Source organism: Ochrobactrum sp. SFR4 (assembly GCF_019730395.1).
GTDB lineage: Bacteria > Pseudomonadota > Alphaproteobacteria > Rhizobiales > Rhizobiaceae > Pseudochrobactrum.
On record NZ_JAAPBB010000006.1, the window covers coordinates 1 to 230,686 of the forward strand.

191 protein-coding genes, 3 tRNA genes, 3 pseudogenes and 2 riboswitches (1 of these 199 cut by a window edge) are annotated in these 230,686 nt (G+C 51.5%); of the genes and pseudogenes, 115 read left to right on the plus strand and 82 right to left on the minus strand.

Going from position 1 to position 230,686, the window contains the following annotated elements; genetic code table 11:
• From HBA93_RS09080 to HBA93_RS09090, 3 genes are all read left to right on the plus strand, one after another.
• Positions 1-994: FecCD family ABC transporter permease (locus tag HBA93_RS09080; RefSeq protein WP_221723064.1), on the plus strand; the 994-nt coding region annotated here is incomplete at its 5' end.
• A complete protein-coding gene (locus HBA93_RS09085) occupies positions 991-1,821 on the plus strand; it encodes an ABC transporter ATP-binding protein (protein ID WP_221723065.1) in 831 nt (276 codons plus the stop codon). The genes HBA93_RS09080 and HBA93_RS09085, both read left to right, overlap by 4 nt.
• A 12-nt stretch (positions 1,822-1,833) precedes the next feature.
• Positions 1,834-2,904 carry a siderophore-interacting protein gene (locus tag HBA93_RS09090; protein WP_286201837.1) on the plus strand — a complete coding sequence of 357 codons (1,071 nt, stop codon included), beginning with the start codon at positions 1,834-1,836 and terminating at the stop codon, positions 2,902-2,904.
• A 779-nt stretch (positions 2,905-3,683) separates the two neighbouring features.
• On the opposite strand, the gene HBA93_RS09095 is transcribed toward HBA93_RS09090, so the two are convergent.
• Positions 3,684-3,944, minus strand: coding sequence for a hypothetical protein (locus tag HBA93_RS09095; protein ID WP_221723067.1), 261 nt, complete (start codon positions 3,942-3,944; stop codon positions 3,684-3,686).
• Positions 3,945-4,645: 701 nt separating this feature from the next.
• Positions 4,646-5,461, minus strand: a complete 816-nt coding sequence (locus HBA93_RS09100; RefSeq protein ID WP_221723068.1) for an AraC family transcriptional regulator — start codon at positions 5,459-5,461, stop codon at positions 4,646-4,648.
• Positions 5,462-5,626: 165 nt separating this feature from the next.
• Here HBA93_RS09100 and HBA93_RS09105 point away from each other — a divergent pair, with 165 nt between their 5' ends.
• The gene (locus tag HBA93_RS09105; protein ID WP_221723069.1) at positions 5,627-6,583 is read left to right on the plus strand and encodes an alpha/beta hydrolase; all 957 of its coding nucleotides are present in this window, start codon (positions 5,627-5,629) and stop codon (positions 6,581-6,583) included.
• A gap of 28 nt (positions 6,584-6,611) precedes the next feature.
• On the plus strand, positions 6,612-7,220 hold the full coding sequence (locus HBA93_RS09110) for an FMN-binding negative transcriptional regulator (protein WP_221723070.1): 609 nt from the start codon (positions 6,612-6,614) through the stop codon (positions 7,218-7,220).
• A 35-nt stretch (positions 7,221-7,255) separates the two neighbouring features.
• Here HBA93_RS09110 and HBA93_RS09115 read toward each other — a convergent pair whose 3' ends face one another.
• Positions 7,256-7,672: an Lrp/AsnC family transcriptional regulator gene (locus tag HBA93_RS09115; RefSeq protein WP_221723071.1), complete on the minus strand. Its 417-nt coding sequence runs from the start codon at positions 7,670-7,672 to the stop codon at positions 7,256-7,258.
• Between the two features lie 254 nt (positions 7,673-7,926).
• On the opposite strand from HBA93_RS09115, the gene HBA93_RS09120 reads away from it, so the two are divergent.
• From HBA93_RS09120 to HBA93_RS09140, 5 genes are all read left to right on the plus strand, one after another.
• Positions 7,927-8,703, plus strand: coding sequence for an ABC transporter substrate-binding protein (locus tag HBA93_RS09120; RefSeq protein WP_221723072.1), 777 nt, complete (start codon positions 7,927-7,929; stop codon positions 8,701-8,703).
• 205 nt (positions 8,704-8,908) lie between these two features.
• Entirely contained in the window at positions 8,909-9,556 is a 648-nt protein-coding gene (locus HBA93_RS09125) for an amino acid ABC transporter permease (RefSeq protein ID WP_113945850.1), read from the plus strand.
• A gap of 11 nt (positions 9,557-9,567) precedes the next feature.
• A complete protein-coding gene (locus HBA93_RS09130) occupies positions 9,568-10,224 on the plus strand; it encodes an amino acid ABC transporter permease (protein WP_221723073.1) in 657 nt (218 codons plus the stop codon).
• On the plus strand, positions 10,221-10,985 hold the full coding sequence (locus tag HBA93_RS09135) for an amino acid ABC transporter ATP-binding protein (protein WP_286201838.1): 765 nt from the start codon (positions 10,221-10,223) through the stop codon (positions 10,983-10,985). The genes HBA93_RS09130 and HBA93_RS09135 overlap by 4 nt, the downstream gene beginning before the upstream one ends.
• A gap of 195 nt (positions 10,986-11,180) precedes the next feature.
• Complete coding sequence (locus HBA93_RS09140; protein WP_221723203.1) at positions 11,181-12,779, plus strand: M20/M25/M40 family metallo-hydrolase; 1,599 nt, start codon at positions 11,181-11,183, stop codon at positions 12,777-12,779.
• A gap of 332 nt (positions 12,780-13,111) precedes the next feature.
• Here HBA93_RS09140 and HBA93_RS09145 read toward each other — a convergent pair whose 3' ends face one another.
• From HBA93_RS09145 to HBA93_RS09165, 5 genes and pseudogenes are all read right to left on the minus strand, one after another.
• Positions 13,112-13,609 (minus strand): hypothetical protein, encoded by a 498-nt coding sequence (locus tag HBA93_RS09145; RefSeq protein ID WP_221723074.1) that lies wholly within the window; start codon positions 13,607-13,609, stop codon positions 13,112-13,114.
• Entirely contained in the window at positions 13,609-13,710 is a 102-nt protein-coding gene (locus tag HBA93_RS24505; protein WP_221723204.1) for a DUF3768 domain-containing protein, read from the minus strand. The genes HBA93_RS09145 and HBA93_RS24505 overlap by 1 nt, the downstream gene beginning before the upstream one ends.
• Before the next feature lie 14 nt (positions 13,711-13,724).
• Positions 13,725-13,829 (minus strand): annotated as a pseudogene (locus HBA93_RS24510) (DUF3768 domain-containing protein); the annotation flags it as partial.
• A gap of 89 nt (positions 13,830-13,918) precedes the next feature.
• Positions 13,919-13,994: transfer RNA gene (locus tag HBA93_RS09160), tRNA-Thr, on the minus strand.
• A gap of 221 nt (positions 13,995-14,215) precedes the next feature.
• Complete coding sequence (locus HBA93_RS09165; protein ID WP_221723075.1) at positions 14,216-15,178, minus strand: NAD(P)H-dependent flavin oxidoreductase; 963 nt, start codon at positions 15,176-15,178, stop codon at positions 14,216-14,218.
• A gap of 397 nt (positions 15,179-15,575) precedes the next feature.
• Between HBA93_RS09165 and HBA93_RS09170 the strand changes: the two genes are divergently transcribed.
• Complete coding sequence (locus tag HBA93_RS09170; RefSeq protein ID WP_221723076.1) at positions 15,576-16,592, plus strand: hypothetical protein; 1,017 nt, start codon at positions 15,576-15,578, stop codon at positions 16,590-16,592.
• On the opposite strand, the gene HBA93_RS09175 is transcribed toward HBA93_RS09170, so the two are convergent.
• On the minus strand, positions 16,593-18,227 hold the full coding sequence (locus HBA93_RS09175; protein ID WP_221723077.1) for a cisplatin damage response ATP-dependent DNA ligase: 1,635 nt from the start codon (positions 18,225-18,227) through the stop codon (positions 16,593-16,595).
• Positions 18,224-19,240 (minus strand): ligase-associated DNA damage response exonuclease, encoded by a 1,017-nt coding sequence (locus HBA93_RS09180; RefSeq protein WP_221723078.1) that lies wholly within the window; start codon positions 19,238-19,240, stop codon positions 18,224-18,226. The genes HBA93_RS09175 and HBA93_RS09180 overlap by 4 nt, the downstream gene beginning before the upstream one ends.
• Positions 19,241-19,432: 192 nt before the next feature.
• Here HBA93_RS09180 and HBA93_RS09185 point away from each other — a divergent pair, with 192 nt between their 5' ends.
• The 3 genes from HBA93_RS09185 to pdeM all read left to right on the plus strand — a co-directional run bounded on the left by HBA93_RS09185 (position 19,433) and on the right by pdeM (position 23,742).
• Positions 19,433-20,401, plus strand: a complete 969-nt coding sequence (locus HBA93_RS09185) for a methyltransferase (protein ID WP_221723079.1) — start codon at positions 19,433-19,435, stop codon at positions 20,399-20,401.
• A 105-nt stretch (positions 20,402-20,506) separates the two neighbouring features.
• A complete protein-coding gene (locus tag HBA93_RS09190; protein WP_221723080.1) occupies positions 20,507-23,035 on the plus strand; it encodes a ligase-associated DNA damage response DEXH box helicase in 2,529 nt (842 codons plus the stop codon).
• On the plus strand, positions 23,032-23,742 hold the full coding sequence (pdeM, locus tag HBA93_RS09195) for a ligase-associated DNA damage response endonuclease PdeM (protein ID WP_221723081.1): 711 nt from the start codon (positions 23,032-23,034) through the stop codon (positions 23,740-23,742). Before HBA93_RS09190 ends, pdeM begins: the two co-directional genes overlap by 4 nt.
• A gap of 105 nt (positions 23,743-23,847) precedes the next feature.
• Here pdeM and HBA93_RS09200 read toward each other — a convergent pair whose 3' ends face one another.
• The 4 genes from HBA93_RS09200 to HBA93_RS09215 all read right to left on the minus strand — a co-directional run bounded on the left by HBA93_RS09200 (position 23,848) and on the right by HBA93_RS09215 (position 30,744).
• On the minus strand, positions 23,848-24,702 hold the full coding sequence (locus HBA93_RS09200; RefSeq protein WP_121993711.1) for a TIGR02186 family protein: 855 nt from the start codon (positions 24,700-24,702) through the stop codon (positions 23,848-23,850).
• 1 nt (position 24,703) lies between these two features.
• Positions 24,704-25,624: a sulfite exporter TauE/SafE family protein gene (locus HBA93_RS09205; RefSeq protein WP_022711093.1), complete on the minus strand. Its 921-nt coding sequence runs from the start codon at positions 25,622-25,624 to the stop codon at positions 24,704-24,706.
• A gap of 486 nt (positions 25,625-26,110) precedes the next feature.
• Positions 26,111-29,584 (minus strand): peptidoglycan-binding protein, encoded by a 3,474-nt coding sequence (locus HBA93_RS09210; protein WP_221723082.1) that lies wholly within the window; start codon positions 29,582-29,584, stop codon positions 26,111-26,113.
• A 413-nt stretch (positions 29,585-29,997) separates the two neighbouring features.
• Positions 29,998-30,744 carry an outer membrane protein gene (locus tag HBA93_RS09215; protein WP_221723083.1) on the minus strand — a complete coding sequence of 249 codons (747 nt, stop codon included), beginning with the start codon at positions 30,742-30,744 and terminating at the stop codon, positions 29,998-30,000.
• A gap of 811 nt (positions 30,745-31,555) precedes the next feature.
• Between HBA93_RS09215 and HBA93_RS09220 the strand changes: the two genes are divergently transcribed.
• The 5 genes and pseudogenes from HBA93_RS09220 to HBA93_RS09240 all read left to right on the plus strand — a co-directional run bounded on the left by HBA93_RS09220 (position 31,556) and on the right by HBA93_RS09240 (position 38,188).
• The gene (locus HBA93_RS09220; RefSeq protein WP_221723084.1) at positions 31,556-33,349 is read left to right on the plus strand and encodes an acyl-CoA dehydrogenase C-terminal domain-containing protein; all 1,794 of its coding nucleotides are present in this window, start codon (positions 31,556-31,558) and stop codon (positions 33,347-33,349) included.
• Between the two features lie 52 nt (positions 33,350-33,401).
• Complete coding sequence (locus tag HBA93_RS09225; RefSeq protein WP_221723085.1) at positions 33,402-34,610, plus strand: acetyl-CoA C-acetyltransferase; 1,209 nt, start codon at positions 33,402-33,404, stop codon at positions 34,608-34,610.
• 14 nt (positions 34,611-34,624) lie between these two features.
• Complete coding sequence (locus tag HBA93_RS09230) at positions 34,625-36,841, plus strand: FAD-dependent oxidoreductase (RefSeq protein WP_221723086.1); 2,217 nt, start codon at positions 34,625-34,627, stop codon at positions 36,839-36,841.
• A 124-nt stretch (positions 36,842-36,965) separates the two neighbouring features.
• Positions 36,966-37,205 (plus strand): annotated as a pseudogene (locus tag HBA93_RS09235) (S24 family peptidase); the annotation flags it as partial.
• 41 nt (positions 37,206-37,246) lie between these two features.
• Positions 37,247-38,188: a thermonuclease family protein gene (locus tag HBA93_RS09240; RefSeq protein ID WP_221723087.1), complete on the plus strand. Its 942-nt coding sequence runs from the start codon at positions 37,247-37,249 to the stop codon at positions 38,186-38,188.
• Positions 38,189-38,243: 55 nt separating this feature from the next.
• Here the strand turns inward: HBA93_RS09240 and HBA93_RS09245 are convergent, their stop codons facing one another.
• Positions 38,244-39,893 (minus strand): lysine--tRNA ligase, encoded by a 1,650-nt coding sequence (locus HBA93_RS09245; protein ID WP_221723088.1) that lies wholly within the window; start codon positions 39,891-39,893, stop codon positions 38,244-38,246.
• A 282-nt stretch (positions 39,894-40,175) separates the two neighbouring features.
• Here HBA93_RS09245 and HBA93_RS09250 point away from each other — a divergent pair, with 282 nt between their 5' ends.
• A complete protein-coding gene (locus HBA93_RS09250; protein WP_028233671.1) occupies positions 40,176-40,583 on the plus strand; it encodes a tellurite resistance TerB family protein in 408 nt (135 codons plus the stop codon).
• A 43-nt stretch (positions 40,584-40,626) separates the two neighbouring features.
• Here HBA93_RS09250 and HBA93_RS09255 read toward each other — a convergent pair whose 3' ends face one another.
• Positions 40,627-41,523 (minus strand): transporter substrate-binding domain-containing protein, encoded by an 897-nt coding sequence (locus tag HBA93_RS09255; protein ID WP_221723089.1) that lies wholly within the window; start codon positions 41,521-41,523, stop codon positions 40,627-40,629.
• Between the two features lie 279 nt (positions 41,524-41,802).
• Between HBA93_RS09255 and HBA93_RS09260 the strand changes: the two genes are divergently transcribed.
• Both HBA93_RS09260 and HBA93_RS09265 read left to right on the plus strand, forming a co-directional pair.
• Positions 41,803-43,746, plus strand: a complete 1,944-nt coding sequence (locus HBA93_RS09260) for a glycosyltransferase family 2 protein (protein WP_221723090.1) — start codon at positions 41,803-41,805, stop codon at positions 43,744-43,746.
• Between the two features lie 228 nt (positions 43,747-43,974).
• On the plus strand, positions 43,975-45,282 hold the full coding sequence (locus HBA93_RS09265) for an ATP-binding protein (protein WP_221723091.1): 1,308 nt from the start codon (positions 43,975-43,977) through the stop codon (positions 45,280-45,282).
• A gap of 28 nt (positions 45,283-45,310) precedes the next feature.
• On the opposite strand, the gene HBA93_RS09270 is transcribed toward HBA93_RS09265, so the two are convergent.
• On the minus strand, positions 45,311-46,579 hold the full coding sequence (locus tag HBA93_RS09270; RefSeq protein ID WP_221723092.1) for a GNAT family N-acetyltransferase: 1,269 nt from the start codon (positions 46,577-46,579) through the stop codon (positions 45,311-45,313).
• Between the two features lie 334 nt (positions 46,580-46,913).
• Here HBA93_RS09270 and HBA93_RS09275 point away from each other — a divergent pair, with 334 nt between their 5' ends.
• Positions 46,914-47,924, plus strand: coding sequence for a glycosyltransferase family 2 protein (locus HBA93_RS09275; protein WP_221723093.1), 1,011 nt, complete (start codon positions 46,914-46,916; stop codon positions 47,922-47,924).
• A 155-nt stretch (positions 47,925-48,079) separates the two neighbouring features.
• Here HBA93_RS09275 and HBA93_RS09280 read toward each other — a convergent pair whose 3' ends face one another.
• On the minus strand, positions 48,080-49,387 hold the full coding sequence (locus HBA93_RS09280) for a lipopolysaccharide biosynthesis protein (protein ID WP_286201839.1): 1,308 nt from the start codon (positions 49,385-49,387) through the stop codon (positions 48,080-48,082).
• 266 nt (positions 49,388-49,653) lie between these two features.
• Between HBA93_RS09280 and HBA93_RS09285 the strand changes: the two genes are divergently transcribed.
• The 5 genes from HBA93_RS09285 to HBA93_RS09305 are packed head-to-tail and all read left to right on the plus strand — an operon-like array spanning position 49,654 to position 55,747.
• Positions 49,654-51,219, plus strand: coding sequence for a GumC family protein (locus HBA93_RS09285; RefSeq protein WP_221723094.1), 1,566 nt, complete (start codon positions 49,654-49,656; stop codon positions 51,217-51,219).
• 16 nt (positions 51,220-51,235) lie between these two features.
• A complete protein-coding gene (locus HBA93_RS09290) occupies positions 51,236-52,552 on the plus strand; it encodes an O-antigen ligase family protein (protein ID WP_286201852.1) in 1,317 nt (438 codons plus the stop codon).
• Positions 52,549-53,328, plus strand: coding sequence for a polysaccharide deacetylase family protein (locus HBA93_RS09295; protein WP_221723096.1), 780 nt, complete (start codon positions 52,549-52,551; stop codon positions 53,326-53,328). The genes HBA93_RS09290 and HBA93_RS09295 overlap by 4 nt, the downstream gene beginning before the upstream one ends.
• A gap of 50 nt (positions 53,329-53,378) precedes the next feature.
• A complete protein-coding gene (locus HBA93_RS09300) occupies positions 53,379-54,623 on the plus strand; it encodes a glycosyltransferase family 4 protein (RefSeq protein ID WP_286201854.1) in 1,245 nt (414 codons plus the stop codon).
• Positions 54,620-55,747: a glycosyltransferase family 4 protein gene (locus HBA93_RS09305; protein ID WP_286201840.1), complete on the plus strand. Its 1,128-nt coding sequence runs from the start codon at positions 54,620-54,622 to the stop codon at positions 55,745-55,747. The genes HBA93_RS09300 and HBA93_RS09305 overlap by 4 nt, the downstream gene beginning before the upstream one ends.
• 156 nt (positions 55,748-55,903) lie before the next feature.
• Here HBA93_RS09305 and HBA93_RS09310 read toward each other — a convergent pair whose 3' ends face one another.
• Positions 55,904-56,464 (minus strand): GcrA family cell cycle regulator, encoded by a 561-nt coding sequence (locus HBA93_RS09310; RefSeq protein ID WP_022711114.1) that lies wholly within the window; start codon positions 56,462-56,464, stop codon positions 55,904-55,906.
• Positions 56,465-57,069: 605 nt separating this feature from the next.
• On the opposite strand from HBA93_RS09310, the gene HBA93_RS09315 reads away from it, so the two are divergent.
• The 4 genes from HBA93_RS09315 to HBA93_RS09330 all read left to right on the plus strand — a co-directional run bounded on the left by HBA93_RS09315 (position 57,070) and on the right by HBA93_RS09330 (position 60,932).
• Entirely contained in the window at positions 57,070-58,263 is a 1,194-nt protein-coding gene (locus HBA93_RS09315) for an aspartate aminotransferase family protein (protein ID WP_121993728.1), read from the plus strand.
• Positions 58,264-58,275: 12 nt separating this feature from the next.
• Positions 58,276-59,202, plus strand: coding sequence for an ornithine carbamoyltransferase (gene argF / locus HBA93_RS09320; RefSeq protein ID WP_121993729.1), 927 nt, complete (start codon positions 58,276-58,278; stop codon positions 59,200-59,202).
• 195 nt (positions 59,203-59,397) lie between these two features.
• Positions 59,398-60,396: an Hsp33 family molecular chaperone gene (locus HBA93_RS09325; protein ID WP_286201855.1), complete on the plus strand. Its 999-nt coding sequence runs from the start codon at positions 59,398-59,400 to the stop codon at positions 60,394-60,396.
• On the plus strand, positions 60,393-60,932 hold the full coding sequence (locus HBA93_RS09330; RefSeq protein ID WP_221723097.1) for a GNAT family N-acetyltransferase: 540 nt from the start codon (positions 60,393-60,395) through the stop codon (positions 60,930-60,932). The genes HBA93_RS09325 and HBA93_RS09330 overlap by 4 nt, the downstream gene beginning before the upstream one ends.
• Here the strand turns inward: HBA93_RS09330 and apaG are convergent, their stop codons facing one another.
• Positions 60,933-61,343, minus strand: a complete 411-nt coding sequence (gene apaG, locus HBA93_RS09335; RefSeq protein WP_221723098.1) for a Co2+/Mg2+ efflux facilitator ApaG/CorD — start codon at positions 61,341-61,343, stop codon at positions 60,933-60,935. It lies immediately after the preceding gene.
• A 62-nt stretch (positions 61,344-61,405) separates the two neighbouring features.
• Positions 61,406-62,602 carry an O-succinylhomoserine sulfhydrylase gene (locus HBA93_RS09340; protein ID WP_221723099.1) on the minus strand — a complete coding sequence of 399 codons (1,197 nt, stop codon included), beginning with the start codon at positions 62,600-62,602 and terminating at the stop codon, positions 61,406-61,408.
• A gap of 90 nt (positions 62,603-62,692) precedes the next feature.
• Positions 62,693-62,772, minus strand: a riboswitch (SAM riboswitch).
• A gap of 152 nt (positions 62,773-62,924) precedes the next feature.
• Here HBA93_RS09340 and HBA93_RS09345 point away from each other — a divergent pair.
• Complete coding sequence (locus HBA93_RS09345) at positions 62,925-64,016, plus strand: 2'-deoxycytidine 5'-triphosphate deaminase (RefSeq protein ID WP_221723100.1); 1,092 nt, start codon at positions 62,925-62,927, stop codon at positions 64,014-64,016.
• A gap of 41 nt (positions 64,017-64,057) precedes the next feature.
• Here the strand turns inward: HBA93_RS09345 and HBA93_RS09350 are convergent, their stop codons facing one another.
• Entirely contained in the window at positions 64,058-64,435 is a 378-nt protein-coding gene (locus tag HBA93_RS09350; RefSeq protein ID WP_221723101.1) for a hypothetical protein, read from the minus strand.
• A 314-nt stretch (positions 64,436-64,749) separates the two neighbouring features.
• On the opposite strand from HBA93_RS09350, the gene HBA93_RS09355 reads away from it, so the two are divergent.
• The 10 genes from HBA93_RS09355 to HBA93_RS09400 all read left to right on the plus strand — a co-directional run bounded on the left by HBA93_RS09355 (position 64,750) and on the right by HBA93_RS09400 (position 73,159).
• A complete protein-coding gene (locus HBA93_RS09355) occupies positions 64,750-65,742 on the plus strand; it encodes a GlxA family transcriptional regulator (protein WP_121993733.1) in 993 nt (330 codons plus the stop codon).
• 101 nt (positions 65,743-65,843) lie between these two features.
• A complete protein-coding gene (locus tag HBA93_RS09360; RefSeq protein WP_022711125.1) occupies positions 65,844-66,110 on the plus strand; it encodes a DUF6460 domain-containing protein in 267 nt (88 codons plus the stop codon).
• A gap of 73 nt (positions 66,111-66,183) precedes the next feature.
• Positions 66,184-66,678 (plus strand): CAP domain-containing protein, encoded by a 495-nt coding sequence (locus HBA93_RS09365; protein WP_221723102.1) that lies wholly within the window; start codon positions 66,184-66,186, stop codon positions 66,676-66,678.
• A 294-nt stretch (positions 66,679-66,972) separates the two neighbouring features.
• Positions 66,973-68,331, plus strand: coding sequence for an MATE family efflux transporter (locus HBA93_RS09370; protein ID WP_221723103.1), 1,359 nt, complete (start codon positions 66,973-66,975; stop codon positions 68,329-68,331).
• 337 nt (positions 68,332-68,668) lie between these two features.
• Positions 68,669-69,967 carry a cell wall hydrolase gene (locus HBA93_RS09375; protein ID WP_122092066.1) on the plus strand — a complete coding sequence of 433 codons (1,299 nt, stop codon included), beginning with the start codon at positions 68,669-68,671 and terminating at the stop codon, positions 69,965-69,967.
• A gap of 211 nt (positions 69,968-70,178) precedes the next feature.
• The gene (locus tag HBA93_RS09380) at positions 70,179-70,604 is read left to right on the plus strand and encodes an AtpZ/AtpI family protein (protein WP_122092067.1); all 426 of its coding nucleotides are present in this window, start codon (positions 70,179-70,181) and stop codon (positions 70,602-70,604) included.
• Between the two features lie 179 nt (positions 70,605-70,783).
• Positions 70,784-71,536 carry a F0F1 ATP synthase subunit A gene (locus HBA93_RS09385; RefSeq protein ID WP_022711130.1) on the plus strand — a complete coding sequence of 251 codons (753 nt, stop codon included), beginning with the start codon at positions 70,784-70,786 and terminating at the stop codon, positions 71,534-71,536.
• Between the two features lie 181 nt (positions 71,537-71,717).
• Positions 71,718-71,945, plus strand: a complete 228-nt coding sequence (locus HBA93_RS09390; RefSeq protein ID WP_022711131.1) for a F0F1 ATP synthase subunit C — start codon at positions 71,718-71,720, stop codon at positions 71,943-71,945.
• A gap of 111 nt (positions 71,946-72,056) precedes the next feature.
• On the plus strand, positions 72,057-72,668 hold the full coding sequence (locus HBA93_RS09395; protein ID WP_022711132.1) for a F0F1 ATP synthase subunit B: 612 nt from the start codon (positions 72,057-72,059) through the stop codon (positions 72,666-72,668).
• Between the two features lie 11 nt (positions 72,669-72,679).
• Complete coding sequence (locus HBA93_RS09400; RefSeq protein ID WP_121993738.1) at positions 72,680-73,159, plus strand: F0F1 ATP synthase subunit B; 480 nt, start codon at positions 72,680-72,682, stop codon at positions 73,157-73,159.
• A gap of 89 nt (positions 73,160-73,248) precedes the next feature.
• Here HBA93_RS09400 and rnhB read toward each other — a convergent pair whose 3' ends face one another.
• From rnhB to HBA93_RS09440, 8 genes are all read right to left on the minus strand, one after another.
• Positions 73,249-73,959, minus strand: coding sequence for a ribonuclease HII (gene rnhB / locus HBA93_RS09405; RefSeq protein ID WP_221723104.1), 711 nt, complete (start codon positions 73,957-73,959; stop codon positions 73,249-73,251).
• 112 nt (positions 73,960-74,071) lie between these two features.
• Complete coding sequence (locus HBA93_RS09410; protein WP_221723105.1) at positions 74,072-75,256, minus strand: PA0069 family radical SAM protein; 1,185 nt, start codon at positions 75,254-75,256, stop codon at positions 74,072-74,074.
• Positions 75,257-75,525: 269 nt separating this feature from the next.
• The gene (gene moaB, locus HBA93_RS09415; RefSeq protein ID WP_122092070.1) at positions 75,526-76,074 is read right to left on the minus strand and encodes a molybdenum cofactor biosynthesis protein B; all 549 of its coding nucleotides are present in this window, start codon (positions 76,072-76,074) and stop codon (positions 75,526-75,528) included.
• A gap of 13 nt (positions 76,075-76,087) precedes the next feature.
• Complete coding sequence (locus HBA93_RS09420) at positions 76,088-77,011, minus strand: 4-(cytidine 5'-diphospho)-2-C-methyl-D-erythritol kinase (RefSeq protein ID WP_221723106.1); 924 nt, start codon at positions 77,009-77,011, stop codon at positions 76,088-76,090.
• Positions 77,012-77,020: 9 nt separating this feature from the next.
• Positions 77,021-77,209, minus strand: a complete 189-nt coding sequence (locus tag HBA93_RS09425) for a hypothetical protein (protein WP_121993743.1) — start codon at positions 77,207-77,209, stop codon at positions 77,021-77,023.
• Between the two features lie 114 nt (positions 77,210-77,323).
• Positions 77,324-78,178 (minus strand): S49 family peptidase, encoded by an 855-nt coding sequence (locus HBA93_RS09430; RefSeq protein WP_122092072.1) that lies wholly within the window; start codon positions 78,176-78,178, stop codon positions 77,324-77,326.
• Positions 78,179-78,260: 82 nt separating this feature from the next.
• Positions 78,261-79,442 carry a Na+/H+ antiporter NhaA gene (nhaA, locus tag HBA93_RS09435; RefSeq protein ID WP_121993745.1) on the minus strand — a complete coding sequence of 394 codons (1,182 nt, stop codon included), beginning with the start codon at positions 79,440-79,442 and terminating at the stop codon, positions 78,261-78,263.
• 152 nt (positions 79,443-79,594) lie between these two features.
• Positions 79,595-80,377 (minus strand): tRNA1(Val) (adenine(37)-N6)-methyltransferase, encoded by a 783-nt coding sequence (locus HBA93_RS09440; protein ID WP_221723107.1) that lies wholly within the window; start codon positions 80,375-80,377, stop codon positions 79,595-79,597.
• A 279-nt stretch (positions 80,378-80,656) separates the two neighbouring features.
• Here HBA93_RS09440 and HBA93_RS09445 point away from each other — a divergent pair, with 279 nt between their 5' ends.
• From HBA93_RS09445 to glyS, 4 genes are all read left to right on the plus strand, one after another.
• Entirely contained in the window at positions 80,657-81,673 is a 1,017-nt protein-coding gene (locus HBA93_RS09445) for a polyprenyl synthetase family protein (protein ID WP_221723210.1), read from the plus strand.
• Positions 81,674-81,956: 283 nt separating this feature from the next.
• Positions 81,957-83,762 carry a tetratricopeptide repeat protein gene (locus HBA93_RS09450; RefSeq protein WP_286201857.1) on the plus strand — a complete coding sequence of 602 codons (1,806 nt, stop codon included), beginning with the start codon at positions 81,957-81,959 and terminating at the stop codon, positions 83,760-83,762.
• Positions 83,763-83,978: 216 nt separating this feature from the next.
• On the plus strand, positions 83,979-84,935 hold the full coding sequence (locus tag HBA93_RS09455) for a glycine--tRNA ligase subunit alpha (protein WP_221723211.1): 957 nt from the start codon (positions 83,979-83,981) through the stop codon (positions 84,933-84,935).
• Positions 84,936-84,982: 47 nt separating this feature from the next.
• A complete protein-coding gene (gene glyS / locus HBA93_RS09460) occupies positions 84,983-87,106 on the plus strand; it encodes a glycine--tRNA ligase subunit beta (RefSeq protein WP_502910077.1) in 2,124 nt (707 codons plus the stop codon).
• Positions 87,107-87,181: 75 nt separating this feature from the next.
• Here glyS and HBA93_RS09465 read toward each other — a convergent pair whose 3' ends face one another.
• Both HBA93_RS09465 and HBA93_RS09470 read right to left on the minus strand, forming a co-directional pair.
• Positions 87,182-88,282 (minus strand): quinone-dependent dihydroorotate dehydrogenase, encoded by a 1,101-nt coding sequence (locus HBA93_RS09465; protein WP_221723110.1) that lies wholly within the window; start codon positions 88,280-88,282, stop codon positions 87,182-87,184.
• On the minus strand, positions 88,279-88,644 hold the full coding sequence (locus HBA93_RS09470) for a DUF952 domain-containing protein (RefSeq protein WP_122092078.1): 366 nt from the start codon (positions 88,642-88,644) through the stop codon (positions 88,279-88,281). Before HBA93_RS09470 ends, HBA93_RS09465 begins: the two co-directional genes overlap by 4 nt.
• A 248-nt stretch (positions 88,645-88,892) precedes the next feature.
• On the opposite strand from HBA93_RS09470, the gene HBA93_RS09475 reads away from it, so the two are divergent.
• Positions 88,893-89,369, plus strand: coding sequence for a hypothetical protein (locus tag HBA93_RS09475; protein WP_221723111.1), 477 nt, complete (start codon positions 88,893-88,895; stop codon positions 89,367-89,369).
• 56 nt (positions 89,370-89,425) lie between these two features.
• On the opposite strand, the gene pip is transcribed toward HBA93_RS09475, so the two are convergent.
• Entirely contained in the window at positions 89,426-90,382 is a 957-nt protein-coding gene (gene pip, locus HBA93_RS09480) for a prolyl aminopeptidase (RefSeq protein WP_121993752.1), read from the minus strand.
• Between the two features lie 534 nt (positions 90,383-90,916).
• Here pip and HBA93_RS09485 point away from each other — a divergent pair.
• Positions 90,917-91,567 (plus strand): response regulator transcription factor, encoded by a 651-nt coding sequence (locus HBA93_RS09485; protein WP_022711153.1) that lies wholly within the window; start codon positions 90,917-90,919, stop codon positions 91,565-91,567.
• Between the two features lie 130 nt (positions 91,568-91,697).
• On the opposite strand, the gene HBA93_RS09490 is transcribed toward HBA93_RS09485, so the two are convergent.
• Complete coding sequence (locus HBA93_RS09490; protein WP_221723112.1) at positions 91,698-95,195, minus strand: PAS domain-containing hybrid sensor histidine kinase/response regulator; 3,498 nt, start codon at positions 95,193-95,195, stop codon at positions 91,698-91,700.
• A 232-nt stretch (positions 95,196-95,427) separates the two neighbouring features.
• Here HBA93_RS09490 and mscL point away from each other — a divergent pair, with 232 nt between their 5' ends.
• Both mscL and HBA93_RS09500 read left to right on the plus strand, forming a co-directional pair.
• The gene (gene mscL, locus HBA93_RS09495) at positions 95,428-95,844 is read left to right on the plus strand and encodes a large conductance mechanosensitive channel protein MscL (RefSeq protein ID WP_121993754.1); all 417 of its coding nucleotides are present in this window, start codon (positions 95,428-95,430) and stop codon (positions 95,842-95,844) included.
• 150 nt (positions 95,845-95,994) lie between these two features.
• Entirely contained in the window at positions 95,995-97,071 is a 1,077-nt protein-coding gene (locus tag HBA93_RS09500) for an AbrB family transcriptional regulator (RefSeq protein ID WP_221723113.1), read from the plus strand.
• A 35-nt stretch (positions 97,072-97,106) separates the two neighbouring features.
• Here the strand turns inward: HBA93_RS09500 and hemA are convergent, their stop codons facing one another.
• Positions 97,107-98,351 carry a 5-aminolevulinate synthase gene (hemA, locus tag HBA93_RS09505; protein ID WP_221723114.1) on the minus strand — a complete coding sequence of 415 codons (1,245 nt, stop codon included), beginning with the start codon at positions 98,349-98,351 and terminating at the stop codon, positions 97,107-97,109.
• Positions 98,352-98,629: 278 nt separating this feature from the next.
• Here hemA and HBA93_RS09510 point away from each other — a divergent pair, with 278 nt between their 5' ends.
• Complete coding sequence (locus HBA93_RS09510; protein WP_122092082.1) at positions 98,630-99,346, plus strand: TetR/AcrR family transcriptional regulator C-terminal domain-containing protein; 717 nt, start codon at positions 98,630-98,632, stop codon at positions 99,344-99,346.
• A 99-nt stretch (positions 99,347-99,445) separates the two neighbouring features.
• Here the strand turns inward: HBA93_RS09510 and HBA93_RS09515 are convergent, their stop codons facing one another.
• From HBA93_RS09515 to proC, 5 genes are all read right to left on the minus strand, one after another.
• A complete protein-coding gene (locus HBA93_RS09515) occupies positions 99,446-100,960 on the minus strand; it encodes an FAD/NAD(P)-binding protein (RefSeq protein ID WP_221723115.1) in 1,515 nt (504 codons plus the stop codon).
• 153 nt (positions 100,961-101,113) lie between these two features.
• On the minus strand, positions 101,114-101,824 hold the full coding sequence (locus HBA93_RS09520; protein ID WP_221723116.1) for a polysaccharide deacetylase family protein: 711 nt from the start codon (positions 101,822-101,824) through the stop codon (positions 101,114-101,116).
• Positions 101,824-102,564 carry a glycosyltransferase family 25 protein gene (locus tag HBA93_RS09525; protein WP_221723117.1) on the minus strand — a complete coding sequence of 247 codons (741 nt, stop codon included), beginning with the start codon at positions 102,562-102,564 and terminating at the stop codon, positions 101,824-101,826. The genes HBA93_RS09520 and HBA93_RS09525 overlap by 1 nt, the downstream gene beginning before the upstream one ends.
• Positions 102,565-102,746: 182 nt before the next feature.
• Entirely contained in the window at positions 102,747-103,094 is a 348-nt protein-coding gene (locus HBA93_RS09530) for a BRA0787 family protein (protein ID WP_221723118.1), read from the minus strand.
• 410 nt (positions 103,095-103,504) lie between these two features.
• Positions 103,505-104,317, minus strand: coding sequence for a pyrroline-5-carboxylate reductase (gene proC, locus HBA93_RS09535; protein ID WP_221723119.1), 813 nt, complete (start codon positions 104,315-104,317; stop codon positions 103,505-103,507).
• 573 nt (positions 104,318-104,890) lie between these two features.
• Here proC and HBA93_RS09540 point away from each other — a divergent pair.
• The 3 genes from HBA93_RS09540 to HBA93_RS09550 all read left to right on the plus strand — a co-directional run bounded on the left by HBA93_RS09540 (position 104,891) and on the right by HBA93_RS09550 (position 107,123).
• On the plus strand, positions 104,891-105,508 hold the full coding sequence (locus tag HBA93_RS09540) for a hypothetical protein (protein ID WP_221723120.1): 618 nt from the start codon (positions 104,891-104,893) through the stop codon (positions 105,506-105,508).
• Positions 105,509-105,649: 141 nt separating this feature from the next.
• Positions 105,650-106,567, plus strand: coding sequence for a bifunctional methylenetetrahydrofolate dehydrogenase/methenyltetrahydrofolate cyclohydrolase FolD (gene folD, locus HBA93_RS09545; protein WP_221723121.1), 918 nt, complete (start codon positions 105,650-105,652; stop codon positions 106,565-106,567).
• Between the two features lie 112 nt (positions 106,568-106,679).
• Complete coding sequence (locus HBA93_RS09550) at positions 106,680-107,123, plus strand: GNAT family N-acetyltransferase (protein WP_221723122.1); 444 nt, start codon at positions 106,680-106,682, stop codon at positions 107,121-107,123.
• On the opposite strand, the gene edd is transcribed toward HBA93_RS09550, so the two are convergent.
• The 3 genes from edd to zwf form a co-directional block, all read right to left on the minus strand.
• The gene (gene edd / locus HBA93_RS09555) at positions 107,124-108,938 is read right to left on the minus strand and encodes a phosphogluconate dehydratase (RefSeq protein ID WP_221723123.1); all 1,815 of its coding nucleotides are present in this window, start codon (positions 108,936-108,938) and stop codon (positions 107,124-107,126) included.
• Positions 108,939-109,164: 226 nt separating this feature from the next.
• Positions 109,165-109,890 carry a 6-phosphogluconolactonase gene (gene pgl, locus HBA93_RS09560; protein ID WP_075654390.1) on the minus strand — a complete coding sequence of 242 codons (726 nt, stop codon included), beginning with the start codon at positions 109,888-109,890 and terminating at the stop codon, positions 109,165-109,167.
• A 179-nt stretch (positions 109,891-110,069) separates the two neighbouring features.
• Positions 110,070-111,545 carry a glucose-6-phosphate dehydrogenase gene (zwf, locus tag HBA93_RS09565; protein ID WP_121993767.1) on the minus strand — a complete coding sequence of 492 codons (1,476 nt, stop codon included), beginning with the start codon at positions 111,543-111,545 and terminating at the stop codon, positions 110,070-110,072.
• A gap of 323 nt (positions 111,546-111,868) precedes the next feature.
• On the opposite strand from zwf, the gene HBA93_RS09570 reads away from it, so the two are divergent.
• Positions 111,869-112,618: a glucose 1-dehydrogenase gene (locus HBA93_RS09570; RefSeq protein ID WP_121993768.1), complete on the plus strand. Its 750-nt coding sequence runs from the start codon at positions 111,869-111,871 to the stop codon at positions 112,616-112,618.
• Between the two features lie 58 nt (positions 112,619-112,676).
• Here the strand turns inward: HBA93_RS09570 and HBA93_RS09575 are convergent, their stop codons facing one another.
• The 4 genes from HBA93_RS09575 to aceA all read right to left on the minus strand — a co-directional run bounded on the left by HBA93_RS09575 (position 112,677) and on the right by aceA (position 117,930).
• Complete coding sequence (locus HBA93_RS09575; RefSeq protein ID WP_221723124.1) at positions 112,677-113,975, minus strand: NAD(P)/FAD-dependent oxidoreductase; 1,299 nt, start codon at positions 113,973-113,975, stop codon at positions 112,677-112,679.
• A gap of 233 nt (positions 113,976-114,208) precedes the next feature.
• On the minus strand, positions 114,209-115,642 hold the full coding sequence (locus HBA93_RS09580; RefSeq protein WP_116086925.1) for a glutamine synthetase family protein: 1,434 nt from the start codon (positions 115,640-115,642) through the stop codon (positions 114,209-114,211).
• A gap of 599 nt (positions 115,643-116,241) precedes the next feature.
• Entirely contained in the window at positions 116,242-116,475 is a 234-nt protein-coding gene (locus HBA93_RS09585; RefSeq protein ID WP_022710500.1) for an SMc00767 family acetate metabolism repressor, read from the minus strand.
• 165 nt (positions 116,476-116,640) lie between these two features.
• Complete coding sequence (aceA, locus tag HBA93_RS09590; RefSeq protein ID WP_075654394.1) at positions 116,641-117,930, minus strand: isocitrate lyase; 1,290 nt, start codon at positions 117,928-117,930, stop codon at positions 116,641-116,643.
• Positions 117,931-118,185: 255 nt separating this feature from the next.
• Here aceA and HBA93_RS09595 point away from each other — a divergent pair, with 255 nt between their 5' ends.
• The 5 genes from HBA93_RS09595 (at position 118,186) to HBA93_RS09615 (ending at position 124,270) form a co-directional block, all read left to right on the plus strand.
• Positions 118,186-119,613, plus strand: coding sequence for a helix-turn-helix domain-containing protein (locus tag HBA93_RS09595; RefSeq protein WP_221723125.1), 1,428 nt, complete (start codon positions 118,186-118,188; stop codon positions 119,611-119,613).
• Between the two features lie 333 nt (positions 119,614-119,946).
• Positions 119,947-121,059: a polyamine ABC transporter substrate-binding protein gene (locus HBA93_RS09600; protein ID WP_221723126.1), complete on the plus strand. Its 1,113-nt coding sequence runs from the start codon at positions 119,947-119,949 to the stop codon at positions 121,057-121,059.
• 150 nt (positions 121,060-121,209) lie between these two features.
• Complete coding sequence (locus HBA93_RS09605; protein ID WP_221723127.1) at positions 121,210-122,355, plus strand: ABC transporter ATP-binding protein; 1,146 nt, start codon at positions 121,210-121,212, stop codon at positions 122,353-122,355.
• Between the two features lie 179 nt (positions 122,356-122,534).
• Complete coding sequence (locus HBA93_RS09610; protein ID WP_121993772.1) at positions 122,535-123,446, plus strand: ABC transporter permease subunit; 912 nt, start codon at positions 122,535-122,537, stop codon at positions 123,444-123,446.
• Complete coding sequence (locus HBA93_RS09615) at positions 123,446-124,270, plus strand: ABC transporter permease (protein WP_121993773.1); 825 nt, start codon at positions 123,446-123,448, stop codon at positions 124,268-124,270. The genes HBA93_RS09610 and HBA93_RS09615 overlap by 1 nt, the downstream gene beginning before the upstream one ends.
• 61 nt (positions 124,271-124,331) lie before the next feature.
• Here the strand turns inward: HBA93_RS09615 and HBA93_RS09620 are convergent, their stop codons facing one another.
• Both HBA93_RS09620 and HBA93_RS09625 read right to left on the minus strand, forming a co-directional pair.
• On the minus strand, positions 124,332-126,314 hold the full coding sequence (locus tag HBA93_RS09620) for an AsmA family protein (RefSeq protein WP_221723128.1): 1,983 nt from the start codon (positions 126,312-126,314) through the stop codon (positions 124,332-124,334).
• 151 nt (positions 126,315-126,465) lie between these two features.
• Positions 126,466-129,711 carry a PAS domain S-box protein gene (locus HBA93_RS09625; RefSeq protein WP_286201843.1) on the minus strand — a complete coding sequence of 1,082 codons (3,246 nt, stop codon included), beginning with the start codon at positions 129,709-129,711 and terminating at the stop codon, positions 126,466-126,468.
• Positions 129,712-130,172: 461 nt separating this feature from the next.
• Between HBA93_RS09625 and HBA93_RS09630 the strand changes: the two genes are divergently transcribed.
• A tRNA-His gene (locus HBA93_RS09630) sits at positions 130,173-130,249 on the plus strand.
• A 122-nt stretch (positions 130,250-130,371) separates the two neighbouring features.
• Here HBA93_RS09630 and HBA93_RS09635 read toward each other — a convergent pair.
• The 5 genes from HBA93_RS09635 to HBA93_RS09655 all read right to left on the minus strand — a co-directional run bounded on the left by HBA93_RS09635 (position 130,372) and on the right by HBA93_RS09655 (position 136,372).
• Positions 130,372-130,875, minus strand: coding sequence for a hypothetical protein (locus HBA93_RS09635; protein ID WP_221723129.1), 504 nt, complete (start codon positions 130,873-130,875; stop codon positions 130,372-130,374).
• A 134-nt stretch (positions 130,876-131,009) separates the two neighbouring features.
• On the minus strand, positions 131,010-132,641 hold the full coding sequence (gene xseA / locus HBA93_RS09640; protein ID WP_221723130.1) for an exodeoxyribonuclease VII large subunit: 1,632 nt from the start codon (positions 132,639-132,641) through the stop codon (positions 131,010-131,012).
• A gap of 278 nt (positions 132,642-132,919) precedes the next feature.
• On the minus strand, positions 132,920-133,792 hold the full coding sequence (locus HBA93_RS09645) for a LysR family transcriptional regulator (protein WP_221723131.1): 873 nt from the start codon (positions 133,790-133,792) through the stop codon (positions 132,920-132,922).
• Positions 133,793-134,057: 265 nt separating this feature from the next.
• Entirely contained in the window at positions 134,058-135,431 is a 1,374-nt protein-coding gene (locus HBA93_RS09650) for a glutamate--cysteine ligase (protein WP_221723132.1), read from the minus strand.
• A gap of 203 nt (positions 135,432-135,634) precedes the next feature.
• Positions 135,635-136,372, minus strand: coding sequence for a 16S rRNA (uracil(1498)-N(3))-methyltransferase (locus tag HBA93_RS09655; RefSeq protein ID WP_353619337.1), 738 nt, complete (start codon positions 136,370-136,372; stop codon positions 135,635-135,637).
• A gap of 475 nt (positions 136,373-136,847) precedes the next feature.
• Between HBA93_RS09655 and HBA93_RS09660 the strand changes: the two genes are divergently transcribed.
• On the plus strand, positions 136,848-136,988 hold the full coding sequence (locus tag HBA93_RS09660) for a hypothetical protein (protein WP_162994564.1): 141 nt from the start codon (positions 136,848-136,850) through the stop codon (positions 136,986-136,988).
• Between the two features lie 286 nt (positions 136,989-137,274).
• Here HBA93_RS09660 and HBA93_RS09665 read toward each other — a convergent pair whose 3' ends face one another.
• The 3 genes from HBA93_RS09665 to HBA93_RS09675 all read right to left on the minus strand — a co-directional run bounded on the left by HBA93_RS09665 (position 137,275) and on the right by HBA93_RS09675 (position 140,005).
• Positions 137,275-137,496 carry a helix-turn-helix domain-containing protein gene (locus HBA93_RS09665; protein WP_121993780.1) on the minus strand — a complete coding sequence of 74 codons (222 nt, stop codon included), beginning with the start codon at positions 137,494-137,496 and terminating at the stop codon, positions 137,275-137,277.
• Positions 137,497-137,997: 501 nt separating this feature from the next.
• Complete coding sequence (locus HBA93_RS09670; protein ID WP_221723134.1) at positions 137,998-138,822, minus strand: aldo/keto reductase; 825 nt, start codon at positions 138,820-138,822, stop codon at positions 137,998-138,000.
• Positions 138,823-139,171: 349 nt separating this feature from the next.
• Positions 139,172-140,005, minus strand: a complete 834-nt coding sequence (locus HBA93_RS09675; RefSeq protein ID WP_221723213.1) for a L,D-transpeptidase — start codon at positions 140,003-140,005, stop codon at positions 139,172-139,174.
• Positions 140,006-140,308: 303 nt separating this feature from the next.
• Between HBA93_RS09675 and HBA93_RS09680 the strand changes: the two genes are divergently transcribed.
• The 4 genes from HBA93_RS09680 (at position 140,309) to hisG (ending at position 144,439) form a co-directional block, all read left to right on the plus strand.
• Entirely contained in the window at positions 140,309-140,959 is a 651-nt protein-coding gene (locus HBA93_RS09680) for a DNA-3-methyladenine glycosylase I (protein WP_221723135.1), read from the plus strand.
• Positions 140,960-141,082: 123 nt separating this feature from the next.
• Positions 141,083-142,606, plus strand: coding sequence for a histidine--tRNA ligase (gene hisS, locus HBA93_RS09685; protein ID WP_221723136.1), 1,524 nt, complete (start codon positions 141,083-141,085; stop codon positions 142,604-142,606).
• A gap of 1 nt (position 142,607) precedes the next feature.
• Positions 142,608-143,750 (plus strand): ATP phosphoribosyltransferase regulatory subunit, encoded by a 1,143-nt coding sequence (locus HBA93_RS09690; protein ID WP_221723137.1) that lies wholly within the window; start codon positions 142,608-142,610, stop codon positions 143,748-143,750.
• Positions 143,747-144,439, plus strand: coding sequence for an ATP phosphoribosyltransferase (gene hisG, locus HBA93_RS09695; protein ID WP_121991866.1), 693 nt, complete (start codon positions 143,747-143,749; stop codon positions 144,437-144,439). The genes HBA93_RS09690 and hisG overlap by 4 nt, the downstream gene beginning before the upstream one ends.
• 83 nt (positions 144,440-144,522) lie before the next feature.
• Here the strand turns inward: hisG and HBA93_RS09700 are convergent, their stop codons facing one another.
• From HBA93_RS09700 to HBA93_RS09725, 6 genes are all read right to left on the minus strand, one after another.
• Positions 144,523-144,924: a DoxX family protein gene (locus HBA93_RS09700; RefSeq protein ID WP_221723138.1), complete on the minus strand. Its 402-nt coding sequence runs from the start codon at positions 144,922-144,924 to the stop codon at positions 144,523-144,525.
• A 327-nt stretch (positions 144,925-145,251) separates the two neighbouring features.
• Positions 145,252-146,643, minus strand: a complete 1,392-nt coding sequence (gene fumC, locus HBA93_RS09705) for a class II fumarate hydratase (RefSeq protein WP_122093654.1) — start codon at positions 146,641-146,643, stop codon at positions 145,252-145,254.
• Positions 146,644-146,835: 192 nt separating this feature from the next.
• Positions 146,836-147,087 carry a hypothetical protein gene (locus tag HBA93_RS09710; protein WP_121991863.1) on the minus strand — a complete coding sequence of 84 codons (252 nt, stop codon included), beginning with the start codon at positions 147,085-147,087 and terminating at the stop codon, positions 146,836-146,838.
• 673 nt (positions 147,088-147,760) lie between these two features.
• On the minus strand, positions 147,761-149,404 hold the full coding sequence (groL, locus tag HBA93_RS09715) for a chaperonin GroEL (protein WP_121991862.1): 1,644 nt from the start codon (positions 149,402-149,404) through the stop codon (positions 147,761-147,763).
• 109 nt (positions 149,405-149,513) lie between these two features.
• Positions 149,514-149,810, minus strand: coding sequence for a co-chaperone GroES (groES, locus tag HBA93_RS09720; RefSeq protein ID WP_022711248.1), 297 nt, complete (start codon positions 149,808-149,810; stop codon positions 149,514-149,516).
• Between the two features lie 404 nt (positions 149,811-150,214).
• Complete coding sequence (locus HBA93_RS09725; protein ID WP_286201844.1) at positions 150,215-152,062, minus strand: TadE/TadG family type IV pilus assembly protein; 1,848 nt, start codon at positions 152,060-152,062, stop codon at positions 150,215-150,217.
• A 422-nt stretch (positions 152,063-152,484) separates the two neighbouring features.
• Here HBA93_RS09725 and HBA93_RS09730 point away from each other — a divergent pair, with 422 nt between their 5' ends.
• From HBA93_RS09730 to HBA93_RS09750, 5 genes are all read left to right on the plus strand, one after another.
• On the plus strand, positions 152,485-153,333 hold the full coding sequence (locus tag HBA93_RS09730) for a TIGR01459 family HAD-type hydrolase (protein WP_122093651.1): 849 nt from the start codon (positions 152,485-152,487) through the stop codon (positions 153,331-153,333).
• A gap of 55 nt (positions 153,334-153,388) precedes the next feature.
• Entirely contained in the window at positions 153,389-154,411 is a 1,023-nt protein-coding gene (locus tag HBA93_RS09735; RefSeq protein ID WP_121991906.1) for a bifunctional riboflavin kinase/FAD synthetase, read from the plus strand.
• A gap of 104 nt (positions 154,412-154,515) precedes the next feature.
• Positions 154,516-155,337 (plus strand): MipA/OmpV family protein, encoded by an 822-nt coding sequence (locus HBA93_RS09740; protein ID WP_502910078.1) that lies wholly within the window; start codon positions 154,516-154,518, stop codon positions 155,335-155,337.
• 367 nt (positions 155,338-155,704) lie between these two features.
• Entirely contained in the window at positions 155,705-158,611 is a 2,907-nt protein-coding gene (gene ileS / locus HBA93_RS09745; RefSeq protein ID WP_221723139.1) for an isoleucine--tRNA ligase, read from the plus strand.
• 216 nt (positions 158,612-158,827) lie between these two features.
• The gene (locus HBA93_RS09750) at positions 158,828-159,496 is read left to right on the plus strand and encodes a hypothetical protein (RefSeq protein WP_121991860.1); all 669 of its coding nucleotides are present in this window, start codon (positions 158,828-158,830) and stop codon (positions 159,494-159,496) included.
• Positions 159,497-159,551: 55 nt separating this feature from the next.
• Here the strand turns inward: HBA93_RS09750 and HBA93_RS09755 are convergent, their stop codons facing one another.
• The gene (locus HBA93_RS09755) at positions 159,552-159,983 is read right to left on the minus strand and encodes a nucleoside deaminase (protein WP_286201859.1); all 432 of its coding nucleotides are present in this window, start codon (positions 159,981-159,983) and stop codon (positions 159,552-159,554) included.
• A 402-nt stretch (positions 159,984-160,385) separates the two neighbouring features.
• Here HBA93_RS09755 and HBA93_RS09760 point away from each other — a divergent pair, with 402 nt between their 5' ends.
• The 4 genes from HBA93_RS09760 (at position 160,386) to HBA93_RS24145 (ending at position 166,130) form a co-directional block, all read left to right on the plus strand.
• Positions 160,386-162,323 (plus strand): pseudouridine synthase, encoded by a 1,938-nt coding sequence (locus HBA93_RS09760; RefSeq protein WP_221723140.1) that lies wholly within the window; start codon positions 160,386-160,388, stop codon positions 162,321-162,323.
• Positions 162,323-162,877, plus strand: a complete 555-nt coding sequence (gene rsmD / locus HBA93_RS09765; protein WP_221723141.1) for a 16S rRNA (guanine(966)-N(2))-methyltransferase RsmD — start codon at positions 162,323-162,325, stop codon at positions 162,875-162,877. Before HBA93_RS09760 ends, rsmD begins: the two co-directional genes overlap by 1 nt.
• Positions 162,878-163,209: 332 nt before the next feature.
• Entirely contained in the window at positions 163,210-164,769 is a 1,560-nt protein-coding gene (locus HBA93_RS09770; RefSeq protein WP_221723217.1) for a M16 family metallopeptidase, read from the plus strand.
• Positions 164,769-166,130 (plus strand): M16 family metallopeptidase, encoded by a 1,362-nt coding sequence (locus tag HBA93_RS24145; RefSeq protein WP_286201845.1) that lies wholly within the window; start codon positions 164,769-164,771, stop codon positions 166,128-166,130. Before HBA93_RS09770 ends, HBA93_RS24145 begins: the two co-directional genes overlap by 1 nt.
• 143 nt (positions 166,131-166,273) lie before the next feature.
• On the opposite strand, the pseudogene HBA93_RS09775 reads toward HBA93_RS24145, so the two are convergent.
• A pseudogene (locus HBA93_RS09775) lies at positions 166,274-168,067 on the minus strand (monovalent cation:proton antiporter-2 (CPA2) family protein); the annotation flags it as partial.
• A gap of 423 nt (positions 168,068-168,490) precedes the next feature.
• On the opposite strand from HBA93_RS09775, the gene HBA93_RS09780 reads away from it, so the two are divergent.
• From HBA93_RS09780 to lpxK, 6 genes are all read left to right on the plus strand, one after another.
• Complete coding sequence (locus HBA93_RS09780) at positions 168,491-169,840, plus strand: TldD/PmbA family protein (protein WP_221723219.1); 1,350 nt, start codon at positions 168,491-168,493, stop codon at positions 169,838-169,840.
• Positions 169,827-170,681, plus strand: a complete 855-nt coding sequence (locus tag HBA93_RS09785; RefSeq protein WP_121991854.1) for a 3'(2'),5'-bisphosphate nucleotidase CysQ — start codon at positions 169,827-169,829, stop codon at positions 170,679-170,681. The genes HBA93_RS09780 and HBA93_RS09785 overlap by 14 nt, the downstream gene beginning before the upstream one ends.
• A 165-nt stretch (positions 170,682-170,846) precedes the next feature.
• Positions 170,847-171,116, plus strand: coding sequence for a DUF4170 domain-containing protein (locus HBA93_RS09790; protein WP_022711233.1), 270 nt, complete (start codon positions 170,847-170,849; stop codon positions 171,114-171,116).
• Positions 171,117-171,175: 59 nt separating this feature from the next.
• Positions 171,176-171,907 (plus strand): lysophospholipid acyltransferase family protein, encoded by a 732-nt coding sequence (locus HBA93_RS09795; RefSeq protein WP_502910070.1) that lies wholly within the window; start codon positions 171,176-171,178, stop codon positions 171,905-171,907.
• 327 nt (positions 171,908-172,234) lie between these two features.
• Positions 172,235-173,584 (plus strand): lipid IV(A) 3-deoxy-D-manno-octulosonic acid transferase, encoded by a 1,350-nt coding sequence (gene waaA, locus HBA93_RS09800; RefSeq protein WP_221723142.1) that lies wholly within the window; start codon positions 172,235-172,237, stop codon positions 173,582-173,584.
• The gene (gene lpxK / locus HBA93_RS09805; RefSeq protein WP_221723143.1) at positions 173,584-174,645 is read left to right on the plus strand and encodes a tetraacyldisaccharide 4'-kinase; all 1,062 of its coding nucleotides are present in this window, start codon (positions 173,584-173,586) and stop codon (positions 174,643-174,645) included. The genes waaA and lpxK overlap by 1 nt, the downstream gene beginning before the upstream one ends.
• 136 nt (positions 174,646-174,781) lie before the next feature.
• Here the strand turns inward: lpxK and HBA93_RS09810 are convergent, their stop codons facing one another.
• From HBA93_RS09810 to HBA93_RS09825, 4 genes are all read right to left on the minus strand, one after another.
• Positions 174,782-175,243: a GNAT family N-acetyltransferase gene (locus HBA93_RS09810; protein WP_221723144.1), complete on the minus strand. Its 462-nt coding sequence runs from the start codon at positions 175,241-175,243 to the stop codon at positions 174,782-174,784.
• Between the two features lie 11 nt (positions 175,244-175,254).
• The gene (locus HBA93_RS09815; protein WP_221723145.1) at positions 175,255-175,491 is read right to left on the minus strand and encodes a DUF2093 domain-containing protein; all 237 of its coding nucleotides are present in this window, start codon (positions 175,489-175,491) and stop codon (positions 175,255-175,257) included.
• 33 nt (positions 175,492-175,524) lie between these two features.
• Positions 175,525-177,459, minus strand: a complete 1,935-nt coding sequence (mutL, locus tag HBA93_RS09820) for a DNA mismatch repair endonuclease MutL (RefSeq protein WP_221723146.1) — start codon at positions 177,457-177,459, stop codon at positions 175,525-175,527.
• Between the two features lie 72 nt (positions 177,460-177,531).
• Positions 177,532-177,873, minus strand: coding sequence for a protein tyrosine phosphatase family protein (locus tag HBA93_RS09825; protein ID WP_221723147.1), 342 nt, complete (start codon positions 177,871-177,873; stop codon positions 177,532-177,534).
• 300 nt (positions 177,874-178,173) lie between these two features.
• Here HBA93_RS09825 and fdhD point away from each other — a divergent pair, with 300 nt between their 5' ends.
• Positions 178,174-179,040, plus strand: a complete 867-nt coding sequence (gene fdhD / locus HBA93_RS09830; RefSeq protein ID WP_221723148.1) for a formate dehydrogenase accessory sulfurtransferase FdhD — start codon at positions 178,174-178,176, stop codon at positions 179,038-179,040.
• 35 nt (positions 179,041-179,075) lie between these two features.
• Here fdhD and HBA93_RS09835 read toward each other — a convergent pair whose 3' ends face one another.
• Complete coding sequence (locus HBA93_RS09835) at positions 179,076-179,546, minus strand: 6,7-dimethyl-8-ribityllumazine synthase (protein ID WP_221723149.1); 471 nt, start codon at positions 179,544-179,546, stop codon at positions 179,076-179,078.
• Between the two features lie 85 nt (positions 179,547-179,631).
• Positions 179,632-179,785, minus strand: a riboswitch (FMN riboswitch).
• A 262-nt stretch (positions 179,786-180,047) separates the two neighbouring features.
• Between HBA93_RS09835 and HBA93_RS09840 the strand changes: the two genes are divergently transcribed.
• Together HBA93_RS09840 and HBA93_RS09845 are read left to right on the plus strand one after the other, a co-directional pair.
• Positions 180,048-180,497, plus strand: coding sequence for a GNAT family N-acetyltransferase (locus HBA93_RS09840; protein WP_221723150.1), 450 nt, complete (start codon positions 180,048-180,050; stop codon positions 180,495-180,497).
• 784 nt (positions 180,498-181,281) lie between these two features.
• On the plus strand, positions 181,282-182,682 hold the full coding sequence (locus tag HBA93_RS09845) for a DHA2 family efflux MFS transporter permease subunit (RefSeq protein WP_121991843.1): 1,401 nt from the start codon (positions 181,282-181,284) through the stop codon (positions 182,680-182,682).
• Between the two features lie 172 nt (positions 182,683-182,854).
• Here the strand turns inward: HBA93_RS09845 and HBA93_RS09850 are convergent, their stop codons facing one another.
• Together HBA93_RS09850 and HBA93_RS09855 are read right to left on the minus strand one after the other, a co-directional pair.
• On the minus strand, positions 182,855-183,613 hold the full coding sequence (locus HBA93_RS09850) for an RlmE family RNA methyltransferase (protein WP_022711220.1): 759 nt from the start codon (positions 183,611-183,613) through the stop codon (positions 182,855-182,857).
• A complete protein-coding gene (locus tag HBA93_RS09855) occupies positions 183,610-185,292 on the minus strand; it encodes a Ppx/GppA phosphatase family protein (RefSeq protein WP_502910072.1) in 1,683 nt (560 codons plus the stop codon). Before HBA93_RS09855 ends, HBA93_RS09850 begins: the two co-directional genes overlap by 4 nt.
• A 259-nt stretch (positions 185,293-185,551) precedes the next feature.
• Between HBA93_RS09855 and HBA93_RS09860 the strand changes: the two genes are divergently transcribed.
• The 8 genes from HBA93_RS09860 (at position 185,552) to HBA93_RS09895 (ending at position 194,491) form a co-directional block, all read left to right on the plus strand.
• Positions 185,552-185,625: transfer RNA gene (locus HBA93_RS09860), tRNA-Gln, on the plus strand.
• Positions 185,626-185,981: 356 nt separating this feature from the next.
• Positions 185,982-187,280 (plus strand): ROK family protein, encoded by a 1,299-nt coding sequence (locus HBA93_RS09865; protein ID WP_221723152.1) that lies wholly within the window; start codon positions 185,982-185,984, stop codon positions 187,278-187,280.
• On the plus strand, positions 187,277-188,587 hold the full coding sequence (xylA, locus tag HBA93_RS09870) for a xylose isomerase (protein ID WP_221723153.1): 1,311 nt from the start codon (positions 187,277-187,279) through the stop codon (positions 188,585-188,587). The genes HBA93_RS09865 and xylA overlap by 4 nt, the downstream gene beginning before the upstream one ends.
• An 88-nt stretch (positions 188,588-188,675) precedes the next feature.
• Positions 188,676-189,731, plus strand: a complete 1,056-nt coding sequence (locus tag HBA93_RS09875; protein WP_221723220.1) for a sugar phosphate isomerase/epimerase family protein — start codon at positions 188,676-188,678, stop codon at positions 189,729-189,731.
• An 11-nt stretch (positions 189,732-189,742) separates the two neighbouring features.
• Complete coding sequence (locus HBA93_RS09880) at positions 189,743-190,897, plus strand: Gfo/Idh/MocA family protein (protein WP_221723154.1); 1,155 nt, start codon at positions 189,743-189,745, stop codon at positions 190,895-190,897.
• Positions 190,894-192,432: a sugar ABC transporter ATP-binding protein gene (locus HBA93_RS09885; protein ID WP_221723155.1), complete on the plus strand. Its 1,539-nt coding sequence runs from the start codon at positions 190,894-190,896 to the stop codon at positions 192,430-192,432. The genes HBA93_RS09880 and HBA93_RS09885 overlap by 4 nt, the downstream gene beginning before the upstream one ends.
• Positions 192,429-193,442 carry an ABC transporter permease gene (locus HBA93_RS09890; RefSeq protein WP_075654437.1) on the plus strand — a complete coding sequence of 338 codons (1,014 nt, stop codon included), beginning with the start codon at positions 192,429-192,431 and terminating at the stop codon, positions 193,440-193,442. Before HBA93_RS09885 ends, HBA93_RS09890 begins: the two co-directional genes overlap by 4 nt.
• Before the next feature lie 104 nt (positions 193,443-193,546).
• Positions 193,547-194,491 carry a substrate-binding domain-containing protein gene (locus HBA93_RS09895; RefSeq protein ID WP_221723156.1) on the plus strand — a complete coding sequence of 315 codons (945 nt, stop codon included), beginning with the start codon at positions 193,547-193,549 and terminating at the stop codon, positions 194,489-194,491.
• 69 nt (positions 194,492-194,560) lie between these two features.
• On the opposite strand, the gene HBA93_RS09900 is transcribed toward HBA93_RS09895, so the two are convergent.
• Positions 194,561-195,100 carry an invasion associated locus B family protein gene (locus tag HBA93_RS09900; RefSeq protein ID WP_221723157.1) on the minus strand — a complete coding sequence of 180 codons (540 nt, stop codon included), beginning with the start codon at positions 195,098-195,100 and terminating at the stop codon, positions 194,561-194,563.
• 388 nt (positions 195,101-195,488) lie between these two features.
• On the opposite strand from HBA93_RS09900, the gene HBA93_RS09905 reads away from it, so the two are divergent.
• The 5 genes from HBA93_RS09905 to HBA93_RS09925 all read left to right on the plus strand — a co-directional run bounded on the left by HBA93_RS09905 (position 195,489) and on the right by HBA93_RS09925 (position 200,034).
• Positions 195,489-196,631, plus strand: coding sequence for an ABC transporter substrate-binding protein (locus HBA93_RS09905; RefSeq protein WP_221723158.1), 1,143 nt, complete (start codon positions 195,489-195,491; stop codon positions 196,629-196,631).
• A 63-nt stretch (positions 196,632-196,694) separates the two neighbouring features.
• Positions 196,695-197,573 carry a branched-chain amino acid ABC transporter permease gene (locus HBA93_RS09910; protein ID WP_221723159.1) on the plus strand — a complete coding sequence of 293 codons (879 nt, stop codon included), beginning with the start codon at positions 196,695-196,697 and terminating at the stop codon, positions 197,571-197,573.
• Positions 197,570-198,571, plus strand: a complete 1,002-nt coding sequence (locus HBA93_RS09915; protein WP_221723160.1) for a branched-chain amino acid ABC transporter permease — start codon at positions 197,570-197,572, stop codon at positions 198,569-198,571. Before HBA93_RS09910 ends, HBA93_RS09915 begins: the two co-directional genes overlap by 4 nt.
• The gene (locus HBA93_RS09920; protein ID WP_121991831.1) at positions 198,568-199,311 is read left to right on the plus strand and encodes an ABC transporter ATP-binding protein; all 744 of its coding nucleotides are present in this window, start codon (positions 198,568-198,570) and stop codon (positions 199,309-199,311) included. Before HBA93_RS09915 ends, HBA93_RS09920 begins: the two co-directional genes overlap by 4 nt.
• A gap of 3 nt (positions 199,312-199,314) precedes the next feature.
• Positions 199,315-200,034: an ABC transporter ATP-binding protein gene (locus HBA93_RS09925; RefSeq protein ID WP_221723161.1), complete on the plus strand. Its 720-nt coding sequence runs from the start codon at positions 199,315-199,317 to the stop codon at positions 200,032-200,034.
• A 137-nt stretch (positions 200,035-200,171) separates the two neighbouring features.
• Here the strand turns inward: HBA93_RS09925 and fdhA are convergent, their stop codons facing one another.
• Both fdhA and HBA93_RS09935 read right to left on the minus strand, forming a co-directional pair.
• Positions 200,172-201,362: a formaldehyde dehydrogenase, glutathione-independent gene (fdhA, locus tag HBA93_RS09930; protein ID WP_121991829.1), complete on the minus strand. Its 1,191-nt coding sequence runs from the start codon at positions 201,360-201,362 to the stop codon at positions 200,172-200,174.
• 154 nt (positions 201,363-201,516) lie between these two features.
• Positions 201,517-201,876 carry an antibiotic biosynthesis monooxygenase family protein gene (locus HBA93_RS09935; RefSeq protein ID WP_122094689.1) on the minus strand — a complete coding sequence of 120 codons (360 nt, stop codon included), beginning with the start codon at positions 201,874-201,876 and terminating at the stop codon, positions 201,517-201,519.
• Positions 201,877-201,952: 76 nt separating this feature from the next.
• Here HBA93_RS09935 and HBA93_RS09940 point away from each other — a divergent pair, with 76 nt between their 5' ends.
• Positions 201,953-202,636 carry an ArsR/SmtB family transcription factor gene (locus HBA93_RS09940; RefSeq protein ID WP_221723162.1) on the plus strand — a complete coding sequence of 228 codons (684 nt, stop codon included), beginning with the start codon at positions 201,953-201,955 and terminating at the stop codon, positions 202,634-202,636.
• Positions 202,637-202,798: 162 nt separating this feature from the next.
• Positions 202,799-204,292, plus strand: a complete 1,494-nt coding sequence (gene guaB / locus HBA93_RS09945; protein WP_075654446.1) for an IMP dehydrogenase — start codon at positions 202,799-202,801, stop codon at positions 204,290-204,292.
• Between the two features lie 35 nt (positions 204,293-204,327).
• On the opposite strand, the gene HBA93_RS09950 is transcribed toward guaB, so the two are convergent.
• Positions 204,328-205,260 carry a hydrogen peroxide-inducible genes activator gene (locus HBA93_RS09950; protein ID WP_221723163.1) on the minus strand — a complete coding sequence of 311 codons (933 nt, stop codon included), beginning with the start codon at positions 205,258-205,260 and terminating at the stop codon, positions 204,328-204,330.
• A gap of 260 nt (positions 205,261-205,520) precedes the next feature.
• On the opposite strand from HBA93_RS09950, the gene katA reads away from it, so the two are divergent.
• From katA to guaA, 5 genes are all read left to right on the plus strand, one after another.
• The gene (katA, locus tag HBA93_RS09955; RefSeq protein ID WP_221723164.1) at positions 205,521-207,020 is read left to right on the plus strand and encodes a catalase KatA; all 1,500 of its coding nucleotides are present in this window, start codon (positions 205,521-205,523) and stop codon (positions 207,018-207,020) included.
• A 137-nt stretch (positions 207,021-207,157) separates the two neighbouring features.
• Positions 207,158-208,450: an RsmB/NOP family class I SAM-dependent RNA methyltransferase gene (locus HBA93_RS09960; RefSeq protein WP_221723165.1), complete on the plus strand. Its 1,293-nt coding sequence runs from the start codon at positions 207,158-207,160 to the stop codon at positions 208,448-208,450.
• 262 nt (positions 208,451-208,712) lie between these two features.
• The gene (locus tag HBA93_RS09965; RefSeq protein WP_221723166.1) at positions 208,713-209,168 is read left to right on the plus strand and encodes a PaaI family thioesterase; all 456 of its coding nucleotides are present in this window, start codon (positions 208,713-208,715) and stop codon (positions 209,166-209,168) included.
• Between the two features lie 214 nt (positions 209,169-209,382).
• A complete protein-coding gene (locus HBA93_RS09970) occupies positions 209,383-210,099 on the plus strand; it encodes a 5'-methylthioadenosine/S-adenosylhomocysteine nucleosidase (protein ID WP_286201862.1) in 717 nt (238 codons plus the stop codon).
• An 88-nt stretch (positions 210,100-210,187) separates the two neighbouring features.
• The gene (guaA, locus tag HBA93_RS09975; protein WP_221723167.1) at positions 210,188-211,744 is read left to right on the plus strand and encodes a glutamine-hydrolyzing GMP synthase; all 1,557 of its coding nucleotides are present in this window, start codon (positions 210,188-210,190) and stop codon (positions 211,742-211,744) included.
• A 125-nt stretch (positions 211,745-211,869) separates the two neighbouring features.
• On the opposite strand, the gene HBA93_RS09980 is transcribed toward guaA, so the two are convergent.
• Both HBA93_RS09980 and HBA93_RS09985 read right to left on the minus strand, forming a co-directional pair.
• Entirely contained in the window at positions 211,870-212,589 is a 720-nt protein-coding gene (locus HBA93_RS09980; protein ID WP_353619341.1) for a L,D-transpeptidase, read from the minus strand.
• 276 nt (positions 212,590-212,865) lie between these two features.
• A complete protein-coding gene (locus HBA93_RS09985; protein WP_221723168.1) occupies positions 212,866-214,443 on the minus strand; it encodes an EAL domain-containing protein in 1,578 nt (525 codons plus the stop codon).
• Between the two features lie 675 nt (positions 214,444-215,118).
• Between HBA93_RS09985 and ureB the strand changes: the two genes are divergently transcribed.
• From ureB to HBA93_RS10010, 5 genes are all read left to right on the plus strand, one after another.
• The gene (ureB, locus tag HBA93_RS09990) at positions 215,119-215,880 is read left to right on the plus strand and encodes an urease subunit beta (RefSeq protein ID WP_221723169.1); all 762 of its coding nucleotides are present in this window, start codon (positions 215,119-215,121) and stop codon (positions 215,878-215,880) included.
• An 88-nt stretch (positions 215,881-215,968) separates the two neighbouring features.
• On the plus strand, positions 215,969-217,684 hold the full coding sequence (gene ureC, locus HBA93_RS09995; RefSeq protein ID WP_221723170.1) for an urease subunit alpha: 1,716 nt from the start codon (positions 215,969-215,971) through the stop codon (positions 217,682-217,684).
• A 217-nt stretch (positions 217,685-217,901) separates the two neighbouring features.
• Positions 217,902-218,594, plus strand: coding sequence for an alpha/beta hydrolase (locus tag HBA93_RS10000; protein ID WP_221723171.1), 693 nt, complete (start codon positions 217,902-217,904; stop codon positions 218,592-218,594).
• Between the two features lie 377 nt (positions 218,595-218,971).
• Positions 218,972-220,261, plus strand: a complete 1,290-nt coding sequence (locus HBA93_RS10005) for an NCS2 family permease (protein ID WP_121991819.1) — start codon at positions 218,972-218,974, stop codon at positions 220,259-220,261.
• Between the two features lie 271 nt (positions 220,262-220,532).
• Positions 220,533-221,924, plus strand: coding sequence for an MATE family efflux transporter (locus HBA93_RS10010; protein ID WP_121991818.1), 1,392 nt, complete (start codon positions 220,533-220,535; stop codon positions 221,922-221,924).
• Between the two features lie 59 nt (positions 221,925-221,983).
• On the opposite strand, the gene HBA93_RS10015 is transcribed toward HBA93_RS10010, so the two are convergent.
• Together HBA93_RS10015 and HBA93_RS10020 are read right to left on the minus strand one after the other, a co-directional pair.
• Positions 221,984-222,673, minus strand: coding sequence for a hydrolase (locus HBA93_RS10015; RefSeq protein WP_121991817.1), 690 nt, complete (start codon positions 222,671-222,673; stop codon positions 221,984-221,986).
• A gap of 107 nt (positions 222,674-222,780) precedes the next feature.
• On the minus strand, positions 222,781-223,473 hold the full coding sequence (locus HBA93_RS10020) for a pirin family protein (RefSeq protein ID WP_221723172.1): 693 nt from the start codon (positions 223,471-223,473) through the stop codon (positions 222,781-222,783).
• 165 nt (positions 223,474-223,638) lie between these two features.
• Between HBA93_RS10020 and HBA93_RS10025 the strand changes: the two genes are divergently transcribed.
• Positions 223,639-224,565: a LysR family transcriptional regulator gene (locus HBA93_RS10025; protein WP_221723173.1), complete on the plus strand. Its 927-nt coding sequence runs from the start codon at positions 223,639-223,641 to the stop codon at positions 224,563-224,565.
• Positions 224,566-224,757: 192 nt separating this feature from the next.
• On the opposite strand, the gene HBA93_RS10030 is transcribed toward HBA93_RS10025, so the two are convergent.
• Entirely contained in the window at positions 224,758-227,022 is a 2,265-nt protein-coding gene (locus tag HBA93_RS10030) for a heavy metal translocating P-type ATPase (RefSeq protein ID WP_221723174.1), read from the minus strand.
• A 75-nt stretch (positions 227,023-227,097) separates the two neighbouring features.
• On the opposite strand from HBA93_RS10030, the gene HBA93_RS10035 reads away from it, so the two are divergent.
• Both HBA93_RS10035 and HBA93_RS10040 read left to right on the plus strand, forming a co-directional pair.
• Positions 227,098-227,547, plus strand: a complete 450-nt coding sequence (locus tag HBA93_RS10035; protein WP_121991813.1) for a MerR family transcriptional regulator — start codon at positions 227,098-227,100, stop codon at positions 227,545-227,547.
• A gap of 25 nt (positions 227,548-227,572) precedes the next feature.
• Positions 227,573-227,920, plus strand: coding sequence for an ArsC family reductase (locus HBA93_RS10040; protein ID WP_221723175.1), 348 nt, complete (start codon positions 227,573-227,575; stop codon positions 227,918-227,920).
• Positions 227,921-227,947: 27 nt separating this feature from the next.
• Here the strand turns inward: HBA93_RS10040 and HBA93_RS10045 are convergent, their stop codons facing one another.
• The gene (locus tag HBA93_RS10045; RefSeq protein WP_221723176.1) at positions 227,948-228,967 is read right to left on the minus strand and encodes a polysaccharide deacetylase family protein; all 1,020 of its coding nucleotides are present in this window, start codon (positions 228,965-228,967) and stop codon (positions 227,948-227,950) included.
• Between the two features lie 306 nt (positions 228,968-229,273).
• Here HBA93_RS10045 and HBA93_RS10050 point away from each other — a divergent pair, with 306 nt between their 5' ends.
• Both HBA93_RS10050 and der read left to right on the plus strand, forming a co-directional pair.
• The gene (locus tag HBA93_RS10050; protein ID WP_221723177.1) at positions 229,274-229,945 is read left to right on the plus strand and encodes a tetratricopeptide repeat protein; all 672 of its coding nucleotides are present in this window, start codon (positions 229,274-229,276) and stop codon (positions 229,943-229,945) included.
• 59 nt (positions 229,946-230,004) lie between these two features.
• Positions 230,005-230,686 carry the beginning of a ribosome biogenesis GTPase Der gene (gene der / locus HBA93_RS10055; protein ID WP_121991810.1) on the plus strand. The gene runs 758 nt beyond the window's last position, so 682 of the gene's 1,440 nt are visible here — the first part of the coding sequence; its start codon is at positions 230,005-230,007; the stop codon falls past the right edge of the window.

Here is a 230,686-nt window from a genome sequence, read left to right on the forward strand (position 1 = left end):
TAAATCAACCCATAAACCGAGCCGGAAAATCCAATCTTCAAAAGCACAATTAGTCTCAAATCATTCGACGACGGACAGTTTTCATGAAACTCTGAATGCGTTTTTAGGCATAGATGATGTTCCCCGTCGTATTGAAGTGATTGTATGGCAGGTGCGCGTGCCGACAGCACTGATGGCAGTTTTGGTAGGCGCCGCTCTGGCGCTGGCCGGAACTGAAATGCAGACTTTATTGTCTAATCCGTTGGCAGAGCCTTTTACCCTCGGCATTTCATCTTGTGCGGCATTGGGAGCTGCTGTGGCCATTGTTCTGGGTGTGTCACTCCCGCTTGTTCCTGCCAGTTGGACAATTTCCGCAAATGCATTTTTGTTCGCAGCTGTCTCACTTATCGCAATTAATCTGCTGGCCAGCTTACGTGGTACTAATCGTCAGGTGCTGGTTCTGTTTGGTATTGCGTTGGGCTTTACTGCCGGTGCGCTGCTTTCCTTGTTGCAGTTTATTGCATCTGCGGATGCGCTGCAGCAACTGGTTTTCTGGAGTATGGGCAGTCTTTCGCGTGCTGATAAAAATAGTGTGCTGATCTTAGCTATTGTGGTTGTAATTTGTGTGCCGTTTTCTTTCGCGGCTTCATGGCGCTTTACGATATTACATTTGGGTGAGGAACGGGCCAAGAGCCTTGGGATCGATCTCAAGCGTTTACGACTGACTTCATTGTTACGTATCAGCCTGCTTTCAGCAACAGCAGTGGCCTTTGTCGGCATCATAGGATTTGTTGGTCTTGTCGGTCCGCATGTTGCGCGGATGTTGGTAGGTGATGATCACCGTTTTTTGCTGCCTGCGAGTATGAGTGTCGGAGCGGTCGTTATGCTACTTGCCTCGGTCGCTTCCAAGGTGATCGTGCCGGGCACATTATTGCCGATTGGCATTGTAACAGCACTGGTGGGGTTGCCGGTGTTTTTTCTGTTGATCTTGCGGCAGGGCGGAGCTGAGCGATGAAAACGCGTTCTTCTCCCGTTCTGACAATCCGCGATTTACAAACAGGTTACGGCGATAGTCCTGTCATTAAAAATTTGACTTTACCATTGGTTCACTCAGGCGTTGTGGCACTGATCGGGCCGAATGGCGCAGGAAAATCCACCTTATTGCGGGCATTGGCGCAACTGATTTCCGCTCGTGGAGAAATCAGGTTGGATGATATTGATCTGATGCACATGAAGCCGGCGCTACGGGCTGCAACAATCGGGTTTATGCCGCAGAGTCTGCCGGAAAATGTATCGCTGAGTGTGCTTGAAACTGTGATTGCGACTTTGAAGGCGAGCGATAACGGCAACACAAGGCATATTGAAAAGCGGGCATATGATGTTCTGGTCCAACTCGGAGTGGCAGATATGGCATTGCATTCGCTCAACAGATTATCCGGTGGCCAACGACAGGTGGTAAGCCTTGCACAGGCCATTGCCGGGCAGCCTGCGTTGCTGCTGCTAGATGAGCCGACAAGTGCGCTGGATTTAGCACGTCAGTTTCTGATTATGAAGCATGTGCAGAATTACGCCCGCACCGGCCGGATCGTTGTGGTTGTTTTGCATGATCTGGCGCTGGCTGCACAATGGGCAGATCAGATTGTGGTACTGGCACAAGGGGGCTTGTACAGCTCCGGTACACCTGAAGATATTATCACGCCGCAGATGCTGGCTGACGTTTATCATATTGACGCGCGGGTTGAGCGCTGCACGCGGGGGCAGATACGCCTCATGGTTGATGGTGCCGCACAGGTAATATCTGGCCAGAGCAGCCCCGTCGTTTCAGAAAATCATACAAAATGACAGGAGGGGATGATGAAGGAATTTATCGCACACACCCGTATTGAGCTGTTGAATTCCGATCATGTTTTGACGCAGGTGTGCGCACATATGATTGAACATGATGCAGAAGTAGAAAGGCGTGGTGAAACACGGATTTTACGATTTCTGGATACGCAGGCAGATTTGACCTGTGAGGGAAATGAGGTGCTGATTGATGTCAGGTCAAAAACTCTTGAGGGCATATATTTTACCCGTATGGCGCTGACATCACATATTCTGGAGTTTTCTGAACATAAAATTCCGTTATTTGAATGGACCGGCGATGGTGAAACCATTGTTCGCCCACCGAATTTTCAGATTTTAGAGGTTGTAAGCTGCCAGAATATAACACCTCATATGCGTCGGATTGCATTTCAAGCGGAGAATATCGCACGTTTTATGCCTATGGATGCGCTACATCTCAATATTCTGGTTCAGCATCCTGACCGCACAGAACCACAATGGCCGGCGGTTGGCATTAACGGACTTGTGCACTGGGATGACCCGCAGACGCGGCCGGTCTTCCGTAAATATACGGTGCGCTCGCTGGACAGTCATACGGGCATTATGGAAATTGATTTTGTTCTGCATGACGATGCCGGGCCCGGTTCGGCTCTGGCCGAGCGGATCAATATTGGTGATCAGGTTGGCGTAATGGGACCAGGCGGTGGCGGTCTTACTGAAGCCGACTGGTATCTTTTTGCCGGTGATGAAACAGCTCTGCCCGCAATCGGTAGAATGTTGGAACATTTACCGGAAACAGCACGCGGTATTGCTCTGATTGAAATGGCGGATGAGCATGAAATACAATCGCTGATCACACGCTCATCCGTTGAAGTAAGCTGGTTGCTGCGTAACGGACAACCCGCAGGTACAACTTCTCAGCTTGCAGATGCGGTTCGCCGGATTGCCATGCCGGATGATGGTTCATCTGTTTATGTCTGGGCAGGGTGCGAATTTGAAGCTTTCCGCACAATCCGTAGCTATTTACGCACAGAACGCGGACTTAAAAAACATGAGCATCTGGTCGTTTCATACTGGCGTCGCGGAGAGGGGGCTGAGTAATATATTTCCCTCTATGAAAGCGCTCTCTCTTGGGTGCAATATTATCATATTATTCCACTGAATGATGCCGATTAAGATAATAGAGATACTAAAATTTGTGGTCAGTCCGGCTCTGATCGTACGTCCGGGAGCCGGAGCGCGCGCAAATGAGAGCGGACTATATCACACTTGAACAAATGGGTGCGGAGTGGCTGACACCAAGCTATCCTGAATTACTATGCCAGATGGCATCGGTAATTTGTGAACTATTCGAGTCTCCTGTCATGAAGCCCGTTACACATGCAGGAAGTGAAAGCGTTGGCCGGAAGATGTCGAATTTGCTTGATACGCATACATTCAAAGTCGGTTTGAATTATCGGTTTTAATCTGCAATTGGAATTACAAGGGGGGCAGTGTCTCCCTTTTATCTTTATATTAAGATGCCGAGAAGAGCGGGCTAGGATAAATGAAATTCTACTTTATTTTTAATAAATGCAGACAGTAATTATTTACAATTATATTTCAAAGAAGGCTCACTCATTGCAAAAGTGCTGTTTTGCCATGAGTGTAAGTCTAGTAGTTTTAATCGTGTTCACGGGATGACAGTTTAATTTTTGCCATTTGGGATAGATTGATTTTCATTAAGCGAGGTCTACCTAAGCCCATTTGTTTTGTAGGTGCTGTTCAGCTTGTTATTGTTGGCGAAGGATTGAAGGTCTGCATATTGATAACGAATAGCGCCGCCAATCTGTCGATACGGCAGATCGTGCTGGCCAGAGACGCGCCAATTGGCCCGTGTTTTAACTTAGTCCAAGCAATTCCGCTGCTTGCAGGCTATTTAAGAGGTCGGTTGGCTGGTAATCTTGCGGGCGTGCTGGGGCGTGTGCAGACACTAAAAAGCTTAAGTTAAGACCGCAGCGCTTCACAAGAAGCTCCGTCATCTGCAAATAAGCATTTTCAATGTTTTTAGGAGAGAGTTCATTTTTTCTAGTCATCGACTTTCCTTTCTGTTGCGTAAAGCTAGAAAGAATAGTCGATGCTCCGATACAAACGCTGGCCATCAACTATTCATTCGAGCTTGAAACTCGATTAGTGAATAATTGAAGCACCAACTCCATCCCTGGCTGGTATCCTGATCATGCCACTAAGGGGGTGAAGCGCTGTAACTCGGGTTACCCTCACGGGTATCCTATTACTTATCATGCAGACAAGTGAGTATTACAGTCTGTACCAAGCGGGGCTTGGCTCGTTGTACCTCTGGGTAAGGACGATAGGTTTTTGTCCTTACTTGATGCTGATAATCTCAAAAAACAATTTAAAGTTAATAGATATATGTAGTTCAAAAGTAATTCAGTTTATCTGCCCTGAAAAACATATGAGATTGATAGCTTTAAAGCAAATTTGCCTAGGTTGTGATAATGGCTTAGGAAATTAAACGATAGTGGCAGTGAACGGCATGAGAACTGTAGCGGAAATTACATATTTTTGATGGCGATCTGATCAAGCATTCGAAGATTGGCATTGACTCTCATTGCTTATCCAAACTGCTACGTTTCTGAATTTAACGGCAGAAGCAGGTTGATGTAATGTGGTAAGAGATACTCTCGCACAAATATCAAAATTATCAGAAACTGATCGTATAGCCCAAGTGATGTTTTTATAGTTGAAAGGAAGTGTTTTGACTAAATTATGAGTACATTAAACAGAGTGGAGAATGTACGATGATGTCATTATTTATATGATCGTCAAACTTAATTGGTCGCTATGCGTCTGCACGAGTTAAGCTATGCAAACTTACTACCTTGATATCAGATAATTTCGTGTCTCTCCGGCTGTAGCGTGTAGGCGATGTTCCGAAAAACTTACGAAACATCGCGATAAACGCGCTGACGCTTTCATAGCCGAGCCGGAAAGCAATATCTGTCACACTATGTCCGCTATCTAGCAATGACAGCGCTTCCATTAACCGAATTTGTTGTTTCCATGTTGTCAGGCTCATACCAGTTTGTTCGCGAAACATCCGTGTGAAGGTTCGCCGTCCCATTGCCGCATAGGATGCCCATGCATCCAGATCGCGTGGATCTGACGGATTTTCGCTCATGGCCTTGCAAACCCGTAATAAACGCGGATCAGATGGCATTGATACACTGTAAGGCGCGGCTGGCATGGTTTTAAGCTCGGTAATCAGCAGTTCCGCAATCTTCATATCGCGTTCGCTCGCAGGCTGACTGCGGTCAAAGGATACGACTTCGACAATTAACGCACGCAGAAACTCGGATATTTCCATCAGGATACAACCGTCCGGTAATTCCGCGCTGTTCTCGAAGTAAAGTGTGCGCAGGGCAACACTGTCGCGACAGGAAACCTCATGTCCCATTCCCGCCGGTATCAGCAATGCGCGTTGCGGCGGGACGGTATATTGTGCAGCAGTAGTGGAAACAGACATCACACCGGTAATGGCATAGAGTAGTTGCGGGCGCTCATGGCTGTGCCACGTATCTGTAAAACCGGCGCTATATTCATCCGACAGGCCGATGACCGGACAACCATTATTTTTTAAATCGCTCGAATGCTTCATTTGTGACACATATCCGCCAGACAGAGTGCCAAACAAGCACAAATCCGGCCTAAAAACGAGCGCTTTGCCCGAGATACATATTTTTTGGCCCTTTTTCGATAGAAGCATTGCTGCCGATTGCCGATGGTTGCCCCATAATAATTTTATAATGAATGGGAAATTGGTATGCTGGCCAATAATCAATCGGGTGACGGCACGGATATCGATCCGGATATTCGGGAATTCATCCGGATTACTTCACAGGATTACAACCGCTTCGCCGGTGACGATCCTGCCAGTATTGCGCAGCGCCGTCTGACTGCCGAAAAGGTGCGCGAACCTTGGGCTCAGGGTGGCCCTGCGATGCACAGCACGCAGGATATGGTGCCGGAAACACTGGGCGTGCGCATCCGTATTCATAAAAATGGTGCGGAACGGGCAAAGGGGACGCTGCTTTATATTCACGGCGGCGGCTGGGTTATTTTCAGTATGGATACGCATGACCGTCTGATGCGCGAATATGCGGCGCGCAGTGGTCTGGATGTTGTTGGTATTGATTATAGCCTGTCGCCGGAAAACCGTTATCCGACAGCGCTGAACGAGATTTCTGCCACTATTGACTGGCTTAAAACCCATGGTGAGCAATATGGTCTGAATCTTGACCGCCTTGCAATCGGCGGGGATTCTGTCGGGGCGAATATGTCTCTGGCCACAAGCATAGCGATGCGCGACCGCGGTACGCCTTTGGATGCGATGATCCTGAGCTATGGTGCTTATGATACCGAACACCGGCCTTCCTATGACCGGTTTGACGGGACAAATTATATGCTCACATCTCAGGAAATGGTTGGTTTCTGGCAGGATTATCTCGGCAGCCAGCCGATAGAAACAGCATCACTGGCACGACCAATCCTTGCCGATCTGACTGGTCTGCCGCCTGCATTCTTATGTATTGCGCCTTGCGATGTGCTTGCCGATGAAAACTACGCGCTGGCAGATAAATTGAAAGCAGCGGGTGTTGATAAGACCAGTGTTGTCTATGCGGGCGCGACCCATAGTTTTCTGGAAGCTGTATCAATATCCGGACTGGCTGATCAGGCGCTTAGTGATGCCTCAGACTGGCTGAAACGCCTTTTCAATTAAGCATAAAACCCAACAGAGCAACTGACCAATGGCCGATTATTTTTCAAAATGGACACTTGCAGATATCCGCGATCTGATCGCGGATTATCCTATGGCGTCCATTATCAGCGCCGGTATTACGGATAAGGCTAATATCTCTGTCAGTGAAATGCCTATGCTGCTGGATCTGGATGCGGATGGTCAGCCAGTTAGTCTGCTCGGGCATTTTCCGTTAAGAAACCCGCATTATGCGGTGCTGAAAGAGCAACCGCGTGCGGTTTTTAGCTTTCACGGGCCGAATGATTATGTGTCGCCGTCCCATGCCGGTATAAGCGACTGGGCACCAACATGGAATTTTGCGACAGTGCGTATTGTTGCGGACGTGTATTTTGATGATGCTCTGACTGATGATGCTTTAGAGCGCGTCGTCGCGCATATGGAGCGCAATCAGCAAGAACCGTGGAACCTGTCGGCTCTCGGTGCCCGTTATGAAAAATTACGCAGCGGTGTCATGGGTTTTCGCGCGCAAATCCGTTCTGTTTCCGGTCGTTTCAAACTCGGGCAGGATGAAAATGACAACGTGTTTGAAAGCATCCTGAACCAGCACAGTAATGATCCACTGCGTCAATGGATGATCCGTATGCGAGGTCGTCAATGAAACTATTGACTGGGCGGTTACTTGTATCAACGGATTTATGCGGGCCCCAAAAACAAATGGGTTTCGGTTTTGGCAATGCCTTCCATTGCACGCACCGTGGTCACCAGACGATGAAACTCGTTCATGTTGGGGACCTCGATTTCGGCAATCAGATCCCAGCTGCCATTGGTGATATTCAGTGCGGCAAAGCCAGGGTTTTTTCGCAGGCTGGCAATAGCATTTTTAATGTTTCTGCCAGTCAGCTCAACCATCATGATGCCTTTGATCATATCGGTCGGGCCGTGATCTTTGAGGCGAACGGTGAAACCGGCAATCATGCCCGAGGCGATCAGGCGCTCCATCCGGCTTTGTACGGTTCCACGTGCGACGCCGAGAATGCTGGCGAGGGTTGGAATAGAAGCGCGAGCATTGATACGCAATTCAGAAATAAGGCGCTGATCCAGATCGTCCATAATACCTGCTGACTGACTATTTAAACAATCTGCTGACTATAAGCGCAAAATAATGCGTTATTCTATACATAATTGACGTTTTCGCTGATCGTATGGTTCGATAGCGTGGTGCTAACAAAAAAACCGGATAAGTTTCTGAACTACAAACGGTCAAGGGAATATCCGGATAAGCTATCGGACCGTCAGCAAAATTTATCAGGTTAGGGCAAGCCTGTTATCGCAACTTTGCCGGTTTTTAAAAAAATGGGGAATTTATGAAAACGTTTTTATCTTCTGTTATCGCTGCCGGTATCGGTGCATTTCTGGCTTTGACACCGGTTGCGCACGCTGATGATCTGGATAAGATCAAGCAAAGCGGCGAATTGCGCGTTGCCATGAGTGGCGTGTTTGCGCCGTTCAGCTTTGTTGATGACAAAAATGAAGTTGTCGGTTTCGATGTGGATATCAGTAACGAGCTTGCCAAACGTCTTGGCGTTAAGCCGGTGATCATCACCACAGCTTTTGACGGTATTATTGCAGGCCTTCGGGCAGGCAAGTTTGATACTGTTATCGGCAGCATGAGCATTACACCTGAGCGCCAAAAAGCCGTTGATTTTGCAGGACCTTATTATCGTGGCGGACGCGGCGTATTTGTAGCTGAAACATCGCCGATTAAAACGCTGGAAGAGCTGCAGACCAAAACGCTCGGTATTATTCTTGGTGAAACTAGTGACAAATGGGCACGCGAAAAAGGCGGCTGGACAATCCGTACCTATAAAGGCATTCCGGAACTGCTCCTTGAGCTGCGCGCCGGTCGTGTAGACGGTATTGCAACCGATGATATTCCTGTGCTGATCGCGATCAAAAACGGCAATGAGAAGGTTCGCCAGCTTGATACGCCGGAACTGCAGGGTTCGGACAATGTTGGCATTGCAATCCGCAAAAACAATCCTGAGCTCAAAGCTGCTCTCGACAAAGCACTGGATGATATGAAAGCCGACGGTACCTACGAGAAAATCTCGATGAAATGGGTTGGCCGCGACATTCGCTAATCGCATCATTCAAGCCGGAGTTCTGTTTTGAAGCGTGTCGCATCTAATAGGTTCATTGAACTGCGACATGCTCTGGCACTCCGGCTTTTGTTTTGAAAATATTGGATTTTTCAGACTTGCATCGTCGTTTCTGAAACAGATATTTCATGAATATAGCTATGTCGTATCATTGTAATGATGCGCGATTAAAGAGATTGGGGGATCGATGGATTTCTCTTTGATGGCGGAAGTGTTCCCGTTTTTCGTGAATGCCGCTATTGTTACTATTCATATTTCAGCATGGGCATTTCTCATCGGTATTACCGTCGGTGCGATTGTAACCGCTGCCAAACTGTCCCGTTTCTGGCCGGTTCGTTATCTGGGTATTGCCTATGTCAGCGTGTTTCGCGGTACGCCTTGTCTGCTGCAATTGTTCGTCTTGTATTTCGGTGGACCACAGATCGGGTTGAACTTCGATCCGTTTGTTGCTGGTGCGATCGGCCTCGGGCTCAATATTGCCGCCTATATGGCTGAGGCTATGCGTGGCGCCATCCTGACCGTTGACGGCGGACAGGCCGAGGCAGCACGTTCCATTGGTTTCAGTCGCGAACAGGCAATGTTCTACATTGTGCTGCCACAGGCCGGACGCCTGATGATCCGCTCTATCGGCGTTAACACGATTATGCTGGTTAAAGGCTCTGCCCTTGTTTCTGCCATTTCCGTGGTTGAGCTGACCTATACTGCACAGCGCTTTATTGGCTCGACCTATCGTCCTTTTGAAATTTTCGGTGTTGCTGCCGCAATCTACATGGTGCTGATTTATGTTATTTCGCGCTTTGTCGATTACGCAGAAGCCCGCTTTGCGCTTAAATAAAGGGTGATCTCATGGAACTCGATTTCTCCATCGTCCCGCCCTACACGGAATTATTGCTGACCGGATTTTACTGGACACTGATTATTGCCGTATCGGCAGGGATCGTCAGCTTTATCGGTGGCATTCTCTTTGCTTTACTTGTGCTTTATGCTCCTGCAATTGTTCGGTATCCGCTGCGCTTTTTCATGTGGTTGTTCATGGGAACACCACTGCTGTTGCAGTTGTTTTTGCTCTATTACGGATTGTCGCAGGTCGGCATTAACATCCCTGCTTTGTGGACAGGCATCATCGGACTGGGACTGCACTTCGCGGTTTATAATGCCGATATTTTCCGCACGTCTATTCTGACCGTTGATGTCGGGCAGACGGAAGGTGCACGCTCTATCGGCTTTAGCAATGTGCAGACATTGCGCTATGTGATTGTGCCGCAAGCTGTGCGCAATGCCCTGCCGCAGGCGGGTAATAATCTGATTGCGCTGTTGAAAGACACGGCGATTGTTTCTGTTCTGGGCATTACCGAACTGGTGCATGCCTCCCAGCAGGCGATTAGCGAAACTTACAGCCCGTTTGAATTTTACATCACAGCAGCTGTGATGTTCTACATCCTTAATCTCATCCTCGAAGCCGGCCTGCATTGGATGGAAAAGAAAGTGGAGGCCTATCGATGAGCGATAGCAAACCAATGGTTGAAGTGCGCAATGTCCATAAGGCCTATGGCGCACTGGAAGTTCTCAAAGGTATTGATCTCTCGGTTAAGCGTGGCCAGATCATTGCGATTATCGGCCCCAGCGGTTCCGGTAAAAGCACGTTGCTGCGCTCCATCAACCATCTTGAAACCGTGAATTCCGGCGAAATTTTGCTGGATGGCGTACAGGTCAACCAGCCGCTGACCGGCCGCGCTTTTGAAAAACATATCAATTTCGTGCGTCAGCAGATGGGTATGGTGTTCCAGCACTTCAATCTGTTTCCGCATCTCAATGTGATGGATAATATCACGCTCGGGCCGATCAAGCTGAAAGGCAAATCCAAGCGTGAGGCTCAGGAACTGGCAGTTTCCTTGCTTGAAAAAGTCGGTCTTGCCGACAAAGCAGAGATGTATCCGTCACGTTTGTCCGGCGGGCAAAAACAGCGCGTAGCTATTGCCCGTGCCTTGGCGATGCAGCCTAAAGTCATGCTGTTTGATGAAGCCACCTCGGCACTTGATCCGGAATTGGTGGAAGAAGTAAACCTCGTGATGAAGCAACTGGCGCAAGAGCATATGACGATGCTGATTGTGACCCATGAAATGCGTTTTGCCAGCGAGGTAGCCGACAAAGTTCTGTTTATGGATAAGGGCGTTGTTGTGGAGCAGGGCAAGCCTGAGGATATTTTCACCAATCCGCAGAATGAGCGCACCAGAACATTCCTGAGAAAACACCTCAATCAATAAGTGAAATCAGACCGGACACCTCATCTGAGTTGAAGTTGCTGTGTCCGCCCCCTTAACGCATCTCCTGAGCAACCTGTTTTTGATGAAGAACGGGAACGGGAAACTATAGACTGAGAAAAAACCGTGACATCATTCAATACAACTGAAGTTAATGCATGGCAGCCTGCAGAGCGCGTCCGACAACTGTCCTACCAAATGGTGCGATGGCCGAGTGAAACCGGAACTGCAGGCGAGGCTGAATTCGCTCCGAAACTGGTCGAATTGCTGCGTAGAATTCCTTATTTTCAGGCCAATCCGGATGATATTGCTGTGATTGACAGCCACGGTTCTCCGATGACGCAAAATGTGGTTGCAGTGGTGCGCGGCCGTGGCCGCAAAGCATTGGCCTTCGCCGGACATTATGATGTTGTTGAAACCGGTAATTACCGTGATCTCAAACATCTGGCGTTTGAACCGGATGCCTTGCTGGAAGCTTTGTTGGCTGACTTAACAAGCAGACCGCTTGCGCCGAATGAAGCAAAAGCACTGTCTGATTTCCAGACCGGTGATTTTATTCCCGGACGCGGTATGCTGGATATGAAAAGTGGTGTTGCAGCGGGTATTGCGGTGCTGGAACATTTCGCGACAAAGCATGATCGCGAAGGCAATCTGCTGCTGTTTGTAACACCTGATGAGGAACGCGGCTCGCGCGGAATGCGCAGCCTGCGTGATGCCTTGCCTGCTCTGATGCAGCGCTGGAATCTGGACATTGTTGCAGGCGTCAATCTCGATGCCACCAGTGATCAGGGTAACGGCTCTGAAGGCCGTGCAATTTATCGCGGGACAATCGGGAAGCAATTGCCGTTTGCCTTTGTTGTCGGCAAGCCATCCCATGCGGGCTATCCGTTTGAAGGCATCAGCGCGCATCTGATCGCCTCGGAAATTATGCGTGCAGTGGAGGCCAATGCCGACTTGAGCGACACAGAAGGCAATGAAGTGTCCCCACCACCAATTTGTCTGGAAGCACGCGATTTCCGTGGCGGCTATGAGGTAACAACACCCGAGCGCACTTGGATTGCATTTAACTGGCTCGCACATTCGCGCTCACCGGAAGCTTTATTCCAGCACTTCCAAACCATCGTCAGTGATGCATTGAACCGTGCAATCGGGCATTTCAACACGCATGCACAAACCTATGCCAAATTACTGGGAACCGAACAATCGGCAAGCGATCATGAAGGCTGTGTGATGACAGTGGCCGAATTGCGGGCAGAGGTTATTCGTATGGGGGGCGATGCGGCTCTCAAGCGCATTGAGGAACTGGAACAGAAACTGTCGGTCCATGACAATCCGCTGCTTTTGACCCGCGAGCTCGTTGACCGTATGGTTGTTGAGGCACGTATTACCGGTCCGACTGTGATTATCGGCTTTGGCAGTCTCGTTTATCCGCATGTGCATATGGGCAATGAAACTGCGCTGGAGCGTGAATTCAACGTGGCTTTGGATACGGCACGCCTGACGATCGAGCAGAAACTTTCTGCGACCATCAAATATCGTGACACCTTTGCCGGTATCTCGGATATGAGCTTTTTCGGCTATAAACCGGATGCTGCGGATAGTCAGGTTATCTCAGAGAATACGCCAGCATTGCAGTTTATTGATCAGGTCTCACCTGACGCGCTAACATATCCGGTCGTTAATATCGGACCGTGGGGGCGCGAATATCATCAGCGGCTGGAGCGTGTCTACGCGCCATATGCGTTCGATGTTTTACCGAGGTTTCTATATGAAATTGTAAAACGCTTATTTTTATAACTTGTCAATATTATGTGAAGCGATACGGTAAATATTATTAGTAAAATCCATGATTGAAAAACGCTTGATGTATTATAGGTGCTTATCATAAAACAATGGAGTATTGTATTATGCTCATGTCTTAGATTCTGCTTATTGAGAGTATGGATAAGTATATAATTTTATTCATGTTTTCTGAAAGCGTGCTTAATGACATCAATATATATTTAAAATTTATAGTAATTTCATTTAAACTTATCTGACAAGAATATGAAATTACTTGGTTGGGTGTAGGTGTGGTGTTTATTTTTTGATTTAATATTCGTTACGTAAAGGGATTTTTCAGACATGAATTAAAAGTGGTTACTATCAAATAATTTGATTTTATTATGGGTAAGTGCGGTCGGTACTGTCCAATGATTGATGCGACCATAAAGAGCGAACAAGGCTGAACTGTTACTTTTACTGAGGTAGTTGAACAGATTCTCTCTTATCTGATTGGGATGATTTGGCTTACCAAGTGCAAAAAGGCGCTCTGTCAGAATAGTCAATTTCTGAACGTCGAGCATATGCTCTTGAGCTGTGCGTACCAACCATATCATGTTGTTGAGCCCTAAACCGCTTGAGGCGATCGTTAAATTGCTCAATTCTGTGACTGCGTAATGGTTCAATACACCGAATAGGTTATTCCAGTGAGGGCCCTTTGATGCCAAAGGGTGTTGCCGGATCGACCATCGTATGCTGTTGATGATTGCATAAATGCCGCATAACTCATCAAACTCACCTTGTTTGTAAGCGCTTATTCTGGAGGAGGGTGCAGCAGTGTGGCCGATTAGGTGTTCAGAACGCATTAGTATTCATCCGCTAGCATGACTGTGAGAATACGTACAGTAACATTAGGATCTGCCGAATCAGGTGAGTGCTGCGTGAGCGTTTCATCGTAGTAATCAATTTTTCACATTATGCTTAAGTTATCGACTTCCATGATGCACAATCATTCTCGCCGTGGGGATCGTTACGCTCATTGAAATCTGTAAACTGTGTGATTGCACGTATGATTTTTCTAACGGTGTTGGGTTCAAGGGTACCCTATTCGTTACCCGAGAGAAAATCCATTCTGAATATACCAAGTTTAAATGGTAGTAAGACTTTGATTTTATTGGTGCCGCTTACGTGACTCGAACACGTGACCCCATCATTACGAATGATGTGCTCTACCAACTGAGCTAAAGCGGCAGGGAGATACTCCCGTCAGAATGCAGTGATTTTATGCAGTCTGTTCGGGCGCGTGATAACGAAATCTCATTCTGATTGCAAGGCGCAAAAGCAAAAAGAAACGGTTTCCGTTATGTCATTCAGGAGAATTAAAACTCTCTGATAAAATGAACAAGTTCGCTTATTCTATCAGAGAGTAAATCTCAGTTATACCACTGTTTTTAAGACGTTTTGCGACCTTGTTAAGCCTGGCAAAGCGTGGATTTTGCTTCTTTATATTGCTCAATCCAGTGTTCCACCAATTTTCCGGCCGGCAGCACTTCTTTGACTGCGCTAATCCCCTGACCGCAACCCCAGATATCTTTCCAGGCTTTTGCACCGGTGGTGGCTTTATGGAAGTCCATTTTGCTCGGGTCAGCCTCCGGCAAATGATCGGGATCCATGCCTGCCGCTTCAATCGACGGGCGCAAATAATTTCCATGAATGCCGGTAAAATAGTTGGAATAGACAATATCTTTCGCGCTGGATTGCACGATCATGTCCTTATAGGCGTCAACAGCATTGGCCTCCTTGGTCGCAATAAAAGGCGAGCCGATATACGAAAGGTCTGCGCCCATTGCCTGTGCTGCAAGAATAGCACGTCCGCTGGAAATGGCACCGGACAGGGCGACAGGACCGTCAAACCATTCGCGGATTTCAGCAATCAGCGCGAAAGGGGACAGTGTTCCCGCATGGCCGCCGGCACCGGCGGCGACAGCGATCAGTCCGTCTGCGCCTTTGCGAATAGCTGAATTGGCATGACGGTTATTGATGACATCATGCAGTACAACTCCGCCATAGGAGTGAATTGCGGCATTCACTTCCGGCACCGCGCCGAGGGAGGAAATAACAACCGGAACCTTATATTTGACGCATAATTCCAGATCCTGCTGCAAACGCAGATTGGAGCGGTGCACAATCTGGTTGACGGCAAAAGGGGCAGCGGGCCGGTCAGGATTCTCCTGATTATATTGCTGAATCCCTTCGGTAATCTCTGCCAGCCACTCATCCAGCTGTGTGGCAGTGCGTGCATTCAGTGCCGGAAATGCACCGACAATGCCGCTTTTGCATTGCGCCATAACCAGTGCAGGATTGGCGATGATGAAGAGCGGCGCACCGATTGCCGGTAAGCGCAGATTGTTTTTGAGAATATCCGGTAGAGCCATATTGCAGTCCCGTAATTGACGTAAACGTAAACGGTATATTGTTGGCAAGGATTGCAGGATGTCAAAGGCAAAATATAAAAAACTGTATCATTTTGGTTCAGGAAAGCTTGGTGGTTGACTTATATGCAATATTTACTGTGAAATATGCCAAGTGAACATGTTTATGCCTTAGCGGGAATTTTACTAAAGATGCGCCGATACGGCATATTATGGAAATAGAGATTTTTCGCGCAAATAGTCTTTGTGGAACAATATGTTAAGATCGTATATAATCTTTTTATATCCCTGTGATAGTTAGGATTTCATAAGACTTAAAAATAAGTTAATGCGTTGATCTGCTTATTCGTGCATCAATAAGAGCATCCGCGTATAAAGCCGGTAGTAGGAAGGGACAATTTTGCAGGGCATCGAAAGTGCAATACGCAACGCTTTGACCAAAGCGGATTCGTCTGATCCGGCTGTGCGTCAGCGGATTTATGAATCCGTCTGGAGCGCACATGAACGCGCAATGGCTGCGAATGCCCAGCTTTCAGATCCGCAACGTGCTGAGCGGCGTGAGAAGCTGAAAGCTGCAATTTCCCATATCGAACAGGAAATGCGCGCGAATGCGAACCGTGTTTCTGATGAGGAAATGCTTGCACCTGCGCCGCAATATGATGGCGGATTGGGTGTTCCTGAACTGGATCATAGTGATGTACGCTCTCAGGGCAAAGGTTCCCGTAAGCATAAAAACAAAGCGGAATCCGAGCCTGATCTGGGTTATGAACAGGGGCTCAGTCAGCCTGCAAAGCCGAAAAAACGCAAAAAATCCCGCATTTTCTCTTTGGCGCTGCCCGTAGCATTTTTGGTAACGGCCGGCTTTATCGGCTGGTCGCTCTATAATAGTTTTGTCACCATCGGGCCGGTAGGAAATGCGCCGCTTGCGCAATCCGGCAATGCCGGTCCTGTGATGCAGGGTAATGAGGCCGACAGTAAAGACTGGGTGACAATTTTCACCCCTGCGCAACCGGATCGCATTTCTGTTCAGGGAAAAGCGACTGCTGAAATCGGCGGCTCCGGCAATGCCCGTTATGTCCGTATTAAATCGCCGACTGCAGCCGATACGGCCAGCTTTGATATTGGCCAGGGTGTGCTGGATCAGCTTGAAGGCAAACAGGCGACATTTGAAGTCATGGTGCGCAGTGACGACGGCGGAACCGTGCAAATGTCTGTCAGTTGCGATCTGGGCTCTCTGGGTGATTGCGGACGTAAGCGTTATGATGTGACAGACCAGCAAAGCAGTTTACTGTTTGATCTTCCGGTTCCCGAAGTGTCATCGGCAAACAGTTCCGGCCGTCTTGTTCTGACCAGTGATATTAACGGCACAGGCAAAAGCATCGATATTTATACAATCCGGGTTAAAACCGTAGAATAATCAATTTGCCGGAGTATCATCCGGCAAAAGCTGCATCAGATTTTGTATAATATCGGCCTGTGCCGGCGGCTTATCCCAGCGCAGTCTGGAAATGCGCGGAAAGCGCATAGCCAGTCCTGATTTATGGCGTGTGGAGCGGTTCAGCCCTTCAAAGGCGACTTCCACAACAAGCCCGTGCTGCCGGTCTGCCCTGACAGCCCGTACAGGCCCGAAGCGCTGAATTGTGTTCTCCCGTACAAATCGGTCGAGCTGTTTCATTTCCTCATCGGAAAAGCCGGAATAGGCTTTGCCGACGGGGAGCAGTTGTGCCTGTTCACTGTCATCAGACCAGACCGCAAATGTAAAATCCGAATAATAGCTTGAACGCTTGCCGTGACCGCGCTGGGCGTAAATGAGAACCGCGTCGATAATATAGGGATCGCGTTTCCATTTGAACCACGGGCCTTTTGGTCGTCCTGCACTGTAAACGCTGTCCGTACGTTTGAGCATCAGGCCTTCAATCACGGCGTGTGGCGGGTGGTTGCGCAGGTGCCGCAGTTCGGCAAATGTCTGAAAGTTAAGCAGTGGCGAAAGATCAAAATAAGACGGATCAAGCTCTTTGATGAAGGTTTCCAGATGCTGCCTTCTTTGCGCAAAAGGCAGATTGCGCAAATCTGATCCGGTGAGACGGTTGCCGCGATGCAGCAGATCATAAACGCGGATGAAGGCAGGATAATCCTGCAATTGACGGGCAGAGACAGTTTTACGGTTCAGCCTTTGCTGCAAAGCATTGAAAGAGGCTGGTTCTGTTTTGCCGTCTGCATGGCGGATCAGCAATTCTCCGTCAATTGCACCCTCAAAACGGATGGCTGAGACAATATCGGGAAAGGCGTGGGTAATGTCATCACCGCTGCGGGAATAAAGCTTTTTGACCCCGTTTTCACTGACGGCCTGTACGCGGATACCATCCCATTTCCATTCTGCCGCAAAATCCTCCGGCGTGAGTTTCTCTGTTTCAGTCTCATCCAGTGGCGTCGCCAGCATGACGGGACGAAACGGTGCCGGATTATTATTTTCCGGCTTGCTGCTCCTGCCGTCGAGCCAGTTGAACAGGCTGACATAGGGCGGGGTCAGCCCGTGCCACAATTCCTCAATCTCGCTGAGTTCAACCTGACCGAAATCCGCAAGTGCCTGCTTTGCCAGCCGCGCGGAAACGCCGATCCGTAAGCCGCCGGTGACGAGTTTCAAAAGAGCGTATCGCTCAGAGACATCAAGCGCATCCAGCAAAGTCTCAACCAGTTGCGGCGCGGCATTGCGCGATGTTTGCTGGAGTGTTGTGATAACAGTGCCGAGGGACAAGTCATTGACCGGCTGCACATTATCGGCAGCAGGCCAGATCAGAGAAATCGTCTCCGCAAGATCGCCGACATAATCATAGGAATAGGCAAATAATTCGCTGTCGACGCGTGTCATGGTCAGTGCGCGCAACAGTGCGGGTTTTACACTGTTTAGCTCAAGTGTACCTGCTAGCGCGGCCAGTGCATAGCCGCGGTCAGGGTCAGTCTGTGTGCGGAAATAATTGGCCAGCAATAGCAGTTTTTCATTGCGTCGAGGCGTGAGCACCAGCCTGTCGAGCAATGCGGCAAAGGCTTTCATATGTCTGCCTCATCTTCATAGCCGACGAGATGCAACGGTTTCGCCGGGATGGTGTTGAGAGTGCACCAGCGTACCAGAGCTTCCTCGCGTCCGTGTGTCACCCAAACCTGCGAAGGAGAGAGTTCCGTGATTGTATCGGTCAGCTCATCCCAGTCGCAATGGTCGGAAAGGATCAGTGGCAATTCAATTCCGGATTGTTTGGCTCTCTGGCGGATACGCATCCAGCCGGAGGCATAACAGCTGACAGGATCAGGAAACCGTCTTGACCAGCGGTCAGCCATTGCAGCGGGCGGGGCAATAATCAGGCTGCCCGCGAAATCTGCTTTTTGATGTGCTGTTTCTGAAGTTGCAGGACGCAGCTCTCCGAGGGCAATACCCTGAGATTGATAATATTGGCAAAGCTTCTCCAAGGCGCCATGCAGATAGATGGGGGCATCATAACCGGCCTGACGCAGCAGGCTGATGACCCGCTGTGCCTTGCCAAGCGCATAGGCGCCGACAATATGGCTGCGCTCGGGCAAAAGCTGTAAGGATTGCAGCAGCTTGGCAATTTCATCGCTTGGTTGCGGATGCCGGAAAACCGGCAGACCGAAAGTGGCTTCGGTAATGAAGACATCGCAGGCCACGGGTTCAAAGGGTGTGCAGGTTTTGTCCGAAACACGTTTATAATCGCCGGAGGCGACAATTCTGGTTCCTTGATATTCCACTGCAATCTGTGCGGAACCTAATACATGGCCCGCCGGATAAAAGGTGACCGTAACACCGTTGATACTGAGCGGTTTTCCGTAATCAGCGATCTGACTGGTGCGCGCATAATGCTCGCCAAACCGGATGCGCATAATATCCAGCGTCTGGCTTGTAGCCAGCACATGATTGTTGCCTGCACGGGCATGATCGGCATGGCCATGGGTAATCAGCGCGCGGTCAACCGGACGCACCGGATCGATATAGAAATCACCGGCCGGACAATAGAGCCCCTCAGGGGCAGGGTGCAGCAGTTCTTCAGGACGCATGGAAATAACATAGACCGGACGCAGCGTTAAACAAGACCATAGCGGTGCGGATCAATGCGACCGTATGTTTGTAGTGAACATTATATTTGAACCCGCTTTGGCTGTGTGAAATCCGTTCGGGTTGCAAAAAAATATCTTGTCAAATGCCCCGCATCACTGCATATCGCGTGCTCTGCAACAAATGCGGTAAGAATGGCGCGGGCATTTTTCTCTTCCGGTGATCTGATAGCGGATCGCCGTGCTCATTATGCGGTCATGATGTCTGAGGCGGGAGACCATTCCGCAGCAGCCGACCTGATGCGCCAGTCGCTTGATTATCTGACATCCCAATTCCGGCAATGGCCTGCGGGCCTGTTTATGCTCAGCGAAATGCATGAAAATGCGGGCGAAACAGATGAAGCTGTGGCTCTCTGGCGACAGCTGCTGAAGCTTGATCCTGAAGACCGTTTTGGCGCGGGACTGAAGTTGGCACAATGCGGTCTTGGTGAAACGCCTGATGCGGCACCGCCTGCCTATATTGAGGCACTGTTTGATGCCTATGCGCCGGATTTCGAGGAATCTCTGGTCGATAAACTGCAATATTGCGGGCCGCAAAAACTGGCGGGACTGATTGCCAGACATTTTCCGGAACGCAGCTACCAGCATGTGCTGGATCTGGGCTGCGGCACCGGTCTGATGGGAGAGGAAATTCATCAGCGCAGCGGTTTGCTGAGCGGTGCGGATCTCTCAGAAGCCATGCTGAAAAAGGCGGATGAGAAGCAGATTTATACAAGGCTGATTAAGGCAGATGTAAACCAGTGCCGTAAGGCGGATCTGGTCGATGAGGATCTGCCGCAGCCGGATATGATCCTTGCTGCCGATGTGTTTATCTATATCGGCCAGCTGGAGCGCGCTTTCGCTCTGGCCGCGGAATGTTTGCGGAGAGGAGGGGTGTTTGCCTTCTCGGTGGAAACACATGACCGGTCTGAAGCGCAGAGTTCAGACGGTTCATGTGATGATATGATTTTGCAGCCATCTTTACGTTTTACCCATTCTGCCCGCTATATCGAAAATTTATTACAAGTCAGTCGTTTTGAATTGCTGAATTATCAGCGCATTGCTCTGCGCCTTGATCGCGGAGAATATCTCGATGGCTATGTCTTTATTGCCCAAAAATGCTGAGCCGGTACGGTTTCTGCTTTCTGTTGTCTGAACAGAGATCAATCCGTGACGCTTTAAGTACAAACGGGACTTCACACCTGTCGGGATGCACCTTACATTCACCCTGTGAAACCAATATCCGCTGCCGATAAATCTTCCGGTCAAGATGTTCTGCCCGCTGTCTTTGTACAGTGGTTTGCGGATAAAGGCTGGCAGCTGCGCCAACACCAGCGTGAATTGCTGGAGCGCAGTCTGGCGGGGCAGTCCACATTGCTGATTGCACCCACCGGAGCCGGTAAAACGCTGGCCGGTTTTTTGCCTGCACTGACTGATCTGACATTGCGTGCACAGAGCGGTGCGCGTAATCAGCCGCGCCGTTCCGGTATTCACACACTTTATATCTCGCCGCTCAAAGCGCTGGCTGTTGATATTGAACGCAATCTGGCGAAGCCAGTTGCGGAAATGGCGCTGCCGGTAACTATTGAAACCCGCACAGGGGACACACCTGCCCATAAAAGGCAGCGGCAGAAACTAGCGCCGCCGGATATATTGCTCACCACACCGGAGCAACTGGCTCTGTTACTGGCGGGTAAAGATGCGGCAGATTTCTTCGCGGATTTGCGTTTTGTAATTTTTGATGAGTTGCATGCGCTGGTCACTTCAAAACGGGGGCAGTTGCTGGCACTGGGGCTGGCACGGCTGCGCAATCTTGCACTACAGATGCAGACAATCGGCCTGTCGGCAACAGTGGCAGAGCCGGATGATCTGCGTCGCTGGCTGGTTACGCAGGGTGATACTCCTGCACTGGCCGGACTGGTTACTGTGCAGGGCGGAGCAAAGCCGGAGATCAGCATATTACAATCCGGTGAGCGGATACCATGGGCCGGTCACAGTGCCGGCTATGCACTCGGCGATGTCTATGAATTGATCCGGCAATTCCGCACGACATTGATTTTCGTGAATACCAGATCGCAGGCAGAGCGGATTTTTCAGGAGCTCTGGCGTATCAATGAGCTGACCTTACCGATCGGCCTGCATCACGGTTCGCTGGATGCCACACAGCGTCGTCGTGTGGAGGAGGCAATGTCCCGCAATGCTCTGCGCGCAGTTGTGGCAACCTCGACTCTTGATCTTGGGATTGACTGGGGTGATGTCGATCTGGTTATCCATATTGGTGCGCCGAAAGGTGCCAGCAGACTGGCACAGCGTATAGGGCGCTCCAATCACCGTATGGATGAGCCAAGCCGCGCAGTTCTGGTGCCTGCAAACCGTTTTGAAGTGCTGGAATGCAATGCGGCGCTGGTTGCCAATGTAGAAGGGGTGCAGGATACACCGCCTCTGGCTGACGGGGCTCTGGATGTGCTGGCGCAGCATATACTCGGCATGGCCTGTGCTGAACCGTTTCATGCGGATATGCTTTACGCAGAAATATGTTCTGCAGCGCCCTATCAGCATTTATCCCGCCATCAGTTTGACCGTGTGCTGGATTTTGTGGCAACCGGTGGTTATGCGCTGCGTGTCTATGAGCGGTTTGCAAAAATCCGCCCGATGCCGGACGGGCGCTGGCGTGTCAGCAATGGTAAAGTTGCCCAGCAATATCGCCTCAATATCGGTACGATTGTTGAAGCGCCGGAACTGAATATCCGCATGATCCGTAAGGGGCGCAAACTTGCAGGAAGCGCCGCCAGCCCCATGCGCGGAGGGCGGATATTAGGGCGTATCGAAGAGTATTTTCTCGAAACGCTGACACAGGGCGATACGTTCTTTTTTGCAGGCCGGACCGTGCGTTTTGAAGGTATCCGCGACAATGAATGTCTGGTGTCGCAGGCCTCCGGCGAGGATGCGAAAGTGCCGGTCTATGCGGGCGGTAAATTTCCGCTCTCAACTTATCTGGCCTCGGAAGTCCGTGCGATGCTGGCGGATGACAAAAGCTGGCAGCAATTGCCGGATCAGGTGCGTGACTGGCTGCAATTGCAGCGTGACCGCTCCGTGCTGCCGGCACATAATGAATTGCTGGTCGAGACTTTTCCACGCCAGAACCGGTTTTATATGGTGTGCTATCCGTTTGAAGGCAGGCTGGCGCATCAGACATTGGGGATGTTGCTGACGCGGCGGCTGGATCGGGCAGGTGCACGGCCGCTGGGATTTGTGGCAACGGATTATTCGCTGGGGCTGTGGGCGGCACGTGATCTGAATGCGATGATGGAAGGTGGTGAATTATCGCTGGATACATTGTTCGATCAGGATATGCTCGGCGATGATCTGGAGGCATGGCTGGATGAAAGCTATCTGCTGAAACGTACTTTCCGCAATTGTGCGCTGATTTCCGGCATGATTGAACGGCGTCATCCGGGTAAGGAAAAGACCGGCAGACAGCTGACGATTTCCACGGATCTGATCTATGATGTGTTGCGCAGCCACGAACCGGATCATATTTTACTGCAAGCCACACGGGCAGAGGCCGCAGCGGGGCTGCTGGACATTGCCCGTCTCGGAACAATGTTGCAGCGTGTGCGCGATCACATTGTTCATCGTAACCTGCCGCATATTTCGCCTTTGGCATTGCCTGTGATGCTGGAAATCGGCAAAGAACGGGTTGCCGGAACAGATGATGATTTGCTGGAAGATATGACCCGTGAGGCACTGGAAAATTGACAAGTGTAATTAAGCAGGCGCATCAGGGCGGCGCGGATATTCTCATCAATGATACGCTGTGCCATCTCGATCCGCGCGGGGTATTATACCTGCCGTCATACCGGACGCTGGTGGTGTCTGATCTGCATCTGGAAAAAGGGTCATTCTTTGCTAGGCGCGGTATGATGCTGCCGCCTTATGATACGCTGGCCACATTAGCGCTGCTCAAGACCATCATTGATGATTATCAGCCATCTTGTGTCATCAGTCTCGGAGACAGTTTTCACGATTGTCATGGCGCATCGCGGCTGGCAGATGAGGCATCCGGTTTGCTTCGCCAGATGATGAAAAGCCGCCAATGGCTATGGATTGAGGGTAATCATGATCCGGTACATCCGGCGGGGCTTGAAGGGGAGAGCATGGCGCAATTCAGGCTTGGCGGTCTGATCTTCAGGCACGAGCCGCTTGCGGGAGATAATCCCGGTGAGGTGGCTGGTCATTTGCACCCCGCAGCAAAGATTATACGGCAGGGGCGCAGTGTACGGCGTTCTTGTTTTGTCAATAATGGGCGCCGCCTGATCATGCCGGCATTTGGTACCTATACGGGTAGCCTTAACGTGCTGGATAAGGCATTCCGCGGCCTGTTTGATGTGAGTGGTTTTGACGTGCATTTGCGCAGTGAAGCGCGGATATTCACTGTACATCCGCGTTTTTTACGACCTGACTAATTAGAGCGGTTTACGTCCAGATTGGATCATAGCGCTCGCTCTAAATTCTTTATTTGGTCGCATTATCACTGCCGTCAAGTTGATCCAACTTGACTGTGAAATGCTCTAGTCTTTACGGAACAGCAATTGTCCGAGCCAGCCTGTGAGGCCGGCGAGAAAAACAGCAAACAGACCATAGGCAAGACTATATTGATGCGCTGCCTCAAAAATTTGCTGCTCCAGACCGGCTTTGACAATATTGAGATGGGTATTAGCTTCCCCGATGAATACGCCATGGCGGAACAGCAAAGCGCGGGCTTTGTGCCGCCCGACTGGCACATTGGTTGACAGAGCAAGAGTTGCACGGAACAAGGTCTGTGAAACGAATTCGACCGAGCCGACTTTCTGGCTGTAAAGCCCCTGACGGGATTTCAGGTCGCGCAGCTCCTGCCCGAAGCGCATGGCATTCGGATCAGCGAGCGTGCCATATTCAGGGTTCAGCGCGAAGTAATTCACGCCAAGCGAGAGCTGGCGATAGGTTTTCTCATCGGTAATATCCTGCAGCGGTCGCGTGGATGCCAGAGAATAGGAAAGCGGCACAGATGTGAATGTTTCGGAATCCGCATTGACCCAGACGCCGAGATAACGTGATTTTTCACGAACGACGAGATTACGCTGCGGGCCTTCCAGCACCACGATAATATCGTAGCGTCCTTGCCTGCGGATCAGCGGATCGGCATTATCCAGCGCACCGAAAATTGTCAGATTGGTGCCGCTGAAATTGGAGGCAATGGCAATCGTTTCTGTCGAAAGACCGATCTCGATTGTTTCCGGCAATTGCTGCGGGTCTTGCAGATTGGTGACCGCAGCCATTTCCTGTCCGCGCTCTTTTATCCGTGTCGCGGCATTACCGCTCTGGAGCGGTACCAGTGCGGAGAGCAAAACGGTTGCCAGTAAGCTTTTGCGGATAATCTGTTTCATCTTACTCATCCGCAAAGCCGATGGAGAAAAGATTATCCGGCTGAATGAACAGGCCGAAAGCCAGTCGCAGAGCAACGGCAAGAACCAGCAATGCCAGCAGCATACGCAATTGCTCGCCGCGCAATTTGCGTCCGGCTCTTGCGCCGTATTGTGCGCCGATCACACCGCCGACCATCAGCAAAAAGGCCAGTACAATATCAACCGTATGGTTATTGGTCGCCTGCATGACCGTTGTAAAAGCAGTTACAAAAGTGATCTGAAACAGCGATGTGCCAACAACCACATTGGTCGGAACGCGCAGCAGATAAATCAGCGCCGGAACCATGATGAAACCGCCGCCGACACCCATAACGGATGAGAGCAGGCCGATACAAAAGCCGATAGCCAGTACCGGAATAATACTGACATAGATCATCGAGGCACGGAAACGCGCCTTGAACGGCATGCGGTGAATCCAGTTATGTTGCCCCGAGCGGCGGACATCCGGTGCTTTGCCGTCTTTGTTACGGCGCAGGGTGCGCCAGCTTTCAACGGCCATCAGACCACCGACAGAGCCGAGAAAGACCACATAAAGCAGGGAGATAATCAGATCGAGCTGACCGAGATCACGCAATAGCGAAAATATGTAAATACCGACCAGAGAACCGACAAGACCGCCGATCACCAGCAATATGCCCAGTTTGAAATCCAGTGTCCGGCGTTTGAAATGCGTAAGTGCGCCGGAAACGGAGGAGGCGATAACCTGATTGGCACCGGTGGCAACAGCAATAGCGGGCGGAATATTATAGAAGATCAGCAGAGGGGTAATCAGAAATCCGCCGCCAACGCCGAACAGACCTGACAAAAAGCCGACAGCCGCCCCCATGCCGAGAAGAACCAGCATGTTGACTGAAATTTCTGCTATTGGCAGATAAATACCCACGACCCACTACCATTACTATGACACTGCCGGAGATTGAAATCTGTATCCCTTTATCCGGTGTACAGCTAAGTTCCCCGCAGAGTTCTCCCGAAAATAATACCCGGCCTATCGTCAGACTTTGCAGCTTTTCGATGGCGGCGGGCGGTTATTCTTCGTGACCTGACAGAATTCTGAGTTTAGCCGCCATTTGCGGCGTTAAACCTGAAAATACCATATGCTGATGTCGTTTTTTGCGTGCTTCTTGTATGCAACACACTCATCGTCGCAAAAAACTGTTAATTTTCTGCGCCTTTGGCCGCGCCAAGTCAAACCATCACTGTGCATAAGATGATGCGAAACCGTCAGCCTGAATAGCCGTCGGAGATTGTGTGTGACAGGTGTTGCAGTTAGGCCGCAATTTTATGCGTTCCCGCCATAAAAATACCCCTCTGTCAGTACGGCAAAGGGGTATGATTTCTTGTTATTGCTGATTGTTGCCGGTGCAAATCAGCTGTTTTTGGCAAGCAGTGCTTCAACCAGTTTCTGATCCACTTCGCCGGTCGGCTTCATGCCATTGGCTTTCTGAAAAGCGGAAATCGCTTCTCTGGTTTTATTGCCCATAACACCGTCTGCCGTGCCTGCATCATAACCGTTTTTCTGCAGGATCAGCTGAATATTACGGACGGCTTTTTTCATGTCGACGGAAGCTGTGGTGACAGCTTTGTCATCAGCCCAGGCATCCGGAATGCTGACCGAGTTGGCATCCTCAATCATGTCCTTCGGCTTCCAGAGCTTGGTCAGGTTGATTGCCCGCTCCAGTTGTTCAGGCTTGAGGGATTTTGCAATCTGATCGCGCTTGTCAGCTGCATCCGTATCACCGGCATTGGCAGCCAATGCGAACCATTTATAGCTTTCTTCCAGATTTTGCGTGCGACCCAAACCCTTAGCGGTCAGAATACCCAGATTATACTGGCTGTCTTTTACGCCGAGTTCTGCAGCGCGGAAGAACCATTTAGCAGCATTGTCATGGTCTGCCTTGCCGTCCGGTCCCATGGCATAGAGCACAGCAAGATTGTGCATGGCACTGGCGTTGCCCTGTGCAGCGGACTGTTCATAGAGTTGTGTTGCCTTGGCAGCATCACGCGGCATGCCAAGACCTTTTTCGTTGAAATTGGCAAGGCGGTATTGTGCAGGTGCAAAACCACGCTCCGCAGACAGCGCATACCATTTGGCAGCTTCCGCAAAATCGCTGGCAACACCGCGGCCGTCTGTATAGCGCATGCCGATTTCATAAAGAGCACGGGCATCGCCGCTTTCGGCGGCATTGCGCAGTGCAATCGGGCCGGCTTCTTTCGGCACAGCAGGGGCTGCGGTCAGTTTCGCCGTTGCAGCAGCTTCGCTCTTTTGCGGCAGGCTTTGTGTTGTCATCTGATCCGGTATTGCTGTTTCAGCCTGAGCCGTATCAACGGGCGTGCCGTTTGCAGGCAGTTCCGGCAGCGGTTGTATATCCGGCGCGGATGCTACCGGAGGATTGATGACAACAGGTTTGATCACGGCCTGTGTGCTGCCGGTCATAGGTCTGGCAGAGAGAGGCTCTGTCGGAAATTCGCGCGAGCCAAGCGGTTGCGCCTCTGTGCCGTCATAGACCGGACCATGGTTCAGGCTGGTAATCTGTAGTGTTGATGCAGTCTGTTCTTCCGATTGAGCCGGATTATCAAGTGTGGTGATTGTCGGCAAAGCAGGCTTCTTGTCTTCAATCACAGCCGGAGCGGTATTGACCGGTGCCGGCTGCACACTGGCCAGATCCGGTGACTGCGGAACAACGCTGTCCTGTTTTTCTGTCAGATAGATGTTGCCAAGCTGTAAGCCGGTGACAGCGATGATAATTGCACCGATGGCCAGCAGAAGCGGCTTACGCAGGGAGCGCTTTGGCTTGTCTGCAGCAGTCGTGCGGTCTTCATCCGATGTGATATCGCCAGCCAGAGTGCTATCGCTCAGGTTCTGATCGCGCAGGCGTCCGGTTTCATCTGCTGCAGCCTGTGCCGCACGCCGTGCCGCGCTGATGAGATCAGATTTGCCGGCTGCAGGATTATGATCCGGCCCGCGGCCACGCTGTTCATCGCGCACGCGGCGGATAATAGCGTTGAGGTCCGGCATTGCCGCAAGGGTCTGGTCGGTGCTTTCTTCTTCGGATTTGACCGGCATGCGGTTTGCAGCAGACGGAGTATCCAGTGTCAGCAAATCCGTGTCTTCAATCTGAAACGCATCGGCTGCAGCTGCAGCAGGTCCATTGGGCTTGGAGCGGCGCACAGCCTGAGCGAGGCCGCTCAGCAGTGATTTGCGGGTTGTGCCAGTTGTTTCAGCTTCTGTGTCTGCAGCCATTTTTCCCGGCACAGGATTGGCAGCAGATTTGACAGCAGCGCGTGCGGCTTCAATAGCGGCAGCAGCCGGTGAAGGCACAGCGGAAAATGCTGTGTTGCGCGGAGAGTTACCTGCGGCTTGCTCCGGATCATTGCCCCATTCAGGAATAGAAAACTGGCTGGTAAAACGTGTTGCATTATTCTGTTCGCGCGACTGGCCTGCAGAACGCGAAGGCTGGGCAAAAGGCGGTTTCTGCAGATTGTCTTTTTCAATCTGTCCTAACCGCTCGGCGATTTTCAGTAATGTATCATGAACCTTGTTAAAGGTGCGGTTGTTACGCTCATCCGTATCACGGGTCAGCTGTTCCAGCGCCTTAAGATCGTCCGCCAGCTGACGGGCAAAATCTGTGTCGCGGGAGGAACCCTTGTCCACAACCTGACGAATAGCTTCTTCTGCGGCTTCACGGGCAGCGCTCAGAACTGTGTCGCGGTTAATGTCGATGGCGCGTTCAATCACATCAAGACGTGGCTTGATCTCTGCCAGTTCAGGCAGCAGGCTTTCCGGCTTGCTGAGTTGTTCTGTGATAAAGCCCAGCTGCTTTTCGAGATTGCGCATCAGTTGCTGATCGGCGGCCGGTGCTGCCGGCACAGCCTGCAATGCAGCAGTTTGTTCCGATACCTGGCGGGTAATAAGATCGAGGCGGCTTTCCAGCGCCTGAATAAACCGGTCATCATTCAGCGCGGTTTTATGGGCACTGTTGCGATATTGTTCATCCAGATGACTGGTCAGATCGGCAAAACGGCGGTCGAGTTCTTCAAAAACAGCGTTTTCCTGCTCAGGCTGCTGGCGATGATAGCTGGTCGCAAGAATTGCGCGGCTGATTTCATCCAGACGTTCGTCCAGTTGACGAAGGGAGTGGCTCTGATTGTCCGGCAGCTGTTCAATAGCATGGCGCAGATCATCAAGGCGTGTCGTGATCGCATCCAGAGCCGGATCAATATGTGCCGACTGACTGGCATGGAATTTCTCAGTCTGCTGCTGTTCAAAATTGTCAAAGCGCTCATCCAGCGCATCCCAGCGATGGCTCATACGGCGCAGGGATTCTTCACGCGCCAGAGTCTCAACAGTCCGCTTCAGCTCCTCGAAGTCACGGCGCATAACTGCATCGGTATTCGGGCTGTTATTGGCTGACAGAGTGCTGGTGCCGGCGATGAAGCGGTCAGCAGCGGAAAGGCGTGCCGGATTATGCCGGGTGCCAGTCTCTGACGGTTGCAGTTTTTCGCTGATGGCTGCTGCCTGTCTCAGTTCTGTACGGGCGCGCAAACGCTGTAATTCGTCGGCAATGGCAGCCAGAGCTTCCTTGTGCGGATTGTCCGCTGACACAGGTGCCGTTTGTGTGTGTGATGCGGCGACCGGATCAGTACGAAGAAATTCAAGGGCATCAGGTGATGCCGTTTCATCGGCAGCCTGTGTGTGGCGGGGATAATTTTCCGTTTCCTGTCGCCCGGCGAGATGATTTTCAAGAGCGGATAAAGTGCGGTTCAATTCCTCAAGCGATGCCAGCGGACGGCGCTCACGGCGCATATTCAGATTATCGAGAGGAGACCGCTGATTTGTCATCGCCGTTTACACTTTTCAAACTGTGCGCCTTAAAGGAGCTGGTCAGGTTGTCCGTTTGTTTTCGTCTGCAGGTCTTGCCGACGGGTAAAAGCAAGGTCATTGTTGAGGTGGTGCTCAGCACCACACGAAACACAGATTTTGCCTCAGACACAGTTTTGTCGAAACGTGGTAAATAAGCCGTTAACTTTGATGATAATTCTTAACTTTATGTTTGGCTGAAAATGAATGCGCTCAGATCCACCTGCCGTATCGGTTTTGTTCAGCATCTCCTGAAAGACGGCAGACAAGCTTTGAAATAATTGCCTTTTTAAGGATGTGCTGATTTAAAAAATGCAATCTCTGTTCAATAAAAAAGCCCTGCCTCATCGAGGCAGGGCTTTTAGTTCTGTTTGTGATCGTTAACGATCAGCAGATTAGAACTTGTAGTTTACGCCGATGCGTACTTCGCTCAGATTGGTTTTGAAGCGACGTTCGTTGAACTGATTTTTGTACGGATCTGAAAGAGTAATGCTCTTCTTACCGTAGTTGGAATACAGATATTCAGCTTTCAGTGTCCAGTTGTCTGTGACAGCATATTCAACACCGGCACCTACAACGTAACCAACACGGGTTTTCGAAGCATTATCTTCGAACTTGCCACCGTTTACTTTGCCGCCGCAACCATTTGTTGCTGATACTCGGGCAACATCACAGCCAAGAGAATGCTTGGTTTCTGCGAAAGCAATACCGCCGGTTACGTATGGCAGGAAGCGGTCAGCGGCATAACCGAGACGAGCACGAACTGTACCATGTGTGCCGATTTTATCTTCGCCATAGTAAGAGTTGTACTGGTTGGTGTCGCGACCATCCCAGGACTTCTTGATTTTGCCGAAAGAAATGTCAGCTTCTGCACCGAGAACAACATTGTTATCGAACTGCCAGTTATAACCGGCCTGCAGACCACCAAAACCGCCTTTTGGCTTTACTTTGTCAGCCTGCGGGTTGTTGATGTCGTGCATAGATGCCCAGCCGTAACCGGCATGTGCACCGAGGTAACCACCGGTCCAGCTGAATGCGGAATATTCAACCGGTGCTGGTTCCGGAGCAGAAACGATAGCGTCTGCGGCGAAAGCCTGACCTGACAATACAGTCATGGCGAGAAGGGCTACGATTTTTTTCATATCTAAAGTCCGTTCGTTAAAGAATTTGAACTGACCTTATCTGTAAAAAAATTAATGAACACCCTAAAATTATAGTTTAGAAATGACTAACGACTATTTGCCAAGTTGCTGAAATAACTGGTTTTTCTATAATGTTGGCCGCATGTATAAATTTAAAATGAATTAATTGATTAAAATTCATAATGTTAAATTATTTTAGCTTAAAGTAATTTAATATTTATTGAATGTATTTTAGCCTTTCTTGATATATTTCTTGATGGTTATTACAGTTGCTTGTGTTGCAAAAATGTATCTGTTTTTCTGTGTGAATTCTAAAATTATTTTCTGAAAAATATAGTTTTTATACAAAAAGGCTTGGTTTTGAAGAATCGAGCAGCCTTTTCGGGGTTCTTAAACGGTATTCCTGTGCCTGAAACATCTGATTGATAGAGCTGCGACAGAAAGTTTGGATTTAAATTTTCAAAAACAGATTTTTGACGTTTACGCAAACGTCAAAATTTATTAGGCTGATATCCGAGGGTGCTGTAATAATTTTACTGCTTCATAAAAATGACGGTTTTCACGCAAGAGTGCATACTGTCAGGTGGATCCCGTGATAGGCTGTTAAAGAATTCATGGGAAAGCGAACAGACGCTGCCGGAGAGGAGTCCGGTTGTGTTTGGGCAGAAAGAGAACGGCACCACAGAGCCAGGCTATCCTGTGTTCTGAATGTTTGAATGACAACGCGCGGGAGAGGTAGCGTCTTAACGAACACCTCCGCCCGCATTCCGGCAGAACAATTATCTGCCGACGTCAAACTTGGAGGAAGTGCATGCCAGTCTATCGCGCGCCGGTTCAGGATACGCAGTTTATTCTGAATGATGTTTTGGGCGTCCAGTCCCGTAATGATCTGCCGTCCTATGCGGAAATGAGCGCAGACACGATCGAAGCCATTTTGCAGGAAGGCGCAAAGCTTGCCGAGCAGACCCTGTTCCCTGTCAATTACAGCGGCGACCGTGAAGGCTGCAAGCGTTTACCGGATGCTTCCGTTAAGGTGCCGCAGGGTTTTAAAGAGGCCTATGATCAATATTGTGCCGGTGGCTGGGTAGGGCTGGCCGCACCGGAAGAGTTCGGCGGTCAGGGACTTCCATATCTGCTTCATGCAGCTGTGGGTGAATATATGTCCTCTGCCAATATGGCACTGATGATGTATCCGGGTCTGACGCAGGGCGCGATTGCCGCGATTATCACCCATGGTACTGACGAGCAAAAGCAGGCTTATCTGCCTAAGATGATTGAAGGTCGCTGGTCAGGCACCATGAACCTCACCGAACCGCATTGCGGTACGGATTTAGGTTTGCTGCGCACTAAGGCTGTGCCGCAGGCGAATGGCTCCTACAAGATTTCCGGTTCGAAGATTTTCATCTCCGCCGGTGAACATGGCATGACCGAAAATATTATCCATCTGGTGCTGGCGCGTATTGAAGGCGCACCGGAAGGTAATAAAGGCATTTCGCTGTTTATTGTGCCGAAGTTCAATCTTGATGCCAATGGTGAAGCGGGCACACGCAACGGCGTGACTTGCGGCTCCATTGAAGAAAAAATGGGCATTCACGGCAACTCAACTTGCGTGATGAATTATGATGACGCGACGGGCTTCCTGATCGGCGGTGAAAACAAAGGCCTGCGTGCCATGTTCACCATGATGAATGAAGCGCGTCTTGGCGTGGCATTGCAGGGTCTGTCGATTGCCGAAACTGCCTATCAGAATGCTGCTGACTATGCCCGTGATCGTTTGCAGGGACGGGCGCTGACCGGTGCGAAATATCCGGACAAAAAAGCCGATCCGATCATCGTGCATCCGGATATCCGCCGTACATTAATGACCATTCGCGCTTTTAATGAAGCTGGCCGTGCGCTGTTGCTGTCCACTGCTTTGCAGTCTGACATTGCGCATTATAGTAGTGATGAAGCTACCCGCGAATTAGCCGATGATCATGTCGGCCTGTTGACGCCGGTGCTGAAAGGTGTGCTGACCGATAAGGGCTTTGACCATGCGGTCATGGCGCAGCAGGTCTTTGGCGGTCATGGCTATATTGAAGAAAACGGCATGAGCCAGTATGTGCGCGACGCCCGTATCACCATGATCTATGAGGGTGCCAATGGTATTCAGGCACTGGATCTGGTGGGACGCAAACTGCCTGCCAATGGCGGCCATGCATTGATGGCCTATTTCAAAGAAATCGGCGATTTCTGTGAAGAAAACCGCGCAGATGAGGCGCTGTCTTTTTACACAAAACATTTGAAAAAAGGCCTGAATGATCTGCAGGGCGCATCCATGTGGCTGATGCAAAATGCGATGGCCAACCCTGATAATGCCGGTGCTGCTTCAACAGATTATATGCATCTCTTTGGTCTGGTTGCTTTTGGTCATATGTGGGCAAAAATGGCGAAAGCTGCACAGGAAAAACTGAATGCCGGTACCGGTGACAAAGCCTATTTTGAAGCTAAACTTGTCACAGCCCGTTTCTATATGGAGCGTATTATGCCGGAAACGCAATTGCGTCTGGCACGCATTCAGACCGGTGCCGTTACGATGATGACACTGCCGGAAGATGCTTTTTAAGAAACGCAGAGAGCGTCTTAAAAAGTTGGAAAAGTTGGGAGTTAATTGAACTATGGCTGATGCTTTTATTTATGATCATGTGCGCACTCCACGCGGCCGCGGCAAGAAAGACGGGAGTCTTCATGAAGTGCCTGCGGTGCGCCTTGGTGCCAAAGTGCTGGAAGCTCTGCGCGATCGCAACGGCATTGATACTGCAAAAGTAGATGATATTATTTTCGGCTGTGTCGATCCGGTGGGTGAAGCCGGTGCGGTTATTCCGCGATCAAGCGCTTTTGAAGCAGGATATGACTTCAAAGCACCGGGTATGCAGATTTCGCGTTTCTGTGCTTCCGGTCTTGATGCGGTTAATCTCGCTGCCGCTAAAATTGCAGGTGGCACAGACGAACTGGTGATTGCCGGTGGCGTAGAAAGCATGTCCCGCGTCGGTATGGGTATGTCCGGCGGTGCATGGTATATGGACCCGTCGGTTGGCTTCCCGGGCTGGTTCATGCCGCAGGGTGTATCGGCTGATCTGATCGCCACCAAATACGGCTTCTCCCGTGAGGATGTCGATGCTTATGCGGTGGAAAGCCAGCGCCGTGCAGGCGAGAGCTGGAAAAAGGGTTATTTCAAAAACTCCGTCATTCCGGTGAAAGATGTCAATGGTCTGACTATTCTTGATCATGACGAGCATATGCGCCCGACCACCGATCTGGTGGCGCTTTCCGGCCTTAATCCGTCTTTCGTGATGCCGGGGGAAATGGGCGGCTTTAATGCTGTCGGTATTCAGGCACATCCGGAAGTCGAAACCATCAATCACGTTCACCATGCAGGCAACTCATCAGGTATTGTTGATGGTGCGGCGGGCGTGTTGGTCGGCTCCAAACGTGCTGGTAAGATGCTGGATATCAAACCGCGCGCCCGTATCCGCGCTTTCACCAATATCGGTTCCGATCCGGCATTGATGCTGACAGGCCCTGTGGATGTGACAGAGAAACTGCTGGATCGCGCCAAGATGAAGCTCTCGGATATTGATCTGTTCGAGCTGAATGAAGCTTTCGCGGCTGTGGTTCTGCGCTATATGCAGGCTTTCAATATTCCTCACAACAAAATCAATGTAAATGGCGGCGCGATTGCCATGGGGCATCCTCTGGGCGCAACCGGTGCAATCATTCTCGGCACTGTGCTCGATGAGCTGGAGCGGCGTGATCTCAATACAGCACTGGTTACCCTGTGTATCGGTGCAGGTATGGGCACGGCAACCATCATTGAGCGTGTGTGAGGGAGGGTAGTCCAATGACAAATTACAAGAATTTTAAAGTTGAAACCGGTGCAGACGGTATTGCTGTTGTCACATGGAACATGCCTGACAAAAGCATGAATGTGCTGACCGAAGAAGTACTGACCGAACTCGACAAGATTATCGATCAGGTTGTGGCAGATGGCACGATTAAAGGCGCGGTGATTACGTCCGGCAAGGATACATTCTCTGGTGGTGCCGACCTCACCATGATGCAGGAAATGCTGGCGCGTTTCAAAAAAGAGCAGAAGCAGGATGCTGACAAAGCTGTCCAGAACCTGTTTGACAATGTCGGTCGAATGACCGGCCTGTATCGTAAGCTGGAAACCTGCGGCAAACCTTGGGTCTCAGCAATCAACGGTACCTGCATGGGCGGTGCGCTGGAACTGTCGCTGGCTTGTCATGGCCGTGTGGTTTCCGATGCGGAAGGCGTGAAACTGGCACTGCCGGAAGTTAAAGTCGGCCTGTTCCCGGGTGCCGGTGGTACGCAGCGCGTGCCGCGTCTGGTCAACCAGCAGGATGCCCTGCAGATGATGACCACCGGTTCGAGCCTGACTGCTGCCCGCGCTAAAGGCATGGGACTGGTGCATGAGGTGGCTCCGGCGAAGAAGCTGGTAGAAACCGCCAAGAAAATGATCCGTAACGGGCTGAAACCGGTGCAGCCTTGGGATGAGAAGGGCTTTAAACTGCCGGGTGGTGCGATTTATTCCGCAGCCGGTGCCAATCTCTGGCCTGCAGCAACGGCCATTCTGCGCCGCGAAACTTCCGGAAATTATCCGGCAGCGCTGACCATTCTCAAATGCGTTTATGAAGGCCTGCTGGTGCCGTTTGATACCGGCCTGAAGATTGAACAGCGCTATTTCACGCATATTCTGCAGACCACAGAAGCGCAATCGATGATCCGCTCACTGTTCGTATCCCTGCAGGAGTTGAACAAGGGTGCGCGCCGTCCGGAAGGTATCAAGCCAACCAAACTCAAGAAAATCGGCGTGATCGGTGCCGGCTTTATGGGCGCAGGTATCGCTTATGTCACCGCCAAAGCCGGTATTCCGGTGGTTTTGATCGACCGTAATCTGGAAGCAGCGGAAAAAGGCAAAGCCCATTCTGCCGATCTGATTGCCAAAGAGATGCAGAAAGGCCGGATGACAGCAGAAGATAAAGACAAGCTGCTGGCATTGATTACGCCTTCTGCCGATTATGCCGCGCTTGATGGTGCCGATCTGGTGATTGAAGCTGTTTTTGAAGATCGCGGCGTCAAGCAGGCGGCAACCGAACAGGCAGAAGCGGTGCTGGGGCAGAACGCAATTTTTGCATCCAATACTTCAACCCTGCCGATTACCGGTCTTGCCAAAGTCTCACAGCGTCCGAAAAACTTCATCGGTCTGCACTTCTTCTCACCTGTTGATAAGATGATGCTGGTTGAAGTGATTATGGGCAAAAAGACGGGCGAAAAGGCGCTGGCAACGGCACTGGATTATGTGCGTGCCATCAAGAAAACGCCGATTGTCGTCAATGATACACGCGGTTTCTACGTCAATCGTTGTGTGCTGCGTTATATGTCTGAAGCCTATAATATGCTGGTGGAAGGCGTGCCGCCAGTAATGATCGAAAATGCCGCTAAAATGGCCGGTATGCCGGTCGGGCCGCTGGCACTCAATGATGAGACAGCGATTGATCTGTCGCAGAAAATTCTCAAGGCAACGCTGGCTGATCTGGGTGACAAGGCCGTTGATCCGCGCCATGTCGAACTGGTCAATACGCTGGTGGATAAATATGACCGCCTCGGCCGCAAGAACGGCAAAGGCTTCTATGATTATCCGGCGCGGCCTGCCAAGAAACATCTGTGGCCTGAGCTGAGCACGCTTTATCCGCAGCAGGATGCAGACAAGGTGGATGTGGAAGTACTGAAACAGCGTTTCCTCGTCACTATCGCTCTGGAAGCAGCCCGTGTGATGGAAGAGGGCATTGTGACCGATCCGCGTGAAGCCGATGTCGGCTCCATTCTTGCTTTCGGTTTTGCACCTTATACCGGCGGTACGCTGTCTTACATCGATGGTATGGGCGCCAAAGCTTTCGTGAAATTGGCGAAAAAGCTGCAGAAGGATTACGGAGCGCAGTTCAAGGCACCGAAACTCCTGACCGACATGGCGGAAAATGGTGAAACATTTTATCAGCGTTTCAACCCCCATAAGGCCGCTGATAAAGCTGCTTAACACGTAGTTTTGATCACTCATGATAAAAATGGCGCGGATATCTCTGCGCCATTTTCGTTTTTGTTGATGTTCTGATGTATGAGCTGGGTTATACTTGCGAGGATTTTATTCCTTCGGATGGCTTATGTTTACCCATGCAGAACTCTGGTCAGCCATTGATATAGTGGCAAAACGGGCGCAATTAACGCCATCCGGTCTGGCACGGCGTGCCGGTCTTGACCCGACGACGTTTAATAAGTCCAAGCGTTTCGCGGCAGATGGCAGACCGCGCTGGCCGTCAACGGAATCTCTGGCTAAAATCCTTGAGGTTACTGCAATGGATGTGATGACATTTGCGCAATTGCTGACAGGCGAAAAATCCATTAACGCGCAGCAGAAGAAGCATGACAATGTACAGGAGTAAGTATGCGTAAACCGGCGACCCTTCGGACAATCCTGCCGCCGATCCTTGCTTTCAGTGTTGGTGCTACTTTATTTGCCGCTTATGTTGCCCCGTTTTACGGCGCGCTTGATCGTGAATCAGGTAGCGGTGAAACCGGTATTGTCGTCGAAAATTTCGATTTGCCGGAAGATATGCCGCCGGAGCGTTTACCGTCCGGTACACTTACCGGATCTTCAGAAGGCGAAGAAAACAGCTCGCAACCGGATGATCCTTTGCCTGATGTTTCCGGTGAAATGCAGAATAAGCCTCTGGAGCGCGTAGACCCGCGCCCGCCTTTGAGCGATCTGGGGTTGGCTACGCCGGTGCAGGAAAAAACACCTGAGGCAACACAATCCGGGAAACAGGCTGAAGAGCAGGCGGCGGCAGGTGGTTTGTTCTATCGTCCTGTCGCATTGGCTGCAGGCAGACTGGCGGTGGGCAATCGCACGATCGAGCTGAACGGCATTGATATTGTCGAGCCGGATGCATCCTGTTCCGATGTGAATGGTGACGTCTGGCAATGTGGTATGCAGGCGCGCACAGCATTTCGCTCATGGCTGCGTGGCCGTGCAGTGAGCTGCAACATGGATGGTGTTGAGCAAAATCAGGAGCTGATGCGCACGAGTTGTACATTGGCGGGAACGGATGTTGCACGCTGGCTGGTAGAGAATGGCTGGGCGCGGGCAACTTTCGGCGGCCAGTATGCAGACAGTCAGACACAGGCTGAAAAAATGCTGCTCGGTGTTTTTGGCCGCAAACCGGTAGCGGATATGCCGCAAAGCTCCGGTGATAATCCGGCAGGTATCATGCCTGCACCTTCATTGCCTGCGGACAATACAATGCCTGATGTTACTGCGCCTGAAGCCACCACGCCGGCACAACCGGTTGCGCCGGACTTGCCGTTTCCACCTGCACCTCAGCAGTAAAATATAAAAAAGCCGCGTTTCAGAAACGCGGCTTTTTCTTTTTTATTTTGAAGTCTCAGGCGCGTTTCAGTGCCTCGACAATCAGGCCGCGTGTTTCATCAATGCCGTAAAGCGCTACGAAAGAACCAAAGCGCGGGCCGCGTTCCTGTCCGATCAGCACTTCATAGAGCATCTGGAAGAACGAGACAGACACGCCGGGGCCACCATCAGGGCTCTTCTTATTGTGATCCTGATAGCGTTCAATGACGCGGGCCACATCCAGAATGGCATTCTGAATTGTTGTGCCGTCTGCACTGCTATCCAGCGCAGCCAGTGCCGCATCCAGATCACGTAATGCCTGCTGTTCAACTTCATCCGGCGCACGGAATTTCTTGCTCGGCTTCACGAAATCATTGAAGTAGCGAATGGCATATTCCACCAGAGCATTGAGCTCCGGATGGGTTGCCGGAGATGCACCCGGTGCATAACGCGAGATAAAGCCCCACAAAGTGCTGGCATTTTCCGCATTGGATGCACTGACAAGATTCAGCAGCATGGCAAACGGCACCGGCAGATCAACCTTTGGCGGATTGCCGTAATGCTGATGCCAGACCGGATTGTTCAGACGGGCTGCCCAATCCTGTTTTTCATAGGCCGCCAGATAGGTGAAATACTCATCCACGGCTTTCGGGATGACGTCGAAATACAGCTTTTTCGCTGTTCTCGGCTTCTGAAACATATAGAGGCCGAGGCTTTCGGTCGGTGCATAGGTCAGCCATTCATCAATGCTGATGCCATTGCCTTTTGACTTGGAGATTTTCTGTCCGAGATCGTCGAGGAACAGTTCATACACGAAATGCTCCGGCGCACGACCACCAAGAATTTCACAAATCTTGTCATAGATTGTCTGGTTGGTCTGGTGATCTTTACCAAACATTTCAAAGTCAACGCCCAGCGCTGCCCAACGCATGCCGAAGTCCGGCTTCCACTGCAGTTTCACATTGCCGCCGGTGACCGGCAGTGTTGTTTCCACGCCGTTTTCATCGTCAAATGTGATGGTGCCGGCTTTCGCGTCAACCTTTTTCATTGGTACGTAAAGCACACGACCGGTGGTAGGCGAAATCGGAAGGAACGGGCTGTAAGTGGCGCGGCGCTCTTCACCCAGTGTCGGCAGCATCACGGCCATGATGTCGTCGTAACGCTCAACGGCACGCAACAGAACTTCGTCAAAGCGACCGGACTTGTAATAGTCGGTCGCACTTGCAAATTCATAGTCAAAGCTGAAGGTGTCGAGGAACCGGCAGAACATGGTGTTGTTGTGATCGGCAAAGCTCTTATAGTCGCCGCCAAAGGGATTTGGTACGGCTGACAGTGGTAACTGCAAGTATGGCTCGAGTGCTGTACGATCCGGAACATTATCCGGAATTTTGCGCATGCCGTCCAGATCATCCGAGAAGCAGATGATCTTGGTTTTAACCTTATCTTCGGTCAGAACGCGGAATGCATGGCGCACCATGGATGTACGGGCAACTTCGCCGAAAGTACCGATATGCGGCAGACCGGACGGACCATAGCCGGTTTCGAAAATCACGACCTCGGGAAAGCCGGTTTTCTCGTACCGTTTTATGATTTTCCGAGCCTCTTCAAAGGGCCACGCTTTCGCCTGTGCTGCTGCCGCAATCAGGTCGGGCGCAAGGTCGATGTGGTTTGAGCGGTCGGTTGTCATAATATCTTTCCTGATAGGAGGTGCTGGTTTGAAAATATCCGCACTTTTTTACGGGTGCGGATAGACAGGTCTATGGTGAGACGCGGGTTTCGTCAATGCGGTGCTGTGCTTTCTTTGCAAGCGCTGGGGGATATGATGCGCTTTCTTCGTAAGTGCAGGGGCGTAATGCAAAAATGATGGGGGTTGTGTGCATTATCCTCAAGCTGAAATGCAGTTGAACACTTGTTAAGCCCTATGGAATAGTTTCAAAGTCATAAAAAGCCGATGCAGGAGTTCTTGGAAATGAAAATCACGCCGCAGGATGCGCTGATCTATATTATGGTAACGGTTTCAGCTGCGGATACGCGGATGACAGATGCAGAATTGTCCTCCATCGGAAATCTTGTGCATCGCCTGCCGGTTTTTACCGGCTTTGATGACGAAAGAGTGCCGGAAATTGCCGAGCGTTGCTATGAATTGCTGACCAAAGATGATGGTCTGGATCGTATTCTTGATATCGCCCATCAGGCCCTGCCGGAAAAACTCTATGAAACAGCCTATGCTCTGGCTGTTGAAGTGGCTGCTGCCGACCTGCATGTTGAACAGGAAGAACTGGCATTCCTGCAGCTGATGCGTGATTTGTGGAATCTTGATGAACTGAGCGTTGCCGCCATTGAGCGCAGTGCGCGTGTGCGTTTCCGCAAGTTGTAATCAGCTGATGGGCGCATCTTATTTGAGATGCGCTTATTTTTTCTTAATAGAAGTCGACCGGAAAATAGCGCAGATACAGGTCGTCTAAAACACCTTTGCGCTCCAATGCATTGAGTGCATTATTGAAGGTGAGACGCAGGTCAGCATCTTGCTTGCGCAACGCAATTGTCATTCCCTGTCCGAGAAATTCCGGTGCCGGATAGGTGCCGCCTATAAAGCGGCAGCAGGAGCCGTCCGGCGCTGCATTATCGCCTGAGGTTGTGGTCGGGTTCATCCAGAGCGACAGGCTCATCGCATCACCGAAAAGCAGCGGAATTTTACCATCCCTGAGATCCTTATAGAGAAGCTCGCTGCTGCTATAAGGGCTGCTTTTTGCTTTCGGGAAGTAGGCTTTCAGCAAGGCTTCATGGGCGGAACCGGCGAGAACGCCAACGGTTTGCTCGTCAGGTGAAAAGTTCTTATCGACCAGTTTCGATGTTTTTGCAGTTACAAAGCGGGCAGGGAGGCTGAAATAAGCGCGGGTGAAGCTGAGAGTGGTGCGTTTTTCCCGATCCGGTGTCAGTCCGGCAATCAGTACATCGGCTTCATTTTTCTGCAAAGCGGGAAGCAGCTCATTCCACGGGCGGGCTTCGATCAGGCAGCGGCTGGTGATCGCCAGTTCCTGACAAAGCGCACGGATCAAATCAATATGGTAACCGCTCAGCCGTCCTTGAGGGGAAAGACTGTTAAAGGGCGGAAAATCTGTGCCGGTCAGGAAACGTATCTGGGTTCTTTGTGAAATATCCGGCTTCACCGGCTTCTGGTCGTCTCCTGCCAGATAAGGCGGAGCAGCGTAGGCGATTGCAATGCCGGTAGCGGATATTAACAGGGTCGCAGAGCAGGCAGCTGCGCAATAGTTTAACGCCCGCTTGAGCAGGGCGGAAATAGTATCATTGCGCATTGATTGGCTGCAGCTCCTGTCGGTTTATTCGAATTTTGCTCAGTATAAAATTTTCTCTCCTTTATAGAAAGTAGAACCTGCATGAACAATAAATTTATTTTTAAACAATGATTAATGTTGGTATTATTGAAATTTAATGATTTGTATATTGTATTTTTTACAGTTGATATTTTTTAAAGATTATTATTATTGTTAATTTATCGTAAATTTCAAAATAGATTTGTTTCGTTGCTTCTAATTTAATTGAGTTGATTTTGGTTAAATATTCGCGGGGGCGAAATGACAATACATTTGTTGTTCTCACAAAGTTTTATAAAGCTCTGCGCCGGGTTCTCAGTCCGGCTTGTCGCTGCTGGCTTAGGTAAAGCGGATATTATTGCGGCCTTTGCCAGTGCGGCGCGGCATAATACGTCTTTTAATGATGAACTCGTACATAAAGGTGCAATTTCTGAGGCTGCGCTTTACCGGCTTTGGGCTGATGAAACGGGACTGACTTATGATGATGCGCCGGATGCAGGAGAGGTGTTGTTGCGTCCTTTTGATGGCCCGGCTCGTCTCAGCAGTATTCGTCATATATTGATTGCAGGGTCCAGAGGCCAAAGCCTGCTTTATATGGCGCCGGATCTCAGGGAATTGGCGATGCTGAAATTCTATTTGCGGCAATATCCTGAAATGCGCGAACGTTTAAGACTATGCCCACCCTCTGTATTGGTAGCACTTTTACATAACCGTTATGGCAAAGCCGCTGCAGGACGGGCACAAAAAATGACACCTGCACATCTTTCCGCCAGTCTGGTGCTGAACGGCTGGCAGGGTTTCTGCTTTGCCGGATTGCTTATCGGGCTGTTATGGATGTTTTTGACAGGGAGTGGCACTTGGCTGGCTTTTCTCTATTGGGGCATGACATTGTTTTTCTTTGCCTGTGTAACCATTCGCCTTCTGGCGGCATGGAGTGCACGACCATTACATATCAGACCGTTGGCACCGTACCGGCTCCATGATTTGCCGGTCTATACTGTTTTGGTGCCGCTTTATAAAGAAGCCGGGATTGTGCGGCAGCTTGTACAGGCACTTATTGCCTTGAACTGGCCGGTCGCAAAACTGGACATCAAGCTGATTTGCGAGGCTGATGACAGTGAAACTTTAGCAGCGCTCTCACGACATAAATTGCCGGCACATTTTGAGGTTCTGAAAGTTCCCTCTATCGGCCCGCGTACTAAGCCCAAGGCCTTGAACTATGCATTGCAATTTGCCCGCGGCGAATATCTGGTTGTGTATGATGCGGAAGACAGACCACATCGTGATCAGTTGCTGGAGGCATGGCAGGCGTTTCAGCGCGGCGGTAATGATCTGGCTTGTCTTCAGGCGCCGCTGGTGATCGGTAATTTCAGCTGTAACTATCTGACTCGTTATTTTTCTTTTGAATATGCAGGATTATTTCGCGGGCTGTTGCCATGGTTCAGCCGTCGTGGTGCAGTGATGCCGTTGGGCGGTACATCCAATCATCTCCGGCGCAGGGTACTGCAGAAAGTCGGTGGCTGGGATAGTTATAATGTGACGGAAGATGCCGATCTGGGCATGCGTCTGGCACGGTTTGGGTACAAGGTAGATGTAATTAACCGTCCGACAACCGAAGACGCACCGGAAAATTATAAGGACTGGAAAACACAACGCACCCGCTGGTTCAAAGGCTGGATGCAGACGTGGCTGGTACATATGCGCTCGCCTGTGCAAACCTGCCGTCAGTTAGGTGCCGCGCGTTTCAGTCTTTACTTGTTATATACAACAGGCCTTTTGTTATCGGCATTGCTGCACCCTTTTATGCTGGTCAGCCTGATTTGGGGGGCTGCTTTAACGGTTTCCGGTTATCATGATCAGTCCGTCATGGCGGCAGTTTTATTTAATGGCATGAATTTGCTGACAGCGTATCTGAGTTTCCATCTGCTGTGCCAGAAGACGCTGCGTTACGAAGAAAAACGCCGGTACTATTATCTTTGGGGTGTGCCTTTATACTGGTTGTTACTGTCTGTTGCGTCATGGCGTGCATTTTATCAGATGTTCACTTCGCCCCATCACTGGGAAAAAACACCGCATTTTCCGAGCCGTATTGAGGGCGGGCTGAAACATGCTGAGGCGGATAGGATGAGTGTACAGACTTTACCGGCTCATTATGCACAGGAAGGCCTAATCATCCGGCCGGATTGTCACAAAACCGCAATATAAATCATAAATAGTCCGGTTGTTCTTTTCGGGCGGGCAATGCACTTTCCGGAAAAACATATGAAATCAGCAAAATAAATGTATTCTGAGAAACTGTGCTGCTATCTGAAAGATAATATGCGCATCTGTTGAAATAATACATGGCAGGCGTATTGCAACAGGGCAGGCATAAAGGCGGCATTCAGATCTATGGTTACCGGTCAGAAACAGCAAGGCGGCGTTTCCAACATAATGGCATCAGATACGGACGGAGAGCGGAAGCAGGAGAGTGGGCAGCAGAGATTGCTGGAAACTTTGCGTAAATCTGCGCCTTATTTGCTTATAGTTTTGCCGTTATTCTTACTCCTCCACGCTTGGGGTATTTCCACTCCGCTTGCAGTGACAGGCTGTCTGCTGCTCTTTATTCTGGTCATTGCTCTGGTGTTTTTCAGCACGCCGAAACCTGTTGCGGTCATGGTCAAAACCGGTAAGCATGAAGGGCCGTTATCGCGTTTATCCGGTGAGCGTCTTGCAGATTTTTTACCTGACCCGCTGGTGCTTTTCGATGCTGAGGGAACGATCCTTTATGTTAATCATGCCGCCCGGGAAGCGTTCCCGCCACTGGCGCGGGATGCTTCTTTGTATTTGTGTTTCCGGTCGCCGGAAATGCATTCGCTGATACAGGGGATTATTGCAGACGGGCAGGCCCGGTCATCGGATTATCTGGAGCGGCTGCCGTTTGAGCGCTGGTATCGCGCTTCGGTCATGACCTTTGAAACGGCTAAAGGTGAGGCAGATTGTTTTATCCTGATTTTCCGTGACCAGACGGAACTACGCCGTATTGACCGTATGCGCTCGGATTTTATTGCCAATGCCAGTCATGAGCTACGTACACCTCTGGCTTCATTGCGCGGTTTTATTGAAACACTGCAAGGCCCTGCGCGCGACGATGCTGCTGCACGGGAGCGTTTTCTGGGCATTATGCAGACACAGGCGGATCGTATGTCGCGTCTGATTGATGATTTGTTGTCTCTTTCCCGTCTGGAAATGAAGGCCGCGATTCCGGTCAAAGAGCGCATCGACATCGGACAGGTACTGAGCCATGTGGTAGAGACACTGGCGCCGATGGCGACCGGTGTTGGCGTGGTCATTGAATGGGCGAAACCGGATCATCCGGTCTGGCTGCCCGGCGACAAAGACGAGCTGATTCAGGTGTTCCAGAATCTGATTGAAAATGCCTGCAAATATGGTCAAGCGGGCAAGCGTGTTATTGTCAGTCTTGATGAGCAGGGGGGCGAGGTGGTGTCAACCACTGCAGATGCGCTGCGCGGTTTTTCTGTCAGCGTAGAGGATTTTGGCCCCGGTATACCGGCTGAGCATTTACCGCGTCTGACCGAGCGTTTTTATCGTGTCGATGTGGATAGCAGTCGCGCCCATAAAGGTACAGGATTGGGGCTGGCGATCGTTAAACATATTCTGACCCGCCATCGTGGCCGGTTGATCGTACGTTCACAGCTTGGAAAAGGCGCTGTATTCACAGTCGTATTTGCGGGGTCATAATTGAAAGATCGATCCGCGGGCTGACTAATCAGCGCGTAAAGCCGCGGATCAGGCGCCATTTCACCGGGCGCACACCCTGCCACAATGCAGTGGAACGCAAACGGGACATTATATCTTTATGCATTTCATAGAGGCGCCCCCGTAAAGTGGCACAGACGGTGAGGCGTTTGAGCGGAATGGTCAGATCACAATTCTGTAATTTCCATTCTTCGTCACCAACGCCAAGATCAAGACAATTATAGCCTTGTTCTTTCAATTCTTTGATGAGCAGATAATGCAATATGTGGCCGGGAGAGTATTTCGCCCAGTTTTTCAAATTCGACGCAATCATGATGCCGTAATAATGCGGCCCGCTGACCAGCCCCCACATGCAGGCGAGAATTTCTCCGTTCAGTTTCAGTGCGGAAAAATGCAGCACACCTGCTGATTGAAATGCCCGTGTTGCTTCATTGAAATAGCGGATTTTCTCAGGATATTTCTCAAATCCCGGTACATGGGTTTCAATAAAACGCTGTTGTTTTTCCCGCAGCATGAATTCCAGAAGTGCCTGATTTTCTGCCTCGTTTTTTGTTGTGACAAACGCGCAATCACCTAATTCATGGAGGCGGCGGAGTTTGCGCCGGATGATTTTCGGGCGCACAAGGCTTTTCTGAATACTGTCCCAGTCATGAGACAATATATTGGCATGACTGTCCGCTGAGTTGTTCTTATTGGCGAGCAGGAATATCGGATTAGTCAGATTACCCAGCTTTTCGGGCATGTTGTTGAAATCGGCGAAATCAAAGACCGGCAGAGCTTTCTGTATCTGCTGCCATATATTTTCTGCCTGTAAACGGGTCCAGATAATTCCGCAGGCAAATAGCACCGGTGAATTATAATCGGCCACGCCCTGATCCGTGAATGACAAGATGCGTGTTCCGTTGCGTATAAATATAGCAAGAGGCAAAAATATAACCGGTCTGCCGTCCTCCGTACGAACTTCCACAAGGCATAGCTCAGCCTTTAATGCCGGAGCGTAGGTTTCTTCCCAGACTTTCAAAAAGGTTGTGGTTTGAAAAATATGATAATTCGGGCTTGCATGGCTATACAGTTTGCCGGGGCCATCTTTCTCAGCGGCAGGCCAGTCGCCTGAAACATCCCGAACAGACTTAAAACAGCGGATATTATAAGTCGGACACAGTGAAATATGCGGATCAGAACTGAGGGCAAGATATTCGCTTTTGGGTATCTGCACGGCATCGATCAGGCTTAAATCCGGCTCTCCCCGGGAAAGCTGTATCGAACTGATTGATGCCATGCCGCTTTGCCTTGTTTTGTTCAATGATAGTCAGGCGTGATGTTGAAAGCCGTTTTATGTTTGATTGAAAATTGAGGCGACTCTGGCAGAATTGTGTAAACAATGTCCTAGGGAAAAAATGAAACACAGAATTATTTTTATTGTTGCGAATAAGAAAAGGCAGTCTGTTGTTTTGTAGTATTTAAGTGATTTTTATTTAAGCAAGATATTAATATTAATGGTTTTTGCGAATATATTCTGCGGCTGTGTTTGATGGCAGGCGTTAATTGCATTTTATATGTCTTATGCCTATATGCGCGTGATAAGCCCGATGCTCAGACAAGCAGGATGTAAGATGACGGTCTCAATCATTATCAAAGCATTGAATGAAGAACGACGGATTGCCGCCGCGATTGAAAGTGCTCTTGCGGCTTTGCCTGATGGTCAGGGTGAGGTTATCCTGGCGGATAGTGGTTCCACCGACCGTACGATTGAGATCGCTAAGCAATATCCGATTGTTATTGCCCAGATTGAGGCACCGGCAAAACCAAGCTGCGGACTGGGCCCGCAACTGGGATACCAGTATAGCCGCTATCCTTATATTTGCCTGATAGACGGGGATATGGAGATTGCACCGGATTTTATTGCACCTGCTTTGCAATATTTGCAGGAAAATCCCCGTGTTGCAGGCGTTGCCGGTCATGTGGTGGAGCAAAATCATGAGAGTCTTGAATATGTCCGCCGTGACCAGATCAAAGTGGCTTATAAAGGTGTAGGCACTGTCGACCGCATCAATTGCGGTGGCCTTTATCGGCGTGAAGCAATCGAAGAAGTGGGATATTTTTCAGACCGTAATCTGCACAGCTATGAGGAATATGATCTGGGTGTACGGTTGCGAACCAAAGGCTGGACATTGTTTCGTCTCGACCGGCGTTTTGTTTATCACACGGGTCATGAAGTGAATGCTTATAGCCTGCTGGTCAGGCGCTGGCGGTCAAAATATATTCGCGGTATCGGTGAATTGCTGCGTGGGACCGTTGGCAAACCGCATCTGAAAAACCTGTTCGTTGAATTGCCGGAATTGCGTTTGTGGATGATGGTTTACGGCTGGATTTTTGCGATGCTGATGGTTCTGGTTTTTGTGCCGGACTTTGCTTTCGCTGTTCTGATTGACGTTGTGTGGATCTTATTTGCGGTGGTGCTTATGGGCATCAAACACAAGAATATGCAGATCGGCCTTTATTCTGTGGTCGCATGGTTTTTCCATGCTGCAGCACTTCCGATCGGTTTTTTTACACAGAGGATTGATCCTGCTGCGCGGATTGAGAGCAAGCTTATTCCGGCAGCTGAAAAATCAGCCGGATAAAGTGAGGCTTAAGGCGTATCCTGAAAAGTGTGAAGCGCCTTTGCGGGGAAATCAGTCCGCCGGACTGATTTTTCATCCCGTTTCGGTCAGATAAGATACGCGTAAAAACAAAAAGATAGAGTATTTCTTATAATTCCAGATAGGCCGGAAATGCTCTAATCGGCCTGTGGCTGTGTTCTGGTTCTTTGCCGCCGGATCAGCCACAGCAATACCCACCAGACACTGGCGGCAATAGAAAACTCAATCAGATAAATTGAGATAAATGTACCGGTCGGCGGCATTAGCCATGTGGCGAATGCCAGCACAGGTGTGCCGAGCAGATTGCCGGCATTGAGAATAGCCGCGCGATATCCGTGCTCCCCCGCTGCTCCCATGACTTCAACTCCGATTGACCAGAGTGAAAAGGGGATAATAACCCAGCACAAAATTTGCGTGAAATAGACCATGGATTGATATTCATGGCCGAAAATCAGAGGCAGATAGGGCGCCAGACAATAAATAAAAACGGCTGTGAAAACGGCAATGCCTAAAGCTATGAATGTGGATTTTTTAGCCAGCGGCCATGCTTTGTCAATGCCGTTTGCGCTAAGTCTGGCGAGCCGCGGATAGAGCAAACGGTTCATAGCATCAATATTCAGATAACTGCTGTCAACGATACGTCGCGCAACGCCATAGCTGCCGATGACTGCAGGAGACAGCAGCAGGCCGAGCAGCAGCAAGTCGATATTTTGCCGAAATGCACGGAAGATGAATGGTGTTGCAAAGAAAATACCGAGCTTGATTTCTTCACGTACCAGCCGGAATTTCGGTTTTCCCAGACGGAGTAGCAATGCCCAATAGACGAGCAACACCAGCAGGTGACAGGAAAATTGCCACCACGCCCAGCCATTAATGGTGTTGACGCCGAAAATGATACAGGCCAGTACTGCAGCAAGCGTGCGTGCAAAAGCAAAGCCAACAACGGAAAGATTGGCAGCTTTGAAGTTGCTGTGTCCGATATAGATTGCTTCAACAAGTAAAATGAGACGCAGCAGAACAACATTCGTAACAAGATACAGAAACAGGCTGATCTGGTTCGTGACCGGATTTGTTGAAAACTCGATCCAATAGGGAAGTATCAGCATTCCTGCTGCTATCAGCAGGCTGCCGCTGATGCCGACAAGTATCAGATTATGGCCAAGCATAGAGGGATAAATTTTGTTATCCTGAGCGACCCGCCGTAACAGACATTCCGCCCCGCCCATACCGCAAATATGCACCACAATACTTGTGATCGCCATAATCGTGATGAACATGCCAAATTCAGCAGCACCGAGAAAACGGGCAAGAATAGCAAATGTTACAAGCTGTGCTACACTTGCCATTATGAGGCTGCCGCTGGAAGCCATATAGGAGAGGAGCGACGGTATATATCGTCTGATACGCGCAGACATGCGGTTGTCCGGCAACTCCGTTTCACTCATAGTTTTATTTCCCTTGTCGCAGCCTCTCTATAGCATTTTCCGGCGAAAGGGAATAATTTTAGACCCGAAAATAAAAAGACGGGAAAGATCTGTTATTAATTATTATAAGTAAAATTTAAAATAATGCTTTACATGAAATCCAATACTTAAACTTTGCCGATGAGGCTTTGTTAACCTTTTTTTTTAATATCTCTGTTACTGCATAAATAAGATACAGCAATTGAGCCCTCTATACGGGTTTTGCCTCAAGCTATTAGAGATGTCTGATGTATACGCTGCAAGAATTAGCTAAAAAAGCCAAACCCGCGTCTGCCGGCAGCCGCGGTGCAGAAGCTGTTTTGCAGCCAGATACAGACATGCGGCCGGAACAGGATCGTAAAAGCGCTTCTGAGCCTTTGCAGAGAGATTATGCTGACAGTAACGAGGGACGTCCTGCACAGCGGAGCTGGGTTTTTCCCGTTGTTGGTTTTTCAGACATTATCAACTGGCTGCTGCGTTATTGGTGGCTGATCCTGCTGCTCACTCTTATAGGGGCAGCTGTTGGTATTGGCTTTGGTAAAACAGCCAAGCCGCGTTTCACTGCGGGTTCGGATATTCTTGTTGCACCGTCGAATTTGCAGGTTGTGCCGAACGATGTTTATGCAACCAGTATGCAGGCAGAAAGCCAGCTGATGGATATTGAAAGCAAGCTGCGCCTGCTGACCTCCGGTAATGTGCTGCAGCGTGTGGTCAATGAGCTGAAATTACAGGATGATCCGGAATTTAACGGAACAGAGAAGACATTATTGTCCGGCCTTCTGGGGGAGGCAAAGAAGGTGGATGGTGTTGATCCGGAACAGGCAAAGAATATTGCAGCCTTGCGTGAATTGTCGTCGCGTGTAGATGCCCGACGTCCGGAGCGCTCTTATCTGATTAATCTCACTGTCTGGGCGCGCGAGCCTGAGAAGGCTGTATTATTGACAGATACCGTTGCCAAAGCGTTTCAGGATGAGGTCGCACAGAATGAGCAGGATGGTGCCGCGCGTGCTGCCCGTGCGTTGACGGAGCCGCTGAGTGAACTGAAAAAAGCAGCAACCGATGCGGAAATGAAAGTGGCACAGTTCCGTAATGCACAAGGTCTTCAGACCGGTAATACCGGTGAGCTGGTCAGTGCGCAGGCTTTGACAGAAATCAATTCGCAGCTTGTTGGCGCGCTGAGCCGTCAGGCTGAAGCAAAGTCCCGTTACGCAGAACTGACCAGCGCTGGTAATCAGGCTCTGGATCCGTCCGGCACATTGCAGTCTCCGACGCTGACTGCTTTGCGCACACAATATGCGACCCTGAAGCAACGCCTTGATGCCATGACCATGACTTATGGTCCGCGTTATCCTGAACTGGCTAGTGCTCAGTCCCAGATTGCAGGCTTGCAGGCACAAATTTCACAGGAGACGTCACGGATTTTGCGCGCAGCAAAACTGGATCTCGATCAGGCAAATTCTGTGGTCGAAACATTGCGTCGTCAGATAGAGACTGCGCGGTCTGCAGTTTCTCTTGATACGGATGCACAGGTTACTCTGAATGACCTTGAACGCGATCGTCTGACGAAGACAACTTTATATCAGACCTATCTGACCCGTGCGCAGGAAATTGCCCAGCGCCAGCAGATCGATGCAACCAATATCCGTATTGCTTCACCGGCCTTGCCGCCGAAGAACCGTTCATGGCCTCCGGGTACAGCACTTCTTACCGTAGCCGGCGCCGTTGTGGGCGGTGGTCTTGGTGCAGGACTAGCTTTGCTTTTCGGGTTTATAGGGCTTTTCCATGCACAGTCCCGCGCCACCTATGTAAAATAGGTGAAACAAGTTGCAGATGGATCGCATCTCCGGCATGAGCGATATAAGAGGTTTTCTTGCTGCAACCTTGTTTATGGCGCAGTTCCTCTTCCTCTGGGTCACTGTTGAGCCTTTTCCTGCGGAAATTTCTTCAGCCGCAGAAAGCGGGTCAAATCTGCTTAACCAGCTTGCTGCCTTGCTATTGTTTGGCAGCGCTGTTTGTTATCTTGCTTTCTCTCCGTCAAGAAAACTGGTGTTACAGCCGAGGCCGCTGATGATACTGTTGTTCATATGGCTGATAGTGGCGGCAATTTTCTCTGCAGAGAGAGTCGAATCCCTGAAGCAGGTTGTCCTCTCTGGCATATTGTTGCTCAACGCCTCGGTATTTTTATTGCTGCCACGCTCTGAAGAGCAGTTTGCAAGAATGATTATGGCGGGATTGTTTATCATGCTGGGCTTTGCCTATTTCGGCGTGATATTTAAACCGTTACAGGCCATACATCAGTTCAGTTCTGAACTGGGGGATGAGCAATTGGGGAATTGGCGCGGTCATTTTGCCCATAAAAATGTTGCTTCTGCCGCCATGCTGGTCAGTGGTTTTTTTGGTCTTTATCTTAAAGACAAGGGTTTTCGGCTGGCGGGTTGGCTGATCCTTTGTTTATCGGTGTTCTTTTTGCTGCACACCGGCGGTAAAACGTCGACAGCAATGTTCCCGATGATCCTGTTGATTGCCTATGTGTTTGAGAAGATGGGCTGGCTGCGCTTGCTAATTGCTGTTGGTGGCGTGTTGGTGATAAATTTTTTAACGGTTGGTGCTGCTCTGATACCGTCGGTTTATGAATTTATTACATCACTTGGAGTTGATGCCAGTTTTACAAATCGTTCGGATATCTGGCGGCTGGCTGTAGGAGCAATCGCTGACAAGCCGTTTATAGGGCACGGTCTTCACGGTTATTGGCTCACGGATACACTGGTCAATAATGATACGGTTGAGAACTGGTCTCCGCGCGCTTTTAATGGTCACAATGCTTGGGTCGATACGCTTATTAATCTTGGTTTTGTTGGCTTTGTGCTTGTCTTCATCTGGATTTTGGTGCTGCCCTTACTTTACATAAAGCGGATTTCTCAGCGAAATCTCTATACGCCTGTTGTGCGGCTTTATGTACGTATCTGGCTTTACGGTTTGTTTGCGAGTGCGCTTGAAAGTGTATTCTTTGAAACCGGCAGCTTGTTATGGTTCAGTATTATGATGGCTCTGTTCGGCTTGCGTTTGCAGGCATTGGCAGTGCCGGTTCCTTATGACAGGACACCGCAGTCTGCGTTCGCATCAGGCAGTATCGGAGTGAGACCGTGAAGCATAAAATCAAACACTGGCTCGGGCGTATTCAGGTGCATTTGATGCGCCGTCTCGCGCCCAAAACGATGCATGTTCTTCAGGATCAACCGGTCATCTCTTTCACATTTGATGATGTGCCGGACAGTGCTTTATATAATGGCGCAGCTATTCTGGAAAAATATGGTTTGCGTGGCACGTTTTATATCACGGGGAATATGGCAGGTACTACGGAACCTGACAGGCAGCTGATTAGTGAAAGCGGCATTCGGGCGCTTGCAGATCGTGGTCATGAAGTTGGATGCCACACATTTTCCCACCCGAATATTGCTGCATTGAGCGGAGCACAGCTGCAGAACGAGATTGATAATAATCGCTCTTTTCTGGACAGGGTTTTAGGAAAACTCAGCAATGGCCATAGTGCAAAGCTTAATTTTGCCTATCCCTATAATGCGGTATCCTATTTTTCAATTCGTCGTCTGGCACGTAACTACCGTACCTGCCGTGCGGGTGAGGATCGCGTAAACAGGGGCGCAACAAACCCGCAAATGTTGTATGGCGTGGAAATAGGTCAGCCTGAAACAAAGGCCTTAGCGCGTACGCAAATGATTGATGCGGTGAAAGCGCAACCCGGCTGGCTGATTTTCTTTACGCATGACATATCTGACACGCCGACCCCTTATGGCTGCACACCGGAGACTTTCGAGCGACTGGTACAATATGCAGTACAAAGTGGTTGTACCATTTTAACCGTTGATGAAGCATTGAATAATTATATGCCGCAGCAAGCGGCCTGATGCCGGAAAATTTCGGCCTGTATTATCCTTTTGCCGGTATGGGGAATTTCATGATCTCTGATGTGAAGCAGATGCGTTTGCTTGCCATTAATAATTATTTTTACCGGCGTGGCGGGGCGGAAGCGATCTTTCTCGATCATATGAGCCTGTTTGAGGATATCGGCTGGGATGCTGTGCCTTTTGCCATGCAGCATCCGGAAAACCTGCCGTCAGACTGGTCGCGCTATTTTGTGTCTGAAATTGAATATGGCCGTGAAAGCTCTGCGCTGACCAAGGTTAAGCAGGCTGCCAAGATCATTTATTCCCGCGAGGCGCAGCAAAATCTGAACCAATTGCTGGAAGCTGCGAAGCCGGATATCGCTCATGCACATAATGTCTATCATCATTTGTCGCCATCAATTTTTGCGACGCTGAAGCAGCATAATATTCCGGTTGTAATGACAGTGCATGATCTGAAACTAGCCTGTCCCGCTTATAAAATGCTGGTTGACGGCCATGTTTGTGAACAGTGCAAGGGTGGCCGTATTTATAATGTTGTCGCCAATCGCTGCATTAAAGGGTCTGTTTCGCTCAGCGGACTGGTTTTTGTCGAAACTGCCGTTCACCGGATGCTCGGCCTTTACCGCAATAAAGTTGATCGTTTCGTTGTGCCGAGCCGTTTCTACCGTGAGAAGCTGATTGAATGGGGCTGGCCTCAGGAGCAGCTGGTTTATATTCCGAATTTTGTTGAGACTGATCATCTGAAGCCGGTTTATGAGGCGCAGGATTATCTGCTGTTTGCCGGTCGCTTAGCACCGGAAAAAGGTCTCAAAACGCTTATTACCGCAGCGGCAAAATCCGCTGTGAAATTGGTCATTGCCGGTACGGGTCCTGATGAGGCGGAATTAAAAGCGCTGGCAGCGGAACTCAACGCGCCGGTAACTTTCGCCGGTTATGTGACCGGCGAAAAGCTGCATCGTCTGATCGGTGAGGCAAGGGCGCTGGTTCTGCCGTCAGAATGGTATGAAAATGCACCGGTCAGCATTCTGGAGGCCTATGCGCTGGGCACACCGGTGATCGGCGCACGTATTGGCGGTATTCCGGAAATGATCCGTGAAGGTAAGACCGGACTGACTGCCGAAGCCGGTAATGCTGATGATCTGGCAGCACAACTAAGCCATATGGCTGCTATGCCGCTTGCGGATCGTAACCGGATGGGGCTGGCCGGGCGTGAATGGATTTTGAATGAATTCTCGGCTGAAGCCTATCGTAATCGTATGCTCGCTCTTTACGCTGATCTGGGAGTACGCGCATGAGTAAGCGCCCCAAAGTGATGATGCTCGGTTTGCGTGGTGTGCCGCAAGTGCAAGGCGGTGTGGAGAAGCATGTTGAAGAGCTTGCCCGCGTTTTTGTTGAAAAAGGCTGGGATGTCGAAGTGCTGGGACGCAAACCCTATCTGACCCAGAAAAAGCCTTATCAGTGGGAGGGCGTGCAGGTTACGCCGCTCTGGGCACCGCTTTCCACGAAATTTGAAGCGATTGCCCATACATTTCTTGGAGTGCTGGTGGCGGCAGTGCGCCGTCCTGACATCCTGCATATTCATGCGATAGGCCCGGCTTTGCTGACCCCTTTGGCACGATTACTTGGGCTTAAAACCGTCGTCACCCATCATGGTTTTGATTATAACCGCGATAAATGGGGCGGGCTTGCCCGTAAAATGCTCAAAACCGGCGAATGGGCAGGGATGCGTTTTGCCAGTCAGCGGATAGCCGTTTCCCGTCATATTGCTGAGGCTATGGCAGAGCGTTATCAGGTCTCCGCACAATTTATTCCCAATGGTGTGACCTTACGGGAAGCCGGTGGTGCAAGCACTGTGTTGCAGACATTTGCACTGGAGCAAAAGAAATATGTGGTGATGGTTGCCCGTATCGTGCCGGAAAAGAACCAGCATGATTTGATTGCCGCTTTTGCTGCCATGCAGGCTGCGGGTTATCACACGGATAAGAAACTGGCGATTGTCGGTGCTGCCGATCATCAATCACCCTATGTCGATCAGGTGAAAGCCTTGGCCGCCAAAACGCCGAATGTCGTGCTCACCGGCATGCAGCGCGGTGATGATCTGACAGCGCTTTACAGCAATGCAGCTTTGTTCGTGCTGCCGTCCAGTCATGAAGGTATGCCAATCGCGATGATGGAGGCGATGGGCTACGGATTGCCGGTTCTTGCCAGTGATATTACCGCCAATCTTGAGGTCGGCTTACCGGAGGCGGATTATTTCCCTCTCGGAGATACGCAGGCCTTGGCAAAGCAAATGGCTGAAAAACTGGATCACCCTTTCAGCGCTGAGCAGGCGGCTGAGCAGGGTGCGGAAATTGCAAAAAACTATAGCTGGTCAGGAATCGCAGATCAGACTTTGGCGGTTTATCAGCGCCTGCTTTGAGCTTTGTGCGTTGGGAGGTGAAAAAAAACAGTGCATTTCCTGCTATGCCTTTGCACTATATACGGATGAATTAATGCCACTTGTGCATGATGCACCGGATATCAGGACAATAAAAAAGGCGCTGAAAAGCGCCTTTTGTTTGCATTGTTCGTCCGATTAGCGGGCGCGGCGGCGCTCTGCAGTCGGCTGGAAAGCCAGCTTGGAATGATAGCTGCAATAAGGGCTGGATTCACCGGATTCATGACCGCAGAAGTGGAAATCTTCATGCAGCGGATCACCGACCGGCCATTTGCATGTGCGTTCTGTCAGCTGCAACAGGGTCAGGTGACGGGAAATCGGCACAACGACATTTTCATTGTGACGGATAATCGGTTCCGCAACGGCATCAGCCAGAACTTCTGCCTGCAGTGCAGCGGCACCGGAGGTTTTCATCACTGTGGCACGCATCGTTGGCTGCGGTGCGCTTGCACTGCCGGATGACATGCTGCTGCTTGATGTCGTTGTCGGGCGTGGTGCAGCGACCGGAGCGGGGGCCGGTTTCTTGCTGCGTGGCGCGGCGGTTGTGGTTTTGCCGCGTCCGGATAGTTTAAGCCGGTGCACTTTCCCGATCACCGCATTGCGGCTGACGCCGCCCAGCTGGGCTGCGATCTGGCTTGCACTCAGACCTTCACTCCACAATTTCTTGAGAAGCTCGACGCGTTCATCTGTCCAGTTCATTGTGGCTCAGGCTCCGTTCTTTATAATCTTTATAGCGTCCGGTTATCGTTTTTGCGGGCCCGTCCAAGCAGGCACCATATGTACCGGACAGCTGGCGCTGTCGCACTAAATCTAGTCTTACTTTAATATGAAACTACCTTAAGCAAGGACTCCGTGACAAGCGCGGCGCCCGGTGCTGAAATGGTTTTCCCCAACCTTGGAGATCAGCGGGCATTTAATAGACCGGTTTTTTTTAAATACAAGGTTTTCGTGCAACACTTCGGAGTTTATTTCACAAGGGCAGGGCTAAAAATTGACAATTATGGTTGTACCGGTCTGTTGTTCAGGCCGGATCCCTTGTTGAGCCCCGTGGAAGAAAATTGCGCTACAGCGACATTTTGCACATTTTAAGGGGGCGGTTTTCACTCCGGGGAGCCGCGGTCTTTGATTGACATTTATATATTGGCGAACAATAGTGCATTGTCGAGCCGCCCTGAGGGCGGCTTTTTGATTTCATCTGCGCGCAACAACCGCTTCTCGGGGGGAGTTTGAGAGAACTCACGGAGACCGGTGAAGAATGATGTTGATGCCCGCTTCAATTTAAAGGCTTTGGAGGCCTTATTGGCATGACGACTGCGACTGTGCACCCGCTTTACGACACCTATAATCGTGCAGCGTTGCGCTTTGAGCGAGGGGAGGGCGTTTGGCTGATTACCGAGGGCGGCGAACGCTATCTCGATTTCGCAGCCGGCATTGCTGTAAATTCACTCGGACACAGCCATCCTCATCTGGTGAAGACACTTCAGGATCAGGCCGCCAAATTGTGGCACCTGTCCAATGTTTATGAAGTGCCGGGTCAGGAGCGTCTTGGTCAGCGTCTCGTCGACAATACATTTGCCGATAAAGTCTTTTTCACCAATTCCGGTGCCGAAGCTCTGGAATGCGCGATTAAAACCGCGCGCCGCTATCATTTTGCCAATGGTCAGCCTGAGCGTTACCGCATCGTTACTTTTGAAGGTGCTTTCCACGGTCGTACACTGGCAACCATCGCAGCCGGTGGTCAGGCCAAATATCTGGAAGGTTTCGGCCCGAAGGTTGATGGTTTTGATCAGGTGCCGTTCGGTGATGAAGCTGCCCTGCGCGCTGCTATTACACCGGAAACCGCGGCTATCCTTCTGGAACCGGTACAGGGCGAGGGCGGTCTTCGCTCCTTCTCAAATGAATTTCTGCGTCTGATCCGTCAGATCTGCGACGAAAACGGCCTGTTGCTGATTTTGGATGAAGTGCAGACCGGCGTTGGCCGTACCGGCAAATTCTATGCCTATGAATGGGCAGGTATTGAGCCTGACCTGCTGGCAACTGCCAAAGGTATCGGTGGCGGTTTCCCTATGGGTGCCTGCCTGGCGACTGCTGAAGCAGCCAAAGGTATGGTTGCAGGTGTGCATGGCACCACCTATGGCGGCAATCCGCTGGCTATGGCCGTCGGTGAGGCTGTACTGGATGTGATGCTGGCCGATGGTTTCTTTGACCATGTTAATGAAATGGCATCGCAGTTCCGTCAGGGGATGGCGTCGATCATCGACCGTTATCCGGATGTATTTACTGACGTGCGTGGTAAAGGCCTGATGATCGGCCTCAAATGCGCCGTACCAAATACAGATGTGATCACCGGATTGCGCGCAGAACATATGCTCAGTGTTGGCGCTGGTGACAATGTTGTGCGTCTGCTGCCACCGCTGACAGTGACAGCAGATGATATGCGTGAAGCCCTGAACCGGATTGAAAAGGTTGCAGCCAAGCTTTCCAAAGCTCCTGCATAACGGTGACTGATAATGGCAAATGATAAGACTTTAAAGCATTTTACCGATCTCTCTGCAGTCAGCCCGCAGGATCTGCGCTTCATCCTCGATGAAGCACGTGCCCGCAAAGAACGATTAAAGGCCGGTGAGCGCGATAAGCCGCTTGACGGTAAAGTTCTGGCTATGATTTTTGAAAAGCCGTCAACGCGAACCCGCGTCTCTTTTGATGTGGGTATGCGCCAGCTCGGCGGCGAAACAATCATGCTGACCGGTTCGGAAATGCAGCTTGGCCGCAGTGAAACCATTGCGGACACAGCTAAAGTTTTGTCACGCTTTGTCGATGCCATTATGATCCGTACAACCTCTCATGATCGCATGCTCGAACTTGCCGAGCATGCGACCGTGCCGGTTATCAACGCGCTGACCGATGATACTCATCCGTGTCAGATCATGGCCGATATTCTGACCTTTGAAGAACATCGCGGGCCGATCAAAGGCCGCACGGTGACATGGAGCGGAGACGGCAATAATGTGTTGCATTCTTTCATCGAAGCTGCGGCACAGTTTGATTTTCGTCTGAATATTGCCACACCTTCGGGCAGTGAGCCGCTGCCGCGTTTCGTTGATTGGGCAAACAGACAAGGCGCTAAAATTTTTTCGACCACCAGTGCCGAAAAGGCTGTGGCCGGTTCTGATTGCATCGTGACCGATACATGGGTATCGATGGGGCAGGAAGATAATGCGCGCGGCAATAATGTTTTTATGCCGTATCAGGTGAATGCGGATCTGATGGCGAAAGCCAACAAAGATGCGCTGTTCATGCACTGTCTGCCGGCACATCGCGGCGAGGAAGTGACGGATGAGGTGATCGACGGTCCGCAATCCGTGGTCTTTGATGAGGCGGAAAACCGTATGCATGCGCAAAAAGCGATTTTGACCTGGTGTCTTGAAGGACGCTGATCGCTTCTTATCTATAGGATAACGTATGGATCGGCTGCCCTGATCCTGATTTGAAGATTTAACCACGGCTTGCAGGTCGTATAACGCCTGCGAGCCGTGTGTTATTTATGGCGCAGTGATGCAGCCCCAGTGGCAGTACCCGAGGCAGCCAATGAAAAGAGACAAGTGATGAATAACCAGACCAGTACAGACCAGATGATGATTGATAGCCCGATGCCAGACCATATTACCCTGTCCGGTGATGATGTTGTTGTGCCTTTTCAGGTTGAAGGTCTGGATGTGCGCGGCCGCACAGTGCAGCTCGGCGCGGCGCTGGATGCTATTCTGAAACGCCATAATTATCCGGAAGTTGTGTCCCGCCTGTTGGGCGAAGCCGCAGTTCTGACTGTGCTTCTTGGCACATCGCTGAAATTTGAAGGCAAATTCATCTTTCAGACCCGCTCGGATGGTCCGGTGGATATGCTGGTGGTGGATTTCCGCACGCCGGATGCAATCCGCGCCTATGCCCGTTTTGACGAAGAGCGTGTGGCAGAGTTTGTGGCTGCCGGTAAAATCAAGCCGGAAGAACTGCTGGGTAAGGGTACGCTGGCGCTGACGGTCGATCAGGGTGAGTTCACTCAACGCTATCAGGGTATTGTTGCACTGGACGGCTCGTCGCTGGAAGATATTGCACGCAATTACTTCATGCAGTCTGAGCAGATTGCAACTGAAGTACAGCTGGCTGTTGCCAAGCTTTTCGAGCGCGGCGCCGATGGCAAAGCGATCGAACAATGGCGCGCCGGAGGTCTGATGGTGCAGTTTCTGCCGCAGTCCGAATTGCGTGCGCGCCAGAATGATCTGCATGGCGGTGATAATCCGAATGGCACTGAGGCTGAGCAGGCTCCGGTTGAGGATGAATGGCAGGAAGCCCGCTCACTGGTTGCGACCATTGAGGATTCCGAGTTGACTGACCCGCAGGTGCCGTCTGAACGTCTGCTTTATCGTCTGTTCCATGAGCGCGGCGTGCGCGTTTATGAGGGCACGAAAGTTGTCGATCATTGTGCCTGTTCGCGGGATAAGATTTTCGGTGTGCTCAAAGGCTTTTCGGCTGAAGAAATCGAACACAGCACTGAGAATGGTAAAATCTCGGTGACCTGTGAGTTCTGCTCCAGCCGCTATGATTTTGACCCGTCGGAAATTAACGTAACACAATGAGTGCGGAGCATGACAAAAGTGCCTGCCTGATACGGCAGGCACTGCCATCTGACGCTGCGGTGCTGCCGGAGATTGAACGCTCTGCAGCTTCAACATTTGCAGCTGATCCGTCTTTGCAGTTCATTCTCGATATGCCGGTCATGTCTGCTGAGCAGCATCTGGATTTTATGCAAAAAGGTCATGTGCTGGTTGCAGAATGCGACACTGTGCTTGGCGGCTTTCTGGTGGCGGAAGCTATGCCGGACGAGAATTGCCTGCATGTATGGGAGCTATCTGTGCATCAGGATTTCCAACGGCGCGGGTTTGGTCGTAAATTGCTGGATGCAGCGGCTGACATTGCTAAAGCGCAGGGATGCTCAAGCCTTAGCCTGACGACATTTGGCGATGTGCCGTGGAACCGGCCTTTTTATGAAAGCTGTGGCTATCAGGTATTGCCGGTATCGGAATATAATGCGCGTTTCCGTTCCATTGCTGAACTGGAAGAGTCTATCGGCTTGCCGGTTGAGCGCCGTGTGGCGATGATCAGAACACTATAATTAGTTGAGCACCGGCCTGTGTCCCGGCATATCGAGCGAAAATGCCGGAATAGTAATGGGGAACAATTTGCCCTCATCAGGACTGCCGCTTTCATGATTTTGCATCATATAGCTGCCGGACATCATGCCGGATGAAGTCGTCAGCGGGCAGCCGGACGAATATTGATAGCTGTCCCCCGGTTTCAGAAACGGTTCTTCACCCACAACACCGGGGCCGCGGACTTCTTCAGTCCGCCCGTGGGCATCGGTGATTTTCCATGTCCGTGAGCGCAACTGCACCGGAATATCCGAATGATTGATAATCGTTACCCGATAAGCCCAGACATAACGGGATTCATCCGGTGAAGATTGCTCTTCCAGATAAAACGGCTCAACGGTGACTTCGATATTCTCGGTAATTGCGCGATACATAAGAACCACTCAGAATGGCAGGAGTGTTGCGGCTATCGTGAAACCGACAGCCGCATACCAGTTTAGCCTTGAGCCGCTTTCAGTGCAAAGCCAATATCGTCAATCAGATCCTCTGCATCTTCCAAGCCGATAGAAAGGCGCAACAGTCCGTCAGTAATGCCGAGTTCTGCTTTGGCTTCATCGCTGAGGTTTTTATGTGTTGAGGTCGCCGGATGGGTAATCAGGCTTTTCGCATCGCCGAGATTGTTGGAAATGCGGATGACTTCCAGCGCATTTTCAAAAGCAAAAGCTGCTTTCTTGCCGCCTTTAAGTTCAAGCGCGATCATGGTTGAGCCGCCGGCCATCTGTTTGGCGATAATGTCTGCCTGCGGATGATCCTTACGACCCGGATAAATCACACGGGCAATGGCATTCTGCTCGGCCAGAAAGTCAGCGACTTTTGCAGCGGATCTGGTCTGCGCTTCCACGCGCACGGCGAGTGTTTCCAGGCCTTTGAGCATTGTCCACGCATTGAACGGACTGAGACCCGGACCGGTATGGCGGAAATAATCCTGCAGAACTTCAGTAATCCATTCGCGGTCAGACAGAACAACACCGCCGAGGCAACGTCCCTGACCGTCAATATGTTTGGTGGCAGAATAGACAACAATATGGGCGCCGAGCGCCAGTGGCCGCTGATAGAGCGGAGTGGCAAACACATTGTCGACGATCAGCTTGGCACCGACACTATTGGCAATGCCTGCAATTCTGGCGATATCCATCACTTCCAGTGTCGGATTGGTCGGGCTTTCCAGAAACAGCACTTTGGTATTCGGACGGATGGCGTTTTCCCAGTTCTCAATATTCACGCCGTCAATCAGAGTGAATTCAACGCCGTATTTTGGCAGCAGGGTTTCAATGATGTACCGGCACGAGCCGAACATCGCTTTGGCAGCCAAAACGTGATCACCTGCACGAACCTGACAGAGAATGGCAGCAGCAACAGCAGCCATGCCGGAAGCAGTGGCGCGGGCTTCTTCCGCGCCTTCGATCGCGCACATGCGCTTTTCAAACATATCCGTCGTCGGGTTTGCATAACGGGAATAGATGAAACCCGGATCTTCGCCGGTAAAACGGGCTTCGCAAGCCTCGGCGCTGTCATAAACAAAACCCTGTGTCAGAAACAGTGCTTCTGATGTTTCGCCATAAGGCGTGCGGGTTGTGCCGCTATGCACAAGCTGAGTTGCAGGGCGAAGGGTACGAATATGTGTCTTTGTCATCGGTCCAACCTGTTTAAAAGGGTGGTCGGCAGGGTTCGGGCCACACCGGCCAATAAAAAACCGGCCTTTGCATGAAGACACAAAAAAGACCGGCTCAGAACCGCGGCCATATTTAGCGACTTCTTTAACGTGGCTGCAAGCCGGCCGGCCAAATCACCACGACTGATTTTGTAGGACTGTTATGATTATAATGTCAAGCACCCGATTTGACGGGACTTGACAGCGGGGAGTGAAATCTATCTGTAAATGCGCATATCACAGTAGTCCTCTTTTAACCGTTCATGGTTAGGTTGCGGCAAAATATAATTTTATGACTGGACAGATGATGACCCGAGATAGCGGAATTTTGGCAGACAGCGATATTGCAGCTCTGTTTGAAACCGGTGCGCTGACTTCAGCGCGGGACTTGGATCACGATCAGATACAGCCTGCCAGTCTTGATCTTCGTCTTGGTGAAAAAGCCTATCGCGTCCGTGCATCTTTTATGCCGGGGCCGGATACACCGGTTGCCAAAAAACTGGAACGCCTGAAACTGCACGAGATTGATTTGCGTGAAGGTGCGGTGCTGGAAACCGGCTGCGTCTATATCGTGCCGCTGCTGGAAGGGCTGTCACTGCCACCGGAATTGTCGGCTTCCGCAAACCCGAAAAGCTCAACCGGTCGCCTTGATATTTTCACCCGTGTGATCACAGATAATGCGCAGGAATTTGACAAAGTGCCTGCCGGTTATAACGGTCCGCTGTATCTGGAAGTCAGCCCGCGCACATTTCCGATTGTGGCGCGTACCGGTTCGCGTCTGTCGCAGATCCGTTTCCGTAAAGGCACCGCGCATATCAATGAAGCCGAACTTGCTGCATTGCACGCGGCGGAAACGCTGGTGGCTTCCGCTGTGCCGAATATTTCCAATGGCGGGATTGCCCTGTCGATTGATCTGAGCGGTGGTGAAAACGGCCTGATCGGATATCGTGGCAAACACCATACGTCTGTTGTTGATGTCGATAAACGCGCGCAGCATGATGTGCTGGATTTCTGGGAACCTATTTATGATCGCGGCCACCGTGAACTGGTGCTTGATCCGGATGAGTTTTACATTCTGGTTTCACAGGAAGCCGTGCATGTGCCGCCGCTTTATGCTGCGGAAATGACCCCTTTTGATCCGCTGGTCGGTGAGTTCCGCGTACATTATGCCGGTTTCTTCGATCCGGGTTTTGGCAATGTGTCTGCTGGTGGCAAGGGGAGCCGCGCAGTGCTGGAAGTGCGCAGTCATGAAGTGCCGTTTATTCTCGAGCACGGGCAGATTGTCGGCCGCCTGATTTACGAGCATATGCTCAAACGACCAAAGGCGCTTTACGGCAGTGATCTCGGTTCGCACTATCAGGCGCAGGGTTTGAAGCTGTCAAAACATTTCCGTTGAACTGCTTTTCGCGGCATCTCCATGCGCATTATATGATCAGTTCAGTGTCCGCGCATTTTCCGGATGCTTTGCAATTGCTTGAACATGGCGGGAAGAAACAGAATAATGACCACGCCTAGTGCCCAGACGACCCAAAGGACAGGGCCGAGTGATGCACGCAGCAGAGCGATTGCAGGCCCGGTAAACTGAGTGAGATTAAGCGTCTCAAAGACGGTTGTAGCTTCCTTGCCGGCGAGGGATTTTCCTGCGTCAATCAAGGCACCGCCGCCGGTTGTTACCCAGTTTATCAGGCTGTCAGCGACCATATAAAGCAGCATTAAAGCCAGTGACCAGACAATAAAGCTGATAATCATAAATGCGATCAGTTTTCGTTTGTTTTCCGGTGATGCCTGATAGTTATAGGGGCGAGAGCGGGACATTCCAGACCTCTTTTCTGACAGAGCTGCAGAATATTAACTTCCAGATATTCGTTAATTCTGCCGCTGGTTTTCGTTGAAGCCAAAGCTGTAAGTTCACTCATGCTGCATGCTCTAGCGGCTGGAGAAGCAAGCATTTTTGTTGATACCCGTAATTAATTTTTCAAATGCAAATGCTGATTTGCGTGCTGACGTTAGAGCGTGTCGTATATTCGCGGGCGTTAAATGAGACCGTTAAGCTGCGACATGCTTTGGGTCTTTACAAAATTTGCTATCAACTTTATCGCTGTTGCGGGGTAGGGAGTGAATACAAAGTTATGGAGACGGAGAAGCTCGCCAAAAAAACTGTAGAGGCAGATACGCAGCGTCTGACGCTGGGTATTGTTGTTTTGCCCGGTTTTACTTTGTCAGCGCTCAGCCTGTTTCTCGATCCGTTTCGCCTTGCCGCAGATGATAAGGATAAGAGCCGCCAGATCCGTTGTGGCTGGAAAATCTGCACGCTGACCGGTCTGCCGGTGGAATCCAGCTCCGGTATGGCGGTGGAACCAACCGCCCCGATAGGCGCACTGGATGATTGTGATTATATTGTTGTTGTCGGCGGGGTTCTTCCCCATTACCGGCCGGGACAAAATACGCTGATTGAAGTGTTGAAGCGTGCCGACCGGCAGAAGAAAAATGTCATCGGCCTGTGCACCGCAGCCTTCATTGTGGCTGAAGCGGGATTGCTGGAAGATCGTAATTGCTGCGTGAACTGGTTTCATAAAGACGATTTCCTGCAATTATTTGACGGGTTCACGGCGGATACGACCAGTCTGTTTCATCGCAGTGGCCGGCATTTTACCTGTGCGGGCGGTTTGGGCGCTGCTTCACTGGCACTCTCCATCATTCAGGCGGAAATCTCTGAGGAGCTGGCACGTAAAAGCGCTTCTATCCTGATGTTTCCTTATGAGTTACTGACATCGGAGCAACCTGCGCTGAGTTTCAACGGCGTGCGTTCACCGATGATCCGCAAGGCAATCCGTATTTTTGAGGAAACGCTGGAAGATCCGCTGGCAATGGCCGAAGTTGCACGCCGACTTGGTATTTCCACCCGTCAGATGGAGCGCGGGTTCCGGTTGGGACTGGGCAAAACGGCCTTTCAAGTGCGCGAGGAGTTGCGGGTGCAGCGCGCCAAGGAATTGCTGATGAGCGGAAATGCATCTCTGCTTGAAGTGGCTGTCGCCAGCGGCTTTACGGATACGCGCAGTATGAACCGCTCTTTCCTGCGTCAAAGCCAGAGCCTGCCGCGCACCTATAAAAACAGCCGCTGAAACCTGAGCGTAAAATAAAGCCGTCAATTATCCGGCACAAGGAAGGCTTGTCTCTTCAGATATTCGCGCTTATTTGTTGGTCTCAACAAAGGAGTGCTTGTATGTCTGACCGTGCTACCCGCTTTCTGGGCGATACACCGGGTCGTGTTATCGTTAAACTGATACTGGTGTCACTGATTGTCGGCGTTGTGATGCATGCCTTTAACTGGACGCCTTATGACATTCTCTGGAATATCCGCGATTTCTTCGTGAGAATCTGGAATATGGGTTTCTCGGCATTGTCACGTTTTGCTGATTATCTGCTGCTGGGCGCGGCAGTTGTGATCCCTGCCTTTATTTTGCTCAGAATTATCAATTACAGGAAATAAAATGCATGCTGAAGACGTGAAGCGGCTTCGGGAATGCATCTGAAAAATCCTTCTTTTTTATTTATGGTTTTCGATGACTGATACATTGCTGTCTTCTGATCTGATTTCACGCCGCCGGTTACTGGTTGCCGGTGGCGCTTTATTGTTAAGCCCTGTCATCCTGCCGCTCTCCGATGCTTTTGCGGAGGATGATGTGGTGGCTATGGTGAATAAAGTGCGCCGCCAATATGGTGCGCCGCCGATGATGCCGGAAGCAAAGCTCGAACAGGCCGCACTGCATCAGGCACGGTTAATGGCAAAGCACGGCAAGATCGGTCACAGTATCGGCTGGGGAAACAGTTTTGGCGGCAGGCTGAAACAGGCCGGTATCCGAGGCCCTGCTGCAGAAAATGTTGCCTCCGGTCAGAAAGATGTGCCGGATGCGCTGAATGCCTGGCTGAATTCTGCCGGTCACCGTAAAAATCTGCTCGATCCGATCTTTACCCGCTATGGTCTTGCCTATGCGGCGCGGGCAGACAAGCCGCATTATCTTTATTGGGCAATGCTTTACGGTGTTGATCTGCCGTAAATACGAAAACGGACAGGCGCGACAAATTGCTGTGATAGTGCAGAAACCTGCTGACCGTGGCAGTAAAACAGGATATGACTGTACAGGATCTTCTGCGCTGACCGGAAAAACTATCTGCACTTACTATCTTCAGGTGAGGAGCACGCACGGCTGACAGCAGGGTCTTTTATTCGCTGACAATATTCGTGTGGTATCTAAGCATTTCCAGTAACAGTGGAAGCCGGTTTGCGCCGGACAATGCGTTAATACCCAAATAGAGCGGTTCTTTGAGACCGCTTTAAGTGGAACCGCTCTATGTTCAAGCCAGATAATGACGCGCTAGAAACGTCTCTCGTTCGCCCGTTCACCGTAACGCACCGGATGGTGCTGACGATCGCTATTCCTATGACATTGGCCGGTATGACCACGCCTTTGCTCGGGCTGGTGGATACGGGTGTGATCGGACAACTTGGCAATGCCGGTATGCTCGGCGGTCTGGCTATGGGTGCTCTGGTCTTTGATTGTCTGTTTTCGGTTTTCGGCTTTTTGCGTTCCGGCACGACAGGACTTGTTGCGCAAGCCATGGGGCGCGGTGACCGTTCAGAAGAAATTATGGTGTTCTGGCGCGCGATTATTGTCGCGCTGATTGCCGGTTTGCTGATGATCGCGCTTCTGCCGCTCACGCTCTATGCGGCTAATGATATTCTTAAGCCTACATCCGATACAGCCAAAGCATTGAACGAATATGTGTCGATCCGCATGCTTTCGGCACCAATGGCACTGATCAATTTCTCAGTTCTTGGCTTGTTGCTGGGACGTGGTAAAGGCTTGTTTGGTCTGGGGCTGCAATTCCTGCTGAATGGCATCAATATTATTCTGGCGCTGGTTCTGGGATTGGGACTGGGCTGGGAGGTTTCCGGCGTTGCATGGGCAACAGTCACCGGCGAAACCGTGGCAGCTATTACAGGCATGACTGTTCTGATCTGGCGCGGCGGCGCTTTGCGCAAGCTGGATGTCAACCGCCTGTTCGACAAAGCCGGTATGTGGCGGATGATCGTTATCAGCCGCGATATTATGATCCGCTCGCTGTTGCTGATGTCGACCTATGTATTCTTTGCCCGCGTCGGCAATGAAATGGGCACAATCACTCTGGCGGCCAATGCGGTGCTGATGAATTTCTATCTCGTTGTCGGTTTCTTTCTGGAAGGGGTGACGATTGCTGCTGAACAGCTGGCAGGGCGGGCAGTCGGTGCGCGTTTCAGTCCGGCTTTCCGACGCTCCATTCAGCTGACCTTTTTCTGGGGCATGGTCATGGCCTTTGTCATGGGGCTGATCTTCCTCGCTTTCGGCGATCGTCTGGTCAATATTCTGACAACGGAGCCGGATGTCCGCACGATGGCAGTTTACTATCTGCCTTGGGTGTCACTCACGGCACTTACCGGTCTTTATGCTTTCCAGATGGACAGTATTTTTATCGGTGCATCCTGGTCTAAAGACATGCGCAATATGATGTTCCTGTCGCTGTTTGTCTTTTTCGGTGTGCTTTACGGCACCCGTGACTGGCTGGGTAATCACAGCCTGTGGCTGGCACTGAATATGTTCCTGTTTATTCGCGGCGTTACTCTGTCTGCGATGTTGCCAAGGCGCTATCGCGGGGAGTTTCCGGTTGCCTGACGAAGCCGGTTCTGCATTAAAGCCTGTAATGGACAATATTAAACCTGCCGGATCATCATGCACTGATGATCCGGCAGGTTTATTTTTGGGCTAATGATTTTTCTAAATTAGAAATATTTTTTATGAGCTATCCCTGTGGGTAAAGTCCGGATTTTTGCCGCCCTGCCACGGGAAAGGTCAATAAAAACTAACCGCTTAAGGTGACTGGCAATCTTCGTGTTAATTAAAAATTAATAAATAAAATCAATGACTAAACACTACCGATGTTAACGAAGCATCAAGGTTAATAGATCATTATCTGACTATAGTCATCTTGTTGAGTGAGTGGAGTATTCCGGTGCGTAGTGTAGCTTTGCGGGCCCTGTTCGGCCGATCCGGCAATGAGCCAGCACAGGTCTGGTATTATCCTTCAGAGGGTTACTGCCCGCAGGATGGCCGTTATTATCCGGTGGCCGTAACCGTTAAGCAGAAGCGCAAATCAGCGACCCTGCCAAAGCTTCTCGCCGGAGTAGGGCTGTTTTTCTATTCAAGCAATGTCATAGCCTATCAGGACATGGCCAGTATGATGAGTGTTGCCGAGCAATCGGGCAGTCGCTGGGCAACCTATATGGTGGATGCGCCAGCGGGTTCTATTCATCAGGCGGAAATGCCGTTTGTTGATTCGTCAGTGGTTACAGGCAGCCTGAGCGCTGCGGCAGATATCAGCGGCGTGGGCCGTGTGGTAATGAGCGGGCGTGTTGCCGGCGGAAAACGCGGCGTCGACGATCCTAATCCCGATGAAAAACGTATCAGCCGCACTGACAAGCAGGGGCGTCTGGTTTCCGTGCAGACCAAAGCTCCGGCACGTATGTTCAATGCAGGCTCGCTCGCCGAGCAGGTTTCATCGGTGAGTCCCAGGCTGATGCAGCCGGTAGCCGGTAAAAAAGACGTCAAAACAGCTTTCGTCAAAGGTCCGATCCGCGGCAAGGAAGTGGAAATCACGCTCGCTTTCCATCGTCCGGAAGTGAAGCAGGTGGTGCCGGTACCAACAGCGCTCGCATCGCTGATTACCAATGACACACCGGATGTGCTGGCGCTGGGTTATGCACCGTCCAAGCCGGATTATGCCAAAACATCGCCTTTCGAGAGCATTCTGGTGCCGGAAAAAGACAATGGCCGCTTTATTCCGCCAATCAGTGCGCGGGATCACAATTGGGCGGCGACCCCGTTGCCACCGGCAGCATTCAGTGCTGCAGAACAAAAATGTCTGGCAGAAGGTATTTACTTCGAAGCGCGCGGTGAGCCGGTCAAAGGTCAGGCCGCTGTCGGGCAGGTTATTCTCAACCGCGTACGCAACCCTGCTTATCCTTCCACGATCTGCGGCGTGGTTTATCAGAACAAAGACTGGCGTAATGCCTGTCAGTTCTCATTCGCCTGTGACGGTTTAAAACATCGTGTCACGGAGCCGGGGCACTGGCGTATGGCGCAGCAGGTGGCAAAAGCTGTCACAGCGGGTCAGATCTGGCTGCCGGAAGTGGGGTCGGCGACCCATTATCATGCGACTTATGTACGTCCTCGCTGGGCTTCAACAATGGAAAAAGTCAAAAAGATCGGCCTGCATGTTTTCTACCGGACTTACGGCGGCGGCTGGAGCTGAATTATCAAGGATTCGCTGTCTGAAATCACAGCATGAAGCGGGATTCATGGCCTGCTTCATGCTGCCGTCTGTTAAGTATATGATTTAATAATACAAAAAACCTTCAACTTCTGTGCAGACAGTGCCTTGACGAATGAGTTGGCTATTAATATGTTGCGGCCGACTTCACAGTGGGGTGAAAACCTCGGTTTTCTTGCCAAAGGAGGCATGAATGGCAGTCGGGAAAATACCCGAAAAGCCTCAGCAATCCGATGATACGGCAAGCGAAGCTGATGGTCCGGTTCTGGCCGGATCACAGGCAGGCGCTCAGGGAAGTCTGGACGACCGTCTTCGTAAGCTTGAAAGCCATTTGGCTGCTAAGGGCGTGGGGGTGGAAACCAAAAAAGACGAACAGGCTGAGAAAAACGCAAGCTCTATGGCGCAGGCCATGAAATTATCCAGCGAGTTTGTTGCTGGTATCGTGGTAGGTGCGGTTCTGGGTTGGTTTTTTGACCGTGTTCTGGGTACGAACCCTTGGGGATTGATTATCTTTCTCTTCTTGGGATTCGGTGCCGGTACTCTGAATGTTTTACGCTCGGCAGGATATGTTGCAGAAAGCGGCAATAATGTGGGCGATAAGCAACAGAAAGAAAAATAATGTGCATAAAGGTTATCCTTCATATGCACGGCAGTGAATAAGCCTGTAAAGGCAACAGTGCGGCTCAGGCAAATTTGCTTTTGAGTGTTCTGAAAAGGCCGGAACGCAAGTTTGCGGTTGAGAAGCGCCCTCGGGCATGAATGTAACGCCTTCGGGCACGGGTGACAGGTGAGGTTAAGGTGGCAAACGATCCGATCCATCAGTTTCAGGTTTCCAGATGGATTCCTATCGATGTCGGCGGTGTCGATCTGTCGTTTACGAATGTGTCCGCCTTTATGGTGCTGACTGTCGTAACCGCTTCCGCTTTTCTGTTTCTGACATCGGCAGGTCGCGGCATTGTTCCGACACGTCTGCAGTCAGTTTCTGAGATGGCCTATGAGTTTGTGGCGTCCTCTTTGCGGGATTCTGCCGGTTCTCATGGGATGAAATTTTTTCCGTTTGTGTTCTCTCTGTTCACATTCATCCTTGTAGCAAACTTTATCGGCCTGTTCCCGTATTTTTATACCGTAACCAGTCAGATTATTGTTACTTTCGCACTGGCGCTGCTGGTGATCGGAACAGTGATTATTTACGGTTTCTTCAAGCACGGTTTCCGCTTTCTCAAGCTGTTCGTGCCAAGCGGTGTTCCTATGGCTATCGTGCCGCTGGTATCCGCGATTGAAATCATTTCTTTCCTGTCCCGTCCGATCAGTCTCTCTGTGCGTCTTTTCGCCAGTATGCTGGCCGGTCACATCACCGTAAAGATTTTCGCAGGCTTCGTGGTTTCCATGGCTGCACTCGGTCCGCTCGGTGTTGGTGGTGCGATCCTGCCTCTGTTTATGACCGTTGCTATTACCGGTCTGGAATTCCTGGTCGCATTCCTGCAGGCCTATGTGTTCACTGTTCTGACTTGCATGTATATCAATGATGCAGTTCATCCGGACGGTCACTAACTGAAATTACTGCTGTCCGTTATCGGGCAGCAGTCTTGCCTATCTACCAATCAGGCTCTGCATTTTGAAAATACCTGTGTCTGACACATGATTTTGAAATAACAGGTCGCTCTGAAATATCACCGGCGGGTTTCCGCCAGAACTGAAATCCGCATTTATATCAATCCAGAAGGAGCTTAACATGGAAGCGGAAGCAGCAAAGTACATCGGCGCAGGTCTGGCCTGTTTCGGTATGGCCGGTACGGCTCTCGGCCTCGGCAACATTTTCGGTAGCTTTCTTTCGGGTGCACTGCGCAATCCGTCTGCCGCTGACAGCCAGTTCGGCCGTCTGGTATTCGGCTTCGCCGTAACTGAAGCTCTGGGCATCTTCTCGCTGCTCATCGCGCTTCTGCTCCTGTTCGCAGTTTAATCTTAAGCTGCCGGATTAAATCGGCCGCATATGCAAAAATCTCCTTGTGAGACCTGAAGGCATATGCGGCTGGTTATCGTTTATTAAGCCTGAGTGATAAGGGGAAAATGGATGTTCGTGTCCACGGCGTTTGCCCAAACCGCAACTGACTCTCAGCCGGCACCAGTGTCGGGAGCTGACAGTGGCAACTCTGTTGTGCACACTGAAACAGGTGTGGCGCACGATGCCGGTAAAGGCGTGTTTCCACCATTTGATTCCACCCATTATGCATCGCAGCTTCTGTGGCTCGCGATTACCTTCGGGCTGTTCTATCTGTTCATGTCGCGCGTTGTGCTGCCACGTATCGGCGGCGTCATCGAAACGCGTCGTGACCGTATTGCACAGGATCTGGAACAGGCTGCACGCCTGAAAACCGATGCTGACAATGCAATTGCTGCTTACGAGCAGGAACTGGCTGAAGCCCGCAAGAGCGCGGCTGTTATCGGTCAGGAAGCCCGTGACAAGGCAAAGCATGACATTGATGCCGAACGCAAAACCGTTGAAGCATCGCTTGAAAAGAAATTGGCTGAAGCTGAAGAACGCATCGCTGCCATTAAGGCAAAAGCGATGAGCGATCTCGGCTCGATTGCTGAAGAAACAACCGCAGAAATCGTTGAGAAACTGCTTGGCGGCAAGTCCGATAAAGCTGAAATCTCGGCTGCTGTTAAAGCTGTCAGCGCGTAAGGGAGACCATTATGGATGCAACATTTATTGCCCTCGTCGGTCTGATCATTTTCCTGGCGCTGCTGGCCTATCTTAAAGTGCCTGGCATGATCGGCCGTTCGCTTGATGAACGCGCTGCAAATATTGCCAAGGAACTGGACGAAGCACGCACCCTGCGTGAAGAAGCTCAGGCTCTGCTTGCTGAATATCATCGCAAGCGCAAAGAAGCTGAAAAAGAAGCCAGCGAAATCGTTGCTGCTGCACAGCGTGAAGCTGCAGCTCTGCTGAGCGAAGCAAAAGCGAAGTCGGAAGATTACATTGTTCGCCGCAACAAACTGGCTGAACAGAAAATCGCTCAGGCTGAAAGTGATGCTGTTAATCAGGTTCGTGCATCTGCAGTGGAAATCGCTGTTGCTGCTGCCGGTTCGCTGATTGCAAATAAAATGGACGCAAAAGCTGCCGGTGAAATGTTCAAAGCATCACTGGATCAGGTTAAAACCAACCTGAATTGATTGCAGTTCATAAAGTTCAAAAAAACGCCGCAATATGCGGCGTTTTTTTATGTCTGAATATCAGTCATTTGCATTGTTCTGGCCGAAACTTATGCGTCGGCCGTCCAGCGTCCTTTGATCGGCGCAAAGCTGTAGCGGTGTAGACCGGCAACCGGTCCCTGCGTTTCAATCGCATCTCTGTGCGCGGCAGTGCCGTAGCCGGCATGTTTCTCAAGACCATAGGCCGGATGAATAAGACCGGCGCGTTCCATCATCCGGTCGCGGGTGACTTTGGCCACAATAGAGGCTGCAGCAATGGTCAGAGAGCGCTGATCCCCTTTCACCAGCGTCATGGCGGGGCAGGGCAGACCATTTGGTGTTTTATTACCGTCAATCAAAGCATAATCGGGTTGAACCGTCAGCGCATCAACGCAGCGTTTCATCGCCAGCAAGGATGCCGCCAGAATATTGCTTTCATCAATCGCACGCGCACTGAGGCTGCATAATGTGACGGCAACAGCCTTTTCCATAATTGTTTCAAACAGCCGGTTGCGCTTGGCAGCGGTGAGCCTCTTTGAGTCATCCAGACCTTCAGGCAGATTATCAGGATCAAGGATCACGCAGGCAGCAACAACAGGCCCTGCAAGAGGACCACGGCCGACTTCATCGAGCCCTGCAATCAGTTTGTAACCCTGAGCTTGCAACTGCTGCTCATGCCTGTAATCCGGTATGAATATTTCAGACTTGTCAGCCTTTGTCTTGGCTGGCGATTTTGATCGCTTTTCAGAAAAAAGCGGAGAATCAGATGGTGCTTTACTCATGTGCTGAGATTGCATCCTATCTAATTCTCCGCAAGCCACATCGCAAAAGGGGGGCACGATGTGGAAGGCTGCCGGCAAAAGGACGGGCAGCCTATATCTGCTGGAGGGCAGATCAGAAAAGCGAGAGTTGAACACTGCTTGTTTGCGGCGGGGCGAACAGGTCACAACGCAGTCGGCGCTTATGAATATTCAGCCCAAGCTTTTTACAGGTAATCTCAAAGCGGCGGCCAATCTGCCACGCATAAGGGCCTTCACCACGCATCCGTTTACCCCATTCCGCATCATAGTCCTTGCCGCCGCGCATTGAGCGTAACAGGGACATGACATGGCGGTAACGGTCAGGAAAATGCTGCAGCAGCCAGTCCTTGAAGAGTGGCGCCACTTCATAAAGCAGGCGTAGCAAGACATATCCGGCTTCGCGCGCGCCCATCGCATAGGCGGCATCCAATATGCGTTCAATCTCGTGGTCGTTGATGCCGGGGATCACCGGGCCAAGCATCACCGATGCCGGAATACCTGCTTCATTAAGCTGCCGGATGGCTTGTAAACGCAAGCCTGGTGTTGAGGCGCGGGGCTCCATATTCCGTGCTAGTTTGGCATCCATCGTGGTGACAGAGAGAGCAACTTTTGCCAAACCACGCTCGGCCATTGAACCGAGAATATCAATGTCGCGGGTTACCAGCGCGGATTTGGTAATGATGCCGACGGGATGGTTGGCAGCATCCAGCACACTCAATATGTCCCGCATAATCCGCCATTTCTTTTCTACCGGCTGATAAGGGTCTGTATTGGTGCCAATGGCGATCGTCTTGGGAATATAACCGGCTTTGGAAAGTTCTTTTTCCAGTAGTCGTGCTGCGTTGGGTTTGGCAAAAAGTTTGGTTTCAAAATCAAGACCGGCAGACAGTCCCATATAGCTGTGCGTAGGGCGTGCGAAGCAATAAATACAGCCATGCTCGCAACCGCGATAAGGATTGATTGAGCGGTCGAAATTAATATCCGGTGAGTCATTGCGGGTGATGATGGTGCGTGGCTTTTCGATCTGGACTTCTGTTTTGAACGGCTCCAGCTCTTCCAGTGAATTCCAGCCGTCATCACTGTCGATACGTGTTTGACTTTCAAACCGGCCGGAAGGATTGATACCGGCACCACGTCCGCGACGACGGCTGTGGTCAATACGTAAGCCGGTGCCGTCAACAATAGCATTTGCCTGATCTGTGCGCTCCGATCCGAAGACAGCCGAACGGGAGAAGACGGCCTGATCGGCTGGTCCGAAAACCTCCTGTAAAATTGCCATAGCTTTCTCCTTACCGGAAATGCCGTGACAGCATGACCGGAGCAAAACAATCAAAATGAAGCAATGAATACGGCGCGAATTATGCGACTCTGATGCGCCGTTTATGGTTCAAATTTAATCTGAAAATAAGAACAAAGCAAGAACTTAATTTATGTCTTTTCCGCAATTAGAGCGCCGTGTGCCAGACCTGCACACAAAGGTCGCTCTAACACTTTTAAAATTAGAGCATAATTTCACTTTAAACCGATCCCAGCTTAAGGAATTATGCTCTAGCTTTTGCGTTTCAAATGCTCATCAAGACGGGGCATGATTTCAACGAAATTGCACGGGCGGTGGCGATAGTCGAGCTGCTGGGCGAGAATACCGTCCCATGCATCGCGGCAGGCACCGCCGGAGCCCGGCAGCACAAAAACAAATGTCTGGTTGATGAGACCGGCCGTTGCACGGGATTGGATCGTGGAGGTGCCGATCTTGGCATAGGATTGCTGATGGAAGATCACTGAAAACCCGTCCATACGCTTGTCGAAGGCCGGCTCCAAGGCGTCAGGCGTTACATCGCGTCCGGTGAAACCGGTGCCGCCGGTGGTAATCACTACATCAATTGCCGGATTTTTGGACCATTGCACAACCAGTTCGCGAATTTTGGCAGCATCATCAGTCACGATCTGCCGGTCACGCAGCAGATGGCCTGCTTCTTCAATACGGGAGGCAAGAAATGCACCGGATGTATCTGTTTCCAATGTCCGGCTGTCTGAAACAGTCAGTACAGCAATACCCACCGGAATAAACGGACGTTCGGCTTTGACTGTATCGGACATGGCTGTCTCCGGTTTAAATTTTATCGGGCAGGGTCGTGGTTGCGCAGACAAACCAATGCGGATTTTGCTGTTGCAAATGCATTGCCGCCTGTTGCGCCTGATCCGCTGTATCATAAATACCGAAGCAGGTCGCGCCTGAGCCGGACATTTGCGCATATTGTGCGCCGCTGTCCCGCAAAGTCTGGAGAATCTCCGGCAATTGCGATGCAAGTTCTGTAGCAGGCGGCAACAGATCATTGCGGGTTGATTGCAGGAAACTGCAAAGCTCTGCCTGATTATTCAAGCGTGTCAGTTCCGGAAGCGCAGGATTATCACGCTTCTGCATATGTTTGAAAATCTGCGGCGTGGAAATTGCTGTTCCGTCATTCACAAGCACCAGCGACAGCACAGGCAGGCCGGACAGCCTCTGCATATCTTCACCGATACCCTTGGCAATCAATGCACCGCCACAGAGCTGGCCATGCAGACACATCGGCACATCGGCGCCAAGCTGCAGAGAAATCTGCTCAAGCAACGCCTGTTCCGCTTCGATATTCCACAGGCGCATAAGCAGCGCCAGCACTGTGGCGGCATCGCTTGACCCGCCGCCGATACCGGAAGCAACAGGGAGATTTTTTTCCAGATGAATGGCAACGCCGGAGCTGTGCTGCGGATAATGCGCACGCAGAAGATCTCGCGCTTTTAAAACGAGGTTCTCACTATTGGCTGGCAGTCCCGCACCAAAGCGGCCGGAAAGCGTAAAACTGTCTTCCTGCGCAGGGAAAACTGTGAGTTCGTCACCATAATCGGCAAAGGCAACAAGCGTATCCAGCAGATGATAGCCGTCCTCGCGCCGTCCGGTCACATGCAATGCCAGATTAAGCTTGGCATAGGCTGTGGCGCGAAGATGTGAGGCAGTCTGTTGGCTCGCTGCCTGTGAAGATAAAATATCTGGCATGCGCTGGGATCAGTCTTTTTCTGCCGGACGGTAAACACCGGTTTTCGGGTCGCGCACCAGTGTGCCGCTGGCACCTGTACGGGCTTCCTGTTCTGCCTGACGGACTTTCTGGGAAACACGTGCTGCTTCGCGTTTGAAGGAGCGATAGCCATAGATCGCAGCTGCAACCAGAAGGATCAGAAAAATCAGTTGTGGCATACCGGCTCCTTTCCGGAAAAATAACAGTGCCTGTTGATTTAGTCAGGCTATGACTTTGTTTCAAGAAGCTCTTATAGCATCTTATTCTGATGATATTATGATAGGCTCAGCCTGTTACAGGCCATAGCGTGACCAAAGAGCTTTTTCTTCGAGCACATTCATCAGGCTTTCACCTGCCACGCCAAGCATTTGCGCATGAGAAATACCGCCGGTATTTTTGCGCCCCAGCAGCCCGCGCGAAGGCTGGATCAGATTAAGTTTGGTTTTTTCGCCATAAAGCTTGCGCAGATGTGAGCGCATATCATCCAGACCATCAATCAATCCAAGCTGCAAAGCTGTAATACCTGTCCAGAACTGGCCGGTGAAGAGATCATCATTGTCCTGCAATTTACTGCCGCGGCGCTCTTTCACCATATCAATAAATGTCTGGTGAATTTCCAGCTGCAGCGCTTTGATATGTTCGATATCCGATGCCTTTTCCGGCTGAAACGGATCCATCGTGGCTTTGTTTTTGCCGGCCGTATGCACGCGACGCTCGACGCCGATTTTTTTGATCAGTTCGGTAAAGCCGAAAGACGCGGAAACCACGCCGATCGAACCCAGAATGGAAGACGGATCAGCAATAATCTCGTCTCCGGCAATAGCGATCATATAGCCGCCGGAAGCTGCCACATCCTCAACAAAGACATGGACTTTCTTGTTCTTCTCTTCGGCCAGGTCACGGATACGCTTATAGATCAGCCGCGATTGTACCGGTGAACCGCCGGGGGAATTAATGCTCAGCGCCACAGCGGGACTGTGCTTGTTGTCAAAGGCTTTTTCCAGCTGAACCGCGATGCCTTCGAGCGACAGATTTTGCCGTAAAGGGCTGTTGCCTGTCATGATCGCACCGCTCAGCCGGACAACCGGAATTTCAACACTGGAAGCCCGGAAGCGGCGCGGGATAACACGGCTGATAAGTGACGGCACTGAAAATCTCCGGTGTGAAAATGCAGACGATAAAATAGTTTTCACCCGCTGTTATAGCCACAGCGGGTGAAAACTGAACCTGTTATTTTGCAGCGCGGTTGCGTGTGGAAATGCGCAGCAATGCCCAGCCACAGACGGCAGAGAGCAGGGAGCCGAGCAGAACACCAATCTTGGTCTCGCTGTGAAGCAGATCATTGTCAAAGGACAGCAGGCCGATGAACAGGCTCATGGTAAAGCCGATACCGCAGAGCAGTGACACGCCGTAAAGCTGTGTCCAGCTTGCTCCCATCGGCTTGGTGGCAATCCCTGCGCGGATAGCAATCCATGCAGCACCGAAGACACCAAACTGCTTACCGACAAACAGACCAAGTGCGATGCCGAGTGTGAGCGAGTCACCAAGGATCGACGGGCTCATACCGGCAAAGGAAACGCCCGCATTGGCAAAACCGAAGATCGGTACAATGACAAAGCCGACCCATTTTGCCAGCGCATGTTCCAGCGTGTGCAAAGGGGAGCTCATATCATCAGGACGGCCAAGTGCAGGCTTGATCGGAATAGTCAGTGCTGTCAGCACACCGGCAACAGTCGCGTGAACACCGGAACGCAGCACAAAATACCAAAGCACGGCACCAAGGATCAGATACGGGGTGAGGCGCATAATGCCCATCTTGTTCAGAATAAACATCAGCGCAAAAATACCGGCAGCACCGGCGAGATAGAGCGTGGCAATATCGGCAGTGTAAAACACGGCGATAATGGCAACGGCGGCAAGGTCGTCGAGAATAGCGAGTGTCGCCAGAAAGACTTTCAGACTGGTCGGAACGCGCGGTCCGAGCAGCGACAGCACACCGAGTGCAAAGGCAATATCAGTCGCCGAGGGAATAGCCCAGCCACGAATGGTTTCAGGATTTGACCAGTTGAAGCCCGCAAAAATCAATGCCGGAACAATCACACCGCCGGCAGCAGCAATGCCCGGCAAGGCGCGGTTCGACCAGCTGGCAAGCTGGCCGTCGAGAAACTCACGTTTGATTTCGAGGCCCACGAGGAGGAAGAAGACGGCCATCAGTGCGTCATTAATCCAGTGCAGAACGCTCATCGGGCCGAGTTTGCTCTCCAGAACCTGAAAATATGTGGCTGCAAGCGGGGAATTAGCAACGATCAGAGCCAGAGCAGCGGCAATCATCAGAGCGATACCGCTGGCGGATTCACTGTCGAGCCAATGGCGGAGCGTTGAGAAGGGGCGCTTGGTCTGGCTTTGTGTCATCCGGTATCGGCCTTTTTCTTTGCGGGCAACGTTTTGACAACGCTCACCCCTTGATCTGTCTTCAGAGTTCCGCACCTTAGATAGAGCGAAAGGCCTCTTTGAACAGTCCGTGTGTTCGGGAAAATGTGCTCCGTCCTCCTGAACAACAACCGTTACAGGCTGTCGCAACCATTAATGAGGCTTTCTGCACGTGGCGTAAATTCATGACCGGAACTTTTATGCAAAATTAACGGCGGCGCAAGAAAAACCGGAGCGCGGCTGCCTTTTATGCCCGTAATTACGACGCGGATGGCCTGCTCATCCGGTCTGGCATAGAGAGGGAGAATTGCGATGCCCCCAAAACGGCGCTCCATCGCGGACAGAATTTCATTCAGATTAGCGGGGCGCGCAATAATCGAAATACGTCCGCGCGGACGTAAAATGCCCGATGCCGTGCGTATCCAGCTTTCAAACATGCCCTCATGCATTACATGCGCCTGCGCCTTTAAATCGTCCGGCGTGGCACGGTCATGGCTCTGGTTGAAAGGCGGGTTCATAATCACATAGTCAAACTGATTATCAGCCAGCCCTGCTTCATGACGGGCAGGGCCGGTCATTGTCACATCAGCCTGCAGGCAGGACAGACGGCTATGCATATGTGCATTTTCGGACAATGCGCAGGATTTTTCCGCATAGAGCAGCATTTCCGGTGAGCGTTCAATCAGGGTGACATCTGTGCTTGCGCAGCGTGAGGCAACGGCCAGTCCCGCCGCACCGGCACCGGCACCGAGATCTGCTACTGTACCTTCGAAATCCGTTGGCACCGCGCTTGCCAAAATCATGGCATCAATCCCCGAACGGTGACCTTTGGCGGATGGCTGCACCAGATAGAATGCACCGCGGTGAAAGGCATCGAGAGTTTCGCCATAGGGCAAAGAGCTGGACGGAACAGACATAAAGGCGGCAATTTCCTGACTTGTTGCAGACTGAAAGCAATCAAACCGGCTTTAACCGATTCTGTATAGAGGCGGTGAAAGCCGCAATTCCGTTTGCTGACAGCAATTTGACATCTTATATCAGCAGAATATGCTTTATTGTGTTGTGTTGCGGCTCGCAACACTTGCCTTTAGCACGGTTTTTGGTGCATTTGACGCTTGAGCATAAAGGCCGCCTTGAATAATGTGTGGCTATAAAACGGGTCTCATTATCAGGCCGCGTGAACTGGAGATATGGCATTGGGTGTGGTTCTCAATCTCGATGAGAAAAAAAATCAGCAGGCGTCCATTCAGAAGCTGGTTGATCTGACGAAAGCGGATATGGGACGTGTCAATGCGCTTATCCTGTCCAAGGCCGGTTCTGATGTTGAGATGATACCGGAAGTAGCCAATCATCTGATTTCATCGGGTGGCAAGCGGTTACGTCCGATGATGACACTCGCTGCCGCAGCCATGTTCGGCTATGAGGGCGAAGGTCACGTGCAGCTCGCAACAAGCGTTGAATTTATGCATACGGCAACGCTTCTCCATGATGATGTGGTGGATGAAAGTGATCTGCGCCGCGGTAAAAGCACCGCACGGATGATCTGGGGCAATCAGGCCAGCGTTCTGGTCGGCGATTTCCTGCTCGGTCAGGCTTTCAAAATGATGGTGGATGTCGGTTCGCTCGATGCGCTTGATGTGCTGGCAACTTCGGCTTCGGTGATTGCTGAAGGTGAAGTGATGCAGCTCGCCGCCGCCAAAAATATGGAAACTACGGAAGACGAATATCTGGCCGTGATCAAAGCCAAGACTGCAGCGCTGTTCTCTGCTGCTGCCGAAGTTGGCCCGATCATTGCCGATGCACCGCGTGCACAGCGTCTGGCACTGCGCTCCTATGGTCTCAACCTCGGCCTTGCTTTCCAGCTGATTGATGATGCGCTGGATTATGGCGGTTCGGCTGCGGATCTCGGTAAAAATGTGGGTGATGATTTCCGCGAAGGGAAAATCACCATGCCGCTGCTGCTGAGCTATCGCCGTGGTTCTGAAGAAGAGCGCGCTTTCTGGAAATCATCCATTGAGCAAGGCAATAATGATGATGAAGCCTTGCAGAAGGCAATCGGCCTGATGACCCAGCATGGTTCGATTGCCGATACCGTACAGCGTGCGCGTCATTTCGGTGAAATCGCCCGCGATGCACTGGCCCCGCTGCCGCAGAGCCCACAAAAAGATGCTCTGATTGATGTGATTGATTTCTGCATCAGCCGTGTAAACTGATTATTGACCGGTGCCGGAGCATATTCTCGGTACCGGACTTTGAAATACCCTTTTCTCCGGCCATATAAAAACCACGACATGGCCGGATGGTGTGTTTGTTTCGGAAATAAGCCAGACCAGAGCATTTCCAGCAAAAGTGGCAACCGGTTTTGCGTCAGGAAATGTGTAAAATAAAGAGATAGAGCATTCCTTCTGTTTCAAAATTGGAAATGCTCTATAAATGCAAGGGGAAATGCCGATGCGGCGGAATACAGTTAAAGCGCGTGCTCTGGTTTTCGCTTTGATGGCAGGGGCGGCTTTCACAAGTGGTGTCTCCGGCACGGCCTATGCTGCATCCGGGGCAAAGGCAGCAGTGCCGGCAGATGAGCCGGTGATTGTCTCGCGTGCAGGTTCTTTCCCTGGCGCCTATCTGGCCGGTCGTATTGCCGAAATCGACAATAATCTTCCTGTAGCCATCGCTTATTATCGTCAGGCACTGGCATTTGATCCGTCAAACCAGCCGATGAAGCGTGATCTGTTGCTGTCCTATCTGACCGACGGTCAGCTGGATGAGGCGCTGCCATTTGCCCGTGCGCTTAAAAATGAGCCGGAAGTTGAGCGTTTCTCCCGCATCATTCTGGCGATCAAGGCTTTTAACGACAAGCATTACCGCACTGCCCGTACCAATCTGAAGCTCACGCAGCAGTCAGAAATGGATCGCTTAGCAACCGGCCTGATGACGGCATGGACATTCTACGGCGAAGGTCGTCCGAAAGACGCGCTGGCAGCGGTGGATAAGCTTGACGGGCCGGTCTGGTACGATCTTTTCAAAATCTACACATCGGCATTGATTGCAGACAGCGCAGGTCAGACCAAGGCTGCGGATAAATTCTATGCGCAGGCCGTGGCTGATAAAGAAGGCGGCAGCGCTGCCCCTGATACTTATGAGCGCATCATTTACGCCTATGCCGATTTCAAGCAGCGTCAGGGCGATAAAGCCGGTGCGATCAAGTTGGTGGAAGATGCTGAGCAGATTCTCAGCGGTCGCGTGATCCTGCGCGAAGTACGTCAGAAGCTTGAAGACGGTGAAAAGCTTGACCCGCAGATGCGCAATCCGCAGCAGGGGGCGGCTGAGGTTCTGTATTCTTTGGGCACCGCGATTAATCGTGGTGGCGCCGAGGCTTTTGCAACAATATATCTGCAAATGTCCGGTGAGTTGCGCGAGAATAATGATGCCACATTGTTCCAGCTCGGCGATATTGCTGCCAAACTGCGTCAGCCGCAAAAGGCAATTCAATATTATAGCCGTGTTGCAGATAAATCGCCCTATAAGCGCGATGCGGAAATGCAACTGGCGCTTAATCTGGCTGAAACAGACAAGCCGGATGAGGCGATTGAGCATCTGAAAAACAATCTGCGCAGTAATGATAAGGACAACCGTTCTTATCTGGCGCTTGGCGGTGTTTATGCCCAGAAAGAAGACTGGGCAAATGCGGCAAAGACTTACGATCAGGCTGTTGCGGAACTTAAATCACCTGTACGTCAGGACTGGCCGGTTTTCTATCAGCGCGGCATTGCTTATGAGCGCCTGAAACAGTGGGATAAGGCTGAACCTAATTTCCGCAAAGCACTGGAGCTGTTTCCGAACCAGCCGCAGGTGATGAATTATCTCGGTTATTCATGGGTCGATCGCGGTGAAAATCTGGAAGAAGCTTTGCAGATGATCCGCAAGGCTGTCGAGATGCGTCCGCAGGACGGTTATATCGTCGATTCCCTTGGCTGGGCCTATTACAAGCTTGGCCGTTATAATGAGGCCGTTGTTGAGCTTGAAAAGGCAGTTAAACTACGGCCTGAAGATCCGACAATCAATGATCATCTGGGCGATGCCTATTGGCAGGCAGGGCGCGGACTGGAAGCCACTTTCCAGTGGAACCATGCCATCGCCGGTAAGCCTGAAGCGGCAGAACTGGCCAAGATCGAGAAGAAGCTGAAGCAGGGGCTGACACAGACGGCGGAAGCCGAAGTGAAAGATATTGCGCCAGTAAAGCCTGACATTGCACCGGAGAAAGCACCGGATGCTAAGCCTGCCGATCCCGCTGCCAAGCCATAATGCTTGCCATCCGGCTTTAAGTCTTGACCGTTTAACGCGGAATAATTAGGACAAACTATCTGTTTTTCGGCGGAGCTGGGCTGTTATGGCTCAGCTTTCACCGTTTTCACCACGCATGATTTGCAAGAAGATCAGTTTTGATAGCCGATCTCGCCAAGAATGCTCCAATGAGGCCTTCCCGTGACTCGTATCATGACCAGCACATTGCCTGAACACCTGCATCCGACCCGCTCTTTTCAGGGCTTTATCATGGCGCTCCAGCACTATTGGGCGCAGCATGGTTGCACAATTTTGCAGCCTTACGATATGGAAGTCGGGGCGGGTACGCTGCATCCGTCCACTACTTTGCGCGCTCTGGGGCCGAAGCCGTGGAATGTTGCCTATGTGCAGCCGTCACGTCGTCCGAAAGACGGTCGCTATGGTGAAAACCCGAACCGTATGCAGCATTATTACCAGTATCAGGTGTTGCTGAAACCAAGCCCGCCGAACCTGCAGGAGCTGTATCTCGGCTCGCTGAAAGCGATTGGTATTGATACGGAGCTGCACGATATCCGCTTTGTTGAGGATGACTGGGAAAACCCGACTACCGGCTCTTGGGGCTTGGGTTGGGAGTGCTGGTGCGATGGTATGGAAATCTCGCAGTTCACTTATTTCCAACAGGTTTGCGGTATCGAATGTTCTCCGGTTGCCGGTGAGCTGACCTATGGTCTGGAACGTCTCGCTATGTATGTGCAGGGCGTGGACAATGTTTATGACCTGAACTTCAATGGTCTCGAAGGCGAGGACAAAGTTACTTACGGTGACGTGTTCCTTCAGACCGAGCAGGAATATTCACGCTACAATTTCGAAATCGCCAATACCGATATGCTGCACCAGCATTTCATTGATGCGGAAGCGGAATGTAAGGCTGTGTTGGCTGCTGGTGCCAAAGATATACAAGAGGCGGGGAGTGCCGGAGGCGCGACAGGGAAATTACATAAGTGTGTATTTCCGGCCTATGACCAAGCGATCAAAGCCTCGCATATTTTCAATCTGATGGATGCCCGTGGCGTTATCTCGGTAACCGAGCGCCAGAGCTATATCCTGCGTGTGCGCAATCTTGCGCGCCAGTGCGGTGAAGCCTTCCTTCAGACCGATGCCGGTGGCGTCAATTACAAACGTGAAGGTGTATAATGCCTGATTTGTTACTTGAACTCTTCTCCGAGGAAATTCCGGCCCGCATGCAGCGTAAAGCTGCCGGTGATTTGAAGAAAATGATCACTGATGGTCTGGTTGAAGCCGGTCTGACCTATGAGGCGGCAACACCTTACTGGACACCACGTCGTCTGACTTTGGATATTCGTGGTCTGACTGTGCGTTCAAAAGATGTGCATGAAGATATCAAAGGCCCGTCCGTTTCTGCACCTGAGGCCGCAATTCAGGGTTTCCTGCGTAAAGCTGGCTTGAGTGATATCGCGCAGGCGCATGTGCATTCCGACCCGAAAAAGGGCGATTTCTACGTCGCCCACATCACCAAATCCGGACGTGCCGCGGAAGAAATTATCGCGGAACTGGTGCCGAATGTGGTGCAGAATTTCCCGTGGCCGAAATCCATGCGCTGGGGCAAGGCCTCAGCACAGTCCGGCTCCTTGCGCTGGGTGCGCCCGCTGCAGTCGATCATCTGCCTGTTTGGCCCTGAAACCGAAGAAACCGTTGTGGTGGATTTTGAAGTCGGCGGCGTACGCTCCGGCAACACCACACATGGTCATCGTTTCATGAGCGATGGTCAGCCGATCACCGTGCGCCGCTTTGACGATTATGTCGAGAAGCTGGAAAAAGCGCATGTGGTGCTTGATGCTGAACGCCGCAAGGAAATCATTCTCACCGATGCCCGCAACCTGAGCTTCGCTTCCGGTCTGGACTTGGTTGAGGACGAAGGTTTGCTGGAAGAAGTTTCCGGTCTGGTTGAATGGCCGGTGGTGCTGATGGGCGAGTTTGAGGAAGAATTCCTCTCCATTCCGCCGGAAGTTATCCGTCTGACCATCCGTGCCAATCAGAAATGCTTTGTCACTCGCAAGCAGGGCGAGACAGATGCACTGTCCAACAAGTTCATTCTGATCTCCAATATTGCTGCCCGTGACGGCGGCAAGGAAATCGCTTTCGGTAACGGCAAGGTTGTTCGCGCCCGCTTGTCCGATGCTTTGTATTTCTGGCATACCGATCAGGCAGATATGCCGGATATGGACAAGCTGAAAGCTTCCGCTGCGAAATTTGCGCTTGATCTGGCTAAGCCGCTCGATCAGCGCATGGCGCGCCTGGATGCGCTGAATGTAACCTTCCATGCCAAGCTAGGCACGCAGGGTGCGCGCGTGGCGCGGATCAAGGCTTTGGCAGAAGCAATTGCACCACTGGTTGGTGCGGATGTTGCACTGACTGCCCGTGCAGCTGTGCTGGCAAAAGCTGATTTGCAGACCGAAGTTGTCGGCGAGTTCCCTGAGTTGCAGGGCGCAATGGGGCATAAATACGCTTTGCTTCAGGGCGAAGATGCTGCTGTCGCAACAGCACTTGAAGATCATTACAAGCCGCAGGGTCCGTCAGACCGTGTGCCGCGCGATCCGGTTTCGGTTGCTGTTGCATTGGCTGACAAGATCGACACTCTTGTCGGTTTCTGGGCGATTGATGAAAAGCCGACAGGTTCGAAAGATCCTTATGCGCTGCGTCGTGCTGCCCTTGGTGTGATCCGCCTGATTTTGGAAAATGATATCCGCGCGGAGCTGAAAGCACTGATCGCTCAGGCAGAAAAGCCGATGGCTTCCATCGAAGGGTTGGCATCAAAAGATGTTGGTGCTGATCTGCTGTCCTTCTTCCATGACCGTTTCAAGGTCTATCTGAAGGATGAAGGCGCGCGTCACGATGCGATTGATGCAGCCCTGTCAGCTGATGCTGATAATCTGCTGTTGGTTGCCCGTCGTCTTGAAGCACTGATCGTTTTCATCAATGAAGAAGATGGCAAGAACCTGCTGGCTGGTACCAAACGTGCAGCCAATATTCTTGGTGCTGAAGAGAAAAAAGGCACTGTTATTGCCGCCAATGTTGATGCTGCACTCTTCAACAATGAAGAGGAAAAGGCATTGTTTACTGCTGTGCGTTCAGCAGAAACCAAAGCCGCCGAGGCAATTGCCAAGGAAGATTTCTCAGCTGCTATGTCGGCTATGGCCGAGTTACGTGCGCCGGTTGATGCCTTCTTTGACAAGGTCATGGTCAATGATGAGGATGACGCTATCCGCGCCAATCGTTTGGCGCTGCTGGCTAAAATCCGCTCGGTGACCGGTCAGGTTGCTGACTTCTCAAAGATCAGCGGCTAATTAAAAATATTGATAAGAAAAAGCCGGAGTGGTGAGAACCGCTCCGGCTTTTTTATATTCAGTTTTTAAAAAAGATCAGGCCGGAATATCTTTGGCTGCCCAAGCCGTAGTTTCCATGTCGCGTAGCTCGGAAATATTGGCGACGCCTGCCTGCTTCACCAATGCGGAAAGCTCTTTGACAATTTCTTTCGGTACGGTCGGGCCGCGATAGATCATACCGGTATAAAGCTGCACGAGATCGGCACCGGCTTTAATTTTGGTGAGGGCGGTTGCGCCACTATCTACACCGCCGACGCCGATGATCGGCATGGCTTTGCCAATGCGCTGGCGCATTTTGGCAAGCACAATGGTTGAGCGTTCAAAAATCGGCGCGCCGGAAAGGCCGCCGGTCTCTTTCGCTTCCACCTGATTAACCAGATTGGTGCGTGACAGCGTGGTGTTGGAGATGATTAAACCATCGAGCGGATGAGCGAGAGCGACTTCGGCAATATCATCCAGGCCTTCTTCGGTGAGATCCGGTGCAATTTTCAGGAATACAGGGCGTTTCAGGGTGCATTTTTCAGCTTCCTGATCGCGGGCTTCCAGAACTTTCTCCAAGAGAATATGCAGGCTGTCTTTGGCTTGCAGGTCACGCAGACCCGGTGTGTTCGGGGAAGAAATATTTGCAGTGAAATATTTAGCAACGCTGTAGAAGCGATGAATACCGGCCACATAATCGGCCACACGGTCTTCACTGTCTTTATTGGCGCCGATATTCACGCCGACAATACCGCAACTGCTGCAACTGTTGCGCTGGCTGAGGCGTTTATAGGCCGCTTCATGGCCTTCATTATTAAAGCCCAGACGGTTGATCACCGCACGGTCTTCCACAAGGCGGAAGATGCGTGGCTTCGGATTGCCAGTCTGCGCGCGCGGCGTGATCGTGCCGACTTCCGCAAAACCAAAGCCGAGCTTCAAAAGTGCGTCCGGTACTTCAGCATTCTTGTCGAAACCTGCGGCCATACCCAGCGGATTGCTAAATTTAAGACCGGCAATGGTTTGCTGCAAAGCAGGGTCAAGCGGTGCAGGGCTGGAGAGAGCGCCGGTTTTCAACGCTGCAATAGACAGACCGTGTGCCTGTTCTCCGTCCATCGCAAAAAGTGCGCGACGGGCAATATTTTCAAAAAAACCGCTCATTGTTCAAGCTCCGGAAACTGATGCTTGCCGTCACTGTTGAGCGGCAGGTCTTTCACCCAGCGCACCGCAGTGAGCTGAAGATGTGCGTAGAGATGCGGGAAGGCCTTGCCGCCGCGGGAAATTTCATAGCGAAGTTCATCGCCCAGCTGGTTTGCATCAACAGCCACCAGCAGCAGATCATCCTGACCGGCAAAATGCTTGGCAGCGGTCTCAGCAACTGTGTCATGGGTGGAAAAGTGGATATATCCATCCTGTAAATCAACAGGGGCACCGGAAAAATGCCCTGTCTTTTCAGCGTCTGCCCATTGGGCGCGCGTGGCTATCTTATAGATGGTTGTATGTGACGTATCACTGTTTGACATGAAAAACGCTATTGTTGTGAACGGAAAAGCTGTTCAGACATTTTATATATCTGGCCGGTTTGGCGCATCCGGCAGCTTTTAAGACAAATTTAAGTCACAAGCCACCTCTAAATTTTAATAAAGGGTTAACGCCATTTTTGCAAATGAGCAAAAGTGCGTTCTGACAGTTTTGTGTTTTTGACAGAACACACTGGAAAATGCTTGGATAAAACCCATATACCAAGCAGACAGATTAAAGGAGTGGGCAGATGAAGAACCGGTCCGGTATCGCGATTGCGGTGGCAAAAGAAAACAAATCCAAGCTTATCATACGCAGTGCCGTTCTTTCGGCTCTTACAGGTCTGGCTCTGGTTTGGGGTATGAGCCCGTCTCCGGCACAGGACATGCAGCGCTACTCCATGGAGAAAACCGAAACCGGTATTATCCGCCTTGACCGCCAGACCGGTGAGTTTGCCTTGTGTAAGGAGCAGGCCGGTAAAATTGAATGCGCTGAAACCAAACCGGCGCAGCTGAGCAATGACGAACGCACACTTCTGCTGGAAAAGCAGGTTGCCGATCTGACTGCGCGTATCGCCAGGCTTGAGAAAAGTGGTGTCGCCAACAGTTCCCTGCCAAGTGAAGAAGAGTTCGAAAAAGGCTTAGGCTATATGGAGCGTTTCATGCGGTCTTTCATGGGCGTAGCCAAGAGCCTTGATGAGCCGGCACCGGTGCCGAACCGCACATAATTCCCTCCAAAGAAAAAGCGCCGTTTCCGGCGCTTTTTTATTCTCTTAAATTGGTTTTAGCCGATATTAGCAAAGCGGCGTGTTGCTTCGATCAGTTCGTGCGTGATACCCGGTTCGGTCACCGCATGCCCACCGTCTTCGACAATACGCAGATCGGCTTCCGGCCAGACTTTCTTCAGATGCCATGCATTGATGAATGGCGTGCACATATCGTAACGACCATGGATGATAACACCCGGAATATGGCGGATACGGTCAGCCAGACGCAGCAGCTGATCATCGGTATCAAAGAAAGCGCGGTTCTGGAAATAGTGGCATTCGATACGCGCAAAAGCGATGGCGAAGTGATCTTGCGCAAAAGCATTTTCGCGTTCCGGATCCGGCAACAGGGAAATTGCCGAACCTTCCCAGCGTGCCCAGCGGCGTGCCGCTTCAATCTGCACCTGCGGGTTCGGATCGGTCAGGCGACGGTAATAGGCCGCCACCATATCGCCGCGCTCGGCTTCCGGAATATGCAGCTGATAGGCTTCAAAGCGATCCGGATAGATGATGCTGGCACCGTTGCTATAGAGCCAGTCCACTTCAAAACGGCGTGCCAGAAAGATACCACGCAGCACGAGTTCGCTGACGTGCTCAGGATGAGTCTGGGCATAGGCAAGACCAAGGGTCGAACCCCATGAACCGCCGAAAACCTGCCATTTTTCAACGCCGAGATGGGTGCGCAGACGCTCCATATCCGCAACCAGATCCCATGTGGTATTTTCGCGTAATTCCGCATGGGGCGTGGAGCGGCCGCAACCGCGCTGGTCAAACAGGATAATGCGATAGGCTGAAGGATCATGCAGACGGCGCATGGTCGGCGAGATGCCGCCGCCCGGACCGCCGTGGATCATGATGACCGGCTTGCCGTTCGGGTTTCCGCATTCCTCAAAATAAATCCGGTGCAGCGATGAGACCTGCAACATCTCTTCCCGATAGGGTTGAATTTCCGGATAGAGGCTGTGGCGTGTCATGGGTCGTCCTTTTGCGTTATTTTATCTGCGAAGCAATAAGATTTTCTCTTGCATATAGAGCAGGCATCACCCTAACTGACAATACGGCACCATCGCGGCAAAAGCAGAAATCAGACTGTATATTGTACGCTTTGCCTGTAATATTGCATAATGAATATGCATGCCGTCTGCTACAGGCGGCTTTTATTATGCAGGAAATTGCATTCACCGGTTTTCTCATGCCGGAATTTATCATGAAATGAAATGCCGGCGGCCGGAGCGTATTTCGAAATTGTGAAGCGTCGAGGCAGGGGAAACCAGTTTGTCTGACCGGTTTCTGATCCTGATTACAATCAGTTATGTTGCATGTAAAAACAAAGAACAGAGCATTTTCAATTATGCCGGCGGAGCGGGAAGGGCTCTGTGTCTGAAGAAAATGCAAGATGAAAACAGGTCATTTCTAACTTTATCTTTGGTTACATAAAGAGATAAGGTGCTTTCAGGAGATGATTTGCGGGGAGACTGCTGAGGGGGCAGGCAAGGGGTAGGAACTTTATGGAATTGAATTTTATAATTGCCGACGATCATCCTTTATTCCGTGGCGCATTGCGACAGATTTTACAGGACGGTTTTCAGCCTGAGAGTGTGACTGAGGCTGACAATTATCAGCAATTGCAACAGGTTGCAGAAGAAGCACAGGATGTTGACCTGTTGTTTCTCGATCTGACTATGCCCGGTGTCAGTGGTTTGTCCGGTCTTATCAATCTCAAGGCGCAGCATCCGCAACTGCCGGTTATGATTGTTTCCGCCACCGATGATGTCACTACAATCCGCCGTGCTATGGAACTCGGCGCCTCCGGTTTTGTTTCAAAATCCGCAAGTCTTGAGGAAATCGGCGAGGCCGTGCGTACCGTACTGGACGGTGGGGAATGGGTGTCCGGTGATATGGAACTCGGCGCGGAAAATGATGCGGAAATCGCCGATCTGATTGCCCGTATCCGCGCACTCACACCGCAGCAGACCCGCGTCCTTTCGATGCTGGGACAGGGGCTTTTGAACAAACAACTGGCCTATGAGCTGAATATTTCAGAAGCCACGGTGAAAGCCCATGTGTCTGCTGTTCTGCAGAAGCTGGGTGTGGACAGCCGTACACAGGCGGTGATTCTGCTCTCGCGGCTTGGCCCGGGGTTTGCGCTTCTGGATTGAGCGCATTGAGTACCTCAGAGCATTTCCAGTTTAAATTGAATCATTGGAAATGCTCTATCTGTTTGATTTTACGCATTATCCTACGCAAAACCGCTTCGCACTTTTGCTGGAAATGCTCTGGCGTGCTTTCTCACCGCATATGATAATGCGCCAGCAAAGCCCGCAATGCTGCGGGTTTCAGCGGCTTGTTCAGCACATGAACATTTTCTTCTGTGGCCTGTAATTTGACCTCTTTTGAACGATCGGCCGTCAGCAGAACGGCTGGTATGGCATGCCCCAGCGTTTCACGGATATAGCCGATCATATCCAGCCCGTTTTCGCGGTTGAGATGATAGTCAGCCAGAATAATATCCGGCAGGATTTTGACGCTCATCTGTGAGCGGGCGATATGATTGCACCAGTCCTTGAGTTGTGCGCCGTCACGGATCAGAGTGATGTCACAACCCCAGCCTTCCAGCAGAATACGCATGCCGTCGAGGATCAGCGGATCATTATCAATACACAAAACCCGCATATTTTCGAGCGCATTGCTGCGGCGTCTGGCCTGTGACGGTTCGGGGGAAACCTCAACCGCAGGCTCCTGAGACACCGGCATAATGATGCTGAAACAGGTGCCTTTGCCATGTTCGGATTGCAGACGGATCGTCAGATCCAGCACACGGGCAATACGGTCGACAATGGATAGGCCAAGTCCCAGCCCGTCTGCCTGACTGATCCCTTCATCCAGCCGGTAAAACTCGCGGAAAACCAGTTGCTGTTTTTCCGGCGCGATGCCGATACCGGTATCGGCAACCTTGATTTCCAGATCGCCGCCGCGACGGCGCACACCAAGCAGAATTTTGCCGCTGCGGCTGTATTTGATCGAATTGGAGATCAGGTTTTGCAGCAGACGGCGCAGAAGATTACGGTCGCTATAGACCGTGAGAGAGCAGGGCACGACACGAAGTTTCAGACCCTTTGTGGCAGCAAGCGGGGTGAAGTCTGTGACAACCTGCTGGAGCAGGCGATCCAGACGGAACAGCGAAAGCTCCGGTTTGAGCGCGCCGGTATCAAGCCGTGAAATATCCAGCAGCGCACTGAGAATGCCTTCAACCGCTTCAAGGGAGGAGTCAATATTGCGCGCCAGTTGCGCTTCCGACGCGCCGAGCCTTTCGCTCAAGGCTGTGCTGTAAAGGCGGGCGGCATTGAGCGGCTGCAAAATATCATGACCGGCAGCAGCGAGAAAACGTGTTTTGCCGAAATTGGCCTCTTCCGCCAGTTTCTGCGCACGAACAAGCTGCTGGTTCACTTCAAGCAGTTCGGTGGTGCGGTCGGCGACGCGCTGTTCCAGCGTTTCATTGAGACGCTTCATGGAATTATCGGCTTCAACCGAAGCGGTAATATCAGTGTAGCTGGCGACAATGCCGCCATCCGGCATCGGATTGGCTGCAATTTCAATGATTTTGCCGGTGGAGTGTAAGAGGATACGGCTTGGCTCATGGGTGCGCTCTAATGTGCGCATCATCATCGCGGCATCACCCGCATGAATTTCGCCATTATGCAGCAACCGGTCGAGCACATCGGAAATCGGTGTGCCAACCTGTGTCAGCCCGTCCGGTAGTTGCAGCAGATGGCGGAACCGCCGGTTCCAGCAGGTCAGGCGGAAATCCTTGTCGAGAACCGTGATGCCCTGTTCCATCTGATCCAGCGCGGTTTGCAGCAGATCGCGATTGTGCTGCAGGGCTTCGGAGGCGTCATCCAGCAGGCGCAGCGTATCCGGTGCGGTATTGTCCTTGCGCTGAAGCAGCAGTGACAGCACCAGCCGCGCGGATGATGAGCCGATGGCGCTGCCCAATATTTGCTCGGCAAAACGGATCAGCGGCACATCGGCGACAGCTTTATCATCGAGCGGCTGGTCGCCATTATGTTCATAGCGGCTGAAAGCAAGGGCAACGCGGTCTTCACCCAGATAACGGGCAATCGTATTTTTGATTTCCCCGACCGTGACACTGGTGCGGAAACGGCGAAGAACCGGCACGGTCTTCAGATTGCGCGGCATGAATGTGCTGGCCTGAATGCGCTCCAGCGGTGTGGACTGTCGGGAGAGCGAACCGATCACGAAGAACAGTGCATTAATGGCGAGGCTCCACAGAGCGCCATGGGTGAGGGGCAGGGCATCAACGCCAAACAATGCCTGCGGACGCAGATAGGAAAGCCCCCATAAACCTTCCTGCAGGATCGGTGCATCGGGATTAGCCAGTGTCGGCAGCAGCAATGTATAGGCCCAGACAGCAAAGCCGCTGACCATGCCCAGAACGGCTCCGCGTGCATTGGCATTACGCCAGATCAGCCCGCCGATCAGAGGGGGCGCAAATTGCGCAATCGCTGCAAAGGAGACCAGACCGATAGAAGCCAGTCCGAAAGTACTGGAACTGGCGCGGTAATAGCTAAAAGTCACCGCCAGAATAATCACAATGGTTGCGCGGCGGGTATAGAGGATAAGACGGGTCAGATCCCGTTGCTGATGTTTTTGGCGACGATAAACATAGCGGATTAGCAATGGCAGCAGCAGATGGTTGGAGATCATGATCGACAGCGCCACGCAGGCCACAATCACCATCGCCGTTGCAGCAGAAAGCCCGCCGACAAAAGCCAGTAAAGTTAAAAGATGTGAGCCTGCAGCCAGCGGCAGCGCCAGAACATAGAGATCTGCATTGGTTGTGGAGCCGAGATTGATAATGCCTTGCAGGGCGATCGGCAGGACGAACAGGTTAATCAGGATCAGATAGACCGGAAACAGCCAGCGGGCGGTGCGCAATTCCTTTTCGCTGCGGTTCTCAACCACAGTGACGTGAAACTGGCGCGGCAGCATCAGAATAGCCGCGGCACTCAGAACGGTGTGAACAATCCAGGTGCTGGGGCTGGTACGGGTTAACATGCCCCAGAAATCAATATCCCGCTCCTGCAATTGTTGCGGCAGATCGAAAGGCGAGCCAAAGAGGAAGAAGGTTGTGGCAATGCCGACTATCAGAAAGGCGGTGATTTTGATGACGGATTCTAACGCAACCGCAAGAATCAGCCCGTCCTGATGCTCAGTTGCATCCGTATGTCTGGTGCCAAAAAGGATGGCGAATATAGCTAGCAGCGCAGTAACGAACAGGGATATATCGCCGAAGACATAGACAATCGGGTCATAGGAAGCCTGATATTCAGCCAGAACCATATCGACACTGCCGGATACGGCTTTCAGTTGTAGAGCAATATAGGGCATCGAGCCGACCACGGCGATGCAGGTGCCGATCGTGGCGACGCTGGTGCTTTTGCCGTAACGGGCGGCGAGAAAGTCGGCGATAGAGGTAATACGCTCGGCTTTTGCCAGCCGCACCACATGACGCAGAAATTTATTTCCGAAGGTGAAAACCAGAATAGGGCCGATATAAATACCTAAGAATTCAAGCCCGCGGTCAGCTGCAAGTCCGACCGAGCCGAAGAAGGTCCAAGATGTACAGTAAACAGCAAGGCTGAAAGCATAAATATAGGGTCTTGGCTTGGAACCCCAGCGCGATGCTTTACTGTCGCCAATACTGGCAACCGCAAAGAGCAGGATCAGATAGAGAAATGCGATGCCGATAATGATCCAGCCGTGCATTCAGCCCCCTTGCTGACCGGTTAATGATTGCGGGACAGAAAGATCCTGTATATGGCTGCAATAATGGCAGTCTCTGTCCGCTGATTATTCTGTGCCTATGTTTGTATGCAACACTTCAGGATAATCAAGCAGTAAGCTGCTTTCTGATCTTGAGACTATAATAATCTCCGCTACTTTGTTTTTATTGCCGGATATAAAAAGAGTAAGCCCCCGTACTTGTAAAGGATAGCTCATGCTAAAGGAATTTCGTGAATTTGCCCTCAAGGGCAATATGGTCGATTTGGCCATCGGTGTCATCATCGGCGGCGCATTTGGCGGTCTGGTCAATTCCATCGTGAATGACATTATCATGCCGATTATCGGTCTCATCACCGGTGGTATTGATTTCTCCAACATGTATATCCAGCTTGCCGGTGAGCCGAAGGGTACATTGGCGGCAGCGCGTGAAGCTGGTGCAACCATTGCTTACGGTAATTTCATTACGCTGCTGATTAACTTCCTGATTATCGCCTGGGTTCTGTTCCTTGTTGTTAAAGGCATGAACCGTATGAAGAAAAAGGAAGAGGCCAAGCCTGAAGCTGAAGCCGCAATTCCGGCGGATCAGGTTCTGCTGACAGAAATCCGCGATCTTCTGGCGAAAAAAGCCTGATTATAAAATTCTAAACCCGGCCTCAGAAATGAAGCCGGGTTTATTTTTAATTTGTCTGAGATTTTGGTTACATAAAATGTAACCGGCTAAACAAGACTCCGGCGCGACGATTATGCCTGCCATCGGAAATGCTCTGGTTAAGAATATCCCATGTCCCGTCAGCTCTCTCTGAAAAATCTCTATGCGCTTTTCCTGACATTTCTGATTGCCGGCAGTGGTGCCGCAATCGCTTATCTGACCGGATTGCCCATTCCTTTTCTGCTCGGATCAATGTGCAGTGTGACCATTGCATCTCTGAGCGGTATCCGCATTTACCTGCCTGTCTGGTTGCGCAATGCGGTTTTTATCATGCTCGGGCTGCAAGCCGGTTCCGGTGTGCGCCCTGAAACGCTGAGCCAGATTGGCGAATGGCCTTTGAGCTTTATGCTGCTGTTTGTAATGCTGGTAACTGTGACCGGTTTTACCTTTATGTTGCTGCGCTACGTGTTTCGCTGGGATGCACAAACCGCATTTTTTTCCTCTTTGCCCGGTGCCCTGTCTTTCGTGATGGCTGCAGCCAGCGAAACCCGAGCCGATCTGGTTAAAATCACCATTATTCAGACTGTGCGCCTGTTATTGTTGATCGGCCTGCTGGCACCGGTGCTTAATGTGCTTGGGCAATCCGCACCGCATATTGATTTTGTTGCAGGTTCAGGCAACCAGCAGCAGGAGTGGCTGTGGCTGTTTGCTGCGGGCGGTCTTGGTGCGCTGATCGGGCATTACAGCCGTTTACCGGGCGGGATGATGCTGGGAGCACTGCTTGCCAGTGCGCTGGTCTATGTAACGGGTTTTGTAACAGTGCGGGTGCCGCCTGAAATGGCGGACTTCGGTATGGTTGTTCTCGGTGTTCTGATCGGCTCGCGCGTTGATGCACGGCATCGCGGTGCTATTCTGAATTATTTGCCGGTAGCACTGATGGCTTTCATCATTGGTACAGGAACCGCCGCGGCAATCTGTGCGCTGGCATGGTTGGCAACGGGGCTGCATCCGGCGCAGATTGCGCTGGCTTTCGCGCCGGGTGCATTGGAGGCGCTTACAGTGATTGCTTTCTCACTGGGCGTCGATCCGGCCTATGTGGCTTCGCATCATGTCGTACGTTTTATGATGATTGCGATCTTTGTGCCGTTTCTTGCCAGATCGCTGCGTCGTATGGATGAAAAGCAAACAGCCGCACAGGCGGAACTCTGAACGGCTGTCAGGATTAAAACCGGCACGCAGCACCATCAAGCGGATTGTTTCAGCGGGCTACCGGTAAAATCTGTCGCATAAGGAATGTTCAGAGCCTGCCAGACTTCCAGCAGGGCTTCTTTCAGACCGGCAATCAGCTCTTCCCCGTGAACAGGGGTCGGTGTGATGCGCAGGCGCTCGGTGCCGCGTGGCACGGTCGGGAAGTTGATCGGCTGAATATAAATGCCATGAACTTCCAGCAGGCGATCCGAAGCTTTTTTGCACAAATCCGCATTGCCGACAAAGAGCGGCACAATATGCGTTTCAGTCGGCATAACCGGCAGACCGGCACGTTTTAGCGTATCTTTGGTCAGTTGTGCGTTTTTCTGCTGCAATTCGCGTTCGGTGCCCGAGGTTTTGAGATGACGAATGGCTGCAACGGTCGCATTGGCAATTGCCGGCGGCAGGGCTGAGGTGAAGATGAAGCCCGGCGCATAGGAGCGCACAGCATCAACCACAGCTTTGGAGCCGGTAATATAGCCGCCCAGTGTGCCGAAGGATTTGGCTAATGTACCTTCAATAATATCAATACGATGGCTCAGACCTTCGCGTTCTGAAATGCCGCCGCCGCGTGCGCCGTACATGCCAACGGCATGCACTTCATCAAGATAGGTCATGGCATTATATTTTTCAGCCAGTTCCACGATTGCTTTCAGCGGTGCCACATCACCATCCATGGAATAGACGGATTCAAAAACGATCAGCTTGGCGCGGTCTTTGCCTGCTGCTTTCAGCAGCTCTTCAAGATGCTGCACATCATTATGCCGGAAGATCTGCTTGTCGGCACCGGAATGACGGATGCCGGCGATCATCGATGCATGATTGAGTTCATCTGACAGGATCAGGCAATCCGGCAGGAGTTTGGCAATGGTCGAGATAGAGGCATCATTGGAAACAAAGCCGGAAGTGAAAACCAGACCGGCTTCTTTGCCATGCAAATCCGCGAGCTCATGTTCAAGCTCAACAAGCGGATGATTGTTGCCGGAGATATTGCGTGTGCCGCCGGCGCCGGACCCTTGCGAGACGGCTGCATCAGTCATGGCTTTCAGAACATCAGGATTTTGCCCCATGCCGAGATAGTCATTGGAGCACCATACGGTGATTTCACGCGCCTGACCGTTATGGCGCCAGATTGCTTGCGGAAAGCGGCCGACAATACGCTCCAGATCAGCAAATACACGGTAACGATTTTCAGTGTGAAGGCGGTCAATGGCCGCTTCAAAAAACCGGCTATAGTCCATGAGGCATCTTCCTTTTCTTCACCGTTACCTAATCCTTTAGAGGCGTGACGTCTATAAGGCCATGTGCGGTAAATAGACCTAGGCCGGTTTTGCGGCATTGATTTCAGTCAATCAGGCCGTCTCCGGTTACGGGTTTTTGGTATATTCCGGTTGAAAAGACAGGGACTGTCGTAATTTTAGTCACAATCTGTTGTAAAAGATTGTGTTCAGAGCTAAATGATTTTGCAACAGACTGTTTAATCTTTGTGTTGCAATCATAATTTTCGGACGAGGCGGCTATGAAAAAGCAAATTACGGTAAAGTCATGTGTGGCGCCAAGCCCGCGTATTGGCCGTCCGGCACGGATTTCTCTTGAGGAAATCGCGCGTGTGACGCTGAAAATCGGTCTCGATGATGTGACGATGATTGCAGTCGGTCAGGCGCTCGGGGTCGATCACTCCTCCCTTTATCGCTATGTCAAAGGCCGTAATGAATTGCTGCTCGCTGCTGCCGATCTGGCCATTACCGAACTGGACTGGCGTGGCAATCCTGCCGACTGGTATGAGTTTGCGCAAAATGTCGCCAATTCGGCCTGGGAATTATTCAACCGGCATCCGGGGCTGGCCGATGCCATGCGGGAACTGGAAGTATCCCCGCCGTCCGGTATCCGCGCTTTTGGCGAAATGGCTAACCAGTTTGTGGAATATGGTTTCTCGACTGAGGAAGCCGTTGTGCTGATCGATAGTATGATGGATATGACGGTCGATTACTTCACCGGCTGGCGCAGAGCCTATAAAAAACCGGGTCGCATTGGTGAGCGCGGAATTGAGAAGGTTGTGCAGTCGTGGCAGGCAGAAGCCGCACGCAATCCGGATACGGCGCGGCCGATCCTGATTATGAGCCGGATGATGACGGATCACCCGAAGGATTGGTGGGACAAAAAACTGCTTCTGATCCTTGATGGCGCGCAGGCCGTTTTCAACAGACGTCAGCAGATTTACGAAGCTGCTGAATGAGTGCAGCGGTCTGACCGGCAGCTAGAGCATGTAGCGGAAAAGCGGGGGCCGGTTTTCCGATAATGCCATGCGTAAAATAAAGAGACAGAGCGAGCGCAGTTAAACGCGACACGCTCTATCTGCTGCCTGTCTTATCACTTCTGCTAATGCTTCTGTGTAGCGTGTTACTTCAGGCGCGCCCATTAATTCCCCGAATGTGCCGCGGGCTAAGGGGCCGGCGATAAACAGATTATCAGCAATACAGCCGTCTTTACCGACGGCACGCATGGTTGAATCTGTCTGATCTGTCCGGCTTGTATGCAGGCCGAGACCGGTAGGATCCATTTCAATCAGACCGTCTTCCCGCAGCATTGCCAATGGCGGGCACTGGCCGATAATATCGCCATGTGCAGGGCCGGTTGTGATAATAATGGCGTCAAAATGCTGTGTGGTTGTTTCGGATTGTCCGCGCAGGCGATAGGTCACGATAAAGCCGTGGCCGTTATCAGCACGTGCAGCATCCGTGAGATGCGCGCCGAGAAATTTCAGTGTTCCCGAGCGGCAGCGTTCATCAAGGGCATCATCTGTTTGTGTTGCTAAGCGAAACCTATGCGCATCCCAGAAAGTGCGCAGATGCCGGACAACGCGCTTGCGCTCACTGAGCGGCAGAGCATGCCATATCTCGCCGCCCTGATCCCGCAAAGTATCAATCACTGACTGCCATGGCACTGATTGCTGTGCCGCTTCGCGGATTGTCCGGCGGATATTATGGAGCAATCGCACTGCAGATGTTTCCGCAGGGTTGAGAAAGTCGCCGAAAAAGCGCGGCGGTTTTGGCTCATCGGCTTTGAGCCGCAGATTGGAGCGGGAGCGCAGACCGTGACGGGACAAAACCGTGACATTGCCGCGATGTCCGTGTTGCGACAGACCTGCCACCATATCGGCCGATGTCAGACCGGCACCGACAATCAGAACCGAACTGTCTTTACCTGTCTCCTGCAGTAACTGTCCGAGGGCGTTTGTCTGATAAGGATTGGCAATCAGTCCTTTTGTATGACTATCACCGGATTGCTGAAGTTTCTGCAATGGTGCAGGAAGAGCAGGCAGCGGATGCGATGCGGCAATCACCAGAAAGTCCGCCTCCAGTATTTCGCCTTTATCTGTAGTAACCTGATACCGGCCGGACGGGCAGCGTTTGGCGCTGTCAGCGCTGGCACATATATGTTGCATCTGGCCGCTCGCAAGCAAAGGGGCAAGCTGCTTTGCCATATAGGTGCCGAAAGTGCTGCGTCTTGCATAAATCTGGCCGTTTTCCGTCATTGCTCCCGGATCATTGCTCAGGCTGTGCTGCTCTTCCATCCATCGGGCAAAATGCGGCTTGTCCTCATAAAATATACTCATCCGGTCGGAGAGAACATTGAGACGAAAGGCATCCTCATTTGTAGAGTAAGCCAGTCCGGCACCAAGAGAGGGGCGCGGTTCTATGATTGTAATTTTAAGATTTGCCGGATCGGTGATTGCCGCCAGATGAAAAGCCAGAGAAGCACCGGAGAAACCGCCTCCGATAATGATGATGGATTTTTGCCGGTTTTGAGAATGCGGGCGGTCAGTGCAGGCAGAAGGCAATACAGTCAAAACATATATCCGGCTTCAGGAGGCATACTGTAATCTGTAAGAAAAATATTACAGCTTGTCCCTAGTTTATAGTAATGTAATCCGTTTTTGCAATTCTGCGATAAAGTAATTTTCTTTTAAATTAAACCGGAGCAAAAGTTGTCTCTCCGGCAATCAGAGGCCGAAGAGCTTTTTCAAAAACAGCAATCCGCCATCGGTGCGGCGGATATAGCGACGCGGCAGGCCAAACGGATCATCTGTTGCGCGGGCATGACCGCGTTTCGTGGTGGTTGCATGAACATAACCGGCTTGTCTGGCAATATCGCGTACAGCCTGTGTTTCGCCGCCATAAGGGTAGCAGAAATTGGTGACTTCAGCGCCGAGTATTTCTTCAAGAACTTTCTTGGAACCGGCGATCTGCCGTTCTGCTTCCTGCAAATCCGCATCGGGCAGATAAATATGGTCAAGTGTATGCGCGCCGACTTCATGGCCGTGTGCAGCCCAGTCGCGCAATTGCTCAGCACTCATGCAGGGAATTTCAACAGCACCTTTCGGAATGTCCCATTCATTGCGTCCGCCGATCTGATTGGCCACAAAATAATTGGTGGCGGTAAAACCCAGCTCATTCAGCACGGGCATGGCATGCTGATAGACATTGAGAAAACCGTCATCAAACGTGATAACCGCAACCTTACCCTGTTTTTTGCCCTCAAGATAAGGGCGGGCATCGTGCATGGACAATCCCTGATAACCCAGTCTTTTCAGCCAGCGCATCTGCGAACGGAACCGGTTCGGATGCACATGCAGACTGCGGAACGGCTTGTCAGACGCAGGCGGTACATCAATCGAATGATAAAGAAGAATGGGAATAGCGGAAGATTTCATCAGGCTTTTCCGGATTTGCGGGAATAGGTTTTGACGCTGTGCCGGTAGAAAGGCCGCATCAGTTCTCTGTGCAGTTTATGCGCCAGAGAACGGTTCTGTTTCAAGGTGCTGCCGCCCAGATTGGCTGATATTTCCTGTATGCCACCCGGCACGACAGAAAGCGGTTGCAATCCGGTTACCCAGTTCATCTGGGCAAAAGTATCAACGGGGCGGTCAAATCTTTCTGTCGCTTTTAGCAAGGTCTGCGCGGCATCACGGGTAATCAGCTGTGCTACCATACCAAGCCCGACAGGTACCGGACGAATGACTTTCGTTGTTCCCTGTTCAAAAACAACAGCGCCGGTCTCACGGTCAGAACGGAACGGCAGACGCACCAGTCCGCCTTGTTCGGCAACCACAATGGCTGCCTTAAAGGCCGCAGGGAAGTCGGTTGTCAGCGCCACATCATCTTCGAGTACAAGTGCTGCATCCAGATTTTGATCGATGATTGTCTGCCATGTTTTACGGTGCGAGAGGAAACAGGCAATTTCGTTGCGGCTCAGGCGGAAGGGATAATAAGGCTTGTGCAGGCGCGTCTGATAGGCTTGTGCGGCATCTGCATCACCCAGCTGTTTTGCATCAACAGCCGTAATGATTTCTGCCGGTACCGGTAACCGGGAGATCAGTTCACTCACCTGTGCACGGCGTTCTGTTGCGCGCTCCAGATGAATGATGAATGCTTTAATTTGCGGCTTTTGCATGACTAACCTTTGCCGGATCGGCTGATGTTTTTTGCTGATCGCAGCCCTGCGACCACATATAAGAATTGCCTATAGCAGCTTAAAGGTCTTGTCGGAAAGTGAGAAATATTACTCATGTAAAATGGAAAACGGGCAGATAAAAATCTGCCCGTCTGTTGTATTTTGGGAGGGCGGAGCACCGTTTAATTGAAACGCGCAGCGATCACCGGATTGCGTGTATAATTCCGCAGTGCCTGACGCAGTAATCCTGAAGCATCTGCATAGGTGGCGGGGAAGTCTGCGGGCTGATATTGCATAATATGCGGTATCGCTGCCTTTAACGACTGCAGAACATGTTGCGGAAGCCGGTCTGAACATTGAGTCAGGCGGCGGAAAATTACACTGATGCGCACGGATTTTCCGTAAACGGCAACGTGAGGCTCCTGACCGGCCATATCCCAGTCTTCATAGGCATGAACAGCTTCGTGAAAACCGTTCAGCAGATAAATTGATGCATGTCCGTTATGGAGCGGCGGCAGTAAACTTGACATTCCTGTCTCCTCTGTCGGGCTGCTTACTGCAAACTTTCCTTGCATGGAGTTCGCAGTAATTTGAAAAAATGCCTGTTTCTGTGTTTGCGGCGTACAGACAGGCCGTTGAAAATATAAATCTGTTTCCGGCATTAAAGCCTGAACCGGAAAGTGCCGGCTGATTATCGCCTGATTATATGACAGTTCTATAATGGACGGCTGTTTCAGCCTGCATTTTGTTAGGGTTTTTAACCCGCAAAGACGATCGTGAAACAAAGATCGTGCCTGTCAGAGTAACGAAAATATCGCTCTGGTAAATCCCGATATTATCGTACTTTCGGATAATGCTGTAAAAAAGAAAAATCTTTTTAAAATACAAAAAGAGAGAAGATGCCTCGTCCTCTCTCCCCGTGGAAATGCAGTATTGTGTTTCAGCTTTTTCCGAGTTCAACAGAGCGGTTACGGGCAGCTTCAACCGCTTCGCTGACAAGATTTTGCAGGCGGTTGTCGCCCATCAGCACTTCGAGGGCAGCTGCCGTTGTCCCGTTAGGGCTGGTGACATTAATGCGCAATTGCGATGGCGTATCCGTGCTTGCTGCAGCGAGAGCGCCTGCACCGTAAACTGTCTGCATGGCCAGCATGGCAGCAACATCCTGCGGCAAACCGGCGGTTACACCAGCTTGTGTGAGGCATTCAATGAAATGAAATACATAAGCGGGGCCGGAGCCGGATACTGCGGTTACGGCATCCATCAGGTTTTCATCTTTGACCTGTGCGACCTGACCGCTGGTTTCCAGTAATTCTTCGGTAAAGCGCATTACATCTGCCTGCACATTACGATTGGCAAATGTCACCATCATACCCTTGCCGATCGCTGCAGGTGTGTTTGGCATACAGCGGATGATCGCTGCCTGTGTGCCCAGAATTTTCTCGAACAAGGCAACCGGTGTGCCGGCAGCCACACTGAGAAAAGCCGAGGCAGATGCATGGTTTTTATAGGCAGGCAGAATGTCCTGGATAACCTGTGGTTTGACCGCAATAATAATCAGTTGCGGAGAGTCGCTAATCCCTGTGCTGTCCGGCAGCGCTTTGACACCGAGTTTTGCTGCGCGTTCACGCAAACCGTCTGCCGGCTCAACCACTGTCACGTCGGAAGGTTGTAATTTACCGGAGGAGAGCCATCCTTGCAGCATGGCAAATCCCATATTGCCGCAACCAACCAGAACAACAGTGTTATTTGCCATCAAATGCCTCTCCTGTGATTTGCCCGACCATAGAACATTACACCGGCAGATGGAAATATCGTTCGCTGTGCAGAGTGATATTCCTGCTTCGAGATGGCGGTTGTGTCACATTAATCAGATAAATGTGAAATTTATTTCTTATAGTGGTTGCCAGAGTCATTAAGGTTTTGTTAACCATAAGGCAGAGTGATTTGCACCGGCTTCGCCGCGCTGCAAAGGCGTAACGGGTAAACGTGATTTACATTGTGAAATGCGTTGCTTCTGGCGTGTCGCTTATCTGCGAACAGTTTTGAAAAGCATTCATGATCTGCTGTGAATTTTATTCCGGTCGGTCAGGTTCTTTTGAGTCCGTTTTTTCGGACGGAACAGGCTTTTCGGACATGGGATTTCCAAAGCCCTTTCGGTTCTGGTCGGCTTTGGAAATGCGCGGAGAAGAGGCAAAGCACTCTGATACCGGATGCCGTTTGTGTATCCGGCGAATATTATGCCTGTGTCTTTGGCGCATATTATGCCTGCGTCTCTGGCGCATATTATGAATGACTGTGTAAATAAATTTTAAGACGGGGCGGCATTATGGAGCGTGATAATAAATTTTCCGGCACATTACCGCTTTTGGCCTATGCACCGCAGGATTTTGGCCTGAATATTCAGCGTTCCCGCGCTTACCGTGCGCGCGCCGCAATGGGGCGTACTGGTGTGCAGCCGCTGCGCAGCCATGCGCAGGCTCCGGCACAGGCTCCCGCACAGACACCGGCAAAAGCTGAGAGAGCTGTGCTTGCCGAACCTGCACCGGCTGCGTCATCTTCTTTGTTCAAAAAACTGTGGCTGAACCTGTCCGGCCTTATAAAGCGCGGCAAACAAGCTGAAACCGCTGCGGATCAGCCTGCGCAGCCGGTAGCCACAAGGCAAATTCCTGTCGCGCCTGTGGCAAGGCAGATGCCTGTGAGACAGGCTGATGCGGAACCGCAGGAGCTGAAACAGCAACCGGCGGAAGAGGCTATTGCGGAAACGCACCAGCCGGTTTCCAAAACCTATGCTGCCATGCGCAAAAATGCACTCGGCAATGCAGTCGCAGATCAGGCTATTCCGGAAGCCACAGACCTTTCCCATGCACTGGCCGAAATCCGGCAGGCATTGCGTGAGCACGAGAAGCTGGCCAATGCCAGACAGAATGAAAATTCGTCACGTTGATGCCGTTATTCCGATAGCATGACTGTTTTTTGATTGTCATCATCGCGCTGGCAGATTATGCGGGGGCAGGATGTGAGCGCGTGGCTTTGTGATCCCGCAATTTCGGCCTTGCATTGTTTTTTTGTCTGACGGAGTTGTGAGATGACGACTGAAACGAGCGGCGCAAAAGTAATCGATGGTAAATTGCTGGCAGAAGATGTGGTGGCGGCGGTTAAATCCGCAACATCCGACCTGTTAAATACAACCGGCATAAAGCCTGGTATTGCTGTGGTGATCGTCGGGGAAGATCCGGCCAGTCAGGTCTATGTCGCCTCCAAAGGCCGCAAGGCACGCGAATGCGGCTTCCACTCCGTACAGCACACATTGACTGAAGATACATCTGAGGCGGATCTGCTGGATCTGATCGACAGTCTCAATAATGATCCTGCCATTCACGGTATTCTGGTGCAGTTGCCGCTGCCGAAACATATTGATGAAGGTCGTGTCATCCAGACGATTGTGCCGGATAAAGATGTTGACGGTTTCCATTATATCAATGTCGGCAAGCTCGGCACCGGCGCTGTGGACAGTGCTTTTGTGCCATGCACACCGGCTGGCAGCATGATTATGATTGAGCGTCAGCTTGGCCGTGACCTGTCCGGTCTTACAGCAGTTGTTATTGGCCGCTCCAATATTGTTGGCAAGCCAATGGCGAATTTGCTGCTTGCAGCCAATGCCACCGTTACTGTTGCCCATAGCCGCACTAAAGATCTGCCAGCTTTGGCACGCACGGCTGATATTCTGGTGGCAGCGGTCGGCCGCCCGCAAATGGTCAAAGGTGACTGGATCAAACCGGGTGCGACTGTGATTGATGTGGGTATTAACCGCATTGATGCCCCGGAAAAGGGCGAGGGTAAAACCCGTCTCGTCGGTGATGTGGATTATGCCGCGGTTGCAAAAGTGGCCGGTGCGATTACGCCGGTTCCGGGTGGTGTCGGTCCTATGACCATTGCAATGCTGATGGCCAATACGCTGGTCGCCGCTTGCCGTGCAGCCGGTGTTAAGGCACCGAAATTTTGAAATTGTGCGAAAGCACTAAAGTTCTAAAGTGTTTTTACGCATAAATTCGGATCAGTCTTATGACTGTCACGGGCGCAGCAAAATATTGTTGCGCCCGTATTTTTGAGAATCAATGGTGATGCTGACAATCCTGCCTTTTGCCCCGTTCGGTGATGATTATGCTGCTTTGCTTGCCGAGAGTGTGGCGCAGGGACAGCGTATGTTGCAACGCCTGCGGGATAACTGGCAGAGTGGCGCTAACCTGTTTGATCAGAATGGTGAAATCTTAATCGCAGGATTTATCAATGATGAGTTGGCCGGTGTGTGCGGGCGTAATATTGATCCATACAATGTTGATACGCAGCAGGGACGTGTCCGCCATCTCTATGTGGCGCAGCGTTTTCGTAGGAACGGTGTTGGTTCTGCTCTTGTCCGGTATATCTTGGATGATGCTGCAGAACATTTTTCTTGCCTGACCACGAATGCACCGGAAAGCGCATATGCGTTTTATCAAGGGCTCGGTTTTGCACGGGTCACAGATAATGTAACTGTGACCCATTGTTATTGCTTCGGTTAATCAGAAAACTGATGCGCCCTGATCCGCATGGCCTGCAATATGCCGGAATGCGGAGAACAATTCCCGTCCCATGCCGAAATGATTACGGGTAAGATCAGGTGTTTCAATATTGCGCGATTGCAATTCATCCCCGCCCAGCAGAACAGACAGGGTGCCTTGCACGGCGTCAAGGCGGATAATGTCGCCTTCCTGAATTTTCGCAATCATACCATTATCAAGGGCTTCCGGAGTGACATGAATGGCAGAAGGCACTTTACCGGATGCACCGGAGAGACGGCCATCTGTCACAAGTGCCACGCGCTGTCCGCGATCCTGCAAAATGCCAAGCACAGTCATCAGCTTGTGCAGTTCCGGCATGCCATTAGCCTTCGGTCCTTGATAGCGGACAACGGCGATGAAATCACCTTCGAGCTTGCCTGCCTTGAAAGCATCCTGCATTTCCGACTGATCGTGGAAGATCTTTGCAGGCGCTTCAATCACATGGCGATCCGGCTTGACGGCCGAAACTTTAATGATAGCACTGCCAATATTGCCGCTCAGCACTTTAATGCCACCATCCGGCTGGAAAGGCGCATTGGCTTTGGCCAGAACTTTGGCATCAGCGCTGATTTCAGGGGCAGGATTACGGGCAATCGTGCCATCCGCATTGAGCGCCGGTTCAATCGTATAGTCGCGTAGAGTCTCACCCCAGACGGTACGCACATCTTCGTGCAGCAGACCGGCATCCAGCAATTCACGGATCAGATAACCCATGCCGCCGGCGGCGTGGAAATGGTTCACATCAGCCAGTCCGTTCGGATAGACGCGGGCAAGCAGCGGCACAGCAGCCGAAATATCGGAGATATCCTGCCATGTCAGTTTGATGCCTGCGGCTGCGGCCATGGCAATCAGATGGATGGTGTGGTTGGTGGAACCGCCGGTGGCATTGAGGCCAACAACACCATTGACGAAAGAGCGCTCATCCAGCATTGCGCCGACCGGCGTATAATCATTGCCGCAGGCGGTGATCTGCAAAGCGCGCTTGGCGGCTTCCTTCGTCATCGCATCGCGCAATGGCGTATTCGGATTGATGAAGGATGAACCCGGAATATGTAGTCCCATGATTTCCATCAGCATCTGATTGGAATTGGCTGTACCATAGAAAGTGCAGGTGCCGGGGCCGTGATAGGATTTGGACTCGGATTCCAGCAATTCTGCACGACCGACTTTGCCTTCCGCATAAAGCTGGCGGATGCGGGCTTTTTCATCATTCGGCAGGCCGGATGTCATAGGCCCTGCCGGAATGAAAATCGCAGGCAAATGACCAAAGGTAAGGGCGCCGATCACCAGCCCCGGTACAATCTTGTCGCACACGCCGAGATAGACGGCAGCGTCAAACATATCATGGGACAGGCCAACGGCAGTGGCCATGGCAATAACGTCACGGGAGAATAGTGACAGTTCCATGCCCGCAAAACCTTGCGTAACACCGTCACACATTGCAGGCACGCCACCGGCAACCTGCGCAATACCGCCTGCCTCGCGCGCGGCTTGCTTGATAAGCTGCGGAAACGTCTCAAATGGCTGATGCGCAGAAAGCATATCATTATAAGCGGTGATAATGCCGATATTGAGCAGTTGATCGCCTGCCAGTCCCGCTTTGTCGGAAGGGCCGCAGGCCGCAAAACCATGAGCCAGATTGGCGCAACCAAGCGCAGTACGTACAGGCTTTCGTGATGCAGCTTCACTGATCCGCCCCAGATAGGCTTCACGGGTCGGGCGGGAGCGCTCGATAATCCGGTTTGTAATCGCCTGCAGGGTTTGATTCACGGTCATTTCAGTCTCCCGTACCGGTCAGAAACCGGTCATGCGCATTAATATTTAAACCGATTTAATAAATGTTTTAATATACGGAAAGTAAGTATAGCGAAAGAGTGGAAAAAGGCTGATGCGTCTATAAAGCGCACGGGAATGGACAGGGGAGAAAGGAAGCACAATGCGGCTCATTCTCCGGCCGTATATCAACGGAGAATGAGCGGATAATGCAGTAATCGCTTTGGGTTTATGGTGCCCAGTAAAGCTGTACGGCTTGTTTCGCATGGGCAAAAACGGCGCGTACGGGCATCAGATTAATATCTGCTTCGCTGAAATCACTGGCCAGTGCTTCTTCCAGAACAGCCAGTTTCTTCTGCCCTTCAATATGCAGGATCAGCAGATCGGCATTTGCAATCACCGGCAGGGTAAGGGTCAGACGCGGTTCGCCTGCGCCTTCAGCCTGCATTGGCAGCACAACAGCACGGGTTGTCGGATCAATGGCCTGATCCAGCCTGCTGCCGCCACGGAAGAAAGAGGCGGTATGACCGTCATTGCCCATGCCGAGAACCACAACGTCAAAGGGTTTCGGCAGTGCATCAATGCGGTTTGCAGCAGTAACCGCAGCAACACTGGCTGTCTGGGCAGGAATATAAAGACTGACAAAAACGGCCTGCGCCGCTTTGTTCTGCAAAAGATGTTCGCGCGCCAGTTTCTCATTCGAACGGTCATTGTCCGGCGCTACAAAACGTTCATCGACAAGAGTAATCGTAACCTGTTTCCATGCCACATCCTGCATGGAGAGCGCCTCAAACAATTGTACCGGCGTTGTACCGCCGGATACAGCGAGTACGGCCTGTCCTTTGGCCGCGACTGCTTTATTCAGTTGATCCGCGATTGTCCCGGCTAATTGCAGCGCCAAAGCGGATGGCTCTGCAAAATCATGCCTTTCAATATTGGTTATGTCAGTCTCCATCAGTGTTTCTGCGCCTTTACACCCCTATGTGGAGTGTGGCGCAGTCATTTTGTATCTTTATACAGAATACCGCCTCAGACGGTATTCATTTCCTGCCTTTTTAGCGGTGCTCCGGCCTCAATTTTTATTACGGTTCTTGTATCCCAGTCTCCTCAGAGACTGTCATGCCCTCGGTCTCGTCAGAGACTATCATGCCAAGTACGGCCGTCACGCTCGATCAGGGCGATAGAACCGGAAGGCCCCCATGTGCCGGATGTATAGCCCTGAACTTTCTGTTCATTGCTCTCCCAGGCTTCCAGAATAGGGTCAATCCAGCGCCATGCGGCTTCAACCTCATCGCGGCGCATGAACAGCGTCTGGTTGCCGCGCACGACATCCATAATCAGCCGCTCATAGGCATCCGGATTGCGCTCGTCAAAAGAATCCGCAAAGCTCATATCCAGCGGAATATGACGCAGACGCATACCACCCGGACCCGGATCTTTAATCATGATCCACTGTTTTACGCCTTCATCCGGCTGCAGGCGGATGACCAGCTGATTAGCAATAATCTGTCCTGCACTGCTTTCAAAAATCGAATGGGGAATAGGTTTGAACGTCACCACAATTTCTGAAACGCGTTCGGCCAGTCTTTTGCCGGTGCGCAGATAAAACGGTACATTCGCCCAGCGCCAATTGCCGATCTCGGCTTTCAGTGCGACAAAGGTTTCGGTATTGCTGGTATTGCTTTCCAGATCATCGAGATAGGACTTCACCGGCCCGCCTGCAGAAGCGCCGGCGCGGTACTGGCCGCGCACAGTATTTTCCTGCGCATTATCGACGGTAACAGGCACGAGCGAGCGCAGCACTTTAACTTTTTCATCATGCACAGCGTCGGCTTCCAGTGAAGCCGGCGGCTCCATGGCGACAAGGCACAGCAATTGCAGGATATGGTTCTGCACCATATCGCGCAGCGCACCGGCTGTGTCGTAATAGCCTGCACGTCCTTCAAGTCCGACAGCTTCCGCAACAGTAATTTGCACATGGTCAATATGGGCTGAGTTCCACAGCGGCTCATAAAGCGCATTGGCAAAACGCAGCGCCATCAGATTTTGCACTGTTTCTTTGCCGAGATAATGGTCGATACGGAAAATCTGGTCTTCGCGGAAAACACTGCCGATCGTGTCATTGAGGATTTGTGCGGACGCCAGATCACGGCCAATCGGCTTTTCAACGACGATACGTGTGTGATCGCTGATGAGATCATTGCTCTGCAAGCGCTGGGCAATATCGCCGAACAGGCTCGGGCTGACAGCAAGATAAAAAGCGCGGATATCCGCCGGCTTGGTTTTGATGAGTTTTTTCAGCGCAGGCCAGCCCTGATCGGACTTGGCATCAACTGCTACATAGGAGATGCGCTGCAGAAACTGTTCGATCTGCGCTTCATCAATCTCGTCTTTTTTGACATGTTCATGAATGGCATTGCGGGCAAATTCACGATATTCGGCATCGCCCATTTCACTGCGGGATGCACCGATAATACGGGTCGGTTCGCTGAATTGTCCGGCACGCTGGCGCTGGTATAAAGCGGGGATCAGTTTACGTTCGGCAAGATCGCCTGAGCCGCCGAAAACGATGCAGTCAAAGGGCTCTACCGGAATTGTCTGGCTGGTCATGAACCTGTCTCTTTATTCGCGTTTTCCTGATGAGTTCAAAGAATATCTCAGGATATGGAGAGAAAGTGGTGGGATTTGGTCCGGGAACGGAACGATAGTCGAAGCAGTGATTTGCATTATAATCTAGCGAAATAACAGCGTTGACAATAGTGGCTTTTTAAATCGATTTAATGAATCGATTTAAAAATGTTAATTTTACGGGTACTTATACTTGGGCAAACAGAAAACCGGCGCTTTCTCCTGCAAGATTCCCTTAAGGTCTGAAATGCTTTATGCATTGGAATGACTGATTTGCATTGTAATGAAAGTTTCTGGAGAAGAGTATGGCACGATTGAAAGATAAAGTGGCTATTGTGACCGGCGCCGGTTCTGGTTTCGGTGAGGCAATTGCCCGTCGTTTTGCGCTGGAGGGCGCGAAAGTAACCGTTGCCGATATTAATCCGAAACGTGCTAATGATGTTGCAAGTTCTATCGGAAAAAATGCTGTGCCGCTTGCTGTGGATGTATCGCGGAAAGATGATGTTGAACGGCTGGTCGGGGTGACGCTGCAACAATTCGGCCGTCTTGATATTATGGTCAATAATGCCGGTTTTGCTTATAAAAACATGCTGCTGACTGATGTGCCGGAAGATAGTTTTGATTTGATTACAGCTGTGAATATGAAGGCGCTGTATCTGTCCACGCTGGCAGTTGTGCCGGTGATGCGTAAGCTGGGCGGCGGTGCGATTATCAACACAGCGTCCATCGGTGCACAGCATCCGCGCAAAGGCCTGACCTGGTATAATGCATCCAAAGGCTGGGTGATGAGCGCGACTAAATCCATGGCGCTGGAACTGGCCGATGATAAAATCCGCGTCAATGCAATTTGTCCGGTGGAGAGTGAAACCGAAACACTGAAACTGATCCTCGGTCAGGATACGCCGGATGCTCGTGAAGCGCTCAAAGCTTCCATTCCTCTCGGGCGCTTCTCTAAGCCGGATGATATTGCCAATGCCGCTCTGTGGCTGGCCAGTGATGAAGCCGCATTTGTCACCGGTACATCTGTTGATGTGGACGGCGGCTACAGCCTGTAAAACAAAAACAGCCCGCCGGTTACACATAACCGGCGGGCTGTTGTCATTGATTAGTGGTTTATATGCGATCCATCATGGCAAACCATGAGAGCGCAAGGAAAAGCAGCGGTGCACGGAATGTGCGACCGCCCGGAAATGCCGGTACTTTCAGCATTTCAAACTGGCGCAGGCGTTCGCGATTGCCGGTCACCGTCTCGGCATAGAGTTTACCCATAAAATTGGCGAGCATCACGCCATGGCCGGAATAGCCGCCTGCGCTGATGACATTGGGCATAACCTCGCGCACAAAAGGCTGACGCGGCATCGTAATCCCAACCGAGCCACCCCAACTATGCGTGATCTCAATATCTTGGAGTTGCGGATAGATTTCCGTAATCTGGCGGCGGATATGGGTGGTAATGTCACGCGGATTATCGGCCGTGTAGGCTTCGCGTCCGCCAAATAGCAGCCGCCCGTCTTTAGAACGACGGAAATAACGCACCACAAAACGGGAGTCGTCGACGGATTCACCGCCCGGTAAAACGTGGCATGTATCATCCAGCGGCACAGTCGCGCCGATAAACGAGCGGATCGGCATCACATGGGCTGCGCTGACCGGCTCCAGATTGCCGCCATAGGCATTGACTGCGATCAGGGCTTTTTCCGCATTGATGATGCCGCGTGCGGTTTTGACGATCACACGGCCATTGGATGAGGTAATGCCGGTGGCTTTGCTGTTCTCATAGAGTTTCGCGCCCGCCTGAGATGTGGTTTTCGCCAGCCCGATCAGAAGTTTAAGCGGGTGAATATGGCCGGTACCGCTGTCATAGGTGCCGCCGAAATAGCGTTTTGAACCGAGTTTTTCGGCAACTTCATCGCGTTCCATATAGCGCAGATGCGGATAGTTGAAGCGTGTAGCCATAATTTCGCTATGGGCTTTATATTGTTTGTCATAGCGCTGTTTATGCGTCACAGACATGTGCCCCTGCACATATTCCATGTCGATATTATGCTGTACGGCAAAGCTTAAAAGATGATGTTTGGCTTCTTCCGCCAGATCAAAAAGTGCTTTGGCATGGTCGAAACCATATTGCTTTTCCAGATCTTCCGCACCGCAGCGCTGGCCGGTATTCAGCTGGCCGCCATTGCGGCCTGATGCACCGTCACCGAAGCGCGCTTCATCCAATAACACGACATTAATGCCCTGAACCGCCAGATGATAGGCCGCAGACAGGCCGGTATAGCCACCGCCGATAATAACGACATCCGTCTGGACTGATCCGTCAAATTCGGGATAGCGCGGCCGCTCACTGATACTTGCCTCATACCATGACAGTCCTGGAGAAATCGGGCTCTGATAATGCTGTGACTGCTGCATGAGATGCCTATACGTCGGAGAGCAAAATGTGTCTGATTTAAAAGTCACCATGCCGGTCTGTAAACGGCGACTTCTGCGCTTCCGGTGCTCACGTACTTTTATGTACGCTGCGCGCCGGTTCTCGAAATCACCGTTTTCGCCACGGCCTGCCGCTTTTTCATGCAGACACGAGTCTATAGTCCGGCAGAAATTGTTCCGGCACATTGATTAAAAGCAATATGCCGGAAGGAATATTATACGTTGAGCAGCAGATATTCCCGCTCCCACGGGCTGATCACTTCCATGAAAGTCTCAAACTCTGCGCGTTTGATCGCGGCATAGGTGGTAGCAAAACTTTCGCCGAGCAGAGATTTCAGTTCCGCATCTTCTTCAAACAAGTTGACTGCCTCGATCAGACCGCGCGGCAGTTCCACCTCATTACGGTTGACAGATGTAGCAACAGGTGCATCCGGCATGATCTTGTTTTTCAGTCCGATCAGGCCACAGGCAAGCGAAGCTGCCAGCGCCAGATAAGGATTGGCATCGGAAGACGGAATGCGGTTTTCCACACGTCGTGCTTGCGGGTCTGAACGCGGCACGCGCAGGGCGGTGGTGCGGTTATCATAGCCCCATTTGACATTGACCGGCGCAGAGGCATCCGGTGTCAGGCGACGATAGGAATTCACATAAGGCGCAAACATCACCAAGGCATTCGGCACATGTTTCTGCATGCCGCCGATGAAATGATAAAATGCTTCGCTCTCGGTGCCGTCTTCATTGCTGAAGATATTCTTGCCGGTCTTTTTATCGACAATAGACTGGTGAATATGCATGGCAGAACCCGGCTGACCCTGAATAGGCTTGGCCATGAAAGTCGCATACATATCATGTTTGAGTGCTGCTTCACGGATGGTGCGCTTGAACATGAAAGCCTGATCGGCCAGTTCAATCGGATCACCGTGGCGCAGGTTGATTTCCAGCTGACCGGCACCTTCTTCGTGGATCAGCGTATCAATCTCCAGCCCCTGCGCTTCGGAGAAATGATAAATATCGTCAATCAGTTCGTCGAATTCATTGACGCCGGCAATAGAATAGCCCTGACCACCGCCAATAGCGCGACCTGAGCGGCCAACCGGCGGAGTGAGCGGATAATCGGGATCGGGATTTTTGCGTACCAGATAGAATTCGATTTCCGGCGCTACAACCGGCTTGAGGCCGAGTTTGGCATATTCATCGACCACACGCTTCAGCACATTGCGCGGGGTAAACTCTGCTACGCGACCGTCCTGATAAACGAGGTCGCACAGAACCTGCGCCGTCGGGTCAGATTCCCACGGTACAACGGTGAGGGTTGAGAGATCGGCGACAAGACGCAAATCGCCGTCATCCTCCGGATAGACAAAGCCGTGACCGTCATCCGGATAGTCGCCGGAAATCGTGACCATAAAGACAGCGGATGGCAAAGCCAGTGTGGAATTGGAGATGAATTTTTTGGACGGCATCATCTTGCCGCGGGCAACACCGGCCTGATCGGGGGTGATGCATTCAATATCTTCAATATCGCGCCATGCCAGCCATTCAGAAGCTTCTTTCCAGTTTTTGACGCCGCGCAGCGACTTGACATAGGCTGGTGTGCCGCGGCGTACAGTTTTGCGCGGTTTTTTCTTCTCAGTAGGTGTGACAGGCATTAATCACCGGATAGCTGTTTACGTTAAGGTCACTATAGCTTCTCATGTGACCTTTAACAAACAGAGTAGCATTTGTGTGTGTAAGCGTAAGTCCTGTTGTCAAAAATATTTTTTGGCGGGAACTGCGGAAAATAATCGCTTTTGAAATACGCAGGCTGCCCGGAAATACCTTGGAAAATTTGAGGATAATGCAAGGTAATCAGTCATGATATCAGGGCAGCCTGCGATTGTGCGGTTCCATTCGTGTCTGATCTAAAATCACCTGACATGGCTGCAAATGGCAATTTTCTGTGCTTCGGTACTCACGTACACATGGCGCCGCACGTCCATAGGACGTGCAAAGGACGCCATGATCTTTAGTTGCTGCATAATCTTATCTTCCATCGTACGATGAAAGGATTATGCAGAAGTACGCTCCGTTCCGATGCTCGCAAACCGCCATTTTCGCTCATGCCAGCCGCTTTTTGATTTAGACACTTAAAAATACCACCCTGAGGAAATGCGGGAAGGGTGGTTGGGGGGATGGAGCCGAACCTGAGAAAGACGGTGCTGTCCCGCCTTTTTATGAGAGGACAGGACAGCAGGGAGGATGCTTGGTTTTAACTGCGGGTTACAACAACTGGTGTCAGCAGATCACCCCACTGGCCTTCGCCGCCATGATGGCGGGCGGAGCGCACCAACTCAACGGATACGCCTGCATCAACGGCTTTCATAACAGCATGGTTGAGGCGGTGAAGATCGTTGGCCAGCATGCGGATTGCAGCCTTCTGGTCTTCTGTCATAGCCGAAGCTTGTTCTTCGGCCCGTTCTTTAACCTGTGGTTTGGTCATCATGGTCTTTGTCCTTGGGTTATAGTCAGGTCGTGAGCTGAAGTTGCGTTTGAGGTGAAAATCCGTAGCCGGAAGGGTGCCATAAGGCTGGGTGAAGGAGAGAAACCGGCTACAGATGGCTGTCATGCAGAGTTGACTGGAGTCCGGCTCTGCTGATCCGTCTTCTGCTTATTCGGCAGCAGGGCGGAACTGGTCATGTTCGGTCGATTCACTCATGGCCGTTGTTGAAGACTGGCCGCCGGTGATCGCCATGGAGACGGCATCGAAATAGCCGGTGCCAACTTCGCGCTGGTGTTTGGTTGCAGTGTAGCCATTAGCTTCTGCCGCAAATTCAGCTTCCTGCAATTCCGAATAAGCCGCCATCTGACGATCTTTGTAGCCGCGAGCCAGTTCGAACATGCCGAAATTGAGCTGATGGAAACCGGCCAGTGTGATGAACTGGAACTTGTAGCCCATCGCACCCAGCTCACGCTGGAATTTGGCGATCGTGGCGTCGTCGAGATTCTTCTTCCAGTTGAACGACGGCGAACAGTTATAGGCCAGCAGCTTGCCCGGATGTGCCTTATGTACGCCTTCGGCAAATTTACGCGCCTGTTCCAGATCGGGTTTCGAGGTTTCGCACCAGATGAGGTCGCAATGCGGAGCATAGGCGACAGCGCGGGCAATACATGGCTCAAGACCGTTTTTCACATGGTAGAAGCCTTCAACAGTGCGACCCTTGTCATAATCAACAAATGGCTGATCGCGCTCATCAATATCCGAGGTCAGCAGCTTGGCGGCTTCCGCATCGGTACGGGCGATAACCAGTGTCGGCGTACCCATAATGTCAGCGGCAAGACGTGCGGCATTCAGATTACGGATATGGGCAGCCGTCGGGATCAGAACCTTGCCGCCGAGATGGCCGCATTTCTTTTCCGAAGCCAGCTGGTCTTCAAAGTGAACACCGGCAGCACCAGCCTCAATGAAAGCCTTCATGATTTCAAAAGCATTCAGCGGGCCGCCGAAACCTGCTTCCGCATCGGCAACAATTGGCGCAAACCATGTGTCTACGGACAGGCCTTTACCTTCAGCGGTTTCAATCTGGTCGGCGCGCTGCAAAGTGCGGTTGATGCGCTTGGCCAGTTCCGGCGCTGCATTAGCCGGATAGAGTGACTGATCCGGATACATGGCGGAAGCCGTATTGGCGTCGGCTGCAACCTGCCAGCCGGAGAGGTAAATGGCCTGCAACCCTGCACGAACCATCTGCATTGCCTGATTGCCGGAGAGGGCGCCCAGTGCATTGACGAAATTTTCCTCATGAATGAGTTTCCACAGGCGGTTGGCACCCATTTCAGCCAGACTGTAGCGGATTTCAACCGAACCGCGCAGGCGCTTTACATCTTCTGCAGTATGCGAACGCTGCAAGCCGTCGAAGCGGCCTTTTGGTGCGGATGGTACCAGATTGTAAAAATCAGTCATGATCAGATATCCTGTAAAACTATATCATCAGGTTTTGTGTTGAGTTGTTGTTTTGTCTGTGACCAGATTTACAGATGCTGAGTTCGGTGGCTAGAAAAATGCGTTATATCAGCATTTTATTCGGGTTATGCTGTGTGTGTTTTGACAATGTGGGTTTGTAAATTTGTAAATTTTGTAAATTTGACAAATCATAGGAATTAGTCACATTCTTTACAGATCCGGTAAATCCGGTTGTTTCTTGGAGGGGGTAGGCCTGTGGCAGAACGTAAAATATTTGCCGGTGCGCGTATCCGGCGTATCCGCAATGAGCGGGCGCTGACACAGGTTGCGATGGCTGAAGATTTGGGTATCTCGCCATCCTATCTCAATCTGATTGAGCGTAATCAGCGGCCGTTAACGGTACAGCTGCTGCTGAAACTGGCCTCGGTCTATAAAGTTGATCTGGATCAGTTACAGGAAGAAACCGGCTCTGTGCTGGCCGGATTAAAAGAAGTGTTTTCCGAGCCGCTTTTGGCAGGTGAATTGCCTGGTGATCAGGAGCTGATTGATATTTGCGAGGCTGCGCCCAATGCGGCTGCGGGCGTACTGAAATTATTCCGCGCCTATCGTGAGCAGCAAAAGCGTCTCACCGACCTGTCCGATATGATGGTGCGCGAGGGCAAAGCACTGAGCCTTGCGCCGACACGCCTGCCATTGGACGAAGTGCGCGAAGTGCTGGCGCGCAGACCCAATTATTTTGAACGCATTGAAGCGGAAGCTGACAGTTTCAGCCGTTTGCTGAAATCGGAAGACGGGCTGGCTGTTGCGTTGAAGCAATGGCTGAAACGTGAGCAGTCGATCACCGTACGTACATTACCAGCAGCGACTATGCCGAACTGGCGGCGGCGCTATGACCGCCACTCATTGCGCTTGTTTATCTCCGAACGCTTGTCAGTTTTCGATCAACTGCGCGAAATTGCTATGGAGGCCGTTTCCATCCGTATGCAGGTGGTGATCGGAGCTGAGCTGGAAGACCTGAAGCTGAGTTCAGCGGAGGCCAAGCGTATCGCGCGGTTTGAACTGCTGCGCTATGCAGCCCATGCTTTGATGATGCCTTACACGTCGTTTCGCGAGGCGGTGCAGCGTGCAAAATATGACATTGATGTGCTGCGCTCGCGTTTCAATGTATCTTTCGAACAGGTGGCGTGTCGTCTGACCACGCTGCAAAAACAAGGCGCTTCCGGCATTGCTTTCTTTTTGCAGGAGATTGATCAGGCGGGTAATCGTTTGCGGCATTTCGGAGCGCAGGGTTTTCCGCAAGCGCGATTTGGCGGTGCCTGCCCGAAGCTGCAGATTTACAATGCTTTTTCTCATCCGCAGCAATATCTGGCGGAGCAGGTGGAACTGCCGGATAAAACGCAATATCTGACCATCAGCCGCACAGTTGAAGGGCCTATGACTGGTTTTGGCGAACAGCCGCGTCGCACAGCGCTGATGCTGGGATGTGATGTGTCTGCGGCGCAGGAAACAGTCTATGCGACCTATCTGGCGGGCATGTCTTCCGGCTCAGCTGTCAGTCCGGTTGGTACGGCCTGTCGTTTATGCGAGAGACAGGCTTGTCTTGCCCGTGCCGAACCACCGCTCACCCGCCCGCTGGCGCTGGATGAAATGGTGTCAGGTTTCTCTGCCTATGACTTCCAATAAAGGGACTTAAGAGCAGGGAAGATTCGGGCATTTTGCCTGTCATGGTTTCTGTGTGGCATATCTTTGAAAGATAAGGCTTATATCCCTGTTCTCAGGTGCCCGTTTTCACCGGATAAAATCCCCCATTGTGCGCCCTGAAGGACACACAAAGTTTAAAATTGTGTTCATTAAATTCAAATAATCGGCGCTATGCGGTTTAAGCGTCATCTTTCCGTTGACGAAAGCAAATTAATCTCAAAAGGTAACGGAGAATGCACATTGAAGGGCAATGTGTGAGGGATGATTTGGCTTGCAAGGCTTTTGCCCCATAAAGCTTTCTGGACGGAGTGACTGATGAAGATCAAAGCCCATTTGCTTTCATATGTTTCTGCCAGCTGTGTGGCACTTGCCGCGCTGCTGCCTGTTCTGCCGGCTGCTGCGCAGGAGCGCGTGCTGAACATCTATAACTGGTCTGATTATATTGATGATTCCATCCTGAAAGATTTCACCAAGGAAACCGGCATCAAAGTCGTTTACGATGTGTATGATTCCAACGAAATCCTTGAGACAAAATTGCTGGCCGGTGGCAGCGGTTATGACATTGTTGTACCTTCTGCTGAATTTATGGGCCGTCAGATTCCGGCAGGTGTTTTCCAGAAACTGGATAAAGACAAACTGCCTAACCTGAAAAATATGTGGGACGAGATCACCAAGCGCACCGTCGCTTATGATCCGGGCAATGAATATTCGGTCAACTATATGTGGGGCACCACAGGGATTGGTTACAACAAAGCCAAAATCAAGGAAGCGCTCGGTGTAGATGAAATCGATAGCTGGGACGTGCTGTTCAAGCCTGAAAATTCGGCAAAGCTGAAAGATTGCGGTATTTATCTGCTGGATTCAGGTAGTGAAATGCTGCGTCCGGCGCTGCATTATCTGGGCTTTGACACCAATAACCCAACCGCTGAAAGCTTCGCCAAGGCGGAAGAACTTTACCTGAGCATCCGTCCGAATATCCGTAAATTCCATTCGTCTGAATATATTAATGCGCTGGCCAATGGCGATATCTGCATGGCTGTCGGCTATTCAGGTGATATTTTTCAGGCACGTGACCGTGCGGAAGAAGCTAAGAACGGTGTGGAAATCGGTTATTCCATTCCGAAAGAGGGCGCTCTGATGTGGTTTGATCAGATGGCTATTCCGGCAGATGCCAAACATGTTGAAGAAGCGCATGAATTTATCAATTATATCATGCGTCCTGAAGTGATCGCCAAGGCTTCTGACTATGTGTTTTACGCCAATGGCAACAAGGCATCGCAGGAATTCATCGATAAGGAACTGCTGAATGATCCGGCGGTTTATCCGCGTGAAGAAGTGATGAAACAACTCTTCGTTCCGATGCCTTACCCGCCGAAAATCAACCAGATGGCAACCCGCACCTGGACCAAGATTGTGACAGGGCACTAAGCAGATCAGGGAACAAACGGGGCAAATGCCCCGTTTGTTTTACAGCCTGTAACAAGCACCACAAACCAGCTGCACAGGTTTCCGGAATTTTATCCGTGACATTTCAAATATGTTTAAGGCTTACAAGACCCGCAATATGAGGGGAACAGCATGAAATCTTTTGGTAGTTTCCGCCGCAAGTTCTCACCCTGGAACGATCCGGCCGCCAAGCCCTATATTTCATTCGAAAACATCGTCAAAAAATTCGACGATGTGACGGTGATTGATGATCTGTCGCTGAATATTTTTAACCGCGAGTTTTTTGCGCTGTTAGGCGCATCCGGTAGCGGTAAATCCACTTTGATGCGTATGCTGGCGGGTTTTGAAGAGCCGACTTCCGGTCGCATCATGCTGGACGGGCAGGATATGCGCGGTATTCCTCCCTATAAACGTCCTGTGAATATGATGTTCCAGTCCTATGCTTTGTTCCCGCATATGACTGTTGAACAGAATATTGGTTTCGGTCTGAAACAGGACGGTATGGCCAAATCGGAAATGGCAGATCGTGTGAACGATATGCTGAAACTGGTGAAGCTGGAGAAATATGCCAAGCGCAAGCCGCATCAGCTTTCCGGTGGTCAACGCCAGCGTGTAGCCTTGGCGCGTGCGGTTGCCAAGCGTCCGAAAGTCTTGCTGCTGGATGAGCCGCTGGGCGCGCTGGATAAAAAACTGCGCGAAGAAACCCAGTTTGAGCTGATGGATTTGCAGATGAATCTCGGCCTGACCTTCCTGATTGTTACCCATGATCAGGAAGAGGCGATGACCATGGCTGACCGTATCGCTGTGCTTGATAAAGGCCAGATCATGCAGGTGGCGACACCGGCAGAAGTCTATGAAGCGCCGAGCAGCAAATTCGTCGCCGATTTTATCGGCAATATTAATATTATTGAGGGCGAAATCAGCCGTTTCGCCAATGGCGTGGCAGATATTGACAGTCCGGCAAATAATGTCGCCATCCGCACCAAAACCGGTAAAGAACTGCATGCCGGTCAGAAGGTCTGGTATGCGATCCGTCCTGAGAAAATCACTATCAGCCGCGAGAAGCCGGAAGATGCGTCGATCAATGCCTTGCAGGGCGAGTTGTGGGATATTGCCTATTTCGGCGATATGAACGTGTTCCATGTGCGACTGCCGAATGGCCGCACTATCAAGGCCTCCAGCATGAACTCCGTGCGCCGCACTGAAGATCCGTTGGGTTATGATGAACAGGTCTGGGTGTCGTTTGAAGATGATGCCGGTATGGTTCTGGTTGCCTGATCACCAAAAGCGCATTCCGAAAAGTGTGAGCGGTTTTCGGATAATATGCGCGTCATTAGAGCGCCGTGCGCCCCATAGGCGCACAAAGGTCGCTCTAACACTTTAAAACTAGAGCATAATTTCATCTAAAACTGTTTCAAGTTTAAGAAATTATGCTCTAAAGAATTGAGGGGTAGTCCATGCAAAAATTGATTGCAGCTATTGCTTCCAGAGCGGTAATCGCCGTGCCTTATATCTGGCTCGGTCTGTTTTTTCTGATCCCGTTCTTCATTGTCTTCAAAATTTCGCTGTCGCAGGTGGCGATGGCGATCCCTGCCTATGATCCGCGCTTTTTCTGGAGCGACGGACTGAGTGTCATCTGGCAGAAAATCCAGCAGTTTTCTTTCGAAAACTATATCTGGCTGACACAGGATTCGCTCTATTACAAAGCCTATTTGTCGAGCGTAAAAATTGCGGCAGTATCGACTTTTCTGGCGCTGCTGATCGGTTTTCCGCTGGCCTATGGCATGGCGCGCGCACCGCTGACACTACGCCCGACCTTGCTGATGCTGGTGATCTTGCCATTCTGGACATCATTCCTCATCCGCGTTTATGCGTGGATTGCGATCCTGAAACCGGAAGGCCTGCTCAACCAGTTTCTGATGTCGCTGAATATTATCGATACGCCGCTGACGATCCTGAATACGGATACCGCGATTTATATCGGTATTGTCTATTCCTATCTGCCATTCATGGTATTGCCGATCTATTCAGCACTGGAAAAGATGGACTATTCACTGATTGAAGCGGCGCAGGATCTCGGTTGCACCCCGCTTAAAGCCTTCTGGAAAATCACATTCCCGCTGGCTTTACCAGGTGTGATCGCCGGTTCGATGCTGGTGTTCATTCCGGCAATCGGTGAGTTCGTGATCCCTGATCTGCTTGGCGGTTCCAGCACATTGATGATCGGTAAGACCCTGTGGAGCGAGTTCTTCTCCAACCGTGACTGGCCGGTTTCTGCTGCCGTGGCGGTGGTGCTGCTGGTTATTCTGGTTATTCCGATTGTGTTGTTCCAGAAAATGCAGACCCGTGCCGATGGGAGTGGCAAATAATGAACACAACATCCTGGTCACGTTTTAACATTGTCTCGGTCGTGCTGGGCTTTGCCTTTCTCTACCTGCCGATTGTGCTGCTGGTGATTTACTCCTTCAATGAATCGCGTCTGGTAACTGTCTGGTCGGGTTTCTCGGTCAAGTGGTATGTCGAGCTTTTCAAAAATCAGGGGCTTAAAGATGCCGCGTGGGTGACGTTACGCGTTGGTGTATTGTCAGCCACGATTGCCACTATCCTCGGTACTCTGGGCGCGCTGGCTTTGACACGCTATACGCGCTTTCGCGGCCGCACCCTGTTCTCCGGCATGATTTATGCTCCGCTGGTAATGCCGGAAGTGATTACCGGCCTGTCCTTGCTGTTGCTGTTTGTGGCTGTCGGTTTTGACCGCGGCTTCTGGACAGTAACACTGGCGCATATCACTTTTGCCATGTGTTTTGTGGCAGTGGTTGTGCAGTCGCGTCTGGTGAGTTTCGACCGCTCACTGGAAGAAGCAGCAATGGATCTCGGTGCGCCGCCGGTGACAACTTTCATGAAAATCACCCTGCCGATTATTCTGCCCGCGGTGGTTTCCGGCTGGATGCTGGCTTTCACTTTGTCACTGGATGATCTGGTAATTGCGAGCTTCACTTCGGGGCCGGGTGCTACAACGCTGCCGATGAAAATCTACAGTCAGGTGCGTCTGGGTGTAACACCGGAGATCAATGCGGTCTGTACATTGCTGATCGGACTGGTGGCAACCGGCGTGATTATCGCATCGGTCGTCAATAAGCGCCGCGTGGTACAGCGCCAGCGTGATGAGCAGGCGGCTTTCCGCCTCGGCTAAGTTTCGTTACAAAAGATATAAACAAAAAGCCGGTGTATCCTATGATGCACCGGCTTTTTGCTTATTTCGATGGTGAGATAAACGGCCTGTCCCATGAGCCGCCAACAAAAAAATGCAGGTTTTCTGCCGGTGGGACGAGCGGCTCTGTTACCGTCAGTTCTGTGGGTTCCGGAGTAGTGACTGGAGCAGGCGGCGTTGCTTCATCACTATCTGCCGGTGTGTCGGCGGTTTCTTTTGCCGGTTGCGGCAAGGTCAATGTGCCGGACAGCGCCAGACTGCGGTCGGTCAGCGGGATAATGCCGGTCAGCGATAAAGCGCCCTGCATGGTCTCCGCTTTGGTGGTTTCCAGTGTGGCCACACCATCGCCAAGCGAGGCTTTGACATCAAGACGCTTGAAATCAAGGCTGACTTTGTCGCGGCGTTGCAGAGCAAAGAATCCCTCGCTTTTCATTTTGGCAATAAAGTCATTGAGGTCGAAACCCAGCATGCGCCCATTATTCAGCGTGAAACTGATTTGCCCGCGCGCATTGCGCAACATGCTTTGCAGGCTTTGCGGTGAGGTTTCAGCTGTCACAGAAAGATTGCCCTGACCACTCAGAATAGGGTCATTCAAGCCGAGAGCTGTTAAAAATGCGGCACTGTCAATATTGGCAGCGTTCAGCCGGACACCGATATTGTCCTGTCCGTCTGCGGTCTGGGACAATTTAATACTGGTCTGGATGGAGCCTTTGAAGGCTTTGGCATCGCCAATATCGAAGATTGCCTGTCCGTCGCGAATTTGCAAGGCAGCAGCAAGGCCGGTCATTTGCGCAGCGCCGATACTGGCATTCTGTGCAGAGAGGCGGATATCAAGATCGGCGCTGTTCAGCAGTCGTGTGTCAATCATGCGTGGCGGGGCATAACGATAGCCGCCGTAATTCTTTGCCTCTTCATCCTCACTGACTTTTGTGACCAGTGTGGTGACAGTGTGAAAGAAAGAGACAGCATTCAAGGTCTGGAATGCCAGAGTGCCGGTCACCACGGGCCGTTGTTTGCCGAAGCCGATTTCCGCAGCACCCTTGGCCGGCATATTATTGAGATTAAGTGCAATATCGGACAATTTAATACGCAGCGGTGTGGCGCTGACATTAGTCTCGATGCTGAAAGCGTCATCTGCAGTGGTACGCAGGGAGTAGCTGGCATCGGATGACAGGCCGACCCAGTGCAGACTTTCGCTGAGCGACGGGCTGGACAGGCTGAACGCACCTTCTGTGAAGATGTTTTCAGAAATATTGCTGCGTCCGTCAAAGCTGATGCTCAGTGGTTTACTGGTTATCTGTGCGCTCATCTGGCTCATGCCGCGCGCCAGCAATAAAAGCGGCTGCGCAACATTCAGATTATAATCCACGGTTTCATCATGCCAGACAGCCTTGCCCTTGACTGTTGCCGCACTGGTTGTCTGCGGCCAGTCGATGCTGGCATTGATCTTGCTGATTTGTTCCTGACGCTCGGTATTACGGGTCGTGAAACCGATACTGCTGTTTTCCAGAACCAGCCTGCCGAAAGGCATGGTTTGTAACTGCTTGTCGTTTTGCTGATCGTTCTCTGTTTTTTTCGCTGTCACATTGCGCGCCTGCCGGATGGCAAGGCCAAGGCGGCCGGAAGATGAGGCCAGTGTATTCACAAATTGCGGTAGGTCTTCTACCGGTTCACTCAAGGCGAAATGCGCATTGATGAGACGGGTTTCAGTAAAGGCAACACGACCGAAGAGGGCATCAAGCGGCGACATTTCCACTTCAATGCGTTCCGCAGCCATAAACGGGGTATTGGTATCCCCCATCTTGCTGACGGTGACATCGCTGAGCGAAGCACGAAAGACCGGAAAGAAGCTCATGCGTGGCGGTTGACGAATCTCAACGCTGTAGCCCGTCCATGCGCTGATATTCTGTGCCAGATGCAGCCGGATGGAATCAGTTGAAACAATATAAGGCAGAGCAGCCAGTGCTCCGGCAAACAGCATTGCTAAAATAACGATAACAGCCAGAACAGGGCGTATCAGCTTCATTGTGTTCCGATCACGTAACAAATTACATCAGGCGAAAATGATTTACAGCATTTTCAGCAAAAGTGTGAAGCGGTTTTGCGTTGGATAATGCGTAACACAAAGAGATAGAGCGATTCTATCGATTCAATATTAACCAGAACCGCTCTAGACCTCACTCCGCGAGAACGCGGGTCGGCGGAAAAGTAATTTCCACAGTCGTGCCCTGTTCCGGTGCAGATTCAATGGAGAACTGCGCACGGTTTGCCTCCACCATGGCTTTCGTCAGAGGCAGACCAAGGCCGGTGCCTTGCTGACGCCAGTCTTTGATGTCGGGATTTTTGAGGGTTTGTGTCTGGCTATTATGATTGCTGACCTGCCGGAAAGGTTTCAGCGCCTGTTCCAGCTCGCTCTGGTTCATGCCGATGCCGGTATCACGCACGCGCATCACCACATGACCTTCCGGCTCATAGCTGGTTGAAACAATCACCTGACCACCCTGACCGGTAAAGCGGATCGCATTGGACAGAAGATTGAGTGCCACCTGACGGATCGAACGGGCATCTGCCACAATATCCGGCAAAAAGGCCGAGAAACTGGAGCGGATAATCACACGCTCCCGATTGGCCTGAGGCTGCATCAGCGCCACAGCTTCAGCCAGTGCATCATTGAGCGCCACAGCTTCAAATTCCAGATCAAGCGCACCGGCTTCAATTTTGGAAATATCCAGAAGGTCGTTGACGAGTGCCAGCACATGATTGCCTGAACGGTGAATGTCACGCAGATATTCACGATAGCGGTCATTCCCGATCGGGCCGAATTTCTCCTCCGCCATCAGTTCGGAGAAGCCGATAATCGCATTCAGTGGTGTGCGGATTTCATGGCTGATCCGCGCCAGAAACTCGGTTTTATGGGTCGAGGCACGTTCAGCTTCCTGACGCGCTGAGGTCAGCTCTTCTTCCGCACGTTTCCATTGCGTAATATCACGCATCACCGCGCAATAGCCTTTGGAGGCAGGCAGTTTGCCGATGGTCATAAATAACGGAATGAAACGTCCCTGCGCTTCACGGCCGATCACTTCCCGCCCGTCATTGAGCAGGCTGGCAACACCATCGCCGGCAAGTCCGTGAATATAGTCAATCGCTGCACGCTGACTTTCAATAGCAAACAAAACGGCGAAGGATTTGCCTGACAATTCATTGATATCATAGCCGAACAGCGCCGCCGCAGACTGGTTGAGCGAACGGATTTTGCCGTCCTGCCCAATAATGACCACGCCGTCTGTGGCAGTATCCAGAATGGACGTCAGTTCATCAATCTGAGTTTGCAATGCATGAAAATCAGGTTGCGGACGATTGTCCGCGGCTGAGTTAACCATTCCGGCATCTTCAGTTTTTGGCTCTGCAGTCTCGGCAGATTGAAATGCCAGTTCTGATTGCAGCTGATGAACCGCATTGTCCTGCGGCGCAGTCTCTGCTGTAATGCTATCGACCAGCTTTAACCGGCTTGGCTGTTTGCTGATATCGTCGTCATTATCAGCTTTCAGTACCAGCTCCGGCAGCAGGCTCAGCATCAGCGCGCGTGCACCCTGCCACGGAACAGACTGGAGATGGGCTTCAACAATCTTATGACCGCCATCGGCGAGGCACAGGATCATACCGCTGAGATTGCTGTCGTCTGACTGGGCAAACAATGCGTCAATGCCACCGGCATGACGCAGATCATCCAGCGAACTATAGCCGGTCATGTCAAAAAATGCCTGATTGGCAAAATGCAGCCGGTCTGCACTGTGGATTAGCACCGGAACCGGCAGGCCGCTCAGCACATGCAGGTCTTCATCCTCCTGCGATGCCATATCGGCTTGTGCCGGTTTTTGTCCGGCTTGTTCGTGATGCTGATTGTGGTTTGCAGGCTGTGTGTCATGCGGATAAGGTATATCTGGTGCTTCAACAGGCAGCTGCGGAGCCGCAATAACCGGCTCCGCCTGCGGAAGTACGGGGGTATCTGCCGCAGTAGGCTGCTCTGTTGCTGGAGATTTAGGTGTTTTCTGGAGAACCTCACGGCGCAAACGATCGGCTATCTCGCGGAAGGCACTGCGCTCGGTTGGCGATAAGCCGTTTTCCGGACGGGCAGGGCGGATTTCCGCAATAATATTGGCCTTATCTGCAGGAGGGATCTCGCTGGCTGGCTCAGTATCCTGCTGACGCTTCTGCGAAGCGCGCAGCGCTTCCATCAGAATGATTTTCTCACTGGAAAGAGGTGCGTTTTTCGCATCATCGGTTTGGGGTGCAGGTGCGTCCGGTACGACAGGCCCTGATATCAAGGCCATGCCAATGGCTTCAGGATCCTGCTCTGTCAAAGAGGGATAGAGAACGCCAAAACCGCTGAAACCGGAGAAGGCCTTGTCGCGCGCAAAAGCAGGTAATGCAGCGAGATCAACAGGAACGCGTTGATCTGTGCCCTGAACAGGCCAGAAAATTCTTTTGCCTGACCATGTTTCCTGTTGTTTCAACAGGGCGGTAATAACACCATCATTATCGAAGCCGAAAACTTTAGCCACATCAGAAAATTTACGGCCGATAATATCAGCGGCATTGTCGCCGACAATTGCTGCAAATTCCGGTGAGATTTCCGTAAAACGGCTGTCAGCATCTACTTTCCAGATAAACCGTGCAGGGGCGCTTTCTTCAGCCGCAGGTACAGTAGTTTCCGGATCGATTTTTGTGCTTTCAGCGGCTTCAGAGGTCTCAGCTGCATCCGGTGCGGGTGCAACTGAAACAGCACTATCCTGCACCTTCTCAACGATAAAGAGATAAGGTGCCTGTTCATTCTGATCGTCAAGGCGGATCATCATTGCGGGCAGGGTGCTTTGGCCGGCGCGTACACGACGGCGCACAATGCCATCGGCTTCATCCTGCGCTTCAACGATCAGATCAGCCAAAGTGTTGCTGTTGATGTTCAGGGCATCAAACTGCACATCGCTGTTCAGAATGGTTCCGTCTGCCTGCACTTGCACAAGATGATGATGGGGCAAAGGCGGAATAATGTTGTTTGCTGTATCTGTTGCAGCTGTAGTCATGAGAATGACCGGCTCATGAGTATGTGCCAGCGACAGCGGTGTTACAGTGCATTGCTGCAAGGCTGAGTGCAAACCGCCGCCCAGGCGCAGCATAATTGTCTTCGCGCTCTCTGTGTTAAGATCGAGAGCCGAAATCTGACGCCGTGTCTGCGGGCTGAAATCCGCATTCTGTCCGATAAGTGCTGCTGCTACATCTTCCCCGAGAAGACGGGCGCCGCTGTCATTTGCCCAGAGTACAGTTTGCAGATCGTGCGACAGCACCAGCATTGCGTCTCCCCTTGCGAGAGCCGCACGGATGCCGGAAAGAGGGATCAGCTCCATGAAATCCAGATGCTGTTGCATATATTTAGTTCCGTACCCGACCAATAACTGATTTGATCTGTCTTAAGCTGTTGTCTGTTATCGGAAAATTTTGGTCCCGACAGAGAATTTACAGGCATTATCACCACAAAGCGGGCGGTTCTGACAAACACTTTCTTAACTATTAGTTAATGTCCCCAAGGGGCAAAGCACTGTCTGATGAAACTTGCGGATAATAATCTCCTGCTGCGGCTTCATCTGTCAGGGCGCATTATAGTTAATCAGTGGTAAATACAGGGTTTACATGGCATAATCATGATGAAAACATAAAAGCACTGCATTGGTTTTCCGGTTTTTCAGGCAGGCAGAATGAAATCCTGAGCAATAATCCGGTAAGGCATCATATTTTCACAAAGTTTTTTTGATATATGCTTGCAATATGCGATGATTTTACGTATCTGACCCCTATCGGCAGCCTGATTGATTCACTGCCGGATTGGTACGCGGTCGTAGCTCAGTTGGTTAGAGCGCAGGATTGTGGCTCCTGAGGTCAGTGGTTCAACTCCACTCGACCGTACCATTCCAAATTTCCCGATTTTATATCAATAGATTATGATCTGATGCCTCATCTGTAGGCAGAGCAGTTTTGTATTTATTTTGACAAAAGCGGAGATGCTCCGCTTTTGTCCGGTATGATTTTGCTTAATAGTTCCGGCTCGGATCGACGTGGATATTGCCATCGTCATAGACCTGAATTTTCACATCCGGATTTCCCTCAAATATCTGATATTCAACCCCGCGACGCATTTTCCATTGATAGCCGCGCTGAGGATCAGAGGCATTCGAGGGCTCCCATTTCATTTCTGAAAATTCTTTGCCCTGAGACCAGCGATTTTCTTTTTTGGCAAAGACCTTGCTTGGCGTGTCAGTCTGATCGCGCAAATTGAAATCGTAATAATTTTTACGATCCTGAAGAAGAATATCGCGGGCATTTTTCAGGGGCTTGCCCTTTTCATCAACCTTATCACGATCACTGATATGTGCCGTATAGGTCTCAACCAGTTTGGCTGGTTTTGATGTATCATTGCTTGCAGATACTGGCTGATTTTGGCTGGCTACGGGCTTGTCCGTCTGTGTTGCACTTGTTGTGCATGCTGTAAGCACGGAAAGCGATGTAAAGACTGTAATAATGCCTGTATACTTCAATCTTTCTCTCCCCCGCTGATTGAAGTCGCAGATATATGTTATTTTTTACGCTATTAAAACTATAGAAATGTGTCTCTTCCGCTAGTGACAGGCGAAATAGTAAAAATAAATCTGAATAGACTGCCGGATATATTTTAGAAAAGCGTTCCCTGACCGCTGTCTTTGGCACGCGGAGCTTTAGTTTTCTTGTCTTTGGCAGGTGGTTCGGCAGATTGCATTTTTGGAGTCTGAGCTGCCGGAGCTGGCGCTGAACCATCCGCAATGACGGAGCGATCACCGTCATGAAAGCGCAGTGTCAGATTTTCGCCTGTTTGCACTGCCGCTGCTGCTTTAACCGGCAGCCCCTGATCGTTCAGTACAATAGCAAAGCCACGCTTGAGGACACTTGTATGGGACAAGGTTTCCATCAGTCGGGACAGCTCCAGACTGCGGGTACGGTATTTCTGCAGGCTATGACGCATGGCTTGATCGCCGCGCCGTTGCAGATTGGCAATATTGAGCGCCCATTGACGGGAGCGGCGCAGGATCAGCTCGCCGGTCAGTCTTGATGATGTCTGTCGCAGCAAGTTGCGGCTGTTCTGCGTTTTGAGAGACAGGCCTCTCGGCAGGCGCTGATTGAGCTGTTGCAACTGCAAGCGGCGCTCTCTGATCTGCTGATTGAGCAGGCGCGGGGAGAGGTGGCGCTTCAGACCATCAAAACGCGCACGTTTTTGCTCTGTGCTAACCAGCAGCGCGCGGCCCAGTCTGGAGCCTGCTTCATCGAAGCGGCGTCTAGGCAAGGCAAGCAACTGATCGGTCGACGGCAATGCTCTTTGCAAAGCGCGATAGGATTCACGCCGCCTGTCGATCAGACGTGTCATGGCTGATGCCAGTCGTGCACTGTAAGATGCGAGTTGTGCCTGCAAATCTGTACGAACCGGCACGGCCATTTCTGCTGCGCCGGTTGGTGTCGGGGCACGCATATCCGCCGCAAGATCAATCAGTGTCCAGTCGGTTTCGTGCCCTACAGCTGAGATAACCGGAATATCGGAGGCCGCAACTGCGCGTACTACATTCTCATCATTAAAGCCCCAGAGATCTTCCAGACTGCCGCCGCCACGGGCAACAATCAGCACATCCGGTCGGGGCAGCACTTCGCCGAAATAGGCTGAGTTGAAACCGGCAACGGCACGGGAAACTTCCTCTCCGGTTGTCTCGCCCTGCACACGAACCGGCCAGACCAGTACATGCAGAGGAAAACGATCGGTAATCCGGTGAATAATATCACGGATTACCGCGCCGGTCGGAGAGGTGATGACGCCGATGGTGCGCGGCATGAACGGCAGCAATTGCTTGCGGTCTGCATCAAACAGCCCTTCACGTGCCAGCCGCTGTTTACGCTCTTCGAGCAAAGCCATCAGTGCACCGGCACCGGCAGGCTCCATCTGCTCAATCACGATCTGATATTTGGATGAACCCGGATAGGTCGTGAGTTTGCCGGTGGCAATCACTTCCATACCTTCTTCCGGCCGGAATTTAATGCGGCTCATGGAGCCGCGCCAGATCACAGCCTCAATCCGCGCACGCTCATCCTTGAGGGCGAAATAAGCGTGGCCAGAAGAATGCGGACCGCGATAACCGGAGATTTCGCCGCGCACCCGCACATGACTGAACGTATCCTCAACAGTACGTTTCAGCGCACCGGATATTTCCGATACAGAGTATTCCGCAACATTGGTCGCGTTGTTTTCTGTCTGACGGTCGGGCGAATCTGGAAAAAAACTCATGACTCTATTGGCCATTTTATGGGCTTGGCGGTCAAGAGACTTTGCTGTTGTCCAGCGTGAAACGGCCGGGGCAGAGCACTTCACAGTCCAATAGAATCAATCAGGTACCCGTGACAACGCTACCAAACTGAGAATCTGGAGCGAACACTATGATCCGATTTGAATATAATCCGCTCCGATCGGGCAAAATATGCGCAAAACAAAAAAGTTAGGGCGTCGCTCTGATTTAATCAGACCGAAATGCGCTCTAAAAACAATTTTACCGGAAATGGCTTTGATTATTCAGAAAAGCGGATCGGTTTACGAAAACTGGATTTAATAGCAGCTGCGATCAGGTCAATGGCGGGTGCATGAATGCCCTGCGCGCGAATGAGAGATAAAGCACAGGATGGCAGTTTGGGGAAACCGTCTTCCTCATTGAGTACGCGCATGCCGCTTCCCATCATATTATCAGGCAGGATCGAAATTGCGCTGCCGGAACGCACCGCCATAAGTATGGAGCGTGCGGAGGATGTGGATAAAACGATACGATATTCGCGTTGCATCGTATTGAGATTATCCGTCAGCACTTTGCGCCAGCCGCAATTTGTCTTGTTCATCGCCAGCGGTATAACGGGCTCTTCATGCGGAGAGTTTTCAGCTGAGGTTGCCCATACGAAACGGCTGGTATTCAGAACCTTTGAGCGTTTTTGCCCTGTATTATGCGTGATGAGAGCAAGATCCAGCGCTCCGCGCCGGATATGGTCAATCAGCGCATCCGTCTGCTCACAATGCAAAATGGTTTCAATCGCCGGATAATCACGGAATATGGGCTGCAATGCATCCTGCACCATATGCTCCAGATAAACGTCAGGAAGGCCGATGCGTATATTGGCCTGTATCTTATCTGTGCGGAATGAGGCGACTGTTTCATTATTCAGCTCTATAAGACGCCTTGCATAATTTAACAGTTTTTCGCCATGCGGCGTGAGCAGGAGATGGCGCCCTTCACGGGCAAATAGCGGTTTGCCGATACGCTCTTCAAGGCGGCGGATCTGCATGGAAATTGCAGACTGGGTTCTGAAAACACTGTCTGCCGTTTTGGTGAAACTACCGGTTTCGGCAATCAGCAGAAAAGTACGCAACTGATCCAGGTCAAGTAGTGTCTGCATGCCATGCTCCGGTTAAGTTCCGGTAATCATATGGAATATCTTAATGAAGGCAAATGATTTTATTGTAATTTTTTAGTATATTTACGTGTGGAAATATAAAATAAGATAAATTTAATATATTGTGGTTTGCTTTTATTAAGACCTGTTCAGCTTTGTTAAGAAAATCATTATGTATGCTGACGCAAAGTCAGGTGTATTTTACAAAATAATAAAAAAGCGGCTGCATTTTTTGAAACGCACAGCCGCTCTTTATCAGTAAAGGCAATTAGTATGAATAGGCCTTAAAGACCGGCTCTACAGACTGGTTCCAGTCGCTGCTGAAATGAGACAGCATTACCTCTGCCAATGGTTTTCCGGACTGAATGATCGCTTCCAGCGGCTCAAGATAGATACTCTCGTCACGGCCGTTTTCATCCGTCTGTTTGCGGTTCTTAAGGCCCTGAGAGGCGATTGCGACAGCTTGTGCTGCAATATCTGCGACTTTACCCTTGCCGAAGACTGTGGCAAGGCCGCTTGCAGGCACGGCATTACGCATTGCAACCACTTGTTCGAAGTCCCAATCCTTCGTCAGATCCAGCGCCGCATTCAATGCATCCTGATCGTAGAGCAGGCCAACCCAGAAAGCGGAAAGTGCTGCAATATGGGACAGAGGACCGCCGTCAGCTCCGCGCATTTCAAGAAAGCGCTTAAGGCGGACTTCGGGAAACAGTGTGGAAATATGGTTTGCCCAGTCGCCCATATTGGGCTGCCCGACAGACGGATGATCCTTCATCGCGCCATTCAGAAACTGGCGGAATGTAATATGGGTGCAGTCAATATAATGGCCGCCGCGCATAATGAAATACATCGGCACATCCAGTGCCCAGTCTACATAATCAGCAAAACCGAAGCGTTCTGAAAACACAAATGGCAGGACGCCTGCGCGTCTGTTATCCGTGTCGCGCCAGATGTCGGAGCGCCATGATTGCAGGCCGTTTGTTTTGCCTTCTGTGAATGGTGAGGAAGCAAAAAGCGCTGTCGCAACGGATTGCAGCTTCATGCTGACCTGCATTTTGTGGCGCATATCCGTTTCAGAACCGAAGTCCAGATTCACCTGAATGGTTGAGGTGCGATACATCATGTCCAGTCCCTGGCTGCCAACTTTAGGCATATAGGCTGTCATGATGGCATAACGGGATTTCGGCATTACCGGCGTTTCGGCGCGCGTCCATTTCGGGCTGCCGCCCATACCAAGGAAGCGGATGCCGAGCGGCGTGGCGATGGTTTGCACATCTTTCAGATGTTGGCTTGCTTCCGCATAGGTCTGGTGAATGGTTTGCAGCGGCGCACCGGAGAGCTCAAACTGACCGCCGGGTTCCAGAGAGATTGCGCCCTGGCCTTGCGGGCTGACCAGTCCGATCAGTTTGCCTTCGTCAATGATAGGATCCCAGCCAAGGCGCTGTTGCATCGCTTCCAGAATGGCGCGGATACCTTGCGTACCCTCATATGGAACAGGGCTGTTATCTTTGGTGTAATAGGGAAATTTCTCATGTTCAGTGCCGATGCGCCATTTGTCCTGTGGCTTACAGCCTTCTGCGAGATATTCAGCCAGTTCCTCAATGCCGGAAATAGCTGTTTCGTCTGTGGTATCCCGAGCCATGCTTTGCATTACCCTATTTTGTAGTTGTCACTATTCATATATGTGATTGGCGTTTTTTTACCCAACACGCAAGTGGAATTATTTGGCCGAATTATTTGGAACGATAGCAGGACGCGTAATTGAGCCTTGTCCTGTTGCGAAGAACCCTGAAAAAAATGCGCTATTGCCGGAATTATGCGGTGACCGGTGCATAAAAAACGCAATCAATGCCAGTCGCCGATGCTTGCCTGAATCACAGCCATAGCGGCTACCGCAGCGGTATCTGCACGTAAAATTCTGGGGCCAAGCGGAATCGCAGTGACAAAGGACTGCTTATGCAGATATTGACGCTCATCTTCTGAGAAACCTCCCTCAGGGCCGATGAAGACGCCGGCAGGTTTGCCTTTCAGACTGGTCAAGAGTGGCAGAGGATTGTTGCCTTCAGCGGCCTCGTCGCAGAATATCAGTGCGCGCGCCTCATCCCATTGTTCCATGAATTTATCAAAACGTAACGGCTCTCTGTATTCCGGCAAAGACAGGATTCCGCATTGTTCTGCGGCTTCACGCATATTGGCCTGCATCCGCTCACTGTTAAGCTTGGGCATCTGACAGTGCTGGGTGATAACCGGCTGTAATACAGAAGCGCCCATTTCTACGGCCTTCTGGATGATATAATCCATGCGGCCGGTTTTCAGCGGGGCAAAACAATAATAAAAATCAGGCGCTTCCGGCTGTGGGCGTGTCTGCTCGGCAGGATGCAGAGAAACGCGTTTTTTGCCTGTTTGCTCTATGTGAGCCAACCATTCACCGTCGCGCCCGTTAAATAGCAAAATCTTGTCACTGTCCCGCATGCGCAGAACATTGAGCAGGTAATGTGCCATATCCGCCGGAGCCTCAATGGGGTGATCCGGTTGCAGAGGGAGGTCAATAAGCAGTCGTTGCATTCTGTAATTTGCGCGCATGGGCTACGGATGGCAGAGAGAAGGCCGGCAGGTCAAGTGATAAAGAGTTCTGTAGCCTGTGAGCAAAAAACAGAGCGGTAAAATAGGCGGAGAAATCCTCGGTCAAAGAAAATCTGGCGGTCATTTGTGGTGCTGTAATTGTACTTATCACGGAGACTCACTGCGGTGGCTCAGCCGGAAATTCGGAGCTTGGGCGGCGCATTTTGCTTATGCGTAAAGATCTATGGTTACTATTTGATTGAGTGAGATCGGGTTTTTATGCTGCATAGGGGCGTTTCAGTTGCTGATCTGCCACAATGAAAATCAAACTGATTTTTGTATGTGTTTTTAGCGTGTATCTTGCGCATGTTTTATTGCTGTTAAGATCGCCTGCTTATATCTGGAAGCACCTTTCAACAATGCTGAGTCCGTGTGCATTCTTATGCAATGTGCCGGTTCATGCTGAATTTAGTCCGCTTCCGGGAGACTTGTTTCCATGTCCGCAAAGAGCGCCACGCTCCTGACTGTCCTTATGCTGTCTGCAATCCTGTTTACCGGATTGGGCTTGCTTTCCGTTGAAACCGGCGGCAGTGCTGTTGCAAATGACGGATACGGAATTTCGTCCTTCCATCATTAAGGCATGTCCGGCAAAACCGGGAACCGGTTTTGCGTGAGGCAAATGCGCAGAAATAAATAATCCGAGCGGTTCCTGCAAGTCAGCCATAACCGGAGTTGCTCTGATAAAGTTCGGGATTGACTGATATTTCTCTGACGGGGAATATTCATTTTTCATGAAAAAGCCGCGCAGGTCACTGATCGCGCGGCTTTTTTGTGTCTGATTTTCAGGGAGTCCTGTATTTGTTCAGTCGTTGATTGCATTTAATGCTTTTCTGCGAGCGGGCATTGCCACGCGGCCGGTTGCATTAATGCGGAGTGCCGACCTCATCGCGATATTCGAGAATGTCGCCTGGCTGGCACTCAAGGACGCGGCAGATTTTTGCCAGTGTTTCAAAACGTATACCGCGTACTTTTCCGGATTTGAGCAGGGATACATTGGGTTCAGTGATGCCTATATCAGCAGCAAGCTGGCGTGAGCGGATTTTTTTACGTGCTAAAACAACATCGAGATTGACAACAATTGACATTTTTCACCTTAAAAAATTGAATAAAAATAAATTTATACTTGGCTCTGTTTTAGTTTTTAAAATTGCATGGAATTTTCATAATCTGATTTCGGAAAAAACCGGAAATACAATAAATTAACAGGCGGAAAAAAATCGTCCTTTCTCTATTGGAAATTTATAACTCATCATATGAAAAAAACCATAAATGGATACTGCAATAAAATGCAGGTAATAAAAAGGTAGTTGTTAATTTTAAATTGTAATTTACATGTAATGGTTAATTAATTTTATATTATTTTGTATTTATAAAATTAGATTATTTAATAAATATTTGTTTATTAATTTATTATTTAAGTAAAATTATATTAAATATTTTATTTGATTTGTATATTGTTTTTTTGATTTGAGGTTTTTCCGATTTTTTCGGCGTTAAAGATAAAAGCACCCGTATAAAACTATACGAGTGCTTCACTGATCAGTCAGAATTCTGAAAATATATGCAGGGCTCCAGCTTAATGCGGATTAGCCGAAGGTTGTCGGATCTGGTCCGATGCGTCCGTCAGAGGCATCCAGCTTGTCGATTTCATCATGTTCAATGCCCAGAAGTTTGAAATCTGTGACTTCAAAATTTTCTTTAATGCGGGCAGGGGTGACCGATTTTGGAATGACAACATTGCCGATATCCAGATGCCAGCGCAGAATGACCTGAGCGACAGATTTGCCATGGTTGGCCGCAATGGCTTTTAAAACCGGATTATCCAGAATTTTGCCCTGTCCGAGCGGGCTCCATGCTTCTGTGGCGATATTATGCTGCTGATGGAACTGGCGCAGATTATCCTGCTGGAAGTATGGATGCAGTTCTATCTGATTTATGGCTGGTACAACATCTGTTTCACGTAAAATACGCTGCAGATCAGCGGTGCGGAAATTGGAAACGCCGATTGATTTTACACGGCCTTCTTCACGCAATTTGATGAGTGCGCGCCATGTATCAAGGAATTTATCTTTATTCGGCATTGGCCAGTGAATGAGATAAAGATCAAAATAATCTGTACCGAGGCGCTCAGCCGAAGTATCGAAAGCCTTCAGAGTGGAATCATAACCCTGATCGTCATTCCAGACTTTCGTTGTCAGAAAAATATCCTGACGTGCGATGCCGGAATTACGGATTGCCTGACCGACACCCTTTTCATTCTTGTAAATTGCGGCAGTATCAATGTGACGGTAGCCGGTTTCAAGCGCGGTTGTCACACTGGCGACGGCTTCTTCATCGCTGATCTGCCATACACCGAAACCCAGTTGCGGAATGGAGTTGCCGTCGTTCAGTTTGATCGCAGCTACGGTCATGTCCTTATTCCTTTTCTGTTTTTTGCGCCGGTAATTTCATCGCATTATTTGGGATGGGCCGGCGAAGCACTTTGCAGAACCCAATCTTGAATCAGTTCTTACAGTTTTTGCAAGTCCGGCTTATGTCAAAAGCGATAAATTCTTGGGGGTGGTTTTTCGCAAGCCTGTCTGTCACCGGACAGATTTCTTCTTTCGCGATGTAATGCCGGACAGAGGGTCGGAGGCGAGATACGAATATAGCCGCAATTTGCCATGCGATGAATAGAAAAGCCCTGCATCATCGTTTGATGCAGGGCTTCTGATTTTGAGGCGTTTAAGCAGAAATTTTACTCAGTTCTGCAGGGCAGCTTCAGAGAACGACGACTTTCGTGCCCACCGGCACCCGTTCATAGAGGTCTTCCACATCCTGATTGCGCATACGGATGCAGCCGGAAGATACCGCCCGCCCGATGGTCGATGGCGCATTGGTGCCGTGAATACGATAAAGCGTATTGCCTAAATACAGCGCACGTGCGCCGAGTGGATTGGCAATGCCGCCTTCCATGCGGATAGGAAGAATGCGGCCTTTCTTGCGTTCGCGGGCAATCATTTCTTTCGGCGGGTGCCAAGTCGGCCATTCGGCTTTGCGGCTCACAGTTTCTGTGCCTTTCCAGCCGAAACCTTCTTTACCAACGCCTACGCCATAGCGGCGGGCTTTGCCATTGCTCCCGACAAGATACAGAAACTTGTTTTTTGTATCGATAACGATTGTTCCGGATTTGTGGGAGGCTGTGTAATCAACTTCCTGCGGCAGATAAATCGGGTTCATACCACCTGCGGCCTTTGCAGGATTTTGCGCTGCTGTCGCGCTGGTACGAATGAATGAACCCTGCTGATAGGTTGCATTCCGGCGCAGGGTCTTATCCTGTTTTGTGCGTGCTTGCTGGTTTGTGTATGAGCGCTGCACCGGTGCCTGAATGTCTTGTGGTCCGCTGTTGCGGTAGATACGCGGCTTTGATGGCGCAAGCTGTGTGGTATAACGTTGAGGCTGCAATTGAGTGACCCAGGGCGCACTCAGATCAGGGCTGAGAACCAGAGGCGGCGGTGTGGCATAACGGTCATTGGCAAATGCGCCGCCAGCTGAAATGGCGGACAGGGCAAAAGCAGCAATGGATGCGATCAGCAGCAGATGACGTGGTTTCATCAGATCGTCCTGTGTTGAAGTCATGCCTGAAACTGTGATGCACTGTTCAGCAGGCGAGGCATGCAGATTCCTTTGCCCCGACTGTGATGCCTGACCCTTTTGAAAAGGTGAATCACTGCCTTGCGGATGCACGAATGCGGTGAAAACTTTCTCTTTTGGTTATCAGCAGGTAAATATTCTTGGTTGGGTTTCGCAACTGCATTCCATCTTGAAACGGAAGATATGTTCTTTTTTTGTTCCATGTCAAATGAAATATGTTATAGAGAGACTCATTGGTTTAAGCAGGGATTGTGCAGGTGAGTAATGGGGCAGGATATACCGGTTCTGGAGGCGGGATTGCATTTGGGGGAAGACGGGCGGGTACGCTGCGGATGGCATGGCGGTTTGCCGGACTATCTGCTTTACCATGATACGGAATGGGGGTTTCCGGTTGATAATGATCGCCGTCTTTTCGAGAAAATATGTCTGGAGGGCTTTCAGTCCGGCCTGTCATGGCTGACGATTTTGCGTAAACGTGAAAATTTCCGTCGTGCTTTTGCAGAGTTTGATTTTTATGAAATGACGCAGTTTACTGAGGAAGATGTTGAACGTCTGATGCAGGATAAGGGCATTGTACGCCATCGCGGCAAAATCAAATCAGCGATTAATAATGCAGGACGTGCGATTGACCTGATTGCTGAGAAAGGTTCGCTGGCTGCTTATTTCTGGAGCTTTGAGCCGCAGCCGAAAGACCGGCCGGTGCGGTTTGATCTGGCGGCCTATAAAGCTAATCCTTTAACCGAGATTTCTACCCGTATCAGCAAGGATTTGAAGAAGCGTGGCTGGTCATTTGTCGGCCCGACGACGGTTTATGCTTTTATGCAGGCAATGGGGCTGGTGAATGATCATCTGGAAGGCTGTTATTGCCGCCCTGTGATTGAACGCTTGCGGCAGGATTTTGTGCGGCCTGCATAATGTGTTTCTGCGCGGATCTTACTCTTGCCGCATGCAAACTGATCGGTTAGGAAACATACGCGCCTTTCAAGGATATTAAGGCATTTAATCTTCAAGATAACTCAAGTTTAGCGGATCAGTATCATGGCAAATAAAGCGGAGAAGATGAAAGCGCGGTTGCCGCGCGGCTTTGTGGACCGTGAGCCTCATGATCTGCGTGCTGCCGAGAAGATGCTGGCGACAATCCGTGAGGTTTATGAGCGTTACGGTTTTGATCCGATTGAAACACCGCTTGTTGAATATACTGATGCTTTGGGCAAATTCCTGCCGGATCAGGATCGCCCGAATGAAGGTGTGTTCTCGCTGCAGGATGATGATGAACAATGGCTGTCGCTGCGCTATGATCTGACTGCGCCGCTGGCGCGTCATGTGGCTGAGAATTTCAATGAAATTCAGCTGCCGTTCCGCACCTATCGCAATGGCTGGGTATTCCGCAATGAAAAACCGGGTCCTGGTCGTTTCCGTCAGTTTATGCAGTTTGATGCGGATACGGTTGGCGCGCCGGGCGTGTCTGCCGATGCGGAAATGTGCATGATGGCAGCGGATACGCTGGAGCGTCTTGGCATTCAGCGCGGTGATTATATGATCCGCGTCAATAATCGTAAGGTTCTCGACGGCGTGCTGGAGGCAATCGGTCTGGCTGGTGATGATAATGCCGGTCGTCGTTTGAATGTGCTGCGTGCCATCGACAAGCTCGACAAGTTTGGTGAAGAGGGCGTGAAGCTGTTGCTTGGTGAGGGCCGCCGTGATGAATCCGGTGACTTTACCAAAGGTGCTGGCCTTGATGCCGCAGCGATTGCCAAAGTTCTCGACTTTACCGCTGCCGGTGCGGAAGATGGTCAGCAGACCATCGTGAATTTACGTGCTGTTGTTGAAGGCAATGCCCGTGGCACAGAAGGCGTTGAAGAACTCGCACAGATGCAGATTTTGTTTGATGCAGGCGGCTATGCCGGTCGTGTCAAAATTGATCCGTCCGTTGTGCGTGGTCTCGAATATTACACCGGCCCTGTCTATGAAGCTGAGCTGCAGTTCGATGTCACCAATGAAAAGGGTGAAAAAGTCGTGTTCGGTTCTGTTGGCGGCGGTGGTCGTTACGATGGACTGGTATCGCGTTTCCGCGGCCAGCCGGTTCCGGCAACAGGTTTCTCGATCGGTGTTTCCCGCCTAATGACTGCGTTGAAAAACCTCGGCAAGCTCGGCACAGAAGATGCAATGGCGCCGGTTGTCATTACTGTAATGGATGGTGATGCCGAAAGTCTTGGACGCTATCAGAAATTCACGCAGGATCTGCGTGATGCCGGCATCCGCGCCGAGATGTATCAGGGCAACTGGAAGAAATTTGGTAATCAGCTGAAATATGCAGATCGCCGCAATGCGCCGCTTGCGATTATTCAGGGCGGTGATGAGCGTGCCAATGGCGAAATCCAGATTAAGGATCTGATCGAGGGCAAGCGTCTTTCCGGTGAGATCGAAAGCAATGAGGAATGGCGTGCAAGCCGTCCGGCGCAGATCACTGTCAAAGAAGCTGATCTGGTTGCTGAAGTGAAGCGTATTCTGGCTGAACAGGCTGAGGATCGTTTGCAGGAACGAAGCAGGCAGGCGAACTAAAATGAGCAATCGTCAAACAGCAGATATTGCCGCTGATCTGGCGTCTTATTTTGCAACCACGTCGAGTGAAGCCGTTGATATTCCGATCCTGCAACCGGCTGATCCGTTTCTGGATATGGCCGGTGAGGATCTGCGCAGCCGGATTTTCCTGACCGAGAATGAGAATGGCGACAGTCTGTGCCTGCGTCCGGAATTTACCATTCCGGTCTGCCGCAATCATATTGCGCTGAATGCAGCCACACCAAAACGCTATTCCTATATTGGTGAGGTTTTCCGTCAGCGTCGTGAAGGTGGTACAAGCTTTCATCAGGCCGGTATTGAAGATCTTGGCGGCGATAACGAACCTGCCTCAGATGCGCGCTCTTTGAGCGATGCTCTGAATGCTGTGCGTCAGGCTGCCCCCCATGCATCATTGCAGGTTCTGCTCGGCGATCAGTCTGTGTTTGAAGCTGTTCTGGCATCTCTCGGCCTGCCGCGCGGCTGGCAGAAAAAATTGGCACGTGCTTTTGGCAGTGCTGAACTGCTGGAGCTGGCCTTGCAGGATTTGGCATCGCCGCGTCTTGGTAATGTTATCCCTGAGCGTTTGCGTCAGATTGTTGATGAGCAGGGCGAAGATGCTTTGGTCACGGCACTTGCGCAGGAAATGCAGGTTGCAGGTATTTCGCCAGCCGCGGGCCGCAGTCCTTCTGAAATTGCACGGCGTCTGATGGAGAAGCAGCAGCTGGCTGCGGTTCAACTGGCAGATCGGGTGCTGACGGCGCTTAAGACATTTCTGTCCATTCGCGTGCCGCTGGAACAGGCGACTGCACAGCTGACAGAATTTGCTGAACAGAATGGTCTTGATCTCGGTGCTGCATTGCAGAGCTTCGGCAAACGTGTTGAGGAAATGCGTAAGACTGGTATTGATCTCGGCATTATCGCTTATGATGCAGGTTTTGGCCGCCCGCTCGATTATTATACCGGTCTGGTTTACGAAATTACCAGTCGTGATGCTGATTGTGGCGTGATTGTCGGTGGCGGACGCTATGACCGCTTGTTGACAATGCTGGGCGCGAAAGAGCGTATTTCCGGTGTTGGTTTTTCCATCTGGCTCGACCGCTTACAAAAATGCGCCGAGGCAACACAGACAGGAGCACGCTCATGACTGTAACACTGGCTTTGCCTTCCAAAGGCCGCCTGAAAGAGCAGACAATTGCAGTCATGGCGAAAGCCGGATTGCATGTGGTTCTGCCGGAAGATGACCGCAACTACCGCGCCCGTATTGAAGGCGTGGATGATGTGGATATTTTGTTTCTCTCCGCGTCAGAAATTGCCCGTGAACTGGGCTATGGCACGGTTGATCTCGGTGTAACCGGTGAGGATCTTATTCGTGAGACACTGGCGCGTGCCGATGAAAAAGTGCAGATTGAGACACAGCTTGGCTTTGGTCATGCAGATGTGATCGTGGCTGTGCCTGAAGTCTGGCACGATGTTGCGACAATGGCCGATCTGGATGATGTAGCGGCAGATTTCCGTCAGCGCCATGGACGCCGTTTGCGGATTGCCACCAAATATTGGCGGCTGACACAGCAGTTCTTCTCTCAGAAACACGGAATTCAGGTTTACCGTATTGTTGAGAGCTTGGGTGCTACCGAAGGTGCACCGGCAGCCGGTTCCGCAGATATTATCGTAGATATTACTTCGACCGGTTCGACATTACGAGCCAATAGGCTGAAAATTCTGGATGATGGCATTATGCTGAAATCGCAGGCTTGTCTGGTTTCTGCACGCCGCAGTCTGGATAATCCGCGTGTGGCGGAAATCATCAGCCGTATTTGTTGTAGTTTGAAATAAGCTTAAATACTTAAAGTTTAAAAATTAAAGGCCGCAATTCGTAAGAATTGCGGCCTTTTTGATAGATCAAAAGCGTTTGGCTATTAGCGACCGCGACGGTCAACTGAATATGCACCGGCACCGGTTACGGCGAGCAGCAGCAGGCCACCTGCAATTGCGAGGTTCTTCTGTGCCATCAGTGCGTTCATGCCTTCGGCAAAATCCATATGAGCTACCAGTGTGGCGCCGATGGTGAACAGCGCAACAACAACCGCTGCGATACGGGTCTGAAAACCGATCAGAATGGCAAGGCCGCCGACAAATTCAATCAGGCCAACGAGAACTGCGGTCACGCTTGGCATTGGCAGGCCGATTGCACCGAAATACTGCGCAGTACCTTCAAGGCCGGTCAGCTTGCTCCAACCTGCAAGAATGAAAAGAATAGCAAGAAAGATGCGGGAGATCAGGATAACAATGGAATTCTGGGAGGCGGAAACAGTGCTCATTATGAGGCTCCGGATGAGATATTGCTGGAGGGGTAAGAGGCTTCCAGGCAATAAAAGTTAACAATAGAAAAGTGATTTATGCTGCAGGCTCATTGTGCGCAGCATGAAGTGCTGTTGCGCAATGGATAACTAACAAGTGACTGTATTGTAAATATAGACAGATATTGACATATCGTTCATCAATAGTGAACCCTAAAATAGCATGTCGAAATTTAAAATTGTTCACTCTGCATTGATAACGGGCTAAAGTTACGAGACGTTATAAAAGAAAACAGCCCGCAACAGTGAGCTGTTGCGGGCTGCAATAAATGCATCATACAAAGCAACTTATGAGGGCTGCAACATCAGTTCCGGACGCACTAAAGCTTCATATTCTGCTTCACTGACAAGGCCGCTTTTCAGGGCTTCTTCGCGTAAAGTCGTGCCATTATGATGAGCGGTTTTGGCAATCTTCGCGGCCGCATCGTAACCGATTTGCGGGGCAAGAGCTGTTACCAGCATCAGCGAATTTTCCATCAGTTCATGAATGCGGGCTTCATTGGCTTCAATCCCGTCAATACAATGATCAACAAAAGAATTCATGCCATCGGCCAGCAAACGGATAGATTGCAGCACATTGGCCGCTATTACCGGTTTGAAAACATTAAGCTCAAAATGCCCCTGACTGGAAGCAACGGTGACAGTCGTATGATTGCCGAAAACCTGCGCAGCCACCATGGTCAAAGCTTCTGCCTGAGTCGGATTGACTTTGCCCGGCATGATCGATGAACCCGGTTCATTCTCCGGCAATTGCAATTCCCCGAGACCGGAGCGCGGGCCAGAGCCGAGAAAGCGAATATCGTTGGCAACTTTAAACAGATCCGCAGCTAAAGCATTCAGGCTGCCATGCAGGTTGAGCAGAGCGCCATGGGAGGCGAGTGCTTCAAACTTGTTGGGCGCTGTTTTGAACGGGAGACCGGTAATATTGGCAACGGCTTCCGCGAAACCGGTATCAAAACCTTTGGCGGAGTTCAGGCCGGTGCCGACCGCTGTACCGCCTTGTGCCAGCAGATAAACATCTGTCAGGCTTTGCACAATACGGTGCTTGCCATATTCAATTGCGGCACGGTAACCGGAGAATTCCTGCCCTAAGGTGACAGGCGTGGCATCCTGCGTATGTGTGCGGCCGATCTTGATCAGATGTGCGAATTTCTCTTCTTTGGCTTTGAGCGCATCAATCAGATGATCGAGGGCAGGGAGCAAGCGCGATGTGACTTCAATCGCCGTGGCAATATGCATCGCTGTCGGGAAGCTATCATTGGATGATTGCCCCATATTCACATGGTCATTCGGATGAACCGGCTTTTTGCTGCCTGTTGTGCCGCCGAGCATTTCAATAGCACGGTTGGAGATTACTTCATTCACATTCATGTTCGACTGCGTGCCGGAACCAGTCTGATAAATAACCAGCGGGAAGTGATCATCCAGTTTACCTTCAACAACTTCTGCTGCAGCCACCGTAATGGCACGGCCTAACACCGGATCAAGCTTGCCCAAAGCAATATTCGTCTCTGCTGCAGCCTGTTTGACAATGCCGAGTGCATGGATGAGCGGCAGAGGCTGGCGATCTGTTCCGATTTTAAAATTTTGCAGAGAGCGCTGGGTCTGCGCACCCCAGTAACGATCATTATCAACAGCGATAGGGCCGAAACTATCGGTTTCGGTACGTTGGTCAGACATTTACAGCTCCTGAAGTTCTGTATTCTGGGAAGATGTCAGTTTGTCATATGGTATCAGTTACAGGCATTGCGAGACTGTGCAAAACACAGTTTTGTGTAGGGATAATCACGGTGGTGCGAGAGCATAAGTTGAATATTTTCAGTGCCATGCCAGTGCTCTGACTGTGTTGTATAAGACATTAGGAAAGATGTCTTAGTCGTCTTCAGCCTCATCATCCGGATTTTCTATCCAGGCCGTCGGGTTGATTTTTTTCTGTGTTGTGCTGTCAATAAAAGTCCACCAGCCGGTATCGCTTTCGGTCCAGTCGCCACCTGCTTTTTGAAGCTGTTCAAGCTGGCGGTAACGGGCAGGGGATTCATTGATCTGACCATCAAAGTCTGTCCAGATTACTGTGACTGTGCGCCCGTCCTGCGGTGCCGTTGTAATCGGGTGTTCTTTACGCATGAGTCTTCCCTCCGTTGCGGTGCAATGAAAGCACTGTCCAGATCAGAACAGCGAAACTTGTATAGCCAAGCCTATAGCGCAATCCGAAAAGTGTGAAGCATTATATGTAAAACAGAGTGTTGAGGTGGTGCGGCCACTCTACAGATTGAACTATAAGGTTCACAGCCGGTACCGGTGGTGCCGGAATCCTTATTGAAGGTCCATGGAAAAAAGTGGAAATTGTGCTGAGGAGGGCGTGGGAAGACGGGTCTCCCCGTCTTCCCTTTGCGCGGTCAGCAGTTCCTTCAAGCGGGGGCAAATAGGATTACCGACCAGCGCAAGCTGTAGATTTTCAATCTTTAAAGCCTGATCCTTAAGGAGATACTAAAATAATTTTGGGTTATCATTAAGTACAGTAACTTTAAAAAAATAATGCATCGCAATTGTGATGGTCGCTAATCATATTGGTTACAATTTATTTAGAAATATTTCTCCTGAAAATGGGAGGGACTCCATAATCGGCATATATGGGTAAGGCAGGCTGTAACCTGTGCTGGGTCACCAGGCAGTACAGATTTTAACGTTTAGATATAAAAAAGCCTCTGATTTCTCAGAGGCTTTTTCATTTCTTAGCTGCATTATCGTGGCCGCACAGGCGCAGGCGCCTGTGCTACGAAATGTTTGGATGGACTTCTTAGAAGTCCATGCCGCCCATGCCGCCCATGCCGCCGCCTGGCATTGCTGGCATGCCGCCGTCTTTCTTCGGCAGTTCAGCAATCATGGCTTCAGTGGTGATCATCAGACCAGCGATCGAAGCTGCGTTCTGCAGAGCAGTACGAACAACCTTAACCGGATCAACAACACCAGCTTTGATCAGATCGCCATATTCGTTGGTTGCAGTGTTGTAACCAAAGGTTTCTGAAGCGTTTTCGAGGATTTTACCAACGATAACAGAAGCTTCTTCACCGGCGTTTGTGGTGATCTGACGGGCAGGAGCCTGCAGAGCGCGACGGATGATGTTGATACCGGCTTCCTGATCAGCATTGATACCTTTTGCAGTGATGTTTGCAGAAGCGCGCAGAAGTGCAGTACCACCACCAGCAACAATACCTTCTTCAACCGCAGCGCGGGTTGCGTTCAGAGCATCGTCAACGCGGTCTTTGCGTTCTTTCACTTCAACTTCAGTTGCACCGCCAACGCGGATAACTGCTACACCGCCGGCGAGCTTAGCAAGACGTTCCTGCAGCTTTTCGCGGTCGTAGTCGGAAGAGGTTTCTTCGATCTGCTGTTTGATCTGGCCAACGCGGGCTTCGATTTCAGCTTTTGAACCGGCACCATCAACAACAGTTGTGTTTTCTTTGGTGATCGCAACTTTCTTCGCACGACCGAGCATGTCGAGAGTCACGGATTCCAGCTTGATGCCGAGATCTTCGGAGATAACCTGACCACCGGTGAGGATAGCGATATCTTCAAGCATTGCCTTACGGCGATCGCCGAAGCCAGGAGCCTTAACAGCAGCAATTTTCAGACCGCCGCGCAGCTTGTTAACAACCAGAGTTGCCAGTGCTTCGCCTTCTACGTCTTCAGCAATGATAACGAGTGGCTTGGAGGTCTGAACAACAGCTTCGAGAACCGGCAGAAGAGCCTGCAGGTTGGAAAGCTTCTTTTCGTGCAGAAGGATATAAGCGTCTTCCAGTTCTGCAACCATCTTTTCAGGATTGGTTACGAAATACGGAGACAGGTAGCCGCGGTCAAACTGCATACCTTCAACAACTTCGAGCTCTGTTTCAGCTGTCTTGGCTTCTTCAACAGTGATAACGCCTTCGTTGCCGACTTTCTGCATCGCTTCCGCAATCATGCGGCCGATTTCAGTTTCGCCGTTAGCGGAGATGGTGCCAACCTGAGCAACTTCTTCAGAAGTGTTGATTTTCTGAGCTTTACCGAGGAGGTTTGCAACAACTTCAGTAACAGCCAGATCAATACCGCGCTTCAGATCCATCGGGTTCATACCGGCAGCAACAGCTTTTGCGCCTTCCTGAACGATAGCCTGACCCAGCACAGTAGCGGTTGTTGTACCGTCACCTGCAGTGTCATTGGTCTTGGAAGCGACTTCGCGCAGCATCTGTGCGCCCATGTTTTCGAACTTGTCTTCAAGTTCTACTTCTTTGGCAACCGATACACCGTCTTTGGTGATGCGCGGTGCACCGAAAGATTTGTCGATAACAACGTTACGGCCTTTAGGGCCGAGCGTTACTTTAACAGCATCAGCAAGGATATCGACGCCGCGCAGCATTTTTTCGCGCGCTGAACGACCGAATTTTACGTCTTTAGCAGCCATTTTTCTCTCCTGGAGCCTGAGGTCTGGCCTTCAAGGCTTCCCGATTTGAACTGTTGAAAAGGAATGATGAATAAGCCCGGGCTATGAAGCGCTCAGGCTAAATCGAAAATCAGGCAATGATTCCGAGAATGTCGGATTCTTTCATGATCAGCAGGTCTTCGCCGCCGATCTTCACTTCTGTGCCGGACCATTTGCCGAACAGAACGCGGTCGCCTGCTTTAACGTCCAGAGCAACCAGCTTGCCGCTTTCGTCGCGGTTGCCGGAACCAACGGCGACAACTTCGCCTTCAGACGGCTTTTCTTTGGCTGAATCAGGAATAATGATGCCACCGGCTGTCTTTGCTTCCGATTCTACACGACGAACGACAACGCGGTCATGAAGAGGGCGGAAATTGATCTCTGCCATGGATATAACCCTTGAAAATACGCCTTGAAATAAGGCAGCAAAATGAGTTGAAGGCCTTTCGGCCCGTGGATTATTAGCACTCTCTTTGTGCGAGTGCTAACGTGCTTTTGATATAGGAAAGAGCCGTTTCAGAGTCAAGGTTTCCGGTTGGCGTAAAAGATAATATTACCGGTAATAAACCCTGTAAAAACTGACAGGGAGCACCAAAAATCAGATGCTTAGGCAAGCATATGATGCTTGTCCGGCGGATTTATAAGTGTCTGACAGCAACAAATTTGTGTGTCACAAAATCATATCGCCGGTGAAGCAGATATTATTGTCCGAATATGAAAGCCGTATGAAGTCTGTTGTGGGGAATAGGCCACGATGCGTACTATGCGGCAGCACCGTGGCTTTCTCATCAATCAGCGGACAACGCGCAGATTGGATAACTCATCAGCAATTTCGCGGAATGTCTGTTCAAGATTGCCGCCGGTTGTATTCCAGAAAAGTTTGGCGCGTCTGGTCGGAAAATCCGGGTCAAAGCGAACGCGTGAATCCGAAGCGCATTCTTTCATAGTTTCCATCTGCTTGCGATCTGTCGCATTGTTTTGCCGAAGATCAAGCGCGACAGTCATCACCATAATATTGTCTTGTTTTGCAAGCTCGCACAGTCTTTTGAAGCGGGCATTAAGCGCTTCAGTATAATAGGCATTGTCATGAACGTTGCCGACGCCGCGTGCTTCCTGAAAGATACGTGTTCTGTCATAGAATTTGGTTGTAACTGCGGTATATCCCAGCGAAGAATAGTTGGATATGTTGCCCGCACTGTCTGTGCCGCCGAGTGAGTTGTAACGGTAATAAGTGTTAGCGCCATCGGTCAGAACAATAACGACCTTGTCATTGCCCCGCTCTGACGCAGCTCTTCCGCCTGCAAAAGGTGAGTTCTGGATAAGTGTCCGCCAACCCCAGACCATGCCTTCCGGCACATTTGTACCGCCATCCGGCTGCATTCTTGCAATAGCATTTTTTACCGTTTTCAGACCATTCTCAGTTGTAACATCTGTCAGCGTTGTGATCGGCGTTGTTGTGCAGCTGTAATTCGGTCCGGTCGTTCCTTCGCCAGATGTGTTTTGCGCGACATAATATTTTTTTAAATCCCGCTGCATTGTTTGATAGCTGTCGTAACGCCCCCCATTATCCGTCCACCAATTGTTCAGGGAGCGGCTGGAGTCATATTCATCAGGGGCGAACATCGGCACATACATTGTGTCGGGGGTTACGAGTGACGGGCGGTCAGCATTAATGCCGTATTCTCCGGGGCGTGCTTCTACACAACCTTTCCAGCTTGTATATGTTCTGCCACGTGTAGTTTGCATGTCATTATACAGGCTGAACCGCGTAAAATAATGGCCATTTTCGCTTCCCCAGCCAGACCCCTGTTTAAAATAAGCACTATCACGAAGAATGATATTTTTATTGTACCCGACATTGATCGGGTTGTTTGCCGTGGGCATGGTGAAGTTTTCATAATGAACTGGTGAGATGCCGGTCTGATCCATCCATGGCTGGCTCTGGTTTTCGGGGCCGATATTGACGGAGGCTGCAAAAGGAACCAGTGAAAACTGTACCGGATTTTCAAGATGCGTAATGAGTTTGGCTTGATCCGCCAGCTTGTCTACAAGCTGGGCGGATGCCTGCTTAAGTAAATCTATGCGCTTGAGACCCGAGCCCGAGCCGCGTTCAGACATCGAGCCGGAATTATCAAGGACCAGTGCGACTTCCAGTGTATTTTTAAGGCGCACAGTCGCAGACATTGAGTAAGTATATTTATCCCAGTCAACTTCATCTTTCGTCATAGCTTTCACAGCTCTTCCGTAAAATGAAATATACCGGAAGGATGCGCCGGCAACAATTTGCTGATCCGAATTCCGCCCTTTTGGAAAATCCAGAGTAAATGTAGTTTTGTCCGGCGTAATAGCGCGCAGATTGGCATCGAATATTTTTTTGCCGAATGCCCGGATTTGATTTTCCTCCGAAACGACCGTGAAGCGTTTACCCACAGCCAGTGCAGCGGCATCAAGTGAATGTTGAACATTTCCGCGCACGCGCATCAGATTGGCAGTGTCAATCGCCAGCATCATTGCAAAAAGAATAGGGGGGAGCATCAGAGCAAAAAGCGGAACAATGGCACCGGTCTGGTTTTTGCGAAACCGCATTATCAATGCAGAAAAACTGCCGGATCGCTGTTTCGGGCTTTTTACGCAACGCATAGTCTCTCCTGCCGGCACAGGCCGGAACATAGTCTTCTTATTGTCCGTCTGTTTCAGATCGTGTGACGTTTCAGAAAACGGCAAGCAAGACAGGAAACGCGATTCAATATTTTCATTTTCTCTGATGGTAATGGATTGGTTCTAACAAGGCGTCACGAAACACAGTAAAAAAACTGGGTACAGGGTAGAGTTAATGAAACATGAGCGGGATGGTTCCGCGCTTCGTCAAAATATAAACAGTGTTGTGATGTTTTCGCTCACGCAAAACGGGTGACATATGCTGCCTGTTGGTTTAGAGCATTTATAAAATCCGGCGCTTGAAGTTTCGGCCTCACTTGCGTCTTTCATGCCGATCCGTGCGCGCGAATTGTGCGCCATATGCTCCGTGAAGCTGCGGAGATAATTGATTTAAGGATAGTTTTATGCTGCATCCGGCGAAACTCGATGATCTTTTTGACCGTTATGATGTGATCTTCAGTGATGTCTGGGGCGTGTTGCATAATGGGGTGGAAGCTTATCGTCCGGCTGCAGATGCTTTGAAACGCGCTCGTGAAGCCGGTGTTAAAGTGGTGCTGATTACCAATTCGCCGCGCCCAAATCCCGGTGTTGCAGCCCAGATGGAAATGATGGCTATCACCAATGAAAGCTATGACCAGATCGTGACATCCGGTGATGTTACCCGCGATCTGATTGCTGCAGGCCCGCGTAAAATCTATCATCTGGGACCTGAGCGCGAACTGGCGATCTATGACGGTCTGGATGTGGAACTGGTTGAAGAATATGAGGCATCCGGTGTTGTCTGTACCGGTCTGGTCGATGACGAAGTGGAAAAGCCTGAAGATTATGCCGAATTGCTGCAGCGTTTCCGTTCGCGCAATCTGCCATTCATCTGCGCTAATCCTGATATCGTCGTAGAGCGCGGCACCCGTCTGATCTGGTGTGCCGGTGCGCTGGCGCGTGATTATACGCAGCTTGGTGGTCGTACGCTCATAGCCGGTAAACCGCATCATCCGATTTATGCAGCGGCAATGCAGGCCGCAGAAAAGCTGACCGGCAAGCCTGTTGATAAATCCCGCATCCTTGCAATCGGCGACGGTATGCTGACCGATGTGAAAGGCGCGCAGAATTACGGTGTGGATGTGCTGTATATTTCCGGCGGTATTCACGCGGCTGACTATGTGGCCAAGGGCGAAGTCGATCACGACAAGCTGCTGGCATTTCTCGGCCGTCACGGTGAGGCACCGGCAGCGGTGATGCGTCATCTGGTGTGACCGCCGGAAATTTTTAATCCCTGAACAACTGATCTGAAACAACCCGATGACTGTGATGCCTTCAGAATTTGCTGCAAAATCCGCAATTCTTCGTCTCACCTGCGGTGTGAGCGGAAGTGAGCCGCTGCCTGCGCATATGCGCGGCGGCGTTGTGGCAATCGGCAATTTTGACGGTGTACATCGCGGTCATCAGGCTGTGCTTGAAAAAACGCTGCAACTGGCCAAAGAGCGCAATTGTCCGGCTGTTGTGCTGACATTTGAGCCGCATCCGCGCAGTTTTTTTAATCCGGATCAACCGGTTGACCGCCTGACTGATGCGCAGGAAAAAGCGGCTATTCTGGGCTTGCTCGGCTTTGATGTTGTGGTGGAGCAGGGCTTTGATGCCGGTTTTTCATGCCTGAGCGCGCAGGAATTTATCGATCAGGCATTGATCGGGCGGTTGGGCGCATCGGAAGTCATTACCGGTGTTGATTTTCACTTCGGTAAAAAGCGGCAGGGCAATCCGGAATTTTTGAAACAGGCGGGTGAGAAACACGGTTTCGGCGTCACCCTGATTGAGCCTTTTACAGATGAGGGCGGCGAGGTTGTTTCCTCCTCACGCATTCGCTCCCATCTGGCGGAAGGTGATGTGGCGGGAGCCGCGGGACTGTTGGGCTATCGCTATACGCTGGCCAGCACTGTTATTAAAGGCAAGCAGCTGGGGCGCACGCTTGGTTTTCCTACAGCCAATATGGCGTTGCCTGAACAAACCAATCTGAAACACGGTATTTATGCTGTGCGTTTCCGCCGTGCTGACGGCACACTTTATGATGGTGTTGCCAGTTTTGGCCGCCGTCCGACCGTGGACAGTGACGGCTGTGCACTGCTTGAGACATTCTTGTTTGATTTCTCAGGCGATCTCTACGGTGAATTCTGTTCTGTCTCGTTCTTTGCTTATTTGCGCGGAGAAGAAAAATTCGATTCGCTTGATGCATTGATGGTGCAGATGCGGCAGGACGAAGCTGAAGCACGGGCAATCTTATCTGCTGTGCAGCCGCTTTCTTTGCTGGATTCCTATCTGACATTTTCCCGCAATTAAATTGATCTCAATACTTCAGAATATATTTACCGCTTTACTTGAAAAATAGGCGCATATCTGTTTTCGGCCTGCAAGTGGTGTCTGGAGTGTGCGTTTTGCGTAATGTGTTTAACCGGTTCCGTATTGCCGGATTAGCTGTTTTGTCTGCTGCATGCTTCATTCATCCGGCTTTGGCTGAAGAGGGCGGACAATCATCAGGAAAACATTTCTGGTCCGGAGACTGGTCACTGACCGTCGGCGGTGACTTTTACCGCCAGCCCCGTTTTACAGGCTCCAGCAAATATATAATGAGTGCGCAGCCTCTGATTTCTTTTGGCCGCACAGGCGTTGCAGAGCGCTTTTCATCCCGCAATGACAATATTTCCTTCGCTCTGATGGATATGGAAGATTTTCGCGTGGGATTGACCGGTGAATTTTTGATGGCGCGTGGCGGCAGTCAGGCCGATGGCTTGAAAGATGTACCATGGGGCGGTGAGGTCGGCGGTTTCATGGAGTTCTACCCGACAGACTGGTTTCGTTTGCGCTCAGAACTACGTCACGGGGTTCGTGCGCATAATGGTATTGTCGGCGAGTTGGCAGGGGATGCATTTTATGATGTGACACCGGCTATCCGTGTTTCCGGCGGACCGCGCATGTCTTTTGCTTCAGAGAAATATCTGGATACTTATTATGGTATTAATGCTGAGGAATCCGTTGCCAGCGGTCTTTCCGTTTATGATCCGGATAGCGGGGGAATTACATCTGCCGGACTGGGCGGCGCAGTAACATGGATGACAACCGATAAGATCACAACCAGCCTTTATGCCGAATATACTAATTTGCAGGGTAAAGCGGCACGCTCCAGCCTTGTATCCGAGCGCGGATCGCGCCATCAGCTGACGGTTGGTGTTTCGGCAACCTACCGTTTTGATTTTACACTGGACTGATGTTTTAAGCGAAAACCGTCAGGTTTTAGAAAAGTATCGGCTTATTTGCTTTGAAAATCTGCCGGAAGGGCAAAGTTTATCTGTCTTGCCTCTTTATTCTGCGCGCCTGCATTGGTAAAAGCATCACCATGATGAGACAATACTCGATATTTATAATGCTGCGCTATGCCGGCCGAATTATTGGCCCGGCCTTTTCTTAAGCCTGACCGGATGGTTCAGGGGGAAAGGTCCGGGAAGAATAGCTGACATCCTGAGGTATGATGAACTCTGCCGCAATTTCAGGATATATATTTTCTTAAGACTGCCTGCCTGAGAGCAGCATAGTGCCTGCATTATGCTCCGGTAGTCCAACTGAATGCTCAAGATAATGACTGCTGAAAAAATCGATTATTCCAAAACGCTTAACCTGCCGCAGACCGACTTTCCGATGCGTGCCAGCCTTCCGCAGCGTGAGCCGCTGCTGGTCGCCCGCTGGGAAGAGATGAATCTTTATAAGAAGCTGCGTGAAGATGCCAAAGATCGCCCGCTTTGGGTGCTGCATGACGGCCCTCCATACGCCAATGGTAATATCCATATCGGCCATGCGCTGAACAAGACACTGAAAGATGTGATCACCCGCTCGTTCCAGATGCGCGGCTATAATTCGAACTATGTTCCGGGCTGGGACTGCCATGGTCTTCCGATCGAATGGAAGATCGAAGAAAAATACCGTGCGCAGGGCAAGAATAAAGACGAAGTGCCGGTCAATGAATTCCGCAAGGAATGCCGTGAATTTGCTGAAGGCTGGATCAAGGTTCAGACCGATGAGTTCAAACGTCTGGCAATCACCGGTGATTTTGAACAGCCATACACCACAATGAATTTCCATGCGGAAGCCCGTATTGCCGGTGAATTGCTGAAATTCGCCCGCTCCGGCCAGCTCTATCGTGGTTCCAAACCGGTGATGTGGTCGGTTGTTGAGCGTACTGCTCTGGCCGAGGCGGAAGTTGAATATCACGATATTGAGTCGGATATGATCTGGGTGAAATTCCCTGTCACATCCGTGCCGGAACTGGCTGATGCGCATGTGGTCATCTGGACAACGACACCATGGACAATTCCGGGCAACCGCGCCATCGCCTATTCGCCAAAGGTTTCCTACGGTCTTTATGAAGTGACCGGTGCGGAAAATGACTTTGGCCCGCAGGCCGGTGAAAAGCTGATCTTCGCTGATAATCTGGCTGAGGAATGCTTCAAAAAAGCCAAGCTGACTTTTAATCGTTTGCGCGATGTTTCCACTGCACAGCTGCATGGCATGACCGCAGCCCATCCGCTCAAAGGCTTTGGCGGCGGTTATGAATTTACTGTGCCGCTGGTTGCCGGTGAGCATGTGACTGATGATGCCGGTACAGGCTTCGTTCACACTGCACCAAGCCATGGTCGTGAAGACTTTGAAGCATGGATGGATGCTGTGCGTGAACTCGAAGCACGCGATATCAATCCTGCAATTCCTTTCCCTGTGGATGATGCTGGTTTCTATACTGCTGACGCACCGGGTTTCGGCCCTGACCGTGAAGGCGGTGCTGCCCGTGTTATCGATGATAACGGCAAGAAGGGCGATGCCAATGAAGCGGTTATCAAAGAACTGATCGCGCGTGGTCTGCTGTTCGCCCGTGGCCGCATGAAGCATTCCTATCCGCATTCATGGCGCTCGAAAAAGCCGATCATCTTCCGCAATACACCGCAATGGTTTGTCTATATGGACAAAGAACTGGGCGACGGCACAACGCTGCGTTCCCGTGCTCTGAAAGCCATTGATGATACACGTTTTGTGCCGGCTGCCGGTCAGAACCGCCTGCGTGCCATGATCGAAAACCGTCCTGACTGGGTGCTGTCACGCCAGCGCGCATGGGGCGTGCCGATTTGTGTTTTTGCAGCTGAAGACGGTACAGTGCTGATTGATGAAGCTGTGAATGAACGTATTCTCGCGGCTTTTGAAGTGGAAGGTGCTGATGCATGGTTTGCAGAAGGTGCGCGTGAGCGTTTCCTCGGCAACCGCGCCGGTGAGGCTTGGGAGCAGGTTACCGACATTCTCGATGTCTGGTTTGACTCCGGTTCAACGCATACGTTCACGCTGGAAGACCGCCCTGATCTGAAATGGCCTGCCGATCTTTATATGGAAGGTTCGGATCAGCATCGCGGCTGGTTCCATTCCTCACTGCTTGAAAGCTGCGGCACCCGTGGCCGTGCACCTTATAATGCAGTGCTGACCCATGGTTTCACCATGGACGAGCACGGCAAGAAAATGTCGAAATCGCTCGGCAATACAGTGACCCCGCAGGAAATCATCAAGGATTCTGGTGCAGATATTCTGCGTCTCTGGGTGATGACCTCGGATTACTGGGATGATCAGCGTCTCGGCAAGAGCATCATCCAGACCAATATCGACGCTTATCGCAAGCTGCGTAACACCATCCGCTGGATGCTGGGTACATTGGCGCATGATGAAGGCGAAGAAGTTGCCTATGCCGATCTGCCGGAACTTGAAAAGCTGATGCTGCATCGCCTGAGCGAGCTGGATGAAGTTGTTCGCAATGGTTATGATGCATTTGAATTCAAACGCATCACCCGCGCACTGATCGACTTCACTAATATCGAGCTGTCGGCTTTCTATTTCGATATCCGCAAAGATGCGCTTTATTGCGATGCACCTTCGAGCCTGCGCCGCAAAGCTGCTCTGCAGACCGTGCGTCACCTGTTCGATAATATCGTGACATGGCTCGCACCGATGCTGCCTTTCACGACGGAAGAAGCATGGCTTGACCGTTATAAAGATGCGGTTTCCGTGCATCTTGAACAGTTCCGCAACATTCCTGCCGAATGGAATAATCCGGTTCTGGCTGCGAAATGGGACAAGGTGCGAGATGTGCGCCGCGTTGTTACCGGTGCTCTGGAATTGGAACGTGCGGACAAGCGTATCGGTTCGTCGCTGGAAGCTGCACCTCTGGTGCATATCACCGATGCGTCGCTGCTCTCTGCGGTACAGGGTCTGGATATGGCTGAAATCTGCATCACCAGCGGATTGACCATCAGCGATCAGCCGGTTGCCGGTGAGGCATTCGCGTTGAGTGATGTGAAGGGTGTAACTGTTGTGCCTGCCAAGGCAGAGGGTACAAAATGCGCCCGTTCATGGCGCTATACCAACGATGTCGGCAGTGATTCTGAGTTCCCGGATGTATCAGCACGCGATGCTGCGGCATTGCATGAGCTGAAAGCGCTTGGTCGTTTGGGATAGGTATGAATCTGCGGCGATCACGGTTAACAAGTAATTATCAGTGATTGCCGCATATTTTCTGCCGTGCTAAGGCACTGCATTGAAATATTTTGTCGGCAGTGAAAATCTGCTTTCATGCCTTGGAGTTGCCGGAAAGTACGGATAACGCCATAATGCATGAAATTTAATGTAGCGGTGGTTGGGTAATCTGGCCGAATACGGATAAAAGTGGTGCTCATGAAGATTGAAGGACGCATTTTCGCTTTCGCAACAGTGCTGGCCAGTTTGGGTCTTGCCGGTTGCGTGTCCGATCCGACCTATGGAACAGGCAAGTCAGCCAGCACGCAATTGCTGGATGATATGTCATCCATTGCTACAATCGGTCCGAAAAAGAGAACCGGTATTGAATATAAGCCGCGTCCGGAGCTGGTGAAGCCTGTTGCCGGGCAGAAAGAAAGCCTGCCGCAGCCGCAGGAAAGTGTTGCCCGCGCCGGTGATCCTTCATGGCCGGAATCGCCGGAAGAACGCCGCAAGCGTCTGCGTGCAGAGATTGAAGCAAACCGCGACAATCCGAATTTCGTTTCACCGATTGCACCGGACAGCCCGAGCGATTTCACGCCGCGCCGTCAGATTTTGCCAAGCGGTGCCAGCCGTCGTGAAGATTATGCATCACGTGATTCTGTTGCGGATCCGGCAGTTGCGGCTGCCGCCAAACAGGCGCAGCTTGATCGCGCAGGCGGTTCTGCCACACAGCGTAAATATCTGAGTGAGCCGCCGGTCAGCTATCGCCAGCCAGCTGCCACAGCTACAGTCGGTGATCTGGGTGAAGACGAAGCGAAGAAAGAACGCCGTCGTAAGGCTGAAGCCACCGGCTCAAAAAGCTGGCGCGATAAGCTCGGTCTTTAATTCGGGTTTGAATGAAGTTTGAAAAAGCCGCGTCCTTTGTCAGGACGCGGTTTTTTTATTTTCGTTTTTCCTGAAAGAAGCGTTTCAGCATGTCGGTTGCCTCGGCTTCGCCAATGCCGGAATAAACCTCGGGTGCGTGATGGCAGGTCGGCTGGCTGTAGAAGCGGGGGCCATATTCCACGCCGCCGCCCTTCGGATCGCTTGAAGCATAATAAAGACGGCGGATGCGGGCGAAAGAAATTGCCGCCGCACACATGGCGCAAGGTTCCAGCGTCACATAGAGATCGCAATCCCCGAGCCGCTCATTTTCCAGCGCTTCACAGGCGATGCGGATTGCCAGAATTTCGGCATGAGCAGTCGGATCATTAATCTCGCGGGTGCGGTTGCCTGCACGGGCAATAATCCGGTTTTTATGTGTGATGACCGCGCCGATTGGCACTTCGCCCCGTGCAGCTGCGGCGCGGGCTTCTTCCATCGCGGCCTGCATAGGAGATATTTGTCTGTTCTTTGCGGTGCTGCTTGCCGGATGTGTCACGGAAACCAAATTTTCTGCAGGAGACAAACTTGCCGCAGGGGATTGTGAATTTTTGTTGTTCATCTTGCCGGAATTGCCGCCGGTTGCGTTTTTTTGCATAATGTGCGGCAGCCTTTCAGATATTTTACTCGCAAGCGCGGTGATGATTTGTTAGAGCGTAGCTTTAATAAGGTGTGTAGCATAAGAACTGCGCTGCAATCGTGCCAGCTTTATCCTAAATTTTGCCGGATCGGAATGATTTAGCATAAAGCATGTCCGGCGAAAACGCGCAGCGGTTTTGCAGCAGGGCTTTCCGCATCCTGATTTTCGATTTTTGACGCCGGGCAGAAATACCGGTGAAAGGCTGATATTCTAATGACCCGTGACGATCATGATAATGAACGCGGCAAGCGTCCTTTTGTAAAGCGTGAGCGTACGCGCGATGACAGAGGTTCTGACCGTCCGCGTCGTTTTGAAGGTGAATCCCGTGGTGACAAGCCGCGCGGCTTTGGTGAGCGCGGCGACAAACCTCGTGGTTTTGAACCTCGCGGCGATAAGCCCCGCGGCTTTGATATGAGCGCCGCTGATGAAGGCGAACGTATCGCCAAGCGTCTGGCGCGTGTGGGTATTGCCTCGCGCCGTGAAGCGGAAAGCATGATTGCTGCCGGTCGTGTTGCTGTGAACGGTAAAGTGCTGACCAGCCCTGCTGTGAATGTTCTGCGCACAGATCGTATTACCGTTGATAATAAAGTTCTGCAGCAGGCTGAGCGTACCCGCCTGTGGCTCTATCACAAGCCTGCCGGTCTGGTGACAACCAACCGTGATCCGGAAGGTCGTCCGACAGTGTTTGATGCACTGCCTGCTGAATTGCCGCGCGTTTTGTCGGTTGGTCGTCTTGATATCAACACCGAAGGCCTGTTGTTGCTGACCAATGATGGCGGTCTGTCCCGCGTTCTGGAACTGCCTGCAACCGGCTGGCTGCGCCGCTATCGTGTGCGCGCTCATGGTACAGTAACACAGGCACAGCTTGATGAGCTGAAAAACGGTATCGCTGTTGACGGCATATTCTACGGCGCGGTTGAAGCAACTCTTGAGCGCGAGCAGGGCGCAAATGTCTGGCTGTCCATTGGTCTGCGCGAAGGCAAAAACCGCGAAGTTAAGAACATTCTTGGTGCGCTTGGTCTGGCTGTTTCCCGTCTGATCCGTGTTTCTTTCGGGCCGTTCCAGCTGGGCGATCTGGAAGAGGGGGCGGTGCGCGAAATCCGTGGTCGTACCCTGCGTGAACAGCTCGGTGAAAAACTGGTTGAAGATTCCGGTGCGGATTTTGATGCGCCGATCCTCAATGAATTCTCCAATGAAGCTGTTAAGGGCGAATTGCCGTCCCGCAGCCCGCGTTTTGATGCTTATGAAGAGCGCGGCAGCGACGAGGAAGGCGAAGGCCGTTCCCGTTACAAATCCGACTGGATTTCCAGCAGCCGGGATGCAGGCGGTGGCCGTGGCGGCAAAGGCGGCTTTGGTGCCAAGCGTGGCGAAGGGCGTATGGACGGTGAACGTAAACCGTTCCGCCGTGACCGTGAAGAAGGTGATCGTCGTGAAGAAGGCCGTGCGCCGCGTGATGGTGAACGTAAGCCTTTCCAGCGTGATCGTGATGGTAAGAGCTGGCGTGAAGATGGTTTGTCACGCCTCAGCACATCTGCACCGCGTTCCGGCGGCTTCGACAAGCCGCGCTTTGCAAAAGGCGGCCGTGGTGACAAGGATGATGACAAGTTCGGTTCACAGCCGCAGCGTCCGCGCGGCGTGAATGTATGGATGGCACCGGGTGCCAAGGCCTATAATTCGTCGTCCAAGCCGACCCCTGGTGATGATCGCCGCCGTTCACGCCGTGACGGTGATGACCGTCCGCAGCGTGAAGAAGGTGGTCGTGGTTATCAGGGCCGTACAGAGGACAGAGACGGCTATAAGCGTCAGGGTTTCCGCCGCGATGAAGACAATCGTGACGGTTTCAAGCGCGAAGGCTTCCGCTCGGAAAACCGTCGTTCTTTTGATGAAGGCGATCGTCCGGCACGCGAAGAGCGTCGTTTCTCCGGTGAGCGCAATTTTGACAAGAAGCCATTTGGCGACAAGAAGCCGTTTGGTGATCGTCCGTCGGGCGACAAACCATTCCGTGGCAAACCTGAAGGCGGTCGCGGTGGCAAGCCTTTCGGCAAAGGACCGCAGGGTGGCAAACCATCCGGTAATCGTCCGTCCGGCCCTCGTGGTGCAGGTCCTCGCGGCGCAGGACCGCGTTCCGGCCCGCGCGGAGATAAACGTTAATGCGCATTGTCGGCGGTAAATTCCGCGGACGTGCACTGGTGACGCCGGAAAGCTCTGCAATCCGGCCGACCAGCGACCGGACACGTGAAAGTCTGTTCAATATTATCACGCATGGTTTTCGTGAGAAGCTGGACAATACACGGGTGCTGGATCTGTTTGCCGGCACCGGTGCGCTTGGCCTTGAAGCCTTGTCACGCGGTTGCCGCTATACGGTTTTCGTTGAGGAATCCGTAGAAGGGCGTGGTCTTCTGCGCCAGAATGTGGAGGCTTTTGGCCTTCAGGGGCATACAAAAGTGTTCCGCCGCAATGCAACAGCATTGGGTCCGACCGGCACAATGGGCGAATTTGATCTGGTTTTTGCCGATCCGCCCTATGGTAAAGGTTTGGGTGAACAGGCCTTTGTTTCTGCACTTGAGGGCGGCTGGCTCAAACCGGATACGCTTTTGATTCTGGAAGAAGTGTCGGAAGCCGTTATCACGCTGGATGACCGCTTCATATTGCGTGATGAACGTAATTACGGGATCACCACGATAAGGCTTTATGAACTGACCTGATAATTTTATCATTAGAGCGCCGTGTGCCAGATTTGGCACACAAAGGTCGCTCTAACACTTTAAAATTAGAGCATAATTCCTTAAATTGATCCAAGTTTAAGGAATTATGCTCTAGATAACAAATTGCCCGCTCTGTGCGGGCAATTTGCATTTCGGCATAGTGCTGCCTTTTTTGGGGGCATATTAATTAAATTATTGTCATCATGACATAATTCTTGATGGCTGGTTGCGAATTTGCCGCAATCTCGTTTAATTAAAGGTGTTTTGCAAAACAGGAAGGGACACTTTTCGTGCCATATCTATCCTTTTGCCGGCAACTGGTCAGCACATCCATGCTGGCGCTGATTGTCAGTTCTGCGACTGTGGGCGCATCTTTTGCGCAGGCTGCCAAGCCCGCCGAGGCGCAGGTTGCCCCTGCTGCGACCACCCAGACCAATCCGGCCAATGATAATCAGCCGGCCGCGCTGCCTGAAATCAGGACCCAGAAAGGCGTCAGCAGTTTCAAGCTGACCAATGGCATGGATGTTGTGGTGATTCCCGATCATCGTGCACCGGTTGTCACACAGATGGTCTGGTATCGCGTGGGTGCCGCTGATGAGCAGGAAGGTGTATCCGGTATTGCCCATTTTCTTGAGCATCTGATGTTTAAAGGAACCAAGAATGTTCCGGCCGGTGAATTCTCTGCCAAAGTAGCAGCGATCGGTGGCCAGGAAAATGCCTTCACTTCCTCGGATTATACGGGCTACTACCAGCAGATTGCTCCCGATGCGCTGGAAATGGTGATGAAATATGAGTCAGACCGTATGGCCAATCTGGTTCTGACCGAAGATGTGATTGTACCGGAGCGCGATGTTATTCTCGAAGAACGCCGCATGCGTGTGGACAGTAATCCTTCAGCCATGCTGAGCGAAGAAATTAACGCTGCGACTTTCTACAATCATCCGTATCGCCGCCCGATCATTGGCTGGCAGCAGGAAATGGAAAAACTCAGCCTTAGCGATGCGATTGGTTTTTATGAGCGCTATTACACGCCGAATAATGCCATTCTCGTGGTGACCGGTGATGTGACGCCGGAGCGCGTCCGTGATCTGGCACTCAGCACCTATGGTAAATTGCCGAAGCGCTTTGAAGTTGCGCCGCGTATCCGCCCGCAGGAGCCTGAAAAGCATACCGAACGTACGGTCATTTTGCGTGATGCCCGTGTGAACCAGCCGTCTTATAGTTCCACATGGGTGGTTCCGTCTTATATCAACGCCAAGGCCAAAGGCCGTGAAGGCGATGCTGAAGCTCTTGATCTTCTGGGTGAAATTCTTGGTGGCGGTATCCGCAGCCGTCTTTATCAGGAGCTGGTGGTTGAGCAGGGGCTTGCAGCCAGCGCTGGTGCCTATTATGCCGGTGATGCGTTAGATGACGGCACTTTTATGATCTATGGTTCACCGCGCGGTGATGCCACGCTGGAAGATGTTCAGGTCGCCGCGAATGTGGAAGTTGATCGTCTGATTGCAGAGGGCGTGACTGAAACCGAACTCAATCAGGCTCGCAATCGCTTCCTCAAAGCAATGATTTTTGCCCGTGACAGCCAGACGGGTATGGCACGGATTTATGGCTCTTCACTGGCAACCGGCCAAACGGTTGACGATGTTCTGGGCTGGCCGGATAAAATCCGCGCAGTGAAGCCGGAGCAAATCCGGGATGTGGCTGAACGCTATCTGAAGCCATCCATTTCAGTGACCGGCTACTTGCTGCCACTGGCAGACGGGGCAGCGAAAGAAGCACAGCAAGCAGCAAAACCAACCGCTGGGGGTAAAGCGGAAACAGGTGCTGCTGAGAGTAAACCGGCAGAAATTGATCAGAGTAAGCCGAAAGATGCAAAATCAGAGGTGAAAAAATAATGGTATATTCTCTTCACTCTGAAGCAGGGTTCAATAAGATTGTTCCTGCGCGCAACAAGGCTTTTTTTGGTCTAAAAGCAGCTCTGGCCGGTGCTTTCGCACTTCTGGCGACCCTGCCAGCCTTTGCTTTGGATATTCAGGAGGTCACTTCACCGAAGGGTATCAAAGCCTGGCTGGTGGAAGACGGTAGTGTGCCGCTGATCTCCGTGCGTTTTTCGTTTAAGGGCGGCAGTGCACAAGACCCTGAAGGCAAAGAAGGTCTGGCCAATCTGATGACCGGCCTGTTTGATGAAGGTGCGGGTGATATGCCGTCCGATGCCTATCAGGAGCGGCTGGATAATATCGGTGCGGAGATGAGTTTCAGCGCCACACAGGATAATATTTCCGGCGGCATGCGGATGCTGAAAGAAAACAGTCCTGCTGCTTTTGACATGTTGGCATTGGCTATCCAGAAGCCACGTTTTGATCAGGCCGCAATTGACCGCATCCGTGCGCAGATTGTGACCGGAATTAAAGCATCCCAAAATGATCCGTCAACTATTGCATCGCAGAAGTTTGCAGAAGTACTCTATGGCAAGCATCCTTATGCACGCCGTGATGAGGGTACGGTACAGTCGCTGGAAGCGATTACCCGCGAAGATTTGCTGGGTGCCCATAAGAAACTGTTTGGCAAAGATCAGCTGAAAATCGGTGTGGTCGGTGCGATCAGCGCCGAGGAACTTGCACCTCTGCTGGATAAGCTTTTTGGCAATTTGCAGGATAAAGCAGAGCTTAAGCCGGTAGAAATGGCGAAACTCGCTTTGGGCGCTACAACATCTGTGACCTATGATCTGCCACAGACAACGGTTAGTCTGGTTTATCCGGGTGTAAAGCGCAGCGATAAGGATTTCTTCGCAGCCTATCTGATGAATCAGGTGCTGGGTGTCGGCTTTACTTCACGTCTTTATAATGAAGTGCGTGAGAAGCGCGGTCTCGCCTATACGGTCAGCTCAGGTCTCAGTGGCCGGGACTATTCCAATAGTCTCAATATCGCCACCGGTACACGCCCTGACCGTGCACAGCAGAGCCTTGATGTGATCCGCGCGGAAGTGGCCCGCATGGCGAAGTCCGGCGTGACAGAGGAAGAACTGGCTGCAGCCAAGAGCTTTGCAATCGGTGCCTATGCGATCAATAATCTGGACTCTTCCGTGGCCGTTGCCCGCACATTGGTTGGCTTGCAGGAGCAAAATCTGGGACGTGATTATATCGACCGCCGTGCCGATCTCATTAATGCTGTGACCGCAGATGATGTGAAGACTGTTGCTGCAAAACTGCTCAAAGCAGATCCTGCCATTCTCGTGGTTGGTCCAAGCCTGAATTGATTGGTTTTATAATCACATAAGAAAACGGCGCGGTGGATAACCACCGCGCCGTTTTTGTATTTGACCAGCGATGTATTTATTCGCTTGCCGGAGTGAGGACGATACCTGCTTCGGGATAGGGTTTGGCAGGTGCAATTTGTCTCTTCCGTTGCTTTGTCGAGCGGGACTGCCGAACGGGTCGGTTTGACCAGAGGTTCCGGCGTAACCGGCTTGTTGAACAACAGGTGACGACCGGCGAGAATACCTTCCGAAGCCTGTACATGCAGGCGGTCCTCATCGCGCTGACGCACATCATCGGCAATGGTCTGAGCCTCGTCTTCCGGCATGCCGAGCGCTTCCAGTGTTTTGCGGCCAAACAACAGACCGGATTCAAAAGTTTCACGCAGCTCGTAATCCACGCCTTTTGCCCGTAATTGCAGCGTATGCTCACGGTCAAAGGAGCGGACATAGAGTTTCACATCCGGAAATTCTGCCTGAATGAGATCAACAATCCGGTCAGTGATTTCTTTCTTTTCGGTACAGATGGCAACCAGTTTGGCATTGCGGATACCTGCCATTTCCAGCACGTCTTTGCGCTGCCCGTCACCAAAATAAATACGGAAACCGAAGCGGCCTGCTGCGCGGATTTTATTGGCGGAATTGTCGATCACCGTCACGTCCGAACCGCCGGCCAGCAAAATCTGCGAGGCAATCTGTCCGTAACGGGAGAAACCAATCATCAGTACATCGGAACCGGCACCTTCGAAATTTTCTTCCATACCGTCTTCCTGCTTCGTATTCGTCAGCAGGCGGTTGCCGAGCGTCACAGAGAGTGGTGTCAGTGCCATGGAAATGGTGATAGCCGCAATCAGTTCAGAGGCCAGCGCATCGGTGATGACCGCAGCGGCACTGGCCGTGGAGAAGAGAACGAAGGCAAATTCACCGCCCTGCGGCAGCAGAAATGCGACTTTGACCGCATCATTATGGCTGGTGCGGAAAATACGGCACAGCAGATAAATGATCGCGATTTTTGTAACAATAATCACAGGAACTGACAGCAGGATCATTAGCCAGTTATCGAGAATAACCACCAGATTAAGCGACAGACCAACCGCGACGAAGAACAGGCCGAGGAAAATACCGCGGAACGGTTCTACGTCGGCTGCCAGTTCATGACGGTAGGAGGAATCTGCCAGCAGCACACCGGCGATAAATGCGCCCATCGCCATGGACAGGCCTGCAGCTTCCATCAGCGCTGCCGAACCGAGAACGACGAACAAAGCGGCGGCGATCATCACTTCTCGTGCACCGGTATTGCCGATGATACGGAACATCGGATTTAGCAAATAGCGTCCGGCAATAATCAGAATAATAATGGCACCAAGTGCGGCTGCCACATGGAAATTCGCAGCACTTTGCGAGCTTTCGCCCGGTGACAACGCAGGAATAAGCGCCAGAATAGGGACGATCGCCAGATCCTGAAACAGCAAAATTGCAAAGGCTTTTTGCCCGTATTTCTGGCTGGTTTCGCCTTTGTCTTCCAGAATTTGCATAGCAAAGGCGGTTGAGGAAAGTGCAAAGCCGCAGCCGACGATAATCGCCGCCGGTACGGGAAGACCGGCAACATAAACGCCCAGAAAGGCAAGAGTGACAGCACACAGTGCTACCTGTGCCAGACCAAGGCCGAAGATCGCATGACGCAGAGACCAGAGGCGGGAGGGCTTGAGATCAAGACCGATGATGAACAGCAGAAACACCACGCCCAGTTCGGAGAAATGCAGCAGTTCTTCACCATCGGTAATAAAACGGGCAATCGGGCCGATAATCACACCGGCGGCCAGATAGCCCAGAACGGTTCCCAGCCCCATACGCTTGAACAACGGTGCGGCAATGATTGCTCCGCCGAGGATCATCAGGGTCTGCAGATAAAGACTGCCGATGGAAATATTGTTTTCCATAATTAAAACATCACATATTACGTTTGTCGGGGCGGGTGCGGAATAAACTACCGGCAGAAAATTATCAAATCCAATGCTGCAGGCAAATCATGCCGAACATAATATGAAATAACGCGTGCAGATAACGGTTTTTTAAAGAAAAAAATCACGTTTATGGGTTCATCGTTTTCAAATATGAAGTCATAAATATGGTTAAAACACTAAGGCTATTATTTTGAAGAAAGTGTCTGTTTTCCCGTAGATGTTTCTTCAGGACTGAGTTGTCACACACAAACATAAAATGAGACTTAAAAAATACATGGCTTATCCGTATATAGAACCTATACAGGCGGCAAAATCTGATAATTGACTGCACGCAGATTACAAAATGCGAGCGGTGAATTATCACGAAACCACCAGGCCAGATTAATGACAGGAAGAATGATGGACGCACAAAGCTCTGCTCAAAAACTCGCCGATCAGGCACGGTTTCTCGTCGCCGCGGCTAAAAAAGCCGGTGCGGATCATGCCGATGCGGTGGTTGTACGCAGCCGTTCCAGCAATGTCAGCGTACGTTTGGGCAAAGTGGAAGCGACTGAAGCCTCGGAAAGTGATGATTTTTCGCTGCGGGTTTTTGTTGGTAAACGCATTGCAAGTATTTCGGCCAGTGCCAATAAAGGGGCTGATCCTGTCGCACTGGCAGAACGTGCCGTTGCGATGGCAAAAGTCTCGCCGGAAGATGCCTATGAGGGGCTGGCTGATCCGTCAAAACTGGCTAAACAAATTGCCTATCTTGATCTGTTCGATCCGACGCAGATTGACAGCAAACGCATGACTGAAGATGCACTGGCAATGGAAGAAGCTGCGCGGGGAGTTGCCGGTGTCACCAATTCCGGGGGTGCAACAGCTTCTGCCGGTTTGGGCGGTATGGTGCTGGTGACCTCCGGCGGTTTTGAAGGATTTTATACATTGAGCCGTTTTGGCCGCTCTGTCAGCGCGATTGCCGGTGAAGGCACCGCGATGGAGCGTGATTATGATATGCGCGTGCGTCTGCATTTTGCCGATTTGCCGGAGCTGGAAGATCTTGGCCGCACCGCCGGTGAACGGGCTGTGCGCCGCCTCAACGCGCGCAAGATGAAAACCGGCGCAGTCAATGTGATGTTTGATCCGCGTGTGGCGCGCGGCATGGCCGGTCATATTGCCGGTGCCATCAATGGTGCATCTGTCGCCCGTAAAAGCAGTTTTCTGAAAGATAAAATGGGACAGCAGGTTCTGAGCAAAGGGATCAGCATCACTGATGATCCGATGCGCCTGCGCGGTTCATCTTCCCGTCCGTTTGACGGTGAGGGGATTGCCGGTGAAAAGCTGACCATGATTGAGGATGGTGTGCTGAAGCACTGGTTCCTCTCCGGCTCGACCGCCCGTGAACTGGGGCTGGAAACTAACGGCCGTGGTGTGCGCTCCGGTTCAACAGTTGTGCCGTCCTCTACCAATCTGGCGATTGAGGCCGGTGCACGCACACCGGAAGAACTGATGAAAGAACTCGGCACCGGTTTCTATGTCACCGAGGTTTTCGGTCAGGGCGTGGATATGATTACCGGACAATATAGCCGTGGTGCTTCCGGTTTCTGGATTGAAAACGGGGAACTGACCTTTCCGGTGAGTGAAGTGACTATCGCCTCCAATCTCAAAGATATGTTTATGAATATGACCGCTGCCAGCGATCTCGACCGGTCTTACGGGACCGCAGCACCAACGCTGGTCATTGAAGGAATGACGCTTGCCGGAAACTAAAGAAGCAACCAATCAAATAGCAGACAGCGATGACCTTCAACTCATCCGTGAAGCGGCAGCGGAAGCGGGTAAAATTGCCTTACGCTATTACGGTAATAATCCGGAAGTCTGGCTGAAAGGCGGTCAGTCTCCGGTGAGTGAGGCGGATTTAGCCGTTGATCGTTTCCTTCAGGAATTTTTGTTGCAGGCGCGGCCGGATTATGGCTGGATTTCAGAGGAAACGGCAACAGATCAGCAGCGTACCGGCAGAGAACGGGCATTTGTGGTCGATCCGATTGACGGCACCCGCGCATTTCTTGCAGGTGATGACCGCTGGTGCGTGAGCATTGCAGTGATCGATCAGGGCAAGCCGCGTTGCGGTGTACTGGATGTTCCGGTGCGTAAAGAGGTGCTGAGCGCCGTCAGCGGTCAGGGTGCTTTCCAGAATGGCAAGCCGGTTGCAGCGCTGCTGCCTGCGGATGGCCGCAGCTATCCTGTGGCGATGTCGCGCTCACATTTTAATGATCTGCCGGAAGGCTTTCGCAGTAAGGCAGCTTTCTCGCCCTATGTGCCGTCGCTGGCTTATCGTATTGCCATGGTCGGACGCGGTGAACTGGCCGGAACTTTCGTGCGCGGCGGTGCTCATGACTGGGATCTGGCAGCGGCGGATCTGCTGCTTTCCGAGGCCGGAGGCAGGCTTTTGACCCTTGAGGGGCAGGCACTTAGCTATGGCGCGGCAGGTGGTGCAGTTGCGGGTCAAAAACCGTTCAGCCATGATGTGCTGGTGGCTGCGGTTGCGGGTTTTGAAGAAGAAATGCTGAGCGTTGTACGGCAGTTATTGTCGGATCAGAATTATTCCTGAGCCGGCTTGTCGCGGGTGCTTTAGAAAATACGATAAATTAAAGAGTGTGCAATAAGTACTCCGGTTGAACTTGGACGTAAACCGCTCTAAAGAGGGCGGCAACAAAGGCAGGTTATAAATGCTCTGCCTCCGGCAAAACATAATCTCAGTGACAGGATTAGAAACATGACCGCATCTGGTGAAAACAAACAACTGCTGCATCTGGTATTCGGCGGTGAATTGAAGACGCTGAATTCCATGGAATTCCGCGATCTGGACAAGCTGGATATCGTCGGCATCTATCCGAATTATGAAGCCGCTAAAATGGCTTGGAAATCCAAGGCCCAACAGACCGTTGATAACGCCCATATGCGTTATTTCATCGTGCATATGCATCGTCTGCTTGATCCTGCAAGTGCAGTTGCTGAAGCTGTGCGCTCTGCTGACAAAGCCTGACGCGCGTTCTGACTGTGGCAGGTGACAAACCGCACCGAACCGGATTTCTGACCAAGTTTTTGAAACGCGCCTGGCAGCGTATTCGCGGGCCTTTGGCGCGTTCAGAAGTTCTGAAGACGGTGCTGGTCAATTTGATTTCGGGCTATCTCCGGCTGGTTTATGCAACCAATAAACGCCTGCCGGGGTTTTACGAAACGATTGCATCCCAAAAAAAGCAAACGCCCTATATTGTCACTTTCTGGCATGGCCAGCATTTGATGGGGCCGTTTGTGCGCGATAAATCCGTGCCGGTTGTGGCTATGTTTTCACGCAGTGCCGATGCGGAGCTCAATGCCCGTGTGGCGGAAAAGCTCGGTTTGCAAACGGTTCGCGGTTCCGGTGGACGCGCCGACAGCGATAATAGCGGTAAGGGCGGTGCGCGTGCTTTGCTCACCCTGAAACGGGCGCTGGATCAGGGCACCAGTACCGGCATGATTGCTGATGTGGCACATAGTCCGCTGCGTGAGGCGGGACAGGGGATTATCCTGTTGGCCAAATTATCGGGACGCCCGATCCTGCCGGTTGCCTATGCTTTTTCACGAAGCAAAATTCTGGAAAAAAGCTGGGACAAAACCTCAATTCCGCTGCCTTTCGGGCGTTCTGCTGCAACCACAACCGATCCGGTTTGGGTGCCTGCGGATGCGGATGAAAATTTACTTGAGGAAAAACGACTGGAGTTGACCCGCAAACTCGATGCTGCCACCTTTGCAGCCTATCAACAATTGGGAATGCTGCCACCTCCCGCACGCTGATAATAAATTATGATAGTCTCCGGCGTTTTTTGTATAATGGCTGGAGTCTCAGTTATTGGTGCATAAGCTGAAATTAGAGCGTATTCCGAAAAGTGCAAAGCGGTTTTCGGATAAGATACGCGCAAAAACAAAAAGATAGAGCGTTTCCTATGATACAAGATAAACTGGAAATGCTCTTGGCTTGGTGTACTGTGCATCTTCGTGCAAGATTTCAACGGGTTGCATTCTGTGGCAGCCATTTCCGTATTCCGTGTTTTCCGGCATTTTAGGTTTTGCAGGGCAAAACAAGCTCTTATTTGATTTGAACTGACCGGTATGGAGACAAGAATGAGTGAAAAATGGGCCCGTACTGTTCTTAAGATCTACAAGGCTGCCAGTTGTGCGGCCTATCCGCTGATCGGGCCCTATATCAGCTATCGTGTTTCGAAAGGCAAAGAAGACCGTACCCGCCGTGCCGAGCGTTACGGCCGCAGCCAGATCGCCCGTCCTGACGGGCCGCTGGTCTGGATGCATGCCGCGAGTGTGGGCGAGTTTACTGCTATTCTGCCACTGATCGAGCACTTTCTGGCGCAGGATATTCGCATTCTGCTGACGACCGGCACGCGCACTTCTGCTGCGCTGGTGGGTGAGCGTCTTGGTGATAGGGTTATTCACCAATATGTACCGCTGGATTTACTACCTGCCGTGCGCCGTTTCCTGGATCACTGGCAACCGGATGTGGCGATTAAATGCGAATCCGAAATCTGGCCGATGACCATTCTGGAACTTGGCAAACGCCATATTCCGCAAATCCTGATCAACGGACGCATGTCTGATCGTTCCTATGCAAAATGGAAAAAGCGCAGTTCCGTTGCTGAGGCTTTGTTTGAAAATTTTGCCCATGTGGTGGCGCAGTCTGATGCGGATGGTGAACGCTTTCGCCAGCTTGGTGCGCGTCCGGTCACGATTTCCGGCAATCTCAAAGTGGATACCGATGCCCCGCCGGTTGATCCGCAGGAACTGGAACGCCTGAAACAGCAAATTGGCAAGCGCAAAGTCTGGGCTGCGATTTCCACCCATGAGGGTGAGGAAGATATTGCAGCAACGGTGCATACAATGCTCAGCACCCGCCATCCGGATTTACTGACTATGATTGTACCGCGTCATCCGGATCGCGCCGAGGCAATCCGTACGATGATCGAAGCCAAGGGGCTTACTGTTGCACAGCGCAGTCGTAATGAGGAGGTCACTCCGCAAACGGCTGTTTATCTTGGTGATACAATCGGCGAAATGGGCTTGTATCTGCGCCTGTCACAGATTGCCTTTGTTGGCAAATCCCTGACCGGTGAGGGCGGACAAAATCCGCTGGAACCGGCAATGCTCGGCACAGCAGTTTTGTCCGGTCGTAATGTACAGAACTTCCGTGAATCCTATCAGCGTCTGATTAAAAATGGCGGCGCAAAACTTGTCAGCGATCATAATATGCTGGCTGGCGCGGTGAATTTCCTGTTCAATAATCCGGAAAAGCTGAAAACCATGACCGAGGCCGGAAAACGCACGGTCGGTGATATGCGCGGTGCGCTGGAACGCACTCTTACGGCGCTTGAGCCTTTTATCCGGCCACTGGCTGTCAAATCCCGTCTGGATACGACAGTTGTTGAACCTCTGACTGAGACAGATGCAGCGGAGCAGCCGTGATGGCTGCAAATAAGACACCGGCAGATATTTCAGGCTTCTGGTGGCGTAAGGCTGGCTGGCAGTCTGCATTGCTGTCGCCGGTGGCTGCGATTTATGGCTCGGTTGCTAAAAAGCGGATGGTGAATGCGGAGCCGCCGGAAATTGCCATGCCTGTTTTGTGTATCGGCAATTTCACCGTTGGCGGAGCGGGTAAAACGCCGACTTGTATCGCCTTTGCCGAGGCTGCAAAGGCCGAAGGCTTTAAGCCCGGTATAGTCTCGCGTGGTTATGGCGGTTCTTTTAAAGGTGTGCATCTTGTGGATCCGGATCAGGATACGGCCAAGTTGACCGGCGATGAGCCGCTGCTGCTGGCAAGACATGCCATGGTCGCGGTTTCGGCCAATCGTTTGCATGCCGCGCAATTGCTGGAAAAGCATAGCTGCAACTTCATCATTATGGATGATGGTTTTCAGAGTGCACGTCTGTTTTATGATTACGCGCTGCTGGTGGTGGATGCTTCACGCGGGATCGGCAACGGAAAAATCATTCCGGCAGGACCCTTGCGGGCACCTTTGATGGCGCAGATGCAGCAGGCTTCAGCTTTGCTCCGCATTACGCCGAACCATCTGAAAGGTGAGGATGCATCGGAAAATGTGATCCGCATGGCGGCACGCAGTAATAAGCCGTTTTTTGATGCACGTCTGGTCTCGGTGGCGGAGCAACCGGCCGAGGGCAAAAAGTTTCTCGCTTTTGCGGGCATAGGCAATCCGCAGAAATTCTATGACAGTGTGACCGAACTGGGCGGGGAAGTGGTGATCAACCGCTCATTTGGCGATCATTATAATTATAAGCCGGAAGATATCCGTCAGCTTTTGTCCGATGCGCGGGAAGCTGATCTGATTTTGGCCACAACGGCGAAAGATTATGTGCGCCTGCATGGTTTGCAATCTGCCGTTGAGGGCAACTGGCTGCGCGACATTGCTGTTTTTGATGTACGGCTTGATTTTGGCCGCGAGAAAATTTTGCAGCGTATCATCAGAACAACGCGACAAAATTTTCTCGAACGCCGCCTTGAACTCTAGAGCATTTCACAGCCAAATTGGATCAATTTGCACATTCTTGATTTAGTCAAGTTGGACCAATTCGACGGCTGTAATGCGACAAACTAAAGAATTTAGTGCGGGCGCTATGATCCAATCCGGACGTAAACCGCTCTGATCAGAGTGCTATACGGTAAATATTGAGATCATCAATATTCTCTTCAATCAGCACCCAGTCGCGTGCCGTGTAATATTCATGTTTATCGGCTTCCGCGCAGAGATAAATTTCCGGAAAACCTTGTGCACGGGCTTTTTCAATCGTCGCTTTAATCAGCGCGCTGCCGATGCCATGCGAGCGCTGTTGTTCATCAACCCAGAGAGCTGCAACCCATGGCGTATATTGCGGGCGGGCTTCCATATCACTGTCAATCAGTGATGCAGTCCCGAGAAATTCAGCACCGTCATGAGCGATAAGAGCAACTGGTGTGCTCTCTGCTGTGAGGTTTTCTTCGAACAGGCCTTTGATAAAGTCCAGTTCATGACCATCCTGCCGCCACCATGCATTCCACACGCGGTCGGCTGCATCGCCAAGAAACTCTGGTCGGGCTTTAAGGTCGGATATTGTATATGTCTTTGACATTCAAACTCTTATTAACTTTTGCTGCGCTGACGCAGTTCGGGATTGGCTTCCAGTTCGCGCTGATAGGAGACGAGGCCGTTTACATAGGCTTCCTGACGGGCAACGCTCCAGTAACGCAGATCATCCAGCTCGATTTTTTCGGCCGTCACTGCACAAATCACATAGGAGCCTGGCTCAAGAACCTGATAATCACCATCGAGATAGCGCAATTTGGCTTCACCACTGCGATTGCTGGAAAACATATTCATCATTCTTTCCTGTAAACCTTCTTGAAGGTCTCTTTACCTGCGTCCGAACAGACGTTCAATATCGCTGAGTTTTAATTCTATATAGGTCGGCCGCCCGTGATTGCAGGTACCGGAACCGGGTGTCGCTTCCATCTGGCGCAGAAGCGCGTTCATTTCCTCGCCTTTCATACGGCGACCGGAACGCACGGAACCATGACAGGCCATCGTCGCAGCCACATGATTGAGCATATCTTTCAACCCGTTGGCGGTGTCATGTTCGGCAATTTCATCCGCCAGATCGCGGATCAGCTGCTGCACATCCATTTCGCCGAGCATGGCTGGCGTCTCACGCACAGCTACAGCACCGGGGCCGAACTGTTCAACACTCAGACCAAAACGCTCCAGTGTTTGCGCATGGGCGACAACACGTTCCGCATCTTCTTCCGGCAGGTCGACGATCTCGGGGATCAGCAGCATCTGCGCAGCCATGGGCTTGGCGTCAAGAGCGGTTTTCAACGCTTCATAAACCAGTCGCTCATGGGCGGCATGCTGATCCACAATTACCAGACTGTCTTCTGTCTGGGCGACAATATAATTGGCATGAATTTGTGCCCGTGCTGCACCGAGCGGTGCACGCAGCAATTCTGCGGGCGCTTCAATTTCGGCTGCACGGCTGTCAGCACTGGGCGCCGTGAATTGTGAAATCGTTGCTTGCATCGCTTCGCCGAAACCGGCCTGTTCAAAGCGTGGTACCGGTTGTGTATCAAGATGCAGGGGGCGCTGTGCCGGATGGGCAGTTTGCGGTGACCATTCCTGACGCGGCGGTTCAGGTCGATAATTGGACGCAGACTGCCAGTTGCGGGCAGGGGGTGAGGTGAATGAGCTTAATGAAGGTTCCGGCGCTTCAAAACCCTTGGTTTCGAATCCCTGTGCCTGAAAAGCTTTCAGCATGGCTTCCGCACCACTGGTCGCAGGGCGGATGCCTGACTGCGCCAAGGCGTGACGGATGGTGCCGACAATCAGACCACGCACCAGTCCCGGATCGCGGAAGCGCACATCGGCCTTGGCCGGATGCACATTGACATCAACATGAGCCGGATCAAGCTGGAGAAACAATACGCCGACCGGATGACGGTCGCGGGCAATCACATCGGAATAGGCGCCGCGTAATGCACCAAAAACCTGTTTGTCGCGTACCGGACGGCCGTTAATATAGGCAAACTGGTGCAAAGAATTGGCACGGTTGAATGACGGAATAGCCGTAAAGCCCGTCAGACGTACACCTTCACGCTCGCTGTCGAGTGCCAGCGCATTCTCGGAAAAATCTGCGCCAAGTACCTGCGAAATACGCTCCAGCATGGCGACTTCAGTAATGGTTTCACCGGCGCTGCATGTGGCAGGCAATTCCAGCGGGCTGCGATCCGTACCGGCGATGGAAAAACGGATTTGCGGGAAGGAAATCGCGATGCGCTTCACCACTTCCGTTATGGCGGTGGATTCAGCGCGGTCGGTTTTCATAAATTTAAGGCGGGCAGGGGTGGCATAAAACAGATCGCTGACTTCAACAATGGTTCCGCGATTGATGGCTGTCGGGCGCGGGCCTTCCAGATGACCGCCGCGTACCACGACCTCATAGCCGGAATCTGCCTCAGCAGTGCGTGATTTAATGCTGAGGCGCGCAACAGAACCAATGGATGGCAGGGCTTCGCCACGAAAACCAAGGGCGCGGATGTCATGTACATCATCCGTGAGTTTTGAGGTGCAGTGACGCGAGACAGCGAGTGTCAGTTCATCAGCGGGAATGCCGCCGCCATTATCAGTTACGCGGATCAGGTTCTTGCCACCGCCTGCGGTGACAATTTCAATGCGTGTGGCACCGGCGTCAATTGCATTTTCAACCAGTTCTTTCACCACGCTGGCAGGGCGTTCAATCACCTCACCGGCGGCAATCTGGTTGATAATGGTTTCGCTCAGGAGCCTGATAGACATAGAATGATCCGCTGCGTTTTGTAGAAGTCAGATGATGTGCGGAGTGTATTCGCACATCATCACGGAGTTTAATCAGCGCTGTTTCTGCTGCTGAACAATGCCATAAAGATTGGTGCAGCGGGTGCCAGAGCGGCAATAGGCCAGAATTGGCGTTGGTGCATTTTCTACGGCTGCAGTCATCTCGTCCAGATTTTCCTGTGTGATCTGGCCACCAGCTACAGGAATGAAATAGGTTTGCAGACCGGCTGCAACTGCAGCCTGTGCAACGGCATCATAGAGCGGCTGACCGTCGGATTCGTGATCCGGGCGGTTGCAAATCAGGGTCTTGAAACCCTGTGCCGCAACACCGGCAATATCTTCCGGTGACAGCTGGCCGGTGACAGCAAAATTTTCATCAATCAGACGAATGTCCATAAGTCGGAACCTCATTAATGCATGTCGGCTCAAATGGATTCATTTGAGCTACCGCGAACATGCGACAATTAAAAGAATCCAGAGCGAGTGCGGTGGCTGAGATCAAATACAACACGCTCTGGTGGGTTTGTTTTCAGAATATACCATCGTGATGTGCTTACCACCCCGAAAGCGCTTATTGCCTGTTGAAACTGCCACGTAACGGCGGAAATTTCACCGAAGAAGCGACACTAAAGATGCTGGTATATGCTTTCAATAAAAGCATATAGTCATGCAGTCAGAGGGTTGAAAGGGAGAGCTATGGATAAAACCTGCGGACTTGAGAGAGAGGGGAAGGATGATATTCCGCCCGCTACATCTGAGGTCAGTAATATTATCCGTCGTCAGGGCGTACTGAAAGCTTCGCATCGGCAGGTGGCAGAAGAGCTGCCTGTGGCATTTTCCTATGGCGGGACCACCCATGCGGTGATGATGGCCAGTCCACAGGATATTGAGGATTTTGCCGTTGGTTTCAGCCTCTGCGAAGGCATTATTGCACAGTCTTCTGAAATCGAAGCGATGGATATTCAGAGCTTTCCCGCCGGTATTGATGTGCAGATGCAGTTATCCGATCAGCAGCGTGATGCACTGACCGCCCGTCGCCGCCATATGGCAGGGCCGGTCGGCTGTGGCTTGTGCGGTATTGAATCGATCACTGAGGCTGTGCGGGAGTTTCCGCCGGTTGGGGATAGCGATTTCAAGCTGCGTTCTGAGCAGATTGTGCAGGCTGCAGAGCAGATGTGGCATTCGCAGGTCTTGCATCGGGCAACCGGAGCCGTGCATGCGGCCGGTTTCTATCAGGCGTATCGGAACAGTGGCGAGATACTGGCCGTGCGCGAGGATGTCGGGCGGCATAACGCATTGGACAAACTGGCAGGCTTCTTGTTAAGCGGGAATGGCAAGGCTGAAAATGCCGATCCGTCGCGTGGTGCAGTGGTTGTGACCAGTCGTGTCTCGCTGGAAATGGTACAGAAAACAGCGGCGATCCGCTCGCCGGTGATCATGGCGATTTCCGCACCGACGGCTCTGGCAATCCGTACAGCTGACGCATTGAATATTACGCTGGTGGCATTGGTGCGTGGCTCGGAATTCGATGTCTATACGCATCCGCAGCGCATTACGGAATAAAAAGCGGCCTGCCGATACAAGCCGCTTTCTTTAAGTTACGCTTCGATTTTGCTGTAAGTATTCAAAATCTGCACGGTTGCATGAGCCGCTTCACGACCTTTGACTTTGAAATGCGTATAGAAGAAATCATGATGCTCTTTGCTGTCATGATAATGGTGCGGAGTTAGTACAACGCTGAGAACCGGCACATCTGTATCCATCTGTGCCTGCATCAGGCCTTTGATAACTGCGTCGGATACGAAATCATGGCGGTAAATGCCGCCGTCAACCACAAAGCCCGCCGCAACAACAGCAGCATATTTGCCGGTGCCGGCCAGTGTGCGGGCAAGAAGCGGTGCTTCGAATACGCCCGGCACGTCAAAGACTTCGACCTCAATGCCGTTGTCAGTCAGTTTAGCCAGTTCTTCAATATAGGATTTGCGCGCTTCATCCACGATATCGGCGTGCCAGCGCGCCTGAATGAATGCAACTTTGAGGGAAGATGGGTTGGTCAAGCTCTGGTTCATAGTTTCATCTCTTGATACTAGAATCAGGGCGCAAATTCACAAATCGACAGATCACACCCATAACAAGTGTGCTGTTTAACCGTGTCTTTGCTCTCTTTCATCCGGACTATACCGTCGGCTCCGGCATCGCACCGGATCTGCTGACTCTGAACAAATCGCTTTATTCAGACGCTCGCGGGCTCAAAGAGTTTCCTCTTCATACCGCCGGTGGGGAATCGCACCCCGCCCCGAGAACAACATCGCGCACTATTGCGCGACGCATGTCTCATACAGATAGCTGAGGGGGAAGTCGAGTAGACAATGTGTTGCTGTTTTACTTTACAATCTTGTTTCACTTTTGTGCCGGTGATATGGAGGCGCAGTCCAATCAGGAGATTTATGCGCAGCAACTCATAACAAGAGTTTCCCCGACAGCCTTTCATACACGGCTGAGGGTTGAGTTGCGCCTTTTGCAGCCCATAGCAGGGCGCGTATAATATCTTTCAACGGACAAAAAATATCATGATACAAATACGAAATGAAATCCGCCCGATCCGCAATGAGGATACGGAAACTCTGGTTACTATCTGGCTGGAGGCTTCACAATTCGCCCATAGTTTTCTGGGGCAGGAACGCCTGCAATTACAGTCTGAGCAGGTGCGGGATATTTATCTGAAACAAGCTGAAAACTGGGTGATCCTCGAAAACGGACAGCCGGCCGGATTTATCGGCCTGATGGATCAGTTTATCGGCGGTCTTTTCATCGACACTAAAATTCATGGCAAGGGTCTTGGCCGTCAATTGCTCGACCATGCATTGCAATTAAAGAAAACGCTGTCGCTGGAAGTTTACGCACTGAACACGCAGGCACATAATTTCTATCTGCGTAACGGTTTTATGGAAACCACGCGTGATCCGCAGGATGCGGAAGGCCTGCCTTTTGAAGTCATCCATATGTGCCGTGACCTGTAACCCTGACAGGCACCTAAAAAAGGTCTGCCGGAGCACTTCCGGCAGACCTCTTGTGAAATCTGCAGCGCAGGAAATTCTCCCACATAAACAGGTTAAAGCATTTCCAGCAAAAATGTGAACCGCCTTCGCAGGGAAATCAATTCACAGGATTGATTTTTATCCCGCTACGATGCGTAGGATAATGCATAAAAAAAGTTACAGCGGAGTAACCGATTCAGTCCTAACTGAAACCGCTGTAAGAGCATTCATTCGCTTATCAATACAGCGCCGCTATGCTCATCCGTCATGATGGTTATGGCAGGAAGTCCAGACCTATCACACTAATGGCAATGGCCGTATTCAGCGTGATAATCATCATGGTATAAATAATTGCGCTTTTGGTGATCTCAGTCATCTCACACCTCTACGCATCGGCCCCTTATCGATGCTTTGCTCAGTTCTGTTTACTCACCAAATGTAACAGTGTGTAACCGGTCACGCAACCCGAAAGCGCTTTTTTCTGTCGTTCCGGCAATGACAATTATGGTTTGAGCCTTGTTTTCCAGACTGTGCAGGTAAGGGTAAGCTGGCCTGTCAATTGTGATGTGCTCATCACAATCCATTGTTTTTTAAGTCGAAATTAAGCATGTCAGCACACGATTTGTTGCCTGCGTTAAATTTTGTGACAGTATGTTTTTGCCCGTCAAAAAAACTTTGCCGATCCGGTCAATTCGACGTGTAATCCGGTGCGGCTGGTTTATATAATGGCCATAATGAAACATATCTGACATTCAGGATTCGTATTGTGAATCGCATTATTCCGCTGGTTCTGGCCGTCGCGCTCTTTATGGAGCAGATGGATTCGAATGTGATTTCGACCTCTCTGGCGGCAATTGCGGCAGATATCGGCACCAGTCCGATTGCACTGAAACTGGCGCTCACATCCTATCTTGTATCTTTGGCGGTGTTTATTCCGGTCAGCGGCTGGATGGCCGACCGTTATGGTGCCCGCAATGTATTTCGTGCAGCGATTGCGGTTTTTGTGATCGGCTCTGTGGCCTGTGCTGCATCCAATTCTCTGATGAGCTTTGTGGTCGCGCGTTTCCTGCAGGGTATGGGCGGGGCGATGATGACGCCGGTCGGTCGTCTGGTTTTGTTGCGCTCCACTCCGCGCAATCAGCTGGTGAATGCCATGGCATGGCTGGCGATACCGAGCATGGTCGGACCTCTGGTCGGGCCGCCGGTCGGCGGTTTCATCACAACCTATTTCAGCTGGCACTGGATTTTTCTGATTAATGTACCGATTGGTCTGGCGGGGATCTGGTTTGCAACCAAATATCTTCCGGTGCTGGATGTGCCGATGCCGCGCAAGCTGGACGTAACCGGTTTTATCCTGTCGGGGCTGGCAATGTCCGGTGTGGTATTCGGGCTTTCTGTGGTCAGTCTTCCGGCACTGCCGCCTGCAGTGGGGATCATCACGCTTGGTGTTGGTCTGCTGTCGACAGTTTTGTATATCCGCCATGCAAAGCGCGTGGAAAATCCGCTGCTGGATTTGTCATTGTTTCAGAATGATGTGTTCCGTATTTCCGTTGTCGGCGGCAGCCTGTTTCGTTTGGGTATTGGTGCCATTCCGTTTTTGCTGCCGCTGATGTTGCAACTCGGCTTCGGGCTTGATCCGTTTCAATCCGGCATGATCACTTTTGTTTCAGCAATCGGAGCATTGCTGATGAAGTTCGGAGCGACGCGGGTGTTCTCCCGTTTCGGCTTTCGCCGGTTGCTGATGTTCGGCTCTCTCGCATCAGCATGTTTCATTATCCTGAACGGTTTTTTCACGCCGCAAACACCAATGACGCTGATCCTGATTGCCTTGCTGTTTGGCGGCTTCCTGCGTTCTATGTTCTTTACCGGTGTCAATGCTCTTGGTTTTGCAGAAATTCCCGACGACAAAACCAGTCAGGCAACACCGATCTCTGCGGTTGCCCAGCAGGTTTCCATTGCGATGGGGGTGGCGCTGGCCGGTGTGATACTGGAGCTGAGTACAATCATTCGCGGGTCTGTGCTGCAATTGCAGGATTTCCATATCGCGTTTTATATTGTCGGCGCTATTTCAGCTTTGGCTTTTTTCTCTTTTATCAAACTGAAGCCGGAAGCAGGGCAGGAGCTTTATGAAAAGAAATTCGCGCCCAGAGTGAAAAAGATACACTAGAGCATGTCGCGGAAAAGTGGGTAACGGTTTTCCGATGACGATATGGGTAAAAACAAGGAGACAGAGCGAGCGCAGTGGATACAATTAAACGCGACACGCTCTAAGTATTTGCTACAGGGTGAAACAAAAAAGCGCGGTTATACCGCGCTTTTTATGGGTCTGCTAAGCGAAATTACTCTTCGCTGTCATCTTCCTTGCGGCCTTTGAAATCACGGGCAAGCAGATAAAGCTCAACGGATTCTGCACGCGATGCAGGCGGTTTAACGTGATGCACAGAGCGAAAATTCTGCTTCAGCATGGTCAGCAGGTCGTTCTCGGTGCCGCCCTGAAAGGTTTTGGTCAGGAAATGACCGCCCGGTTTTAGCACCGAAACGGCGAAATGTGCTGCCACTTCGCATAAATGCGCGGTGCGCAGATGGTCGGTGCGGCGATGACCGGTCGTTGGTGCCGCCATATCAGAAATCACCAGATCCGGTGAGTCGCCCAATGCATTCATAATTGCATTCGGTGCTTCATCATCCAGAAAGTCCATTTTCAGGAGCGCAACACCTGGTAACGGATCAACGTCGAGATAGTCAATGCCGACAACATGAGGCTGCTCATCATTGGAGCCGACGATCTTCGCTGCAATCTGGCTCCAGCCACCGGGGGCGGCGCCGAGATCGATAATCTTCTGGCCTTTTTTCAGAATATTATAGCGCTCATTAATTTCGATCAGCTTATAGGCCGCACGGGAGCGGTAGCCGTCTGCCTTGGATTGCTGCACATAAGGGTCGTTGAGATGGCGTTCCAGCCACCGGCGCGATGTTTCTTTGATCGTACCGGCCTTTTTCTTGACACGCACATGCATGCCGCGCGTGCCTGCGCCGCCACGGCCACCGGTGGTGTTGCCGAATTTTGATTTGCCGGACTTGCTTCCAGAACCGCTCATATCGACTGTCTGCCCTTTAGCTGCGTGTCCCTGCCGGAACCGTTTTTCATATAAGTTTCTTTTGCCTGATGAGGGCGGCGATGGCGCCAAGCACCATCGCGGGACATCAATTCAGTGAGGATACCTTCGCGCAAACCGCGATCGGCAACCAGCAATCTTTCGCTCGGCCAGATCTGACGGATGGCATCCAGAATAGCACAACCGGCCAGCACCAGATCGGCACGGTCTGCACCGATGCACGGATTGGCCACACGGGTTTTGAAATCCCATGACAGAAGCTTGGCGGTCATATCGGTCACATCCTGTGATCCCATCCACATGCCATCCACGCGGCGGCGGTCATAGCGCTCGAGCCCCAGATGAATGCCCGCAAGAGTGGTTACCGTACCGGATGTGCCGAGCAAATGGAAATGCGTACTTTGAGCAAGCTCACCCAGCTTATGGCGTTCGCTGAAATCATTCAGCATACCGGCAACATAGGCAACCATTTCCGCATAATTTTCCGGCGTAACATCACGTCCGCCGAATTTCTCCGCCAAGGTAACAACACCTACGGGCAGGGAGGTCCATGCGGTGATATGTTCTGCAAGGCGCGAAGAGCGGCGGCAGGTCACATCAATCAGAGCGATTTCCGAAGAGCCGCCACCGATGTCAAACAGCACAAGCGCATCGGTCTCGCGATTGACCAGTGTACCGCAGCCGGAAACCGCAAGGCTTGCTTCAGTCTGACGGTCTACAATTTCCAACTCAAGACCGGCTTCTTCACGTACCCGCTCCAGAAAATCCGCACCATTGCTGGCCGACCGGCAGGCTTCTGTCGCAATCAGGCGTCTGCGGCGGATATTCTTGCTCTCAAGCTTATCACGGCAGATTTTCAGCGCTTCAATCGCACGGTTCATGGCCTGATCGCTCAGGCGGCCGCTGGTGCCGAAGCCTTCGCCAAGACGCACAATACGCGAGAAAGAGTCGACAACGCGGAATTGTCCGGGTCTGCTTGGTGTGGCAATCAGCAAACGGCAATTATTGGTGCCGAGATCAAGGGCGGCATAAAGCGGCGGCTCATAGGCACGCGGCTGCGCGGCCTGCGGCGCACGGTTTTCACCTGAATGACCGGAATTATGCTCTGCTCTGGCCGCACTTGTTTTCGGGCTCTGGCGGTTCGGCGCATGCCCGTGCTTGGCGGTTTGAACTTGTGATGCAGATTGTGCCGACGGTGCTGCAGCTATATTATTGGCTGCGGCCGGATTGTCCTGCTGCTTTTTGCGACGCGAACGTCTGCGGCGGTTCGAGAGTTTCTTCCCGTTTCTTTGGCCGTTTTTCTGCTCGCTCTTCGGTGCATGGTTGCTGGAACTGTTTTCTGCACGCGCTGATTTGGCTGCAGATGACTTATCGCTGTTCGCAGAAACCCGTTCGGTGGCAAGAGAAGAACCTTGTGCACCGGCTGACATCGTTTCCGAGCCATTATGCTTACCGGCTTTTCGCCGGCGCGCACGTTTGCGCTGTTTTTTATCGAAGCGTCCCGATTCATCTGCCACGGGCTTTGGTGACGATGAGCCGACAGGAGAACGGCCTGACCGTTGCCCTGTATTTGGTGGTTCAGAGGAAGATGTTCTTCCTTCTTTGCCGCCAGACGCCCCGTTGATAGACACCTTTGGGGTGTGCAGATCGGGGTTCTTCAAAGTTTTTGTCCTTTTGGCACCGCGCGAACCCTTCAGGGACGCAGGCATGGTGCAGACTATTTCACGTTGCCCTTAATGTAACAGTCCTTTGCCGATTTACCAAGGGGCGCAAATTGCTAAGAGAAAGGAGAATTTTGTGATCTGTGGAAAAATATATTGAAATCAGTGCAAAGAGGGTTTGCATTTGTGAAAATATCAATTATATGACCACCCACGGCGCCGCGAGCGTCACCGCTTCGCTCTCACAGAGCAGCGATGCTGGGGAATAGTTTAATGGTAGAACGACGGACTCTGACTCCGTTAGTCTTGGTTCGAATCCAGGTTCCCCAGCCAATTTTCTTCTCAATTCATAGAATATAATAATTTACCGGTTTGATGCGGTAATCCATTGTTTTGATACGGTATATTTCCGTGTCGGCGGTGTTTTCTGAGGAAGAACCGAATTTTCCGAAAACTGTAATCCATACGAATCGCACCAGCGGATGCGGCATGTGATTCTTTCATTTCCCCGACATCAGCCTTCATTTTTAATTATCCGGCCTGATTTTATTGCTGATACATAGAAATCTTATTTTTTTCGATGCTCGAAAAATAGATGACAAGCAGAAAAATCCGTGCCAGTCTTATCTGCAGAGGAGACAGACGGAAGCAGGTCGGCAAGAACCGTTCCGTTATAAGGGAGGTGTCGTGTGACGGGAGGCGTTTCACGATCTGAAGAGTTGCGCTGGCAAAACCGGCGGCGGATTCTGCGATTGCTGCGGCAGTCCGGCAGTCTGTCGCGCACGGATATCGCCGGCATGACTGGTATGAGCCACTCCACAATTTCCGCTATCAGTGCCATGTTGCTGGCAGAACAGGTGCTCGTTGAAGTGCCTGAAACAGAAGCCGCGAATAATGCCGAGGGTAAGCGCGGCCGTCCGCAGGTTTTACTCGGGCTCAATCCGCAATGCGCATCCGTCGTTGCGGTCAATATCGCGCTGAATGTGATTGACGTAGACCTGTTCGATTATACGGGACAGAGAGTTGCCTTTGAGCAATTGCAGATCGATACGCTGACTATAGCGCCGGATACTCTTCTCGCTGCCTTACAACTGCAGATCAGAGGATTGCTCAGCCGTTATTCTGAGCAGGCTGAAAATCTGCGCCATATTTCCGTGAGCGTGCAGGGCATGACTGATGCAGCCCATCAGATGCTGGTCTGGTCGCCGACCATCGGTGCGGAAAATGTAACCATCGCAGATTTCCTGAAACAGGCTTTTGATGTTCCGGTGATGGTTTTCAACGACTGTCTGATGATCGCTGAAGCTTTGCGCTGGTCGCAGCCGGACATCTTCCATGGTGATTTTGCTGCTATCCTGTTTTCTTCCGGTATCGGCATGGGGCTGTATCTGAAAGGCGAACCGTTTTCCGGTGCGCGCTCGTCCGCTGCGGAATTCGGTCATGTGGTCTATATGCCGGACGGCGCTTTGTGCCGCTGTGGTCGCCACGGTTGTCTTGAGGCCTATGCCAGTGATTATGGCATCTGGCGTAAGGCGCATGGTGTTGATGAAAACAGTGCGCCTGTGGCGATGATTCCGGAAAGCGATTTTTATGCGCTCGCGCATGAGGCCAGAACGGCAGACGGCGTTGCGCGGCAGGCTTTCCAGCAGGCAGGCAAGGCGCTTGGTTTTGCCTTGCGCAGCATTTTCTCGCTGATTGATCCGGTGCCGCTGGCTTTTGTCGGTCCCGGTGTGCACGCTTTTGATCTCATTGAGGATGAATTGCGCCAGACGATCAGCGGCGATCTTGCTGATGGACGGCAGGTCGGGCCGCGTAATGGTCTGCAGTCGCCAAAAAATCTGACTATCCGTTGCTATCCGTCGGAACAGCCGCTGATCCTGCAAGGCTGTGCAATCACATCTTTGCTCCGCGTTGATGCGGAAACGGAAGTTCAGAAATCAAAATTGCTGGTGACAAATAATAATAACGCACAGAGGGTAACGGCATGAGCATAGGTTTCTTCGGATTGGACAAACCCATCCGCTATGAGGGTGAGAAAAGCACCAATCCGCTTGCCTATCGTTTCTACAATCCGGACGAGATTGTACTGGGCAAAAGACTGGAAGATCACCTGCGCTTTGCCATTGCCTATTGGCACAGTTTTGCATGGGCTGGCGGCGATCCGTTCGGCGGACAGACATTTGAACGCCCGTGGTTCGGTGATACGTTAGATCATGCGAAACACAAAGCTGATGTGGCTTTTGAACTGTTTACACTGCTCGGTACGCCTTATTATTGTTTCCACGATGCGGATATCCGCCCTGAAGGCAAAAATTTTGCGGAAACATCGGCCAATCTCGACCACATGGCTGATTATCTTCAGGAGAAGATGAACCAGACGGGCATCAAACTGCTCTGGGGAACAGCCAATCTTTTCTCGCATCGCCGCTATATGGCCGGTGCTGCCACCAATCCTGATCCTGAAATTTTTGCCTATGCTGCCGCCACGGTTAAGCATTGCATGGATGTGACGCACCGTCTGAATGGTGAGAATTATGTGCTCTGGGGCGGACGTGAAGGCTATGAAACCCTGTTGAATACCGATGCAGGGCGTGAGCTTGACCAGATGGGACGCTTTCTCTCGCTGGTGGTCGATTACAAGCATAAAATCGGTTTCAAAGGCACAATCCTTGTCGAGCCTAAGCCGCAGGAGCCGACCAAACATCAATATGATTTTGATGTTGCTACTGTTTACGGCTTTCTCAAGCGCTATGGCCTAGAAGGCGAAGTGAAGGTCAATATCGAGCAGGGGCATGCCATTCTTGCCGGTCATTCATTTGAGCATGAACTGGCAATGGCCAATGCGCTGGGTATTTTCGGCTCCATCGATATGAACCGCAATGATTACCAGTCCGGCTGGGATACAGATCAGTTTCCGAACAATGTGCCGGAAATGGCGCTGGCTTATTATCAGGTTTTGCAAGGCGGCGGGTTTACCACCGGCGGCACAAATTTTGATGCCAAACTGCGTCGTCAGTCGCTCGATCCGCAGGATCTGCTGATTGCGCATATCGGCGCGATGGATTGCTGTGCACGCGGGCTTAAAGCCGCAGCGAAAATGATTGAGGATAAAGCTTTGTCTGCTCCGCTTGATGCACGTTATGCCGGATGGCAGCAGCCGCAGGCGCAAGCCATGTTGCAGGGCAAACAATCACTGGAAGACATTGCTACCTATGTGCGTGACAGCGGGATTGAGCCGCAGCCGGTTTCCGGTCGTCAGGAACATCTGGAAAATATCGTGAATTGTTACGTTTAGTTGCCCTTCGTGCAACGGCGTTACGTTTAGTTGCACTTCTGGCAACGGTGAACATCAGAAACGATACAGAAAATTCGGGAGTGGGATGATGAAAACGATTAAAGGGCCGGCGATATTTCTGGCGCAGTTTGCGGGGGATATGGCACCGTTTAACTCCTTTGAAAATATCTGCAAATGGGCAGCCTCGCTGGGCTATAAAGGCGTGCAGATTCCGACATGGGATAAGCGGCTGTTCGATCTTAAAAAAGCATCAGATTCGCAAACCTATTGCGATGAAATCAAAGGCATCGCCGCTGATAACGGCCTGGAGATCACCGAGCTTTCAACGCATTTGCAGGGGCAGCTTGTTGCGGTGCATCCGGCCTATGATGCAGCCTTTGACGGCTTTGCCGATGAGGATGTGCGTGGCAATCCGCAGGCACGTCGGGCATGGGCGGAAGATCAGGTGCGCCGTGCGTTGCGAGCCTCAAAACATCTTGGTTTGAATGCGATGGCATCCTTCTCCGGTGCGCTGGCATGGCCCTATGTCTATCCGTGGCCGCAGCGGCCTGCCGGTCTCGTCGAGACAGCTTTTGATGAGCTGGCGCAACGCTGGACACCGCTGCTCAATTATGCTGACGAAAACGGTGTGGATGTTTGCTACGAATTACATCCGGGGGAAGACCTGCATGACGGTATTTCCTATGAGATGTTTCTGGATCGGGTGAAAAATCATACCCGCGCTAATATCCTGTATGATCCGTCGCATTTCGTGCTGCAGCAGCTCGATTACCTTGATTTCATTGATATTTATCACGAACGCATCAAAGCGTTACATGTCAAGGATGCGGAATTTAATCCGACCGGACGGCAGGGCGTTTATGGCGGTTTCCAGAGCTGGGTGAACCGCGCAGGCCGTTTCCGCTCATTGGGGGATGGACAGGTCGATTTCGGCGGAATTTTCTCAAAACTGACAACGCATGACTTCGACAGCTGGGCAGTGCTTGAATGGGAATGCGCATTGAAGCATCCTGAAGACGGTGCGCGAGAAGGTGCGGAATTTATCCGCCATCATATTATCCGCGTTACAGAGCGTGCTTTTGATGATTTTGCCGATGCGGGCACTGATGATGCGGCAAACCGTAAAATGCTCGGTCTGAGCTAAGGGAGGCGGCTATGGGAAACGCAGCACATCGTATCAGACTTGGCATGGTCGGCGGCGGGCAGGGCGCTTTTATCGGCGCCGTGCATCGCATTGCAGCGCGGATTGACGATCAGTATGAACTGGTCGCCGGTGCGCTTTCATCCGATCCGGCACGCGCCGGTGCTTCTGCGCAAGAGCTAGGCATTTCGTCTGAGCGCTCCTATGCGTCTTTTGAAGAAATGGCACTGGCGGAAAGCCAAAGGCCGGATGGGATTGAGGCTGTGGCTATAGTCACGCCGAACCATCTGCATGGCGCAGCTGCCCGTGCTTTTCTGGCCGCAGGCATTCACGTGATTTGCGATAAGCCGCTGACAACAACAGTTTCTGAAGCCGAGCAACTGGTTGAAACTGTTCAGCAGTCCGGCAAAATCTTTGTGCTGACCCATAATTACAGCGGCTATCCGATGATCCGGCAGGCGCGGGAAATGGTCGCCAATGGTGATCTGGGCGATATCCGTGTTGTGCAGGCCGAATATGCGCAGGACTGGCTGACAGAGCGCAGTGAGCTGAGCGGTAATAAACAGGCTGAATGGCGTACAGACCCGAAACGCTCCGGAGCCGGTGGCGCAATCGGTGATATCGGCACCCATGCCTATCATCTGGCCGGATTTGTCAGCGGTCTTGAAGCCGAGGCAGTGCTGGCACAGCTGACCAGTTTTGTTGAAGGTCGTGCATTGGACGATGATGTGCAGATTATGCTGCGCTACAAAGGCGGCGCGCGTGGCATGTTATGGGCAAGTCAGGTTGCAGTCGGCAATGAAAACGGGCTGAAACTGCGCGTCTATGGCAGCAAAGGCGGGCTGGAATGGTCGCAGTCTGACCCGAATTATCTGTGGTTCACACGTTTTGGCGAACCGAAGCAACTCATCGCTCGTGGTGGTGCCGGAGCCGGTGCCTCAGCCGCTCGTGTTACCCGTATTCCGGGCGGACATCCGGAAGGTTATCTCGAAGGATTTGCCACGATTTACACGGAAGCAGCACGCGCTATCCGCGCAGCGCGCAACGGTGAAAAACCGGATGCGGCAGTGTTATTTCCGACTGTTGAGGATGGGCTTGAAGGAATGCGCTTTATTGAAGCTTCTGTGGCTTCATCCAAAGCGGGCAATGTCTGGACAAATTTGCGATGACAGAAACTGACACGAGCAGCAAATCACCTTTTATGCGTGTTGAGGGACTGGCCAAAAGTTTTGGTCCGGTGGAAGTGCTGCGCGATATTACGCTGGATATCCGTGAGGGTGAAATTCACACGGTTATCGGCGAGAACGGTGCCGGTAAATCAACACTGATGAAACTGCTGGCCGGACATTTAAGTCCGAGCAAAGGCACAATCTTTATTGATGGGCAGCCGGTTGTGCTGTCAGGGCCGGTTGGTGCGGAACAACGCGGTATTGTGCTGGTGCATCAGGAAATTTTGCTGGCACCGGATATGACGGTTGCGCAGAATATTTTCCTCGGCCGTGAGCAGCGCAAAGGCCTGATGCTGAATGACCGTGCCATGAATGCACAGGCCAGAGCGGCAGTTGCAGATCTCGGTGCTGATATCGAGCCGACTATGCGTGTTGAACAATTGTCGATTGCGCAACGTCAGCTGGTACAGATTGCCCGTGCTTTGCTGGTGCCGCACAGACTGGTGATTTTTGATGAGCCGACTGCTTCACTGACGCCGGTTGAAACTGAAGCTTTGCTCAAAGTCATCATGGCTATCCGTAATCGCGGTGCAGCGATTTTGTATATTTCACACCGCTTGCCGGAAGTGAAAGCCATTGCCGATCGTGTGACAGTGCTGCGCGACGGGCAGATGATTACAACGCGCGAGGCAGAAGGGCTGGAGCCGCTGGATATGGCACAGCTGATGGTCGGGCGTGATATGTCCCAGCTTTATCCGGAACGTGTCATCCCGCAGGTCAAAACGCCTGTGCTGGAAGTCTCGGATTTTAACGTTCCGGGCTATGCATCCGGTTGTGCTTTCACGCTGCATAAAGGCGAGATACTCGGTTTTGCAGGCCTGATTGGCGCGGGTCGCACCGAGCTGTGCGAGGGCGTTGTGGGCTTGCGTCACGCGCATGGTACTGTGCGTGTGAACGGAACAGTGAAGCGCTTTCACAATGCCCGTGAGAGTATGGATGCCGGACTTGTTTACCTGAGTGAAGATCGCAAAGGTAAAGGACTGTTGCTGGCACAAAATTTGCGCACCAATCTGACATTGGCCGCTTTAAGCCAGTTTTCAGGCTTGCAGATCAACCGCGCTGCCGAGGCCGCAGCATTGGAAAAGGCAATCGGGGACTTTGATATCCGTACCCGTAATCCTGATCTTCTCGCCGGACAGCTTTCAGGCGGCAATCAGCAGAAATTGCTGCTGGCAAAGATGATGCTGCTTGAGCCGGATATTGTGATCATTGATGAGCCGACACGCGGTATCGACATTGGTACCAAAGAGCAGATTTACCGTTTTATTGCCGAGCTGGCCGCACAAGGCAAAGCCGTTATCGTGATTTCTTCGGAAATGCCGGAACTGATCGGCCTGTGTCACCGTGCACTGGTGATGCGCAATGGCCGTATCGTTGCGGAAATCAGCGGAGACAAAATGACCGAGAATGAAATTGTTGTGCACGCTACCGGTGTCACATCTTCAGAGGCTGCAATTTTTGCAGAGGCGCTATGACAGAACAGGCTAAAACCACTCCGCAAAATACAACAGAACGCCGTTTCTGGCAGGATATGGATTTGCGCGCTGTTGCCCCTTTCGTGGCATTGGCTGCTCTGCTGGTCTTCGGAACGCTGGTGAACTCCAATTTCATCGGCGTGGACAATCTGCTGAATATTGCAACCCGCAGCGCCTTCATCGCGATTATCGCTATCGGCGCGACCTTTGTCATTTCATCCGGCGGTCTTGATCTGTCTGTCGGCTCTATGTCTGCCTTTGTTGCAGCTGTCACGATCATGTTTATGAATTCCGGCATTATCACCGGCATTCTGCCGATGCTGCTGGTGGCTGCCTGTATCGCCATTGTTGTCGGTGCGCTTTGCGGACTGGCCAATGGTGTCACGACAACACTCGGACGCATCGAGCCGTTTATCGTAACGCTTGGTACAATGGGGATATTCCGCGCACTCACCATCTATCTGGCTGAAGGCGGTTCCATTGCTATGAAATCGCAGGAGCTGCGGGCAGCCTATCGTCCGGTTTATTTCGGCAATATTCTGGGCGTTCCGGTGCCGATTGTTGCGATCATTGTTGTGGCGCTGATTGCGTCCTTCATTCTCTACCGCACAGCTTTTGGCCGCCATATTATCGCGGTTGGTTCCAATCAGGATGTGGCGCGTTATTCCGGCATTCCGGTTAACCGCGTGCGCACGATGGCTTTTGTCATTCAGGGTATCTGTGTTGCTATCGCTATTCTGATTTACATTCCGCGTCTGGGGGCGGCCACACCAACCACGGGACTGATGTGGGAATTGCAGGCAATTACAGCGGTGGTAATCGGTGGCACAGCCTTGCGTGGCGGTGTCGGGCGCATTTGGGGCACTGTTTGCGGTGCGCTCATTCTGGAAGTTGTCGGTAATATTATGGTTCTGTCTGATCTGGTCAGTGAATATCTGATCGGGGCGGTGCAAGGAGCAATCATTATCATTGCGATGCTGGTGCAGCGTTCATTGTCGCGGCGACAGTAGTTGCAGGTGTATTTGGTGGCGGGGCTGTGGCTCCGCTGCCGCAAAAGCGGCGGAGGGGAGGCCGGACCGCCGTGTCGTCAGGCCAAATATCAGGGAGTGAGACCATGAAAAATATTCTGTTAGGTGCTGTTTGTGCTGCTGCCCTGTTCGGGACAGCGGCTCAGGCACAGGAAGAAAAGAAAGTCACGATTGCCGTGTCGATACCGGCGGCTGACCACGGCTGGACCGGCGGCGTTGTCTATCACGCAGAACGTGCAAAAGCGGTTCTGGAGAAGAACCATCCGGGTTTGAAAATTGTTATCAAAACCTCGCCGGACGGCGCTTCGCAGGCCAACGCACTGGAAGATCTGACCACGCAGGGCATGGATGCGCTGGTAACGCTGCCGCATAATTCCGATGAGCTGACCGATCCGATCCGTCAGGTGAAGGATAAGGGCATTTTCATTACCGTTGTTGACCGCGCATTGTCTGACCAGTCCATTCAGGATCTTTATGTTGCCGGTAATAATGAAGAACTCGGTCGCGTTGCCGGTCAGTATCTCAAAGACACGCTCGGTAAAGGCGATGTCGTGGTTATCCGTGGCCTGCCGATCGTGATTGATGAAGAGCGCCAAAAGGGTTTTGATAGCGCAGTCGCCGGTAGCGATATCAAGGTGCTGGACAAGCAGTTCGGTAACTGGTCACGTGATGATGCCTTTAAAGTGATGCAGGACTATTTGGTTAAATATCCGAAAATCGATGCGGTCTGGACGCAGGATGACGATATGAGCGTTGGCGCTCTTGAAGCCATTCAGCAGGCCAAACGCACAGATATTAAAATGGTTGTCGGTGGTGCCGGTATGAAAGAAATGATCAAAAAGGTTGCCGACGGCGATGCGTTGGTGCCGGTTGATGTGCTCTATCCGCCTGCAATGATCGCAACTGCAATGGAACTGACCGTTGCCAATTTCTACGATCAGGTGCCTGTGCGCGGACGTTACATTCTGGATGCAACTCTTGTCACCAAGGACAATGCGCAGGAATTCTACTTCCCTGATTCACCATATTGATCGGGTTGTACCTGAAAAAGAAAAGCTCCGGTTTGCCGGAGCTTTTTTGTTTTGTGCTATAAGCGGGCACTATTTCAGCAATTCTCTGGTGCGTTTTATGGCGGAGGCAAAGCCATCTAGCGGGACTGTGAGTTTAAGATCTTTTCCGTCCGCAGATTGTATGAGGACAGACAGGTTCTGCCCCTTACTTAAGGCATCTGTCTTCGCAGCATCAAAACTGGCGGGTACAATGCAACCGGCAGGCAGACAGGTTGAGAATGCGACAGGTTTGTCAGTAGCTGTTTCATCAATCTGCAAAACCGCTCCGGCGCTGAGATTGAGGCCAAATGGCAGAACAAAAGCGCCGGATGCACCGCTTTTATCGGGGCTTAGTTCAACGGCAAGTGCCCGCTGCCTTTTATCATCAACCTGCTGCTGGGACATGGAACAGAGGACTTTTTGCGCTTCATCCTGTTTTTGAACAAGGCAGGAGACTGTCCAGTTGCCGTAAGTTTCAGAGAGCGATGATGCACCGCCTGGTAATTCGGTGGCAGCAGATACTGAAACGGTGTGCAGCATCAGTACCATGGCAGTTCCGGATATTATTTTGCGGATATTTTTATTGTTCATCAGTTTGCTCTCCCCCGTTTCATTGAATGACTGACGGATATTCCAAAAAATCCGTCAGCTGTATTTCTCTTTGGGTCTGTTAAATAAAAACAATCCGCACCATAGACAGTTTTGGCCGGTGAAATACTGACAATTATATATGTTTTACGGGGATAAAATCTGAGCATTCCGGCAATGCGGAAATATTGGGCTTTATTGGTTAAGCCTGTGCTTGCAACTGTGCAAACAAGCCGTTAAATCAGATTATGATGGGCTGAAACTCCGGTCATTGAATATACATTTCTGTATGGTGAAAAACATATGTTGTTTTTGTGCTGACAATAATGATGTGAATGATTGTGCAGACAGAATGAAATCCCATCCGGTCGGGGAGCCTTGGGAGGGGTTTATGAACAGAAGACATTTACTGGCTTTAACTGCAGCAGCTGCATTGTCAGCAGCGTTACCGCAAATGAGTTTTGCGGCGGAAACCATCAAAATCGCAGACGTGATTGAACTGTCCGGAGCAGGTGCGACCGTTGGCACGAATTGGCGCGACGGTCTGAAGCTGGCTGTTGAAGAGATCAATGCCGCAGGCGGCGTGCTCGGACAGCAGCTCGAAGTCACAGACTATGACACGCAGACCGATGCAACGACTTCACGCGCTATGGTGCAGAAGGCGATTGACGACGGCGCTTATGTGATTATGGGGCCGATTTATTCCGGCTCGGTCAAGGTTAATATGATGGTTGCCATGCAGAATGGTGTGCCGCAACTGACTGGTGCGGAAGCACCATTCATCACCGATCTCGGTAATCCTTATATTTTCCGCACATCCTTCGGCGCGCAGCAGTCGATGCCGAAGCTGGTGAAATATCTCACCGATGAACTGAGCGCTAAAACCGTTGCCGTTGCATGGGTCAATAATGATTTCGGCAAAGGCGGACGCGATGCATTTGTTGCTGAACTCGACAAACGCGGCATCAAACTTGTCGGTGATGTATCCAGTGAAGTCGGTCAGGCGGATTTCGCCGCTGACGTGGTGAAGCTTAAAGACAGCAATGCCGATGTGATCTTTGCCTATCTGCATGAAGAAGAAAGCGCACGTTTGCTGAAAGAAATGCAGAAGCAGGGCGTGAAGCAGCCGATCTTTGGTGAAACCACGCTGATGAACCAGAAGGTGATTGATCTGGCCGGTGATGCAGTGAACGGCGTGCGTGGCCATGTCGGGCTGACAGCCGATGCACCGGTGCAGGGTGTGCAGGATTTTGCCAAGAAATTCGAAGGCAAATATGGCTACAAGCCGGATCACAATGCGATTAAAGCCTATATGGGTGCTTATATCGTGAAATATGTGACTGTGAAGAACGGCAAAGTTGACCGTCAGGCCTTTGCTGATGCGCTTCACGGGCTGACCATCACCCCTGCTGATGAGCCGGGCATTCTGATGGAAACCACATGGGACGACAAAGGCGAAGTGAACCGTGAGAGTTTCCTTGTGGAAGTCAAAGACGGCAAGCAGTCTGTCGTTTCCACGCTGCCTAAGCTTTAAGCTGATCGTATAATTCGGCGGGTATGTCCCGCCGGATTATGCCCGCAAAACGGACTTTTCCTGATGGCTACTTTCTTTCAGTTGCTGGTATCGGGTCTGGCAACAGGCTCGATCTATGCCCTTGTGGCAATCGGCTTTACGTTGCTCTGGCAGGCTTCACAGACGATCAATTTCGCGCAGGGCGAATTTGTCATGCTGCCCGCATTTTTTGTGCTGGCAGGCACACAGATTTTAGGTCTCAGTTTTCCGGTCGCCATTTTGCTGGCACTGGTGCTGACACTGCTGTTTCTGGGCTATGGTTTCAAGCGTATCATCATTGATCCGTTGCTGCCGCATGGCGTGCTGCCGATTGTTATTGCGACAATTGCGTTGGGCATTCTGCTGAAAGAAGGCGTCAAACAATTCTATACGGCGGAAGCCATGCCGTTTCCGGCGCTGTTTACCGACCGCACATTGAATATTTTCGGAGCGGCGATCTCGGTACAGGATATTGCGGTTCTGGCGATCTCGCTTGGCACTGTGGCACTGCTGCAATTCTTCCTCAACGGCACCAAGACGGGGCGCTGTATGCAGGCAACAGCGCAAAACCCGCAGGTGGCGGAAATTCTCGGCGTGCCGGTTAAGCGTATGATACTCTATACATTTTTGATCAATGGTGCGCTGGCTTTGCTGGCTTCTGTTCTGATTTCACCGATCTATCTGGCGAAATTCTCCAATGGTGAAACGCTGGGGCTGATCGCCTTTATCGCGGCGATTGTCGGCGGCTTTAACCAGATTCGTGGTGCCTTGGCCGGTGGTCTGCTGATCGGCGTGATTGATAATCTCTCAGCTGCTTATATTTCCGCATCCTATCGCTCGGCAGTGCCGTTGATCCTGCTGATTGTGATTATTCTCGTGCGCCCGCAGGGGCTGCTCGGCAAGGCGGAAGGACGTACAATATGAGCCTTCGCAAAATACTCCTTCTGCTGGCCGGTCTGGCAATTCTGATCGCTCTGCCGTTCTCGCAATCCAATTATGGATTGCTGGTACTGTCGTCGTGGCTGATCTATTCCATTGCTGCCATGGGGCTTAATCTGACGCTCGGCTATGCGGGGCAGATTTCGCTGGCGCAGGCCGGTTTTATGGCTTTGGGTGCCTATACTGTGGCGCTGATGACGATGGCTGGTATCGCATGGCCATTCGCGCTGATTGCGGCAATGCTGCTGTGCTTTGTGCTTGGTCTGCTGCTCGGTTATCCGGCTTTGCGTGTGCAGCATCATTTTCTGGCTTTCGTCACGCTGGCTTTCAATGCGCTGGTTATCCTCGTGCTGCGTAATGAAGAGTGGCTGACCGGCGGGACTTACGGCCTGACGGGTATTCCGCGTCCGGAAATTTTCGGCATGAAAACCATGATGGCCACGCCGTTTTATTATTTCGTGCTTGGCCTGTTTGTGGTGACGGCACTGGCGCTTTACGGCATTATCCGCTCTCCTTGGGGGCGGGCATTTAAAGGCCTGCGTGAGAACCCGATCCGCGCCAATAGTCTTGGCGTTGATGTTCGTAAAATGACCTTGCTGGCCTTTGCTATCGGTGCTGCCTATGGCGGTCTTGCGGGTGGTCTGATTGCGCAACTCACCCAATATATCGAGCCGCATTCTTTCGGTCTGCCAATCTCGCTCAAAATCCTGCTGATGGTGATTGTCGGCGGTGCTGGCTTCTTCTTCGGGCCGGTCTTGGGGGCTTTCCTGATCGTGCTGGCGCCGGAATTCCTGCGCTTTACCGAAGGCTATTATCTGATGCTCTATGCGGTACTGGTGATTGTGCTGATGGTATTCTGCCCGACAGGACTTTTGGGATTGGCTGAGCGTGCCAAGAATGCATTGAAGCAGCGCCGTAATCCGCAGGCAACCGCATGGACGACAAAAGCTGCGCTCGACAGCAACGGGGAGAAAAACCAATGAATCCTGTTCTTTCCGTGCGTAATCTGAGCAAGAATTTCGGCGGGGTAACCGCTGTGGATGATGTATCCTTTGAGGTGTATGAAGGGGAAATCCTCGGCCTGATCGGGCCGAACGGCAGTGGCAAATCCACTTTGTTCAACTGTATTCTCGGGCAATTGCCTGCCACAAATGGCACGGTGCTGGTGGACGGGCAGAATGTTGCGGGCAAACGCCCAAGCGATCTCAATAAGCTCGGCGTCGGCCGCACCTTCCAGATGCTGCAGGTGTTTCCGGATATGAGCGTGCTGGATAATATTATTCTGGCCGGTCAGGAGCATAAAGGCTCGATGCTGTCGCGTTTGTTCGGTCGTCCGGATGCCGGTTTGACTGAAGAAGCGAAGACGATGATCGAGTTCTTCCGTCTCACACATCAGACCCATGAAAAAGCAGGTTCTCTGTCTTACGGGCAGCAGAAATTGCTCGACGCGGCTATGGCCTTTATGGCGGGGCCGAAGCTGGTGATGCTGGATGAACCCGCAGGCGGGGTTAATCTCACCATGCTGGCCGACCTCAAAGAGCGGCTCAAGGCGTTCAACCGTGAGCGCGGAGCAACCTTTGTGGTGATCGAGCATAATATGGAATTTGTCATGTCGCTCTGCACGCGCATTATTGTGCTGGCAAACGGGCGTATCATTGCCGAAGGCGATCCGGAAACCGTGCGTAACAATCCGGACGTCATTGAAGCCTATCTGGGAGGCTGAGCCATGCTGGAACTGAAACAGGTCTTTGGCGGCTACGGCAAGATGACCATTCTCAACGGTACGTCTTTCCGCATTGAAAAAGGCACGATCACCACAGTGATCGGCCCTAACGGAGCGGGGAAGTCTACTGTATTCAAAGCGATTTTCGGCCTTCTGAATATCCGCTCAGGGCAGGTTCTGCTCAACGGCAAGGATGTGACAGGGCAGGTGCCTGCTAAAATGCTGGCTCATGGCGTGAGCTATGTCCCGCAGGGGCGCAACTTGTTTCCTATGCTATCGGTGAAGCATAATCTGGAGGTCGGCGGTATTTCCGCACCGGATCAGAGCAGGGTTGCACGCCGCATTGATGAGGTGATGGAGCAATTTCCGATCCTCAAAGAGAAAGCCAATCAGCAAGCGATTACACTCTCCGGTGGTCAGCAGAAGCAGCTGGAAATTGCCCGCGCACTGCTGCTTGATCCGAAATTGATCCTGATTGATGAACCGTCCATTGGCTTGTCACCGCAAATGGTGAGCGAGACATTCCGTACGCTGATCCGTCTGCGCGATGAAGGCGTGACGGTGCTGATGGTTGAGCAGAATGCCAAGGCGGCACTGGCGATGTCTGACTATGGTTTGGTGCTGGAGCAGGGGCAGACGCGGATGCATAACAAGGCAGATGCGCTGCTGGCTGATCCGCGTGTCGGGCAGCTGTTTCTCGGTGCCAGCCTCGAAGAGGCGTGAAACAAGAAAAGCCTCGAAGAGGCGTGAAATAAAAGAAGCCTCGAAGAGGCGTAAATTTAAAGACACCTCGAAGAGACGGAAACAAAAAACAGCCCCGCATGAGCTATCATGCGGGGCTGTTTCGTATCAAATCATTCTCAGGCTGATTTCAGCAGATCGCCATGCGGGTCGATGACGAATTTCTTCGCGGCGCCCTGATCAAAGCTTTCATAGCCTTTCGGTGCATCATCCAGCGAGATCAGCTGCGCATTGACGATTTCCGCAATATTCAGCCGGTCGTGGAGAATGGCCTGCATCAGCTGGCGATTATATTTCAGCACTGGTGTCTGGCCGGTGTGGAAGCTCTGTGCTTTTGCCCAGCCGAGGCCGAAGCGTAAGGAAAGGCTGCCAACTTTGGCGGCTTTGTCCACTGCACCCGGATCTTCGGTCACATAGAGCCCCGGAATACCGATATTGCCAGCCGCGCGGGTGATTTCCATCATCTGATTAAGCACAATTGCCGGTTGCTCGCCGCCTGCATGGCCGCGTGCTTCAAAGCCCACGGCATCAATGGCACTGTCCACTTCATTGCTGCCGGTAATATCGGCAATCAGATCGCCGAGACGGTCAGAGGCGGAAAGGTCAACCGGTTCAAAGCCGACTCTCTTGGCATGGGCAAGACGCTCTTTGTTGAAGTCACCGATCATCACCACGGCTGCACCGAGAATGCGGGCAGAAGCAGCAGCCGCCAGACCGACAGGGCCTGCACCGGCCACATAAACGATGGAACCAACACCGACACCGGCTTTAACTGCTCCGTGGAAGCCGGTTGGCAGAATGTCGGACAGCATGGTCAGATCACGGATTTTGGCCAGCGCGCGATCGCGATCCGGAATTTTCAGCAGGTTAAAATCGGCATAAGGAATGGTGACATATTTGGCCTGACCGCCGATCCAGCCACCCATATCGACATAACCATAGGCGCCACCGGCGCGGGACGGATTAACGGTGAGGCACACGCCGGTATCCTGCGCGCGGCACGTGCGGCAGCGGCCGCAGGCCACGTTGAATGGTACGGAGACGATATCGCCGATCTCCAGCATTTCTACATCCGCGCCTTTTTCAATCACTTCACCGGTGATTTCATGGCCGAGTACAAGACCTGCTTCCGCTGTGGTGCGGCCGCGCACCATGTGCTGGTCGGAGCCGCAAATATTCGTTGTAATGACTTTGAGGATCACCGCATGTTCGATCTTGCGTCCTGTCGGGTCGGCAAAAACCGGATCTGCGATATTCTGTACTTCAACCTGTCCCGGACCCGTATAAACGACACCACGGTTACTGCTCATGGATTTTCCTCCCAGATAAATCACCAGATGAATAAATGTGCGAATAGTGGATGAAGGTCTTTGCAATGCTGGCCAAAGTGTATGCCAAGTTTGGTGAGATATCGTTCTGGACGCGACATCTAATGTGGTGAATGGGCAGGCTGATGTTTTGAGGTCAGGTCAGTTCCCGCTCATGATGAAAGCTGCGGCTGTCCTGTGGTGCCTGTGTGCGGCTGTTTAAGCCGTAATCGCGGGTAACATCGGCCACCCGCAGCCGGTAATCGGCAAAAACACCGCTGCGCCCCGCAGCTTGCGCCGAGCGGTGCATGAAGCTTGAACGCCAGTTTTTCACGGCTTCTTCATCACGGAAGAAGGAGAGGGAGAGAATTTTGTCTGGATCACTCAGGCTCTGAAAACGCTCAACGGAGATAAACCCGTCAATCTGTTGCAACTCCTCTTTCAGGCTGGCGGCAATGTCCAGATAGGTGTTTTTCTGTCCGCGGGCGGGAAAAACTTCAAAGATAACGGCGATCATGGGGAGTCTCCTTATGCTGTGTCAGGGCAGTAAATAGGCTATTGTTGTGCATCGATGTTTCGGTTATCATCGAACTATGAAAGATGGCCCTGTCATAGCTTCTGTCGCCGCATTGATCGGCGACCCCGCCCGCGCAAACATCCTCACTGCGCTGATGGATGGCCGTGCTTTGACGGTCAGTGAACTGGCAGGTGTGGCCGGTGTCACCGTGCAGACAGCCAGCGGACATCTCACCAAGTTGAGTGATGCCGGTTTGCTCACTGCTGAAAAACAGGGGCGTCATCGTTATTTCCGTTTGTCAGGTGCAGATGTGGCGCAAGTGTTGGAAGCCTTGATGGGGTTGGCGCAACGCACGGGTGCTGTGCGGGTACGTACAGGCCCTAAAGATGCAGCCTTGCGTGAGGCGCGGATTTGCTACGATCATCTGGCGGGTGAGACGGGTGTCACGCTGTTCAACGGCCTGACGGCGCGTAATTATCTGCAAGCGACAGAGCAGGAAGATTTGCAACTGACAGATCAGGGGCGTGAATTTTTCCACACACTCGGTCTTGAGCTGAAGTCGCTGGAAAGCAAACGCCGTCCGCTTTGTCTGCATTGTCTGGACTGGAGTGAGCGCCGCCATCACCTCGGTGGTGCGCTGGGTGCGGCAGTGCTGGACATGATGCTGGAGCGCAACTGGCTACGCCGCGAACAGGGACGTGCCTTGCATTTTACATCGGCAGGACGGAAGGAATTCAGCCGTCATTTTAGCTGTAATTAAGCTGCCTGATACAAGATCTGGTAAAATTTACGCTATTTTCACGAATAGTCTTTTCAAAAAGTCATATCCGTGTTACCAGCCGCTGCCAATTCAATTGAAACGATAAGAGTCGTTGCACCCTCTGCTCCCACAGGGTGTTTTACCTGTTTAAAGGAATTGGCCATGGCGAAAATTGTTGAATCATCCACCGGCGCATACGCGCTGACTTTTGATGATGTCTTGCTGCAACCCGGTCATTCCGAGGTTATGCCTGGTCAGGTCGATCTGCGCACTACCATTGCTGAAGGTATTGAACTGAACCTGCCGCTGCTCTCCGCAGCGATGGATACAGTGACTGAGTCCCGCTTGGCGATTGCTATGGCGCAGGCTGGTGGTATCGGCGTTATTCACCGTAATCTGACACCGGAATTACAGGCAGAAGCTGTTCTGCGCGTTAAGAAGTTCGAATCCGGCATGGTTGTAAACCCTGTCACCATCGGCCCTGACGCAACCTTGGCTGATGCACAGGCGCTGATGCGCATGCATGGTATTTCCGGTATTCCGGTTGTTGAAAATGCCGGTAAAGGCCCGGGTCGTCTGGTCGGTATTCTGACCAACCGCGATGTGCGTTTTGCCTCTGACCCTGCACAGAAAATCTACGAACTGATGACCCGTGAAAATCTGGTCACCGTGCGTGAAAACGTTAATCAGGAAGAAGCCAAGCGTCTTCTGCACCAACATCGCATTGAAAAACTGCTGGTTGTTGATGCGCAGGGTCGTTGCACCGGTCTGATCACCGTCAAGGATATGGAAAAGTCGCAGCTCAACCCGAATGCCGCTAAAGATGCGCAGGGTCGTCTGCGTGCTGCTGCTGCAACTTCCGTTGGCGATGATGGTTTTGAACGGGCGGAACGTCTGATCGAAGCCGGTGTTGATCTGCTGGTGGTTGATACTGCCCACGGTCACTCGCAGCGTGTTCTGGATGCGGTGACCCGCATGAAGAAACTGTCTTCCGATGTACGTATCCTTGCCGGTAACGTGGCAACCGGTGCGGCAACACAGGCTCTGATTGATGCCGGTGCCGATGCGGTTAAAGTCGGTATCGGACCTGGTTCGATCTGCACCACCCGTATTGTTGCCGGTGTTGGTGTACCGCAGTTGTCCGCGATTATGGGCGCTGTTGAAGTGGCTCAGAAAGCCGGTATTCCGGTTATCGCTGACGGCGGTATTAAATTCTCCGGTGACTTCGCCAAGGCACTGGCTGCCGGTGCATCTGCTGCGATGGCCGGTTCGCTGCTGGCGGGTACAGAAGAAAGCCCGGGCGAAGTTTACTTGCATCAGGGGCGTTCTTATAAATCCTATCGCGGCATGGGTTCCGTTGGTGCGATGGCACGCGGTTCCGCTGACCGTTACTTCCAGGCGGAAGTGCGCGATGAGCTGAAGCTGGTGCCGGAAGGTATTGAAGGTCAGGTTGCCTATAAAGGCCCTGTTGCCAATATCCTGCATCAGCTGGCCGGAGGTCTGCGTGCTTCGATGGGTTATGTCGGTGCAAAAACACTGCCGGAATTCCGTGAGAAGGCAACATTTGTTCGCATCACCAATGCGGGCTTGCGTGAAAGCCATTCGCACGGCGTGACTATCACCCGTGAAAGCCCGAATTATCCGGGCAGCGTATAAGACGAATAGAAAAAAGGCCGGTTTAACCGGCCTTTTTATTGCTTGGGAAGCTCTGTAATCTCAGTTTCGGAAAGCAGTAAAGGCTGTGCTGCTTGTCTGGCCAGTTCGGCCAGAGCGTTAAAATCAGCTAAGCGCAGGCTCTGTTTACGCCAGAACAGACCGACCTGACGTTTCGGGCAATCATCCGAGAATGGTACAATGCGAATGCGTTTATGCGGAACCTCAGAGCGGATGGCGATTTCCGGTATCAGTGTCAGTCCCATATCATTGCTGACCATTTGCAGCAGCGTGGCCATGCTCGTTGCACCGAAATTCACCAGTGTACGCTCGCGCGGCAGAGCGCAGACCTCAAGTGCCTGATCGCGCAGGCAATGGCCTTCCTCAAGTAGCAGCAGTTTTTCCAATGCCGCATTGCCCTGCGTGAGTGGTGAGGGCAGGACATCATTATTATTGCTGGAAGTGGCAATCAGAAACCGGTCATCAAACAAGTGTTTACCCGTCAGATAGGGATCATGCACCGGCATAGTGGCAATCACCGCATCGAGTTCACCATTGCGCAATTCTTCCAGCAGCTTGTCGGTCAGTGCCTCGCGCAGTTCCAGCGTCAGTGCCGGATATTGCTGTTTCAGCGCCTGAATAAGATCCGGCAGCAAATAGGGGGCAATGGTTGGGATGATGCCAAGCCGCAGCCGTGACTGTAAAATACCGCTTTTCTGCTCGGTCAGTTCTTCCAGCGCACGGATTTCCTGCAAAATCACTTTAATGCGCGGCCAGAGTGTGTGGCCGAGTTCTGTGAGCAGAACCGTTTTATTGGCGCGTTCAAAGAGCGGGCTGCCCGCGAGATTTTCCATTTCCGCAATTTGTGCGGACAGAGCGGGTTGTGAAACGAATACCGTTTCCGCTGCTTTGCGGAAATGCAGATGAGTGGCGAGCGCATCGAAATAACGCATTTGTTTGACTGTAAACATGATAAGAAAATCCTATCAATATTTGCAGGAAATTCAATTGGAAATTATGGTTAGAATAGTTCTATTCTTTAGAATGAGCATGAGAATGCAATTTCAGTTCTGATCAATGTATATGATTAAGCAATTGAAATTGAATATTTAATACATGTTTTGACTGGTGCCGGATCCCTGATGGTGGTTCTGCGCCCGTCATAATCTTGTCATGCAGGTTTTTTTATAATGGTTCAAAACAGAGCCAATCATACAAGGGAGAGTTAAAAATGGCCGATCGTCCGATTATGACCACCAGTGCCGGTTCACCAATACCGGATAACCAGAATTCCCTGACTGCAGGCGAGCGCGGTCCTGTCTTGATGACCGATTACCAGCTGATCGAAAAACTGGCACATCAGAACCGTGAGCGTATTCCTGAGCGTGCGGTGCATGCCAAAGGCTGGGGTGCCCATGGTACACTGACCATTACCGGTGACATTTCCAAATTTACCAAAGCCAAAGCCTTGCAGCCGGGTGCGAAGACCCCGATGATCGCGCGTTTCTCTACTGTGGCCGGTGAGGCCGGTGCAGCAGATGCCGAGCGCGATGTGCGTGGTTTTGCGTTGAAGTTCTATACTGAAGAAGGCAACTGGGATCTTGTTGGTAACAATACGCCGGTCTTCTTCGTGCGCGATCCTGTGAAATTCCCTGACTTCATTCACACTCAGAAGCGTCATCCGAAAACCAATATGCGTTCTGCCACAGCCATGTGGGATTTCTGGTCATTGTCGCCGGAAAGCCTGCATCAGGTGACCATCCTGATGTCTGACCGTGGTTTGCCGACTGATGTGCGTCACATCAATGGTTACGGCTCGCATACTTATTCGTTCTGGAATGATGCCGGTGAGCGTTATTGGGTGAAATTCCACTTCAAAACCATGCAGGGCCATAAACATTGGACCAATGGAGAAGCCGAAAAAGTTGTCGGCCAGACCCGCGAATCCACGCAGGCCGACCTGTTTGGTGCGATTGAAAAAGGTGAGTTCCCGCGCTGGAAGGTGCAGGTTCAGATCATGCCTGAACTCGATGCCGATAAAACACCTTATAACCCGTTCGATCTGACGAAAGTCTGGCCGCATGCGGATTATCCGGTGATGGATATCGGTATTATGGAGCTGAACCGTAACGCTGATAATTATTTTGCGGAAATCGAGCAGGCTGCTTTCTCGCCGTCGAATATCGTGCCGGGTATCGGTTATTCGCCGGATAAGATGCTGCAGGCGCGTGTGTTCTCCTATGCGGATGCCCATCGTCATCGTCTCGGCACTCATTATGAGCAGATTCCGGTGAATAAGCCTGCTTGTCCGGTGCATCACTATCACCGCGATGGCCAGATGAATACTTATGGCGGCATCGCAACGGGAAATTCCGATGCTTATTATGAACCGAATTCATTCAATGGTCCGGTTGAACTGCCTTCGGCGAAAGAGCCGCCGCTGAAAATCTCCGGCGATGCGGATCGTTATAATCACCGTATCGGCAATGATGATTATTCGCAGCCGCGCGCGCTGTTCAACCTGTTTGATGCAGGTCAGAAGAGCCGTCTGTTCTCGAATATTGCTGCGGCAATGGGTGGGGTTCCGGGCTTTATCATTGAGCGTCAGCTCGGCCACTTCAAGCTGATCCATCCGGATTATGAAGCGGGTGTACGTGCAGCCCTCAAAGAAGCGCATGGCTATGAAGCCAATACAATTTCCAATGAGGAAAAGCAGACTGCTGCAGAATAAGTGCTGAAAGCGCAATACAAAGAAGCCGGAGTATCACTGCTCCGGCTTTTTCTTTTGTTCAGGTCGTTTCACTTTGGCGTATTTTAAGCTATGCGGTGAGAACAGATGAACAAGATACAGACAGGAAAGCGGTAAAGATGCGTTTGGGCGGACGGTTGCAGGCAGCGATAGAAGTGCTGGAAGATATTGAACGCCAGAGCCGTGCTGCTTCCGATGCGCTGAAAGACTGGGGCGCTGCGCACCGTTTTGCTGGTGCCGGCGACCGCGCCGTGATCGGTAATCTTGTCTATGATGTTCTGCGTCGTAAACTTTCTCTCGGCTGGCGGATGGATGCGCAGGATGCCCGCGCACTGGTTTATGCCTCTGTCCTGAGCGATCAGGATATGGGCGGCGAATGGCTGGAAGCTAATCTGGCCGGTGATAAATTTGCACCGGCACCGCTTGAAGCGGAGCGCTTGCAGGCTTGGGAAGGCCGTGATCTGGCAGATGCTCCGGATTATATCCGTGCGGATATTGCTGAGAGCTGGGTGCCGGAATTTTCAGCCTTGTTTGGTGAGAACTGGGTTGCGCAGGCCGCTGAACTTGCCACACGCCCGCCGGTTGATCTGCGGGTCAATACGCTGAAAACCAATCGCGATAAGGTGCTGGCCGCACTGGAGGGTCTGAAAAACGCCGGTGCAGAAGCTGCACCTTTTCTGCCGGAAGCAGTGCGTATTCCGCCTTTGCGTGCTCTGGGCCGCCATCCGAATGTACAGACCGAGCAGGCTTTTCTCGATGGCTGGTATGAGGTGCAGGATTTAGGCTCGCAGCTTGCCGCGAAACTGGTTGGTGCGCAGCCCGGTCAGCAGGTTATGGATTATTGCGCCGGTGCGGGTGGTAAGACGCTGGCATTAGCCGCTGCGATGCAGAATAAAGGGCAGATCCATGCCTATGATGCTGAGCGCTCGCGCCTTAATCCGATTCATGATCGCCTGAGCCGCGCGGGCGTGCGCAATACACAGGTGCATAACCGGCCGGAAAATCTGGAGCCTTATAAAGGTCAGATGGATATTGTACTGACCGATGCGCCTTGCACCGGTTCCGGTACATGGCGCCGTCGTCCTGATGCCAAATGGCGTTTGACAGATGTGCAGCTTGAGCGCCGCGTTGCTGACCAGATGCAAGTGCTGGAAGCAGCCAAACATTATGTCAAGCCGGGCGGTCGGCTGGTTTATGTGACCTGTTCGCTGTTTGCCTCCGAGAATAACCGGCAGATTGCCCGTTTCTTAAGCGAGAACTCTGATTATACAGCGCTGCCGATGGCTGATTTGTGGAACGGCATAACTGATCTGGCACAACCACATTATCCGGATTTCGGTGCCGTCTTCTCGCCTCTTTCCACGGATACAGACGGCTTCTATATCGCTGTTTTGCAAAATCAGCCTGTCTGAGTGTCAGGTATTTTTCTGATCCTGATCACAATATTGAAAAAATACGGGCTTTTTAGCCATTAAAGCTGGTATTTTTTTCTGTTTGCGCTATTAGTTAGGCTTGAATAGCAATATCCGATATAAATATATGTCTATGAGGATATATCCTGTTTCCGGTCGTACATGGGCATGCTTTGTGCGAGCCGGTGGTTGGAATAGGTTCTGAAGACTGTTATGCAGATGCCATAAAACTGACATTCAGTGTGCAAGGCTGAGGGATATTATGGCAGTACCGAGAATAGCAGAACCGGATTTCAAAGAACGGGTAGAGAAAAGTTTTGCACGTCAGGCGGCGATGAAGCTGATTGACGCGCAACTCACACGCTGCGAACCGGGTGTGGTTGAAGTAGAATTGCCGTTTCGTGCCGATCTGACCCAGCAGCATGGTTTTTTACATGCGGGAATTGTGTCTACGGCTCTTGATGCTGTCTGCGCTTATTCGGCGCTGACAATGATGCCGGCGGATGCCGCAGTGCTGACCATCGAGTTCAAGGTCAATCTGCTGGCACCCGGTAAAGGCGACCATTTTCTGTTCCGCGGTAATGTAACCAAGCAGGGACGTACGATTATGGTCAGCGACGGTCAGGCATTTGCCGTTGGTGAGACTGAAGTGAAATTGGTAGCCACGATGACAGCGACGCTGATGGTGGTGAAAGATCGCGAAGATTTGCAGGACTAGGTTATCCTCTGAACACCTGTCCTGAGTGTGCTGTTTACAGAAGAATTTCCGTAAACAGCTTTTTGATTTGAACCTCGTGCGGATTTATCCCAAAGCTCCGCGCAAGTCCGAATAAAAGGGTGTGCCGCAATCGTCTGTATTGATGGCCTCAGGTGTTAGAATGACCAAGATTATGTCCGCGCCGGTACAGGGTGCTTCAGAAAATGCTATGTCGATGCTGCAATATGTGCATGATTTCGGCGGCAAAAAAGTTCTGTTTGTTATGGCGTCCCCTTCAGAATACGGTCCGCATTTGCAGGCTATGTTCAAGCCGCTGATTACCGGTATTGGTCCTGTTGAGGCGGCTGTTGTGGTTTCTGCTGTTCTGGCCGATCTTTCCATGCGCGGCGCTTTGCCTGATCTGGTGGTGTCACTTGGGTCTGCCGGTTCGGCAAAGCTGGTGCAGACTGAGATTTATCAGGCGGTGAATGTCGGTTACCGCGATATGGATGCTTCGGCTCTCGGCTATGCCAAAGGCCAGACACCATCTGCCGATTTCCCGATCATCATTCCTCTGCCATATCATATTCCGGGTGTTGCCAGCGCGTCCTTGTCCACAGGCGCAAATATCGTCACCGGTTCTGCCTATAATGACATTGATGCGGATATGGTGGATATGGAGAGCTTTGCGATCCTGCGCACCTGTCAGCGTTTTGCTGTGCCGCTGATCGGTCTGCGTGGTATTTCTGATGGTGATGAAGCCGTGAAGCAGGTGTCTGACTGGACACGTTATCTGCATATTATTGATGAGAAACTGGCACAGGCTGTGCGTTTGCTGGAAGCGGCAATGTTACAGAGCACATTGGTTAAAACAACCGGTCATCCGGATCCGGGTCTTTACAAGGCTGATCTTGAGCGTACAGTGCCGCTGACGGTAAAATCCGGCGACTGATCTTATCTCCGCTGTTTGTACCCTAATATATTGTCGCGGGTTTCGATTCCGGCTTGCAACAATCAACATAATTCTCTAGATGCTGCCCATGAGCACCCATCCCGATACTATCCTTATCATTGACTTTGGCAGTCAGGTCACGCAGCTGATAGCGCGGCGTGTGCGCGAGGCCGGAGTCTATTCCGAAATCGTGCCGTTCCAGCTGGCAGATGAAGCGTTCAAGCGCATCAATCCGAAAGCTGTGATCTTGTCCGGCAGCCCGCATTCGACCACCGATATCGGTAGTCCGCGCGCACCACAGGCAGTGTTTGAAGCCGGTATTCCGGTTATGGGCATTTGCTACGGTCAGCAGACCATGTGCGAGCAGCTGGGCGGCAAGGTCGAAAGCGGCCATGACCGTGAATTCGGCCGTGCGTTCCTCGAAGTGAACGAGGACAGCGCACTGTTTTCCGGCATCTGGGCCAAAGGCACCCGCCATCAGGTGTGGATGAGCCACGGTGATCGTGTAACAGCGCTGCCGGAAGGCTTCAAAGTTGTCGGCACATCGCCGAATGCACCATTTGCAGCCATTGCCGATGAAAAACGCAAATATTTTGCGGTGCAGTTCCATCCGGAAGTGGTGCACACACCGGACGGCGCGAAACTCCTGCAGAATTTCGTCCATAATATTGCCGGTATCAAGCCGGACTGGACAATGTCCGCTTATCGCGAACAGGCTGTTGAAGCCATCCGCAAACAGGTTGGCAAAGGCAAGGTTATCTGCGCGCTTTCAGGCGGCGTGGACTCTTCCGTTGCAGCGCTGCTCATCCATGAAGCAGTCGGCGATCAGCTGACCTGTATTCTGGTTGATCATGGCCTGATGCGTAAGGATGAAGCGGCGCAGGTTGTTGCAATGTTCAAAGAACATTACAACATGCCGCTGGTTCTGGTGAATGCACAGGATCGTTTCATCTCCGCTCTGGAAGGTGAAACTGATCCGGAAGTGAAGCGCAAGACCATTGGCCGTCTGTTCATTGAAATGTTCGAAGAAGAAGCGGCTAAACTCGGTGGTGCAGACTTCCTCGCGCAGGGTACACTCTATCCTGACGTGATCGAAAGCGTATCTTTCACCGGTGGTCCTTCGGTTACAATCAAGTCGCATCACAATGTCGGTGGTCTGCCTGAGCGTATGAATATGCAGCTCGTGGAACCACTGCGTGAACTCTTCAAGGATGAAGTGCGCGTTCTCGGTAAGGAACTCGGTCTGCCGGATTCTTTCATCGGCCGCCATCCGTTCCCGGGGCCTGGTCTGGCAATTCGTTGCCCGGGTGGTATCACCCGTGAGAAACTGGAAATCCTGCGCGAAGCTGATGCAGTTTATCTGGATGAAATCCGCAAAGCCGGTCTTTATGACAAGATCTGGCAGGCTTTCGCAGTATTGCTGCCGGTTCAGACCGTTGGTGTTATGGGTGATGGCCGTACATACGAATTCGTTTGTGCGCTGCGTGCGGTAACGTCGGTTGATGGTATGACCGCTGACTTCTACCATTATGATATGGACTTCCTTGCCAAGGCGGCGACCCGTATTATCAATGAAGTACGCGGCATCAACCGCGTGGTCTATGATATTACTTCGAAGCCTCCGGGCACCATTGAGTGGGAATAATCCCGCTTAATGATTGGAATAAAAAAATACCGCCGCAGTTGTGAAAACTGCGGCGGTATTTTTATGTCTGAGGTTTGGATGTTGCCCCGAAATACACTGATCACGGGGCAGGGTATTATTTATGCTTATTTCACAACAATGCGTGCGCCGTTTTTAACGCGGGAATGCAGGTCAATAATATCCTGATTGATAAGGCGGATACAGCCGGCAGAAACACCTTTGCCGATTGAAGACGGATTGTTGGTGCCGTGAACACGGTAATAAGTATCGATACCGTCTTTATGCATATAAAGCGCACGAGCTCCCATCGGATTGCTCGGGCCGCCATTAACACCGTCTTTGTAGCGCAGATACTGGGTCGGATTGCGCTTGATCATGTTCTGGGTTGGCGTCCAGCGCGGCCATGCTGCTTTATGCGCGATAATTGCATCACCGCCGTTAAAGCCGCGTGCTGCAGGACCGACACCTACGGCATAGCGGATAGCTTTGCCTTCTGGTTGTACCAGATAGAGATAACGGGCAGGCTGGTCGACAATAATCGTGCCTGGCTTTTCTGAGGTTTTGTAGTCAACAACAGTCCGGCGGTGCTCCGGCTTCAGTTTGGTCAGATCAATAGCAGGGATCTGGTAATTCTGATCCGTCATTGCCCGATACATATGCGCGGCGCTGTCAGTTTCCGGTGTTGCTGCAGGTGCCTCCGGTTCGGAGACCGGTTCCGGCTTTACCGGCTGCGGCTCGATGATCGTGGCATTAACGACAGGTGGCGGATTCTGAACGGTGGTACAGGCAGAAAGAGCAGCAGCGCAGGCGAATAACAGGGATAATTTTAGCGGGGATAATGACACGGACAAACCGGCTCCAGTTTTTAGCAAGGAAGACAACTTGCTCCCTTGCGATACTTAAGGTTTTCTTAAGCGTCTACAAAGAGTTTACCAAGTGATCAATTATTTTTACAAAGATCGGGTAAATGTCAGAAGGATGGTATCTTTTTGGCAACGCATGGGGACTGCTCAGGGCAGAGAACTGAGTGAAGTTGCCTGTTTTGGCAGAGTTCAGTCAAACAGAATGACAACTGACGAAATAATGTTTCAGGTGTAATGAAACCGGAACAGTGTGGCTGGTCACTTGCCGCGTTTAGGCTTCTGACCTGATAAATGTTTATGCATATGGGACTGGAAAACAGCAATGGGTTGCGGCGTGGAGAAATAATAGCCTTGAAGATACTGGACGCCTCTTTTCTGAAGATAATCAGCTTGCTGGCGGGTTTCTATACCTTCTGCAATGATCCGGAGTTCCAGTTGCTGTGACAGATCAATGATGCTTTGCAGAACATGGCGGGAGAAGTCATTACTGCCAATGCCGGTAATAAAACTACGGTCAATTTTGAGCAAATCTGCCTGAAATTCTTTCAGATAATTCAGATTGGAATGGCCGACGCCAAAATCGTCCAGTGCGATCAGAATTCCGGCCTGACGCAGTGTATGGATTTGCTGTAAGAGTTCCGGCGTTGGATCAATTGCTTCGCGTTCGGTCAGCTCCAGCATCAGCCGTATTTTGTTCTGCGAAAACTGGTTCAGGAAATAATGACAGCTTTTGATCAGTTCCGGGTCGGCCAGATAGACTGCTGAAATATTGATGCTGATATGGAAACCGTCCGGAAGTTGTTTCTCCAGTGGCGTAAACTCTTCCGCAACGCGCCGGATCAAGGCGGCAGTCATCGGAATAATCAGTCCGGAACGCTCCATAAAAGGAATGAAACTGTTCGGCAGGATCAGGCCTTCAAGCGGATGATCCCAGCGGGTCAGAACTTCTGCGCCAACCCATCCATGTGTGTCGCTCCGGACAATCGCCTGATAATAAGGGATAAATTCATTATTGCGGATGGCGCGTTTGGCTTCAGCCGTCATGTTACGGGCATTGACAGTCATCCGGTTTGTTGCCACCGCGCTCAACCCGCCAAGAATGACGAGAAGGATGATAAGCGGAAGGTGACGGGATAAAATATAATCCCGTAATGCATCATGGTGGAAACCGGTCTCAACCGAAAACGGATATTTATCAGAACGGGCACGGATCAGAATACTGCTATTGGTTCCTGCGGATATGTTGCGGACTTTGCCGTCCTGTTCCAGCCGGTAAGATCCGATAATCAGCGTTGTTGCCGGTGTCATCTCATGGCTGTTGAGCAGCTGAATGATATGCAGCCCGTCAATCCCTGCCAGTATATAAGAGTTGCCGCTTTTCCACCTGTAAAGCAGAATTGCACGGTCGGGAGAGACTCTGTTTCCTGCGATTAAAGCCAGCCGGTCATCATAAAAACGGGCATTTGTTAAGGGCAGGCGTGTGTCCCCGTAAATAGTGCTGCAGGTTATGATATCGTTTTTTATAACGGACAGAGATCTTACAAAAGATGTTGTGGTCGCTTTGAGGCGCAGCGTCTCGACAATCTCGGAACAGGGTTTCTCAATCAATGATGAGGTTTCTTCTGTCACCTTCCTTGCATTATCGAGAATGTTATTGACATGTTCAATAATGGCGCGACTGGCTGACCGGGCTCTTTCGTGTAAAGCATTGCCTGATTGCCAGTATAAAATCGGCAGTCCCAGAAGTATAGGTGTGAAAAAAGCCAGCAAAACGACAATAATATGTCGTGCTGTATAACTGCTTTTTCTGAACTTAAACTGGCGGTGCCAAATCACTGCAAAGGCTTTCGTATTAATTTGCCTTCCCTCCCATACAGGGAAAGACTTAGGATTCAGTGTAAAATTTCATTTTTTGATTTAACAAAACAACATTTGTCGTTGTGTTTAGCTGTAATTTTTAGTCGTGAAGAGCGCAGCAATGTCCCCTTGACTTCGGTTTATACTGCTGTCTTTATCGGGGCATGCGATGACTCAGATTGACCAGTCTGCATCGCAGTTTTTTCTTCATACAGAGTTGAAATGACAGGGCCGAGATTGCTGACTTTTTTTGTCGTTAATCACATGATGGAACATTTCTCAGGACTTAACGTCGGCTAGTTTCAGCCGCTGCGAAGTGCTGATGCCCTTTCTGTATTGCTAATCCGTATCATCCGAAAATTACCGGCATAACCGGCTCTGCTTGCGGGCGTATTGCGTCCGGCAATCAGTGCTATGAATCTCACTGTCATGAATATATGCGGTGGTGATGCTGTGTAATCTGTAACTCTGTCTGCCCCGCAGAACGAGCCGTGATGTCATTGATACCGGTCAGTACAAACCGCCGCGTCAGCTTCGTTTTCGCAGCCGTCCATTCTTCACACAGGTTTCTGCTAATTCATAGTGGCTTGCCGAGGCTTTGGCACGCCTTACGATTTGCTGTGCCTGTGTTTCCCGAAAACAAAGGAGACACCATTGCATCTTACACCTCATGAAACTGACAAGCTGATGCTTGTAACCACCGGTCAGCTGGCGCAGCGTCGTCTCGCACGCGGCCTGCGTCTGAATTATCCGGAAGCCGTGGCTCTGATCTCACTGGTCATGCTGGAGTTGATCCGTGATGGTCAGCATTCAGTCGCGCAACTGATGCACATCGGCAGCACTATTCTCGGCAGACGCGAAGTGATGTCCGGTGTGGCCGAGATGATTGAAGATGTGCAAATTGAAGGCACATTTAAAGACGGCACCAAGCTGGTGGCCGTGCGCGCGCCAATCAGTGCTGACAAAGGCGATATGAAACTGGCACTCTATGGCAGTTTCCTGCCGGTTCCGGAGAAAATGCAGGATGATGAAGAGATTGGTATTGCCGGTCAGGTTGTCTGCGCTGAGGGTGACATTGCGCTGAATGAAGGACGTGAAACTGTCACGATCAGCGTCACCAATACCGATAGCCGTCCGGTACAGATCGGCAGCCATTTCAATTTTGTTGAAACCAATCCGCGTCTGAAATTCGACCGTGAAGCAGCCTATGGCAAGCGTCTGGATATTCCGGCGGGGCTGGCTGTGCGCTTTGAACCGGGTGAAACCAAGGACGTTACACTGGTCGCGATTTCCGGCAATCAGATCATTCGCGGCGGCAATAATCTGGTCGATGGCGCGGTGGATGCGGACAATAAAGCACGCACACTTTCCCGCGTGAATGAGCGGGCTTTTGCCAACAGCCGCCATGCTGAATGAGCGCTTTCATCACAATTTCAAACAATAATTTAAGCTTGCAGGGCGCCGGAGATGCTGTTGCACCGCGCTCTGCCGATAAGGATAAAACATGGTCTATAAAATAACCCGTGCAGATTACGCCAAGTTTTTCGGCCCGACCAAGGGCGACAAAGTTCGTCTGGGCGATACCAATCTCTATGCGGAAGTCGAACACGATTACACTGTCTATGGAGATGAATGCATCTTCGGTTCCGGCAAGGTCATCCGTGACGGTATGGGACAGGCCACCGGTGTCAGCAGTGACAAGGCTCTGGACTGCATCATTACCAATGCGCTGATCATTGATTATACCGGCATTGTTAAAGCCGATATCGGTATCAAAGACGGTAAAATCGCCGGTATTGGCAAAGCCGGTAATCCGGATATCATGGCCAGTGTGCATCCGGATCTGGTGATCGGGGTGAATACAGAAGTGATCTCGGGTGAGGGCTGTATCGTTACCGCCGGCGGTATTGATACGCACTTCCATTATATCACGCCGTCACAGCCAATCACCTCGATTGCCAGCGGGCTGACCACTGTGCTTGGCGGCGGTACCGGTCCTGCAACAGGCTCAATGGCGACCACTTGCACGCCAAATCCGAATTATCTGCATAATATGATGCAGGCGACCGATGATCTGCCGCTCAATGTGATCTTTACCGGTCGCGGCAGTTCATCCCGTCCTGAAGGTATGCGCGAGCAGGTGCTGGCCGGTGCTGCTGGTCTGAAGCTGCATGAAGACTGGGGCACAACTCCGGCAGCCATTGCAACCTGTATGGATATGGCCGACGAATATGACATTCAGGTCACCATTCATATGGATTCCGTCAATGAAAGCTGCACGGTGGAGGATTCCATCAAGGCCTTTGGCGGTCGTTCGATCCATGCCTATCATGCGGAAGGTGCAGGCGGTGGTCATGCGCCTGATCTGATGCGCATCTGTGCGGAAGCCAATGTGCTGACCAGTTCTACCACACCGACTTTGCCTTACACTGTCAATACGGTGGAAGAGCATCTCGATATGCTGATGGTCTGTCATCATCTGGATAAGAATATTCCGGAAGATGTGGCTTTTGCAGCCAGCCGTATCCGTGCCAACACGATTGCTGCCGAAGGCGTGCTGCATGATATCGGTGCGATTTCCATGATGACCTCTGACAGTCAGGCGATGGGACGCGGTGGTGAGGTGATTATGCGCACATGGCAGGTTGCCGATCAGATGAAAGCGCAGCGCGGTAGCCTGCCGCAGGACGGTGCGGGAAATGATAATTTCCGTATCAAACGCTATATCGCCAAATATACCATTAATCCGGCAATCGCGCATGGTATCAGCCATCTCATTGGGTCAGTTGAAACCGGCAAAGTCGCGGATCTGGTGCTGTGGAAACCGGCATTCTTCGGTCAGCGTCCGGAACTGGTGATGAAGAGCGGTTTCATCGCCTATGCGCAGATCGGTGATGCCAATGCGTCGATCCCGACGCCACAGCCGGTGATCATGCGTCCGATGTTCGGTGCATTGTCTTCCGGTATTGGCAAGACCTCAATCCTGTTCGTCAGTCAGGCATCGGTCAATGATGGCAATGTACTGAATCTTGGCCTGAACAAGCGCATTGAGCCGGTCGTTAAATGTCGTGGCCTGACTAAAGCTGACATGAAGCTCAATGATGCATTGCCGGCAATTACGGTTGATCCGAAGACTTATAAAGTCAGCGTTGATGGAGCAGAGGTGGGGGCGGAGCCGGTTTCTGTCGTGCCGCTTGCGCAGCGTTACAACCTGTTCTGATTGCTATTGAGAAGGGCGGCACGCCATACAGAAATATGCGGCGTGCTGCTACCAAAAAATAATCGACATCCGGTTGCCGGACAAAACAGGCGCTCTAATTACGATGCACTGTTCTTACATAAATATCTTATAATTCTAAAATAATAATATTCCCTATTCTGTCGTTCATCAAAAGACAGCACATAATTCAGGATTACCACTGCAAAAGGAGATAGCTATGGGTGGTCAGCTGACAATTGTATTAGTGCACGGGTTTTGGGGCGGAGCCGCCCATTGGAGCAAAGTTATTCTCGAATTGTCCCGTAAGGGATATGACAAAATCCGCGCAGTGGAAATGCCGCTGACAGCTCTGGCTGATGATGCGGAGCGAACCCGAAAAATGGTGAAGCAGCAGGAAGGCAAGGTTTTGTTGGTGGGGCATTCCTATGGCGGTGCCGTTATAACAGAAATGGGTAACCTGCCTAATGTTGCCGGACTGGTCTATATTGCCGCTTTCGCCCCGGATGCAGGGGAAAGTCCTGGTGGTATCAGTCAGGCAAAACCGCCTGCAGCCATCGCCAATCTGGAGCCGGACAGTGACGGTTATCTCTGGATTAAGTTTGATAAATACCACGAAAGCTTCTGTCAGGACATGAGCGCAGATGAAGCTCTGGTAATGGCTGTGGCGCAGAAAGCACCGGTTGCAACCACATTTGGTGATAATGTAACTGACCCTGCATGGAAGCATAAGCCGGTCTGGTATCAGCTTTCAACGCAGGATCACATGATCCATCCTGACAATCAGAAAAATATGGCCGGACGGATGAATCCGCGTAAAATTATTGAGCTGGATGCGAGCCATGCTTCGCTTGCTTCCCGCGCGGCAGAAGTTGCAAATCTGATTGATGAGGCTGCAAAAGCGCTCGGCTAAAGCCGTTGCAAGATTAACCTTACGTAATCATCGCAAAGCTGCGGTGCATTAAAGCGGAGCGTGTGCAGCCGTGTTTAAAGGCGACACGCTTCGCTTCTAACCAGCATATAATCATTATTATCAGTCATTTTTGCCTGCGAGATTCCGGTGCATAAAGCCTGCACAGCGGAGTGCCGGATCGTGCTGTGCATTTACGCGACCGGCTATTCATGATAATGGCGAAAATGTGGCATTGTTTTATCCCGCCGGATCAGGCGGCCTAAAACAGGTCGCCTCCCGTGGACTGCAGCAGGTTTTGCTATCAGGATTTTGCGAGGAGGCCATTCATCTGCAAGACGTCAGAATGCTTTCTTACCAAAGACTGACAGGGAGCTACCATGCTGGAAAAGCTTTTCAAATTACAGGAACATAAGACCAATGTGCGCACGGAAGTGCTCGCCGGCCTGACAACGTTCCTGACGATGTCCTATATCATTTTTGTTAATCCGGATATTCTGTCCTCCACCGGTATGGATCGCAATGCGATCTTTGTCGCGACCTGTCTTGCCGCTGCGCTTGGCTCACTCGTGATGGCCTTCGTTGCTAACTGGCCAATCGGTATGGCTCCGGGCATGGGACTGAACGCGTTTTTTGCCTTTACCGTTGTCGGTATCATGGGTTTCTCATGGCAGCAGGCTCTGGGCGCTGTCTTTATTTCCGGTGTGATTTTCTTCATTCTCACCGTTTCCGGCATCCGCAGCTGGCTGGTTGACGGTATTCCGAAATCCCTGCGCAGTGCGATCGCTGTCGGTATCGGTATGTTCCTTGCGCTGGTTGGTATGAAAAGCTCCGGCATTATTGTCGGCAGCGAAGCAACCTTCATCACTCTTGGCGATCTGACCAAAACCGGCCCGCTGCTGGCGATCTTCGGCTTTTTCGTGATGGCCGTACTGGATGCGCTCAAAGTGCGCGGTTCGATTCTGATCGGTATTCTTGTAGTAACTGTTCTGTCGATCATGCTCGGTGTAAGCCAGTTTCAGGGCGTGTTCTCCGCACCGCCAAGCCTGATGCCGACATTCCTGCAGCTCGATATTATGGGCGCTCTGCATGTGGGCTTCCTGCAGGTTATTCTGGTTTTCGTTCTGGTTGAAGTTTTTGATGCAACCGGTACGCTGATCGGCGTGAGTAAGCGTGCAGGTCTCATTCCTGAAGGTAAGCCGAACCGCCTGAACCGCGCTTTGTTCGCTGACAGTACTGCAATTATCGGCGGTTCCATTATCGGTACCAGCTCGACAACCGCTTATGTTGAAAGCGCTTCCGGTGTTCAGGCCGGTGGCCGCACAGGTCTGACTGCACTGGTTATCGCTCTTCTGTTCCTTGCCGCCTTGTTCATTTCACCTCTGGCCGGTTCCGTTCCTGCCTATGCAACAGCGCCGGCGCTGATCTATGTCGCCTGTCTGATGATGCGTGAAATGTCTGAAATCGAATGGGATGATGTAACGGAAGCCGCACCTGCTGCTCTGACAGCACTGGGTATTCCGTTCACCTATTCGATTGCCAATGGTCTGGCCTTCGGCTTTATCAGCTATGTTGTGCTCAAGGCCGGTTCGGGTAAGTGGCGGGTTATTCATCCGGCAACATGGATTGTTGCGGCCTTGTTTGTGATCCGCTTTGCCTATGTGCATTAAAGCATCGTAACCTTGCTTGTTACTATGTTGAGCCGCAGTGCCGGAAAGCACTGCGGCTCAACACATTTGATTGTTCTTTCAGATCGCTCTCGATCTTCATGAACCGGCATGATACAGCATGGTTCTCAATGTTAAGCGCCGGCTCTTCTGTCCGGAAACTGCTTGCGAATATACCATAACAAAATGAGCGTATTTTCCTGAGGCAGTCAGGCCGGAAAATGCTTTGAAAACCCGGCCTGTGCCGGAAAAAGCTGTCGGGAGGCGGCTGAACATGACTGCAATTACGCAGACAAATACAGGAAATCGCTGGGGGCGGGAGGTTGTTTCGTCCTTTAAACTTGGCTGGCCGCTGATTTTCACGAATCTTTCGCAGGCAGCGCTTACCGCAACGGATGTCATTCTGATCGGGCGTCTGGGCGCCGATACGCTGGCTGCTGCCGTGCTGACCACCAGCTTTTATCATTCGATGATGATCTTCTGCATGGGGCTGGTTTCTGCCACACTGCCGATGATGGCGATGGCGCTTGGCCGCAACCGTCATTCGGTGCGTGACGTGCGCCGTACTGTGCGTCAGGGTTTCTGGACTGCGATCATTATCTGTATTCCGTTCTGGATTTTGCTCTGGAATGCAGAATCCGTGTTTCTGTTCATGGGACAGAGGCCGGATATTGCCGCCCATTCCGTGCAGATGATGCATACGCTGCAATGGGCGATGCTGCCTTATCTCGGTTATATCGGTCTGCGCTCATTTCTGGCGGCGATGGAACGCCCGCTCTGGACATTGCTGATTGCGGCTTTTGCTATCGTGTTCAACGCGATTGCTGCCTATAGCCTGATTTTCGGTAAATTCGGCATGCCGGAAATGGGGTTGCGTGGTGCCGGTATTGCGACCACAGCCTCCAGCTGGATGATGTTCTTTGGTCTGGTTGTTGTTGTCTGTACCCATAAGAAATTCCGTCGCTATCGTTTGTTTGGCCGCTTCTGGCGCCCTGACTGGCCCCGTTTCATTGAATTGTGGCGCATTGGTTTGCCAATGGCACTGACCTTTGCCTTTGAAACCACGATTTTCTATGCGGCTGTGCTGATGATGGGTAAAATCAGCCCGACGTCACTGGCCGCTCATGCGGTAGCGATGCAGATTGCTTCCCTGAGTTTCATGGTGCCGCTCGGCTTCGGGCAGGTGGCGACTGTTCGCGTGGGGCGCGCTTATGGTGCGGGCAATCGCGAGGCTGTGGCCTATGCGGGCTGGAGTGCCTATGCTTTAGGGGTAGGTTTCATGGGGCTGATGGGGCTCTTGATGATCCTGATGCCGAAGGTCTTTATCAGTGCGTTTCTGGATATTCGTGATCCGGCCAATGCGGAAGTGATCCGGCTTTGCGTATCATTTCTGGCTTTTGCGGCTTTGTTCCAGATTGTTGACGGTGCGCAGGCTGTAGCTGCGGGTATGTTGCGCGGATTGCGCGATACGCGCATTCCGATGTTTCTGGCGCTGCTTGGTTATTGGGGCGTTGGCCTGCCGCTTGGGGCGCTGCTGGCCTTTACCTTCAATTTTGAAGGGATCGGCGTGTGGATTGGTCTGGCGACAGGGCTTGCAATCGTCGCTGTGCTGATGACACAGCGCTGGATGCGCCGCGACAGTCTCAGTAATGTGGTCTATGTCTGATAAAAAATGGCTGCGGAACATATAAGTTCCGCAGCCATTTTCATTTCTGCGTCCGAAAATTATTTTCGCATTGAATCGAGAGTTTCGTGATTTTTCTCGACTTCCTGTGCTTTCATGTAGCTTTCAATCAGAAGCTGATAAGGCGGGAAAATAAGAGTGTAGACTTTGGCCCATTCCGCCGCATCATCACGGTTCCAGCTGCGCTGAATTTCAGAGGCCACTGCTGCGGTATCCATCGGAATAACACCTGCCTGTGTGATGCGTGCCAGCGTGATTTCCTGTGCCATTTTGGAATAGGTGCCGGAAGCATCAACAACAGCAAAAACTTTATACCCGTCATAGACTGCTGAAATTGACGGAAAGGCCATGCAGACACTGGTAATTGTACCGGCAATAATCAGGGTCTTGCGACCTGTTGCTTTGACGGCGGCAACGAAATCCGGATTATCCCACGCATTGATTTCACCTTTGCGTGCAACATACTGGGCATGAGGGGCATTTTCATGAATTTCCGGAATCAGCGGGCCGTTTGGTCCCTGAGGCACGGATGCGGTGGTGATGACCGGAATTTTTGCCAGCGTTGCGATTTTGGCAAGTGCTGTGGCCCGGGCACGCAGTTCAGTCATCGGCATATCTCCGACAGTCTGAAACAGGCCGCTCTGATGGTCGATCAGCAGCATAACTGCATCTTCCGGATCAATAACCGGACGCTGACCGTTGAAATTGGCTATGGTTGAAGGAAGGTTCATTTCGGTTTCTCCTTTGATTTTGAAGTCTGGTTGTGCACTTATCATCTGCCGGTCTCACGCGGCTGGGGGGCAGTGTGAAACCGGCAGAGCATGGCCGGATAATCCGGTCATGAAACTGATATTTTTCCGAAATGGCCATTTTGAAAATCACGAAGAGCGGAGCTGATTTCTTCCGTGCTGTTCATAACAAATGGCCCATGAATAACGACAGGTTCGTCAATTGGTTCCCCGCTGAGAACCAGAAAAGAGGTATTGTTTTGCGCCTCTATCCGGACATCCGTGCCCTTGCGATCCAGCAGGACCAGCTGAGCCTCGGTTGCCTGCTTGTCATCATTAATAGTGACAGCACCGCTGAGTACCACCAGCATTGCGGTGTGACCGTCAGGAATAGGCAGAGTGACGGTCATGTTCTGGCGCAGACTGACATCCCATAGATTGACGGGAGTAAAAGTACGGGCAGGGCCTTCAATCTTGTTATAAGTACCGGCAATAACGCGCAGGCTCCCTGCGCCACCCGCGCCGATCGTGCCGCCATTACCGGTTGAATCCCGATGCTCGAGCTCGCCCTGATAAACAAGCGTGACTCTTTCAAAGCCGCGATGGGGATGGATGCCGACACCACGCCGGTGGTCGGAACCTTTCGCGGCGGGTTTGAATTCTGCAGGGCCTGCATAGTCAAGCAGAAGAAACGGGCTGACATGATCGCCATGGCTGGCATAGGAGAAGATTGAGCGTGCAGGAAAGCCGTCGCCTACCCAATGCGGGCGGGGGCTGCTGTAAACACCTAATACCTTTCTCATTGCCTGTCTCCTGTATTGCTTTGATGACAGGAAGATATGAGCAGGACAAAAATAGCGGTAGTCAGCAAAAATGCACTACAATGTCTGAAATATGAGACAATATCGTAGCGATTTAAAATAATAAGGTTATATTCAGCGAAACAGATGACATGACAGGGAGTTTCCATGCAGGATCTGAATGATCTGAGATTTTTCGTGGTTGTGGTAGAGCAGGGCGGATTTGCTGCTGCGGCACGCAAGCTGAATATGCCGCGCTCCCGCCTCAGTCGCCGCATTGGTCTTCTGGAGGACAGTCTTGGTGTACGGCTGATCCAGCGCACAACCCGCCATTTTGCGGTGACGGAAGTCGGGCATGAATATTATCGTCATTGTGTGGCTATGCTGGTTGAGGCCGAAGCCGCGCAGGAGGTAATTGACCGGATGCGTTCGGAACCGCAGGGCATAGTGCGGGTCAGTTGTCCGTCTTCAATGATTTACTTCCAGATCGGCGACATGATTGCCCGCTTCATGCAGGAGAATCCCAAGGTCGATGTGTTGCTGGAAAGTACAAACCGCCGTGTTGATGTGCTGCGGGAAGGCTTTGATCTGGCAATCCGCGTGCGCTTTCCGCCGTTGGATGACAGTGATCTTGTCATCCGTAAACTGGCGGAAAGTCCGCAGCGTCTTGTCGCCAGTCCGTCCGTAATTGCCGAAATTAACCGGCCTTTGGTACCGGCTGATCTGGCTGTATTGCCAAGCATGGCATGGGACCCGCTGCGGGTGGATCATGAATGGTGTCTGGAAAAGGCAGATGGTGCGACAGCGCGTGTGCATCACAAGCCGCGCCTGATAACGGAAGATATGGTGGCTCTGCGTATGGCGGCTCTGCATGGTGTCGGTGTATGTCAGTTGCCGACAATGGTTATCCGCGATGATCTGCGTGAGGGGCGTCTGGTGGATGTGCTGCCGGAATGGGCACCGCGCACCGGTATTCTCCATGCAGCTTTTCCGTCGCGGCGCGGCTTGCTGCCTTCTGTTCGGTCACTGCTGGATTTCCTCGGCAATGAATATGCAAAAATTGCCCGTGAAGAAACAGATTACAGTCTGACATAAAGCATTTCCAGTTTATCATGGATCATAGAAAATGCTCTATCTATTTGTTTTTGGTGTATCTTATCCGATCGAAGCGGGATTAAAAAATCAGTCCAGTGGACTGATTTTCCCGCGAAGGCGGTTCCCACTTTTCGGGATACGCACTAAATAAAAAGGGCACCGGATGGTGCCCTTTTTGATTTTGTAAATGGATTAAGGTTTCCAGCGCAGCAACCGCATGGCATTGGCTGTCACCAGAACGGTGGCACCGGTATCGGCCAGAATAGCTGGCCAAAGGCCGGTAATGCCGAGGATCGTGGTGATGAGGAACACGACCTTCAATCCAATGGCGAGCGTAATATTCTGCTTGATATTCGCCATGGTTGTTTTTGACAGGTCGATCATATTGGCAACGTCAGTCACGCGGCCATGCATGATCGCGGCATCAGCAGTTTCGAGCGCCACATCAGTACCGCCGCCCATGGCGATACCGAGATCGGCAGCGGCCAGTGCCGGAGCGTCATTGATACCGTCACCGATTTTCGCAACGATCTGCTTATCGGCTTTCAGTTCACCGACCACGCGACGCTTGTCTGCGGGCATCATTTCCGCATGGACTTCCATGCCGAGATCGCGGCCGATCGCTTCTGCCGTACGGCGGTTGTCACCGGTCAGCATGATGGTGCGGATACCCTGCGCCTGCAGTGCTTTGATACCCTGACGCGCATCTTCACGCGGCTCATCCCGCATGGCGATACCACCGGCAAGCTGGTCGCCGATCATCAGCAGCGAGACGGTCTTGCCCTGATCATTCATATCAGCGATGCGCTTCTGATCCGCATCGGAAATGCTGGTCTTGGCGGCGATAGCTTTAGGAGAGGCCAGCAGAATGGCTTTGCTGTCAACTGTACCGGATACGCCTTTACCACCAAGCGCTGCGCCGTCATGCATTTGTGGCAGAGTCAATTTTCGATCTTCCGCAGCCTTGAGAATAGCAACAGCAAGCGGATGGCTTGAACCCTGTTCAACGGCTGCCGCATAGCGCAGAACTTCTTCTTCCGGGCTGCCAAAGGCGATGATGTCTGTGACAACCGGTTTGCCTTCTGTCAGTGTGCCGGTCTTGTCAAAGGCGGCAGCTGTCACATGACCGGCGCTTTCCAGAACTGCACCACCTTTCATCAGCAGGCCACGGCGGGCACCGGAAGAAAGACCGGCAGCAATCGCGGCAGGCGTGGAAATAACCAGAGCACAAGGACAGCCGATCAGCAGAATAGCCAGACCTTTATAGATCCATTCATTCCAGTCACCACCGGCAACAAGCGGCGGTATAATCGCCACCAGAGCAGCAAGGATCATCACCGCAGGTGTGTACCAGACCGAGAATCGGTCGATAAAACGCTCGGTCGGTGCTTTGGATTCCTGCGCTTCCTCAACCTGTGCAATAATACGGGCAATGGTGTTGTTCTGCGCAGTGGCAGTGACTTTAACCCGCAGGACAGCATCAGAATTGATAGTTCCTGCAAAAACCTTATCGCCAATTTCTTTATTCTTAGGCGTGCTTTCGCCGGTCACAGGGGCTTCATTGACCGCGCTGTTTCCGCTGATAACTTCACCATCGGCAGCAATACGGTCACCCGGACGTACCAGAATGATTATGCCTACACTAAGACTTGCAGCATCCTGCTCGATAATCTGCCCGTCTTTTTCCACACGCGCAGTTTTCGGTACCAGATCGGCAAGGCCACGGATGGAGTTGCGGGCACGTCGTGCAGCCACACCTTCCAGAAGCTCACCGATCAGGAACAGGAAGACAACCATCGCGGCTTCTTCCACAGCACCGATAAACAGCGCGCCGACAGCGGCAACGGTCATCAGTGTTTCAATAGAGAATGGCGTGCCGAAACGGGCACCGGCCAGAGCGCGGCGGGCAATTGGCACCAGTCCCACCAGCATTGCGGCAGAGAAAATATAGATTTCATATTGCGGAACAAAATGGCCGAGAAGATAGGCCGCAACCAGTGCCGTACCCGCAGCAATTGTCAGCCTCGCTTTACCCTGCTGCCACCACGGCTTGCTGTCTTCATCAGTGCCATGATCATGCATATGCAGCGGTGAGGTCTCTTTGACCTTTTCCTGCTTCTGCTCGTGCGCATGACTGTGACTATGGTCTTTATGATCATGCGAGGCATGATCATGATCACCGGAGCAGACATGAGCGTCGGTTTCCGGCTCTGCAACAACAGCGCCTTGATTGGCACCCATATAGCTGGATTTATAGCCGAGTTTTTTCAGCTGGCCGGTAATAGCGTCGGCTTCGACACCATTATGGGTTACAGTCATCGTGCCTTTGGTGACCGAGACATTGACATCGCTGATCTGTTTGCCAAGGCGGCGCACAGCCGTGTCAATTTTCATGGCGCAGGAGGCGCAATCCATGCCTTCAACACGGAATCTATCCTGACGGACGGGACCGGACATCTCCAATTTCCTTTTCTCTTGCATCTTTTGAGAAAGACCCTAAATGCTCTAGTGGCTATAGGAGCAAGCGGAAAAATGGACAAAAAAGGTTATACGATTGGCAAAGTTGCGGCACGTAGCGGTGTTAAAGTGCCAACTATCCGTTTTTACGAGCAAATCGGGCTGATCCGTGAGCCGGAACGCACTGAGAGTCAGCGGCGGGAATATGGCGCGGAAGATATTAAGCGCCTGACTTTTATCCGCCATGCGCGTGATCTCGGCTTTGAAATCAATGACATTCGTGAATTACTGGCCATGACCGAGACGCCGAATGCCTCCTGTCATGAGGCAGATTCGATTGCGCGGCGTCATCTTGATGAGATTGAAGATCGTATCGGGCGCCTGTCAGCCTTGCGCGATGAATTACGCCGCATGGTCAGTGAGTGCGATCACGGACGGGTTTGTGAATGCAGGGTGATTCAGATTCTTGAAGATCACAGCCAGTGCGGCCATGATCACGATCATCCGGCGCAGACGCTGAAATAGCATTATCTATAAGAGAGGAATGGACGTGACTGTAACCATTTACGGCATTAAGAATTGTGACACGATGCGCAAGGCGCAGGACTGGCTGAACGCACAGAATATTGCATTCGATTTTCATGATTATAAGAAGGTTGGTCTGGATCGTGCCAGGCTGGAAAACTGGTGCCAGGAACTGGGCTGGGAAACCGTAATCAACCGTGCAGGTCAGACATTCCGTAAACTCGATGATGCCCAGAAGCAGGATTTGACTGAAGCCAAGGCTATTGAGCTGATGCTCGGCAATCTGTCGATGATTAAACGTCCGGTTCTGGAAAAGGACGGCAAATTGCTGGCCGGTTTCAAGCCGGAAATTTATGTGGAATTTTTTGCTTAAACCTTGAGGCTGCCGTTCTCTGTTCTGTCAGAGAACGGTTTGCCTTTTATGTAGTTCCGGTTCCGCCAGATAATCCTGATAGCTGACGCAGCGTACATCCTGACGTTTGCACACATCACGGGCAAAACGCTCCAGCGCATTCCAGTAAGCGCCGTTATTCATCAGCACAAAGTGGAAGCCCATTTGCAGCGGAATACGCTGGCCGTCATATTGTTTGTTGAACGCATTCATAAAGGCATCATAGCTGCGCTGCTCAAATTGCGCTGCCTGCTCCGGTTTCTCTTTGCCGCCCGAATGGCGCACATAGAGATTATAGTCCATGGCAATAACCGGTTTGCGGGCAGGGCCCTCCGGTATCAGCGGCAGGCCGAAACTTTTGAGACCTGCAAAATTCTTTGGCAATTCAGGCCCTGAGGTTACGCCGCTGGCCTGATAGGCAAAACCACTTTCACGCAAAGCTGTCTGCACCGGCTTGTCATCGGAGAGGTAAGGCGCACGAAAGCCGGTGATTTTGTTATAGACCAGATCTTTCCAACCTTCCGGTTCGCCGTCAATTTTATTGGCGCTCCATGCATTGCCGACAATATTGCGGAATGCCTGAATTTCCTGCGCCCATTCTTTTGCCGTCCAGCTCTTGCCGTCAAAGTGGCCGCAGCCGTGGCTGGCAATTTCATGGCCTTCCAAATTGGCTTTCCAAACCTGATCGAGACGAGTGGCAATTTCTGCTTTATCCTGTGCAAAGCCAACATTGGAGCGACCTGCTTTCATGCGCGGTGGCTGATATTGCGTACGGTCTGCCCGTTCCAGATAAAAGACGCAGGAGAGAAAATAGGTGAAATGTGCACCGGTTTCCTGCCCCAATGCGCGGCTGCGTTGCCAGAGCTTGTTATCATGCGCGCCGTCAAAGGAAATAATCACCACCTGTTTCGGGCGGGTATCAGCCGGTTTTTCCTGTTGCTGAGGCGCTGCAGGCATATCGGGCATCGCCTGCGCAGCCGTGGCCAGACATAGAGAAACCGCAAAACCGGAAAGAAAAGACTGATACATGAAAACGAAAGCTCATTGCTAAATCGGAAGCGGATTGATTAGGTGTGAAATGTGGCAAAGCACAGGCAGAGAGCGCTCTGCATCTGAATGGATGCACAAAGATGCTCTTGATCTCTTAATGCTGTGCCATTGATTTGAGCGTTCAGCGGCGCAAATTAAGGAATTATGCAGGAATTCGCAATCAGGACTACCATCTGTCGGCGATTCCGACTAAAAGCCGGATAGGTGTGTTAAGTTGCGGGCTGTGTACATAGTCCGTGCTCTTGATGCATATTCGATAATCTTGACAAGTTTCACAGGGTATTCATGACAGACGACAGCTTTATCCGCGAAGTCAACGAAGAGCTCCGCTCAGAACAGGTGCGCGCTGTATGGCGGCGTTTTGGTCCGGTTTTGATCGGTGGCGCGGTAGCCGTTGTTATCGGTACAGCCGGTTATGTCGGTTATGAATATTGGCGCGAAAGCAAAGCAGCAGTGTCGGGCGACCAGTTCCTGACAGCGCTTGATCTGGCCGGTGAAAAGAAAACAGATGAAGCCCTGAGCGCTCTGAAGAAGCTGGAAACCGAAGGCGCAGGGTCTTACCCGGTTCTGGCACAGTTGCGCACAGCAACATTGCTTGAGCAGAAAAAAGACATGGCCGGTGCGGTCAGTGCTTTTGATGCGGTTGCAGCGGACAGCAAGGCACCAGTTGCTCTGCGTGATGTTGCCAAGCTGCGGGCTGCCTATATTCTGGTGGATACCGGCTCTTATGAAGATGTTGCCAAACGTGCGGAAACACTGAGCGCGGATGGTAATCCGATGCGCGGTTCTGCCCGTGAAGTGCTGGGTCTGGCTGCTTATAAGGCAGGTCGTGCAGACGATGCGCGCAAACTGTTCCAGCAAAATGCGGATGACGCGGCAATTCCTGCCAATCTCCGCCAGCGTGCCAATACAATGCTTGACCTGATGCGCAGCTCAGAGACTGCAGCAAAAGGCTGAAACACTCATTAGGGCGGGACGGTTTAAGTACCGCTTTATAATACGGAAAAATAAGCTGAATGAGCTTTACACTCGCAATTATCGGACGTCCGAATGTCGGCAAGTCCACACTGTTTAACCGCATTGTCGGGCGCAAACTGGCGCTGGTCGATGATACGCCGGGTGTTACCCGTGACCGTCGTATTCACGACGGCAAGCTCTATGATCTGCATTTCAAAGTTATTGACACTGCCGGTCTGGAAATTGCCGAAGCCGGTACGTTGGAAGGCCGTATGCGCGCGCAGACCGAAGCCGCAATCGACGAGGCTGATGCGGTTCTGTTCGTGATTGATGCCAAAGCCGGTCTGACCCCGACGGATATTGAATTCGCTCAGCTGGTACGCAAATTCAGCAAACCGATTATTCTGGTTGCCAATAAGTCTGAAGCCCGTGGCGCTGATGCCGGTCTTTATGATGCCTATCGTTTGGGTCTGGGTGAGCCTTGCCCGATTTCTGCCGAGCATGGTCAGGGTCTGCCTGATCTGCGCGACGCGATTGTGGAAGCCATCGGCAAAGAAAAAGCCTTCGCGGAAGAAAAAGCCGAAGAAGAGTTTACACAGGAAAAAATCGGTGCGCTGGTTGGTGAAGATGTCAGCGACGAGGATGAAGAAATCATCCCAGAATATGACGCGACCAAGCCATTGCAGATTGCGATTGTCGGCCGTCCGAATGCCGGTAAGTCCACAATGATTAATACGATGC

Bases quoted from the DNA above. Each gene is read 5' to 3' on its own strand.
- HBA93_RS09085 (WP_221723065.1), top strand. From the start codon at position 991: ATGAAAACGCGTTCTTCTCCCGTTCTGACAATCCGCGATTTACAAACA.
- HBA93_RS09090 (WP_286201837.1), top strand. From the start codon at position 1,834: ATGAAGGAATTTATCGCACACACCCGTATTGAGCTGTTGAATTCCGAT.
- HBA93_RS09095 (WP_221723067.1), bottom strand. From the start codon at position 3,944: ATGGCCAGCGTTTGTATCGGAGCATCGACTATTCTTTCTAGCTTTACG.
- HBA93_RS09100 (WP_221723068.1), bottom strand. From the start codon at position 5,461: ATGAAGCATTCGAGCGATTTAAAAAATAATGGTTGTCCGGTCATCGGC.
- HBA93_RS09105 (WP_221723069.1), top strand. From the start codon at position 5,627: ATGCTGGCCAATAATCAATCGGGTGACGGCACGGATATCGATCCGGAT.
- HBA93_RS09110 (WP_221723070.1), top strand. From the start codon at position 6,612: ATGGCCGATTATTTTTCAAAATGGACACTTGCAGATATCCGCGATCTG.
- HBA93_RS09115 (WP_221723071.1), bottom strand. From the start codon at position 7,672: ATGGACGATCTGGATCAGCGCCTTATTTCTGAATTGCGTATCAATGCT.
- HBA93_RS09120 (WP_221723072.1), top strand. From the start codon at position 7,927: ATGAAAACGTTTTTATCTTCTGTTATCGCTGCCGGTATCGGTGCATTT.
- HBA93_RS09125 (WP_113945850.1), top strand. From the start codon at position 8,909: ATGGATTTCTCTTTGATGGCGGAAGTGTTCCCGTTTTTCGTGAATGCC.
- HBA93_RS09130 (WP_221723073.1), top strand. From the start codon at position 9,568: ATGGAACTCGATTTCTCCATCGTCCCGCCCTACACGGAATTATTGCTG.
- HBA93_RS09135 (WP_286201838.1), top strand. From the start codon at position 10,221: ATGAGCGATAGCAAACCAATGGTTGAAGTGCGCAATGTCCATAAGGCC.
- HBA93_RS09140 (WP_221723203.1), top strand. From the start codon at position 11,181: ATGGTGCGATGGCCGAGTGAAACCGGAACTGCAGGCGAGGCTGAATTC.
- HBA93_RS09145 (WP_221723074.1), bottom strand. From the start codon at position 13,609: ATGCGTTCTGAACACCTAATCGGCCACACTGCTGCACCCTCCTCCAGA.
- HBA93_RS09165 (WP_221723075.1), bottom strand. From the start codon at position 15,178: ATGGCTCTACCGGATATTCTCAAAAACAATCTGCGCTTACCGGCAATC.
- HBA93_RS09175 (WP_221723077.1), bottom strand. From the start codon at position 18,227: ATGAAAGCCTTTGCCGCATTGCTCGACAGGCTGGTGCTCACGCCTCGA.
- HBA93_RS09180 (WP_221723078.1), bottom strand. From the start codon at position 19,240: ATGCGTCCTGAAGAACTGCTGCACCCTGCCCCTGAGGGGCTCTATTGT.
- HBA93_RS09185 (WP_221723079.1), top strand. From the start codon at position 19,433: ATGGCGCGGGCATTTTTCTCTTCCGGTGATCTGATAGCGGATCGCCGT.
- HBA93_RS09200 (WP_121993711.1), bottom strand. From the start codon at position 24,702: ATGAAACAGATTATCCGCAAAAGCTTACTGGCAACCGTTTTGCTCTCC.
- HBA93_RS09210 (WP_221723082.1), bottom strand. From the start codon at position 29,584: ATGACAAATCAGCGGTCTCCTCTCGATAATCTGAATATGCGCCGTGAG.
- HBA93_RS09215 (WP_221723083.1), bottom strand. From the start codon at position 30,744: ATGAAAAAAATCGTAGCCCTTCTCGCCATGACTGTATTGTCAGGTCAG.
- HBA93_RS09220 (WP_221723084.1), top strand. From the start codon at position 31,556: ATGCCAGTCTATCGCGCGCCGGTTCAGGATACGCAGTTTATTCTGAAT.
- HBA93_RS09225 (WP_221723085.1), top strand. From the start codon at position 33,402: ATGGCTGATGCTTTTATTTATGATCATGTGCGCACTCCACGCGGCCGC.
- HBA93_RS09230 (WP_221723086.1), top strand. From the start codon at position 34,625: ATGACAAATTACAAGAATTTTAAAGTTGAAACCGGTGCAGACGGTATT.
- HBA93_RS09240 (WP_221723087.1), top strand. From the start codon at position 37,247: ATGCGTAAACCGGCGACCCTTCGGACAATCCTGCCGCCGATCCTTGCT.
- HBA93_RS09245 (WP_221723088.1), bottom strand. From the start codon at position 39,893: ATGACAACCGACCGCTCAAACCACATCGACCTTGCGCCCGACCTGATT.
- HBA93_RS09250 (WP_028233671.1), top strand. From the start codon at position 40,176: ATGAAAATCACGCCGCAGGATGCGCTGATCTATATTATGGTAACGGTT.
- HBA93_RS09255 (WP_221723089.1), bottom strand. From the start codon at position 41,523: ATGCGCAATGATACTATTTCCGCCCTGCTCAAGCGGGCGTTAAACTAT.
- HBA93_RS09260 (WP_221723090.1), top strand. From the start codon at position 41,803: ATGACAATACATTTGTTGTTCTCACAAAGTTTTATAAAGCTCTGCGCC.
- HBA93_RS09265 (WP_221723091.1), top strand. From the start codon at position 43,975: ATGGCATCAGATACGGACGGAGAGCGGAAGCAGGAGAGTGGGCAGCAG.
- HBA93_RS09270 (WP_221723092.1), bottom strand. From the start codon at position 46,579: ATGGCATCAATCAGTTCGATACAGCTTTCCCGGGGAGAGCCGGATTTA.
- HBA93_RS09275 (WP_221723093.1), top strand. From the start codon at position 46,914: ATGACGGTCTCAATCATTATCAAAGCATTGAATGAAGAACGACGGATT.
- HBA93_RS09280 (WP_286201839.1), bottom strand. From the start codon at position 49,387: ATGAGTGAAACGGAGTTGCCGGACAACCGCATGTCTGCGCGTATCAGA.
- HBA93_RS09285 (WP_221723094.1), top strand. From the start codon at position 49,654: ATGTATACGCTGCAAGAATTAGCTAAAAAAGCCAAACCCGCGTCTGCC.
- HBA93_RS09290 (WP_286201852.1), top strand. From the start codon at position 51,236: ATGGATCGCATCTCCGGCATGAGCGATATAAGAGGTTTTCTTGCTGCA.
- HBA93_RS09300 (WP_286201854.1), top strand. From the start codon at position 53,379: ATGATCTCTGATGTGAAGCAGATGCGTTTGCTTGCCATTAATAATTAT.
- HBA93_RS09305 (WP_286201840.1), top strand. From the start codon at position 54,620: ATGAGTAAGCGCCCCAAAGTGATGATGCTCGGTTTGCGTGGTGTGCCG.
- HBA93_RS09310 (WP_022711114.1), bottom strand. From the start codon at position 56,464: ATGAACTGGACAGATGAACGCGTCGAGCTTCTCAAGAAATTGTGGAGT.
- HBA93_RS09315 (WP_121993728.1), top strand. From the start codon at position 57,070: ATGACGACTGCGACTGTGCACCCGCTTTACGACACCTATAATCGTGCA.
- argF (WP_121993729.1), top strand. From the start codon at position 58,276: ATGGCAAATGATAAGACTTTAAAGCATTTTACCGATCTCTCTGCAGTC.
- HBA93_RS09325 (WP_286201855.1), top strand. From the start codon at position 59,398: ATGATGATTGATAGCCCGATGCCAGACCATATTACCCTGTCCGGTGAT.
- HBA93_RS09330 (WP_221723097.1), top strand. From the start codon at position 60,393: ATGAGTGCGGAGCATGACAAAAGTGCCTGCCTGATACGGCAGGCACTG.
- apaG (WP_221723098.1), bottom strand. From the start codon at position 61,343: ATGTATCGCGCAATTACCGAGAATATCGAAGTCACCGTTGAGCCGTTT.
- HBA93_RS09340 (WP_221723099.1), bottom strand. From the start codon at position 62,602: ATGACAAAGACACATATTCGTACCCTTCGCCCTGCAACTCAGCTTGTG.
- HBA93_RS09345 (WP_221723100.1), top strand. From the start codon at position 62,925: ATGATGACCCGAGATAGCGGAATTTTGGCAGACAGCGATATTGCAGCT.
- HBA93_RS09350 (WP_221723101.1), bottom strand. From the start codon at position 64,435: ATGTCCCGCTCTCGCCCCTATAACTATCAGGCATCACCGGAAAACAAA.
- HBA93_RS09355 (WP_121993733.1), top strand. From the start codon at position 64,750: ATGGAGACGGAGAAGCTCGCCAAAAAAACTGTAGAGGCAGATACGCAG.
- HBA93_RS09360 (WP_022711125.1), top strand. From the start codon at position 65,844: ATGTCTGACCGTGCTACCCGCTTTCTGGGCGATACACCGGGTCGTGTT.
- HBA93_RS09365 (WP_221723102.1), top strand. From the start codon at position 66,184: ATGACTGATACATTGCTGTCTTCTGATCTGATTTCACGCCGCCGGTTA.
- HBA93_RS09370 (WP_221723103.1), top strand. From the start codon at position 66,973: ATGTTCAAGCCAGATAATGACGCGCTAGAAACGTCTCTCGTTCGCCCG.
- HBA93_RS09380 (WP_122092067.1), top strand. From the start codon at position 70,179: ATGGCAGTCGGGAAAATACCCGAAAAGCCTCAGCAATCCGATGATACG.
- HBA93_RS09390 (WP_022711131.1), top strand. From the start codon at position 71,718: ATGGAAGCGGAAGCAGCAAAGTACATCGGCGCAGGTCTGGCCTGTTTC.
- HBA93_RS09395 (WP_022711132.1), top strand. From the start codon at position 72,057: ATGTTCGTGTCCACGGCGTTTGCCCAAACCGCAACTGACTCTCAGCCG.
- HBA93_RS09400 (WP_121993738.1), top strand. From the start codon at position 72,680: ATGGATGCAACATTTATTGCCCTCGTCGGTCTGATCATTTTCCTGGCG.
- rnhB (WP_221723104.1), bottom strand. From the start codon at position 73,959: ATGAGTAAAGCACCATCTGATTCTCCGCTTTTTTCTGAAAAGCGATCA.
- HBA93_RS09410 (WP_221723105.1), bottom strand. From the start codon at position 75,256: ATGGCAATTTTACAGGAGGTTTTCGGACCAGCCGATCAGGCCGTCTTC.
- moaB (WP_122092070.1), bottom strand. From the start codon at position 76,074: ATGTCCGATACAGTCAAAGCCGAACGTCCGTTTATTCCGGTGGGTATT.
- HBA93_RS09420 (WP_221723106.1), bottom strand. From the start codon at position 77,011: ATGCCAGATATTTTATCTTCACAGGCAGCGAGCCAACAGACTGCCTCA.
- HBA93_RS09425 (WP_121993743.1), bottom strand. From the start codon at position 77,209: ATGCCACAACTGATTTTTCTGATCCTTCTGGTTGCAGCTGCGATCTAT.
- nhaA (WP_121993745.1), bottom strand. From the start codon at position 79,442: ATGACACAAAGCCAGACCAAGCGCCCCTTCTCAACGCTCCGCCATTGG.
- HBA93_RS09440 (WP_221723107.1), bottom strand. From the start codon at position 80,377: ATGTCTGTTCCGTCCAGCTCTTTGCCCTATGGCGAAACTCTCGATGCC.
- HBA93_RS09450 (WP_286201857.1), top strand. From the start codon at position 81,957: ATGGCAGGGGCGGCTTTCACAAGTGGTGTCTCCGGCACGGCCTATGCT.
- glyS (WP_502910077.1), top strand. From the start codon at position 84,983: ATGCAGCGTAAAGCTGCCGGTGATTTGAAGAAAATGATCACTGATGGT.
- HBA93_RS09465 (WP_221723110.1), bottom strand. From the start codon at position 88,282: ATGAGCGGTTTTTTTGAAAATATTGCCCGTCGCGCACTTTTTGCGATG.
- HBA93_RS09470 (WP_122092078.1), bottom strand. From the start codon at position 88,644: ATGTCAAACAGTGATACGTCACATACAACCATCTATAAGATAGCCACG.
- HBA93_RS09475 (WP_221723111.1), top strand. From the start codon at position 88,893: ATGAAGAACCGGTCCGGTATCGCGATTGCGGTGGCAAAAGAAAACAAA.
- pip (WP_121993752.1), bottom strand. From the start codon at position 90,382: ATGACACGCCACAGCCTCTATCCGGAAATTCAACCCTATCGGGAAGAG.
- HBA93_RS09485 (WP_022711153.1), top strand. From the start codon at position 90,917: ATGGAATTGAATTTTATAATTGCCGACGATCATCCTTTATTCCGTGGC.
- HBA93_RS09490 (WP_221723112.1), bottom strand. From the start codon at position 95,195: ATGCACGGCTGGATCATTATCGGCATCGCATTTCTCTATCTGATCCTG.
- mscL (WP_121993754.1), top strand. From the start codon at position 95,428: ATGCTAAAGGAATTTCGTGAATTTGCCCTCAAGGGCAATATGGTCGAT.
- HBA93_RS09500 (WP_221723113.1), top strand. From the start codon at position 95,995: ATGTCCCGTCAGCTCTCTCTGAAAAATCTCTATGCGCTTTTCCTGACA.
- hemA (WP_221723114.1), bottom strand. From the start codon at position 98,351: ATGGACTATAGCCGGTTTTTTGAAGCGGCCATTGACCGCCTTCACACT.
- HBA93_RS09510 (WP_122092082.1), top strand. From the start codon at position 98,630: ATGAAAAAGCAAATTACGGTAAAGTCATGTGTGGCGCCAAGCCCGCGT.
- HBA93_RS09520 (WP_221723116.1), bottom strand. From the start codon at position 101,824: ATGAAATCTTCCGCTATTCCCATTCTTCTTTATCATTCGATTGATGTA.
- HBA93_RS09525 (WP_221723117.1), bottom strand. From the start codon at position 102,564: ATGCAAAAGCCGCAAATTAAAGCATTCATCATTCATCTGGAGCGCGCA.
- HBA93_RS09530 (WP_221723118.1), bottom strand. From the start codon at position 103,094: ATGTCAAGTTTACTGCCGCCGCTCCATAACGGACATGCATCAATTTAT.
- proC (WP_221723119.1), bottom strand. From the start codon at position 104,317: ATGGCAAATAACACTGTTGTTCTGGTTGGTTGCGGCAATATGGGATTT.
- HBA93_RS09540 (WP_221723120.1), top strand. From the start codon at position 104,891: ATGGAGCGTGATAATAAATTTTCCGGCACATTACCGCTTTTGGCCTAT.
- folD (WP_221723121.1), top strand. From the start codon at position 105,650: ATGACGACTGAAACGAGCGGCGCAAAAGTAATCGATGGTAAATTGCTG.
- HBA93_RS09550 (WP_221723122.1), top strand. From the start codon at position 106,680: ATGGTGATGCTGACAATCCTGCCTTTTGCCCCGTTCGGTGATGATTAT.
- edd (WP_221723123.1), bottom strand. From the start codon at position 108,938: ATGACCGTGAATCAAACCCTGCAGGCGATTACAAACCGGATTATCGAG.
- pgl (WP_075654390.1), bottom strand. From the start codon at position 109,890: ATGGAGACTGACATAACCAATATTGAAAGGCATGATTTTGCAGAGCCA.
- zwf (WP_121993767.1), bottom strand. From the start codon at position 111,545: ATGACCAGCCAGACAATTCCGGTAGAGCCCTTTGACTGCATCGTTTTC.
- HBA93_RS09570 (WP_121993768.1), top strand. From the start codon at position 111,869: ATGGCACGATTGAAAGATAAAGTGGCTATTGTGACCGGCGCCGGTTCT.
- HBA93_RS09575 (WP_221723124.1), bottom strand. From the start codon at position 113,975: ATGCAGCAGTCACAGCATTATCAGAGCCCGATTTCTCCAGGACTGTCA.
- HBA93_RS09580 (WP_116086925.1), bottom strand. From the start codon at position 115,642: ATGCCTGTCACACCTACTGAGAAGAAAAAACCGCGCAAAACTGTACGC.
- HBA93_RS09585 (WP_022710500.1), bottom strand. From the start codon at position 116,475: ATGATGACCAAACCACAGGTTAAAGAACGGGCCGAAGAACAAGCTTCG.
- aceA (WP_075654394.1), bottom strand. From the start codon at position 117,930: ATGACTGATTTTTACAATCTGGTACCATCCGCACCAAAAGGCCGCTTC.
- HBA93_RS09600 (WP_221723126.1), top strand. From the start codon at position 119,947: ATGAAGATCAAAGCCCATTTGCTTTCATATGTTTCTGCCAGCTGTGTG.
- HBA93_RS09605 (WP_221723127.1), top strand. From the start codon at position 121,210: ATGAAATCTTTTGGTAGTTTCCGCCGCAAGTTCTCACCCTGGAACGAT.
- HBA93_RS09610 (WP_121993772.1), top strand. From the start codon at position 122,535: ATGCAAAAATTGATTGCAGCTATTGCTTCCAGAGCGGTAATCGCCGTG.
- HBA93_RS09615 (WP_121993773.1), top strand. From the start codon at position 123,446: ATGAACACAACATCCTGGTCACGTTTTAACATTGTCTCGGTCGTGCTG.
- HBA93_RS09620 (WP_221723128.1), bottom strand. From the start codon at position 126,314: ATGAAGCTGATACGCCCTGTTCTGGCTGTTATCGTTATTTTAGCAATG.
- HBA93_RS09625 (WP_286201843.1), bottom strand. From the start codon at position 129,711: ATGCAACAGCATCTGGATTTCATGGAGCTGATCCCTCTTTCCGGCATC.
- xseA (WP_221723130.1), bottom strand. From the start codon at position 132,641: ATGAGTTTTTTTCCAGATTCGCCCGACCGTCAGACAGAAAACAACGCG.
- HBA93_RS09645 (WP_221723131.1), bottom strand. From the start codon at position 133,792: ATGCAGACACTACTTGACCTGGATCAGTTGCGTACTTTTCTGCTGATT.
- HBA93_RS09650 (WP_221723132.1), bottom strand. From the start codon at position 135,431: ATGGCTCGGGATACCACAGACGAAACAGCTATTTCCGGCATTGAGGAA.
- HBA93_RS09655 (WP_353619337.1), bottom strand. From the start codon at position 136,372: ATGCGCGCAAATTACAGAATGCAACGACTGCTTATTGACCTCCCTCTG.
- HBA93_RS09660 (WP_162994564.1), top strand. From the start codon at position 136,848: ATGTCCGCAAAGAGCGCCACGCTCCTGACTGTCCTTATGCTGTCTGCA.
- HBA93_RS09665 (WP_121993780.1), bottom strand. From the start codon at position 137,496: ATGTCAATTGTTGTCAATCTCGATGTTGTTTTAGCACGTAAAAAAATC.
- HBA93_RS09670 (WP_221723134.1), bottom strand. From the start codon at position 138,822: ATGACCGTAGCTGCGATCAAACTGAACGACGGCAACTCCATTCCGCAA.
- HBA93_RS09675 (WP_221723213.1), bottom strand. From the start codon at position 140,005: ATGAAACCACGTCATCTGCTGCTGATCGCATCCATTGCTGCTTTTGCC.
- HBA93_RS09680 (WP_221723135.1), top strand. From the start codon at position 140,309: ATGGGGCAGGATATACCGGTTCTGGAGGCGGGATTGCATTTGGGGGAA.
- hisS (WP_221723136.1), top strand. From the start codon at position 141,083: ATGGCAAATAAAGCGGAGAAGATGAAAGCGCGGTTGCCGCGCGGCTTT.
- HBA93_RS09690 (WP_221723137.1), top strand. From the start codon at position 142,608: ATGAGCAATCGTCAAACAGCAGATATTGCCGCTGATCTGGCGTCTTAT.
- hisG (WP_121991866.1), top strand. From the start codon at position 143,747: ATGACTGTAACACTGGCTTTGCCTTCCAAAGGCCGCCTGAAAGAGCAG.
- HBA93_RS09700 (WP_221723138.1), bottom strand. From the start codon at position 144,924: ATGAGCACTGTTTCCGCCTCCCAGAATTCCATTGTTATCCTGATCTCC.
- fumC (WP_122093654.1), bottom strand. From the start codon at position 146,643: ATGTCTGACCAACGTACCGAAACCGATAGTTTCGGCCCTATCGCTGTT.
- HBA93_RS09710 (WP_121991863.1), bottom strand. From the start codon at position 147,087: ATGCGTAAAGAACACCCGATTACAACGGCACCGCAGGACGGGCGCACA.
- groL (WP_121991862.1), bottom strand. From the start codon at position 149,404: ATGGCTGCTAAAGACGTAAAATTCGGTCGTTCAGCGCGCGAAAAAATG.
- groES (WP_022711248.1), bottom strand. From the start codon at position 149,810: ATGGCAGAGATCAATTTCCGCCCTCTTCATGACCGCGTTGTCGTTCGT.
- HBA93_RS09725 (WP_286201844.1), bottom strand. From the start codon at position 152,062: ATGCGTTGCGTAAAAAGCCCGAAACAGCGATCCGGCAGTTTTTCTGCA.
- HBA93_RS09730 (WP_122093651.1), top strand. From the start codon at position 152,485: ATGCTGCATCCGGCGAAACTCGATGATCTTTTTGACCGTTATGATGTG.
- HBA93_RS09735 (WP_121991906.1), top strand. From the start codon at position 153,389: ATGCCTTCAGAATTTGCTGCAAAATCCGCAATTCTTCGTCTCACCTGC.
- ileS (WP_221723139.1), top strand. From the start codon at position 155,705: ATGACTGCTGAAAAAATCGATTATTCCAAAACGCTTAACCTGCCGCAG.
- HBA93_RS09750 (WP_121991860.1), top strand. From the start codon at position 158,828: ATGAAGATTGAAGGACGCATTTTCGCTTTCGCAACAGTGCTGGCCAGT.
- HBA93_RS09755 (WP_286201859.1), bottom strand. From the start codon at position 159,983: ATGCAGGCCGCGATGGAAGAAGCCCGCGCCGCAGCTGCACGGGGCGAA.
- HBA93_RS09760 (WP_221723140.1), top strand. From the start codon at position 160,386: ATGACCCGTGACGATCATGATAATGAACGCGGCAAGCGTCCTTTTGTA.
- rsmD (WP_221723141.1), top strand. From the start codon at position 162,323: ATGCGCATTGTCGGCGGTAAATTCCGCGGACGTGCACTGGTGACGCCG.
- HBA93_RS09770 (WP_221723217.1), top strand. From the start codon at position 163,210: ATGCTGGCGCTGATTGTCAGTTCTGCGACTGTGGGCGCATCTTTTGCG.
- HBA93_RS24145 (WP_286201845.1), top strand. From the start codon at position 164,769: ATGGTATATTCTCTTCACTCTGAAGCAGGGTTCAATAAGATTGTTCCT.
- HBA93_RS09780 (WP_221723219.1), top strand. From the start codon at position 168,491: ATGGACGCACAAAGCTCTGCTCAAAAACTCGCCGATCAGGCACGGTTT.
- HBA93_RS09790 (WP_022711233.1), top strand. From the start codon at position 170,847: ATGACCGCATCTGGTGAAAACAAACAACTGCTGCATCTGGTATTCGGC.
- waaA (WP_221723142.1), top strand. From the start codon at position 172,235: ATGAGTGAAAAATGGGCCCGTACTGTTCTTAAGATCTACAAGGCTGCC.
- lpxK (WP_221723143.1), top strand. From the start codon at position 173,584: ATGGCTGCAAATAAGACACCGGCAGATATTTCAGGCTTCTGGTGGCGT.
- HBA93_RS09810 (WP_221723144.1), bottom strand. From the start codon at position 175,243: ATGTCAAAGACATATACAATATCCGACCTTAAAGCCCGACCAGAGTTT.
- HBA93_RS09815 (WP_221723145.1), bottom strand. From the start codon at position 175,491: ATGAATATGTTTTCCAGCAATCGCAGTGGTGAAGCCAAATTGCGCTAT.
- mutL (WP_221723146.1), bottom strand. From the start codon at position 177,459: ATGTCTATCAGGCTCCTGAGCGAAACCATTATCAACCAGATTGCCGCC.
- HBA93_RS09825 (WP_221723147.1), bottom strand. From the start codon at position 177,873: ATGGACATTCGTCTGATTGATGAAAATTTTGCTGTCACCGGCCAGCTG.
- fdhD (WP_221723148.1), top strand. From the start codon at position 178,174: ATGGATAAAACCTGCGGACTTGAGAGAGAGGGGAAGGATGATATTCCG.
- HBA93_RS09835 (WP_221723149.1), bottom strand. From the start codon at position 179,546: ATGAACCAGAGCTTGACCAACCCATCTTCCCTCAAAGTTGCATTCATT.
- HBA93_RS09840 (WP_221723150.1), top strand. From the start codon at position 180,048: ATGATACAAATACGAAATGAAATCCGCCCGATCCGCAATGAGGATACG.
- HBA93_RS09850 (WP_022711220.1), bottom strand. From the start codon at position 183,613: ATGAGCGGTTCTGGAAGCAAGTCCGGCAAATCAAAATTCGGCAACACC.
- xylA (WP_221723153.1), top strand. From the start codon at position 187,277: ATGAGCATAGGTTTCTTCGGATTGGACAAACCCATCCGCTATGAGGGT.
- HBA93_RS09875 (WP_221723220.1), top strand. From the start codon at position 188,676: ATGAAAACGATTAAAGGGCCGGCGATATTTCTGGCGCAGTTTGCGGGG.
- HBA93_RS09880 (WP_221723154.1), top strand. From the start codon at position 189,743: ATGGGAAACGCAGCACATCGTATCAGACTTGGCATGGTCGGCGGCGGG.
- HBA93_RS09885 (WP_221723155.1), top strand. From the start codon at position 190,894: ATGACAGAAACTGACACGAGCAGCAAATCACCTTTTATGCGTGTTGAG.
- HBA93_RS09890 (WP_075654437.1), top strand. From the start codon at position 192,429: ATGACAGAACAGGCTAAAACCACTCCGCAAAATACAACAGAACGCCGT.
- HBA93_RS09895 (WP_221723156.1), top strand. From the start codon at position 193,547: ATGAAAAATATTCTGTTAGGTGCTGTTTGTGCTGCTGCCCTGTTCGGG.
- HBA93_RS09900 (WP_221723157.1), bottom strand. From the start codon at position 195,100: ATGAACAATAAAAATATCCGCAAAATAATATCCGGAACTGCCATGGTA.
- HBA93_RS09905 (WP_221723158.1), top strand. From the start codon at position 195,489: ATGAACAGAAGACATTTACTGGCTTTAACTGCAGCAGCTGCATTGTCA.
- HBA93_RS09910 (WP_221723159.1), top strand. From the start codon at position 196,695: ATGGCTACTTTCTTTCAGTTGCTGGTATCGGGTCTGGCAACAGGCTCG.
- HBA93_RS09915 (WP_221723160.1), top strand. From the start codon at position 197,570: ATGAGCCTTCGCAAAATACTCCTTCTGCTGGCCGGTCTGGCAATTCTG.
- HBA93_RS09920 (WP_121991831.1), top strand. From the start codon at position 198,568: ATGAATCCTGTTCTTTCCGTGCGTAATCTGAGCAAGAATTTCGGCGGG.
- HBA93_RS09925 (WP_221723161.1), top strand. From the start codon at position 199,315: ATGCTGGAACTGAAACAGGTCTTTGGCGGCTACGGCAAGATGACCATT.
- fdhA (WP_121991829.1), bottom strand. From the start codon at position 201,362: ATGAGCAGTAACCGTGGTGTCGTTTATACGGGTCCGGGACAGGTTGAA.
- HBA93_RS09935 (WP_122094689.1), bottom strand. From the start codon at position 201,876: ATGATCGCCGTTATCTTTGAAGTTTTTCCCGCCCGCGGACAGAAAAAC.
- HBA93_RS09940 (WP_221723162.1), top strand. From the start codon at position 201,953: ATGAAAGATGGCCCTGTCATAGCTTCTGTCGCCGCATTGATCGGCGAC.
- guaB (WP_075654446.1), top strand. From the start codon at position 202,799: ATGGCGAAAATTGTTGAATCATCCACCGGCGCATACGCGCTGACTTTT.
- HBA93_RS09950 (WP_221723163.1), bottom strand. From the start codon at position 205,260: ATGTTTACAGTCAAACAAATGCGTTATTTCGATGCGCTCGCCACTCAT.
- katA (WP_221723164.1), top strand. From the start codon at position 205,521: ATGGCCGATCGTCCGATTATGACCACCAGTGCCGGTTCACCAATACCG.
- HBA93_RS09960 (WP_221723165.1), top strand. From the start codon at position 207,158: ATGCGTTTGGGCGGACGGTTGCAGGCAGCGATAGAAGTGCTGGAAGAT.
- HBA93_RS09965 (WP_221723166.1), top strand. From the start codon at position 208,713: ATGGCAGTACCGAGAATAGCAGAACCGGATTTCAAAGAACGGGTAGAG.
- HBA93_RS09970 (WP_286201862.1), top strand. From the start codon at position 209,383: ATGCTGCAATATGTGCATGATTTCGGCGGCAAAAAAGTTCTGTTTGTT.
- guaA (WP_221723167.1), top strand. From the start codon at position 210,188: ATGAGCACCCATCCCGATACTATCCTTATCATTGACTTTGGCAGTCAG.
- ureC (WP_221723170.1), top strand. From the start codon at position 215,969: ATGGTCTATAAAATAACCCGTGCAGATTACGCCAAGTTTTTCGGCCCG.
- HBA93_RS10000 (WP_221723171.1), top strand. From the start codon at position 217,902: ATGGGTGGTCAGCTGACAATTGTATTAGTGCACGGGTTTTGGGGCGGA.
- HBA93_RS10005 (WP_121991819.1), top strand. From the start codon at position 218,972: ATGCTGGAAAAGCTTTTCAAATTACAGGAACATAAGACCAATGTGCGC.
- HBA93_RS10010 (WP_121991818.1), top strand. From the start codon at position 220,533: ATGACTGCAATTACGCAGACAAATACAGGAAATCGCTGGGGGCGGGAG.
- HBA93_RS10015 (WP_121991817.1), bottom strand. From the start codon at position 222,673: ATGAACCTTCCTTCAACCATAGCCAATTTCAACGGTCAGCGTCCGGTT.
- HBA93_RS10020 (WP_221723172.1), bottom strand. From the start codon at position 223,473: ATGAGAAAGGTATTAGGTGTTTACAGCAGCCCCCGCCCGCATTGGGTA.
- HBA93_RS10025 (WP_221723173.1), top strand. From the start codon at position 223,639: ATGCAGGATCTGAATGATCTGAGATTTTTCGTGGTTGTGGTAGAGCAG.
- HBA93_RS10030 (WP_221723174.1), bottom strand. From the start codon at position 227,022: ATGTCCGGTCCCGTCCGTCAGGATAGATTCCGTGTTGAAGGCATGGAT.
- HBA93_RS10035 (WP_121991813.1), top strand. From the start codon at position 227,098: ATGGACAAAAAAGGTTATACGATTGGCAAAGTTGCGGCACGTAGCGGT.
- HBA93_RS10045 (WP_221723176.1), bottom strand. From the start codon at position 228,967: ATGTATCAGTCTTTTCTTTCCGGTTTTGCGGTTTCTCTATGTCTGGCC.
- HBA93_RS10050 (WP_221723177.1), top strand. From the start codon at position 229,274: ATGACAGACGACAGCTTTATCCGCGAAGTCAACGAAGAGCTCCGCTCA.